The following is a 226,899-nucleotide window of genomic DNA, read 5'->3' as shown; positions in this document are numbered from 1 at the left end:
CCATGCCGAGTGGATTACCCTGCACGACAACCCGGCGTTCCAGGCATTCGTCGCTTTCCTGCAGGCCGAGCTGGACCGCGTCGGCCCGCAGGAGGCCGCATTGGCCAGTGACTTCTACCAGCGCACCGTGGCGCTGGAGCTGGCTTTCTTCGATGCAGTGTATCCGGAGGGCAAATGAGCATGGATATCTTCGAGCGCCTCAAGGCCGCCGCCACGCCACAATGGAACAGCTACGTAGACCATGACTTCGTACGTCAGATGGGCGAGGGTACGCTGAGTGAGGAAGCGTTCCGGACCTACCTTGTGCAGGATTACCTGTTCCTGATCCAGTTCGCCCGCGCCTGGGCGCTGGCCGCCTACAAAAGCCGCCGCCCGGCCGACATTCGCGCGGCGCAGGCCGGGCTGGCGGCGATCCTGGATGAAACCGAGCTGCACTTGCGGCTGTGCGCACGCTGGGGCTTGACCCAGGCAGACATCGAAGCCGCGCCAGAGCACCAGGCCACGGTGGCATACACCCGTTACGTGCTGGACTGCGGCGCTGCCGGCGACCTGCTGGAGCTGCATGTGGCACTGGCACCTTGCGTGATCGGCTATGCCGAAATCGGCCGGACCCTGGCCGAGCGCATTGGTGACTTGAGCAATCACCCCTACCGCGAGTGGATTGGCGAGTATGCCGGGGAGGGCTACCAAGGGGTGGCAGCGGCAGCGCGCAAGCACTTGGATGAACTGGCGGCGCGCAGCATGACCGAGCAGCGGTTCGCCGAACTGGCAGGGATTTTTGGCCAGGCATCGAGCCTGGAGGCTGATTTCTGGCAGATGGGGCTGGACGGAGCTGTGTAAACCGCCGTGGGCTGGGTGATTACTACCCAGCCTGAGCCCGCTTTGGTGCATGAACGCCTCAAAATAAGTCGTCCCGCACACTCCCTATCGTCAGATTGCGGCTTTAATGTGCACAGTGCATATGGATTTCTGGGCGACCAGCCCGATTTTTCCGGGTGGCGGCGCAGTAAAAAAGCGGCCCGCATATTGCTCTTTCAGCTCCCAACTACAAACCCGGAGCCCCCTTGCAATGAGCTCACCCAGCGAATTCCCCCTCAGCGAAGCCCCGCAGTCCGCCCGTAGGGGCCTGTTACCGATCGCGATGGTCTTGTTCAGCTTCACCTTCTTTACCGGCACGATGTTCGCCGGCGGCAAGCTGGGCATGGCATTCAGTTTTGTCGACATGCTGTGGGTGGCCACCCTCGGCAACAGCCTGCTTGCCTTGTATGCCGCAGTGCTGGCCTTCATCGCCTCGCGCAGCGGGCTGAACACCGTGCTGATGGGGCGCTTCTGTTTTGGTGAAGCGGGGAGCCGGCTCTCGGATTTTCTGCTGGGTTTTGCCGAACTGGGCTGGTATGCCTGGGGCACGGCCACGGTGGCCATCGTGCTGGTCAAGCTGCTGGGGCTGGCGGATGGCTTCGGCATGCCTTTGATGGTGCTGTTCGGGCTGGGTTTCAGCATTACGGCCATCATCGGTTTCAAGGGGCTGGATGTGTTGTCGCGGGTGTCGGTGCCATTGATGTTCGTGCTGCTGTTGGTGTCCATGTACATCGCCACCCGCGATGCCGGTGGCTTTGCCGGCCTGGCTGCCGTTGTACCGCATGAAACCATGACTTTTTCGGCGGCAGTCACCATGGTTTTCGGCACCTTCGCCAGTGGCGCCACCCAGGCCACCAACTGGACACGGCTGGCACGCAGTGGCCGGGTAGCGGTGACCGCCAGCGTGGTGGCATTCCTCCTTGGCAACGGCCTGATGGTGGTGGCCGGCGCGTGGTGCGCGATGGTTTACCAGCAGGCCGATATCGTCGACGTGATGATGCTGCAGGGGCTGTCGTTCGCGGCGGTGGTGATGCTGTGCCTGAACCTGTGGACCATTCAGGGTCCGACCATCTACAACGTGTCGGCCGCCGCCTGCCACTTGTTGCGCAGCGAGCGCCGGCGCACGGCAACGCTGGTGGCAGCCGGGGTTGGCATTGTACTGGCGATGGGTGGCATGTACGAAATGCTGATCCCGTTCCTGGTGCTGCTGGGGTCGATCATTCCGCCGGTGGGTGGGGTAATCATGGCTGACTTCTGGTATCGCCACCGCGGCAAATACCCGGCGCTGGGGGCGGCAAACCTGCCACGCTACAACCTCACCGGGCTGCTTGCCTATGCCGTGGGCGCTGTACTGGCCTATGCCTCACCGTGGGTCGCGCCGCTGGTGGGCATCGCCGCCTCGGCAGTGTGCTACATCGTCATTCTGGAGCTGGGCGCACGCCGCCGGGCGACGGGGCAGGCGGGTGTTGAGCCGTGAGCCTGGCGCTGGACGAGATCCTGCGTTTGCCCGGCCTGCACGAAATGAATGTGCGGGCCGGGGCGCGCAACCTGCAACGGCGGGTACGCTGGCCTTACGTGGCGGAAAACGAGGGTATCGCTGAATGGGTGATGGGCGGTGAGCTGGTATTCGTCACCGGCATCAACCACCCGCGCGGCGAAGCCAACCTGCTGAGCCTGGTGGAGGATGGCGACGCCGTGGGCATTGCCGGCATGGTGATTCTCACCGGCGGCAGTTTCATCCAGAGCATCCCGGCGTCCGTAATCGCGCGCGCCGAGCAACTGGGCTTACCACTGATCGAGCAACCCTACGCGCTGAAGATGGTGGTGGTCACCCACCTGATCGGCACTGCACTGGTGCAGATGAGCCAGGTGCGCCGCTCGCGCAACGACATCCTTGGCCAACTGCTCACGGGCGACTACCCGAGCCTGGCGATTGCCCGGCAGCGTGCAGCGCACCTGCAACTCGCCCTGGACAAGCCGCAGCGCCTGCTGGCATTGCGCCTGACAGGCGTGGACGGCTTGTTCGAGCGCCACGGGCTCGCACACGGCGAGCGTACCTGGCAAGCCACCCGGCAGGCCCTGGAAGACCAGCTGGAAGCCTGGTGCCGCCAGCGGCCTGACAGTGTGACGGCGCAGCTGCCGGGCGACCTGTTCGTGGTGCTGCTGGCCGATACGCACGACTTACCCGAGACGTTGGGTGCACTGTACCGGCAGTTGCAAGCCGCGACAGGTGAACTGGGCCTTTACATGGGCCTGTCGAGCCTCGCTGACGATTGCGCGCACTACCGCCAGGCCCTCAACGAGGCACGCCAGGCGCTGGATGTGGCGCAGCATCTGCGCCCGGCCAACGGCTACTGCAACTTCAGCGAGCTTGGCGTGCTGCGCCTGTTGCAAGGTATTGTCGACCGCTCGCTGGTTGACGATTTCGTCAGCCGCACCCTCGGCCCGCTGATCGCCCCCGGGCGCAAACATGCCCATGCTTTGGTGCATACCCTCGACGCCTTGCTCATGGAAAATGGCAACGGGCTCAAGGCCGCACAGCGTCTGGGGCTGCACCGCAACACGATCAATCAGCGCATCCAGCGCATCGAACAACTGAGCGGGCAGTCGCTGGACGACCCGCTTTTTCGCATGAATGCTTCGGTCGCCATGCTGGTATGGCGCATGAGCGAAGCCCACGGCAAGGAGTAACAGCATGAACATCATCAACGCACGCCTGCGCGGCAAGCCTGGCCTGTTCCGCGTCGAACTGAACGGCGAGCGCATTGCCGCCATCGTGCCCCAGCCCGACGTCGTGACGCCCGCTACGGTCAATGATCTGGACGCCGGGCAAAACCTGGTGGTCGCGCCTTTTGTCGAGCCGCACATTCATCTTGATGCCACGCTGACCGCGGGCGAGCCGAAGTGGAACATGAGCGGCACGTTGTTCGAAGGCATTGAGCGCTGGTCCGAGCGCAAGGAAATCACCACCCACGACGACATCAAGACCCGTGCGAAAAAAACCATCGGCATGCTGGTGGACCACGGTATCCAGCATGTGCGCACCCACGTCGATGTGACCGACCCGAAACTCACTGCGCTCAAGGCCATGGTCGAGGTGCGTGACGAAGTGCGTGAGCTGATCGACCTGCAGATTGTCGCCTTCCCGCAGGAGGGTATCGAGTCGTACGCCAACGGCCGGGCGCTGATGACTGAAGCCGTGGCAATTGGCGCCGACGTCGTCGGCGGCATTCCGCATTTCGAAAATACCCGCGACCAGGGTGTATCGTCGGTGAAGTTCCTGATGGACCTGGCCGAGCGTACCGGCTGCCTGGTGGACGTGCACTGCGACGAGACCGACGACCCGCAATCGCGCTTCCTCGAAGTGTTGGCCGAAGAAGCGCGGGTACGCGGCATGGGGGCCCGGGTCACGGCCAGCCACACCGTGGCCATGGGCTCGTATGACAATGCGTATTGCTACAAGCTGTTCCGCCTGCTCAAGCTGTCGGGCATCAACTTTGTGTCGTGCCCGACCGAGAGCATTCACCTGCAAGGGCGCTTTGACAACTACCCGAAACGTCGTGGCGTTACCCGCGTCGCCGAGATCGACCGCGCCGGCATGAACGTGTGCTTCGGCCAGGACTCCATCGTCGACCCGTGGTACCCGCTGGGCAATGGCAACATCCTGCACATTCTCGAAGCCGGCCTGCACATCTGTCACATGCTTGGCTATGAAGACCTGCAGCGCTGCCTGGACCTGATTACCGACAACGGCGCCCGCACCCTGAACCTGGGCGAGCGCTATGGCATCGAGGTGGGTCGGCCGGCGAACCTGTTGCTGCTGTCGGCGCCGGATGATTACGAGATGGTGCGCAGCCAGGGGCACGCGTTGGTATCGGTACGCAATGGCAAGGTGCTGATGCAGCGCACGCCAGCGCAGGTGCAACGTTTGCGCTGACGCTGTCGATGCCTCAGGTGCACAGGGCTTCCAAGGCGTAGCTTGCAACTTGTGCATCCTGCATTGCCACACCGGTCAGGTCCGCCAAGGTAATCTGGCTGTCGTGCTCACGCCCCTTGGCACGGCCAGCCAGCAGCGTACCCAGCTCGATCAGCTGGTTAGCGTCGATCTGGCCACTGCCGAGGGCATGGGCCACTTCGCCGTACTGGCTGCACTGGGCGATGGAGTCGACAATGATACGGTCTGCCCTGGCCACCAGTGCCGGGTCCAGTTCCTGCTTGCCGGGCGCATCAGCACCGACGGCGGTGATATGCGTACCCGGCTGGACCCACGCGCTGTGTAGCAGCGCCTGGCGGGAAGGCGTGGTGCAGACGATCAGGTTTGCAGCGCCCGCAACCTCGGCAGCATCCTGCGTGCTGTGCACTCCGAAGCCCAGTTCGCGGGCAAATGCGGTATAGGCCGCGAGCCCGCTTTCCTGCCGGCCCCAGACAATCACCTGACGACAATCGGTCACCGCGCGAAGCTGCTCAAGCTGCATCTGCGCCTGCATGCCGGTGCCGAGGATGCCAATGGCCTTGACCTTGGTCGGCGCCAGCAGCCGGGCGGCGATCCGCCCGGCCAGGGCGGTGCGCATGGCAGTCAGCCAGCCATGGTCCTGCAGCAATGCCAGCGGCTGACCCGTGTGTGCAGACAGCACAAGCATCAGGCCGTCATTGCTCGGCAGGCCCTTGGGCGGGTTGTCGTAAAAGCCTGTCGAAAGCTTGACGGTGAAGGTCGGGCTGCCTTCGATGTAGGCCGACTTCACGCAACAGTCACCGTTCGCGCCCTTGAAAGCGAAGCCCTGCACGGGCGGCACCTGCACCTTGCCTTCGGAGTAGGCGATAAAGCCTTCCTCCAGCTGGCTTACCGCCAGCTCTGGGTTGAAGCGGGCGATGATCTGCGCCTTGCTGAAGACCTTCATTGAACGGCCTCGAGGAACTTTTCCAGCAGGATGTTACGGCCACACAGGATCACCGCGACACGCTTGCCCTGATAGCGCTCGGCGAGCTTTTGCATGCCGGCGACCGCAACGGCTGCAGCGCCTTCGATGATCCAGCGCTCACTGCTGGCGATCTCGCGCATGGCGCAGCGAATTTCGTCCTCGCTGACCAGCACGGTATCGGTGAGCAGCGCCTGGCAAAGTGGGAAGGTGATCGAGCCTGGCTCGACGCCGCCAGCCGTGCCATCGGACAGCGTTGCGCAGGCATCCACTTCGATGATTTCACCGGCCTTGAGTGATTGCTGCAGTGTTGGGTCATTCGCCGGCCAGCAGCCGATGATCTCAGTGCCCGGCTTGAGTACGCGCAGGGCGGCGCCGATGCCGGAAATCATCCCGCCACCGCCCACGGCAACGAACACCGCGTCCAGGTCTGGCGCCTGCTCAAACAACTCCATGCCTATGGTGCCCTGGCCGGCAATGACTTGCAGGTCGTTGTAGGGGGACACGAAGGGTACGCCGTGGGCCTCGGCTTGCCTGGCTGCTTCCAGCTCTGCACTCAGCGGGTCGGTAGGCAGGCAGACCACTTCGGCGCCCAGCGCGCGCATTGCCTCTATTTTGTATGCCGATGCGCCCGTGGTGGTGTAGACCTTCACTGGCACGCCAGCCATCTTGCCGGCCAAGGCCAGTGCCTGCCCATGGTTGCCGGAAGAGGCGGCTATCACCCCCTGCTTGCGCACCTCGGCCGGCAGCAGGCGCACCTTGTTGCTGGCACCGCGAAACTTGAATGAACCGGTGTGCTGCAGGTGTTCGCATTTGAGCAGCACTTCACAGCCGGTCAGTGCCGACAGATGGGCGCTGCGCGTCAGCGGCGTGATGCTGACGGCGGGGCGCAGCGCGCCGTGGGCTTCCCTTATGGAAGTGTACAGTGCATCGAGGTATCGGGCATCGACAACGGTCGGTGAAACAGTAGCGACTGGCATGCTGCGCTCCTTGTGGAATATTTATCCACAGTAGAATGTCAATCTACTCAAGGCAAGTGGGCGAGGACAATCGCTGGCAACACTCTGACAGGCTGCCAGTTCGGCCAAGCGGCGGGCAGTTAGCCCTTGAGCTCTTTCAGGTACTTGTAAACGGTGGCTCGACCCATGCTCAGAACGTTCGCGACATAGTCAGCACCACTTCGCCCTTCGAACGCGCCTTCAGCGTACAGTGCCTGCACGAGGCTGCGTTTATCCTTCATCTGTAAGGTCTGCAGCGACAAGCTGCGCTCTTGCAGCCAGGCATGCAGGAAGGTGTTGATACGTTCCTGCCAGTCATTGCGGAACAGCGAGTCAGGTTGCGGTACCAGCCGGCTCATCTGGAAGAACGCATCGAGCGCCACGCGGGCTTGCTCCAGTACCGACACGTTCAGATTGATGCACATCAGGTGCTCGGGTTCGCCCTGCGAGTTGCGCAGTACGGTACTGATGGAGCGGATCTTCTGGCCGTTCCAGTTGAGCTTCTCGTAAGGGCCCAGGTTGGTACCGCCAAGCACATCGTCCAGTTCGTGATCGATCGCCGAATCATCGCCCAGCTTGCGCCGGGAAAAGTTGTTGGCGATGTGCACGACCGTCTGGCTGTGCAGTTCATGGACGATGACTTCAGCGTGCGGATACAGCAGCATGGCGATGCTGTCGGCGATTGCCTTGTAGTTTTCCAGGGTCATTTTCTGTCGGTGATCGGTGCTGGACTTCCATGGTGGCGGCAAAGCGTTACCGACACAAGGTGGCGAGCCTGCAGCTTCCGTTGCCGGTCACCACTTCAGCAATGCCGGTTTCGGTGGCTGCATCGACGGAATCATCGGAGTGTGGGTATGGCGCTGATTTCAACCATTGATGAGTTGTAGCACTTTAGCGGGCTCGAGTATCGGCAGCGGCAAAACGACAGATGCCCAGTAATAATAATGATCGTCCTCAATGTCTCTCGCCAGCCAGACGGTAAAAGGGCTAGGTTGGTCAGCGGCAGGGGTGAAAACGCCACTTTTATCGATATTACCATTCCCTGTGATTCTGACCCATTGGGTATTTTCCGCACTGACTTCAATCGGTTCATCGCATTCGAAACTTGAGTAGAACAGGGTGAGTTTGACTTTTCCTGAAGAAAGGGATGCTTTAAAAAAGTGGGTCTCCCCGAACAAGGGTGTCAAGAACGTCGACGTCGCGTATTGACTGCCAACTTGCGCCTTGATTACATCGGCGACCAATGGGTATTCAGGCACGGTCGCGGACAACGCTGCGGGGACATTGGTTTTGTTGGTTACCTCAAGTATGACGGCAGGGTCAAGAGGGGCGGGCGGGTAGTAAAACCAGCTTCCGCTCTCTTGCTTCAACTCACCCAGTGCCTCGCCGACAAATGTGAATTGGCTATTGGGGGTTGCAGGCTCCAACGTGAGCGCCTGCTTTTCAGCACCCGCATACACTTCCTTCAGTAGTGGGTAGATTGACGCAGGCACTGCAGGTTCAGAGGCGCTATCTGTAGCCTCGAACGCGCTATTCAGCGCGAATTCGGCAGAATAAGCACCGCTCGCTGGATAGTAGGCGCCATTCATGAAATCTATCATTTCCTTCGGCGCGAACAATGACACAGCTGTGTCCCTGTCTCGGGGTGGGTGACCCTGCTTCAGCTCGGGGAAGGCGGTGTCCTGATAGATAATCCCAAACCCCACAGGTCCGGTTAGTCGTTCGCCGTTAACGCTCAAGGTGTCCGGGCTTGAGGGCGTCGAGGGCGCTGGAACCTGGAACAGCATGAGGGGGTCGCCGTCTGTGAACTGGCCGATGGTATCACCCAATAGTATCCCGGTGGGTGGCACGGCAGAGGGTAGTTTAATACCGCGCTCTTGTATGAGGTCGTCCACCATTTCTTTAGGGTAACCACTGCCGTTATGGTGAATTGTAGCCCCAGCGGGCAGCCTAAGCGTAAGGCTTCCTTCATTGTCGATTGTATACTTGAGTGGCGCTGACAAGGTCATCATCACGACAACGTCGGCGTCAGAATACCAAGCCTGATTGATTTCATAAATGCGCTGGGTGATGGTGCCTGAGCGTATTCTTGTGCGAAACCCCATGTACCTCAAGACGCGCTGAACGACCAGTAACAGGTCTTCGCCGAAGCGCATGAAGGCGGTGCCTAGATCGAGCGCTCCAAACTTGTAAATGCCGAAGCCGGCCTCCTCGTCATAGATGATTTTTTCGCTGAGGGTGTTGCGTTTGCGTGACGCATGGCGGTCCCAGTACTCGTTTAAATCTGGCTTGGACAATACCGTCATGATCGAGGGTTGACTCAAGTCCTTGGGGGGCATCGCGATTCACCACTGTTGTGTACTTGTAGCCGATTAACTCCCGAAAGTGGATTGCAGTAAACTGTTAGAAATGACAGTTGACCTGGGGGCATATTTGCGACCAAGGCACCAGGCGCGCACATGCAAAAAAGTGATTATGAGGCGGTAGGAATTATTTGCAGGTGCCATGCGTTATCTCCATAATTGGCATGTCATTACGTGGTACATAACATAGTACGAATTTTTAGGAGCACGCATGGCCCGGGGCGGTATCAACAAGGTGGTAGTGCAGCAAGCGCGTCAGGCGCTGATTGCCCGGGGCGAGAACCCCAGCATTGATGCCATACGTATCGAGCTGGGCAATACCGGTTCCAAGACCACGATTCACCGCTACCTGAAGGAACTGAACGGCCAGCAGCCGATGGCTTCCGAAGGGGGCGCCGCGCTCAGCGATGTGCTTAGTCGGCTGGTCGGGCAGTTGGCAACCCAGCTGCAGGACGAGGCCGATCTGAAGATCGAACAGGCCGAGAGCACCTTCACGCAACAGCGCGAGACGCTTGAGGCGCAGCTGGAAATCGCCCAGCAGGCACTGGCTGCAGCGCACCAGCAACACAAGATCGATGCAGCAGCATTGGCTGCAGAGACAGAAAAACTGTTGTCCACCCAGAGCACGCTGCAAGCCGAACAGCTGCGCAGTGCCAGCCTCAACCAGTCACTGGGTGAGTTGCAGGTGCGCCTGGCTGACAAGGACGAGCAGGTCAAATCGTTGGAAGACAAGCACCGCCATGCCCGCGACGCCCTGGAGCACTACCGCAATGCCAGCCGTGAACAGCGTGAGCAGGAACAGCGCCGCCACGAAGCGCAGTTGCAGCAGATGCAGGTGGAATTACGCCAGTTGCAGCAGGGCATGATCATCAAGCAGGACGAACTTACCCGCTTGCACCGTGACAATGAGCGGTTGCTGGGAGAGCATCGTCAGGCGGCCAGTGAATGCCGGGCGCAGGATGAGTTGCTGGAACAGCGCGATGCGCAGATCCAGGGCCTGCGCACGATCCTGGCCCAGGCACAAGGCGCCAGCGAAGAGATGCGCCGCCAGTTGGATGTGCAAGCCCAGAGTCTGGAAGCCAGACGGGACGTGTGCGCCGAGCAGGTGCGGCAGTTGCAGTGGCTCGAGGAACAGTTGAAGGCACGCGACGAGGCGTTGGCGCAGTGTCGGGCGCAATTGGGCTCGGTTGCAGATTAATCAAACTTTTCCTGGCGGGTGGTTTCTTCCTTAGACACTCACCGGAGACAACGCCATGCCTGGATCTCAACCACCACGTAAAGAGGGGCCTCACTCGACCGAGCAGGCCGATAAAAAGACAGACCTTGGTTTCGACCCCGACTCCCCGGATGTCGAAGACCCTCAAGTCGACCCGCAGGGCCCGGCCAAGCCGCCTAGAGACATTGAGAAAAAGCAGTGAACCACGGCCTTGATGACTGGCCTCATCGCCGGCAAGCCATGCGCTATCCCTCGGGGCGGGCTTGCTGGCGACAAGACCAGACCAGGTAAGTGTCAGCCCTCGGCGCGCCTGGCGGCCTCTACGCCTGCCGCCGACAGCTTGATCGGGTAGTGCACGCTGATCTGATGATCACTGCTTACCGCCACGCTACCGTCGTGAATCAGACCGGCTTCCTGCAGCGTCTTGAGCATGCCGGCCACCGCCTTTTCGCCGCGGTAGTTGTCCAGCACTTCCTTACCCAGCCCTTCGGGGTGGGCATGCAGCAGGCGGGTAAGTACTTCGGTCTTCAATGCATCGTTACTCATGAGGGGCCTCACTTGCCGTGCTTGGACTGAAGAGCCTTGGCCTGCTCCAGGTGCTGTTCGAGTTTGGGCAGCGTTTCGCTGGCAAAGGCTTTCAGCTCGGCCTTGTCGGACGAAGCAGCCTCCTTCTTGAACAGTTCCACCGCTTTTTCGTGAGCGTCGACCTGATTGTTGAGGTACGCCTTGTCGAAGGATTCATCGCGCCATTCCAGGATCATTTTCTTGACCTTGTCGGTCATTGCGGCCTCATCCGGCACGGAAATGTCCAGTTTGACGGCTATGTCGCTGAGTTTCTGGTTGGCCTGGGTGTGGTCGGTGACCATTTGCCGGGCGAATGTCTTGATCTCGGCGTTCTGGCTTTTCTCCTGAGCCAGCTTGCCAGTCACCACTTCGGCAATACCGGCCTCGGTGGCCGCTTCGACGAAATCATCGGAAGTCGCCGCCATTGCGTGTACCGATGCCAGGCCCAGCACCATGGAGAAACCAACGCGTCTGATGAAGAGACTATTCATGCTTCACTCCTTAAACCGTGGCGCGACCTCAGTGTCGCGTACGGTTGAGGGTGAAGGCGTGGCAAAGGTTTAATCTTTTTCGCTGCCGGTTTAGACCGCGCGACACTGAACTATAGGGTGAGAGGCGGCGAAACGCGCAGACGCATTGCACAACGCCCACTGTGACCGTGAGCATGCTCGCTCGCGAGGATGCTCTGGAGTCGTTCGCAAAGCCGGCTTTCCTGAAGCATCTCAAACCCGAAACGTGCATAGAACGGCGCATTCCAAGGCACATCCACAAAGGTGGTCAGTGTCAGCTCACGTACACCGGCGCAGCGCCCTGCATCGACCACTTGCTGCAGCAACTGGCGCCCGACACCTTGCCCTTGGGCCTCCTGGCGCACCGATATTTCATGAAGGTGCAATGCATGATCCGCCAGCCGGGCGCATGCAAAACCCACAATGCACCCAGCCCCGTCCTGCGCCACCCAACTACCACCTGCCTCGACGAAAGCCCTGTGCGCCGAACAGTCCATGACTTCGCCTTGCGCCAGCCAGGCCAGTGCCGGCCAACTGACAAATGCCTGGGCTGCCGAGCGCTCGACGTCCGGCAGCCACTCTATGTCCTGTTCAAGGGTAGGGCGGATAAGCATGAATCACTCCTGTCGTTCTAATCCGTCGCCAGCACCTGCGGCTTTAATTGCCAGCGCACCGAGCTTACACCTTTCTCCAGGCTGACCCTGCTGACCAGGCGCTCCAGTTGCGCCGGCGCCTGCGCGGTGCCCAACAGCTCCGCGCGCACTTCCAGGCGCGCAGGGTTGTCCAGGTCCTGGCTCTGCAACGACTGCAGGCGCAGTTGTGGGTCGCCCAGGCTATGCAACATCAGGCTACGCACCTGGATCTCATCCTCGCCGCGACAGACGATACGGACTTCGAAATGCTGTTCCACCTCGTTGGCCGGCACCACATCCTGACGGTCGAGGCGCTGGGCGATATCACGCAACAAGATGTTGGCGCAGAGCACCACCAGGCTGCCCAGTGCCGCCTCCATCATCAGCCCGAGGCTGCACAGCACGCCGACCGCAGCCGTGCACCACAAGGTGGCCGCGGTGTTCAGGCCACGTACATTGAAGCCATCGCGCATGATGACACCACCGCCGAGAAAGCCGATGCCCGACACCACATAGGCTGCGACGCGCGACGCATCGGCAGGCGCCATGCCTGGCACCGCCTGGGTCATCAATACGAACAGGCAGGCACCGGTACTGACCAGCGCATTGGTGCGCAGGCCGGTCAGGCGCTGGCGCAATTGCCGCTCGGCACCGATCAGCGCCCCCAGCACCAAGGCAATGCTGACGCGCAGCAGAAATACTTTCCAATCCATAGCAAACCTCTTCCGCAGGCATACGCCCGCATGAACGCCATCAGTTGGCGCGGTTGAAAAACCAGAAATTGCGCAGGACCACGAGGAGGGAAGGAGAAGCGGGGTTACAGGAAACCACCGTCTTGCCGGAGCGGCCAGACAGTGCAGAACACTGCCGGGCTAGCGCGCCACGCGGGCCTGTCGCAAGCGACTGGGGCTACTGTCCAAGGCAGGTCTCCTGTTGAGGAAGGCAAAATTGCGTCGCGGACCATACGCCGCGTGGCAGAGCAGGTCAAGGGCAAAAACATGACAATGGCTTCATGCGGGAACGGCCTGCAGCCGGTCACGCCCACATGGAAAAAAACCTGGGCAGCCGGTAACCTTGCGCCTCCCTTTGCCATCACCCGGACCGTTCCATGCTGTTCAATCTCGCCGTATTGTTCGGCACCCTGGTGGCCATGGAGGGCGTTGGTACGCTAGCTCACAAGTACATCATGCATGGCTGGGGCTGGTGGCTGCACCGCTCGCACCATGAGCCACACCTGGGCATGCTCGAAACCAACGACCTGTACCTGGTGGCCCTGGGGCTGATCGCCACGGCGCTGGTGGCACTGGGTAAAAGTGGGTATGCGCCTTTGCAGTGGGTGGGCGGTGGTGTGGCAGGCTATGGGGCGCTGTATGTGCTGGCCCACGACGGCTTCTTTCACCGGCATTGGCCGCGTAAGCCGCGGCCGGTCAATCGCTACCTGAAACGCTTGCACCGTGCGCACCGCTTGCATCATGCGGTGAAGGGGCGCACGGGGGGTGTGTCGTTCGGTTTTTTCTATGCGCCGCCGCTGAAGGTGTTGAAGCAGCAACTGCGCAGCAGGCGCAGCCAATCGTGACGCATCCCTGACAGGCCCGGCACCTCCGGGCATTGAGTGACGTCAGTTCACTGGTTCACCCTTGGGGTCTGCCGCCACATGCCCGCGGCTCACCCACCAGCCAAAACCGGCCGCGGTAAAGAACATGATCAAGCTGTACAACGCAGCCGGCACCGCCATGGTCGCGTTGTTCAGCAGCGAAGGGCTCAACGCCAGGGCAATCGCCAAGGTCCCGTTATGGATGCCAATCTCCATACCAATGGCAATCGCCTGACGCTTGGGAATGTTCAACAGCCGCGGCACCCAATAGCCCACCGTCAGGCTCAGCAGGTTGAACAGCAGCGCCGCCAGGCCCACCACCGGTGCGTACTCGACCACCGTCTGCCAGTCCTTGGCCAGTGCCAGGACGATGGTGAAGGCCAGGAACAGCGCAGCCACCAGCTTCATCGGCTTTTCCATGCGCGCAGCGAACGCCGGGGCAAAATGGCGAATCAGCATGCCCAGCGCCACCGGCAGCAAGACGATGGCGAACACCTGCATGACCTTGGCGAACTGCAGTGGAATAGCCTGGTCCGAGGCCATGAACCAACTCAGCGACAGGTTCACCAGCAACGGCATGGTCAGGATCGCGATCAGTGAGTTGACCGCCGTCAGGGTGATGTTCAACGCCACGTCACCGTGGGCCAGATGGCTGAACAGGTTGGCCGTGGTACCGCCCGGCGAAGCAGCCAGCAGCATCAACCCCACTGCCAGGGCAGATTCCAGGCCAAAGCCGTTGGCGATCAGGAAGCACACCAGCGGCAACAGCAGGATCTGGCACACCAGGCCCACCACCACGGGCTTTGGGTACTTCACTACACGAGCGAAGTCAGCCAGGGTCAGTGACAAACCAAGGCCAAGCATGATGATGCCCAAGGCTAGCGGGAGAAACGCAGTAAGCAGGGGCGAGGCGGTCATGAGTGGACTCTCGGGCGAAGGATCTGCAGCAGTGTAGGTCACCCTTGATTGATAGCTAATTGCAAAGGGCCAGCTCTTGGTAACCGTTTGTTACCAAGCACAGCTGCTGCCGAGGCTGCATGCCGCATTGCAGCAGGCATGCAGGCGAAGTAGCATTCCGCTTTTACCCTAGGATTAGCCTGATATGCCGTTCCAGCAAGGTCTGCTTGCCACCCCGGTGCCGGCCCACGCCCGTCACCTGTTCTTCACCCTGCAGTCGCCCGAGGCGTTGCCTGCCGCGCTGGATGCCTTGCTGCCGCAGGTCGATGGCGAACAACTGTTGCTCGGCATAGGCGCCCCCTTGGTCAAGGCTCTGGGCCGTGAAGTACCAGGCCTGCGCGCTTTCCCGCTGCTGGATGCCGCAGTGGAGAACCCCAGCACCCAACACGCCCTGTGGCTGTGGCTGCGTGGCGACGAACGTGGCGACCTGCTGCTGCGCGCCCAGGCCCTGGAGCAGGCGCTGGCACCCGCCCTGCAGTTGGCCGACAGCGTTGATGGCTTCCTGCACCGCGGTGGCCATGACCTTACCGGTTACGAAGACGGCACCGAAAACCCGGTGGACGAAGATGCCGTACAGGCGGCCATTGCCGCCGATGGTTCCAGCTTTGCCGCGTTCCAGCTGTGGAAGCACGACCTGGAATACTTCAAGTCGCTGCCCCAGGCTGACCAGGACAATATCATCGGCCGCCGCCTGAGCGACAACGAAGAGCTCGACGATGCCCCCGAGTCCGCGCACGTCAAGCGCACTGCCCAGGAAAGCTTTGAACCCGAAGCGTTCATGGTCCGTCGCTCGGTAGCCTGGGCCGACCAGCGCGGCGCCGGCCTGGCCTTCGTCGCCTTGGGCAAGAGTTTCGATGCATTCGAAGTGCAATTGCGGCGCATGAGTGGCCTGGAAGACGGCATCATCGACGGATTGTACCGCTTTAGCCGCCCGCTGACGGGTGGCTACTACTGGTGCCCGCCGATGGGCGAGACGGGGGTTGATCTGGGCCCATTGCTGCATGCCTGATCATTAAACATCCAGATACAGAAACACCCGCAGGCGAGTGACAGAGCGGCTAGCCTTGAAAGTTTCCGGTTCGTGACGGGAGATTTTCCGTGTACGCACGTCGTGATGTCCTACGCGCAGGTGCAGCTTTGGGGTTGCTGGCTGCCGCCAGCCGTTGGCTGCACGCTGCGGTGCCAGCGGGTTTGCTGGCCCGTAAAGTACCGTCCACCGGCGAAGCGTTGCCGGTGATCGGTGCCGGTACTTCCGGCAGTTTCGAGGTAGAAAGCGGCTCCCCCCAATATCTTCAGCTCAAAACCGTGCTGAAGGCGTTCTTCGAAGGCGGCGGCCGGGTGATCGACACCTCGCCCAACTACGGGGGGGCCGACAGCATTCTCGGCCAGTTGCTGGAAGAGGGCGGCTGGCACCGCCAGTGCTTCATTGCCACCAAGATCGCCGCCAATAGCCGGGCTGAAGCCCAGGCGCAGTGGGTCGGCAGCCTCAAGAGCCTGCGTACCGACAAGGTGGACTTGCTGCAGATTCACAACCTGCGTGACTGGCAGACCCAGCTGCCTTATGCCCGCGAGCTGAAGCAGCAGGGCGGGACACGTTATGTCGGCATCACCCATTACCTGAACAGCGGCCACGATGACGTCGCCCGTATCGTGCGCAGCGAGCCGCTTGACTTCATCCAGATCAACTACGCGGTCAACGCCCCCGCCGCCGCCCGTGAACTGCTGCCACTGTGTCAGGACAAGGGTGTTGCGGTACTGATCAACCGGGCCTTCGACGATGGCCGACTATTCGCCCGGGTCAAGGGCCAGGCCTTGCCGGGCTGGGCTGCCGAAGCAGGCATAGGCAGCTGGGCACAGCTATTTCTCAAGTTCGCCATCAGCCACCCGGCAGTGACCACGGTCATACCTGCTACCAGTCGGCCTGATCGCCAGCTCGATCAGCTCAAGGCGGGGCATGGGCCAATGCTCACCCAGGCGCAGCAACAGGCGCTGATCAAGCAGTTTGCCTGACACCATGCAAGCCTGGCGGCGCCTGGACCAAGCGCTGAACATCCAGCCTGGGGAGGGGCCGGCGGTAGTCGCCGGTTTGCTTGTGTTCTACCTGCTGTTCACCGGTTACTTCATGCTGCGCCCGGTCCGCGAAACCATGGGCGTTGCCGGTGGCGTGGAAAACCTGCAGTGGTTGTTCACCGGCACCTTCATTGCCACGTTGGCGTGCCTGCCGCTGTTTGGCTGGCTGGCCTCCAAGGTGCAGCGCAGGCATATCCTGCCTTGGACCTATGGTTTTTTCGTCAGCAACCTGTTGCTGTTCGCGGCACTGTTGGCCGGTAACCCTGACGATCTCTGGACCGCCCGGGCTTTCTACATCTGGCTGTCGGTGTTCAATTTGCTGACGATCTCGCTGGCCTGGAGCGTGCTCGCCGATCTGTTTTCCACCGCCCAAGGCAAGCGGCTGTTCGGCCTGCTGGCAGCCGGGGCCAGCCTGGGCGGGCTCAGTGGTCCCATGCTTGGCACCTTGCTGGTGGCGCCGCTCGGCCATGCCGGGTTGCTGGTGCTGGCGGCGCTATTGCTGCTGGGCAGTGTCGGCGCGACACTGTTTCTGCAACGTTGGCGAGCACGCCAGCCCGTGCCGATGCAAACCCGGCACCAGGACTCTCGGCCGCTGGGCGGCAACCCGTTTACCGGCGCCACCGCCGTCCTGCGCTCGCCCTATCTGCTAGGCATCGCTTTGTTCGTGGTGTTGCTGGCCAGCGTCAGCACATTCTTGTACTTCGAGCAGGCGCGTATTGTCAGCGAAACCTTCACTGACCGCACCCGGCAGACACAGGTGTTCGGCCTGATCGACACAGTTGTGCAGGCCCTGGCCATCCTTACCCAGGTCTTTGTTACCGGGCGCCTGGCCCGTCGGCTGGGGGTCGGTGTGTTGCTGGTTGCAGTGCCGCTGGTGATGGCTGCCGGTTTCTTGTGGCTGGCACTGGCCCCGGTTTTCGCCCTGTTCGTGGTGGTAATGGTGGTGCGTCGGGCGGGTGAATACGCATTGGTACGGCCGGGGCGGGAGATGCTGTTCACCGTGCTGCCCGCCGAGGACAAGTACAAAGCCAAGAACTTCATCGACACGGTGGTCTACCGTGGCGGCGATGCCCTGAGCGGCTGGGTCAAGCGTGCGCTGGACGTGTTGGGCGAGCACCCGCAATTGGCGATGCTGATCGGTGCGCTGCTTGCCGTGGGCTGGGCCGCGACAGGTGGCTGGCTGGGTCGCCGCCAGGCGCGCATGGATAGCCCGCCGCACCACTGACACGCGCGCCAAATATGGCAATGTCGCTTATTTAATGCCACCGGTCCGAACCTCTCGTAATAAAGCGAATCTGCCGATATCGCCGAACTCCGAATCTGTGTACGGCAGCTTGCCGTGCATTCCGAAGTCATATGAGGTTTGAACACCATGGCCACTAAAGACAACAGCCGCACCGGCAATCAGCAAGGGAGCCAAGGCGGCAACAAGAACCCGGGCAATTTCGCCAATGACCGTGAAAAAGCTTCCGAAGCCGGTCGCAAGGGCGGCCAGTCCTCGGGCGGCAACATGCCCCACGACCGCGAGTCGGGGCACAAGGGCGGCCGTTCGTAACTGTGTTTGTAACTGACCGAGGCGCAGTGCCGGGGCGACCTGGCACTGCAATCATCGAAGGGGGTACCCATGCGACTGACTCCACTGATCATCCTGATGGGCTCGCTGAGCTTGGTCGGCGGCTGTTTCGACCGCGACAATGACCACCCCGGCAAAGATTCCGACCCCAGCAAACCTTCGCTGCAGATGCAGCAACCTGATTCCAAGCCTGCACCGCAGCCTGCGCCCGACCCCGAGCCGATGCCGGGCCAAAAGCCGAGCCAATAAGTAGACAAGGAGCACGGCATGACGGTGATGAACCGCAACACCGCAGGCGCTGCGCAAGTGGCCATCGAATCGACCAGCCTGCGACAACGCTACCAAGCAATGCTCGCAGGCCAGGATGCTGGCAGCGCCTCATGGCTGGAGGAGCAACTGGCGGGTGCAGCGAGCATGCCGGACGACTTGCCCGACACACCGTCCGAGTTGCCGGCCTGGAGCAGGATGCACACTGCCAAGGTTGCCAAGGCCTACACCCATTACCGGGCACAACGCCGTCAAGGCATGCCACGGCGCTACTTTTCCAACCGCGCCCACGCATTGTGGTTCCTGCAACAGGTTGCGCCGACCAAGGCCGTGGACGGCGCCTGGCTGCAGGGCACCCTGTATCACTGGCGCGATCCACGTTATCACGGGCTGATTCGCACCTATCTGGAAGAGCTCGGCAACGGTGATCCACGCTGCAACCATGTGCTGATCTATCAGCGCCTGCTTGGTCGCCTGGGTTGCGTAGAGGCCATGCCCCTGGATGACACACGTTATCTGCAAGGGGTCCTGCAACTTGCCTTGGGGCGGCACTGCGACACTTACCTGCCAGAGTTGGTTGGCTACAACCTCGGTTATGAGCAGCCACCGCTGCATTTGCTGATCACTACGTACGAACTGGCCGAACTGGGCATCGACGCGCAGTATTTTCAGCTGCATGTGACCATCGACAATGCCGCCAGCGGCCACGCCCGCCTGGCAATTCAGGCGCTGAACCAGCTAAGCCCCGCGCATGATACGCAGGCGTTCTACGCCAGGGCGCGCATAGGCTACCGCCTGAATGACCGGGGTATCGCCACGCCAGACCTCATCCGCCAGTTCGACCTGCAAGGCGAATTGTTTGCAGCCCTTGAGCGCAAGCGGGTCTATGGCCAGTTGATGCATGCCGACCATTGCCGCCTGCAGCAGCGCACGATCAATCAATGGCTGGCCGAACCCGGCGCCATGCCCGCATTCGTTGCCGCATTGCAGGCTCAGGGTTGGATCCGCAGAGGGCAGCCGCCAGTAAACAGTCGCTGGTGGACGCTGATCGACGGGCCGACCGCGGCGATGTTCGGGGTGTTCAACGCCTATGAAAAACAGCTATGGCATGACTGGATCGCCGACGATTGGCAGCCGTCCATCCGCCGCGTGTCCCCTGGCAGTTGGGGGCTGCCCGAGGTGCCTGAAGATATACCCAAGGACGCTTTGAATGTGCCCCCCAAGGCCTTGATCCAGAGGATGGCCGGCAACCACCACGCCACGCCGGACGGCTTGTGTGCCACGCGCGCCTACATGCGCGTAACCGGGCTGCGCCAGGAGGAACCACGTTGATGATGCTCGCTCACAGGCAAATCGAGGCAGACCAGGCGTTGCTACAACTGGGACAGCGCCTGCGCGCCGATGGATACCGCTTTACCTGCGTGACACCCGCCACTCACGCGCGCGTCAATGCCCGCGAGGGCTGCGTGCAGGCCAGCACCCTGCGCGATATATTCGGCTGGAGCCGACCTTTCGAGCCAGGTTTGCTGTCGGCAGATCAGTTACTGTTGCTCGAACGTGCGCAGGCGTTGGTTGCACAGGGTGAACGGCTGATCAGCACGGTACGCTGGTCCAGCCTGGATGAATTACTGTTGCTGCATTCGGCGTATCCAACCGACGCCAGCGATGCCGTGTTCTTCGGCCCGGACAGTTACCGCTTTGCCCAGGTCATTCGCGATCACCTCCAGCACTGCACCGAGCGGGTCGAGCATGCAGTGGATATCGGTTGTGGTAGCGGGGTGGGCGCCTTGCTGATTGCCCGCGCCGCCCAGCACGCGCGGGTCAGCGCCGTTGACATCAACCCTCTGGCGCTGCGCTATACGGCAATCAATGCAGCCTTGGCGGGTGTGAGTAACCTTTCGGTCGAGCCCAGCGACTTGCTGGACGGTATCAGCGGTACGTTCGACCTGATCGTTGCCAACCCGCCCTACATGCTTGACCCCAACGCCCGCATCTACCGTCACGGTGGCGGCGCGCTAGGCGTCGACCTGTCACTGCGTATCGTGGAGCAGGCTCGCGAACGGCTGAGCCGCCACGGTACATTGCTGCTGTACACCGGCGTGGCCATTGTCGAAGGCCGCGACGCCCTGCTCGAAGCCATCCGCCTGCGCCTGGCCGGTCCGGACTGGGCTTGGGTGTATCGGGAAATCGACCCCGACGTATTTGGCGAGCAACTGGCTGAGCCAGGCTACGAACAGGTCGAGCGCATCGCCGCCGTGGCGCTCACCGTTACCCGCAGCCGCTGAGGCAGCATGATACGGCCCTGCACGTGCTGCGTCATGGTACCCATGCCGCTCTGCCTGGCACAGGCCAGGGCAGACGGGCTTGGCAAAGGGCAGGCGTTAAGCGCCGTGGTGGCTGCCGGGACTTGCATTTAGCCCGGGTTGACCGACAATGGCCGCGCCCTTTGCAGCCACTCGGAAACACCTGCTCCATGATGCTGATCAAGCGATTCCCCGACATTTCCCTGGATGACACGCTGTTCGTCTTTGCCCTCGAGGCCGAGGCTGGCGATGTCTTTACCGAGGTGAACACCGTGTTCACCGGCATTGGCAAGGTCAATGCCGCTATCGCCCTGACCAAGGCGATTGCAACGCGCAGGCCCAGACTTATCGTCAACCTGGGCTCGGCTGGCAGCCAGCGTCATGGCAAGGGCGAAGTCGTGTGCTGTAACCGCTTCGTACAACGCGACATGGATGTGACCGCGCTGGGCTTTGCCCGCTATGAAACGCCCTTGTCCGATACCCCGGTGGTACTCGAGCACGGGGCGATAATTCCCGGCCTGGCGGTGGAAACCTGTGGAAGCGGTGACAGCTTCGAAATCAACCATGGCGACGCGCCTTACGACGTGGTCGACATGGAAGCCTACGTGCTGGCATTGATCGCGCGTGACGAAGGTATTCCGTTCGTGTGCCTGAAATACATTTCCGATGATGCGGGCAGCGAAGCCGCGGGGGATTGGGCGGTACAGGTGCACCTGGCGGCCGAAGCGTTCAAGCGGGTGCTGTTCAGCCAGGCGTAACGGTTGCCGCAGGGCAGGGCAGCTAAACCTTTGTCGCCGGGCGCAGTCACTTCTGGTATCAGCAGGCAACCCTGGGAGCACCCTCATGGCTCGGGCAATCTGGAAAGGCGCCATCAGTTTTGGCCTTGTGCACATCCCCGTGGCACTCAATACCGCCGTGCGCACCGAGCGTGTGGATTTCGACTGGCTGGACAAGCGCAGCATGGAGCCGGTCGGCTACAAGCGGGTGAACAAGGTGACCGGCAAGGAAATCGACAAGGACAATATCGTCAAGGGCGTAGAGTTCGAGAAGGGCCGCTACGTGGTGATCAGTGAGGAGGAGATCCGTAAGGCCCGGCCCGAAGCGACCCAGACCATCGATATCTTTTCCTTTGTAGAAGCGGGCGACATTCCGCTGCAGCATTTCGATACGCCGTACTACCTGACACCGGACCGCCGTGGCGGCAAGGTGTATGCCTTGCTGCGCGAGACGCTGGAAAAGACCGGCAAGGTGGCCCTGGCCACCGTGGTATTGCATACCCGGCAGCACCTGGCGCTGCTGCGGCCCCTGGACGATGCGCTGGTGATGATCACCTTGCGCTGGCCTGAGGAGGTGCGAGGGCTGGAAACGCTGGAGCTGGACTCCAGCGTCACCGACAGTAAGGTGGAGAAGCGCGAGCTGGAGATGGCCAAGCGCCTGGTAGAGGACATGAGCGGGCCCTGGAAGCCTGAGGATTATCATGACGCCTTCCGCCAGACGATCATGGACCTGGTGGAAGAGAAAGCCAGCAAGGGCAAGATCGAGGCGGTGGAGAAGGGCGACGCAGGTGGGGCCGAGAAAGGTGCGGACATCCTCGACCTTACCGAACTGCTCAAGCGCAGCCTGGGTGGCAAGAAACCGGTGAAAAAAGCGCGCAAAGCTTCATGAACACTGCCGAAATCCCAGTGATTTCAGGACTGCGCCTGTAACCCGGCTAAATAATCCCCAAACCCCTCGCGGGCGCGGCTATCGCGCCGGCTGCTGGTGGCCACACTATGCCTGGCGGTCCAGACGATCTGGGCACCGCTGGCCTGCAGGTCGCTGACCAGTTGCACATCTTCATGCGCCGCCAGGGGCTGGAAGCCACCTACACGCTCATAAGCATCGGTACATACCCCCAGATTCGCGCCGTGCACATGCCGATGCCCTTCACACGCCTGGTAGCGGCTCTGGTACAGCTTGCGCAGCGCGGCGGTCTGCCAGGGTTGCCAGTAATCGACATGCACGGTGCCGCAAACCACCTCGGCGCTACAGGCCAGCTGCGACAGCAGCCAGTGCGCAGGGACTTGGCTGTCCGCATCGGTGCACGCCAGCCACGTGGCGCCACGCTCGACCATGTGCGCCGCCCCAACACGACGTGCCATGCCGACATTACCGGCATCCACCTCCAGCGTGTGTACGCCGAAACGCCGCGCCACGGCGGCGCTGCCGTCGCTGCAGCGGTCCAGCACCACCAGCACTTCCACGCGCAGTCCCGCTTGCTGCATCTGCCGGGCAGCCACCAGCACCGCCCGCAGGCATCGCCCAAGGCGGCGGGCTTCGTTATGCGCAGGGATGACAACGGCGATCATGGGCACGTCTCATCGAGATCGACAACGCTTGGCTGGCATGACCAGCACTCCAGCAAAAAGTCCGCCTCCTCATGCCGGAACTGCTGATGCAACGGCAAATGCCGGGTCAACATACGGTGCACCTCGCGACCATCCTGCGGGCAACCCGCGATAGGGTGCTTCCAGTGGCAGGCCAGTAGCGTGCCGTCGTAGCCAAGGCTGGCCACCGACTGTTCGATCACCTGCAGCCAGTCGGTGGGATCAAGGTAATAGCCGACCTCGCTGAGCACGATCAGGTCAAAGCGGCCGCCCGGCCAGTCCCCTGGTAGCCGGGCCCGCTCGACCGTAGCATTGTGCAGGTGCGCCAGGCGTTCCCGGGCCAGGCCTACGGCCGTCGGGTCCAGGTCCTGGCATAGCAGGTCAGCGCAGCGCTCGGCCAGCAGCGCACTGAGCTCGCCATTCGCGCAGGCTGGCTCGAACACACGCTGATAGCACTGCCGTGGCAAGCTGGCCATCACCAGCTCGCGTTTGCGCTTCTCATACCAGCGGGTGCGAAAGGCCCAAGGATCTTCATTGGTGGCGTATAGCTCGGCAAAATACTGAGGATCGAGGCTCATGACAGCTCCATTCAAAGGAACACCAGTTCGAAAGGTTGCAGAAGGCAATCCAACAGGTGCGGCGGTAGCACCGGCGGCTGCTCGCCGTCCGGCTGCAGCTGGCTGACGTGAGCGGCCAAGGCTTTGCGCTTGCGTGCCAAATGGCTTTCATCGAGCTGCAGACGGTGCGCACGGGGCCATGGCAGGCGCGGGTCGTCAGGCTCAGCCCAGTGCCAGGCCCAGACCGGTACCTCAGCCAATTGCACCCCACGGGCTGCAGCCGCCTGCGCAGCGGCGCGGCCTACGGCCTCGTGATCGCAATGGCCGTCACTGCGCCAGGTGGCCATCAGCAGATCATTGGGGCGAAGTAACTGCGTGAGGTGACTGGCCAGAAACGCTTCTTCGCGCGGCAACTGGCCGTCCTTCAGATGGAGCCTGCGCCAGTCCAGGCGCTCAAGGTCAAGGTCGAGCTGTTGCAGGGCCTGTCGGCTTTCCTGAGGGCGTTGGCGGCGCAAGCGATGCTCGGTCCAATGGCTGGAGCCGGGGTGGCTGCCTTCGCCGTCGGTGGCGGAGATCAGCACCAGCTCATCCTCGCGCCCTTTGAAGCCTGCCAGCAGGCCGCCGGCCATGAGAATTTCGTCATCCGGATGCGGCGCAATCAATACCAGCCGGCGCCCCGGCGGGCACAGTTGGCGTGCGTCGAGCCAGGTTGCACGCGCCAGGTGCGCGCTATGCTGCCAGGCTGTCCAGGGCGTGCCACCGGCGGACTGGATCAGGTTCTGGTTCATAGCTGCCATACCCCCGCTGGCAAGTGGACCAACTGCTGGCCCAGCATCGCCAGATCGCGCTCGGCATGGCTCTGGCGAAGGAACACCGGCAGGTCGGCGCTCAGCCGGGCAAAATGACTGCTGCGACAGAACGGCGTGGCCCCCAAGGCACGACCGACGTGGCTGATAACCTGCTCTACGGCCTGTTCTACCTGGGCGCGGGTGCGGCGAACTTCGAAACTGGCATCCACGCCGGGCTGTTGATCGATCCAGGCAGCACATTCACGCAGTGATGCACGGGCGCCATGCAACGCAGCGTCCACAGCCCCCAGATGCGCATCGGCATGCGGGTCTGGGCGGGGTTTGCGGCAATGCTCACGCAGGTAATCCGCCAGCGCCTCGGCCGCGCCGTACCAGCAAGCGGCGATACCCGCACCGCCTTGCCAGAAACCAGGACGCGAGAGGTATTGGCCTGGCGTGCCAATGAGCGTGCCTGGAGTATCGTTGAAAGCCACCTCGACACTGGCGGTGGTGGCCATGCCAACGGCCTGCCAGTGTTCGATGTTCAGCCCCTGGCTTGGCTGTGACAGCTCGATTGCCACCAATTGCGGCTGCTCGGCCTCATCCCAGGCGGTAATCAGCGCGCGATCGATCTGCAAGGCACCTGAACACCAGGCTTTGGTGCCGTTCAGGCGCACCTGGTCGCCTTCACGCGCAGTGATGTGGACCCGTGCATCGGGCGGCTCTGCCGCCCACACGCCCCAAATGCCGTCGTTGGCGTGGTGCGCTGCGCCACATTCCGCCAGGATCGCCAAGGCATCGGTATGGCCCTCATAGAGCTTGGCCAGCGCCAGGTCGCAACCGGCCACCCGTGCCAAGGTCTGCCAGCGACGCAAGGTGTTGCCTTGCCCCGGCAGCGGCAGCAGGTCGAGGTGATCAGCTTGCAGCGCCTGGATCAGTTGCGGCAATTGGGTATCCAGATTGAGCGGTAACTGGCGTTCGCCAAAGGTGCGTAGAAGGCGGTCAAGGGTGGTCAGGTTGAAGTCCTGAACGATGCTCATGGTCGGGCCTCCCGGGTCGTGTCCAATCGCTTGGGCGTCATCATTCGAGCCCTAGCTGCTTGCGCATGCGCGCGGTGATCGACTGGCGTACCTTGCCCATGTCGGCCCAAGGGTCGTCGACCTCCGCCAGGCGCGCGCGCAGGTTGTTGATGTTCCATTGGTTGGCGGCTTTGATGTGCGCCAGCTCATCACGCCAGATAGGCACCGATACAGGCAGCCCCTCACGGGCACGCAGTGAGTAGGCGCACGCCGTGGTGGCGCCCTTGCCATTGCGCAGGTAGTCGATGAAGATGCGTCCCACGCGATTTTTCGGCCCCGACACCGCGCTCAGGCGCTCCGGAAACAGCTTGGCCAGGTAACCGACGATGGCGTGGCTGAAGTCTTTGACCTCGTCCCAGCCGGCTCGCCGGGTCAAGGGGACAACGACGTGAATACCCTTGCCACCACTGGTTTTCAGGAACACCTTCAGGCCCAGTTCGTCTAGCAGGGTGAGGGTCAGTTGGGTCGCCTCCACCATCGCCTTCCAGGGCAGCGCGGGGTCAGGGTCCAGATCGAGCACGAAACGGTCCGGTTTGTCGAAATTCTTGTCCGTGGCGTTCCAGGTGTGCAGTTCCAGCATGTTCATCTGCACCGCGCCCAGCAGCGTGTCCGGGCGATTGATGACCATCGCCGCCTGGCCTGCCTCGTCCTTTTCGTAGCTGAGTACGTTGGGTATATGCAGCTGGCCCGCGTTTTTCTGGAAGAACAGCTCTCCGCCCAAGCCGTCCGGGGCGCGCACCAATGCCACCGGGCGGTGCTTGAGCTGGGGCAGGATCCACTGGCTGATGCCGGCGTAATACTCGGCAACCTCGCGCTTGGTCGCCCCAGTTGAAGGATCGATGACCCGGTCGGGGTGGGTCAGCCGCAGTTCACCCAAGTTTTCAGGCGCCTTGGCCTGCTTGTTGCGGTTGGATACAGTCTTGGCGGGCATGGCGCGCTCCAGGTCAATGGCGGTTGCTGCCTTGTCATCGCGCAGGCCGTGGAATACCGAATGGCGCACGATGCCGTCACGGGTCATTTGGGCATAGGCAACTTCGGCCAACAGCTGCGGCCGCAGCCAGTGCACACCACGCGCCTGGGCACCGGCGGGCGGCGAGGGCAGGGCTGGCTTGGCGATTTCCAGGGGCTTGAGCCGCGCGTGGATGCTGGCCAGTGTCGTGGAATTGAAGCCGGTGCCTACCTTCCCGGCATAGCGCAGCTCGCCACTGTCATTGTCGTGCAGGGCCAGCAGCAGGGCCCCAAAGCCGCTCCGGCTGCCTTTGGGGTCGGTGTAACCGACGATCACGAATTCCTGGCGTTGCTTGCACTTGAGCTTGATCCAGTCCGGGCTGCGGCGGCCGCTGTAAACACTGTCAGCACGCTTGCCGATCAGGCCTTCCAGCTTCAGCCGGCAGGCACTTTCGAGCAGTGACTCGACAGGTTCGTCGAAGTCGGCGGAATACTTGATGACGTCGGAATGGTTGTGCTCAAGCAGTTGGCGCAATGTATCGCGGCGATTTTGTAGCGTTAGCTGCCGCAGGTCCTGACCGCCCAGAAATGGCAGGTCGAACAGGTAATAGGTGATGTGTTCGTCGTGCTCGGTATCGAAGGCGTTCTGCAACGCCTGGAAGTCAGCCATGCCATTCTCATCAGCCACCACCATTTCACCGTCGAGCCAGGCCGAGTCGATACCGAGCGCGCGCAGGGCGGCAACCTGCCGGGGCATCTTGCTGCTCCAGTCATGGCCGTTGCGGGTGAACAGGCGGATGTCCTGGCCCTTGATGCGGGCCAGGATACGGTAGCCATCGAACTTGACTTCGTAGCGCCAGTCGCCGCTGGGTGGAGAATCCACTAGCGTGGCCAGCTGCGGCTGCAACTGCGCTGGCAACGGTGCAGTCTGAGCTTTGCCGGGGCGTTTACGACTACTGCGCGGTGTAGCGGCTTTTTTTGCAGCGGGTTTGCGTGGCACCAGCGTGCGCTCGCTGAGCACGCTGTCGGGCAGGGCCTCGACAATGCTGTACTCCGCTTCGCTGCGCGCCTGGGCATCGTGTGACTTGACCAGCATCCATTGCTCTTTCTTGCCGGCCAACTGGGTGCGGAATAGGTTCCACACGCCGCCAAGCTTCTCACCTTGCAGGCGGAAACGCAGCTTGCCTTTGGCGTAGGCTTCATGCGCATCGCCTTCAGGCTCCCAAATGCCACGGTCCCAGACGATCACATCGCCTGCACCATAGTGGCCTTCAGGGATATGCCCCTCGAAATCGGCGTAGTCCAACGGGTGGTCCTCCACATGCACTGCAAGGCGACGCACCTTGGGGTCCAGCGATGGGCCTTTGGGGATCGCCCAGCTTTTCAAGGTGCCATCGAGTTCCAGGCGGAAGTCGTAGTGCAAGTGGCTGGCGTCGTGTTTCTGGATGCAGAACTGCAGCGCATGAGCCCGCTTGCCCCGGATGCGTTTGCCGCTGGGCTCGGGTGTGGCGTTGAAGTTGCGCTTGCGCGTGTATTCCTGCAGGGGCTTGGCCATGGCGGGCTCCGGGCAGATCACAGTCTCTAAGGTGGGAGGCGTCGGCCGAGGCGGTAGTTCAAAAAACTCTGAATCTTCCGTGAGCTGGCGCAGTCGACCGAATGAAGCCAACTGATGGAGAACGCACATGGCCCGACCCGATGAACCTAAGCCGTACACACCCACCGAAATCGATGACACCGAAGACCGCATGGGCAGCGTGCATGAGCTGGATTTCGATGAACGCCTGGATGAGCGTGAAGGGCGTGTGGGCGACGAACGACCGGCCGCCGAAGTCGCCCGTGAGTTTCCCCCCCGACGCGTGGCGCAGAGTGGCATGACCGGCGGCGAGGCGCTGAGTGACAGCCTGCATGAGGACAATGTCACCTACGACGATTTGAGCCCGGACACGCTGCTGGACGAAACCGGTGCCCGCGATCCCCACGAGCCGGGCGGCAGAGGCGGCCCGACAGACCAACGCCTGCGGCAGGTGGATGCCGATGAGATTGGTGGCGGCATTGGCCTGGACGAGGCCGAACTGGCCCGATCCGCGCCGCTGGATGGGGTGCCCTGGACCGATGATGTGATTGACGACGAGGAGAGCAAGCCATGAACGATCAACGCTGCGCGTGCACGCACTGTTCCTGCACGGTGGATGCCAATGCCTTGGAGCGCGACGGCAAGGCATATTGCTGCGAGGCCTGCGCCACCGGCCACCGCAATGGTGAGCCATGCCGGATGCAGGACTGCCATTGTGGTGACAAGCCGGGCGAGAGCGCGGTGGACAATGCGCTGGATGAAACCTTCCCGGCGAGTGATCCGATCTCGCCCTGAAGCCGATAGGCGGACTGCCCTTCCAGGCGATCGCCCATCAGGGGACAAGGTGCTCTGGCACCGGCTTTGCCGGTGCCACGCAACGCGTCACATTTGCCCCAGGGCACATCAGGTCTGAGAGGTCTGAGCAGGCTTGTCGCGCCGGCGCATGGCCTTGGCGCGCTTTTCCAGGATCAGGTAGGTCACCACCGCCAACAGCAGCGGAATCAGGTAGTACAGCGTGCGGTAGCCGAGCAGGGCAGCCACCAGCGTGCCTTGGGCCATCTGCCCGTGCAGCAAGGCCAGAAACACCGCTTCCAGCACACCCAGCCCCGCCGGAATATGCGCCACCACGCCAGCGACGCAGCTGATCAGCAATATGCCCAGAATCGACGGGTAGAACGCTTCGCCCGGCAGCAACCAGAAGATCAGCAGCGCCATCAGTGCCCAGTTGCTGGCACCCAACGCCACCTGGCACAGCGCCAGTCGCAGCGAGGGCAGCGTCACTTCGTGATCGCGCCAGCTCCAGGTGCGCTTCTTGGCAACACCACAGGCCAGCAGGTAGCCGCCCGCAATTGCCAGCAACAGCAGCCCGATCAGGCGCAGGCCTGTAGTGCCTACCGCCCAGTTGCCGGGCATCTCGACCAGGCCCAGGGCAAATACGGTGCCGGCCAGCAGCATATAGCCCATCCAGTTGGTCAACAGCCCCAAGGTGAGGATTCGCGTAATGGTCGCGGTATCCAGGCCCAGTCGGCCATAGAGCCGGTAGCGCAAGGCGACCCCGCCTACCCAGGTTGTGAAGTTGAGGTTGAAGGCATAGCACACGAACGCGACTGGCAATACCTGTCGGGCAGGTAGTGTATGGCCGGTGTAAGCCCGGGCCAGCAGGTCGTAACTGGCGAACGCGAGATAGCTGCACAACGCGATCGCCAAGCCGATGGCCAGGGTGCCAGGTTTGTAGGCCAGCAAAGACTGGCGTACTTCATTCCAGTCCAGATTACGCGCCAGCAGGTACAACAGCACAGGGATCAGGATCAGGAACGCAAGCGTAAACAAGCGTTTGCCCCAGGTTTGCCAGCTTTTGCGCGCCATCAGGAGTTGCCCTCGTGCAGTTTGCCCTGGGGTTCGACCTCCGGCTGCACCGAGCGCAAACGCTGCCGGTGCGCAGGGAACCAGCCCGCAATGCGCGGGAAGTGGCGGATCACGTGGAAGCACGCGAAGATCAACGGTGCCCGCCACCAGTAGCCGCGAATCATGCGCTCCAAGGTGACCGGTTTGCATTGCTCGCTGGCCAGAGCCTGCAAATGCTGGTGCAGTTGCTGGTTGAAGGCCCGATCACGAATGAACAGGTTGGCCTCCAGGTTGAACGACAGGCTCAGAGGATCGAGGTTGCTGGAGCCAACGGTGACCCATTGGTCGTCCACCAGTGCCACCTTGCCGTGCAACGGCCGCTGGCAGTACTCATGAATCATCACGCCGTCGCGCAGCAGGTAGTTGTACAGCAGGCGCGACAATGCCCGTACCCAGCGCATGTCAGGCTGGCCCTGCAAGATCAAGTGAACCTCCACGCCACGCCGGGCCGCGTTACGCAACTCACGCATCAACCGATAGCCTGGAAAGAAGTACGCATTGGCGACCACGATGCGTTGCCTGGCCTTGCGAAAAGCCTGAAGGTAGTGCGCTTCTATATCGTTACTGCGCATCCCGTTGTCGCGCTCGATCAGCACAGCGTCGCTACCCCCGGCAGGCTCGGTAACCGGGCGTACAGCACTGGGGGGCTGCAGCACGGGGGACATCAGGCGCTTGCTGGAGGCATGTACCTGCGCGACCACCGGGCCGGTGACCTCCACGGCATAGTCCTGCTTGGCCATGGCACCAAAGTCGCCCAAATGGTCGGCGCTGTAGTTGATACCGCCGATGAAGGCCCGCTCACCATCGACCACCACGATCTTGCGGTGCAAACGGCGGAACAGGTTGGTGCGCATGCCCAATAACCGGGGTTGTGGATCGAACGCGTGAAAGCTTACGCCCGCGTCGGTCATCGCTGAAATGAAGGCCGCCGGCAGGTCGGCTGTGCCGTAACCGTCCGCGGCCACTTCCACGCGCACCCCGCGTCGGGCAGCGTCGATCAACACCTGCTGCAATTGCTGACCCACCTTGTCGTCGAAGATGATGAAGGTTTCCAGCAGTATTTCTTCCCGCGCCTTGGCCATGGCCTCGAATACGCGGGGGTAGTACTGTTCGCCGTTGATGAGCAACTGCACGCTGTTGCCTTCTACCCAAGGTCGGTTCACAAGTTGATCTCCGCAGCCAGTGGTACGTGGTCGGACAGATGCGACCACGGGTATTTGGACAGCACCTGAGCAGCGCCCGGTATGGCGTTACGCACGTAGATGCGGTCCAGGCGCAACAACGGCAGGCGCGCCGGGAAACTGCGCGCCGGGGTGCCGAAGGCCTCTGTCAGGTGTTCGCTCAGCACCGCGTCCGCCTTCAGCCGCCAGTCGTTGAAATCGCCGGCGATGATGACCGGTGCTTTGGGCGGCAGGCTGGCCAGCAGGTCCAGCATCAGCTTTACCTGGCTCTGCCGGTGGGCCTCCCGCAGGCCCAGGTGTACGCATACCGCATGCACCTCGTCATGGCCCGGCACCTCCAGCTGGCAATGCAGCAGGCCACGCTGTTCATTGCCCTGCACCGAGACATCCAGGTTGTCGAAGCGGCTGATGGGGAATTTTGACAGCAGCGCGTTGCCGTGATCGCCATGGGGATACACGGCATTGCGGCCATAGGCGAACTGCGGCCACATGCTGTCGGCCAGAAACTCGTATTGCGGCGTTTCTGGCCAGGCAGGGTGGCGCAGGGCATGCTGCTTATGACTGCCGTGCACCTCTTGCAAAAACACCAGGTCGGCGCCGGTGGCCCTTACGGCCTCGCGCAACTCGGGCAAGATGAAGCGCCGGTTGAAGAAGGTGAACCCTTTGTGCACGTTCAGCGTCAACACATTGAGCCGGCGTACAGCGGTTACCTTGTCGATGATGCAGCGTGGGGTGGGCAGGGGCTTGTTCACAAGGCCACCTCCGGCACCATGCCAGGCTCGGTCATCAGCTCATGATCCAACGACAGCTTTTGCAGCAAGCGCCTGGCGTCGTATGGCGCGTGAGCCTTCTGGTCGTTGTCGAAGTAGCAGTATACATCCCGTGCCGCACGCCGAGGCGGCGGCCCCGGCACGACCAGGTGGGCATCGTCCGCCTGGGTACCTTCGCTCCATTGCTGGATACGCTGCTTCCAGCGCCGCAGCGCGCGTGCGGTATATCCGCTGCTGTACAACTCCACATCCCCGTGCAGGCGGATGTAGACGAAGTCGGCGGTCAAATCTTCGACACAGGGCCACTTGCCGGCGCTGTCGGCAACTACCAGTGCCATGCGATGCTTGCGTAACAGCTTGATAAAGGCTTCGCAGAGAAAACTCTCGTGGCGGATTTCCACGGCGTGACGCAAGCGTGCATTGCCCTTGATGGCAAGGCTGCCATTGCCCTTGAGGCGTTCGGCGCAGCCTTGGGCGCGTTCACGGGCCGCTTTGCGGGTGTGAGGCAGCAGCTCGAAAAACCGGGCAAAACGGTCTTCATCGAACTTCATGCTGGGAGGGAACTGCCACAGGAATGGCCCGAGCTTTTCGCCCAACAGCAGCGGCCCGGAGGCAAAAAAGTTGGCTACTGGCTCTTCGATGTCCTTCAGCCGCCGCACATGGGTGATATAGCGCGGCCCCTTGACCGCGAACACGAAGCCGTCCGGTGTTTGTTCACGCCAGCCCAGATAGCGCTCGGGCGTTTGCAGGCTGTAGAACGAGCCATTGATCTCGATGCTGTTCACCGCCCGTGAAGCGAATGCCAGTTCATCGTCCTGCTTCAGGCCTTTGGGGTAGAAATCCTTGCGCCAGGGGCCATAGCGCCACCCGGAGATACCGATGCGAATATCGCTCACGCTGCCGTCCTCACTGCCGGTTCCTTGTTCGGTCGCTCTGAAAGTGCGACCGGCAAGGGCCGGCAAGGGTTCACAACGCTTGACCAACGGAACTGCTGACGCCGAGTTGAACTTTGCGGCAACTGGCGTCTCCACCGCATACCCGCTTCATGGCAGGGTGCCAGGACCAAGTTCGACCGTTTCGCCTTCTGGCAAATGGCCGGGCAGGGTGACGATGTGCAGAAGAACAAGCAATGACCTGCCACCCCTGGAGGCAAGCATGGCCAGACATATCATCCACTTCACCGGACCGATCAATTCGTCCACCTGCGGCAACCTGATCAATACCTGCTCGCGAGCATTGCAACAGGGTGCCGAAACACTGCAACTGAACATCGCCACGATGGGCGGCGAGTGCAGCTATGGGTTTACCCTGTACAACTTTCTGCGGGCGTTACCCGTGGAGGTGCATACCCACAACCTGGGCACGGTGGAATCCATGGGCAATATCCTCTTCCTGGCCGGAGAGCGACGCACGGCTTGCAGTTTCAGCAAGTTTCTTTTCCACCCGTTTCATTGGACCTTGCATGGCTCGGTAGACCATTCGCGGATGTCCGAGTATGCAATGAGCCTGGATTACGACTTGCGTCTGTATGCGCAGATCGTGGCCGAGCGTACAAAAGGCGCGACCGAGGTACTGGATGTAACGCGGTATCTAATGGCCTATCCACGGATACTGGGGCCGCAGGAGGCGCTGGAAGCCGGGATGATCCATACAATCGATGAAATGCCGATCGAGACGGATGCAACTCAATGGAGTGTGCACGCTTAGTTTAACGAACTGACGCCGCAGTGCCCGGGTCACAAGCCAGCAAGGAGCGGATCAGGGACTTGATCTCGCCCTTTACCGTAGCCACCTGGTCCAAGTGAGCAAAGCGGCAATCGGAAATTTCATGCCGGGCCTTGGGTTGCGGTGCGTCAGCAAATTCCGCTGCGAACACGTAATGCATCCGCTCTGGCGTTTCGTGGCGCATCAGCAAAATCAGCGACTCAGCCTGCAGGCCGGTCTCTTCCAGCAACTCCCGCTCAGCGGCCTGCATTGGCGTCTCGCCGGCCTCGATCTTGCCGCCTGGAAGGGTCCAGGGCGCGTTGGGCTTTCTCACCCACAACCATTTATGGCGCTGCTTGCCATGTCGGCAAATGATGGTGGCGCGATGCTTGACTGGCTTCATTCCGGCTCCTGGGCAATTCCTTTATTGCATGAAGTTTCGGCCCTGGCTGGCAATAAACGTTGCGTTGAAGCTGACGAACGGTCACCTCCGTGACGCAAACATCTTGCCTGCGTGTTTTTCGTGCCATCGGTCAGCTGACTGCAAAGGCAATGAGCGCAACGAGGAGCTGGACTCTCGGAACCTAGGCAGGGCACACGTTCGGCCACTGGTACCAAAGGTTCGACAAAATTTTGAATCTTCTGGTCACGGCCCGATCAATCAGAATGTCATCCATGGAGAAGAGGAGGCCCCCTGCGATGCCTAGCCCACAGCTGTACATAATTGATTACAAACTGCATGGCCAGCCGCGCAGTTTCATTATTCGCCTGGAACGCCTGGATAATGCCGAGGCCTGGCATTGGGCAAGTTGTGATGCGGGCATCGGCATCATTCCCAAGTTCGGTCGCGAGAAGATCAGGAAAGTCAGTCGGCCGATGGCCGAGCGTTATGGCGTTACCGCCGTGAGTTGGCGGATTTCGGGGAGCAAGCCCAACCAGTCGGTGGGTGGTCCGGCGGCGGTGGTTTAATACCTCGCCTGCACTTGGAACAGGAAACTGCAGGAGCGGACGTGCCCGCTCCTGCAGGATACGATGATGCTCATGTTGTCATGCGCCGGACTCAGGGTCGCTGGCTGGGACGCCAGGGCGGTTTTCATCGTCATCCGTCACATTGGGGTCGGCATCAGGATCGTCTGCCCGATCGTTGCGTCTATCAGGCTCCAGCTCCGGCCAATCATCTTCAACATTGCCGCCGCCCATTCGCAGTAGGAAATCCATTGTGCAGTCCTCGTTCATGATCCTCATGAATTGTGATCGACAGGTGCACGCCAGAGATCCACTGGGCAATGGCAGTCGCTGACCAACGGTTTCAGTTGCCTGAGTACTTCACTACAACCACGTACGCGCACTTCCCAAGTGCCTTGGGCAGCTACTGGCCTCTTCGCGGGTGAACCCGCTCCTAAGAGGGCGCTGTGCAGTACCGGGCAAAGGCGGCTTGCCCGGGAAGAGGCCGGTAGCTTCAACCCATCATTCTGGCTTTTTCAGCACCAAGGTCAGGATGTCATAGCTGGCCACCAGTTCACCCAGCTGATTGGTTACCTCCACATCCCATGCCACCACCCCCTGCGGCTGCCCCAGCGGGCTGGCCTTGCCCTGGTCGATCTTGCGCTTGCAGGTCAGGCGCGCCTGGATGGTATCGCCAATGCCCACCGGGTTGATGAAGCGCAGGGTGTCCAGCCCATAGTTGGCCAATACCGGTCCGGCGCCGGGCGACACGAACAGCCCGGCCGCTGCCGACAGTACGAAGTAACCATGGGCAATGCGTTTACCGAACTGCGAGGCCTTGGCGGCGATTTCGTCGAAGTGCATGTAGAAATGGTCGCCTGACAGGCAGCCGAAATTGACCAGGTCAGCTTCTGTCACGGTGCGGCGATGGGTGAGCAGCGACTCGCCGACACGCAGCTGCTCGAAGTAGCGACGGAACGGGTGCACTTCGGTTTCGATCACTTCGCCGCCGCGCACGTACTCGCCGGTGACCGCCGTGAGCATGCTCGGCGAGCCTTGTACTGCGGCGCGCTGCAGGTAGTGCTTGACCGCACGCAGGCCACCCAGCTCTTCACCACCACCGGCGCGGCCCGGGCCACCGTGCTTGAGCTGCGGCAGCGGCGAGCCGTGACCGGTGGACTCCTTGGCGGCCTGGCTATCGAGCACCAGCAGACGGCCATGCCAGGCAGCAGCCACCGGGATAGCCTTGGCGGCCACGCTGCGGTCGGCGGTAACCAGGGTCGCCACCAGGCTGCCTTTGCCACGGGCAGCCAGTGCCAAGGCTTCGTCGAGGTCGTCATAGGCCATCAGCGTACTGACCGGGCCGAACGCTTCGATGTCGTGGGCGCCGCCCTCGGCATGTGGGTCACGGGCCTGCAACAAGGTCGGGGCAAAGAACGCGCCTTCAGCCACGCCTTCACCACGTGGGGCAAAGCCATCGCTGGCGCCAAACAGTTGATCACAACTCTGCAGCAGGCTGCGCACCCGCTCGCCAACGTCGCGCTGCTGGTCATGTGAGGCCAGGGCCCCCATGCGCACGCCTTCCAGCGACGGGTCGCCAACCACGACCTTGCTCAGGCGCTCGCGCAGGCGGGTGGCAACGGCATCCAGGTGCCTGGCCGGAACGATCGCGCGGCGGATGGCGGTGCATTTCTGCCCGGCTTTAGTGGTCATTTCACGCACCACTTCCTTGATGTACAGGTCGAACTCTTCGCTGTCCGGTGTCACGTCCGGGCCGAGGATGGCGCAGTTGAGCGAGTCGGCCTCGGCAGTGAACGGCACCGAGTTGCGAATCAGGTTGGGCGTCACGCGCAATTTGGCAGCGGTATCGGCAGAACCGGTGAAGGTCACCACGTCCTGGCCTTGCAGGCGATCAAGCAGATCGCCGGTGCTGCCTATCACAAGCTGCAGGCTGCCTTCGGGCAGCAGGCCGGAGGCATTCATCAGGCGCACCACGGCCTCGGTCAAATAGCTGGTCGAGGTCGCCGGCTTGACGATGCAGGGCATACCGGCGAGAAACGTCGGGGCAAACTTTTCCAGCATGCCCCAGATGGGGAAATTGAACGCGTTGATGTGCACCGCAACGCCTGCCCGTGGCACCAGGATGTGACTACCGGCGAAATGGCCTTGTTTGCCCAACGGTATGGCAGGCCCCTCGTGCACCAGGTTACCCGAAGGCAGCTCGCGACTGCCGATGCCGGCATAGGAGAACAGCGTGGCGTTGCCGCCTTCGATGTCGATCCAACTGTCGGCCCGGGTGGCGCCGCTGTGGTGCGACAGGGCGTAGAGCTGCTCCTTGTGCTCGGCCAGGTACAGGGCCAGGGCTTTGAGGCGTTGGGCACGTTGTTGGAAATCCATGCCCATCAGCGAGGCAAGACCGCGTGCACGCGCGTAGTCCACGGCTTCGGCGAAGTCAGGGCGCTCTTCATGGCTGTAGGCCAACACGTGGCCGTCGAGGGCGCTACGCAGGGCCTGGGCGCCGTGCTGGCCGAGCCAACGGCCGGCGATGAAACTTTGCAGAGTAGGGGCGGCAGACATGCTGTTCTCCATGCTGTTCAAAATGTGAGGGGCGCTGTTACCACAGCGCCAGGGTGTAGCCGATGATCAGGCGGTTTTCGTCCACGGCGTTGGTCAGGCCGTTGCCGGAGCGGAAGGTGACATTGCGCCAGCGCAGGCTGACGTCCTTGAGCGGACCGCTCTGAATGACATAAGCGATGTCGGTATCGCGCTCGCGCTCGCGGCCATTGGTCACGGTGGCAGTTTCGGCGTGGCGACCGTCGGTGTAGCGGGTCATGAAACTCAGGCCGGGGAGGCCCATGGCTACGAAGTCGTAGTCGTAGCGCACCTGCCAAGAGTCCAGCCCGGCCCGGGTGAAGGTGTTGTAGGTGACCAGGTTGACGGTGAACGGGTCGCCGCCGTTGACGAACGGGAAGGCGCTGTCACCGGACATCTGCTGCCAGGTGGCGGTGAACTTGTGCGCCCGCACGCCCAGGGTGAACATGGCGTTGAAGTTACGGTTGTCGATATTGCCGGCACGCTCGGCACCGTCGTTGCGGCTGTCGAAGTAGCGCAGGTCACTGCGCAGGCTCACACCTTCTGCCAGTGGGCGGGTATCGATCAGCCCGACAAACTGCTGACGGTAGATGTCCTGAAGCTTGGCGTAGTAATAGCTGACCGTGGTTTGCGGGGTGATGGCGTAGCTGCCACCACCAAAGTCCAGGTGGTCACTGCTGGCTGCGCCATAGCCGATATCATCGCGACCAGAGGAATCGCGCAGATTGGCCTTGGTCAGGCGTCCGGCATTGAAGGTGAGGCCATCAAGGTCCTGACTGGTGAGCAGCCCCCCCTGGAAGGTGGACGCCAGCAGGCGGGTGTCGTTGTACACCACCACCGGCAGGATCGGCTGCAAGGTGCCCAGGCGCAAGGTGCTCTTGGACACACGAACCTTGCCGGTCAGGCCCAGCTCACTGTAGTCGTCGACCGGTTCGTGGCTGTTCGGGCCAAACGGCAGCAGGCCGGTGTTACGACGGTCGCGGCTTGAGTCGAGCTTGATGCCCAACTGGCCCAAGGCGTCCACGCCAAGGCCGACCGGGCCCTCAGTGAAGCCCGACTCCAGCTTGGCGGTAAAGCCCTGGCCCCATTCCTCGGCCTTGGCCTGCGGTGCGTTGCTTTGGCGGAAGTCGCGGTTCAAGTAGTGGTTGCGCAGCTCCAGGCGAGCATGGCTGTCGCCGATGAAGTCGGCCAGCGCGGGCATGGGCAGGGCGAGGGTGGCCAGCCAGGCGGCTGACAGGAAGTGTGTGCGGTTCATTGTTGTTGTTTTACCCGACATGTCTGTTCGTCCTTGAAGTCAGTGTTTGCTGGCGCCAGCTGCGCCGATACCGGTCATGGAGCGGATGAACTGGCCCAGGTAGCGACCACGCTCTTCAACGGCACGTTCGGAGCTGTCGGTAACCGAGAATACCCAGGCACTGAGGAAAGCCAGGCTCATGGAGAACAGCGCCGGGTTGCTGTAGGGGAACAGCGCCGTTTCGTTGTGCAGCACGTTGACCCACACCGCCGGGCCCAGCACCACCAACAGCACCGCCGAGACCAGCCCGGCCATGCTGCCGCACACCGCGCCGCGAGTGGTCAGGCCTTTCCAGAACATCGAAAGGAGCAGCACCGGGAAGTTGACCGAAGCGGCCACCGCCAGTACCAGGCCGGAGAGGAAGGCAATGTTCTGCGACTCGAACATCAGGCCCAGGATCACTGCCAGCAGGCCGATGACCAGTGTGGCAATGCGCGACACGCGCATTTCCTCTTGCTCGGTAGCCTTGCCTTTGCGCATCACGCAGGCATACAGGTCGTGGGACACTGCCGAAGCCCCGGACAGCGCCAGGCCGGCGACCACCGCCAGAATGGTGGCGAAGGCCACGGCAGAGATGAAGCCGAGGAACAGGTTGCCACCCACGGCCTGGGCCAGGTGCACGGCGACCATGTTGCCGCCGCCGATGATTGCGCCGGTGGCGTCGCGGTAGGACGGCTCGGTGCCGACCATGACGATGGCGCCAAAGCCGACAACGATCAGCAGCAGGTAGAAGTAACCAATGAAACCGGTGGCGTAGAACACGCTCTTGCGTGCTTCCTTGGCATCACTGACAGTGAAGAAGCGCATCAGGATATGCGGCAGGCCAGCGGTACCGAACATCATGCCCAGCCCCAGTGAAATAGCGTCCACCGGGTTGGACAACAAGCCGCCTGGGGCCATGATCGCCTGGCCCTTGGCATGCACGGCCACGGCGCTGGCAAACATGGCCTCGGTGCTGAAGCCGAAGTGCTTGAGCACCATGAAAGCCATGAAACTGGTACCCGACAGCAGCAATACCGCCTTGATGATCTGCACCCAGGTGGTGGCGAGCATGCCACCGAAGGTGACATAGGCAACCATCAGCACGCCAACCAGCATCACGGCGTACAGGTAGCTGATGCCGAACAGCAACTCGATCAGCTTGCCGGCACCGACCATTTGCGCCACCAGGTACATCAGCGCCACAACCAGAGTGCCGAAAGCCGAGGTCAAGCGCACCGGGGTTTGCGCCAGCCGGTAGCTGACCACGTCGGCGAACGTGTACTTGCCCAGGTTGCGCAGGCGCTCGGCAATCAGGAACAGGATGATCGGCCAGCCTGCCAGGACACCGAGGGCATACAACAGGCCGTCGTAGCCGTTCATGAACATCATCGCGGAAATGCCCAGGAACGAAGCGGCACTGATCATGTCCCCAGCGATCGCCAGGCCGTTCTGCATGCCGGTCAGGCCGCCGCCGGCGGTGTAGAAGTCGCTGGCCGAGCGGGTACGCAGGGCAGCCCAGCGGGTGACCAGCAGGGTGAAGCAGACAAACACCATGAACATCGAAATGGCTGTCCAATTCATTGTGCGCACTCCTGCTTGACCTTGTCGTTGAGCGGGTCGAGCACGTTGTTGGCGCGGTGCACGTAGATGCCGGTCAGGGCAAAGGACAGCAGCACCATCAGCACGCCCACCAGCATGCCGACCGTGGTCACGCCGCCGCTGAGGGACTGGCCGAGGGTGCTGGGCGAGAACGCGACCAGCAGGACGAAGCCGTAGTAGACCACCAGCATGGCCAGGGTCAGGCTGCCGTTCAGGCGGCGTTTGCGTCGTACCAGGTGCTGGAAATCGGGGTGGTTGGCGATGCTTTCTATGCGTTCGGGTGTCATGGCAAGCGATCTCTTGGTTTTGTAATTGTTTTGTTGAGGTCACGCGGGGTATTGCGTTGTTGCTAAGGCCCTCTTCGCAGGTAGGATGCTGCCCCAAGGCCTTGCGCAGGCCTTGCAGGGGCGGGTTTACCCGCGAAGCAGTCGATTCGGTCTACAACTGGTCGAAGTCAAGCACCACCTTGTCGCTCACCGGGTAGGTCTGGCACGACAGCACATACCCGGCCGCCACTTCGTAATCTTCGAGGGCATGGTTGCTGTCCATCTCCACTTCGCCCTCGATCACCCGGCACTTGCAGGTGGAGCACACACCGGCCTTGCACGAGTACGGCAGCTCGGCGCCAATGGCGTTGCCGGCGTCCAGCACGTTCTGTGTGTTGCGCGGCAGGTCGAAGCTCAGTGCCCGGCCATCGCTGATCACGGTGATATGGCTAAGCGCCGAATCCGCCTGGCGTGCCGCCTCACGGGCTTCGCGGCGGGCCTCGCTGCCGGCGGCGGCGAACAGCTCGAAATGGATGCGTTCCTTGGCCATGCCGTTGGCCTGCAGGCTGTCACGCACGGTCTCGGTCATCGCCTGCGGGCCGCAGATGAATGCTGCGTCCAGGCCGGCAACGTCCAGCCAGCGCGAAAACAGCTGGCCGCATTTGTCGGCGTCGATGCGGCCGTTGTACAGGTCGACGTCCTGCTGTTCGCGGCTGAACACGAAAATCAGGTTCAAGCGGTCGAGGTAACGGTTCTTCAGGTCTTCGAGCTTGTCGCGGAACAGCGCACCCGAACTGGATCGGTTGCCGTACAGCAGGGTGAAACGGCTGCGCGGCTCGCTGGCCAGCGTGGTGGCGATGATCGACAGTATCGGGGTGATGCCGCTGCCGGCAGCCACCCCCAGATAATTGCCCTGGCGAGCCGGGTCCAGAGGCACGAAGAAGCTACCCGATGGCGGCATCACTTCCAGCTGCTGGCCGGCCTTGAGCACTTCATTGGCAAACGCCGAGAAGCGCCCGCCCGGCACGCGCTTGACGGCCACGCGCAGCTCGCCGTCCTGCACGGCGCTGCAGATGGAGTAGGAACGGCGGACTTCTTCGTTGTCCAGCTGGGTACGCATGACCAGGTACTGGCCCTGAGTGAAGCGGAACTGGTCCTGCAGGTGCTCGGGCACATCGAAGGCAATCGATACCGCATCACGGGTCTCATTGCGCACTTGCTTGATGGTCAGGCTGTGAAACTGGCTCATGGTGGTCTCCACGGCTCAAATGCATTTGAAATAGTCGAATGGCTCCAGGCACTCGCGGCAGCGGTACAGCGCCTTGCAGGCCGTGGAGCCGAACTGGCTGAGCAATTCGGTATGGGCGCTGCCGCATTGCGGGCAGCACACCTGGGGCGCTTCGCCGAGCAGGCTGCGCTTGCTGGCGCTGCCTTGCGGCGGCGCAATGCCATAAGCGCGCAGGCGCTCGCGGCCCAGTTCGGTGATCCAGTCAGTGCTCCAGGCCGGGGTCAGCCGGCGCTCCAGGTCCGGCGCGGTGAAACCGGCCTGCTCCAGCGCCTGGCGGATATCCCCTTCGATGACTTCGGTGGCCGGGCAGCCAGAGTAGGTAGGGGTAACCACCAAGTGCAGGTGGCCAGCGCGCCAATCGACATCGCGCACGATCCCCAGGTCGACCACGCTGACCACCGGCACTTCAGGGTCCATGACCTGGCCCAGTACCGCCCAGGCCCGGGTCAGGTCGTCACCTTGCTGTGCCCGCGCGCCGCGGTCACCGGCAATCAGTTCACCAGGTTGCATCGGGGTAGGCCCTTGGCAGGAACTGCATTTCGGCCAGCAGCAGGCCCAGATGCTCGGTGTGCAGGCCTTTGCGGCCATCCAGGTAGAAGTGGCTGGCGGCCTTGGGCAGCGGCAGTTCGACCGAAGCAAAGGTCTCCGTGACCTGCTTCAGCCAGGTGGCGCCGACGGTCGCTGGGTCGGCGGCGATACCGCATTCCGCCAGACGGACTTCGTTGTCGCTGCCAGCAGCGAGTTCGACGGTGAAGCGCCACAGTGCCGGGATAGCGGCGAGCATGCGCTGGCGGCTGACATCGGTACCACCGCCCAGCCGTTGTACCCACTCGCTGGACCGGCGCAGGTGGTAGGTGACTTCCTTCAGGGCCTTGGCGGCAATCCCCGCGATTCGCGCGTCGCTGGACTCGACCAACCCCTGCAGCACGGCGAAGTGCCACGCGTCGTAGAGGAACTGCTTGCTCATGGTCACGGCGAAATCACCGTTGGGTTGCTCGACCAGCAGCAGGTTGCGGTAGGCGCGCTCGTCACGGCGGAACGCCAGGGCATCGGCATCCCGGCCATCGTCGAGCAGCTCGGCGGCATACTCCAGCCAGTTGCGGGCCTGGCCGACCAGATCGAGGCCGACGTTCATCAGGGCCAGCTCTTCCTCGATGGCCGGGGCGCGGCCACACCACTCACAGAGGCGCTGGCCCTGGACCAGGGCGCTGTCGCCGAGCAACAGCAGATAGGGGATTAGGGCTTCTTTATGCATGTCCCACCTCACATGTGTCCGACTTCGTCGGGCAGTTCGTAGAAGCTGGCATGGCGATAGACCTTGTCGTCCGAGGGGGCGAACAGCGGGTCTTTCTCGTCGGGGGAGGAGGCGGTGATCAGCGCCGAAGGCACCACCCACAGGCTCACACCTTCGCTACGGCGGGTGTAGAGCTCGCGGGCGTTCTCGATGGCCATGGCGGCATCGGCGGCGTGCACGCTGCCGACATGTTTGTGGTTAAGGCCGTGCTTGCTGCGCACGAACACTTCGTAGAGGGTCCAGACAGACATTTTCGATCTCCGCATCAATCGCCGCTCAGGCGGCGTTCTTGTTCTGTTGCTTGCGCGCATAGGCCACGGCGGCCTCGCGTACCCAGGCGCCATCCTCGATGGCCTTGCGCCGGGTGGCGACACGTTCCAGGTTGCACGGGCCATTGCCCTTGATCACTTCGTAGAACTCGTCCCACTGGATTTCACCGAAGTCGTAGTGGCCGCGCTCGGCGTTCCACTTCAGCTCAGGGTCAGGCGCAGTGCAGCCAAGCAGTTCCAGCTGCGGCACGGTCTGGTCGATGAAGCGCTGGCGCAGTTCGTCGTTGGTCTGGCGTTTGATCTTCCAGGCCATCGACTGGGCGCTGTTGGGCGAGTGTTCATCGCTAGGGCCGAACATCATCAGTGCCGGCCACCACAGGCGGTTGATGGCGTCCTGAACCATGTCGCGCTGGGTTTGGGTGCCCTGGCGCATCATGGTCAGGAGCATTTCGTAGCCCTGGCGCTGGTGGAAGCTCTCTTCCTTGCAGATACGGATCATCGCGCGGGAGTAGGGGCCGTAAGAGGTGCGCTGCAGTACCACCTGGTTGACGATGGCGGCGCCATCCACCAGCCAGCCCACAGCGCCCATGTCGGCCCAGCTGAGGGTGGGGTAGTTGAAGATGCTCGAGTACTTGGCCTTGCCGCTGTGCAGTTTGGCGATTTCTTCGTCGCGGTCAGCCCCCAGGGTTTCCATGGCGCTGTACAGGTACAGGCCATGGCCGGCTTCATCCTGGATCTTGGCCATCAGCTGCAGTTTGCGCTTGAGGCTGGGGGCACGGGTGACCCAGTTGCCTTCGGGCAGCATGCCGACGATTTCAGAGTGGGCGTGCTGGGAGATCTGCCGGATGAGGGTCTGGCGGTAGGCCTCGGGCATCCAGTTCTTGGCTTCGATCTTGATTTCGGCGTCGATCTTTTCCTGGAAGTTGCGTTCCTCGGGGGACATTTCTTCCAGCGTCTTGACGCGCTTGACTCCGGTTTCCACTAGCTGTGCGTACATGTGCTGCGACTCCTGCTAAGGCATGAGTCATTTGTAAGCGATACAAAACATAACGTCAAACACATTTATGTGTATCAAGTAAGATTTATGTATCACATTGACAGCCAAGAGGGCTGTCGGGCAGCAGCGTGTGCCCAGCAGAACGCAGGCAAAAAAAAGGCCCCGGACAATGCCGGGGCCGAAATGGCAGCCGAATGGGTCAGCTGGCCAACCGTCTGTCGAACACGTGGCACGCCTTGCCCTCGGAGCGCTTGAGCGTGCCGCAGGGCTGCAGATGAACCTGGGTGCTGATGCCAATGTAAGTCTTGATCTGTTTGCTCAGCTCGCCGATCACCAGCTTGCGCTGGCCCTCATCAAGGTGCTGGCACTCGCCACGCAATTCCACATGCACCTCGACGCTATCCAGGTTGCCGTTGCGATACAGATGAATCTCATAAAGCTCAGATAGCTGTTTTATTTTTAGGACCTGTTCCTCGATCTGGGTCGGAAACACGTTGACCCCGCGAATGATCAGCATGTCGTCACTGCGGCCGGTGATCTTGCCGATCCGCCGCATCGGCCGAGCGGTGCCGGGCAGCAGCCGGGTGAGGTCGCGGGTGCGGTAGCGCACCATCGGCAATGCCTCTTTGCTCAGCGAGGTGAATACCAGCTCGCCCAGTTGGCCATCCGGCAGCACTTCACCGGTAGCAGGGTCGATGATCTCGGGATAGAAGTGGTCTTCCCAGATGGTCGGGCCGTCCTTGGTCTCGATGCACTCCATTGCCACCCCGGGCCCCATGATTTCCGAAAGGCCATAGATATCGAGGGCATCGATACCCAGGCGCTGCTCGATCGAGCGGCGCAGTTCATCAGTCCAGGGCTCAGCACCGAAAATCCCCAGCCGCAGCTTGAGGTGGTGTGGGTCGATGCCCTGGCGCTCGATTTCATCAGCCAGGTTGAGCATGTAGGACGGGGTGACCATGATGATGTCGGGCTGGAAGTCGCGAATCAGCTGCACCTGCTTTTCGGTCTGGCCACCGGACATGGGGATCACGGTGCAACCCAGGCGCTCGGCGCCGTAGTGCGCGCCGAGCCCGCCAGTGAACAGCCCGTAGCCGTAGGACACATGCACCTTGTCGCCTTTGCGCCCGCCGGCCGCACGAATGGAACGGGCAACCACATTGGCCCAGGTGTCGATATCGTTCTGGGTGTAGCCGACCACCGTCGGCTTGCCGGTGGTGCCGCTGGAGGCATGCAGGCGTACCACCTCTTCCTGGGGCACGGCAAACATGCCGTAGGGGTAGTTGTCGCGCAGGTCGTTCTTGCCGGTGAAGGGGAACTTCGCCAGGTCTTCCAGGCACTTGAGGTCATCGGGGTGGGCGCCATACTCGGCAAAGCGCTGGCGGTACAGCGGCACATTGTCGTAGGCGTGCTTCAGGCTCCAGCGCAGGCGCTCCAGCTGGTGTTGGCGCAGGGCATCGACGCTGGCGGTTTCCATCGGGTCCAGCAGGGCACGATCGGCATCATGGTACATGTTCATGGCTTCACTCGAATTGTTCTTGTACGCCGCGCGCCAGCGGTTGCAGGCCACGCGGTGAGTGTCATGGAGGCAGCATATACGGCTGCGTTCAGTTCGGTAACAAGCGCAGGGCCTGAACCGCTCAGAGGCGCTCGATGATCATGGCGATGCCTTGGCCTACGCCAATGCACATGGTGCACAGGGCGTAGCGGCCGGCCGTTTCTTCAAGCTCGTGCAAGGCAGTGGTCACCAACCGGGCACCGCTCATGCCCAGTGGATGGCCCAGGGCAATGGCGCCGCCGTTGCGGTTGACTCGCGGGTCGTCGTCGGCCAGGCCCAGCTCGCGCAACACGGCCAGCCCTTGGGCGGCAAAGGCCTCATTGAGTTCGATGACATCCATGTCAGCCAGTGTCAGGCCGGTGAGTGCCAGCACCTTGCGGGTCGCAGGCACCGGACCGATGCCCATCAGCCTGGGCTCGACCCCGGCCACCGCCATGCCGACGATGCGCCCGCGCGCTTTCAAGCCATGGCGGCGGGCTGCGGCGCTGCTGGCCAGCAGCAGGGCGCAAGCGCCGTCATTCACGCCGGAGGCATTACCAGCCGTTACACTGCCGCCTTCACGAAACGGCGTGCCGAGCCGAGCCAACTGCTCCAGCGTGGTGTCGCCGCGTGGGTGCTCGTCATGCTCGACCACTTTGGCCGGGCCTTTGCGTTGCGGGATTTCGACCGGCACGATTTCCTGTGCCAGGCGGCCGCGGGCCTGAGCGGCTGCAGCCTTGTGCTGGCTGCGCAGGGCAAACGCATCCTGGTCGGCGCGCGAGATGCCGAACTGTTCGGCCACGTTTTCGGCGGTTTCCGGCATCGAATCGATGCCGTAGGCGGCCTTCATCAGCGGGTTGACGAAACGCCAGCCTATCGTGGTGTCGAACAGCTCGGCCGCACGGCCGAATGCCTGTTCCGACTTACCCATCACAAACGGTGCACGCGACATGGATTCCACGCCACCGGCCAGCATAAGCCCCGCTTCACCACAGCGCAGGGCGCGCGCCGCATTGCCGATGGCATCCAGGCCGGAACCGCACAGGCGGTTGATCGTGGTCCCTGGTACTTCGAGTGGTAGCCCGGCCAGCAGGCTCGCCATGTGAGCCACGTTGCGGTTGTCTTCGCCGGCCTGGTTGGCACAGCCGAAGATGACGTCATCAATGGCTTTCCAGTCCAGTTCGGGGTGGCGCTGGATCAAGGCTTTGAGCGGGATGGCCGCCAGGTCGTCGGCGCGCACGCTGCTCAGGGCCCCGGCATAGCGGCCAATGGGGGTGCGCACGGCGTCGATGATCAAGGCATCGGCGTGGGTCGGTTCATTCATCTTGCGTCTCCTGCGCCAGCACGGTGCCGCGCACTTTGTAGGATTTGCCATGGAACATCGCCACCAGCTCACCGCGCTGGTTGTCGATGCGCACGTCGTACAGGCCGGTGCGGCCTTTGCGGCTGACTTCGCTGGCGTGGGCGGTGAGCACGTCATCGCGCAGCGCCGGGGCCAGGTAGTCGATGCTGCACCCCAGCGCCACCGTGGCCTGGTCGTAGCTGTTACAGGCGAAGGCAAACGCCGAATCAGCCAAAGCGAACAGGAAACCGCCATGGCAGGTGCCATGGCCCTGGATCATGTCGGCACGCACCGGCATGCGCAGGCTGGCCCGGCCTGGGCCGGCATCCAGCAGGCTGATGCCCAGGCCCTGAGTGGCCGGGTCGCGGGCGTACATGGCGTCGGCACAGGCTTGTGCCAGTTGCACTTCAGTCATGAAGGGTGCCTCCTTTGGCTTCGCAGCGACGTAACAGCAGGGAAGGGCGATAGCGGCTTTCACCGTAGCTGCGCTGCAGGTTGTCGAGCACGCGCAGGGTATGGGCAATACCGATGTTCGCCGCCCACGCCAGCGGGCCGCAGGGGTAATTGACGCCGGCGCGCATGGCCAGGTCGATGTCGGCGGCGCTGCCGACGCCCTGAAGCACCGCATCGGCGGCCTCGTTGGCAAGCATTGCCACGGTACGCAGGACCACTAGGCCGGGCAGGTCGGCGATGCCGGTCACTTTCAGGCCGGCGCGCTGCAACAGGGCTACGGCCTGGTCACGGGCGCTGTCAGTGGTATCGGCGGACCAGCTGATGGCAAGGCGGGTGGCGCTGCTGTAGTCCAGCGCCAGGTCGAGCAGCACAAGGTTGCGCAGGCCGTCTTCGCGGGCGCGCTGGCTGGCCAGACGGCCATCGGACAGGGCCAGGGTGGCATCGCCCACCTGAATCAAGCCACTACCGGCGCGTTGGGTCACGGCAATGCCGCTTTGGCGCAGGCGCTCGACCAGCGGCTGCATCACCCCCAGGTTGCCCTCGACAACGCAGGCCTCTGCGCAGGCGGAGCTGTGCAGTTCGGCCGGCTGCGGAGGCTCGACGCCTTCGGCATAGCGGTAAAAGCCTTGGCCGGTCTTGCGCCCCAGGCGACCGGCGTCCACCAGTTCCTTCTGCACCAGCGAAGGCTGGAAGCGGAAATCGCCATAGAAAGCATCGAATACGGAACAGGTGACCGCGTAATTGACGTCATGGCCAATCAGGTCGGTCAGCTCGAACGCCCCCATGCGAAAGCCGCCAGCGTCACGCATCAGCGCATCCAGGCTGGCGCAATCGGCGGCACCTTCCTGCATCAGGCGCAGGCTTTCGGCATAGAACGGCCGCGCTACACGGTTGACGATGAAACCCGGTGTAGAGCGTGCATGTACCGGCTGCTTGCCCCAGGCCTGGGCAGTGGCGTAGATGCATGCGGCCACTGCCGGGTCGGTTGCCAGGCCCGACACCACCTCGACAAGCGCCATCAGCGGTGCCGGGTTGAAGAAGTGCATACCGACCACGTGCTGCGGGCGTTCAAGGCCAGCGGCGAGGCTGGTGATGGACAGTGACGAAGTGTTGCTGGCAAGGATACAGTCGGCTGCGCACAGGGTTTCGAGCTGGTTGAACAACGCCTGCTTCACCTGCAGGTTTTCGACGATGGCTTCAATCACCAGGCCGGCATCTGCCAAGGATTCGAGTGTATCGACCGGGCACAGGCGGGCATTGATCGTTTCGCGTTCAGCGGCCAGTAACTTTCCTTTGTCCACCAGCCGGGCCAGTTGCCGATCGATACCCGTCACCGCCTGGGCGGCAGCACCCGGGCGGTTATCGTAGAGCTTGACGGGGTGACCGGCCTGGGCCGCGACCTGGGCGATACCGGCGCCCATGGCGCCGGCACCAATCACCGCCACCTGCACATTGCTTGCGAGTGCGCCCATGTTCAGCGCCCCTTGAAGGCTGGCGTGCGTTTGTTCATGAAGGCGCTTACGCCTTCGCGGTAGTCCTCGCTGCGCCCGGCCAGGCGCTGCAGGTCGCGCTCCAGCTCCAGCTGCGCCTCAAAACCGTTGTCGAAACTGGCATTGAGGCTGCGCTTGATCAGTGCCAGGCCGTAGGTGGGTTGGGCGGCGAGGTGGCGGGCGAGGGTGAGGGCTTCATCACGCAGCGCGGCATCATCTACCACGCGGTAGATCAGCCCCCATTGCTCGGCCTGTTCGGCGCCAAGGCGCTCGCCCAGCATGGCCAGCGCCTTGGCCCGGGCCATGCCGACCAAGCGCGGCAGCAGCCAGGTACCGCCGGAATCCGGCACCAGGCCAATCTTGCAGAAGGCCTGGATGAAACTGGCCGAGCGGGCGGCCAGCACCAGGTCGCAGGCCAACGGAATGTTGGCGCCGGCACCGGCCGCCACGCCGTTGACTGCGCAGATCACCGGCAAAGGCAGATCGCGCAGGGTGCGCACCAGCGGGTTGTAGAACTTGTCGATCGATTGGCCCAGGTCTGGCATTTCGGCGCCTGGGGCAACGTTGCGGTCGGACAGGTCCTGGCCGGCACAGAAACCGCGGCCTTCAGCCGTCAGCAGCAGTACCCGCGCTTCACTGCTCTGGCGCACTTGCCTGAGCGCTTCGCGCACCTCCAGGTGCATGGCCGTATTGAAGCTGTTCAGCTGCTCGGGGCGGTTCAATGAAAGGAAGGCAACGCCGTCCTCGATGGAAAACAGGATGTGCTGGAAAGTCATGACAGACTCGCTCCGTCAGTCGAGAGAATGATGATCAGCGCCCCTGGAAACGGGCCTGGCGCTTTTCCTGGAAGGCGCGGATGCCTTCATCGCGGTCGGCGGTGCCAGCCAGCAGGGTGAAAGCATGGCGCTCGAAGCGCAGGCCGCTGGCCAGGTCGGTATCACCGGCCTTCAGTAACGCCTCCTTGGCCAGGCGAACGGCCAGCGGCGCTTTGGCGGCGATGCTGCGGGCAACCTGCATGGCGCGTTCTACGGTGAGTTCGGGCTGGGTGATTTCGCTGACTAGGCCGGCCTGTTGGGCACGGTGGGCAGTGATGGCTTCCCCCGTCAGTACCATTTGCATGGCCAATGGCTTACCGACGGCACGCATCAAGCGCTGGGTGCCGCCAGCACCAGGGATGATGCCAAGGTTGATTTCCGGCTGGCCGAAACGGGCGTCGGTACTGGCGATGACGATGTCGGCGCACATTGCCAGTTCGCAGCCGCCACCCAGGGCATAGCCGTTGACTGCGGCAATCAGCGGTTTGGCGAATGCGGCGATGCTTTGCCAATGCGCTACGCGCGGGTCATTGAGGATGCCGACCAGGTCGCGATCAGCCATCTCGCGGATGTCGGCGCCTGCGGCGAATGCCTTGGCACTGCCCGTAATCACTACAGCTCGGACAGGCTCGTCGTCCCCGGCAGCCTGCAGCGCAGCAGCCAGTTCTGCCAGTAGCTCGGTGCACAGGGCATTCAAGGCCTCGGGCCGTTGCAGGGTAATGAGCTGAACGCCGTGTTCGGGCGCCTGCACATCGATATATCGCGGCATCTCGGGTTCCTCTGGCTGCACGCACGGCACATCGCGGGGCCGGCATTTCTTGGAATTGTTTGCAGGGGCGTAATGCGGGATCACGACCAGGTGAGGTCAGTATATGCCCCATGTGATACAGCTATGCAAGCCTAAATGCTATTTTACGTATCTCTTTTTCGTTTTCCTGTGATCACGACTCCAGTGCAGTAGTTGCAGAAGAATCGTTTAATCTAGGCGTTTTTGAGTATTTACAGAGGGTTTCTGCCTTACAGTATTGACTCGGCACAAGTGATACACGATTGACGACCAACTAGGTTCTGATACAAGATCGACTGACATTTCAAATCATTTCAAGAGTGTTGCCATGCCTTGCTATCGACTGGACGGCCTGACGCCTGTGGTTCACCCGACAGCCTACGTGCACCCCAGCGCAGTCCTGATCGGCGACGTCATCGTCGGCCCCCGCTGCTACATTGGCCCGCTGGCATCGCTCAGGGGCGATTTCGGCCGCATCGTGCTGGAGGAGGGCGCCAACTTGCAGGACACCTGCGTGATGCATGGTTTCCCGGGGGGCGACACCGTAGTGGAACGTAATGGGCATGTCGGCCATGGCGCCGTGCTGCACGGCTGTCGCGTGGGCGAAGATTCATTGATCGGCATGAACGCCGTGGTGATGGACGGCGCCCATGTAGCACCACGCAGCATCGTCGCGGCCACCGCCTTCGTCAAAGCTGGCTTCGAATGTGCGGCGCAGAGCCTGGTGATGGGGTCGCCAGCCCAGGTCAAACGCCCGCTGACCGATCAGGAACTGGCCTGGAAACAGCGCGGGACGGCGGAGTACCAGCACCTGGCGCAGCGCTGCATGAACAGCATGGTCGAATGTCCGCCGCTGACCGAGGCAGAGCCGGGACGCCCGCGCATGGAAGACACCGGGGTCAGGCCCAAGGGCCAGGCGAGCGCATGAGCCTGGCAGCGACACGCAATGGCCAGGCGGCCCACCGCACAGGTATAGTCGGTGCTTTATCCGCGCACAGTTCGCCCATGAGCAATCTCGCCCCACTGAACCACTTGATCACCCGCTTTCAGGAGCAGACGCCAATCCGCGCCAGCTCCCTGATCATCACGTTGTACGGCGATGCCATCGAGCCGCACGGCGGTACAGTCTGGCTCGGTAGCCTGATCAACCTGCTGGAACCGATAGGCATCAATGAACGGCTGATACGCACGTCGATCTTTCGCCTTACCAAAGAAGGTTGGCTCACTTCAGAAAAGGTGGGGCGGCGCAGTTATTACAGCCTGACAGGCACTGGCCGTCGGCGCTTCGAAAAAGCCTTCAAGCGCGTCTATAGCCCGAGCCAGCCAGCCTGGGACGGGGCCTGGACGCTGGTGTTGCTGTCGCAACTCGAGGCGGGTAAACGCAAGGCCGTGCGTGAAGAGCTGGAGTGGCAGGGCTTTGGTGTCATGGCGCCGAACCTGCTAGGTTGCCCGCGGGCAGACCGTGCCGACCTGGTGGCCACGCTGCGTGACCTTGAGGCCGGCGACGACAGCATCGTCTTCGAAACCCACACCCAGGAGGTACTCGCGTCCAAGGCCATGCGCGCCCAGGTGCGGGAAAGCTGGCGTATCGACGAACTGGGGCAGCAATACAGCGAGTTTATCCAGCTGTTCAGGCCACTGTGGCAAGGTTTGAAAGAGCAGCCGTTGCTTGATGCTCAAGATTGCTTCCTGGCGCGTACGCTGCTGATTCACGAATACCGCCGCCTGCTGCTGCGCGACCCGCAACTACCCGACGAGCTACTGCCAGGGGACTGGGAGGGAAGGGCAGCGCGACAGTTGTGCCGTAACCTCTACCGACTGGTGTTTGCCAAGGCCGAAGAATGGTTGAATGCAGCGCTGGAGACGGCAGACGGTCCATTGCCGGATGTGAGCGAGAGTTTCTACAAGCGTTTTGGCGGTTTGGCCTGAGGGGAGTGCTTGCGTGACAGCGCCGTGGCCAACATCTACGGCGTCGAACCGGGTGCCTTCAGGGGCCCTTGACCTCACATTCACCGCCGCCTTGTTCCAGTGCCATGAGTGCAGGCATATCGAGAATTTCCACCAACCTGCCATGCAGGTCGACGAGACCCAGCGCCCGCAGGTGCGCGATGGATCGGCACACGGTTTCCAGGCGTAATCCCAGGTACGAAGCCATGTCTTCTCGGGACATCCGCAACATGAAGCCATGGGCAGAATAACCGCGGCTGACGAAGCGCCTGGAGAGCCCCACCAGAAAGCTGGCCAGCCGCTGTTCTGCTGTGAGGTTGCACAGCATCAGTACACGCCCGTGCTCACGCACGATCTCCCGGCTCATCAAGCGATTGAGGCTTTGCTGCAGGACCGGAAAGTCACGCGCCAGGGTTTGCAAGCGGCGATAGGGGACTGGGCAGACTTCGCTGTCTTCCAGGGCAATGGCGTCGCAGACATGGTGCTCTGTGGCAATGGCATCGAGGCCGAGTACATCGCCCGGCATCCAGAAGTTGATCACCACGCCTTGCCCCTCAGCGGTGTTCAGGCTGGTCTTGAAACTGCCGCAGCGTACGGCATAGAGCATGGTCAGCGGATCGTTGGCGTTGAATAGCGCGGCGCCCTTGCGAATGCGTATGCGTGGGCCTATCAACGCGTCCAGACAGCTGTTGTCGTGAACCGGCAGGCCGGTGGGGAGGCACAGGCCGCTGACCCGGCAATCCATGCAGTGGGTCGCCAGCGGTTTCAGGTGAATAGGGTTTGCCTTGCACGATTCGTTGGACGAGTCGAGTAGTACGACCTTCAGCTGGCCAGGCATCTTCAGGCCTCCTTTGCACTTCGGAGGCCGCTTTGGGCCCCCGCGCCATTAAGCGCACCGTGCCCGGCGGCATCCCCGGTATGGGGCGACCAATCGGCCAGCATGTCACGCGAGTGGGGGGCATTGAGGCGGATTGTAAGTCGCTCGACAAACCGCTCGGCTTCGGCAGCCGTACTGAAACTCACCCGCCAGTGATCCATGCGCACCCAACAGCGTCCCTGCTCAGTGTTCTTCTCGACGTAAATGTTCATCAGGGCCTCCAAAGCATGTATCGATAGACAATGCAGAATGAAGGCGTCCCTGCCGGCAGCGGAGGTGAAGCTCAGGGCGTTATCGCCATGGCACGCCTGCGGCGCCTGAAGTTGTTGTTGATCTGGGTACAGGGTGCGCCAGCGAAGGGTCGAGACATTGATCTGCGTCAGGTTCTTGCGCCATGGGCAATGCCGTTTGTCAGAAGGCGCTCCAGTTGATAAACATCAAATTCGCAAGACCTGCGTGGCAGATGCTTGAGCTACATATCGCAACCTCAGAGGTGTGCCATGGAAACTCCGCAAAGACTGCTGCTGATTGCCTCCCCCCTGATGCGCCGAACCCCGGTCTATGACAGGGCTGCCGCGCTGGCCAAGGCCAAGGGGATGGCGCTGCACATTGTCGCTTTCGACTACGTGGAAGGGCTTGCAACGGCGGGCCTGGTGAATGACCAGGCGCTGGCAGTCATGCGCGAGGGGTATGTGCAGCAGCACCGCGAGTGGCTGGAAACCCAGGCGACATCGATGCGCCGCAGCGGTGTCATCGTCACAACCGAGGTGGTGTGGGTGCAGCACCCCTTGAACGAGATCCTGGTGCACTTGCGTGAGCAGCCGTTCGCCATGCTGATCAAGGCGTTCGAGCATGAGCCCTGGTGGATGCGCGCAATGTTCACCTCGCTGGATATCCAGTTGCTGCGTGAAACGCGAACCCCCTTGCACTTGGTACACAAGGCCAGCCACGCGTTGCCACGAAGGATTCTTGCGGCGGTGGACCTGTCCAGGCCTGAGGATCAGTTCGAAGGTTTCAACGACCAGATCATCAGCGAAGCGTTGAAACTGACATTGCAGTGCAATGCCCAGATCGAGCTGCTGTATGCCTACGACTTGGGTTCCATGTACCTGGACGCAGGCGGCAGCCGGGAACATTCGTTTCTGTTCGATTCGAACCACGCCCAGACCTTGCATGACGCTCAGAGTGCTGCCTTCCAGGAGCTTGCCGAACGCAACGGGATCGCCGCCGAGCACCGCCATATGCGCATAGGCGACCCGGCAAAGGCCCTGGCGATCTTCATGGATAACAATGATATCGACGTGCTGGTCATGGGCAGTTATCACCACCATGGCATCGGCTGGTTCATCGGCAGTACTGCCGAGCGGGTTTTGCATCGGTTGTCCAGCAGTGTGCTGGTGATTTCTCCGGAGCGCTCCAAAGGCTGAAGCACAAGGCCCGCAAGGGCCTAATGCCAGTCAGTTAAGGTTTCATCCTCATTAACTGGGGCCGCTTTGCGGCCCTTCGCGGGCAAGCCCGCTCCCACAGGTACAGCGCAAGCTTGAGATTTTGCGCAATCCTGTGGGAGCGGGCTTGCCCGCGAAGGGCTGCAAAGCAGCCCCATTTGGCTTAACTGACCGGCATTACGCAAGGGCCTTGTTTTTTCATGGCCGCAGGTCAAGTTCGTGCAGGATCTCGCTCACATCCCCGCCAGGGTATCTTGAAGTGAAGCCCAGAGCCTTGACCAGCCGGTGCATGGCATAGTTGCTGGCCAGATCCCTGGAGACCATGCACTGAAAGCCATTTCGTCGTGCGGCTTCAATCAGGTGTTGCATCAGGCGCTTGCCCAACCCCTTGCGCTGCCAGTCTTCGCTGACCGCTACTGCACATTCGCACCGCTGACTGCCAGGTATGCCTGCATAGCGGCTGACGCCGATTTGTTGCAATTGACCGTCTACATGAACCAAGGCGACATAGGCCATGCGCTGGTGATAGTCCACGGGCATGTCTTGCGTGTCCAAGCTAGGCAAGCCGCCGCTGAGCCCGGCAATGAAACGAAAACGCCGTGATTCATAAGCGATGGTGCTCAGAAAACGCTTGTCCCGTTCGCGGTCTTCTTCGCGCAGTGGGCGGATCAGCACCGCCGAACCGTCCTCGAGGTTTTCGACCCAGTGTTCGCAGGTCTGTGGCTGTGCTGTTTGCTGCCCGTTCATGACGCCTCCCGTTGCTTGATCAGTACCTGGTGCAGCCGTTTTAACGTGGCGGGCCGTTTCGGTTCTGACAATCATCAAGTTCAGCCTGGGTAGCGGTTTTCTGATCTGCATCAAGCAACATCGACCCTGCGCGCGGAACATCGTCAGCATCACATCCACTGACGCAAGCGCGGAGGTTCACCATGGGGCAATATCGACAATTGCTGGTGCTGCTGACCGAGGTAGATCCGCATTCCGCCGCTTTGCGCAGAGCCCTTGCCTTGGCGCATGTCAGCGGCGCCAGCGTGCATGTACTGGGTTTGTTCGAGCCGAGCGATCAGCACCTTCTGCGCGAAGAGCGGCTGAATGAGGCCGATATCAAGCGCCAGTACGAACACTATCGCGTTCAGTTGACGGGATTGGTCGAGCGGCATCGCGGCAGCGGTATAACGCTGACGGTCGACAGCCTGAATGCGGAGGATATCCGCAGCCAGGCGATCGATTACATCAGTGAACTGCAGCCCGATATGGTCATCAAGGACAGCGAGGCCGCATCGGCCCTGGCGCGCGTGTTCGGCACCCCACTGGATTGTGCGCTGATGCGAGGTTTCAAAGGCGTCAGCCATTTCGTGCCGGCGGGGGCCATCTCATTGCCGCGGCGTGTCCTGGTCGCAGTGGATACGGCGTTCAGCGAGACGCCTGCTGTGCAGGCGTGCTTCAACCGTGGACTGATTCGTGCTGCCCAGGCGTTGGCCTTGCAGTGTGACGCGCACCTGCATCTGCTATCGGCCTACAACCTGGCAGGGGTATTCGCCTCGGACATGAATGTCACCCAGGCGTGGATCGACGAGATGCGTGAGGCACTGCAGGAGCCTTTCGAGGCGCTGGCCGATGCCGAAGGCGTCGCGCCGGACCGCCGACATTTCATGGAAGGAGGCCCGGTACAGGTGATCCGTGAACAGGTCGCGGCCTTGGACATCGACGCGGTGGTGATGGGCGTGGTGCAGCCCAAAGGCCTGGACAAACTGTTGGGAGACACCACCGAGCGTATCGTCAGCCGCCCACCGTGCAGCGTGCTCGCCGTTCATCCCCAAATAGCCGAAAGTTGGGAGCCTTGGCCATGCAACTGACTTTTCTTGGCGGTACCGGCACCGTTACCGGCAGCAAATTCCTGTTGACCCGTGACAGCACGCGGATATTGGTCGACTGCGGACTCTTCCAGGGGTTCAAGCAACTGCGCCTGCGCAACTGGCAGCCACTGCCCCCGGCGTTGCGGGCACTCGATGCCGTGGTACTGACCCACGCCCACCTTGACCACAGTGGTTATCTGCCGGTGCTGGTTCGGGAAGGCTACCGCGGGCCGATCTACGCCACGCCGGCGACTTGCGCCCTGGCGGAAATCCTCTTGCTCGACAGTGCGCGGCTGCAGGAGGAGCAGGCCGACCATGCCAATCGCCACGGTTACTCCAAGCATGCACCGGCGCAACCGCTCTATACAGAGCAGGATGCCAAAAGGGTCCTGGCATTGTTTCACCCCGTAGAGTTGCATCAGGTGACCATGATCGCCGAGGGCATGGAGTTGCTGTTGCGTACCGCCGGGCATATTCTGGGGGCGGCCACGGTCCAGATCAGCGCCGAGGGGCAGACCGTGCTGTTTTCGGGTGATCTCGGGCGCCCTCAGGATCCGATCATGCGTGCGCCTGAGCTGGTCAGGACGGCCGACGTGCTGTTGATCGAATCTACCTATGGGGATCGCCAGCATCCCGCCGAATCGACCGAGCAGTATTTGGCCAAGATCATCAACGAAACGCTCCTGCGCCACGGCATTACCCTCGTGCCGTCATTCGCCGTCGGCCGTGCCCAACTGCTCATGTACTACCTGTACACGCTCAAGCGCGACCGGCTGATCCCTGATATCCCGGTCTACCTGAACAGCCCGATGGCCACCGACGCCACCGTCTTGTACCAGCAGTACCGCAGTGAACACCGGCTGACCGCAGCCGAGTGCGCCGCCATGTGCATAGGCACGCACATCATCCGGACGGTCGATGAGTCCAGGCACCTGGACCAACTGCGCGAGCCCGCAGTGATCATCGCCGCCAGTGGTATGGCGACCGGCGGACGGGTGCTTCACCACCTCAAGGCGCTGGCCCCCAACCCACGCAACAGCATTCTGTTCTCGGGCTTTCAAGCCGGGGGTACGCGGGGAGCCGATATTGTAGCGGGTGCCCACAGTGTGCGGTTGCACGGCGAGGATGTGCCCATCCGTGCACAGGTGCATGCGATGGAGAATCTTTCTGCGCACGCCGATGCCGACGAAATCATGGAATGGTTGCGCGGGTTCACCCGGCCGCCCCGTCAGACCTATGTCATTCATGGCGAGCCACACGCTGCCGATACCTTGCGGCGGCGCATCAGCCTCGAACTCGGCTGGCAGGTGTGCGTGCCTGAGTATCAGGAAACGGTTGCCATCGACCCAGTGCGCTAGGGGCTGCTTTCAACGCAGCATCAACGAGTTTCAAGGCTTCTCATACAGAGCCTGGGTCGGCGCGGGAGGTATTCATGAACACACAAGCAAGGGCAAAACTCAGAGCCTGGATGCATCGTCCAAAGGGCAGCCTGGGTTGGATCGTGGCGATTCTGGTCTTGCTACTCGCCGCATCGGCCTACCACGGGCTGAGCCCGACCTGGCGCCTGCCCATGCACGATCCGGCCGTGATACTGGCCTTGCTGGCCCTGAGTGTGGCGCTAGGCTGGGCGGTGCAGCGAGGCGTGAAGCGCACTGTCGGCAGGGCCATTTTCAACGGCCAGGAGACAGGCTGGCAGGCCAGGCTGGCGTTCCTTCGCTCGGTGGCCCGGGAGTCGAACATCCTGCTGGTGGTGCTGTTGTGCCTGGGGCTGCTGGGCACAGGCGCCTTGTGGTTGGCAGGACGCTCAGTGACGCAGATCGTGGCGAACTGCGAGGCCAACCTGCAGGCTCAAGTGGACGTACCCGAATATGAAAAACTCTCCACACTTGTCGGCAAACCGGTGTGCACGTGTCTGGCACAGACCTTCATGAAGCGCAACGGGGTGCTACGCATGGCTTTGTTCGAAACGCCCATGCAGGAGGTGAGCGGCTTGAAGGTACTCACACCCGATGATGAGCAGCGCTGCCTCAAACAGTTCGACCTGTTGCCCGAGGAGCCTCAGGCAACCATGCCTTGAATCAGATGCTGGCCGCCGCGTCAGGACAAGTCATGCCGCGGCGGCTTTGGTTCAGCTCAGTACAAGCCGGTGGATTACCTGGCTCGGATCATCAGGGTCGGTGGTCGTGGTAAATCCTGCTGCCTTGGCCATGTCACGCATTGCCTGATTGGCGGCGGAATCGATCGAATACATCTGCCGAAATCCTTTTGCCCGTGCATGATCAGTCAGGTGCTTGAGCAGCAAGCGGCCGAGGCCATGGTGTTGCCAGCTGTCGAGGACCGTGACCGCACATTCGCATTCATCCTTGGCGTCACAGGCAGCGTAACGGGAAATGCCCACTTCTTGCAGTTCGCCGTCGACATGCGCGAGGGCGACGAAGGCCGCTTGTCGGTCCTGATCGACCGCCATCAACTGGTCGAGCATGGCTTCACCGGGCTCCTTGATCTGGCACAGGAAGCGAAAGTGCCGTGATTCAGGTGACAACCGTTCGATGAAGGCTCTTTCGCGCTGCCTGTCCTTGGCTTGCAACGGCCTGATCAGTACATGGGTACCATTGTCCAAAGCATCGATCCAATGCTCGCCGGCGGGCACCGGAAATGAGGTGGGGGCAGGTTGAGGGGAGGGGTTGACTGGAGCCATGGCGGTATCCTCACACGTCTGGAATGAACAGTGGAGATACAGTTTCGTTGCGTGGCCTTGCACCGACTTGATAGTTGTCAATTGCTCGGCTGACAACTGGATTTTGCTGTCAATTTGAGGGAAGAGCGGATGTTACCGGTTCGCACAGCCCAATTGGCCGATGGTAAACAGGCAGCCGGCTTGTGGTCACCGCCGCACCCGGTACTCCATTATTTGGCTTTCCAGTACTTCTGCATTTCCAGGAAGAGGAACGAAGCGGTCCAGGTGATCAACACCAGGCCGGTCAATGCCTGCAGGCCAGTAAGGTACTTGAGGTGCCCGCTCGGGGTGATGTCGCCGAAACCAATGGTGGTATAGGTGGTGAAGGAAAAGTACACGCAGTCCAGGAAACTCCCGTCGAAGTTGCCGCTGAGCGTGCCCCAGCCGTCGGCATGGGCCATCAGGTAATACACCAGGGCAAAGCACCAGACCTCAAGCGCATGGGCCAGTAGTGCGCCGAACACGCCCGCTACGATGCGAAACCGGCTCCAGAGTTTGAGCCGTGGTAGCCAGTCATTCAGGCGCAGCAGGCATTCGTAGTGAATGATCACCACCAGGATCACGACCAGCATGTTGATCAGCGTGACAGTGAGCATCGCAGGTACTCCTGCCCTGATTGGCGGTTCATTTCAAGTTGTCGACCAACGCATGGATGGTAGCTCATTGGCCTGCCGCAGCAACGGCAGGAACTCAGCACACGATTGACAAATGTCAGGCTGCTGCAGGCGGCGTTACCGATACTCAGGGTGACTTGGCACGCACGAGGGTATGGACATGCAACGCTATCTGCTTTTGGGGTTGACGAGCCTGTTACTGGCGACGGGGTCAGGCTGCAGCCCTTGGCACACCGAGGAATACGATGCGCGCCTGGCGTCAGCAGAGGACAATGCTGCCACTGCGCGGTTGCGTGCCGATCAGGTGTGCTACCGCATCGATCTGGTAGAGCAGACTGCCAACGAGGCACTGCGCAGGGCGACCCTGGCTCAGGACCAGGTTCAACAACTGCTGCAGCAGTCCAGACGCAAGTAGCCGCCATGGCACAGCGTTGGTTGAACTCCAGCCTGTTGTTGGTGTGTGTGCTGGCTTTGCTGACTGGCGGCTTGGCCTACCTGGCGCAACAGCCCGCTTGGGCGGCGCTGGCCTGGGCGACTGGCGGCGCCTTCATGGCACTGGTACTGGTGGTGGAAATGGCCAGACGCCTGGCCAGGGGGGAGGCGGGCATTGATCTGATAGCCCTGCTGTCGATAGGCGCAGCCTTGATCCTCGAGCAGATGCTGGTCGCCGCGCTGGTTGCGTTCATGCTGGCCACCGGCCGTGCGTTGGAAGCCTTCAGCTTGCGCCACGCCGAGCGCGAATTGCGCGCGCTGATCCAGCGTGCGCCCCAGCGTGCCTGGGTCCAGGAACACGATGGGCTGCGCGAGGTTGCGGTGGATCAGGTTCAGCCTGGGCAGACCCTGCTGGTGCGTCTGGGGGACATCGTGCCGGTCGACGGGCAGTTGAAAAGTGACCAGGCCATCCTGGACGAGGCCGCGCTGACCGGCGAATCGTTACCTGTAACGCGCCATGCTGGCGAACACGTAGCCAGCGGGGTGTGCAACGCCGGCGCGCCGATTTGGCTGCTGGCCACGCACACGGCGGCACAAAGCACTTATGCGGGCATCGTGCGCCTGGCCGAGGCGGCACGCCAGTCACGGGCACCTTTCGTGCGCCTGGCCGACCGCTACGCGCTGGCGCTCATTCCGCTGACGATGCTGGTCGCTGCGCTCGCCTGGTGGATCAGCGGCGACATCCAGCGGGTACTGGCCGTTCTGGTTGTCGCCACGCCATGCCCGCTGATTCTGGCGGTGCCGATTGCCATCTTGTCGGGTATCTCGCGTGCGGCACGGCGGAACATTCTGGTGCGCGATGGTGCAGTGCTGGAAGCGCTCGCCGGGGTTCGCCAGGTGTTTCTCGACAAGACCGGCACCCTGACCAGTGGCCATGCCCGACTGCAATCGATCGAGGTCAAGGGGGAGGGGGTACCGCTGCAGATTCTGCAGCGGGCCGCATCGTTGGCCCAGGCATCCACCCATCCAATTTCACAGGCCATCGTTGAGGCTGCCCGTTCGCGAGGCTTGCCACTATCAACGCCGGAAAACGTCCAGGAAAGCCCGGGCCAGGGGCTTGCCGGGCGAGTTCAGGGCAAAGCCGTGCGCGTGGGCGCGCTGGCTTATGTACAGGATGGCAAGGACGAGGAGGCGTGGGCACGGACACGCTTGCAACAATTGGACTATCTGGCCAGCAGCGGTAGTTTCGTGGCGGTGGACGGTGAATTGAAAGCGCTGTTGCGGCTGGCCGATGATGTGCGCCAGGAAACGCCTCAGACCCTGCGTCGGCTCCGTGCGCGTGGCATCGAGAAGATCGTGATGCTTACGGGCGATCGCCCACAAACGGCCGAAATGATCGCGCTGACGGCAGGCATCGACGAGCTGCATTCAGGCCTCTCGCCTGGGGACAAGATCCGGCTGGTGCAGCAGGGCTGCCGCGAAGGTCAGACCTTGATGGTTGGTGATGGCATCAATGATGCGCCTGCGCTGGCTGCTGCCGATGTCGGGGTTGCCATGGGTGCTGCCGGCGTCACCGCCTCGGCGCAGGCAGCCGGCGTAGTCTTGCTGGTTGACCGCCTGGACCGTTTGATCGAGGCGCTGGACATCGCCCGGCATGCGGTGCACATCGCCCGTCAGGGCGTATGGGTGGGCATGACCCTGTCGTTGCTGGCCATGCTGGCCGCTGCTGCAGGTTACTTGCCAGCGGTGATGGGAGCGCTACTGCAGGAAGGCATCGACTTGCTGGTCATCGTCAATGCGTTACGCGCCCTTGGCCCTTTGGCCGGGGACGGGCGAAACGGGCTTGGGGTAGCGAACCTGGAGCGCATGAGCGACGAACATCGGCAACTGCAGGGGCTTCTGACCGAACTGAGCCAGATGGCCGGGGATTTTTCCAGTCGACCCACCGTGCAGGCCCGGACCGACCTGAATCACCTCGTCGCCGCCCTGCATGAGCTACTGGAGCGTCACGAGCGGGATGATGAACAACGCTTGTATCCATTGTTGAGCCGCTACATGGCTGGTGATGACCCCCTTTCGGCAATGAGCCACTGCCACCGCGAAATTTTCCGTCAGATCCAGTTGCTGTCACGCATGAGCAAAGATTTTGTCCAGGCAGCGGCCAGCCCGAGCGCTGACGATATCCAGCACCAGCTCATCCGTCTGGACACACTTGCGCAATTGCACTTCGACCAGGAAGAAGCGTTGTATCGCTATCTGGACAAGCGCTGAATCAGTGCCTGTCGAAACAGCCCGGCGCGCTTGACGCCGCCCATGGCAATAGAGCAACGCTCAGCACTACCAGGTGCGAGGTGGCGTCTGGGAGCCTTGATATTTATCAAAAACGAACCTGCACCTGCTTCGATAATGACAATCGCATGCAACCCAACAGCCGCGCCGGGGAGGTGTCCCATGAAGCCGTATCGCCGGATTCTGCTAATCATGACCGAGGCCCGTGCCAATGCCGCGCTGCCCCGGGCCATGGCATTGTCTGCGGCGTCGGGGGCGAGCTTGCAAGTACTGGGTATCCACGAATCGGGTGAACTGCGCCTGCGTCATGAATTGCAGGAGGACTCGCTACCTTCGGTCTCATTCGTGCACTTCAGCACCGAACTCAAAGCGCTGCTGGATGAGCATCAATTCGTTGGGGCTCGGCCAGGTTTCGAGGCCGTAGAAACCTCCAATCCGCGCGATGAACTGCCAGCCTGCATTGCCCGCTACGCACCTGATCTGGTGATCAAGGACTGCCCGGGCCATTCCCTGCTCGACCAGATAGCCCGGACCTCGCTAGACCAAGTGTTGCTGCATGGAAGTGAGACGCCGTTGCTGTTCGTACCGGCGGATGCCCCAGCCATCCCCCAGAACATTCTGGTCGCAGTGGATGTCGCCAACCCGTCGCCACACAACGACGCCCTCAACCATGCCTTGGTCGCGGCAGGTCAGCAACTGGCGACTCAATGCAAGGGCCAGTTGCACTTGCTCTCGGCTTACGACCTGCCCATCGCCATGTTGGCCAACCCTGACCTTGCCGGCCCCTGGGCGAACCAGTTACGCGAGTCACTGCAGTTGCCTTTCGATGCGTTGGCCGATGCACATGGCGTTGCCCATACGCAACGGCATTTCAGCGAAGGCGCGCCCCTGCGCGTGATCAAGTCCTACATCGCCACGCTGAAGATCGATGTGGTGGTGGTCGGCGTTGTGCAGGCCAGGCGTTGGGCCAAGGTGATCGGCGATACCACCGAGCGGCTTGTAAGCCATGCACCGTGCAGTATCGGGGTTATGCCGAGATAAGGCAAAAATTAGGACATTCGTTCTGTAAATATATGATTTAAAAGGTTATTCGAGAGGCCGTGGCTTGCTGGTCATCCACCGTCTGGCTAGCCGTCTATGCTGATGCTTTTGCCTCGCTTGGGGGATGTGTTCAATGGCATCGGTGGAAAGAACAGCCTACCCTATCTTGCCCAGTCAGCTACCGGCCAAGGAGCTTCATCGAAGCTATTCCCTGTCTGATTCAGAGATCGAATGGGTCAACAACACCGCTAAGAGTCCAGCGCTCTCGATTGGGCTGGCAATCCAGTTAAAGGTGTTTCAGCAGCTGCACTATTTCGTTCCGTTCGAGGAGCTTCCTCAGGAACTCATCAGTCATGTCCGGCAATGCCTCCGCTACGGCGCACGAATAGCTCCACGCTATAGCAATCCCCGCACCCTTTACCGGCACCAAGCAGCGGTACGGCAGTACCTGCAGGTTACCCCCTTCTACAGCAGCGACGGGCTAGCGGTCACTGAGCAGATCGCACGTGACTGCGCTGTAGTTCTTGAGCAGCGAGTCGATCTCATCAATGCCATGCTTGATGAGCTGATTCAGCGTGGCTATGAGCTTCCGGCTTATTCGACGCTCAACAACCTCGCAGAAACCGCCTTGGCGAGTGCCCAGGAAGTTACCTTCAACCTAGTCGTGACTCGAGCGCCAATCGAGGTGATCTACAAGCTGAAGGAGCTGCTCGACACCGACTTCGGCCGGCGCCAGAGCGATTTCAATGCGCTGAAACAGGCACCCAAGAAGCCATCTCGCAAGCACCTGGAGGTGCTGATCGACCACTTGGCCTGGCTAGAGAGCTTCGGGGACCTGGAGGCCATCTTTGAGGGGATCGTCGATGCCAAGATTCGCCACTTTGCTGCCCAAGCCGCGGCGGCGGACGTCTCCGAGCTGAAGGACTGCTCGCTGCCGAAGCGCCACACGCTGATGCTGGCCTTGATATATCGAATGCGTGTGCGAACTCGGGACCACCTGGCCGAGATGTTCATCCGGCGGATTTCGACGATCCATAAACGCGCCAAGGAGGAGCTGGAACAAATCCAGGCGCGACAACGCCAGAAGCTGGAGCAGTTGGCGGCGACCCTGGACGGCGTGGTGCAGATTCTGGTTCAAGAACCGGATGACCAGGAAGCTGGCAGCCTGATTCGGGAATACCTCTCCCCTGATGGCAATCTGGATCGGTTGCGTGAGACTTGCGCCGAAGTCCAAGCTACCGGCGGTAATAACTACCTGCCGTTGATCTGGAAGCACTTCAGGTCCCATCGCTCGCTGTTGTTCCGTCTCAGTCACCTTCTCCAACTGGAGCCCACGACTCAGGATCGGTCGCTGACTCAGGCACTTCAACTGATCCAGGACAGCGAGAATCTACACCGCGAATGGATCGACGAGCACGTCGATTTGTCGTTTGCGTCGGAGCGCTGGGTCAAGGTCGTTCGTCGCCCTTCGAGTGAGGGGCCACCGACCAACCGGCGCTATCTGGAAGTTTGCGTTTTCTCCTACCTGGCCAGCGAGCTGCGATCCGGCGACATGTGCGTACAAGGGTCGGTATCCTTCGCCGACTATCGCAAGCAGTTGCTACCCTGGGAGGAATGTCTCCAGCGACTACCGGCCTACTGCGAAAAGATGGGGCTGCCTGGCACAGCGAAGGAGTTTGTTGCCTCTCTCAAGACCCAGTTGGAGGAAACCGCGCAACAACTGGACGAGAAATTCCCATCATGCCGAGGGGACGTATCGATTAACGAAGCTGGAGAACCGGTGTTGCGCCGAGTAGCGGCGCGGGACATCCCCCCTTCGGCCATCTCGCTGCAGACGGCGCTTATGCAGCGCATGCCGGCCAGGCATGTGCTCGATATCATGGCTAACATCGAGCATTGGATTCAGTTCACGCGGCATTTCGGGCCCATGTCCGGTAACGAGCCGAAGCTCAAAGAGCCTGCCGAGCGCTACCTGATGACGATCTTCGCCATGGGCTGCAACCTAGGCCCTAGCCAGGCTGCACGGCATCTGACCGGTAATGTCACGCCACACATGCTGTCCTATACGAATCGCCGTCACCTCTCGCTGGAAAAACTGGACAAGGCTAACCGCGAGTTGGTGGAACTCTACCTTCAACTTGATCTGCCCAAGCTCTGGGGCGATGGCAAGGCGGTGGCTGCGGACGGCACGCAGTTCGACTTCTATGATGACAACCTGCTGGCCGGCTACCACTTTCGCTACCGCAAAATGGGAGCCGTGGCCTATCGGCACGTGGCCAACAACTACATCGCCGTGTTCCAGCACTTCATCCCGCCGGGCATCTGGGAGGCGATCTACGTGATCGAGGGGCTGCTCAAGGCTGATCTCAGCGTCGAGGCTGACACGGTGTACTCCGATACCCAAGGGCAGTCGGCCACGGTGTTTGCCTTCACCCATCTGTTGGGCATCAATCTGATGCCACGTATTCGCAACTGGCGCGACCTGGTGATGTGCCGGCCGGATCGCGGTGCTTCGTACAAGCATATCAACCGCCTGTTCACCGACACTGCCGACTGGAACTTGATCGAAACCCACTGGCAGGATCTGATGCAGGTCGCATTGTCGATCCAGGCCGGCAAGATTTCCTCGCCCATGCTGCTGCGCAAACTCGGCTCCTACAGCCGGCGCAACAAGCTCTACCATGCGGCTCAGGCACTGGGCAGCGTGATCCGTACGATCTTCTTGCTCAACTGGATCGGCAGTCGCGAGTTGCGCCAGGAGGTCACCGCGAACACCAACAAGATCGAGTCCTACAACGGTTTCTCCAAGTGGTTATCTTTCGGCGGCGATGTGATTGCTGAAAACGATCCGGACGAGCAGCAGAAACGGCTGCGCTACAACGACATGGTGGCCTCGTCGGTGATCCTGCAGAACACTGTGGACATGATGCGCATCCTGCATAAACTGGCCCGCGAGGGCTGGCAGTTCACCGATGAGGACGTGTCGTTCCTCAGCCCCTACCTGACCAGCAACGTCAAGCGCTTCGGTGAGTTCAACCTCAAGCTCAATAGGCCACCGGAGCCCTGGATCAAGGACTCGGTATTCCAACAGGCCGCCGGCTCGCTTCGAGCCAACACGGCCAGCAAGACCGGTGCCTAGGAGGCAACATGATCGAGATCCCTCCCGCGACTTTTCGAGTCACACCCTACGGAGAAGTGGATGGTGTAGCACTGGACAAGCTGCGAGCCAGCTTCGACACCTCCCAGCTTCTGCGACTGGTTGACCAATTCGATGCCTGTCTGGCTGAGTTAGGTGGAGTTGTGGCTGTCCGAGATGAGCTGCTGAAGCTTCATGCGATGGCCCTAACCCTTGTAGAGGGTGTGCCACTGACAGTACCTACTGAGAATGCCTGCATCTGGACGGAGGCTGAGTCGCTGCAACAGAATCTCGAGACCCTCGCTGGGTGGGTGCGCTCTGCTCAAGCTGGAATAATCCCCTTGGTCAATCTAGCGCCCGACCACGAACAGTAAGCACTTGGGAGAGTGCCTATATTGTAAATGCGCAGGCTTGAGGAAAGACCATCTCTTGCCGGATTAAATCTTCGACAGCGGCAATCCAATACTTATCGAGCGACCAGCCGAAGAACTTGACCTGTCTCACCCGAGCGTCAGGGGCCAGCACCAGATGGCGAGTGGCCTTGGCCAGCGTTACGATCAACAGTAAGCTCCAAAAGGGTTCCCGCAGGACGCCAGCCACTACTGTGAGTGGATCACCAATAATATGTACCCAGCTGATCAGCAGCGACCAGCGCCCGAAGCGGTGATAAGCCTGCTGGGTCTTTTCCAGTTTTTCTTCGCTGACGGGAAACCAGCGTTTGTGTCGGTAGTGTTCGATAAAACGGCCCAACAGCCAGTTCAGTGCTTAGCCCAGTACATTGCCCGTGGTCGCCACGGCCAGCCGTGTCCAGGCGGCATAGGGGTCGGTCAGCAGCAAGCCGACCAGCACCGCTTCCGGCTGCATGGGCAGCAGCGTGGCGGCACCGAAGGCGGCGAGGAACAGGCCGAAATAGCCGGATAACTCGCACATCAGGCTAGGCGTTCAGGCCGATCCAGCCATGGACACCCACGTAAATCCCCACACCGATGATCAATAGGCTGGACAGGTACGGAGCGCGACGCGCCACAGCACCAAGCCAGGGCCAGCGATTGGACGCCTGGCGTGCTCCGATAGCGGCGGCAGCACCAACGGTAACCAGGGTGATGGCCAGGCCAATGCTGAAGCACAACACCAGCACGGCTCCCAGCGCGACTTCCTTCACTTGTAGGCAGAGCAGCAGCACGGTGATCGCTGCCGGGCAAGGAATCAGCCCGCCCGTCAAACCGAACAGGATGATCTGGCCCGTGGTGACGTTGCGATTGCTAAAGCGCTTGCGGATATCGTTGGCATGCGCCCGCTCATGGGCATCCTGGTAGCCCTCCAACGACAGCTCCAGGCCCTCCAGTTCTGCATGATCATGGCCATGACCGTGGCCGTGCTCGTGGAACTCCAGATCATAGTCGTGAGAATGACCGGCATGGCCGAGGCTCAGGCGCGCTGTGAATTCGTGGGGTTCGGGAATCTCGTCCACTGACTCCAGGTAGTCACCTCGGTCGACGAAGCGAAACTGCTGGGCCAGGCCATCGGGGCGGGTCGTCAGCAGGCTCATTTCAGCTGCCGACCAGGCATGGCCAGTCAAGATATTCAGTCGCCAGCGCGGAGGGACGCCCTCTTCGAAGATCGACAGTTCGATGCGCCCATGCCCGGTGTCGATGCGCTGCATTTCATCGTGGTGGTGATAGTCATGCTGAAGATCATCGCCTTCCTCGAAGCGCCACATCTGCTCGCCACGCCAGGTGCGCCAAAGCATCCACAGGGCGATGGTGATAATTATGGCGGCGGACGCAAGCTGGAAATACGGCTCGGTGGTTTCGGCATTCAGGTTCTGCCCCAGGTACATGCCGGCCATGGCCACCAGCCAAACCACTGCGGTGTGGGAAAGCGTTGAGGCCAGTCCCAGCAGAACAGCCTGCTTCACCGTGCCGCGAATGGCCACGATAAACGCCGCCATCATGGTTTTCGAATGCCCTGGCTCTAGGCCATGCAAGGCTCCCAGCAGGATGGCACTGGGGAAGTACAACCAGGCCTGCGAGGCTCCCTGTTGCAGCAGTTCAGCGAAGCTCGACATGGGAAAAGGCCTAGAGGTACTTAGTGATTTGCTTGAAGTCTTCGAGCGATGCGCGTTCACCTGTCGCGAGTGCTTCGACGGTGTGTTCCAGGCAGTGATCGATATGGTCTTGGATAAGCACACGCTTGGCCTGGCAGACGGCTTTTTCCACGGCATGCAGTTGCTGAGCGATGTCGACGCAGGCCCGGCTGTCTTCGATCATGCTGACGATGCTGCGCAGGTGGCCCTCCGCACGCTTCAACCTTTTGATGATATCGCTATGACTTTGGTGCTGATGGCCGTGTTCGTGATCGCTCATGCCTTGAGTCTCATGCATCGATGAATTACGCTCGCATCCTATCCCCCTGGGGGGGATATGGTCAAACCAACTACCCCTTCAGAACAACCATCCGCTTAGGCATCAAAAGAAACACGACATGCTCAGCAACCCCATCAGCACTAAGGTGATTTTTGCCCTTGCTCTGGCCATCTTGATAGCCTGGGCCGGGCACACCTCTGCGCTCTTTATGGGTTCGAGTCAGCCAGTCGGGAGTGGCAACAATGGCGCACATTCGCATACCCATGGTGACGAGGCGCTCGCCTGTGCTGCATACGGGGATCACTGCCACTCACCGCTGACCGCCGACCATGTGCATGAAACACCGCACCTGACCACGCTGCTCAGCATCAGCACGCTGCCTGAACGTACGCAGCCGATACCCGCCCCTCGTTACTCCATTCCTCCAAGCCCGATCTTCCTGATTGAACGGCCACCGCGCGCCACATTCGTGCTCTGACATAGGCTGCTGTGCGGCCCAAGACCCCTTTAACTCAGGACTCAACCATGGATTCGTTATCCATGAGCGCAATGGGCGCATTTGTCGTGCGTCCGAATCGCTCGTTATTACTGCTGCTGTTGTTTATGGGCACCTCGAATAACGCGAGGTTTTCAGTGAATCCGACCGCCAAATGATGGCCATGATCGAATTCGGTTCGATTTCTGCGGCGAATCACCGCTTTCTGGGCGGTGTCGCCCCGTTTTTCTTCCGAATCGCCCTCTGCAGCGGCGATTCGGCCCACTCCGGGCGTCAGAAGGCCTTGATTCCCGCCTTCTGGAAGTACACCAGCCGCTTCAAGTTGTAGCAGGCCGCCATCATCGTCATCGCAAAGTTCGCGCGCCCCTGTCCGATGGTACGGATCAACTTGCCGCCCATCTGCTCGATGCTCGCGAACACGTGCTCCACTCGGGCACGCGTCTTGGCGATGCGGTGGTTGCGCCGTTGCTGACACTCGGAAAGGGGCTTGTTGCGGTACCCCTTCCTCTGGATCTGATTACGATAGCCGTGATCCTTGAGCCAGCCCTCCCGGTCTGCGCTGGTGTGGCCTCGGTCCGCATAGACATCGCGGCTCGTGTTGCTCCGGTCGATGAGCGCATCGAAGTGCTTGCTGTCATGGACGCTGGCCGTATCAGTCTCGAATTTGCGGATGATCTTGTACTTCTTGTCCACGTTGACCGAGAGCTTGTAGCCGAAGTGGTTCTTGCCGTGCTTCTGCGTCCAGGTGGCATCCGTATCCTTCTGGCGCCGTTTGGCTGGCTTCCAGTTAGCCGGCATCGCGCCTTCCCTGACCAGCTTGTTCTCCTCACGGCTGTTACGTTGCTTGGGAGCAGGCACCAGCGTGGCATCGACGATTTGGCCGCCGCGGGCGATGAATCCGTGCCGGAGCAGTTGGGCCGTGACACCGTCGAACAGGACCTTCGCGCCGGCGTCGCCGATGCGGTTCTCGAACGTCCACACGGTCGTTCGATCCGGAATATTGACCGCGCTGGCCAACCCGCAGAATCGCTTGTAGCTCATCCGGTCAAGCAACTGGTACTCCATCTGTTCATCCGACAGGTTGTACAGCCGCTTGAGCACCAGAATCCGCACCATCGTCTCCGTCGGATACGGCGGGCGACCGCCTTGAGGGCTGACAGGGCGCGGCGCTACCCGATCGACTTCCGCCGCAAGTGCCGCGAAATCGATGTACGACTCGATCTGGGCCAGCGGATCTCCAAGCGTGTCGATCTTCTTCCGATGATGTTCGTCAGCGAACAGGTCCGTCTTGATGGCAGTGCGCTTCTTCATGGCTGGTGTCAGAGAACGAAATCAGGACAACGCAATTTTACCAATCGCAGGGGGCCGAGGTTTTTCGAGGTGCCCTTTATCCACCAGGCCTATCAGCAAGCGCTGAACGACCCTGCTGGAGTGTTGCAGCCATGAGCAACATGCCACAGAGCGACGAATTGGATGCCCTCTCGTTGAAAGGCCGCAGTGGCTTTACCCGCATTATTTATGCCACTAGATACTCGCTGGCAGGCTTGCGGGCAGCGTTTCAAGGCGAAGCCGCTTTCAGGCAGCTGCTGTTATTAAATGCAGTGCTTCTGCCGCTGGCTTGTCTGGTGGATGCAACGCCCAGTGAGCGCGTGTTACTGATACTCGTGCCGATGCTGGCGTTGATAGTGGAGCTACTCAACTCAGCCATAGAGAGCACTGTTGACCGTATTTCCCTGAGCATCCACCCACTGTCTAAACAAGCCAAGGATATGGGAAGTGCGGCGCAACTCATTGCACTGATACTGATTGCCCTTACTTGGGGTTTGATCCTGTTATAGCTCCCCATTCTTAAATTATAAAAGGCTACCCATTATGCCTCCCCGCATACCAGCGTCCGCTGATGCCTCCAATGCGAAAGAAAAACTTGGCCTTAGCGAACACCTGGCCTCCCTTTTTGGCAGTGCAGCGCTGTTAGTAGCTTTGCTGACCCTGTTACGCGTGGCCCTATTACTTTTCAACCGAGAGCTGATTGGAGCTACCGCGTGGACCAGCCTGGCAGAAGCGTTTTTTAATGGCCTGCGTTTCGACTTGCGCTTAGTGGTCTATATCTGCGCACCACTGACCCTGGCATTGGCATATCGCCCGGCAATGGTCTGCCGGACATGGCAACGCATTTGGCTGGGGACTTGCGCAGCGGTAGCTATCCTGCTCGGCATGATTGAACTGAACTTCTATCGAGAGTTTCATCAGCGTCTCAACGCATTGGTCTTTCAATATTTGCAAGAAGACCCGGCAACTGTGCTGAGCATGCTCTGGTATGGCTTTCCAGTGCTGCGCCTACTGGGTGCCTGGCTGGCGTTGAGCGCTCTCTTTTTCGTACTGCTGGGTTGGCTGGATATACGCACTCGTGGCAAGGGCCGCTCAACCGTCGAGTCGCGCCGAACAATGAATAAGCTCGGTCATGGTATGGCGCTGCTGCTTTGTCTGGCTATATCGGTCGTTGTGGCGCGAGGTACTTTGCGGCAAGGGCCGCCACTACGCTGGGGGGATGCATTTACCACAGACTCAATGTTTGCCAACCACCTAGGCCTCAATGGCACCTTGAGCCTTTATGCCGCGGCCAAGAACCACTACTCAGGTGATCGCGCCGACAAGGTTTGGAAGAGCCGCATGCCCGCAGATCAAGCGACGACCCTGACACGCGATCTCTTATTCACCGAACACGACCGCCTAGCAGACCAGAACACAGCAGCGATCCGCCGCGATTTCCAGCCCCCACAAGACAGGCGCCTGCCGATCCGCAATGTCGTAGTGATTCTGATGGAGAGTTTTGCTGGGCACTTTGTTGGCGCGCTCGGCAGCGAAGCTGGCATCACACCGAACTTCGACCGACTGGCTCAGGAGGGTGTGCTGTTTCGCCGCTTCTTCGCTAATGGCACCCATACCCATCAAGGCATGTTTGCCAGCATGGCCTGTTTCCCAAATTTACCCGGTTTCGAGTACTTGATGCAGACTCCGGAAGGAGGCCACCAATTCTCCGGTCTGGCTCAGTTGCTTAGCACTCGCGACTTCGACGATCTGTATGTCTACAACGGCGATTTTGCCTGGGATAACCAACGTGGCTTTTTCAGCAACCAGGGCATGACACGGTTTATCGGTCGTAATGACTTTGTTGACCCCGTGGTATCTGACCCGACATGGGGAGTGGCTGACCAGGATATGTTTGATCGCGCTGCAGAAGAACTGTTCAAGCAAGACCCGAAGAAACCCTTCTATGCACTCCTGCAAACGCTTTCAAACCATACGCCTTACGCGCTGCCAGGTGTGTTGCCTGTTGAGCCCGTGACAGGGCAAGGTTCGCTTGATCAGCACCTGACAGCTATGCGTTATTCTGACTGGGCTCTGGGACGATTTTTTGAAAAGGCTCGTAAAGCGCCTTATTTCAAAGACACCCTATTCGTGGTCGTGGGTGACCATGGCTTTGGTGCTCAAGAGCAGTTAACCGAGATGGATCTGTACCGGTAATCCCCCCTGAAATCAGCCCTCGTCAGAAGTAGAATTTTCTCCTAATCGGATCAAGGAAATTTTGCGTGAAGACATCGCGTTTTTCGGACAGCCAGATCATCGCCATCCTCAAGCAGGCTGAAGCCGGCAGCCCAGTTCCGGCGCTGTGCCGCGAGCATGGCATCAGTTCGGCGACCTTCTACAAGTGGCGTGCCAAGTTCGGCGGCATGGATGCATCATTGATGACCAGGCTGCGTGAACTGGAAGAGGAGAACCGTCGGCTCAAGAAGATGTACGCCGAGGAGCGCCTCAAGGCCGAGATCATCCAGGAGGCCATGGCAAAAAAGTGGTAAAGCCATCTCAGCGGCGCGAGATGGCGCAGCAGGCGGTTCGTTCAGGCAAAGCCAGTATCAAATTAGCGTGCCTGTCGTTTGGTATCAGCACGACTGAACCGCCCCGGGTTTCGCGGAGGCTCCACCCTTTGAGAGAATGGAGCCCATATGAGCAAGCACACCAAATTTTCCCCTGAAGTCCGTGACCGGGCCATCCGTATGGTTTATGAGGTCCGGGAGTCCCGCACATCGCAGTGGGCCGCCATTGAGGCCGTGGCCAGCAAGATCGGCTGCACCGCCCAGACGTTGAGCAGTTGGATTCGGAAGGCGGCTGCGCCTGCGGCCCCCTCCGCCTCGGGCACTGATGCCCGCGTCAAGGAACTGGAGCGCGAGGTTCGTGAGCTCAAGCGAGCCAACGAAATCCTCAAGGTCGCCAGCGCTTTTTCCGCCCAGGCGGAGCTCGACCGCCGTTTGAAGTGATCTGGCAGCTGATCGACAAGCACCGGCAAAGCTTTGGAGTCGAGCCACTGTGCCGCGTGTTGCAAGTGTCTCCATCGGCTTACCGGCGCCATGCTGCACGGCTACGTGACCGCTCACGACGCTCCGCCCGAGCGATCCGTGACGAGGAACTTGCTGTACAAATTCACCGTGTCTGGCAGGAAAACTACGAGGTCTACGGGGCTAGGAAAGTCTGGCGGCAGATGCATCGCGAACACCAGGTGGTTGCGCGCTGCACAGTGGAACGGTTGATGCGTGAAATGGGGCTCTGCGGCGTAACGCGGGGCAAAACGGTGAAAACCACACAACCCGATCCTGACAATGCCAATCCCAGGGATCTGGTAAAGCGCCAGTTCACGGCCGAACGTCCCAATCAGCTCTGGGTCGCCGATTTCACATTCGTTTCAACCTGGCAGGGATTTGCTTATGTGGCGTTCATCGTCGATGTCTACTCACGGTTTATCGTAGGCTGGCGTGTCAGCCGACACATGCGCACAGAGTTTGTTCTGGATGCTCTGGAACAGGCGCTTCACACTCGTCGGCCTGAGCCCCACCGGCTGGTTCATCACAGCGATAGGGGCTCGCAATATCTGTCGATTCGCTACAGCGAGCGGCTGGGCGAAGCTGGCATCGAACCCTCGGTTGGCAATACCGGTGACAGCTACGACAACGCACTGGCAGAGACCATCAACGGCCTCTACAAGACCGAACTGATCCATAAGCGAGGGCCGTGGAAAAGCGTAGACAGTCTGGAGTGGGAAACGCTGAAGTGGGTGACCTGGTTCAACCATCAGCGCCTGCTGGAGCCAATTGGAAATAGGCCACCGGCCGAGTTTGAGGCACTATATGAACAGAGTCAGGCAACCATATCGGTTGCTGCCTGACTCAAACAAAACAGCCTCCGCGAAACCCGGGGCGGTTCAATTAGACGGATAGCTGCTAGCGCACTGGTCCTGATAATTTTTGCACTGTGTAATACCGCAGGTGCGAATCCATCCAGGGTATTTGGCTGGATTGAGGAGGGGCTGCTGCTTCCTGAAAAAGTCTCGGTGAAAATCAAGCTGGATACCGGCGCACTGACATCGTCTATGGATGCCAAAGATTTGGAGCGTTTCGAAAGGAATGGCGAGAAATGGGTGCGTTTCAAAGTTGAAGTGAAAGACAGTGACACAGGCAGAGCAGCCAGCATCCCTTTCGAGCGAAGGGTCGAGCGTAACGTCAAAGTCCGTGGTGCTGGCGGCGCTGAGCACCGCCCCGTGGTAGTGATGAAGATGTGCATTGGCAACCAGCTTTTACAACGAACAATTCTCCCTGAAGAACCGGGAAAAAATGCTCCATCCGGTTTTGATCGGCCGTCGAGCACTGGAGCACCTAGGAGCGGTGGATGTATCACGCACCTTCACTCAGGAGCCCAAGTGCGAGAAAGCCGACCCGGCGCAGAGCGGGTATAGAGTTTCCAGGCTCCGATCAACAGAGCCAGCCAGAGCAAGATGACCACCAGCGCAGCGCCCCGGCTCACTGGGCGGTGTTGCTGTGTGCTTTCCCATTCAAGGGCCTGCTGGCGGCATTCGTCCAGTACGTGATCGGGCATCAGCTTGATTACTAGCCAGATGGCCAAAGGTAGCAAGATCACATCGTCCAGGTAGCCAAGGACCGGAATGAAGTCTGGAATCAGATCGATTGGGCTTAGGGCATAAGCGATTACGATCATCGCTATAACCTTCGGCAACCATGGCGTTTGCGGATGCCGGCAACTAAACCACAGCATCATAACTTGCTGTTTCAGGGCCTTGGCCCAGCCGCGAACTCGTTGCAATACGTTACTCACTTTCTAGAATCCGTAGCCAACCAGCGCCAATAGCTTGCGGTGGCCGAGTTTGTCGGCGACGTAGCCGGAGGCCATCTTGGTGTAGCTGGCCAATGCATCAGCAATATCTTCGATGGTGCCAAGTGCCGCCGCCGGAATGCCCAGTTGTGGGATAAAAATAAAGATTCATCCTAATAACCTCACGTAACGCCCATTTTACGAGGGGCAATGATTAGCAAAGGTGCTTAAAGTTTCATCCTAAGAAATGGCATACAGCCAAAAGGGGTGTAAACCGTGAAAATAAAGTTTCATCCTGATCTTGCATGCATTACGAAGTACCGCCGGCCTCAGTTGATGCCTGATCGGTGGATATCCTCCATGGAGATCTCCTTGGCGACCCCGGAGATGTCGACCATGAGGACAATCATGCAGAACAAAGGAGGAGCAACGCATAGGTACTGGGCAAGCTCGATTGACCTCTGCCTTGTGAATGTCCGTTCAAGTCCCAGGGCTGAGTTACGTCGTAGCGCCGACCTTCGGTGTGTCCCACCACGCGGGCCAACGCGGTTTCAGTGCCGGAACGCATGTCCAAGGGCTCGGTGGCGAGCCAGATGCTATCGACGCGAGTCGCTGAGCGACCCTACGTGTTGGCGCTGATGGAAAATTGACCCACCCTGCCGATTGAAATTTGACCCAGGGCGGATTGCTGATTTTGTTACCAGCAACTGTGGATAAGTCTACCAGCGCAGCTGCTGTTGCCCCCACTCCTTCGCTAGCCCAGTTCAGTTGTTTAAGACCTGCCACACGCAGCCATGTAGCAGGCCGTCGTCGCCATGAAATCAGAACGGCTCATCGTCCTCCGGTTCTTGGCCGCCCTTACGCTTTCGCTCCCGTGATTTGATCTTGGCCTGGGCCGCCAAGCTACTGTGTTGCAGGCGATAGGACTCGTTACCGGTTTCGACGATGTGGCAGTGGTGGGTCAGCCGATCCAGCAGGGCGGTGGTCATCTTGGCGTCGCCGAACACGCTCGACCATTCGGCGAAGCTCAGGTTGGTGGTGATCACCACGCTGGTGTGTTCGTACAGCTTGGACAGCAGGTGAAACAGCAACGCACCGCCAGCCTGGCTGAACGGCAGATAACCCAGTTCGTCGAGGATGACCAGATCCATGCGCAGCAGTGCCTGGGCGATCCGCCCGGCTTTGCCGTCGTGTTTTTCGCGCTCCAGCAGATTGACCAGATCGACCGTGGAGTAGAAGCGCACGCGCTTACCGTGCCGGGTGATGCCGGACACGGCCAGCGCGGTGGCTAGGTGGGTTTTACCGGTGCCTGGCCCACCGATCAGCACCACGTTCTGCGCGGTGTCGGTAAAGGCCAGGCTGGCCAGCTCGCTGATCAGGCGTGCGTCGGCGCTAGAGGCGTTGAAATCGAAGCTGGCCAGATCGCGGTGCATCGGCAGCTTGGCCATGTTCATCTGGTGGCTCACCGAGCGCATGGCGCGATCTGTGTGCTCTTGTTCCAGCAGGTGTTCGAGCAGCCACTTGGACGAGGCTGTGTTCGACTCACCCTGTGCAGTTAACTCCGCCCAGGCCGTGGCCATGCCGTGCAGGCGCAGCTCCTTGAGTTCCGCCATCAAATCACGCATGACCGACCTCCTCGGCCTGGCCACGCAGGCGGTCGTAGCGCGCCGTGTTAGCGACGGGGGCTTCCTTGAGCGACAAGTGGGTTTCGACGCTGGGTGGTGGTTCGGATGCTGTCAGCCGTGCCACGACATTGAGGATGTGTTCGGCGCTCAGGCTGCCGCTCTCCAGTACCAGCTCAACGGCTACCAGCACGGCATCGAGTCCGGCGACCGGTACGGCAGCCAGGACTTGCGCCATGATCCGGTCACCGCCGGCATGACGCCCCAGACCGTGCTTAAGCTGACGCAGCGGCGCTGGCAGATCAGTAAAGGGCGCTCCGTTGCGCAGCGCGCCGGGCTTGCGCTCAATCAGCGGGATGTAGTGCTGCCAGTCGTAGCTGACCTGTTCGCGATCCAGCAAGCGCGCATGGCTGGCAATCAGCGCATCATCGGCCACCACCTCGATGCGGGTCGGATACAAACGGCTGCTGACCCACTTACCCGCGTACTCACACGGCACCGAGTAACGGTTGCGCCCGACGCTGACCAGGCAGGTGCTGGAGACCCGCGCAGGCCGCTCGACGTAACCGTCGAAGGCCGCGGGCATAGGCATCAGTTCGGCGCGCTCCAACTCCAGTACCTCGGCCACACTGAGCCCGCTGTATTGAGGGTGCGTCAGCTCGTTCCAAAGCGCGCGGCAGCGCTGGCCCAGCCAGGCATTGAGTTCCTCGAAGGAGTGAAACTGGCAGTCCTGGGCGTCTAGCCAGATACGCCTGCGGCTGTCTTGCACGTTCTTTTCAACGATGCCCTTTTCCCAACCAGCGGCGACGTTGCAGAAGTCCGGATCGAACAGGTAATGCGCGCACATCACCGCAAAGCGCGCATTCACCGCCCGGCCTTTGCCCTTATTGACCTTGTCGACGGCGGTCTTCATGTTGTCGTAGATGCCCCGGCGCGGCACGCCGCCCAAGGAGCCGAACGAGCGTGTATGGGCGTCAAATAACATCTCATGGCCCTGGCTCGGATACGCCACAAGCCAGAACGCACGGCTGGCACACAGCTTCAGATGTGCCACCTGCATACGCCGGTAAATGCCGCCGACCAGCAAGCCTTCCTCGCTCCAGTCAAACTGAAACGCCTCGCCAAGAGCAAAGGTCAGCGGCACAAAGGCCTGCGACGCCTTGCCCTGTCCCCCTCGCCAGGCACGGATAAACGCGGTGAGCTGGCTGTAGCCACCGTCATAACCTTCGGCTTTGATTTGCGCCAACAGCGCCTTGGCACTGCGCCGCTGTTGCTTGGGCCGCAGCGAATCGGCTTTTAGCGCCTGCTCCAGCGTGGCGTGAAAAGGGCTGAGTTTGTTGAAGATCGCGCGGCGTTGGTAGACCGGCGGCTTGGCCTCAGGTGCTCTGACCCACTTGCGAATCGTGTTGCGCGCCAACCCGGTGCACTTGGCTATCTCATGCAGCGACAGCTTGTCGCGGAAATACATCCGGCGAATTTTGCCCATCATTTCCATACTGATCACCCTGTGTTCTCCTGCTCAAAAATTGAGCAGAAGCAGTTGAACACCTGGGTCAGTTTTCAGTCGGCAGAACAGCCTCTACTGGGTCAGTTTTCGGTCAGCGGCAACAGGCCAGTTCAAGATCGGATAGAAGATGGTGTAAACGCCGGGTCTTGCTGCCAGGCAGGCGGTGGGAGCGCCCCAGCGAGGACACGTCCCTAGTGTAGATGAACGGCTTGTAGTCTGATCCCTGGCCTTGGCCACGCCCGTCCTTGAGCCTTCTATCGATCTGGGCCTGGGTCAGCCCCTTGAATGTTCCAGACATGAGAAAGCCTGCACCCCCTGTGTCGATGACCTCAACATAGCAGATACAGGCTCAGGATGAAACTTTATTTGCAAGGATGATGCTTTATTAAAACGGATGAAACTTTATTTGCATCCCACACCAGTACAGCGATGAAGCTGGGCAAGATCACTGTGGTAGTTTCATAGCAGAAATCACCAAGGGTGCTGGTTAGCCCCGCACCAACGACCGTGCGGTTCATCCAACCATTTGTCTGAGATGGTTCTGCCTGGCCGACGCCCCTGTAGGCAGCGTGAATCGGGCGCTCAGCAAGGGATTTTATAATCGCTCTATAATTAAACTATAAAGATCTATAAAGCTCATTCTAGAGCGGCTCAACTGCCTGTATGTGTTGAGAGAGCCCGATTACACTTCATGTTGCGCCATCGTCCCTGGGGTGTGCCGATATTAATGAGAAGCTGAAAGTTGACCCAAAGGGCCAGCATGAAGCTCAAGGACAGGTTTAGCTGCAAGGCCGCCAAAGGATATGGCGGGGTCGATGTAGCGCATGGCAGACTTGATGTCTTTCCAGCCTACATAGGTCATCAAGGCCTTGAGATCCCAGCCATTTGCCGTGGCCCAAGAGGCGAAGCCACGGCGCAGCGAATGGCTGGTGTACAGCTCGGCCGATATACCGGCGCGCTGTAGGATCTGGCGCAACAAGCTGATCAGGCTGCCGGGATGCAAGGCCTCGTCGCTCAGGTGCCCCCAGCGATCCAGGCGACAGAACACTGCACCACGGGCAATGCCGGCGGCACTGATCCAGTCGAGATAAGCCTGCACCGGGCAGAGGCACTTCAAGGCTGGTACGTAATGAGTCGTGCCGAGGTTGTCCCTGTCACCCTTACTTTGTGGCAGGAACAGGCTCATGCCCGCACCGGCTTCGGCCTGGATATGTTCGACCTGCAGCCGACAGAGTTCGTCACTACGAAAACCCCGCCAGAAGCCGATCAGCAGCAACGCCGCATCGCGCCGGCTGCGAAGCAGGCTTGCCAAATTGCCGGACTGCTGAGCCTGTTCGGCTTCCCGACTCAGCCATTGAATTGCTTGCTCCAAGTGCTGCAACTGCAACGGCGCAGCCTGCTTCGTTTGCGCCGGATGCAATGTGCGGATGCCTTTGAGCACCTGACGCACTGTGGGTGTCTTGGTCGGATCAGGAAAACCTTGGGTGATATGCCATTGAGCCAGGGCGGCCAGGCGCTGTTTGAGCGTGCTGAGGCTCAGCGTGTCGGCGTATTCCACCAGGTAGCGCACGATGTTGTCGCTGGTGGCGGGCAGGAAGCCGCCCCACGTCACTTCGAAGTGCTCGATGGCCGATTGGTAGCTGCGGCGGGTGTTTTCCCGCGTACCAGCTTGTAGATAGCGCCCGACGTCTTTCATCGCCCGAGGTTGCCCTTTGTGTACTGGAAAACGGCTGCCAAACGACCGTTTTTGCCTTTCGTATTGAATAACACTCCATTATTTTATCTGATTTATTTGCTTTTAACTGGCTTTACATCAATCAAATTTAGTATGTAAATACATACTATGTAATCTACTACGAAATCGTAGGAGCAGACCATGGCCCGCGGCGGCATCAACAAGGCACTGGTTCAGAAGGCGCGACAGGCGATCCTGGCGCGGGGCGAGAACCCAAGCATCGACGCGGTACGGGTCGAACTTGGCAATACCGGCTCGAAAACCACCATTCACCGCTACCTGAAAGAACTCGAAGACGCCGAGCGCGGCCGAAATACCGCCGCGATACCGCTCAGCGAACAGTTGGCCAACCTGGTCGGCCAACTGGCAGATCAGCTAGAGGAGGATGCGCAGGCCACCGTGGCCCAGGAGCGCGAACAACTACAACGCGAACGGCTCGATTACCAGAACCAAGCTCGGCTGGCCGAAAGCCGAATCCAGCAGTTGGAAAGTCAGAGCAGCGGGCTCACGGAACAGCTTCAGGCTGTTCAGCAAGCGCTACAGCAGGAACAGCAGCAACGCCAACAGACCGAGGTTGAGAATGCCCGCTTGGCGCAGGCTAACGGCGATCAGGAGGTGCGCCTGCAGGATCGCGACAGCCAAATTCGCTCGCTGGAGGAAAAGCATCAACATGCCCGTGATGCTTTGGAGCACTATCGTCAGGCCAGCAAGGAGCAGCGCGAGCAGGAACAGCGTCGACACGAGTCGCAGGTGCAACAACTGCAACTGGAACTGCGGCAACTGCAGCAGACCTTGATAATCAAGCAGGACGAACTGACGCAGCTGAACCGCGACAATGCACGCTTGCTCACCGAGGCGCGGCAGTTACAAAAAGAGCAACATGCGCAGCAACAGCTACTGGCGCAGAAAAATCAGGCCATGGAGGCCTTGCAGAGCGTACTGGCCGGTTCCGAACGCTCGAATGAAGCCCTTGAACAGCGTTGTCGCACGCTGCAGGAGGAGGTGTCCCGGCTGGGCGAAGCCTCCGCGACTCTGGCGCAACAAGCGCAGGGCCTGCAGGAGCGCTTGGTCGAAGCCAATACACAGTTGAAGCTACTCAGGGCACCACTTGCGAACAGCGATGGCGCACCGAGCACATGAACCGGCACACATGAGTCCATGTGCTGAGTGGAGGTGAAGATGACACTAATTGAGACTGCCAATGAGGGGGCCGCGGAACCTGTCCGTTTGACTACACCGCTAGGCCAGGCCATTGGTAATCTGTTCGCCCGGGCCTTGCCGCTACTGGATGGCAACCCTCCAGGCTCGCTCAAGGTCTTCGTCTTCGGCGGCTGCGCGGTGCACCTGCTCACCCATGCGCGTGGTAGTGCGGACATCGATGCGGAGATCGAGGCGGCCCGCGTGCTGCGTAAGGACGAGATCATGGCCGTCTACACACCGCCAGAGGGTTATGAGGACAGCGACGGCCGCGACTTGCAGGTTTACCTGGATCAGAACTACACCAATGCCCTCGGGCCACTGCACGAGGACTACCGCGAGCGCGCCATCCCCATGGAGGGTTTCGAGGGTGAGCAGCCGCTGCACATCTTCGTTGCCGCCGGCGTGGATCTAGCAATATCCAAACTCGGCCGCTTTACGGAAAACGATCAATCTGATATCGAACAGCTCATCGAGTGCGGCCGTGTCGATGTCGGCCAGTTTGTTACACTGGCAACAGAGGCAATCGATTATGCCGTGGGCAACCGAAGTGCAATGCAAGGCTGCCTAAAATTGGTCACAGCGAAGTACCTGGAGGATAGGCGAGATGCCACGCCTGGATCGTAAACAAAGCTTTGGCGCGCTCCTGGAGACTGTCACCCAGCAGCGCCTTAGCCAAGTTGCGTCCGATGCTCTTGTGGAGCTCGCCAAGCAGTTGTGGTACGAAGAGCGCGACCTCGTGCCGGTCCTGCAGCGTGAAGTGGCGGGCAAGCTGCGCAAGCCTGAACAGAAGCTGCGAGCCCTCTATCTGGTCGACCTGCTGCGTCGCTTTCCCTGTGTATCAACGGAAAAAGCCGCGCGCCTAAAAGGCTTTGTCAGCAGTTGGTCGAACCTGAAACCGGCTGAACGCTCGCCGCGGGCGACCCAGTTGGTCTCTCGCTACAAGCTCGACAAGCTGGCCTATGAGTGGGGGCTGGAGGAAGACGTCAGCAAGCAGATGCAGGATGTTCTGGCTTTCCAAACTCGCCATTACGCTGCCTCTCAGGGCGTGAAGACGGGCTATTCAGAGACAGCGCCCGTCGGTTAGCAGCAGGGCACGGCAAAATGGACTCGGAATGACCAACTCAACAAATGACGACCGACGATTCGCTGATCTAACGCGCGAGGCATTAGCTGACGTGAGCGCGGGTTTGGTGATTGATCACGAATTGGTCGAGATTTGGGCCCAGAGCCTTGATACCGATACCTCAGTGTCTTTACCTACTCCAGATCGGCCTACTTAATTCGCACCAGGCTGAACTCATCCTCATTTTTGCCTTATCTAGGCTTGCCCTGTGCGCGTGGAGCAACCGCATAAATATTTAAATAAGATAGAAACGAAGTGAGTGAATATTCATCTTATCTCGGCATGCCCCCTATACCTGTACGAGGCCGCTCTTCGTTTGTTCAGTGTCAGAATCGTTGCTAGGTTTCTGACATATTTCAATAAAATTAGCCATGACCATGAAATCCCTTCCCGAGACCATCGTCGAACACTGCAGGCTTCTCCCTGAAGGAGGCATTCTTGCACCAAACGAATTCCTTCATTTGGCTAGCCGCGCAGCGGTGGACCAAGCATTCTCTCGATTAGCCAAAGGAGGGGAGTTGATGCGAATCTCACGTGGCCTCTATGTGGCGCCGGTCACTGGGCGCTTCGGCAAACGTGCGCCGGCGACGGAGAAGGTCATTAGTGCGATAGCTTCGAAAAGCCATCAGGTAATCGCTTTAAGCGGTGCCCGCGCAGCGAACCTTCTAGGGCTAACGCAATAGGTGTCGATTAGGGAAGTATTTGTTACCGGCGGACGGCCGAGAACCCTGCAGTTAGGCAAGGCTCAGGTAATAATCGAGCATGCGCCGCAGTGGCAAATCGCTCTCGGAGCGACCATTGCTGGCGACGCTGTACGTGCGCTTGCCTGGCTGGGGAAACCTCACGCCCAAGAGGCAGTCGCCAAGCTGCGCACGTGCCTGTCGAGTAACGATTGGCAGATTTTGATATCGCATAGATCAAACCTTCCTCAATGGATGGCTGAAGCGATTGGGCGCGAAGCAGTCTTTGCTGAGCAGGGCTTCTAATCTACTCGTTTAAATACAATAGCTTAGAGAACGAATGTCCTAATTTTTGCCTTATCTCGGCATGACCCCGTATCCTGACGATCAAGCCTGCGCCGGTCAGCTGACTTCATTGTCTCGCTTCTATCGTTTCCGCAGCAGGCTTGAACGCGGGCACCGCGTGCAGGGAAGTGTCATGAGGTCGTTCTCTAGCGTTAAGATGGAATCTGTTTTTGTCTCTAATTCGACAATGGAGCGCTGAGATGTTTGTTGATATGGCTGCCTTCACGCCGTGGTCGGCATTGGCAGGCGGGGCACTGATCGGTTTGGCCGCTGGGCTGTTCGCCGTTGCGAACGGGCGCATCGCGGGCATCAGCGGTTTGCTCGGTTCTCTCCTGCAAAGTGGCGGGGAAGGGCGGGGTGAAAAAGTGTGCTTCTTGTTGGGCCTCATTGCAGCGCCACTTTTATGGCAACTGTTCTCGGCAATGCCTCCGGCTCACTTCAGTATGGCGCCTTGGCTGCTTATAGTCGCGGGAGTTCTGGTAGGTCTCGGTACTCGCTATGGCGGTGGCTGCACCAGTGGCCATGGCGTTTGTGGCCTGTCACGCCTGTCGCCCCGTTCGGCAGTGGCGACTCTGTGCTTCATGGCCGCCGGCTTTGCCACGGTCTTTGTGGTCAGGCATCTTTTTTCAGGAGCGTGAAATGAAGCGGATCAGTGGCTTCATTGCAGGGTTGCTATTCGGCATGGGAATACTGCTATCCGGCATGGCAAACCCCGCCAAGGTGTTAGGTTTTCTCGACATTGCCGGGCAGTGGGACCCGTCGCTTGCACTGGTCATGGTGGGTGCGATAGGTGCCGCACTGTTGCCTATGACTTGGGCGCGGCGTCACACCACTGCTGTGCTGGGAGGTAAGATACAGCTGCCTGCCAGGCGTGACATCGACCGTCGACTTGTCGGCGGGAGCCTCGTCTTTGGCATAGGCTGGGGGCTTACCGGCGTTTGTCCGGGGCCAGCGCTGGTGTTGCTCGCCGGGGGGTACTGGCAAGCCTGGCTGTTCGTGATCGCGATGCTCGTCGGTATGGGGTTGTTCAATGTTGCGGAAAACTTTCGCAGTCGTCAGGGCAGGGTTTGACGATACACAAATTAGTCTTGATCGAACTCATTACCAGGCACTTACTGAGTGCAACTCTACTAAATGAATATTTAGTAGAGTTATTTCTTAAATTCATATTATAAGGGCAGGGTACCAGAGCTTATCCCGCTATGCTATGCGGCCGTTGGCTGTTGCTACCAGCCACAGCTCCAAGCGAAGGTCCACTTAAGACGCCATATGAAGGATGACGTCCCACTGCCCAATACTTGGGTTATAGAGGAAGCCCAGACATTTCTGCAGGCAGCTCAAGTGCTTGAGGTGAGAGCGAAAAGTTCCCCAGATAGAACGCGTTACTGGCCAGCTGTGAGGAATTCGGCGCTCGCTTGAGAGCTGTTTCTCAAGTCGCTTCTGGTTAAGGCTGACCCGCGTTCCCCAGATCTGAATATGATCCTGATGGGCACCTGCGACTGCGCCTGAAGCCACGTGGTAATGGACACTGCTTGTCTGATCTGTAAAACGCAATTCCTAGCGACCTAGCCAGCCAGTTTCGTGCGATTCACAGAGCCTGGCACCAGGCTTTGAGTTGGACAAATGAATAAGTACTGCGTCGAATCTGTTCTCTGGCACGCGGTATCCGTACGAAGCCGATTCAGTTCTAGGCGTAGACTTGGACGTGTTGAACCTCGCGTCGCAACTTGAGGTACTGGGTCAAATGACGCAACGTTGGCCGAAAAGCCAACGGCGACCGTAATTTCGGTGCCCGCGAAAATCGTAGTGCGATCTGGGCTCTGAAGTTTCACCGTGGATTTTTTCACCGTGAAAAACCACCGGCAGAGCTGTCTGCAGCGACTTACTTCGGAGCTGATGCGTGTTGCTGGTAGCAACACCTGAAGCCGGCTGAACTGGTCATTTTTTCGCGTCTGCGAAATTCGCACTGCGAACTGGCTTCCAATCTGGCCAACCCACGGCCCGGTAACTCCATACGCAGGTGCTCATAATGCATATTATGTTAAATAGTATGCCATGTCATAATTACTCACGTGTGTTGTCTGTCTCCACTAACCTACGCAGCTGCTTCCACAAACCCGCGAACCCTTTAAAAATCAGCACCCTCACAATCTCTCGCTCATTCATTCTGTCACCCGTCGTTTAACGCCCCCCCGACCAACCGCTACGAACTTCTTACTTAGTTGATGTCCATGTCGCTTCCTAGTGCAAGGCAGTCTTCCGCTGCCAGTAAAATCAAAAAAACAAACACTCTGCCTAGGCAGGTCTATCGGTCAGGCGGGCTTGCGCGGCGCACGCTTTTTACTCGGCACCGTGCGGGCGGTGCCGAGTTGCTGAGCCAGCGCGTCTGCTCGGGCCGTAGCCGCTGCTGACTGTTCCCGAGAGCTGAGTAAATCCTGCTGAGCCAGTTGCAACTGCTGTTGCAAAGCCTCGATGCGTTGAGTCAAGTCGTCCACTACATGTTGCCGCTGTTCCTGCTCACTCTGCAGGGCTTTAATTTGCGCTTGCGCCATGGCCCGCTGTTCGCGCGTTTCGGTCAGCTCAATCTGACCGGCCAGCAGGGTTTGCTGAAGGCCGTGCTGGCGCTGATTGAGGTCCTTGAGTTGGCCCGCGACCACCTTGTACTCCTCGCGCACCCGATCGATCTCGCGATAGGCTCGGTCCTCCACATCGCGGGTGTACCGCTGCTGCTCTATCCGCGCTTGCTCGGCCTGCTCCCGACTGTTGTGCAACTGCTGCCGGACCTCGACCAGATGCGCGTGGGATTCGTCACGCTGCGCCTGCAACTCGTCGCGTTGGGCGCGCAGATCGTCGATTTGCGCCTGGCGCTGAACCAGCAACTGCTCCAGATCGGCTAGACGGGTTTCCACGCGTTGCCGTGTGGTGACTGCCTCAGCGGTCTGCTGCTGTGCCTGGACTACCTCCAGACGGGCGCGGGCTTCCAGCGCTCCCAGTGCTTCGCGCTCCTCGGCCAGCACCTGCCGCTGGGTATCAAGAGCCTGCTCGGCGACACTTTGCGCCATCAGCGTGGCCTGCTGCCAGATGGCCACGAAGGCTTGCGCCACTTCCGCCGGCAAGCCGGGCAGGCGGGTTTCGCCGCGCAGGCGCCCGGCAAGCTGTTCCCACCACTGATCGAGCAAAGCACCGACCCGCGCCGGGCTGCCGCGCCCTAACTCCAGGCGTACCCGCTCCACCGTAGGCCGCTCTCCACGGGCAAGGACTGCGTCTGCCGCGGCAAAAACATCGTTTTCTGGTACGCCTACTGCCATGCCCTACTCTCCGCCCATTTAGGTCTGATAATTAAATCTTATCCGACCTAAATGGCCAGAAAATGAAATTATAATACGTTAAACGTATTAAATATTACAGTTTTAAGCATTTGCATGTGATAGCCTCACTGGTGCTGGTTTTATCGGCGAATAACCCGCCGTCCGGCCGCCGAGACGTTGGTCGCCACAGATTTTGCGTCGAATACACAAGCCGTCACCATGCGCGAAGGCAAGGTGCAGCCACTGCCATAGCGCCCCCACCAGTAGCCCCGCGACCATGAGTAACCCCGGGGCCGTACTGAAACGCACCGGAGGCACCGCCGAGACCGCTCGCCACAACAGTGGCGCCGCAATAATGCCCAGCAAGAGGAACAGCGTCTCTCCTCGCCCTTCTCCCGTGCGTTGCAACAGCGAGCCGAGCAGACCGCTGATACCGGCAATGCGCCCGTTCGCCACCACGTACAGTCGGGCGACTAGGCCGATCAGTGCGCCGAATTAATCTTAACGCTGTGTTTTACGTTCGATCGCCTGTCACACCCTCATTCCCGAACGCGGCGTCCCATCCTCCGCGCCCCCGGCAATGCACTTAAGCCGTGCAATACCACGCTGAGCAGGACGCACGCGATAGTGCTCGCGATGATCGTGCCACCCTCTTGCAACGGCGCATCCAGTATCAATATCGTGAACACGATGGACGCGAGGCCACGGGGGCCGAACCAGCCGATGAACAAGCGGCTCTCGGCGCTGAGTGTGCTCCCCGCCAGGCTGAGCCAAACAGGTAGCATCCGCACCAGCGACAGGCTCGAAAGTGCGTAGAACCAGACCGAGGGTGCCACTATCTGCGAAGCTTTGGGCGCCACGTAGGCTCCGAACACCACCCAGGTCAGCAGCGACAGCGCCTCACCGCTCGACTCGCCGGTGACGAGCAACGGCTGCGTTTCCCGGTTGAACAGGTAACCTGTCAGCAGCCCTGCGCAGAAGGCGGCGATAAAGCCGCTCCCCCCCAGTGCCTGGGCGCAGGCGAAGCTCAGCAATGCCAGCGCGGGCATTACCAATTGCTGCCAGGCCTCGATCTGCAGGCAATGGCGTTGTGACAGACGTAACAATCCGCCCACCAACAGCGCAAGCGCCGCCCCTGAGAGAACACCGATTCCCAGTTCTTCCAGGAAGAAATAGCCCGCCAAGGCAAAAGGCATCGTCGAGTGGGTCTCCATCAACAATGTCAACAGCAGGAGCAGTACCGGCACGCAAATGCCGTCGTTCAAGCCGCTTTCGACATTCAGGCTCTCGCGTACATTGGCCGGCACCTCGGGGTTGCTCACGACTGCCTTGCCAAGGGCGGCATCGGTCGGGGCCAGGATCGTCGCCAACAACGCCATCTCCAGCCTGGGCATCTGTGGGAACATCAGCCAGGCGGCAAGCCAGCCCGCAATCAATGTCAACGGCAGGCCTAGTGTCAGCAGGCGCAAGGGCAGGCTACGGGATTGCCGCAATTGGGCCAGATCGGCCTTGGCGGCATCATTGAACAGGACGATTGAAAGGGTAAGCTCGGCCAGAAAGCGAAGATCGTTGCGGTCCAGCGAAAGGTTCAACAATCCAAGCCCGGAGGGACCTGTTACCAGGCCCGCCAGCAGAAACAACAGCGGCCCGTTGATAGGTTTGGATTCAAGCGCGCCGGCCAGGCTGGCGTACAGCACCAGCAAGGCGGCCAGAACAGCCAGGTTCTGATACATGGCCACGCCTCGGGATGAAAAGCGTATATACGAACGCTATCACTGCGCGCGCAACGCGACGATCTGAAAGGCGGCAGAAGTTATCCTAGGTCAACAATGCAGGTAATAAAGATCTCACGTGCCGGCAACGGCCATGGCCTGCCTGCGTCTGAGGTGCTGCGCCATTACCGCCCTACCCGATCAAGGACAAGCGCTACGCGGATGACCTCAGCCTCCTGCATGCCCATACTCAACCCACCGAGAACCCTGAATCCGGTTCGTCGGGCACCTCCCGGCGCGGCTGTTGGTTGCCGTACGATTGGCATTATCGTAGCCGTTGCCGGTTCGTTCTTGATAAAAATCAAGGCCCCCAGGCGCCATCGCGGCACCCTACGCGTAAGCCGTCATTGCGACGGCCATCGCTGCGGAGGCCATCATGAACGCTTTGACGCGACTGCTACTCATCTGCCATCCGGACCTGCACCCCTCACCAGCCCTGGCGCGCGCGCAGGCGTTGGCCAAGGCCACAGGGGCCACCTTGCACCTGGTGGTGCTGAGCCAACTACCGTCACGCCTGACCACCCTTGACCAGGTACTGCGCAGCAGCGCCCGCAAACAAGACGCCGAGCATCGCAAGGCATGGCTGAATGAACAGGCACAGGCGCTTGGCAAGCAGGGCATTACCGCCTATGCCGAAACGCTGGATGACGATGATCCACTCAAGGACCTGATCCGCCTGGCGCAGTTACATCGCGTGGAAATGCTGATCAAGGACATCCGCCACGAAACTGTCGTCAGCCGTGCCCTTCTCACGCCGCTGGACTGGCAGTTGCTGCGCCGTTGCCCGATACCGTTACACTTGGTAGCTCAGGCTGAAGCGGCACTGCCTGCGCGGGTGCTGGCGGCCGTGGACCTCGTCGAGCACGACGCTGCGGTGCACAAATGCAACGACCATGTCCTGCAAGCTGCACAGGTGCTGGCGCAACGCTGCAAGGCACAACTGCATGTGCTCCAGGCCTATGAACCGAGCCCTAGCTTCATGGCCTACGCCGCCGCACCAGTGGCATGGACCGATGAGGTGATCGAAGAAGTGACAGGTAGAGCACGGGAACGCCTGACCCGCTTCGCGGACAACTACGGCATCAAGCCGGACCATTTGCACCTGATACGCGGGGCTGCCCGGAGTGTCATCAGCGAATACGCCAACCAGCATGGCTTCGATGTGGTTGTCATGGGCACCCTTTACCATGAAGGCTTGGCCAAGGTCATCGGCAGTACCACCGAGCAGACCTTGTACAAGGTGCAGTCGAGCATCCTGGCAATCCACGGCTGATTGGCCGCCGGTTTGCAATGCTCCGTGCCTTGCAAACCGGCGGCCCGTCTCAATCGCGATGCCAATCGACGCTCAGGTAGCGTTCACTGTCGCTGTAGCGATAGCTGCAGACGCCGTCATAAGCGGCTTCCAGTTCATGTCCAATGCGGTTGGCCAGGTGCGTGCCCGTGGTGGTCGCCAACAGTTCGTCGTCCTTGCAGTCGATGGCGATCAGCCGCTCGAGCACGTGGGTCTGGCGCTCTTGCTGTTCGGCATGCTGCATGAGCTGGCGAATCTCCTGCTCATGGGTCGTGACGAAACGGCCCGACACGCGCACCTGGCCCGCCGCGGCATGGTCCTCAATACGTCGACAGGCGGGGCATACAGTTGACTCCAGTGGCCCGAGGCCGTTTGCTCCGTGCGGGTGCCATTCACCCTCGTGATAGACCGCGCCACATTGCGGGCAAAGCGCGCTGCCGCCCGGGCGAAGGGGTATGGCGTAGGGGTCGAAGGGACGGGTTTTGAACAATTTGTCCTTGTGGCTTTTCTGATACTTGTCCATTGGCGTGCTCGCTATAAGGATTGTGAAAATCGCAGCCCTTGGCATGCGCTGACCTGCACAGTGTCCGTCCATGGGCCAAGCTGCACTTGATAATCGTCAAACCCAGCGCTGCCACGCCGCTTGTGCCATCTGCTGTTCTTCTGTGGCGCTCTCAAGGACGCCGGCGCCAGTCAGGTGACAGCGGTGACGCCCTATCTGTGCTATGAGCGCAAGGACCGCAAGGTGGAATTTCAGGACTCGACCATTACACGCCACGTGGCTCGCCTGATGGAAAGCTGCGGCATCGACCGGGTGGCGCCGGACATGGGCGGCATCAAGCGTGCCGAACAGTTTCGCCAGGCACTGGCCCAGCTGCTCGCGCGCCCGGTTGCCATGGCCATGGTGGAAAAGCACCGGCAACACACGCAGCTCAGCGGGGAGTGCCTGGTGGGTAATGTGGCTGGCAGCACGGTCGTGCTGTTTGACGACATCATCAGTACCGGCCAGACACTGTTGCGGGCCGCACAAGCCTGCCATGGCGCTGGCGCATCCCGCATTCTGGCTGCCGCCGCCCACGGTCTGTTCACCACTGCAGGAGCGCTGTTCGAAAGCGGGATGTTCGAACGCATCCTGGTCGCCGACAGCATCACGCCCTTTCGCCTGCCCGCCGCTTGCCGGGCTCAGCTGGACATCTTCGACACCAGCGCCCTGGTTGCTCAACGCCTTATGCCGTGACGTGGTCAGCCGTACAGCCCTACACCACCAGGATATTGCAAGGCACCTGGTACAACACATGCTCGGTGGTGCTGCCGAACAGACGGTCCAGCCCCCGTGCGATGGGCCGCCCCATGACCAGCACGTCTACCGGCTGTGATTCGACGTATTCGCTGAGCACCGCGACCGGACGGCCCAGCACGAAGTGGCGGCGTTCCGATGGCGCTCCGAAGCGATCGGCCAGTTTTTTGAAATCATCCTCCAACGCTTGGCGCAAAGGCCCGGCAATGTCCCCGATGGCCCAGGCGGCATACCCCATATCGCCCATATAGGCCATCGACAGATCGCAGGCGTGCAGGAGGTCCAGTTGCGCCCCGGTCTGCAAGGCCAATGCACTGGCCTGCTGGACGATACTGTCATTTCGGGCCTGCCCCTCATCCGAGGTATCAGCCACATCCACCGCCGCCACGACCTGGCGTGGCAACGCCGGCAGGCTGGCACCGAGCAAGTAGACCGGGACCGGACAGTGGCGCAACAGCTGCCAGTCAAGCGGGGTGAAGAAGGCGCGCTTGAGCGCAGGCTCATGCTCGACCTGCTTGAGCAGCAGGTTCGGTTGCATCTCCAGCACGTGCTGCAGAATGTCATCCTGCAGGTCGTTGCTCCAGGCCACCTCGGCCGTCACCTGCACGCCAGAGGCACGCAGCACGTTTGCCTGGGCTTCCAACTGTTCCTGCTGAGCCTGCCGGTAAGCCTCCCGCTCCGTTTGATGCTTACCGGACTCCAGCAACCAGAGTTTGTCCAATGATTCGAGCAAGGCGACGATGTGCAGGCTGGCCGATGCAGACCTTGCCAGTGCAACGGCCTGCTCCAGGGCGACCGCCTGGTGCAGCATTGGGCGCATGATCAGCAACAGGCGTTGATAGTGACTCATGATTGCCTCCAACGGTGGGTCGGCCTGATCACTCAGGCATTGGGGGTTGCATCAGGGGTGCGGTCTTTTCCGGGATATCGGTTATGGTGGCTTCGGTCAGCAGCAAAATGCTGGCGACCGAGACCGCATTTTCAAGTGCCAGGCGCACGAAGGGCGCCCGTGACTGGCGTGCCGCCTCGGCCAAGCTCACGATGCCGGCATAAGTGCTTTGTGCCGCAGTCTGCGTGGCCACCAGCACCATCGGCGCGCCAGCGTTGCACACCCCGCTGGCCACCGGCTCGCCGCAATGGCGCGTGACGGGTAACGACTCCCCGGTCAGTGCCGCCTCGTCCAGGGTGGCCTGGGGACTCTGCAGGCGTACCGGCACGGTCTGACCTGGCCTGACCTGATCCACCGCTACCTCGTGCAGCCCGTCTTGTTCCTGCACCCACGCACGTTGCGGCGCTCGGTCGATCAGCGCGCGCAGTTCGCGCTCGGCATGCCGCACGCTGAACGCTTCGAGGGCTCGTCCGGTGGCCAGCATCAGCGCGACCACCGCAGCCAATTGCTGCATCTCGTCCTGAGCCTGGGTTGCCCGTCGTAGCGCCTCGTTGGCGGTCTGCTCGACCAGGTCGATGCGGTAACACACTTGATCGGCGCGCAACCTTGCAGTGGCGGCATTGTTCTCCGCCGATTCCAGGCGCGCATCGTACTCCTCAGCGCGCCACGCCGTGCAGCCGGACGCGGTAATCAGCAGCAGGCTTGCCCACCCGCAAAGCACATAACGTCGCATTTCCATACCCTAGTGCATGCCCAAGACACGCTGAGTATCGATTGCGGCGTGCGCCGCAGCCTGACATTTGTCAACCGCAAGCGGCCTGTTCACCGGGTTTGGCCTTTATCAATCGCGCTGTGGGGTACACGTGTAGAAACAAGGACTCAGGGCACTTCAGCCCCTCCCCTGCCCGCTACCGGAGCCGATCATGAACGACCTTGACTTGCGAGACCTTGTGCTCGAAGAGCTGGAGTTCAAACCCGATATCACGCTGCCAGCATCGGTGTGACGGTGTAGTCACCCTCTCCGGGCACGTCAACAGCTACGCCCAGAAAGTCAGTGCCGAGCGCACGGTCAAGGCCATGAAAGGCGTGCGCGGCCTGGCCGAGGGAATAGAGGTACGCCTGAACAAACTCGAAAAGTGGTCGAGCGTGCGGCCTGGTCGGTGCCGGGCGTCAGCAAGGTCGAAGATTATCTGTTGATCGCCTAGCGCCGCCGCGCCAAGGGGCGATGGCCATGAACAAGGATCAGCCCTGGAAGCTCTACTTACTGGCAGTCGGCCTGGCGGTGCTCGCAGCCGTGCAGTTCGGCCTGTTCAGCCAGCCGGCCGTGCACGCCATCCTTTACAGCCAGTTCCTGCAGTTGCTCGATCAGCAGAAAGTCAGCGACCGGCCCGACCGCAAGGGCCGCCTGGCGATCCTGAAAGTCCACCTGCACAAGATCATCTACAAGAATGACCTGGACTGCGTGTATTTCTCCTTCACCACCTATACCACAATAGGCTTCGGCGACATCGCCCCCACCGGCCATCTCAAGTACCTGACCGGCCTGCAGGCCTTGACGGGCCTGGTACTGATCACCTGGACCGCGTCCTTCCTGTTCCTGGAAATGCAGAAGTACTGGAAGGCCAAGTAGCGCTTGGTCAGGCACCTAGGGGGGAAGTCCATCGCCATTGCGCAACTTCAGGCATGTCTTCGCCATGTTCGATGAGGTAGAGCTTGTGCTTCTCCATCGTTGCCCAATAGCGGGCTCGGGCCTGCTCGAGCTGAGGCTGCAAGCGTGGCACGCGCTCGAACACATCGAGCAGCAACTGGTAGCGGTCCAGGTTGTTGATGACTGCCATGTCGAACGGCGTGGTGGTTGCGCCCTCTTCGCGAAAGCCCCGCACATGAAACCGTTGCGGATTGGCGCGCTTGTAAATCAGGCGATGGATCAACGCCGGGTAGCCGTGGAAGGCGAAGATGACCGGTCGATCTTCGGTGAACAGCCCATTGAAGTCGCTGTCGGACAGCCCATGAGGGTGCTGTTGTGACAGTTGCAGCGCCATGAGGTCAACGACATTCACCACCCTCACGCGCACATCAGGAGCCTGCTCCTGCAGCAGTGTAACTGCCGCCAGCACCTCCAGGGTCGGCACATCGCCCGCGCAGGCAAGCACCACGTCGGGCATCTCGTCATCGTGGGAGGCCCAGCCCCAGCGTCCGATACCTGATTGGCAATGCACGGCGGCCGCTTCGCTATCGAGCCATTGCCACTCCATCTGCTTGCCGGCGACGATCACATTGATGTACCCACGGCTGCGCAGGCAATGCTCAGCCACCGACAGCAGGCAGTTGGCGTCAGGTGGCAGATAGATCCGCGCCAGATTGGCCTTCTTGTTTGCCAGCAGATCGAGCAGACCCGGGTCCTGGTGCGAGAAACCATTATGGTCCTGCCGCCAGACATGCGAAGTCAGGAGGATATTCAATGATGCGATCGGCTTGCGCCACGGCACCTCGGCAGCTGTCTTGAGCCATTTGGCATGTTGGTTGATCATCGAATCGACAATATGGATGAAGGCTTCGTAGCAGGAAAACAGGCCATGGCGACCCGTCAGCAGATACCCCTCCAGCCAGCCCTCGCAGATATGCTCACTGAGGATCTCCATGACTCGCCCTTGTGCCGAAAGGTGTCCATCATCGCTGGCGTGAGCCTCCAGCCACACCTTGTCGGTAACCTCGAACACTGCATCCAGCCGGTTGGACGCCGTTTCGTCAGGGCCGAACAGGCGAAAATTCTGCGACGCAAGGCTGTTCTTCATCACATCGCGCACATACCCGCCCAGCACTCTGGTCGACTCGGCCCGCACCTGACCCGGGCCCGGCATCGGCACGCAGTAATCGGCGTAGTGCGGCAAGTCCAGTGCCCGCAACAATAGGCCGCCGTTGGCATGCGGGTTTGCGCTCATGCGCCGCCGGCCAGTCGGGGTCAGTGCGGCCAGCTCAGGCAGCAACGCGCCCTGTGCGTCAAAAAGCTCATGGGGACGGTAACTTTCCAGCCATTGTTGCAGCTGCAGCAGGTGCGGCGGTTTGCCAAGGTCCGACAACGGCAACTGATGGGACCGCCAGGTGCCCTCTACGCGTTGCCCATCCACGTACCTGGGCCCCGTCCACCCTTTTGGGGTACGAAGAATCAGCACCGGCCACAATGGCCTGTCGATCACCTGCGGGTCTTCGGCATGCCGCGCGAGGCGCTGGATCTGGCTGATCTTCTCGTAGATGACTTCCAGCGTCCTGGCCAACGCACGATGGACGTCCATCGGCTCGTCACCCTCGACAAAATAGGGATCATAACCATAGCCATACATGAGGCTGGTCAGTTCCTCCTCGCTGATCATCGACAGCACGCTGGGGTTGGCGATCTTGTAGCCGTTCAGATGCAGGATGGGCAGCACTGCGCCATCGCGGGCGGGGTTGAGGAACTTGTTGCAATGCCAGCTGGCAGCCAGTGGCCCGGTTTCGGCCTCACCATCACCAATGACGCACGCCACGATCAGATGCGGATTGTCCAGGGCGGCACCATAGGCATGGGCCAGCGAATAGCCCAGTTCGCCCCCTTCGTGAATGGAGCCAGGCACATGGGGGCCGACATGGCTGCCTATGCCATAGGGCCAGGAAAACTGCCGAAAGAGCCGGGCCATTCCAAGGGCGTTGCGCCCAACCGATGGGTTGAGCTCGGTGTATGTACCGTCCAGGTACGCCTGAGCGACCAGAGCAGGGCCGCCGTGGCCAGGGCCCGTGACGAACAGCACATCGAGGCTGTACTGGCGAATCAACCGGTTCAGATGGGTATAGATGAGGTTGAGCCCCGGCGAAGTCCCCCAGTGGCCCAGCAGCCGAGGTTTGACATCGGCCAAGGTCAACGGCCTGGTCAGCAAGGCATTGTCCTGCAGATAGATCTGGCCAACGGTGAGGTAGTTTGCCGCCCGCCAATAGGCGTCCAGGCTTTCGAGTTCTTCAGTACCCGGGACATCACTCATGCCAGCCTCCTTTCGTCATCGCGCACGCGGGCGCTCAAAGGTCTTCGCCGCGAAGATCTTCCTCCCGCCGGCTCTGTTGACGGATCAGCAGTGACAGTTCGTGCAGGTGGTCCGACAGCAGGCCCACCAGATCGTCCGCCGTGGCAATGCCGGCCAGCAGACCGAAATCATCGACTACCGGAATACGTCGGATATTGGCGCGCCGCATGTTGAGGATGACATCGAACAGGTCCTCGTTCTGGTTCGCGGTGATCAGAGGCCGGGGCAGTACATCGACCGCCTGCAGGTCCTCCTGATCCGGTGGGTTGCGCGCAATGATCCGCAACGCCAGGTCGCGATCGGTGATCAGGCCGATGGGCCGACAACGCTCGCCGTCGACATGTTCGGCCAGCACAAGATCGCCGACATGGTACTGATTCATCATGCGCGCCGCGGCATAGATGGAGATACCGGGTGGTGCGGTGACCACGTCCCGGTTGCAGTATTTGCCAATGGACATCATGTTCTACCTCCACAGGCGGAGCCTCCTTGCTCCTCGATGCAGTGAGGGTGGGTGATCATTTACCGCTCTTGATCGGAATCACCTTTTCCGGATGGATGGCTTCGGCACGCTTGGGCAGGTGCACCAGCAGCACGCCCTTGTTGAACTGGGCGTCGATTTTCTCGGCGTCGACCCCACGGGGCAGCTGGAAAACCCGTTCGAAGCTGCCGTAATGGCGCTCGGACAGGTGATATTCCTTGCGTTTTTCGTCCACTTCCTCCTTTTTCTCGCCGCGGATCAACAGGTTGCCATTGACGAGCTTGATCTCGATATCCTTGGCATCCACGCCAGGCAACTCGGCGCTGATGCGGTACTCCTCGGCCAGCTCGCTGATGTCCATGGCCGGCATGCCGTGGGTGAACAGGTCACGCCGCCAGAACGGTTCGACATCGAACGGTGTGTGGCTGAACGGCATGCGCGTCGGCCGCCATCCAAAATCCTCGAACAGGCTGTCGATCTGACGGCGCAATTGCTGGAAGGGCCGCCACAGCTCTGAAGGTTCTACGCTGGGCGGCGAACCTTCGGTTGGCTGGCTGGCGACGGGGGTAACAGGCACTTTCTTGGCAACGTCTGACATGGAGTTCTCCTCGAATGGGTGAATGAGTATTGCCTCCCAGGGAGACGCCTCGATCATGCGCCGTGGGGCAGCACCCCATTTGATCTTTATCAACAAGGTGAAGTCCCTGCCGCCCGCTGGTTTGATCCTGGTCAAAGTGCCGGATTGGCGACGGCCTAGGCTGATTACAGCAAGCCATCATTACCGTGCGAGGCAGTCATGGACCGGGAGGGTGCCAGCGTCCGCGTGCTCCAGACATTGCCCGGCCTGGGTATCCAGCAATTCGTGCGCCTGGCCCTTTGCAGCCAGCCATGCAGCGAGGCAATGGCTGGCCAGTACTGCGTGCTCAGCGGTCGAACCGAGTGCTGGCCATGCAGTTACGTGACCCTACCTGGCGTGGCCGGGCAATTTATCGTCAGCACTCAGAGTGCGCAGCCCTTGGGACGGGCGGGGGAACTGTTCGACTATTCCGGGCCGCTTGGCAGCGCTTGGCCGTTGCCCCTGCAAAGTACAAGGTTGCTGGCCATCAGTCGCGCCGACGGCCTGCTGTCCTTACTGGGGGCGCTGGATGAGATTCGCTGTTGGCTGCCCTGGATACAATTGCAGCTGTCACATGACGGCATTGCGGCTGAACTGCTGCCAGACGATTGTCGAACCTGGCTGTCGGCTCTGTCGTTACTGCCGCGTGACAGCAGCAGTGGCTGGTGGCAAACCAGGCGCTTGCTGATCACCTTTCACCCGGACACGGTGTACTGTTGCGCACCGCCACAAGTGGCGCGCCAGGTAGCCCAGCTGTGCTGGCAAACAGGCGTAGCACCGCAGCGTATCTGGATACGCACGGATCATGTGCCACGCCCGATCTGGGTGGGGCACTCCGCCGAGAACTGGCCTGTGCAACGCTATGACCGGGTGCTTGCCGCGCTCAAGTGGGCTCCTCCAGATGGGTCAGGTTGACCAGGCCTTGCATGTCGATGAGCCTGACCTCACGCCCGGCGCACAGCACGAGACCTGCATGGACGAAACGGCTGAACAGGCGGCTGACCGTTTCCAGCGTAAGGTCCAGGTAGTTGGCGATATCACCACGGGACATGGGCAGGTTGAACACACCCGCCCGCAACCCCCGCGCCTGGTAACGCGCCGACATGCCCAGCAGGAAGATCGCCAGCCGCTGCTCGGCACGCCCATGGCAGCAGCGCAGGTGCTCGTCCTTGCCCTGGATCCCTAGGCTGAGCATGTGCAGCAACTGATAACGCAACCCCGGAATCTGGCCGGACAGGTCCACCAACTGATCCAGCCTGATGGAGCAGACCAGCGAGAGTTCCAGGACAACGGCAAAGCTTCGGTAATGACTGGCACCAATAGCGTCCAGCCCGAGCATTTCACCCGGCAGGAGGAAGCCGGTCACCCGCTCGGTGCCCTCGGCATCGAGCAGAAAACTCTTGATCGCCCCAGAGCGCAAGGCAAACACGTGCTCCATGGGTTCATTGGCCTTGAACAGGTACTCACCCCGCTTCAATGGCCGGTTACGGCGGACAATCCGCTCCAGTTTGTCCACTTCGTCGGCGCTGAGGCTGGCGGGCAGGCATAGCCGGCTCAACGAGCACGCAAGGCACTTCACATGGGGCCTTGCCCCCATTTCTGCAGAGCCTGACATGACGATGCCTCCGCTTTTTTTGCAGGCGGGCATCTATTCAAGTTAGCGGTCCCACAAAATGTTAGCGGTCTGTCCGACCAAGGGTTGGATGCCACCCAAGGTGACTTGATGAAGATCAAACCGCGCCTTGCGTGCGCCTGCATGCTCAAGCGTCGAACGCTTCGCAGAAGTCCGACTGTATGCCAGGCGCTCTCAGCCAAAAGGTGAAGATCATGGAAATCAGTAGCTTGCTTGTCCTTGCAGCCGACGAAGATCGATACGATCCAGCTATCGAACAGGCGATCGAGCTGGCGACGGCTGTCGGCGCCTTGGTGACCCTCGCCATCCACATAGCACCTGCTACCGAGGCCAGACATCTTGATACCCTGGGCAGACAGAAAGGCCTGGCGAAGGTCTTCCTCGACAGCGGCATCCACCTGGAGCCGGAGGTCATGCGAATCAAACCCACGGCGAAAGCACTGGTCAAACTGGCCAGGGCATGCGCCGCCGACCTGATAATTCTGCAGGCTCAAGCCGACGGGCGTGTCAGTTTCGGCCTCGAACTCATGCGGCTTGCGCCCTGCCCCGTGTTGTTCGCACGGGAACGTTCAGAGCCAGGTCAAGCCAAGCTGTTTGTAGCGGCGCCGGCCAGCTGCGAAGACCTGGACGACGGGGACGCGAATGCCGCAGTCGTCGAGGCCGCGAGGCTCATAACCCATGCGCGCAAGGCGAAGATGCATCTCTTCTGCGTTTATGACCAGGCCGCCCTCCTGCGTCACAGCGAGCACTACAGCCTAGCGGAAATCCCCTCGTATGAATCCGTCGCAAGCGCATTCAAACGCTTCGTCGCGCAACTGGGCATCCCTAACGCCCATCACCAGTTGATCGTCGGATCATGCGCGCACACCCTCTGCGCATACGCCAATCGCTGCGGCTACGACACCGTAGTGATCACCAGCCCTCACCGCGCCTGGCAGTTCGCGACCCTGGAATACCTGCTAAGCAGCCTGAAATGCAACTTGCTCGTGGTACCCGTAAAGCCACGCCAGCAGGAGTTGGCTATCCCTGAATCGGGGGAGCTTTATCTATCGGTTTGACAGCTCATGAGTGACGCATTTGACAACTGTCAAGTCGGCGCAGGGCCCACTGTCGACACTGAACTTCCTTGTTCATTCGACATAGAGGACATTGCCATGGCGCCCGCCGAAACTTCCCGTGTGCACACAACGCCTTCGTTCCCCAAACCTTCGGGTGAATACTGGATCGAAGCCCTTGAAAACGGCGTTCACGTGTTGATCAGGCCCTTGCAAGCCCAGGACCGAGCACGCGCCTTCATCGAACGGCTGTCGCCCGAATCGGGGTTCACCACCGTCGCTGACCCGGATGATGCTAGCCAGGTCATCCACCGGCTCTCCCTGATCTGAACCCTGGGCCGTCGCACCCTGACGGGTCAATGCGCGGCGGCCCGATTATGGGAGGCTCCCCATGAACGGCCCTTCGAAGAAATTGATGGAAAGACTCTACGGCAAGCAGTATCAGGTCGACACTGCCGATATTGCCCCGGTGCTTCATCAGTACGCCGAACCTTTGCCGAACCTCGATACGCCGGCATTCGCAGCGCTGTTCGATTGCTACGCTGACGCGCGCGTCATCCTGCTGGGCGAGGCAAGCCACGGCAGCAGCGAATTCTATCGCGCCCGAGCGGCGATCACCCGGCGCCTGATCGAACAGCATGGCTTCAACATCGTCGCCGTCGAGGCCGACTGGCCGGATGCCGGGCATGTCGATCAGTACGTCCGAGGCTTGGCGCACTCGGCGTGGAAGCGCCATATTTTCAGCCGTTTTCCAACCTGGATGTGGCGCAATAGCGAAGTCAAAGCCTTCGCCCAATGGCTGCACGGGCACAACCGACTGCTGCCCACCGACCACCGCGTGGAATTCCGCGGCCTGGATGTCTACAGCCTGCGCAATTCCATCCATGAAGTCCTGGTGTATCTGGACCGGGTCGATCCGCATCTGGCCCATGAATCCCGTCGCCGCTACGGTTGCCTGACACCTTGGCAGGACGACCCCGCGCTGTACGGGCACTTTGTCGAGCACGGTGGCGTCATGCCATGCGAGCAACCGGTGATCCAGCAACTGAATGCCATGCTCGCCGAGCAATTGTCAGGGCTTGTCCGCAATGACGAAGCTTTTTTCAACGCAACGCAGAATGCCCGTGTAATCATCGCCGCAGAGCAGTACTACCGCGCCATTTACCGAGGTTCGACGGCGTCCTGGAACCTGCGCGACCGGCACATGTTCGATACCTTGCGCGCGCTGCTGGAACACCGTGGCCCCCACGCCAAGGCGGTGGTCTGGGCTCACAACTCCCATATCGGCAATGCCGCAGCCACAGAAATGGGCTGGAAAGGCCAGTTCAACATCGGCCAGCTTTGCCGCAGCGCTTTCGGGCACGACGCGGTGTTGATCGGCATGGCCACCGACCGCGGCCAGGTGGCTGCCGCCGATGACTGGGACGGCGACATGCAGATCAAGGAAATCCGTCCTTCGCGCAGCGACAGCTGGGAGCACCAGTTCCGCCTCGCAGGCGTGCCAGCCTGCCTGAGCGACTGGCGCGACCCACAGCGCAAGGCGTTGCGCCATGTGTTGTCCACGGCGCTACTCGAACGCGCCATCGGCGTCATCTATCGCCCCGAGAGCGAACGGCTGAGCCACTACTTTGAGGCGGTGCTGGCCGAGCAGTTCGATGCGCTGCTCTGGTTCGAACAGACCCAGCCAGTGACTGCCCTGCCCTTGCCGAAACAACAGCATCTTGAGCCAGAGGACGAAACCTATCCATTTGGTGTATGAGCCTCGGCGAAGCCCCATCAGACGGATATGTGCTGCAGGTACTTCACGAACCAGTCACCGGCGAGCGCCGCGGCCTTCGCCAAGGTGCCAGGCTCTTCGAAAAGATGCGTAGCGCCTGGCACCACTTCAAGATGCCGCTCACAGCTCAGCAAGCGGTCCACCTGACGATTGAGCTCAAGGACCAGGACGTCGCAGCTACCTACGATGTGCAAGGTTGGCGCTTGTACACGGTCCAGCATCGGCCCAGCCAGGTCTGTTCTGCCGCCTCTGCTCACCACCGCCGCCACGCGCTCGGGGCGCTGCGCAGCCGCCCACAGGGCCGCAGCGGCCCCCGTGCTTGCACCGAACAAGCCAATGCGCAACGTGCCCAGCTGCGGATCGCTTGCAACCCAATCGATGACATCGATCAAGCGCTTGGCCAGCAAGGCAATGTCAAAGCGCAATTCTCCGGTCTCGTTATCGAGTCGTTGCTCAGCCTCGGTCAGCAGGTCGAAGATTATTGATCCCAGGCCACGTGCCGCGAGAGCGTCTGCTACGTATTGATTACGGGCGCTCAGGCGCCCGCTGCCGCTGCCATGGGCAAAGATGACCAAGGCGCAGGCGTTGGCCGGCTCACGCACGTCCGCGATGAGTTCGACGCCTGCCAGCTTCACCGTCTGTGTGCGAACTTCAACCCTGTGCTCAGTCATGGGGCGCACTCCGGTAAAGCGCTTGCTGATCGGCTTGCCCCATGAGCGTCATCACTTCCTCGTCTGATGTCTGCGGGAAATCCTGATACCAATAGCCAACCGAAACCATCCGCTCAGGCACCAGCGGGCACACCAGCTCATCCACTTCACCGTACAGCGCTTCGAGCGTTTCTGGCGGTGCGACCGGGACGGCGACGACGATCCGCGCCGGTGACTGGGCTCGCGCAGCCTGGATAGCCGCCCTCATCGTGGCGCCAGTCGCCAGGCCATCATCGATGAGAATCACCACCTGGTCCTTGAGCTGCAGGGCTGGCCGCCCTCTCCGGTAGGCCCGTTGGCGCCGCGCCAGCTCCTCGGTTTCCCTGGCAACCACGGCGTCGAACAACGCCGGTTCTACCGGGTAGGCCCGCAGCATGTCGTCATTGAGGACCGTAACGCCGCCGCTGGCTATCGCACCCATGGCGAACTCGGGGTGAAACGGCATGCCGAGCTTGCGCACCACCAGCAGGTCCAGGCGCACATTGAGGGCAGTCGCGACTTCGTAGGCCACTGGAACGCCACCACGCGGCAGTGCGAGCACGATCACGTCGGGCCTGCCGGCGTAGCGGGTCAGTGGCTCGACCAGGCGTCGTCCACCCTGGGTACGGTCGGCAAACAAGGTTGGCAAGGCAAGATCATGGGACATGAATACCTCCCGCGCCGTAATGGGCGCCTGTCATTGCAGAGTCCGATGGGGGCCATTGATCGCTTCAAGGCGTGACTGCACGCCCCTCCTCGGGCAACAGGTCGAACTGCGCGAGGCAATGCTGCTCATCAGCGGGCGTGAGCGCCTTCAGACCGCTCACTTCCTGGGTGGCGTAGATCGGCCCGCTGTAGCCCTCTTGCGCCAGCACCGGAAGATAACCGCTATGGATCTCAGCGCCTTAGCGACAAAGCCCTGACGGGCCTTGTACGGTTACCCCTGTGAATGCTCGGGCGAGATCACCAGCACACTGCTGGACAACCGGTGCATGACACGCTCGGCAGTGCTGCCAATGAACCAGCCGATACCATGGTGGTGATAACTGCCCATCACCAGCACGTCGATGTCATGGCTGTCCATGAACAATCCCAGGACCTTGGCTGGGTCGCCCATGTGCATGTGGCGATGCTCGCTGGCGATGCCATTGCGCTCGGCCAGTGCCTGGAAGGCCTCACTCTGGGCTTCGTGAAGTGTCTGGGCGAGGTTGGAGTCGAGTAAGAACGAATGCTCACGACTACTGCTGGCGTCCAGGTACATCGACCCCAGGTCGTAGACGTAGAGCAAGTCGATCTGGGCATTGCACTGCAAGGCCAGTTTCAGCGCCTCGCTGATGATCTGGTCATTGAAGCCTTCATACTGGTCTTCGGGCCTGGACAGGTCGACGGCCGCCAGTATCCTGCGCGGCAAGGCGTGGCTGGCTTTGTGTACCAGGTGCAACGGTATGCGCGTATCCCGCAACAGCTGGATATCCAGCGACGTGAACATGGCGCGCATCCACCAGGGCTCGTGCTCGAACTCCTTGATCAACATGGCAAACGGTTGCTCGCGCAAATGCACCAGGATCTCGTTCAGCGGATGCAGCACCCAGACCACTTCGGTGGTGACCGTGATGCCAGTGCGCCGCATCGGTAGCGCCTGGCTTTCCAGCCACTCGCGGTGCTGGCGCACATAACCATCGCGCATCACCGCCAGGGCCTGGTCATTGACCAGGCCCGCCGTGGCCAGCCCCTCGACATAGTCGAAAGCGACGATGTGCAACGCCATGCCCTTGGCTTTGGCCAATGCTGCAGCGCGATCATAGACCGGGGTTCGGCGCATCAGGGGCGACGCGATCAACAAGAGTCGTTGCGGGTTGGCCATGGCACACCTCTGTAGTTGGGAAGCGTGCCCCGATCATCTGCCACCGCCCTGCGCGCGACTTGATGTTTGTCAACTCACGCACCGTGCAGACGACCGGTAATTCGGACCGTGCGGAAAATTGACGCCGATCAAGGATCCATGGCGAATCTGACGCACCTAGATCAAGAACAATCACGCAGTGCCTCGGGAGACATGCCATGGCGCTCATGAAAGCGGCTGTTATCGTTGAGAATAACCGTATCGTGCTGGAGGACAAGCCTATCCCCGATATCGGTCCGCTAGATGCGCTGGTGCGCATCACCACCACGATCTGCGGCACCGGTTCGTGATACTCAGTGCTATGTGGTTAGGATTGCTCGCATAAGCTGTGCAGGATGGCCAAGGCTTCTAGTGGTAGATTTAAAGCTGGCAATGGAATTGATAACTGCCCTTTACGATCATGGATGTGGTCATTCCGAAATCTTCGTTATATTAGGTCTGATAAACCACAGGTTATCCGAAACTATTGCAGCGTTGAGCGAGATGAAATTGACAGAGCCGGTACAAATGCCCTCCTCCCAGCCGTTGGTGCTGGCGGAGCTAGCCGACAGCACCCGCGCCGCGGCCGAGGCATTCATCGCGGCAGGCACCGCAGCCAATACCGTGCGCAGCTACCAGAGCGCCCTCACCTACTGGTCTGCGTGGCTGCGATTGCGTTATTGCCGCTCGCTCGGCGACGGCGCGTTGCCTCCCGTGGTCGCCGTGCAATTCATCGTCGATCACTTGGCCAGGCCCGATACTGCTGGTAACTGGACACACCTGCTGCCGCCGGCAGTCGATGCCGCGCTGGTTGCAGCCAAGGTCAAGGGCAGGCCGGGGCCACTGTCGTTCAGCACAGTTAGCCATCGCTTGGCAGTTTTGGCGAAATGGCATCGCGTGCGAAGCTGGGATAACCCAAGTGAGGCTCCTGCGGTGAAGACTCTGCTTCGCGAGGCACGCAAGGCCCAGGCGCGCCAAGGCGTATCCGTGCGGAAGAAAACCGCAGTGGTGTTGGAGCCGCTGCAGGCGATGCTCGCCACCTGCACTGACGGCGTGCGTGGCGTGCGCGATCGCGCCCTGCTGTTGCTGGCCTGGAGCGGCGGTGGCCGGCGCCGCTCGGAAATCGTGGGTTTGCAGATCGAAGACCTGCGCCGTCTGGACGCCGACACCTGGCTATATGCACTTGGGGCAACCAAAACCGACAGTAGTGGCGTGCGTCGGGAAAAACCGCTGCAGGGGCCAGCGGCACAAGCACTTAACGCCTGGCTCGCTGTAGCACCGGCCAGCAACGGCCCCCTGTTTCGCCGTTTGTACAAAGGGGGGCGGGTCGCGACTGTTGGCCTGTCCGGCGACCAGATCGCGCGCATTGTCAAGCGTCGCGCGGCACTGGCAGGCCTCGACGGTGACTGGGCGGCGCACAGCCTCCGCTCGGGCTTCGTCACCGAAGCCGGACGCCAGGGTGTGCCTCTGGGCGAGGTAATGGCGATGACCGAGCACCGCAGTGTCAGCACGGTGATGGGCTACTTTCAGGCCGGTTCGCTGCTGGGCAGTCGTGTCAGCCAGTTATTGACCACTTCTTCACCGGAAAAAGACAACCCTGACGAGGCAGAGGACGGCTAACCCTTGCTTCTGAACACACCCTTGCCGTCATATTGTCGCTCTTCACTACTAAACAGAGATGCTCTATGCAAATAGCGTTCGGTATCACGGTCATGCTGGTCTTGGCCGTCGTTTTTTCTGCTCGGCCTAGCCGAAGCTAACCACATGCTGGTCTTCGGCTTGCTCCTCGCAGTCTTTTCCGCGCTGGTCATCATCGCCTTGGCCGCCACGGCAAAAATTCAGGCCATGCGGGCGACTTTTGTGCCAACGCCAGCGATCGCTGAGAACAAGTCATCCACCTTCACCAAAATCACCCCCTGCAGCACTATGCAACCCCCGAGCATCGAGAACTACCGCGTTTCAGCGAGCCTCCCTGAAAACCCACATGCGCCTGTGCTTCGACAACATTCGCTACCACGAGGAAATTACCCTGCCCGCGCGCTGGCAGGTCAGGCCGGAGCCATCATCATCGCTGCTCTGCTGACAACGATCTGCGCCGATCGCCCATTTGACTCCAGCTTGCAGCCGGGCAGTAGGCAACGCCTTGCGCAGCAGTGCACAGACTTGCGCTTCCAGATATTCGGCACGAGTCCGAGCCATTTTCATTTTTACCGTCGGAGCGAGATCATCCAACAGTGCACGCATGCCCCCGTGAATGTGGCTAAGTACCAGATGCGGTATGGGCAGCAAGTACTCGTTCCCGGTATTGATGCACGGTGCCGACCAGATCGGGTTGCCCATAAAAAAGTGCGGGATGGCGTCGGCACTTAAGCTTTCAGGCATAAGTGACAGCTGGTCCAATACCCGCAGCACCATGTCCTTATCACGCCCTGAAACCAGCTCGATACGCTCTGGATCAGCCACCAACAGCCGGACCAGTTGCCGATTAGCGTGAGACCACAAAGCCGTGGCCACTTGTTCGCGACTGACAGAGTCTGGTAAATGCTGCAAAAATTCCTCTGGATCGCCCTCCGCAAAATCGTCCTCGCGATAAAATGCATGCACCATATCGTTCACGGTTTCGCAACGGAATACAGCGAAAAGCCGCTGCAAACGTGCAGAGCTGCGCTGCTCGACATCTACCAGTGCGGCTTTCGCAATGTCGATCACTCGGCAGCAATCTGCTTCTCCAGAGCTGTAATGGCCGCTTTGATCACCAGAGCACTGGAACTGCTTCGCTCAATCGCGATAGAAAGAGCTCCTTGGGATTCCGCAAGCTCTTGGATGTTCTTGGAAATGCTGAAGTCCAGGCGGTTGGCTATCGCGTCATAGCGGAATTCTTCGCTACCCGCCAGTGAGCCGGTATCGCGGCTACGTAACTGGCCGTTAGCTTCGGACTCATACATGATCTCACCTCGCAGCTTGTCGAGCGTGCGCACCAACTCACCGGCCGGGTCGTACTGATGGCGACGATGGATCGGGTTGACTGCTACCAGATACCGGCGCTCGTCGTAGCAGTAGAATCAGCCCAGTTTAAAATAAAATTCAATGAACCTATTAAAGTTACTCCACTGCGGGCGAAGTCGCCCCGCTTTGAAAGCTTCCAATCTCTCACCAAGGGAAATCTCAAGCACCTCTCCAGTCCTGGAATTATAGTAATATCCACTTTCACCCTCAAAGCTATCCAAGGGTATGTAATCAAGACTCAGACCTAGAGTGTCATGGGTGCGTTTCAGCGCAAGATCAAACTTGGTATTTTTAGAAAACCAACCAAGCTGATAGAGTTCATGCCCTCCCGAGGAAAATGTGGGGCCATCTTCAGCATGCAAGTAAAACTCAGCACAGTCCGATCCTATATCAATTCCTAATTTAACTAGTTCAGCCTCATAATCTGCGCTAGCATCATCATACCACCAGCCTTTTTGGCGGCAAAAATTTTTAACTTTATCCGATAGCATTTTTAAATCAGCCACAAGTTAATTTACTTGAACGAATATTTTTCCACCTGCGCTCTCGACATCCAATAACTTTCTCTGTCGCCATTAAAACACGCTCACAGTGCGCGTTTCCACTAAGCCCCGCTCTCGAAAAAGTCAACCACTTACCCATGGTCAACAGCCCTTCCGCCTTCGTTCGCCTTCCCAAATTTCCGTGCGGTCACCTCACGATGCATTTTGCAATGGTCGAGTCAGTTTCCGTCAACGGACGGGTAGATAGCAGAAATATTTCGTTGGTTGGCGCGTATTTTTGGCGACATCCGAACTAATCTGCAAGCTTGCTGTTGTATCACTTGGCTTTTATCAAGCCCACCTCAAGGGGCCCGGGTAGGCTCCCGGACACCGTTATCCAATAAGGAAAAACACCATGAAGCGCCCCGCTCCATCAAGAGTCCGTCTGTATGACGAACACGATCTGGACAGTGTGCTGCGCTCGATGGCCCGGCAGGCCATGGCTTGCCTGCCTACGTCTGAAGTGGCGCTGGTAGGCATTCAGCGGCGTGGTGAGCCGCTGGCGCAGCGCCTGCAACTGCACCTGCAAGCACTGACCGGCGCTGCGCCATTGCCGCTCTACCCGATCAAGGTCAAGCGCTATGCGGACGACCTGAGCCTCCTGCATGCCCATACTCAACTCACCGAGAGCCCTGAACTCGCCAAGCTCGACCTTGCCGAAACCACCTTGCTGGTGGTCGATGACGTGCTCTACGAAGGGCACTCTCTGCTGCGCACCTGCGCCTACCTCGCCGAACTGGGTGCGCGCCACCTCATCAGCGCTGTGCTCGTCGACCGCCACGTCTGCCGCCAACCGGTGCATGCCGATATCGTCGGCATTCATTTGCAGGTCGCGGCGCAAGATATCGTCGAATGTCATGTGCCTCCCTACGAAGGCCAATTCTGCGTGGAGGTGGTGCGCCATGGCCGAACAGGCGATACCGCGTGATTCAACTGCCAGGTAAAGACCTGATCGTCAGGATGCTGCACGGTGTATGGCTGACAAGCCGCTGTGAGGATCGCAGCCTTTGGCATGCGCTGACCTGCACAGTGTCTGCCCATGGCCCACGCTGTACTTGATAATCGTCAAACCCAGCGGTGCCAAGCCGCTTAAGTTGCCGGTAACCACCCAGGGAGCATCGCCCATGAACACCACAGCACCGTTGATGTTTGCATTGCAAGGCAGCGAGGGCTATGGCGATGCCGTTGCCCGACGCCTGGGCCTCTCCCTGTCGGCACATGTAGAGCGAGACTATGAGGACGGCGAGCACAAGTGCTGGCCCCAGGATGCGGTCGAGGGGCGAAACACCGTCGTGTTCCACTCGCTTTATGGCGATATGCACCACAGCGCCCACGACAAACTGTGCCGGCTGCTGTTCTTCTGTGGCGCGCTCAAGGACGCCGGCGCCAGCCAGGTGACAGCGGTGACGCCCTATCTGTGCTATGGGCGCAAGGACCGCAAGGTGGAATTTCAGGATTCGACCATTACCCGCCACGTGGCTCGCCTGATGGAAAGCTGTGGCATCGACCGGGTGGTGGCGCTGGATGTGCATAATCCCAGCGCGTTCGACAACGCCTACCGGATACCAGCCTGGAACCTGGACTGCGCGCAGCTGTTTGCCCAGCGCCTGGCGCCGCTGCTTGTTGCGCAGGGCATCACGGTGGTGTCGCCGGACATGGGCGGCATCAAGCGCGCCGAACAGTTTCGCCAGGCACTGGCCCAGATACTGGCGCGCCCGGTCGCCATGGCCATGGTAGAAAAGCACCGGCAACACACGCAGCTCAGCGGTGAGTGTCTGGTGGGTAAGGTGGCGGGCAGCACGGTCGTGCTGTTCGACGACATGATCAGCACCGGCCAGACACTGCTGCGTGCCGCTCAAGCCTGCCATCGAGCCGGCGCTTCACGCATTCTGGCTGCCGCCACCCACGGACTGTTCACCAGTGCAGGGACGCTGTTCGAAAGCGGGATGTTCGAACGCATCCTGGTCGCCGACAGCATCATGCCCTTCCGCCTGCCCGCCCCTTGCCAGGCCCGGCTGGACATCGTCGACACCAGCGCACTGGTTGCTGAGCGCCTCCTGCTGTCGAGATCAAACGGGACTGCCAAGGGCGCCCAACCTGCAGCGTTTACGTAGTCAAGCATTGAACATTAGCCCCCTATTCGGCCACGCGTTGCACGTTGCCGGACCAAGGTTCAAAACATTGAACGCGGCAAGGAGTTTGCGATGGCTGATTCAAGCAAAAAAATGAGCCTGGTCGGGCTCACGACGCTGGTGACAGTCAACATGATGGGTTCGGGGATCATCATGTTGCCTACCAACATGGCTCAACTAGGCGCCGTCTCGCTGTTGTCGTGGCTTTTCACGGCGATCGGCTCGATGGCCATCGCTTATTGTTTTGCCCAGTGCGGCGTCTTCTGCTCACGCTCCGGCGGGTTGTCAGCCTACACAGAAGAAGCTCACGCGAAGTCAGGTTTTTTCCTCTGCTCGTACCTGTACTTCCTGTCTCTGGCCATCGCCAACGTAGCCGTGGCCATTTCTGCGGTGGGCTACATGACCGCCTTCTTGCCCTGGCTGGGTAGTGGTGCCATCCCGTTGTGCATAGGGACCGTCGGGCTAATCTGGCTGACCACCGTCGCCAACTTCGGCGGCCCCGGCATCACCGGCAAGATCGGTGCTTTCACGGTCTGGGGCGTGATCATTCCGGTAGCGGGCCTTTGCATCATCGGCTGGTTCTGGTTCAAGCCCGATGTACTGGTCGCCGCCTGGAACCCTAACGATCTGCCGATTTCCGAGTCCATCGCCAAAGCCATTCCTCTGACCCTGTGGGCGTTCCTGGGCATGGAGTCGGCGGCCCAAGCCACCGATGCCGTGGAAAACCCCAAACGCAACGTGCCACTGGCCTGCCTGTTCGGCACCTTGGGAGCTGCCGGTGTCTATATACTGTCGACCACCGTGATCCAGGGCATCATTCCCAATGCCGATCTGGCCAAGTCCACCGCGCCCTTCGCGCTGGTCTACGCCACGATGTTCAATCCATTGGTAGGCCATATCGTCATGGCCCTGGCGGTCATGGCGTGTGTCGGCTCGCTGCTGGGGTGGCAATTTACGTTGGCACAAACTGCCAAGATGACCGCCGACCAGAACCTGTTCCTCAAGTTCTTCAGCAAGGTCAACGCCATGAACGCCCCTGTCGTCGGCATGATCGTCTGTGGCCTGCTGCAAACCTTGATGGCCCTGTCAACCATTTCACCGGATGCTGCCGCCCAGTTCAGCAAGCTGGTCAACCTGGCGGCGGTGACTAACCTCATCCCATATTTAACCGCGCTGACCGGTCTGCTGGTCATCATGTACAAGGCCGGTGTCTCAACGACGATCTACGCGCGCAACCTGGTGGTGCTGCTGGTTGCGGTGACGTACTCCTTGTATGCCCTGTATGCCTGCGGCAAGGAGGCGGTGATGGGCGGCACCTTGGTGCTGGCCTTCGGCTACCTGCTCTATGGTTTCCTCGCGAAGCGTTTCACCGACACGCTGCCAGCCGAACAGGCCGGGGCCGGCAATCCTTAGGCGCGGCAGCCAGGACTGCACAGACATCTGCATACGGGGAAACCTGACATGAACGTACCATTTATCAAAACCACCCGTTTTTTGCTCGCTCTGGCTTTTTTGACGCTGCCTCTGATGGCCAGTGCCTCCACACTTGACCGCGTGCGCAGCAGCCACAGCTTCACCTTGGGCTACGTGCCAGACCTTGCGCCCTTCAGCACACAGGAAGGCGACAAAGCCAGCGGCTATGCCATCGAGCAGTGCCTTAAAGTTGCAGACAAGCTCAAGCGCGAGCTTGGCCTGCCGGACCTGCAAGTGCGCTACCAGCCGGTTACGGTTTACGAGCTGGTCAGTGCGGTCAGCCAGGGGAAAGTCGATATTCTCTGCACGCCGACTCCGCCCACTCTGGAACGGCGCAAGACGATCAGTTACGCCATACCGATCTACACCGCCGGTCTCTCTGTCGTGGTACGTAAGGATGCCCCCGAATCGCTGCTCAATGTACTCAATGGCAAAGTCGCCAATAGCGGACCGACCTGGCGAGCAAGCATCAACAACGGTCTGGCCAACCACACATACGCCACCATTGAGGGCGGTGTAACCGAAGACTGGATTCGCGAAAGGATGCGCCTGCTTGGTGTAATCGCTTCACTGGTTACCGTGGCCAACAACGATGAGGGCATCAAGCTGGTCGCCGACGGCAAGGCGGACGCATTCTTTGCCGAACGCATGTTGCTGAAAAACGATATAGCCAAGGAAGGGGCTCCCAAAAACCTGATGCTCCTGGACCGTATATTCGAGTACTCGCCGGTGGCGATGATGGTGGCGCGCAATGACGACGACTTCCGCTTGCTGGTCGATACGGCCCTGAGCGAAGCCTATCGCTCGGGCTCCATTGAAAAGGACTACGACAAATACTTGGGAGGGACCAACGATATCGTGAAGAAATTTTTCAGGGTGTATGCGTTGCCCGAGTGACATCAATCGCTACAGGCCGTCAGCGGGCAGCCTTCTAACCTTGGCCACAAGCACATACGAGAAACGCCATTTCCTGAGCGTGGCGAGTGTCTGGTAAACCAGGGTCGGCGTGGTGAGGCGACGTTTCTTATCGGTCTTGCCAGCGGTGATGATCAACTCGGCAAGACTCGCTAAAACGTCAGCACGACCTTCTCGGACGAGTACGCATAGCGTTCGTGGTGGTACGAGCCGGCCTGGATACCATGCTTGCGGAGCTTGTCCCTGCTCTACCGTTCAGCGGCCTTAATTATTCAATGAGCGTTAGCGGACGCTCGGGTTTTCCAAAGCGAAAGCAACACGCCGCCAATCAGAAGGCCGATTGTTACGCTCAACGATATTTCGGCTGGCACTTTACCCACCACGTCATGAAGGAAAATTTTCGAGCCTATAAAGACAAGCACCAGAGCCAGCGCATATTTAAGGTAAATAAAGCGACTGATCATGGCAGCCAATGCAAAATAGAGCGCTCGCAAGCCGAGAATGGCAAAAATATTCGACGTATAAACGATGAACGGATCCTGTGTGATAGCAAAAATCGCAGGTACGCTGTCAACAGCAAATACCAAATCTGCACACTCAATCAAAATAAGTGCAAGGAAGAGCGGTGTCACCCATAGCATTCTTTTTCCTGACGCGTCAGGCAAGCGAACCAAAAAACGTTGACCGTGCAATTCCTTGGTGATGCGCAGGTGTCTACGTAGGTATTTGACGAAACGGTTGTTTTCCAGGTCAGGCGCATGATCGACGCGAGCGAAGAGCATCTTTACCCCGGTGAACACCAGGAAGGCGCCGAAGCAGTAAAGTATCCAACTGAACTGGGCGATGAGCGCAGCCCCAAGGCCGATCATGATAGCTCTCAAGACGATGACCCCCATGATCCCCCAAAACAATACTCGGTGCTGGAACTCCCGAGGAATGGCCAGGAAACTGAATATCAGGGCAATAACGAAAACGTTATCCATTGACAGGGATTTTTCAATCAAGAAACCCGTCACATAGTCCATGCTGGCATCGCTGCCTTTCTGGAAGTACACCCAGACCGCGAACAAAAGGCCCATACTGATGTAGCCCGCAGACAGCAACAAGCTCTCTTTAACTCCAATCTCCCGATTCCCGCGATGGAGCACACCTAAGTCAAGCGCCAACAGTGTTAGCACAACAGCGAAAAAGGAAAGCCAAAGCCAGAGGTCAGTACCAAGAACGTCTTGATAGAGATACGCACTAAGGGCAGACATGAGCCCCTCCTGTATAGTCGTAGTTGAACAACTATGACTCCGACATGGCGGTATAACCGTCAGAGGGGCCCGGCGTCACGAATAAAGAATTTATCGAGCGCGAGTAGGCTGCAAGTAGAAAACATTTACAAATCGTGTCCATGACAAGCCAAAAGGCTTGCAGTGAAAAACTAACTTCGAACACCTGATTGCACCAGCCTCATGGGTGCCCCGCACGTTATCAACGCCTTCATTGGAGCAAAGCGTCGCTCGCTCGCGTCGACCTGATGCAGCGCCTTCCGTCGCTCAGAAGGCACCCTCACACGCGCGGCAGGCCGAACAAAAGGGTAAACACTATAAAAAGGAGTTTCGCCATGACACCGGCAAAACCTTATACGTTACTGCTCACGCTGTGCCTGGGCTGCGCTTCACCACTTGCTTTGGCCGCCACAGACCTGAACCATCAGCACGCCCCAGGCATGCAATCGAACGACAATGGACAAATGCACGACCAAAGCGGTGCGACTGGCTCGGGAACGCCAGGCGATGGCATGGGTACGGGTGATGGCGGTACTGACGACAATGGTACGGACAATACCGGCGGTGACGGTACCGACAGCGGCTCGGGAACCGGCAGCAATGGCTCTGGTGATAGCGGCGCAAATGCGGGTAGTGGTAGCAATGGCTCAGCCGGAGGTGGATCAGGCGCAGGTTCCGGCAGTTAGCTGAAAGGGCCGATGGCAACGGATCACTTATCCATCGCCCGGTTCGTCGGTTCTACCCGGGTTCAAACCGTTCATGCAACCCACGCAGGAGTAAATACCATGCCACGCGGGGACAAAGACTAGTACACGGACGCGCAGAAACGCAAGGCCGAGCACAAACAAACAATCCGGTGGCGGTGAGAAGCACGGAGGCTCGGGAAGCAGGACATCGTCGCGGGCGAAGAAGACCGCACGCTCGGATTCGGCCAAACGCGCCGCTGAATCTCGCCAGGGGCATTCGCGGATGTCGCACGCGTCGCTGGAATCGCAAAGCAAGGAAAGCCTTATGAAAGAGGCACGCAGCAAAGACATCAAGGGGCGCTCGACCATGACCAAGGCCCAGTTGATTGACGCCCTGCAAAAACACGGGTGACGGCCAGATGTGATCGGCAACTTGGCAAGCGGGCTGAACGTTTAGTCAACCGGCCCGGTCGCACAACAGAGACGCAGCCGACTGCGCAAACCCTGACCGTGAGGACCTTCCATGAGCGCGATCTCTCCCAATGGGGTTGAAGAACACCCCATCTGCCTGACCCTGAATGGTCAGCGCCGAACATTGCAGGTGAATCCCTGGACCACCCTCCTCGACCTTTTGCGTGAGCAGTTGGACCTGGTTGGCACCAAGAAGGGTTGCGACCATGGCCAGTGCGGGGCCTGCACGGTGCTGCGCGATGGCAAGCGCGTCAATGCCTGCCTGACCTTGGCCATCATGTGCAATGGGGCCGAATTGGTGACCATCGAAGGGCTGGCCGTCGGCGACGTTCTGCACCCAATGCAGCGCGCATTCATCACCCACGATGCCTTCCAGTGCGGCTACTGCACCCCGGGGCAGATCTGCTCCGCAGTCGGGCTTGCCCGTGAAGGGCGTGCCGACACCCGCGAGGCCATTCGCGAACAGATGAGTGGCAACCTTTGCAGGTGTGGTGCATACGGCAACATCGTCGCTGCGGTAGAAGAAGCCCTACCGTTGATGACGGACCTGGCCCAGCCTCAACGAGGGCCGAATCCATGACGCCTTTCAGCTACCACAAGCCCGCATCCATCAGCGAAGCCGTGAGCCTGGCAGGCGCCAGCTCGCACTTCATTGCCGGCGGCACCAACCTCGTCGACCTGATGAAAGAAAACGTGGTTCGCCCCAAGCGCCTGATCGACATTTCCGGCCTTGGGCTGAACGGCATCCACCTCACGTTGAACGGTGGCTTGTTGATCGGCGCATTGGTGAGCAATGCCGACCTGGCCTGGCATCCAATGATCGAGCAGCACTATCCATTGCTGTCAGACGCCATCCTGGCTGGGGCATCACCGCAGCTGAGGAACATGGCCAGCACCGGTGGCAACTTGCTGCAACGTACCCGGTGTTACTACTTCTACGACACCGGCACCCCCTGCAACAAACGTGAGCCCGGCAGCGGATGCCCGGCGCGTACAGGCTCGAACCGTATCCACGCGATTCTCGGCGCCAGTGATGCCTGTGTCGCGACCCATCCCTCGGATATGTGTGTGGCATTGGCAGCGCTCGAAGCCGTGGTGCATGTGCAGGGGCCGCGCGGAGAGCGCCAAATACCTTTTGCGGCGTTCCATCGTCTCCCCGAGGACACCCCGGAGCGAGACAATCAGCTGGCAGTCGATGAACTGGTGGTCGCCATCGAGCTGCCACCCCCGGAGTTCGAAAACCATTACCGTTATCTGAAAATACGCGACCGCGCCTCCTACGCGTTCGCGCTGGTGTCGGTCGCTGCAGCCTTGAAATTCGATGGTGAGGTGATCCAGCAAGCTCGCCTGGCGCTGGGCGGCGTTGCCCACAAGCCGTGGCGAGACCCGGTTGTGGAGCGCATGCTGGCCGGCCAAGCGCCTAGCGAAGCACTGTTCACCCGCGCCGCGCAAACGTTGCTGCAAGACGCAAAACCCCTGAGCCACAACGGGTTCAAGGTCACGCTGGCCCAACGTGCGATTGTGCGGGCACTGAATGACGCGGCCTACGGCGCCGCTTGCTGGAGGGCACGACCATGATCAACTCCACACCAGTAGTTGGCACGCCCCTGGACCGCGTGGACGGCATGGCGAAGGTCACCGGGCAGGCGCGCTACGCGGGCGAATACCCCGAGACAGGCCTGCTCCATGGCAGCGTCGTGTCCAGTACCATCGCCCGCGGTCGGGTACTCAACATCGACAGTGCGCAGGCAATGCGCGTGCCGGGGGTGATCGCCGTGCTCGACCATGCACATCGTCCGCATATTTCCAGTTATGACGACAACTACAGCGACGCCGACTCCGCGAAGGGGGCGCCGTTTAGGCCCTTGTTCAATGAACGAGTCCTCTACAATGGGCAACCGCTGGCGCTGGTGGTTGCCCAAACCCTCGAACTGGCCCGGTATGCGGGTTCGCTGATCAGGATCGAGTATGCCGAGGAGGCCCACCAGACCGACCTGGGCGCATGCCAACAGTCGCATGCAGCACTCACCGAGACACCGGCGCCGCGTGGTGACTTTGCCGCTCAGTTTGCCGGGGCCCCGGTGCAGGTGGATGCCACCTACCTGACAGCCAACGAGTACCACAACCCGATGGAGCCCCATGCGTCAACCGTACTCTACAAAGGCGACGGCACGCTGGAAATCCACGACAAGACCCAAGGCACACAAAACTGCCAGGACTACCTGCACAAGGTGTTTGGCCTGCCCAAGGCAAACATCCGCGTGCGCGCGGCATTCGTCGGCGGTGCCTTCGGCTCGGGCTTGCGTCCGCAGTACCAGTTGCCGCTGGCAGTGATGGCGGCGTTGCACCTGCAGCGTTCGGTGCGCGTCACGCTGACTCGCCAGCAGATGTTCACCTTTGGCTACCGGCCCCGCACCGAGCAGCGCCTGCGCCTGGGTGCTGACGCAAACGGGCAGTTGCTGGCGATCGCCCACGATGCGCTTGGCCAGACCTCCCGCTTCGAGGACTTCACCGAGCACGTGGTGGAATGGAGTGGCATGCTCTACCAGTGCGACAACGTTGCCCTCAGCTATCGCCTGGCCTCGCTCGATGTGTACACCCCGTTGGACATGCGAGCGCCTGGCGCCGCGTCGGGGATGATTGCCCTGGAATGCGCCATGGATGAGCTTGCCTGTGCAGCGCAGATTGACCCGCTCGAGCTGCGCCGGCGCAATTTTGCCGCCAGCAATGCCAACGAGGGCAAGCCCTACTCCAGCAAGGAACTGCTGGCGTGCTACCGGCAAGGTGCCGAACGTTTTGGCTGGCAAAACCGTAATCCGCAACCGCGCAGCATGCGCCATGGCAACCAGCTGGTCGGTTGGGGGATGGCCGGCGGCGTCTGGGAAGCCATGCAGATGAAAGCCAGCGCCAAAGCGCGCTTCGATGCCAAAGGCCACCTCACCGTCTGCAGTGCCACCACCGATATCGGGACCGGCACTTATACCGTCATGACGCAGATCGCAGCCGACGCGGCTGGCGCCAGGGTGCAGGATGTCACCTTCGTGCTGGGTGACTCTTCACTGCCCACCGCACCCCTTCAGGGAGGATCGTTCACGGTGTCGTCGGTCGGCTCGGCCGTCCGCCAGGCCTGCCATATACTGCGCACCAAAGTGCTGGAACATGCGCGCAAGATGTACCCCCAAGTGGCCAGCACGGCCCGGGAGCAGATCGTGTTCGCCGATGGCTACCTGCACGCAGGCAGCCATCGCCTGGCCTTGGCGGACATCATCGCCAGCGCCCCCGAAGGTGAGTTCGAAGTGCAAGTCGACGCGGAGCCCGGCGCCAGGCGTGAACCGTTCTCCACCGCCACGCATTCGGCGGTGTTCGTGGAAGTCCACGTCGACGAGGACCTTGGCACGATCAAGGTAGTACGGGTGGTCAGCGCCGTGGCGGCGGGACGGGTAGTCAACCCGAAAACCGCGCGCAGCCAGATCTTGGGAGGCGTTGTGTGGGGCATGGGTATGGCCCTGCACGAAGCCGCGCTCACCGACCATCGGTTGGGTCGCATCGTCAACCACAACCTGGCGGAGTACCACATCCCGGTCAACGCAGACTGCGGGGATATCGAAGTCATCTTCGTTGAAGAGCACGACGACATCATCAATGAACTGGGATCCAAGGGCGTAGGTGAAATCGGCGTCGTCGGGGTGGCAGCCGCGGTAGCCAACGCGGTCTACCATGCCACGGGCAAGCGTGTGAGAGAGTTTCCGATCACGCTCGACAAGGTGCTGTGACTGGGCGAGGGGGCAAGCCCCCATCCCCATTCGAGCCGTCGAGATAACGATGGGAACTGAAGCACCAATCGCAACGCCTGCCCGAGCGTTCTGGAGCGAGTTGTCACTGCAGCGTTCCGGCCTGCACGTTGCTGGCCCCGTGCGGGTGAGGAAATCCTCCACCATCACTACCATTAAGGAGGGTGACCACCCTCCTCCCAATGCGCGATAGGTAGTTACTGCAGCACGGGCCGCCTCTGTTTGCGCGACCGCTCGTGAATCTGAAGCCCAACGCGCTTCAGGTCAGCGTCGATCTTATCCAATAGTTTTTTCTCCCGCGCCAGCAGCCTCAAGCGAAGCGGCTTCCCGCCTCTGCCTGCTCAAGAGTCAGGACGTGATTTGCAACCTGCCCTTATTGTTATGTTATAACTCAGCCAGTAATCTGAAACTGATTCATACCCCTTGCTGCCACGTGCAAGGCTCCCACCACTGGATATAAATGATGAGCTCAGCACTACCCGACGTTTCCGTCACCGACCTGGCCCCCAGCCTCAGCCCGCTGCAATGGGTCGGCATGCAGGGTATCGACCTGCCGGTAAGGATCCAGGAAGCGACCTACCAGCGTGAACTGCACGCCCGGGCGGATGTTCAGGTCGACCTGCCGGCACCGCACGTCAAAGGCATTCACATGTCCAGGCTGTATCGCCTGCTGGACGCATGGGGGCAGGCTGCGGCGGTGTCGCCGGCAAGCCTCTTTGCGCTGTTGCAGGAGATGATCGACAGCCATCAGGATTGCGAAAGCCGCAATGCCAGGTTGCGCCTGGATTTCGACTTGCTGGTTCGCCGCCCTGCACTGGTGACCGAGGGTCTCTCTGGATGGAAGTCGTACCCGGTTCACGTGCTCGCGACGAAGGTCGGCGGGGCGCTGAACCTGAATATTGAGGTCAGGATCGGCTACTCCTCGACCTGCCCATGCTCGGCCGCTCTCTCCCGGCAGTTGATTGAAGACAGCTTCCTGCGAACCTTCAAGGACCAGCCACTGCTTGAAGCCGGCGCCGTCGCGCAGTGGCTGCGCAGCAACGCGTCGCTGGCGACGCCTCACAGCCAACGTAGCGAAGCTCGGGTGCGCGTCGCGGTGCCTGCCGATGCTCCGGATCTCGGGTTGCTGGCCTTGATCGACCAAGTCGAAGGCGCTTTGCGCACGCCGGTTCAGACCGCCGTGAAACGGGCTGACGAACAGGCTTTCGCAGCGCTCAACGGGCAGAACCTGATGTTCGTCGAGGACGCTGCGCGGCGCATACAGGTATGCCTTAGCGCTTATCGCGACACCCAGGTGCACGTCCGCCACCTGGAAAGCCTGCATCCGCACGACGCCTCGGCCTGGTCTACTCCGCAGGCCCCTGGCTAAGCCGGTTTGTCGACGGTTTCGACGAAAGCGCTCGCAGCAATCGTCGTTGCCTGCGAACGCTCCTCGGCAGCTACCATCGGGGCAGCAGGCATCCGGTATTGGTTCTCCCACTTCGCCACAACCAGAGGCGCCAGTGCGTTGCCCAAGACATTCAGCGCCGTGATCGGCATGTCCATCAAGCGATAGACTCCGGCGATGAACGCAATACCTTCCACAGGCAGACCGGCACTGGTCAGCGTAGCGGTCAAGATCACGAACATGGCCCCCGGAACGCCGGCTGCGCCCTTGGAGGTCAGCACCATGATGATGATCAGCATCGCCTGGTCAGCCAGGCTCAGGGGAATTTCATAGAGCTGCGCGATGAACAGCGTGCCGATGCCCACGAAAAGCGATGCGCCATCCAGATTGAAGGAATAACCCGTAGGGATAACCAACGTAGCAATCGAACGCGGCGCACCGTAGGCCTCGACCTTTTCAATCAACTGGGGCATGACAGTCGCCGAGGCGGCAGTACTGAACGCCAGGATCAACTCATCCTTGATCGCCTTGATCAGGTCGAAGATGTTGATCCCTGCAACCTTCGCGATGCCGCCCAGCACGACCACGCCGAACAGAATGACCGCGATGTAGGTGACGGCAATCAGTTTTGCCAGAGGCAGCAATGCGGAAAGCCCGAAGTTGGCGACCGTCACGCCGATCAGGCCAAAAATCCCGATGGGTGAGTAATGCATCACGATATGCGTCACTTTGAACATCGTCGCGGAAATGGCATTGACTACCGCGATCAGCGGCATTTTCTTCTCTTTGTCCAGAGCACTTAGCCCAAAGCCGAACATGACCGAGAAGAACAGGACAGGCAGCAGCTTTCCTTGCGCCATTGCACCGACGATATTGTCCGGGATGATATTGAGGATGACTTGACCAAACCCTGTGCTCTCCGAGGCAGAGGGAAGCGAGAGCGTTTGGGTGTTTGCAAGGGTGGTCAAGTTGGCACCTACGCCCGGCTGCGCAAGATTGCCAACCAGCAGGCCACAAACAATTGCGATGCTGGTCACGACGAAGAAGTAGAACAGGGCTTTCACCCCTACCCGCCCTATCGCCTTGTTATCACCATTGCCTGCGATCGCGCCGACCATGCACGCGAACACGAGGGGTACGACAATCATCTTCATCATTTTGATGAAAATATCGCCGACGGGTTGCAAAAGGTTGCTGGTTATCCAAGCTTTGTACTCGGGAAAGAAATTGAGAAGTGCCCCCACTACAACCCCGAGCACAAGACCTGCAATAATTCTAGTCACTAGACTAGTCTTCGCCATACGTCCTCCAGTTATTATAATTTGGACTGTACATTGGCCGGCAAAAATGCCAAACACATCGTTGGAACCTGTTATTTTTATTGAGTGGCCACTTACCGATACACGCCTCTTACTTCATGCAGACAAAGCGGGGGAGCGTCCCGGACGTTTTTGCCAATCAGGTGGCAAAAACACCTTCAAAGTCCTTGAACCCTTTGATCTCGATCGGGTTGCCACTGGGGTCCAGGAAAAACATCGTTCGCTGCTCCCCAGGTTGGCCAGGGAATCGTACAACCGGCGGTATGTCGAACTGCACACCATGAAACGCCAGGCGGTCTGCCATCGCGAACCAGTCATCCAGATGCAGCACCAAGCCGATATGCGGCATCAGCACTTCATGATCGCCGACTTTGCCGGTACGGGTAGTGGGAAAAGGCACACCTTTGTGAAGCGAAATCTGGTGACCGAAGAAATCGTAATCCACATAAGTTTCACTCGCACGGCCTTCTTTGCAGCCGAGAATGTTACCGTAGAAGTTACGCGATGCTTCGAGATCTGTAACATGGTATGAAACATGAAATAACGATTTCATAACTGCCCTCTTTGGTTTCTGATAGAACTTTTGGGGAGGTTAGCGTAGCCTCGCGCAAGTGCTAAAGCGCATTTTTCCATCTCTCAGCGAAAGGAAATGTTTTGGACACTCGATTTCTCGAAAGCCTGATTGCGGTAATAGAAACTGGCTCGATTGCCGCAGCTGCTCGACGGGAAAACCTGACAGCACCTGCAGTCAGCCAACGTATACAAGCACTCGAGAAGTCACTGGCGTGCGAACTCCTGATCCGAAGCGCACACGCTGTCGAACCGACCGAGAAATGCCTGTCGTTGCTGCCGAAGATTCGAGATCTAATCCAGGGGGCAGCAGAGCTAAAGGAAGATCTGGACACCAGCAGCCTGTCCGGGTATCTCAAGATTGGCGCGATTTCCACCGCGTTAACAGGCATATTGCCGGAGGCCATGAACCAGCTATCAACCATTGCTCCGCAATTGAGGCTACGCATCACCCCGGGGGACTCGCGCAGTCTTTACGAACACGTGGCTTCCGGAGAGCTTGATGCGGGAATCATGGTATGTCCGCCCTTCACCGTCCCCAAAACCTTGCGTATGCAGGTGCTTCGAGAAGAACCCCTGATGCTTTTGACCAAAGACCCCATTGACAAAAGCGACGTCCGCTCGACGATTCTTGGGCGAAACCTGATTCGATATGACTCAAATGCCTGGGGTGGGCAGATTGCACAGCAATACCTGAATGACAATGACCTGCAGCCCGATGTGCTGTGTAATCTGGATGCGCTAGATGCAATCCACATCATGGTCGCAAAAGGCATGGGGGCTTCTGTTGTCCCGTACTGGGCGGGATTGAAGACTGACGACGTGCATGCAACACCCGTGTCGGAGGCTGACAGCTACATGCGCCAGGTCGTCCTGCTTTACAAGTCCACCCCCAGAAGGCCTAAAGCTGTGGAGGTTTTGAAGGAACAGCTTATGAATAACTGCAACTTCCCCTAAGGGCCTACACTCTCGGCAAAAAGGAGGACTTCATGATAGCTCGCTGGCGTTGGTTGGCTACGAGAATTGCCAAGCGTCTCTGGTTCAGGGCAACGCTTTTCTCCCTGCTGGGGGTGGTTACGGCGTTGGTGGCCGTGGTGCTCAAGGATGCGGTCCCCGTCACCTTGCCTGCCCGTATCGGTGCAGATGCGGTTGACAAGATATTGGGTATCATCGCCTCGAGCATGCTGGCCGTCACAACGTTTTCGCTGAGTACAATGGTCTCGGCCTACAGTGCCGCCAGCAGTGGTGTAACGCCGCGCGCCACTTCGTTGGTCATGGAGGACGCCACGACCCAGAACGCTCTGGCGACCTTCATCGGGTCCTTTCTCTTCAGCCTCGTCGGTATCATTGCACTGAGCACCGGAGCCTACGGTACACAAGGTCGTGTAGTGCTTTTCACCGTGACGATTGCGGTTGTGGTCCTGATCATTTACACCTTGCTGCGCTGGATTGATCACCTCTCCAAACTAGGGCGCGTGGGCGAGACGATCGACCGTGTCGAAAAAGCTGTGATCAAAGCCATCGAGCAGCGTGTTGAACACCCCTATCTGGGCGGTGCAGCCTACCCGCCTGACCTCAAGCTTGCTGGGGCAGCCCATGAAGTGAAAAGCGGCCAGACAGGCTATGTACAGCACATCGATGTCCTTACGCTAAACAGGATTGCGACGGACACCAAGATTCGAATTTATCTCGAAGTCCTGCCTGGCACCTTTGTCCATGAGGGTATGGTGGTTGCGCGGGCCTTGGCCGTGAACGGTGAGCCGCTCAATGACAATGGCGCGCTGGACATCGATATTTTCGCTGCCTTGAGCATCGGCCTCAGGAGAACGTTCGAGCATGACCCGCGCTTCGGGCTTTCGGTGTTGTCCGAGATTGCCTCGCGAGCGCTGTCCCCTGCGGTAAATGATCCCGGTACAGCCATCGACATCATTGGGCGCGGCATTCGGTGCTTGACGTGTTGGGGGAAACTGCATCCCGTGGCGCAGAGTACGGATAACGAATGCGCGCAGGTCTATGTGCGTGCACTGGTGGCGGATGACCTGTTTGACGATTTCTTTGCACCGATCAGCCGGGACGGCGCAGCTTTGCACGAGGTCAATCTGCGCTTGATCAAAGCCCTTGTCAGCCTGGCGCACATCAACCCCCATGCATTTCGGCCCGCCTGCAGCCGGCATGCCGCGCGATTGCTTGCACACGCGGGCAGTGGGCTTGTGCTTCAACAGGACAAGGACGAACTCCGCGCGCTTGCTGCCGAACTCATAGGTGTCCACTAAGTCTCGTGCGCCTGTACCCGATTGAATATTCGCGCTTGAAAAGTCCCCCTGTTCAGATACCTCAGAAGATGTAGAATCCGTCGCCAACTCCAAACCTGATCATTCCGTTGTCACGCCGAGTCCCGTCATGAAGCTGGCCCACCACACACGATCACAGGTCGCCTGGGTGCTGTATTTCAGCATCCTGTTCGGCTCGTTGTTGTGCGCCATGGGCCATGGGCAAATGGCCGGGTTGCGCCTGGCTGGCATGGATGATGCTGCTTGGTGCACGGCTGACAGCAGCGGCATGTACCAAGGTGAGCAAGACTTAAGCGATTCGGCCCTGCCTGCCGGCGGTGACTGCGTGATCGCCAGCCTGTTCAGCGCCACGCTGCTGGCCGTATTTTTTGGCCTGCTGACCTTGCTCGCCGGCGAGCCGGGCAGCCCCTTACCCAACCAACCTCCACCACGCCTGCCCAAGCAGCGTTGGCCACTGGTCAACCCCCGCGCCTCTCCTGCTTCGCTTCTCGCGTTCTGACATCGCCACGTCCCCGTGCCGCCTGATCGGCAGCGGACGTGTGCTCACCGATTTCAGCCAGGAAGCCTTGCATGTTCCGCATGACCACTTTGGCGCTGCTCGTTGGCAGCGCAACCTGTGCCTGGGCGCAGGATGACACCCTGACCCTGCCGGCCAGCAATGTCACGGCCACAGCCAATCAACCCACGGAGGCAACCCGCCTTGACCTTGATCGCCCCATCGAAAGCGGCTCGCGGCTGAACCTCAGCGCCAGGGAGAACCCCGCTTCCGTCAGCGTTGCCGACCGCAAGACCATGGAGCGCATTGGCGCACGTAACTTCCAGGACGCCGCCAATGCACTGCCCGGGGTTAACGCCTCGGCTCCGCCCGGCTGGGGGGGGTATGTGTCGTACCGAGGGTTCAACGGTGCCCAGATCAGCCAGTTGTTCAATGGCATCAATTTGCAGTATGGCGGCGCGGCGCGCCCGGTGGGCGCCTGGATCTACGACCGCGTCGAATTGCTCGGCGGGCCATCCTCATTCCTCAACGGCAGCGGCGCTGTCGGTGGCAGCCTCAATTTCATCACCCGGCTGGCAAGCCGTGACGAAGACACCTTCGAAGGGCGCGTCAGTTATGCACGCTACGACACCATGGAAACGTCGGTCGCCTTCAACAAGGCGCTGAACACGGGCGACGGCCCGCGCCACTATGCGCGCCTCGACTACAGCCGCACCAGCACCAACGGCTATATCGATCGGCAGGAGAATGGGGCCGGCAATCTGGCTTTCTCGCTGCTTAGCGACATCAACGATCAGCTCTCGCACACGCTGGCCATCGAATACCTGGAAGAGCAAGAGGACAGCCCCTACTGGGGTACACCGGTATTGCAGCCACTGGTCGGTACCTTGCACATCGACAAGCACAACCGTTTCAACAACTACAACGTCGAAGACGGTCGCTACGAGCAGCGCACCCGGTGGCTGCGCTCGATCACCGACTATCGCTTCGATGACAACACCCAACTGCGTAACACCTTCTACCACTACAACGGCCAGCGCGATTACCGCAATCTTGAGGTGTATCGCTACACCGCCGACAACAGCGCCATCGCTCGCTCGGGCGGCTATCGCCAGCGGCACGACCAGGAGGTCAACGGCGACAAGCTCGAACTGACCCATCAGGGCCAGTTGTTCGGCCTTGCCAGCGACTGGGCGTTCGGCATGGACTACAACACCAACCAGCAAACCAACTACCCGCTGTCCAAGGGGGCGTTCGACACGGTTGACCCGAACGGCTTCGAACCCGGGCACTTCCTCGATATCCCCGGTATGGACGCGCCCATGACCAAGGGCAGAACCACCACCACCGACACCACCTCGGCCTTCGTCGAGAACCGTACCCGCCTGACCGATCAGCTGTCATTGATCACCGCACTGCGCTACGACCATATCGACTTCGACGTGGTCGACCATGTGGCGCGAACCAGGCTCGACCGACGCTGGGACGCCATCACCGGTCGCCTGGGCCTGGTCTATGACCTGACCTCCAACGTCAGCCTGTACACCCAATACAGCACCTCGGCCGAACCACCAGGCGGTACCCTGACCAGCGCCTCGATCAGCCAGGTCGGCGACTTCGACCTGAGCACCGGCCGTCAGGTCGAGGTAGGCAGCAAGTTGGACTTCCTCGATGGGCGCGGCTCGGCCACGGCAGCGGCGTATCGCATCGTGCGCAAGGATATCTCCGTGCCCTCCTCGACCGTGCCCAACACCACCGAGCAAGCGGGCCAGCAGACCTCCACCGGCATCGAGCTGGCAGCCTCGTTCAAGGTCACGCCCAAGCTGCTGGCGGCAGGCAACTTCAGTTGGGTAAATGCCGAGTACGATGAATTCAACGAGACCATCGGCGGCGTGGTGTACTCGCGCAAGGGCAAGAACCCGGTCAACATCCCCGAGCGCGTGGCCAACCTCTGGTTGACCTACGACCTGGCGCCTGGCTGGCAGGTCGGGGCCGATGCCCGCTATGTCTCATCGGTGTACGCCAACACCGCCAACACCGCATGGGTACCGTCCTACACCGTCTACGGGCTGTCCATGACCCACGACCTGGACAAGCACGTGCAAGTCAGCGCGCGGCTGCGCAACCTCACCGACGAGGTGTATGCCCGCTTCATCCATCAGACCAACACCCAGTACTACCTGGGTGAGCCGCGCAGCCTGGAAGTCGCTGTGCTGTGGCGCTACTGATGACACCGACCGGGCGCCTTTCGTGTTTGGCTGCGGCCTAAGCGATTGTCGCTGTTCTCTGAAAAACAAAAGCCGGGACGGTAATACGCCCCGGCTTTTGTTTGGCCCGATGAGAACCCTGCCAAGAGTAAAAGACCGGAAGGGATAACCACTCTCTTGGACGCTGCATTCCAACAAAAAACCTGAGCCGAACGTTCATGATGGCCGCCTGCATGCGCAGTCGTTGAGCCCTCAGCGTGGTACGCCCGCGACAAAATGGCGCACCACGGAACTTGTACAGCCGGCAACGGATGCGGCTTAATGCGCGCCATATTCGTTCGGGTGACTCATGCTTTCACGTGCTCGCGCACATCTTTGTCTGTTCGCCTGCTTCGCCCTGCTGTTCAACCTGCTGGCGATGCCGCTCGATCGTGCCTTGCAATCACCTCGCCTCGACAGCCAGTCGTTGATTCTCGGCAGTTTCTGCAGCATTCACGGTGCCCAGAGCCTGCCCAAGTCAGTGTTGACCCAGCTCAAGGCAGACCTGTCGCAACTCGACCATTCCCCTGAACCCAAGCACCAGAGTGGTGACTGCTGTTGTGGCCATGCCGGCCATGCCTTGGCAGGCGGTGATTACTACCGCCATCTGTTCCCCCGCTACTGGCCGGCCGACCTTCTACTGGGAGACCGTCATGCCTTGCCGCTGCCACGAGAACAGTGGCCTCGGCTGAACCCCCGCGCCTCACCCCTGGCCTGAACCGTCGCTGCTGTCTTGTGGTCATGGCGTGCGCTGCACGACGCCTGACCTTGCCCGACCGTTTTTGCCAGGAAACCACACATGCCTGCGTTCCGTTGTACCGCATGCGCCGTACTGCCCGTGCTCGCCTTGTTCGGCCTCAACCCGCTGTCACTTGCCATCGCTGAAACACTGCCTGCCGAAAACTCGGTACTCACCCTCGGCGCGGTCAATGTGACCGGCACCAATAGCGGCCCCTTGGCGACGACCAGCGTGCTCAGTTCGGTGGATATTCTGGGCGGTGACATCCTCGAGGAGATGCCGGTTGCCTACAGCTGGGAGCTGTTCCGCCGGGCACCGGGGGTGATGCTCACCGAGTTCAACCAAGGCACCACCTCCGGCAAGCTTTCGTTCCGCGGCTTCAATGGCGAAGGCGAGGTCAACGCCGTGAAACTGTTGATCGATGGTATTCCCAGCAATACCAATGACGGCAACATGCCCTTCATCGACTCGGTGTTCCCCATGGACATCGACAGCATCGAAGTGGTGCGCGGCACCAGCGACCCGCGCTATGGCCTGAACAACATCGCCGGTAACGTCAACATCAACACCCGCACCGGCGGCAACTACAACAAGGCGCGCCTGCGCTACGGCAGCTTCAACACCCGCGAGGTGCAACTGGCCAAGGGCATCGAGACCAGCAACTGGACGCAGAACTACTTCTTCGCCCGCCAGCAGGTCGACGGCTACCGCGACCATGCCGACACCGAACGCTACAGTTTCGGCGGCAAGTGGTTCTATACCCCTGACGATGGCAGCTACCGCCTTGGCCTGATCGCCCGCCACTACGAGTCCGAAGCCCAGGAGGCCGGCTACCTGACCGAGGATGACGCCCGCCATCATCCGCGCATGAGCAATGACTACAACGCCACGGACAAAGGCACGCGGCGAATGAACCAGGTCAGCGTGCACTTCGACACCGACCTGGCCGAAACGCTGTCCTGGTCAGCCAAGACCTACCTCAACACCTATGACGACCGTCGCTGGACGCAGTACTGGCGCACCAGTTCACAGCAGGAGCGCGATACCTACGAGGACCAGTACGGTGCCATCACCTCGCTGACCTGGCGGCCACAGGTGGACTGGCTGCACGCCTTTGCGCTGGAAGGTGGCAGCGATGTGCAGAAGCAACAGAACCGCAGCGAACGCTACCGCACCGTGGAGCGTGTACGCCAGGCGCAGACACGCGACCAGGACTTCGACTTCAACACGGTCGGTGCCTATGTGCAGGCGGAGATCGAGCCGTTCGAGTCGCTGAAGATCGTGCCGGCCTACCGGGTGGACAAAATCAGTGGTGACTTCACCAACAAGATGACCGGGCAGGACTCCGACATCAACGACTACGGGCTGATCAAGCAGCCCAAGCTCAGCATTGTCTATTCGCCGTGGAAGTTCGCCAGCGTTTACGCCAACTGGGGCCGCACCTTCCAGGTCGGGACGGGCGCCGCAGCCTACAAGGTGCCGCCGCGCAACGAGGACCTGGACCCTTCTATCAACGAAGGCTGGGAAACTGGCATCAAGTTCACCCCGGCCAGCTGGGTCGATGGCCGCGTGGCCTATTGGCGTCAGGACGCCTCTGGCGAAGTGAGCCGTCGCCTGAACGACCCCAGCGGCGAGTCGGACAACGTCGGCGAAACACGCCGCTGGGGCTACGACCTGCAGGTCAACCTGCACCCGGACGAACGCACCGAGGTGTGGATGTCCTACTCCTGGCAGTACTCCAAGATCCTTGAGCCCAGCAGCGCGTTACCAGGCAGCAAGGGCCAGGAAATCGATCACGTGCCACACCATCTGTGGAACACCGGCATCAGCTACCAGGCCACCCCTGCCCTGCAATTGACGGCCTGGATCAATGGCCAGACCAACTACTACCTGGAACGCGAGAATACCCAGGGCCGGTATGGCGGTTACGTGCTCACGAATCTTGGCGCGACCTACAAGGTCAACGAAACGATGAGTGTCGACCTGCAATTTAAGAACCTCACCAACCGCTACTACGAGTACGTGTGGTACGACCCGGATGGTGCGGATGCCTCCCTCCACTCCCCGGGTGACGGTCGTGCACTGTATGCCGGCGTGACGTTCGATTTTTGAAAGCCTGCACGTTGGTCGGCGCCAGTGGTTCGGGCAACGCCCTAAGCTGCCTTGGCTTGCTCGACCACTTGTTGGCCGTCGCGATCGATTGGCTTTCGAATTGCCGGAAAACAGGCTATGTTCGTGATACGGAACTTGCGAGGGAAACCTGGCCTTCGGCCAAGGAAGGGATCCGCGCAACGACATGAAATGCGGAAAACGTCGCAGGTGCCGTAGCCGTGGTGATAGCCAGTTCTGCACTGCCACTACCTACCGCAACGCTTTCTGAATCCAGCAATCAAACATGGCGAAGGGCATCACATGTGAACGCCAGGAGGCTTTTCCAGGGCGCCGTCAAAGTACCGGTATCCGCTACCGGTCACGAGTGGCGTCACCAGCCATGACAAACCTTGATCCCCGCGATGAAATAGCGCGCTCCGTACGGACGGATCGGCTCGAACAGCTGTTCGTCCAGTCGGCGCCTGCGGTGCTTGGCAGCTTCCTGGCCGCCATAATGCTGTGCTGGTTGGGCTGGGAGCGTTTCGACCAGCAAAGGGTCATCGTCTGGATGACGTTATTGGGCCTGTCGACCGGCGTGCGTGCCGCCATGTTCTTGGCCTATCTGCGAGCACCGGCCAACCTGCGTACGGCCGAACGCTGGGAGTGGCGTTACTGGGTCACGCTGATGCTTTCGGCGGCTATCTGGGGTTGGGGCGCATTTGCCGTAATGCCCGCCGACGACGCGCTGGGGCAGACGCTGATCATGCTGTTTGCCGTCGGGATGTCTGTCAGCGCGGTGTCGTGCTACTCCTCTTACCGCAACATGACCCTGGTGTCGATGGGCCTGGTCTTGCTGCCTTCTACGGGCTGGCTACTGCTGCAACCTTCCACGCTGCAACAAGGGATAGCCTTGGCGGTATTGGTATTCGCCTGGTTCGTGGTCAGCGCGACGCAAAGCCTGTCCTCTGCATTGACGACGGCCTGGCGCCTGAAACACGAAATGCAACGCGCGCATCGGCTGGCCATGGTGGCCTCGTGCACGGACGAACTGACTGGCCTGAACAACCGACGTGCTTTTTTCGACAACGCGTCGACGCAACACGCCCGGTGCAAGGACGCAGGTGCATTCATGGCCGTGTTGATGCTGGACGTCGACCATTTCAAACAGATCAACGACACGTTCGGGCATGCCGCAGGCGACCAGGTGCTGCAGCGCATCGGTGCAGTGATCAGTGCCAGCCTGCGTGACAACGACATTGCCGGCAGGCTGGGCGGCGAGGAGTTCGCCATCCTGCTGCCCAATACACCGTTAGCCACGGCCATCGAGGTTGCCGAGCGCCTGCGGGCCCTGATAGCCAAACTGCGTGTAAATGAGCAACACCCGGTCACCGCAAGCATAGGTTTAGCGTTCGCGAAGGCCCCTGCCACTGAGCTCAGCGCCTTGCTCAGCAGCGCAGACAGCGCCATGTACCTTTCCAAGGTATCGGGCCGTAACCGGGTCACGGTCGCCGAACCGGAGCAGGAAGCATTGCGCAAGCAGCACTAGCCTATCCAGGGAGTTGCTATGCAGGGTCCTGGGCCGCAGTCTCACCCGGCGCTGGGCGCAGCGTGCGCACGGCATCGTCGAACAGGTGCAGGTTGGCATGGGCCTGCAGCCGTTGCGGCAAGCGTGCGTTGGCAATCGAACCCCGCAAGTCGTGCCAATGCTGAACAAACTGTTGCGGTTATTGAAAAAATGTACCGAGACTGACTCCGCCTGCCCCGCGCGGTGAAATCCGATCGACCTGTAGCGCCTCTTTGACGTCCCAAGAAAGCACCTTGGCAAATCAACCCAGAGGCGAGGTACTCATGAACGACCGCATCATCGCGTTTTTCAGCGACACCACCGTATTTGGCATCTCCATTCTCAATCTGCTGGTGGCGCTGACAGTCGCCATCGTGACCTTCATGGTCGCCCGTGCCGCAATCAGTTTCCTGATACGCCGGATACGGCGGTGGTCCGAACACGAAGGCCCATTGAGCCAGGTAATGGCCAAGGTGCTTTCCGGCACCAGCAACTTTCTGTTGTTGCTGGCCTCATTGCTGGTGGGATTGAGCATGCTCGACCTGCCCGAGCGCTGGCTGAGCAGGGTCAGCAGCCTGTGGTTCGTGGTCGCGGCCCTGCAGATTGGCCTGTGGGCCAACCGCGCCATCGGCCTGGGCCTGAGCCGCTACTTCGCCCGCCACCGTACCGACGGCCTGAACCAGGGCAGCGCGCTGGCTACCCTTTCGGCCTGGGGCGCGCGGGTACTGCTGTGGTCTGTGGTGGTGCTGGCGATGCTGTCGAACCTGGGGGTGAACATCACCGCCTTCGTCGCCAGCCTTGGCGTGGGCGGCATCGCGGTGGCGCTGGCTGTGCAGAATATCCTCGGCGACCTGTTCGCTTCGTTGTCGATCGCCGTGGACAAGCCGTTCGAGATCGGTGACTTCATCGTCATTGGGCCCCTGGCGGGCACCGTTGAGCACGTCGGCCTCAAAACCACACGCATCCGCAGCCTTGGTGGCGAACAGATCGTCATGGCCAACGCCAGCATGATCAGCAGCACGATCCAGAATTACAAGCGCTTGCAAGAGCGTCGCATCGTGTTCGAGTTCGGGCTTTCCTACGACACGCCAACCGAGGCTGTGAAGAAAGCGCCAGGCATCGTAGAAGACGCCATCAAGGCCCAGGAGCAGGCGCGTTTCGATCGCGCTCACCTGCGCGGCTTCGGCAAAGAGGCGCTGGAGTTCGAGTGTGTCTACATCGTCCAGGACCCAGGCTACAACCTGTACATGGACATTCAGCAGGCGATCAACTTCAGGCTGCTGGAGCGGTTTTCGAAAATCGGCGCAAGGTTCGCCGTACCGGTGCGAGCGATCAAGGTCACGGCATTGCCAGAAGCATCCGGCCTGCATGGCCAGGCTCGCGAAGGCCTGGGCATCAGAGGGGCTTGAATCTGGCAAACTTGCCCAGAGCGCCAGACAGGCGCGACGCAGGGCGTGCTCATGGACACGCCCTGCTCGCCCTGAAACGCTATTTCAGCGCCGCGATGAAGCTGTCTTTCAGCACCTCGAGAAGAAAGTCCGCATTGGCCCGGCTGAAAATCATCGAGGGCCGCATTTTCAGCACGTTGTCATGCGGGCCTTCGGTGCCGATCAACACGCCACGCTCCCGGGCGCCATCCGCCACTTTTCTGGCCAGGGCCGTGGCTGTCGCCTTCGACTGGCGGTCGGTAACCAGCACGACGCCGAGAAACAGGCCCAACCCGCGCACATCACCAATCACCTCGAACTGCTGCTGAAGCGTGCGCAAACCATCGAGCAGGTAATGGCCGACATTCAAGGCGTTTTCTTTCAACTGGTCGCGCTCGATTGCATCCAGCACCGCCAGGCCTACCGCACATGACACTGGGTTACCGGCGAAGGTGTTGAAATACTCCATGCCGTTGTTGAAAGCATCGGCAACCTCGCGCGTGGTCACTACCGCCGACATCGGGTGGCCGTTACCAATGGGTTTGCCCATGCTGACGGCATCCGGGACCACGCCCTGGGTCTCGAATGCCCACCAGTGGCTGCCGACCCGGCCAAACCCGACCTGAACCTCATCGGCCAGGCACAGCCCACCTTCGGCTCGCACCATGGCGTACACCTCCTTGAGGTAGTGTTCGGGCAAAAACACCTGCCCCGCCACGCTCGGGATCGACTCGGCAATGAAAAAACCGGGGCGCTTGCCTGCCTTGCGCATGGCATCCAGCTGCTCTGCCACCGACTCGGCAAAGCGCTTGCCGTGCGCTTCCACGGGCCAGTGCTCGGGGGCGTAGTAGCTGTCCGGGACTACGGCCTCGTAAACATGCGCCGCCCTGCCCTTACCCGCCTTGCGCTTGTACTTGTAAGGGCTCAGATCAATCAGTTCCTGCGTGGTGCCGTGGTAGGCCCAGTCCAGCACGATCGCCTGATCACTGCCTGTGTAATTGCGCGCCATACGCAGCATCAGGCTGTTGGCCTCACTCCCCGAGCAGCCAAAGGACGCTACGCAAAGGCCCTTTGGCAAAGTGCCGGTCAGGCGTTCGGCGTATTCGACGATATTGTCGTGCAGGTAGCGGGTATTGGTGTTGAGCAGCGCAGCCTGGCGGGTCAGGGCCTCGACCACGTCGGGATGACTATGGCCCAGGTGGCAGACGTTGTTGAAGCAGTCCAGGTAGGCCCGCCCGAAGTTGTCGATCAGCCATACGCCATCCCCGCGCACGAACTTGATCGGATCGGTGTACGAAATGGACAGGTTAGGGAGCAGCAGTTCCTTGCGCCTGGTAATGATCTGGGCCTTGGTCATCCCCTGCTGGCTGTAGGTCTCTGGCGGGATACCGGCCAGGGCCGAAGCATCGGGGAACAGGTCGGCCCACGCGTCGCGGTACGCTGGCTCACCCACGCCAATGACCTCGTGCGCGCTCAGCCGGGTATCAGTGACCACCTGCAGATGCAGGTGGGGAATCCAGCCGCCGTTCTCGTGATCGCTGCCCATGTAGCCGACCAGGTCGCCAGCTTCAAGCTTGTCACCGGCCTTCAAACGGCTGAGCGCCTCGTGGGCCATGTGCCCCCACAGCGTCAAAAATGGCGGGCAACCGGGTGGGGTATGCTCGAGCATCACCAGGCCGCCATAACCCAGCGGGCCTGGCTCGACCTCGACGCTTCTGACGGTGCCGGCGATCGGTGCGTACAACGGGGTACCCGCTGGCATCACCAGGTCTACCCCGATATGCAGGGTACGGTGCTGCCCCTTGATGAAGCGAGACTCGAAGGCGCTGTCGGTATAGATGGCACGTATCTCGCCCCATGGTCCGATGGCCAGCGCCACCTTGTGCGCGGCAGAGAATTCATTCCACCACCGCGTCGCATCTGCCGGGCGCTGCTGGGCCGAGGCGATGGTCATCTCATGGCTGGCATCGCCAAACGGCGCGATCACCTTGTCGAGAATGGCCGCTGACGGGCGCACCAGGTCGGCAAACGACTTGTGGTTGTCGGCAATCCAGCGGCGGACCTCCCCCGCACCTTCGATGGCATCGAAACCACAGGCCTTGCGCAGAATGCCGGTGGCCAACCGTGGGTTCATCGAATCAAGCTGCTCCAGCAGGCGCCAGGCAGGCGCTTCACTGATCGCCAGGTAAGGGTTGTCGTCGGTCTGGTCCTGCCGGGAAGCGGAGAACGTGACGCTGATGACCAAGCGCATGGCTATCAGGTTGAACAACACATCAAGCTCTTGCGCTTGCAACGGGTACTTCTCATGGAAGCCGGCCACCAGCGCAGCCGCAGCGCCGATCGGGTCGTCCATGTCGAGAATGGCGTAGGCGCTGGCGATCGCTACCTCGGCAATCAGAACGGTGTGCACGGCATCGCCAAAATCGATGAAGCCAGTCACGTTACCGGCCGTTTCGGCATCGACCAGGATGTTCCAGTCGTTGGCGTCGTTGTGGATCACCTGGGCCCGAAGGGACGCCAGCTTCGGCTGTACAGCCTGTTCGAACCGGGCGATGAAGCGCTCGGCAATGGCCCGGCGATCAGGGTCCTTGATGCAGTGCAGCCGCGAGCGGGAACGCGCAGCGTGGCGTAAGTCCCAGTCCAGGTCGCGGACTGCGCCCGGGTGCATGAAGCCTTGCAGGGCACGGTCAAGTTCACCGAGTGCCTGGCCGAAGTTTCTCATCAGCGCCATGGAACGACTGGCCTTGGCAAGTGGCGTGCCGGCCAGCCAGCTGACCAGGCGCACGGCGTGCTTTTCACCGGTGCTGCTGGCCACAGACGGCAGGTAGTCGCCAGTCACGCTGGCCCGCAGGTGCGGCACGCCCAAATGCGCGCCATGCACGGCCAAGTGATCGAGTAGCGCGGTTTGAAACTCGCTTTCTACCCTGGGCTCGCTGGCATTGACGATTTTCAGTATCCAGCCTGCATCTACGCCCGTATCCAGCCGGTAATTGCGATCACGTTCCCCATCCAAGGGCGTTGCAGTGCCGGTGACATTGAAGAAATCTTTTGCAAGGCCCTCTGCATCGCTTGCCGAAAACCGAGGTGCCGGGTGGGAAAGGTCTGTCATATCATCAGGTTCCGAGCGCGCGAATTGTTTTTGCAATAGCTTGTCATGCACAGCCGAAACGGACACCCTGCATACGGTCGGGCGCAACAGGCATAATGCCGGTTCCGACCGGCATAATGACGGCAAGTTTATCAAGGGGGTGGAATGCGTGATCTGGACGCTAAAGATCGTGAGATTCTTGAGGTACTGTCAAAGGACGCGCGCATTGCGCTCAAGGCACTAGCCGGCCGCATAGGCCTTTCCAGAAGCGCCACCACCGAGCGGGTAGCCAACCTTGAACGCAGCGGAATCATTCGCGGTTATCGCGCTGACATCGGCGAAATAGACGCCAACGTCATACGCGCCATCTTGCTGGTGACGTTGCAGCGCACGCCTGCCATGGGGCTGCTCGACCAGTTGGCAACGGACGCGCGCGTGCGACGGGTTTCATCGGTGAGCGGTCAGCTTGACCTGGTGGTTGAAGTGGAGACCCGGACGATCGACGACCTCAACCAGGTACGCGACAACGTGGCACGTCACGAATCGGTGGATGACATCACCACGTCGGTAGTCCTGCGCCGTGACATCGACCGGCAGGGCGCCTGATACCTGCAAAGGCAGTATTCACCCCTGCCTCAGAGGTGTCGAAGCACGCCCTGAATCTCGCGAACGACCTGCCGCGTTGCCTCGTCGACAGTCCCTTCATTGCGGCACAGCACCCAGCCTTGCTCTGTAACTGCACGCTCGAACGCCTCGGTACAGGCAACCTGTTCATCCAGGTTATGGATCACCGTACTGCCCAGCCCACGTGTGCGCGCCGCGGCCCTTGCCCATGAGGTTTCAGGCGTTGTGACCACACCGACATGCAGATCGGGTACTTGCACGTTCCGTTCGAGGTTCAGGCGCAGGATCTTGTCAAACGGCACAGTGCGGCGAAACGCAGCGTCAGAGGGGTACCAGCGATCAATCAGGATGATGCTGTCAGCGGGCTGCCTGGGCAGTACATGCCGGGAAATCCAGGCGCGGCTTTCAGCGAAGCGCTCGCAAACCTTGAACTCAAGGTCCTGGCAAGGGCTTCTGGAAAGCTGGTTGACCAAGGCCATGGTCTCGCCCCGGTGAGGGTCATTCTTTCTTTCGCAGAGGCGGATCACCTTGTTCCCCTCCAGCCGCAAGGCTTGAGTGACGGCCTCCAGCAGCGTGGTCTTGCCGGTACCCTTGGGCCCATCGATGGAAATAAACAGTGGGCGGTTCATCTTGCAATACCAGTTGGCTCAAGCGCGGGATGAGACCATTGATCGCAGCTTGCCTTCAAGCGATTCTCGACAAGAGCACATCTGTACTCCAAAGCTGACTCACCAGCAGCAGCGCACTGCCCTGGACTGGAGCGGCCCGCCATCCCCAAGGCGTGCAATGCCTGCTAGGCTGACGCACGATGGCGGACCTGCTGCCCGCCTCCCCTTACCCACAGGCACGGGCCAATGACCTACAACCCCCAAGTTAACCTGACCAACTGCGACCGGGAGCCCATCCAGATTCCCGGGAGCATCCAGCCCCATGGCTGCCTGCTGGCCTGTGATGCCTCAGCGACCGTGGTGCTGCGCCATTCGGTCAACGCCCCACAAGTGCTGGGTGTATCAAACGATATCAATGGTCAGAAACTGCACGCGGTGCTGGGCGACGAGGTCGCGCATACGCTTCGCAATGCACTAGCCCGTACCCGGGACGCCTCGCGGCCCGCGCTCAGTTTCGGCGTGACGCTGCCCAACGGCGAGGCCGTCGACATCGCCGCCCACTTGTACAAAGGCACGGCAATCCTCGAATTCGAGCCCGCTGGCGCGAGCATCGCCGAACCGATCGAGCTGGCGCGCACGCTGATTGCCCAACTACGCGAAATCGACCAGACCAGCAAGCTGTTCCGCGATGCCGCCCGTTTTGTCAGGGCGGTGCTCGGTTACGACCGGGTAATGATCTACCAGCTGGGAGCAGACGGCGCCGGCAAGGTGGTTGCCGAGGCCAAGCGTGGCGACCTCGAAAGCTTCATGGGCCAGTACTTCCCGGCCTCCGATATCCCCCAGCAAGCCCGCGCGCTCTACCTGCGCAACCCGATCCGGGTAATCTCCGACGCCCAGTTCAAAACGGTCGCCATCAACCCGGTGCTCGACCCCTCGGGCGAACCGCTCGACCTGTCCTACGCGCACCTGCGCAGTGTCTCGCCGATCCATTGCGAATACCTGTGCAACATGGGCGTGGGCGCCTCGATGTCGATTTCGGTCATCGTCAACGGCGAGCTGTGGGGAATGATTGCCTGCCATCACTACGCACCGCGCACGCTGGCCATGGGGCAACGTGTGGCCGCCGAAATGTTCGGTGAGTTCTTCTCCCTGCATATCGAGACCCTGCGTAGCCGGCAAAAACTCGAAGCCGCCGTGCGCATCCACAAAGCGCTGGACAGCATGCTGTGCGACGCCAACCAGGCTGCGGACATCGATGGGTTCTTCCATGCACGCCTGCCCCGGTTGATGTCGCTGATTCCCTGCGACGGCATCGGCATGTCACTGCTGGGCCGCTGGTCGTCCGCAGGGCTGGCGCCGCCCCAAACGGCCGTGCCTGATCTGCTGCGCCTGGCAGACATGGTCAGCGAAGGCCGAATCTGGGCGTCCAATCGCCTGTCGACAGTGATCCCGTCGGCACAGGCGTATTTTAATGATGTGTCGGGTGTGCTGATCATCCCGATGTCGCAACACCCAAGGGATTACTTGATCTTCTTCCGCAAGGAGGTGGTCGAGACACTCGACTGGGCCGGGGACCCGAACAAAACCTATGACAGCGGCGCGTTGGGCGATCGCCTGACGCCACGCAAAAGCTTCGCCATCTGGAAAGAAACCGTTCACCAGCAGTCGCTACCCTGGACCGAGCAGGACCGCCAGTTTGGCGATGCCATCCGTACAGCTATCGTCGAAGTGGTGCTGCACAACAGCGAGCTGCTCGCCAGTGAACGCGCCAAGGCTGAAGTGCGCCAGCGCATGCTCAACGAAGAGCTCAACCACAGGGTCAAGAACATCCTGTCGCTGATTGGTGCGCTGGTTGCCCATCCGACCCCGGAGAGCCAGACCCTGCAGGACTATGTGGCAACGCTGAAAGGGCGTATCCAGGCATTGTCGTTGGCCCACGACCAGGTGGTGCGTGGTGACGGTGGCGGGCGCCTGACGAATCTGCTGGAGGCCGAGCTTTCGCCCTATCGCACGGCTGCCAGCGTGATCGAATTGCAGGGCCCGAACGTCATCCTCGATGCGCGCGCGTACTCGGTCATGGCGCTGGTGCTGCACGAACTGGCCACCAACGCGGCCAAGTATGGTGCGCTATCGCGGGCCGGCGGCAAGCTTTCAGTGAGCTGGGCAATCGACGCCACCCACGCCTGTGCCATCAATTGGCGGGAAAGTGGTGGGCCAACGGTACGCCCGCCGAGCCGCAGCGGCTTCGGCACGGTGCTGATCGACCGCAGCATCCCGTTCGACCTGGGTGGCACCAGCACGGTGGAATATCACCCCGAAGGCCTGCAAGGCTTTTTCAGAATCCCGGCCAAGCACCTTTCCGTAGCCGAAGCGGCAGAAACCGCTCTCCCGGCCACGCCTCTGGCCCATGCAAACGGTGCCTTTTCAGCGTGCTCTGGCTTGCGTGTGCTGATACTCGAGGATCAACTGGTGATTGCAGTAGGCCTGGAGCAAATCCTCAATGATGCGCAAATCAAGGACGTGATCACCGCCAGTTCCGAGGACCAAGCCATGCAACTGCTTGGCAGCCACAAACCGGACGCGGCAATACTGGATGTCAACCTGGGCACCGGAACCTCCATTTCCGTAGCGGATGAACTGGTTCGCCGGCAGGTTCCGTTCCTCTTTGCCACCGGCTATGGCGAAGGCATCAGCATTCCCGAGCATTTGCAGCATGTGCCCGTCGCGCGCAAGCCCTACGACGCCAATGCCATTCTGGCCAGCCTGCAAGGCCTGCTTGATCTGCGGTGAGTGGGATACAGAGGCAGCCTTGTGCCATGAAAAAGCCCGTAAAGCCGACATATCACTGTCAGCTATACGGGCCTCTTCGCAGCACAATGCCGCCCCTGAAAAAGGACGGCGCCGACCTGTCAGGGCTTACACCGCCAGGGCGCGCTCACGCAGCTCGCTGTTGAGGATGCGGTCGTTCTCGCTGTAATCGACCGGGCAGTCGATCACGTGCACGCCCGGGGTCTTGATGCAGTGCTCCAGCAGCGGCAGCAGGCCTTCGGCACTTTCCACGCGGTGGCCGTTGGCGCCGTAGGCTTCGGCATACTTGACGAAGTCCGGGTTGCCGTAGTCCAGGCCGAAATCGGTGAAGCCCATGTTGGCTTGCTTCCAGCGGATCATGCCGTAGCCGTCGTCACGCAGGATCACCACGGTGATGTGCATGCCCAGACGTACTGCAGTTTCCAGTTCCTGGCTGTTCATCATGAAGCCGCCGTCGCCGCACACCGAGATTACCGGGCGGTCCGGGTGCACCAGGTGCGCAGCCATTGCCGATGGCAGACCGGCGCCCATGGTCGCCAGGGCGTTGTCCAGCAGCACGGTGTTCGGCTTGTGCGCCTTGTAGTTGCGGGCGAACCAGATCTTGTAGATGCCGTTGTCCAGGGCGACGATGCCTTCGGATGGCAATACACGACGGATGTCAGCAACCATGCGCTGTGGGTAGACCGGGAAGCGGTCGTCGTCGGCGCCTTCGGCGATCTGTGCTTCGTTGGCTTCACGGATGGCCATCAGGCGGGTGAAGTCCCAGTGCGAAGTGTCATTCAGCGCTTCGCTGATCTGCCACACGGCATTGGCGATGTCGCCGATCACTTCCACCTGCGGGAAGTACACGGCATCGACTTCGGCAGAGCGGAAGCTGATGTGGATGACTTCGGTGCCGCCACGGACCATGAAGAACGGCGGCTTTTCGATCACGTCGTGGCCGATGTTGATGATCAGGTCAGCCGCTTCGATGGCGCGGTGAACGAAGTCACCGGACGACAGGGCAGCGTTACCCAAGAAGCGCGGGTGGCGCTCGTCGACCACACCTTTACCCATTTGGGTAGTGATGAACGGGATGCCAGTCTTGTCGATCAGTTGCTTGAGGACCTTGGCGGTCATCTTGCGGTTGGCGCCGGCACCGATCACCAGGATCGGGTTACGCGCGTTCTGCAGTTTTTCTACAGCGGCTTCGATGGCCACGTGCTCGGCCAGCGGGCGGCGGTGCAGGCTGCGCGGGATCGGCAGCGCGTCGGTCTGCTCGGCGGCGATGTCTTCCGGCAGCTCCAGGTGCACTGCGCCCGGCTTTTCTTCTTCGGCCAGGCGGAAGGCTTCGCGCATGCGGGCGGGGATGTTGTCGGCCGAGGCGAACTGGTGGGTGTACTTGGTGATGGGGTCCATCATGCCGCACACGTCAATGATCTGGAAGCGACCCTGCTTGGACTTCTTGATCGGCTTCTGCCCGGTGATCATCATCATCGGCATGCCGCCCAGGTAGGCGTAGGCGCTGGCGGTCACGAGGTTGGTGGCACCAGGGCCGAGGGTCGACAGGCTGACGCCGGTCTTGCCAGTCAAGCGACCGTAGGTGGCAGCCATGAAACCTGCAGACTGCTCGTGACGGGTCAGTACCAGCTTGATCTTCGACTTGCGCAGGGATTCGAGCAGGTCGAGGTTTTCCTCACCGGGGATGCCGAATACATACTCGACACCTTCATTTTCCAGGCATTGCACAACGACATCGGCGGCCTTGGCCATTTGGGGTACTACCTCAAAATCTTTGTGGGATTGCAGATTTATTAAACTGCGTGACTGAGATGTTGCAGGATGTCTCAGTGGCGCGCATCGTAGGCCCTCTGGTTAATAATAATAAATATATTGTTATGATGCTTAGCATCACAGTTCGTTATAAATGCATCTCGCATGAAAGGTAGCACCCCTCAATGAACCTCAAGGCATTGCGCTGCTGTGTCGAAATCGTCCGCCAAGGCAGCTTCACCAAGGCCGCGCAGCACCTGCACATCGCCCAGCCAGCGCTGAGCATGGCCGTTACCCGGCTGGAAGAAGAACTGGGGGTAACCCTGTTCAACCGCACCACGCGCAAAGTGATTCTCACGGCCGAGGGCGAGCAGTTCTTGCCGCGCATTGCCTCCGCCCTGCGCGAAATGGACATTGCCCGACAAGAACTGCGCGACATGGCCGACCTCAAGCGTGGTGAAGTACGCCTGGGTATTCCGCCGATGTTCGGCCTGCACTACGTCCCCGGGTTGATGAACGCCTTCCGCCAGCTGTACCCGGGCATTGCGATGACCGTGTTCGAAGGCAGTGCCGAGGACATTGGCCACCGCCTGGAGCAACGGGAAATCGACCTGGCGCTGCTGGAGTCCCGGCGTGTGCCGCCCGACAAGGAGTCGATCCTGCTGGGCAGCGACGAGATGCTGGCGTGCATGCACCCTGATCACCCCTATGCCGGCAAAGCCTTCCTCACCGCCGAAGACCTGCGCAATACCGACATGGTGGTGTTTGATCGCACCTTCGTTCAACGCCATCTTCTGGATGCGTTCTTCGCCGAACATGGCATCACTTATCAGGTGGCGCTACAGAGCAACTTCGTCTCGCTGGTGGTGCAGGCCGCGCTGGACAACATGGGGGTGGCGACCCTGCTGCGCTCGGTGCAGCAACGCACGCCAGGCATCGTCGGCGTGCCGTTCCGGCCAGCACAGCAGATGAGTTTCCGCTTGTGCTGGCGCTCGGGGGAATACCTGTCGCTGGCCAGCAAGCGGTTCATCGACTTTGCTGCACAGACGCATTACCTGGAACGCTAAGGGCCTGTCAGGGGCAGCGTCCTCGACGTTGCTGCCATCGATTGACTATCATCCCGCCTTGAACGTTTCAGCATGTTTCAATAGGGATACAGATGTCAGTCCAGGAACGCCCCCCGCTACCCAGTAAAAGCACCGTCGCCAAGATGGAAGCCGCCATGGCACTGGGCAGCTTTGCCATCGGCACCGGCGAATTCGCCATCATGGGCTTGATGCCCGACATTGCCAGCAATTTGCAGTTGAGCGAGCCGCAGGTGGGCCATGCCATCAGCGCCTATGCGCTGGGGGTGATGGTTGGCGCCCCGACGCTGGCCATTCTCGGTGCCAAACTGCTGCGCAAGCACATGCTGCTGCTGTTGATGCTGCTGTATGCCGTGGGCAACCTGGCCACTGCCTTTGCCCCCGCGTTCGGTGGCCTGGTCGCATTCCGCTTCATCAGCGGCCTGCCCCACGGCGCCTACTTCGGCATTGCCGCAGTGGTGGCCTCAAGCATGGTCGCCAAGGATCAGCGCGCGGGGGCCGTTGCCCGGGTGATGATGGGACTGACCTTGGCCATGTTGCTCGGCAACCCGGTTGCCACCTTCCTGGGCCAGTACTTCGGCTGGCGTTCGGCATTCGTGCTAGTCGGCGCGATCGCCCTGTGCACCATCGCCCTGGTCTGGCGTTTCGTGCCCCAGCGCCACGACGAAACTCGCAGCGACCCGCGCAAGGAGCTACAGGCCTTTGCCCTCCCACAGGTATGGATGGCGCTGGCCATCGCTTCGATCGGTTTTGCCGGCATGTTCTGCGTGTTCAGCTACCTGGCACCGACCATGCTGCAAGTGACCCAGGTGTCGCCACAGTGGATTCCGTTCGGGCTGGCGGCGTTCGGCGTGGGCGGCATCGTTGGCAACATCGCAGGCGGCAAGCTGTTCGACCGCCTGCAGTTCCGCGCTGTGGGGCTGGTACTGATGTGGTCGATTGCCGTATTGCTGTTCTTTACCTTCGCCGCCCAGGCGCTGTGGAGCCTGCTGCTGGGCATCGGCCTGGTGGGCACCATGATCGCCCTGGCGGCACCGCTACAAATTCGCCTCATGGACATTGCCCATGAAGCGCCAAGCCTGGCAGCGGCGTCGAACCATGCGGCGTTCAACCTGGCCAATGCCCTGGGGCCATGGCTGGGAGGCATGGCGATTACTGCTGGTACGGGCTGGACCAGCACCGGGTACATCGGCGCCGCGACTGCGCTGGCTGGCCTGGGCATCTACCTGGTGGCGCGGCGGATGAAAGGCGGGCATTGAAGCCGGCCTGGTCATAAAGGGTTACCCTACCCCGTTATGCACCCGCCACTGCCGAGTCATTCATGTTCGATTGGGAAGACCTGCGCCATTTCTCCGCCTTCAGCTCGGCCGGCTCGCTGTCGGCCGCCGCCAAGACCCTGGGTGTCGACCACGCCACCGTGGCCCGGCGCATCGCCTCGCTCGAAGCTTCGCTCAAGCTCAAGCTGGTCGACCGACGTCCCCGCGCCTATGCCCTCACCCACGAAGGCCAACGTGTTGCAGAACTCGCCGAGCAGATGGCCATGTCCTCTTTTGCCCTGGAACATTTCGCCAGCGCCGGCCAACAGACAGTGGAAGGCGAAGTGGTGCTCTCGGCACCACCGGCGCTGCTGGGCAGCATCGTCGCCCGGCGCCTGGGCGAGCTGTACCAGCGCTACCCACAGCTGCGCCTGAAGCTGGTGGGCAGCAAATCCAAGGCATCCTTGGTCCGCCGCGAAGCTGACATCAGCATCGCCCTGGCCAGGCCGACAGAGCCAACTCTGGTGGTCAGCCTGCTGGGGCACCTGGATTACCGGCTGTATGCCTCGCCCGGTTACCTGGCCAGCGCAACGGTCAGGCGCTACATCGGCTACGACGAGTCTCAGGCCCGCTCCCCACAACAGCAATGGCTCAACCTCCAGGCCGGCCAGCAGCCGTTCGCATTGCACAGCAATGACCTGCGCATCCAGGCCCAAGCCTGTGCCGGCGGCATCGGCATTGCCTGCCTGCCCGCGTTCATGGCACAGGAACACGGCCTGAAGGAAGCAGGCACCGCCGAACAGACCATGAGCATCGAAATCTGGCTGGCAGTGCATGAAGATGTGCGCGCCACACCACGGATCAAGGCGGTTACCGACTTCCTTCAGCAGCAGGTGCGGCCGATGCTACGCTTGTGAATTCTTGCAGATGGCGCCTGCATCAATACGGAATTTTCGCCCAAGCCTGCCAGCGTTAGGCTAACTCCATCACTCACGCCCTTGAAGGAGACGACGATGCAGTACGTAAAGCTGGGTAGCACCGGGCTGGACATTTCAAGGCTGTGCCTGGGCTGCATGACCTTCGGTGAACCCGACGCCGGCACTCACCCCTGGACCTTGGGCGAAGACGCCAGCCGGCCAATCATTCGCCACGCCGTCGAGCAAGGCATCAACTTCTTCGACACTGCCAACAGCTATTCCGCCGGCACTTCGGAAATCATCCTCGGCAAACTCCTGAAGGAGTTTACCCGCCGCGAAGAAACCGTGATCGCCACCAAGGTGTTCTTCCCTGCCAACATGTGGGAAGGCGCCAGCCGGCCCAATGAGCAAGGCTTGTCACGCAAGGCGATCATGGCCAACATCGACGCCAGCCTCAGCCGCCTGGGCACAGACTACGTCGACCTCTACCAGATCCACCGCTGGGACTACCACACCCCCATCGAGGAAACCATGGAAGCCCTGCATGATGTGGTCAAGGCCGGCAAGGCGCGCTACATCGGCGCATCGTCGATGTATGCCTGGCAGTTCGCCAAGGCGCAACAGGTAGCCGCCAGCCACGGCTGGAGCCGCTTTGTGTCGATGCAGAACTACCTCAACCTTATCTACCGCGAAGAAGAGCGAGAGATGATTCCGCTGTGCCTGGATCAAGGCGTCGGCCTGATGCCTTGGAGCCCCATGGCGCGCGGCCGCCTGACCCGGCCGCATGGGCAGCAGACCGAGCGCACGCGCACCGACGTGTCCGGGCAGTCGTTCTATGAAAAGACCGAGGTGGAGGACGGCCGGGTAATCGATGTGGTCGAGCAGATCGCCAGCGAACGGGGTGTGCCGATGGCCCAGGTTGCGCTGGCCTGGGTACTGGGTAAGGCCGGCGTTAGTGCCCCTATCGTCGGCGCCTCGAAGCCCGCCCACCTGGACGATGCCCTGGGCGCACTGTCACTGCAGCTGAGCGAGGACGAGGTGGCGCGCTTGCAGGCCCCTTACGTTCCCCACGCGGTCACCGGCTTCAAATAGCGCGGGCTTGCGGCAGTTGGTATGGGTCCGCGAGCTGGTCAGCCTCGCGGAAACCATTACAATGCGCGGCCCAACCTGAAATATGTTTTCCCCATGAAATCACTGCTTTACGCCATAACCTTATTATTTTTCTTTACCCTCCCCGCCTTGGCCAACCCGCCGGCCACCTTCACCGAAGCCAAAGTGGTGGCCAAGCAGAAGGTCTACCTGGACCAGGCCAGCAGTGCCCTCGGCGACCTGTACTGCGGGTGCAAATGGACCTGGGTGGGCAAGTCTGGCGGGCGCATCGATGCCGCCTCGTGTGGTTACCAGACGCGCAAGCAGCAGAACCGTGCAGAACGCACCGAGTGGGAACACATCGTGCCCGCCCACACCTTCGGCAACCAGCGCCAGTGCTGGAAGAACGGCGGCCGTGAGCACTGCGTGGACAACGACCCGGTGTTCCGCGCCATGGAGGCCGACCTGTTCAACCTTTACCCGGCCGTGGGTGAGGTCAACGGTGACCGCAGCAACTTCAACTACGGCATGGTCACTGGCAATGCCGGCGAATACGGCCAATGCACCACCAAGGTCGATTTCGTCCAGCGCACCGCTGAACCGCGTGACGAAGTCAAAGGCCTGGTGGCCCGCACCACCTTCTACATGTTCGACCGCTACAAGCTGAGCATGTCGCGCCAACAGCAACAGTTGCTGATGGCCTGGGACAAGCAACACCCGGTGTCGGCCTGGGAGAAAGAACGCGACCGGCGCATTGCCGCGATCATGGGCCATGCCAACCCGTTCGTAAGCGGCGAACGCAAGTGGACTGCCGGCTACAAGCCGGTTGGCAGCGGCGTGGTAGAGGCGGTGCCGGTAAACGCGGCCAAGCCAGAGGCCAAACCAAGCCTGGCCAGCGCCGGTTCGGTCGGCGCCGTGCTTGGCAACCGCAACAGCCACGTCTATCACCTGTCAGTCGGCTGCCCAGGCTACAACCAGGTTGCAGCGAAGAACCAGGTTTCCTTCGCTAACGAAGGTGAAGCGCAGGCAGCAGGCTATCGCAAGGCAGGTAACTGCCGCTGATCATTTCAAAGGCTGCGCGGCCCCCGTGGCAGGGGCGCGCGTCAGCCGTTGACCAGGTTTGCCGGCCGCTCACCGGCCAGCGCGCTGAGCAGGTTATCCACCGCGCAACGCGCCATGGCCTGGCGGGTTTCCTCGGTCGCCGAGCCGATATGCGGGGTCGCTACCACGTTATCGAGCTGCAACAGCGGCGAGTCGGCCGGCAGCGGCTCGTGCACGAACACGTCCAGCCCCGCACCGCGGATGCGCCTGGCCCGCAGCGCTTCGATCAGCGCCTGCTCATCCACCACACGCCCGCGTGAGATGTTCACCAGGATTGCCTCAGGCTTCATCAACGCAAGTTCCCGTGCGCCTATCAGGCCTTCGGTGCTGGCGCTCAACGGCACTGTCAGGCAAACGAAGTCTGCCTGCTGCAACAGCTCATCCAGGCTGCACTGGCATGCGGCATAGCGTGCTTCCAGCTCGGGCTTGGCACGCTGGCTGTGATACAGCACGCGCATGCCAAAACCAGCGGCCGCGCGCCGGGCCAGGGCCTCGCCAATGCGGCCCATGCCGACGATGCCTAGCGTCTTGCCGTGCACATCACTGCCAAAATGCGCCGGCCCCAGGTTGGCCTGCCAGCGGCCGTCACGCACCCAGTTCGCCAGCTCCACCACCCGCCTGGCGGTAGCCAGGATCAAGGCAAAGCCTGTGTCGGCGGTGGTTTCAGTCAACACGTCGGGCGTGTTGGTGAGCATCACACCACGCCTGCTGAGTTCAGCAATGTCGTAGTTGTCCACGCCTACCGAAACGCTCGACACCACTTCCAGTTGCGGGGCAAGGTCGAGCAGGCTGGCATCCAGGCGCAGGCTAGCCCCCAGCAACCCGTGCGCCCCCGGCAACGCATCACGCAGGCGGGCCAGGCCATCGGGCCGGGAGGTATCCACCCAGGTCACCTCGACGCGATCTTGCAGGCGTGCCATCAAGTCGTCAGACAGGCGTTTATACAGGACGATTCGCTTCTTCATTGCAGGTTTCCTAATGGTTCATGGCCAGACGCGAGTTATCGCGCTTTGCCCGGCCTGACGTCTGGGAGGTATTGAGCGCAGCGGTTAGCGCCACTGCAGTCAGTAGCGCACCGCACATGAACAGATAAGAGGCACCGGGCCCGCCCGTAGCACCGTTGAGGTAGCCGACCAGCCACGAACCGCCGAACGAGCCCAGCGCACCCATGCTGTTGATCAGCGCCATGGCGCCGCCTGCGACGTTGGCCGGCAGGATCTCGGGCACGATCGCGAAGAACGGGCCATAGGGTGCGTACATGCAGGCGCCGGCGACCACCAGCAACGCATACGACAGCCAGAAATGCTCGCTGCCCAAGGCGTAAGAGCCATAGAACGCAACGGCGGCAATCAGCAGCGGCGGCCAGACGAAGCGCTTGCGCTTTTGCAGGCGGTCCGACGCCCAGGACACGCCCACCATCGCCAGCACCGCCGCCAGGTAGGGCACCGAGGCCAGCCAGCCGGCCTGCACGATATCGACGTTCGCCGCCTGCTTGAGAATCGATGGCAGCCACAGCACGAAGCCATACACGCCGATGCTCCAGCAGAAGTACTGCAGCGCCAGGATGATCACCTGCGGCGAGCGGAACGCTTCGCGGTAGTTCTTCACAGGCTTGATACCCTGCTGCTCGGCAGCCAGCGCCTGCGCCAGGGCGGCCTTCTCCTGCTCGCTCAGCCACTTCACCTGGGCCGGGCGGTCATCCACCAGGCGCCACCAGAAGAACGCCCAGATCACAGCGGGCAGGCCTTCGATGATGAACATCCAGCGCCAGTCGTAATGCTTGATCAGGTAACCCGACACCACCGACATCCACAGAATGGTCACCGGGTTGCCCAGCATCAGGAAGGTATTGGCGCGCGAGCGCTCGGCACGGGTGAACCAATGGCACAGGTACACCAGCATGGCCGGCATCACCGCAGCCTCCACCACCCCGAGCAGGAAGCGGATACCGATCAGCATGTAGACGTTGCTGACCATGCCCGTGAGTGTGGCAAGGCCGCCCCACAGGATCAGGCAGACGAAGATCAGCTTTCTGACGCTGCGCTTCTCGGCGTAGATGGCGCCAGGCACCTGGAAGAAGAAGTAACCGAGAAAGAACAGCGCCCCCAACAGCGATGACATCACCGGGGTGATGTGCAGGTCTTCAGCCATGCCGGAGGCGGCGGCGAAGCCATAATTGGCGCGGTCCAGGTACGCCAGGCTGTAGGTAACGAACACAATCGGGATGATGTACCACCAGCGGCGAGGTGCCAGGCTTTGGCTTTGCATGGTTTGTTTCTCCTGAGCTTGTTGTTTTTGTTGCAACAGGTGATTCGGGGTCGACTCATGCGCTTCTGCGCAGGTCATAGGCCTCCAGTTCATGACGCAGCGGCAGCCCTTCCATGTCACCTCGTGACTGCACGGCACGGCTGCCGCACCAGTTGCCGCGCGCTACCGCCTCGGCTACCGGACGGCCCTCCAGTAGCGCGCTGAGCACACCGACGGCAAACGCATCACCTGCACCGACGGTGTCCACCACGCGGCTGACTGGCACCGGGGCTACCTGCCCTTCGCCCTTGGCGCTGCGGAAGTAGGCGCCCGCGTCGCCCAGCTTGATCACCACCAGTTCCACCCCTTGGTCCAGGTAGAACGCGGCGATATCGGCCGGGGTGTGCTGACCGGTCAGCAACCGCCCCTCCTCCAGCCCCGGTAAAACCCAGTCGGCCTTCGCCGCCAAGGCATTGATTTCACGCACCATGCTGCTTTGATCGGGCCACAGCGAGGGACGCAGGTTGGGATCGAACGATATGCTCCGCCCGGCTGCGCGCATCCCGTCCAGCAGCGCGTGAGACAGCGCCCGACAGCTGTCCGACAACGCCAGCGGAATACCGGTAGCGTGTACGTGGCGAGCCTGCAGCCAAACGGGGCTCAACATCGCAGGAGACAGCCTGCTGGCCGCCGAACCTCGGCGAAAGTACTCCACTGCCGGGTCGCTGCCATCATCGCTGCGGGCCTTGAGCTGAAAACCCGTCGGGTAGTTGGCATCCACCTCAACGCCGGCACAGTCCAGGCCTTCGCCGCGCAAGCTCTCGAGCACGAAACGGCCCAGCGAATCGTCACCAACCCGGCTCAGCCAGCGTACCTTGAGACCCAGCCGCGCCAGGCCGATCGCCACGTTGCTGTCGGCGCCGGCGATGCGTTTGCCGAACTGCCCGACACCGGCCAGGTCACCGGCTTGCTCGGCAACGAACATGGCCATGGTCTCGCCGAAACACAGCACGTCATGTTCATGCATGGTCCAACTCCTGCACCGCGCCCAGTGCAGAAAGGTGACGCACCTGGGCCCGGGTCAGCGCCAGCAGGTCTTCGCCCACCAGGGGGTACTCGACGGCGCGCACCACGCCCGGCGCAAACTCGGCCATCAGCGCTGCCCACTCCTGCAGGTCCGCCGCTTGCGGCGGTATGGCAACCAGACGGCCATCGGCCCGACGCTGCACAGCCTTGCAATGCACATAGCGCACCCAACGGCCTAGCTGCCTTGCAGCTTGCCGCGCAGGCTCACCCTGCCACTGCCAGTTACCGATATCGAACGTCATGCCCAGGCGCAGCCCAAGCGGGTCGACGCGCTGGAAGAACTGCAGCATCGGTTCGAGCCTGCCACCTTGTGCGGTCTGATCGTTTTCCACGAGCAACAGAGGCCCCTGCGCAGGCAGCAGCGACGCCAGGGCCATCACATCGCAGTGCTCATCGAAGTGCCCCAGGGAAACCTTCAGCGCCACCGCGCCAAGCGCCCGGGCAATTTCCAGCTTCTGCACCAGTAGCGAGTCGGGCACGCCTTGCGCGGTCCACAGTTCAAGGGGGGTGGAGTACAGGCATTCCAGGCGCAGCGCGGCAATGACCCTACCCAGCGCAGCGGCGTCCGGTGCACTGGCGAACAATTCTTCGCGCAGTTCGACGCGGCTGACGCCAGCGGCGGCCAGCAGGTCCAGAAACTGCTCCTGGCCACGTTGGCGCACAAAGTCGGCGCCGTAGCTGGAGAGACTGATGGAAACGGGGTTCGCGTGCATTGTTTTTGTCCTTATGAAACCGGTTTCATTTTTTAATCAACAGCAGCAGGCGCAAACCTGCTGTTTCTTACTGGGGTTGGGTTGAACCGCGGATGATCAGGTTGGCCTTGAAGTCGATACGCCGTGCTGCGCCGCTGTCGCCGCGCAGGCGACCGAGCAGGCTTTCGAATGCCGCCACACCGATGCGCTCGGTGGGCTGGGCCAGTGCGGTGATGCCTTTGCCGACCAAGGGGTACCAGTCGAGGTCGTCGAGGGCAATCAGCCCGACATCGGCAACCAGGTTGCGCCCGGCCTCGAGCAGGGCCCGGGTCACCGCCAAGGTGGCAACGCCGTTGAAGGTGAAGATGGCTTGCGGACCATGGCCATTGTGGGCAAGAAACGAAGCCAATTGGCCCTGCAGCCCTGCGCTGATTTCAAGTACCTGCTGACGCATGCCTGGCCGGCGGCTGATCGACGCGCCGAACGCCTGCACCCGCTCCAGGCGTGAACTGGTGCCATCGAGGGGTTCGCTGACCGCCAGGATGTCGCGATAGCCCTGGGTTTGCAGGTGGTCAAGAGCCTGCTCGACTGCGTCGGCATTGTCCAGGCCGACAAGGTCCACATTCAGCTCGGGCAATTGGCGGTCGACCAGCACCATGGGGATGTCACGCCGCAGGTTGAGCAGTTCGCCGGGGTGGTGACCGAGCGTGTTCACGATCAACCCTTCGACGTTGTAGCTCTGCAGGGCCACCAGGTGGTGACGCTCCTGCTCGTCGTCGCGGTTGGTGTTGCACACCACCAGGCTGTAACCATGCTGACGGCAGGCGGTTTCCACGCCGTGCATCACGGCCACTGAATAGGGGTTGAGAATATCGGCCACCAGCATGCCGATCAGTCGCGTCTGGCCGCGCTTGAGGCCGCGAGCCATCTGGTTGGGGCGATAACCGAGGCGTTCGATGACCTCTTCCAGCCGCTTGGCCGTGGCTTCGGCCAGCAATTGGCGGTCGCCACCGATGTAACGGGAGACGGTGGCTTTGGAAACGCCAGCAACACGCGCCACTTCGCTGATGGTGACCCGTTCGCGGGTATGGGCAGGCGCGTCGGTCATGGGTTTTCCTTATGATTGTTTTAATAGTGATGAAACCGGTTTCAATACAGCAAAAATGCACGGGTTCGTCAACATGCCGTTGGTCGGGCACGAAGACCGTAAATGTTAAATCGCATTAATAATATTGCATACCTCATTGATTGTTATAGATTAATATCTGTGGAACAGGGCTTACCCTGGAATCTGATTACGTTAGGGGATAGCACGGGCCTCGCCCGTGTTCGCGGTTAAAACCGCTCCTACGGGCGAGGGCGCAGAAAAACACGTCAGCGAAGCGACTTCACGTCACCGGCCGTGACGGCGCTGCCTTGGTTACCCCAACTGCTGCGAATGAAATTCACCACCTCGGCAACCTCCTGGTCGCTCAGGCGCCAGCCGAAAGCCGGCATGGTGAAGTTCGACGGCGCAGTGTGCGTTGCCGGTACCGTGCCACCGGCAAGCACCACATGGATCAGCGACGTGGCATCCGTAGTCTGCACCACCGGGTTGCCGGCCAAGGCCGGGAACACGCGGGTGTAGCCCTGCCCGTCGGTGCGGTGGCAGGCCGCGCAGTTGTCGATGTACACCGCCGCCCCAGGCTTGCTGTCGTCACCCTTCCATAACGCATCGGCTATCTGCTTGTCGTACACATGCGGCTGGTCGTCCGGATTGCTCGGCGGCAGGGTTTTCAGATAGCGGGCGATAGCGGTCAAGTCGGCATCACTCATGTGCTGCATGCTGTGCTCGACCACATCGCTCATGCCGCCGAACACGGCGCTGCGATCACTGCGCCCAGTCTTGAGAAACTGCACCAACTGCGCTTCGCTCCAGCTGCCCAGGCCGTCTTTGTGATCGCCACGCAGGTTCTTGGCAACCCAGCCTTCCAGCGGCGCGCTGCCGGCCAGAAACTGCTCGCCATCGGCCGCGCTCAGGGCCTTTTCCTGCATGGTCAGTGCCCGCGGCGTATGACAAGCGCCACAATGCCCAAGGCCCTCGACCAGGTACGCCCCGCGGTTCACCACAGGGTCGGCTGTAGCTAATGCCTGCCAGGGCTTGGCCTCTGGGGCGAACAGGCCGCGCCAGATTGCCAGCGGCCAGCGCATGCTCAGCGGCCAGGGAATGTCAGAGGCCTTGTTCGCCTGCTCGACTGGGTCCACGCCCTTCATGAAATAGGCGTACAGCGCCTGCATGTCCTGCTCGCTGACCCGCGCATACGACGGGTATGGCATGGCCGGATAGAGCGTACTGCCGTCCTTGGCGATACCCCTGCGCACGGCCTGGTCGAAGTCTTCGAAGCTGTACTGGCCGATGCCACTGGCCGCCGGGGTGATGTTGGTGGAGTACACCGTGCCAATCGGCGTTTCCATCGGCAACCCGCCGGCAAAGGGCTTGCCGCCTTTGGCGGTATGGCAGGCCACGCAGTCACCGGCGCGGGCCAGGTACTCGCCCAGGCGCACCTGCGCATCGTCATTCGCTGCGGCCTGCAAAGCCGCGCCGGCACCCAGCACCAGAGTTGCGATCAACAGTGTCTTCATGCTCATCGCTCCTCAAGCCTGGACCAACGGACCGGGGTTTTTCAGATACTGCTCACGGATGGCACGGGCCGACCAGTAGGTGAGCGCGGCCACCAGCCCGGTCGGGTTGTAACCCAGCCCCTGCGGGAACGCCGAAGCCCCCGGAACGAACACGTTGTGTACGTCCCAGCTTTGCAGGTAGCGATTCAGTGCACTGGTTTTGGGGTCGGTGCCCATGATTGCCCCGCCGTTCAGGTGGGTGGTCTGGTAACTGGTGGTGTTGAAGTGGTCCTTGACCTGCTTGCCCAGCACGGCAATGGCCTTGGGGTTCATCGCTTGGGCGATCTTGCTCAGCTTGTCGACCATGAACTGGTTCATCTTGATGTCGTTTTCCTGCCAGTCGAACGTCATGCGCAGCAGCGGCTGGCCGTAGGCATCGCGGTAGGTGGGGTCCAGGTCCAGGTAATTGCCACGGTAGGACTGGTGTGCGCCGTGGGCATCCATCGACACCTGGTGGGTGTAGTAGTCGGCCGTGGCCTTCTTCCAGGCACTGCCCCAGGCCGGCGTGCCCGGCGGGTTGGAGGTGCCGGCAATCGGCCGGCTGCCGGCCTGGTTCACCCACATTGGCGAACCGCCGACGAAGCCGTGCGGGCCATGGTCGAAGTTGTCGGCGTTGAAATCGTCGATGGCAATGCCATTGCCACCCGCGCCGATGAAGTTGTTGGTGTAGGTGTCCTTGTCGAAGAACGCCTTTACCGTACCCATGTTCTGATAGGCGAAGTTACGCCCGACCACACCTTCGTTCTTCACCGGGTCGTAAGGCTTGCCAATGCCGGAAAGCAGCATCAGACGCACGTTGTTGAACTGGAAAGCCGCCAGAATCACCAGCTCTGCCGGTTGCTCCACCTCGCGCCCCTGGGCATCGATGTAGGTCACGCCGGTAGCCTTGCGCTTGCGGTCGTCCAGGTTCACCCGCAGCACATGGGCATTGGGCCGCAACTCGAAGTTGGGCACCTGGCGCAGCGCCGGCAGGATGTTCACGTTGGGCGAGGCCTTGGAGTACATGTAGCACACGTAACCGCTGCAGAAACCGCAGAAGTTGCACGGCCCCATCTGCGCCCCGTAGGGGTTGGTGTATGGCCCGGAGGTGTTGGCCGACGGCAGGTTGTAGGGTTTGTAGCCCAGGCTGGTGGCAGCCTTTTCGAACAGCCTTGCCGATACAACGTTCTTCTGCGCGGGCAGCGGGAACGGGTTGGAGCGGTCCGGCGCATAGGGGTTGCCGCCCTTCCCTTCACCGACCACCTGGCCTCTGACGGTCCAGGCCTGGCCTGAAGTGCCAAAGACCTTTTCGGCAAAGTCAAAATAGGGCTCCAGTTCTTCATAACTGACGCCGAAGTCCTGAATGGTCATGCCTTCGGGAATGAACGTGCGCCCGTAGCGCTCTTCATAGTGGCTGCGCAGGCGCAACTCGACGGGGTCGACCCGGAAGTGCACACCCGACCAGTGCAGGCCCGCGCCCCCCACGCCCTTGCCCGGCAGGAATGCGCCCAGCTGGCGATTGGGCAATGCCACATCATTCACGCTATGGCGGACAGTGACGGTTTCTTTCGACACATCGACGAACAGCTTCTTGCGCACGCTGTAGGTCAGCTCATCGATCACCTGCGGGTAGCTGCCTTCGGGGTAGGTATCCTGCATTGGCCCCCGCTCCAGGGCTACCACGTGCAGCCCGGCCTCGGTCAGCTCTTTGGCCATGATCGCACCGGCCCAGCCGAAGCCGACGATCACCGCATCCACTTTGTTCAACACAGTCGCCATGCCTCAGGCCCTCTCACCACGAATCGATACAGCCGGGAACGGGTAAGGCTCGTTGCGCTCGACCCAGTCCATGAAGTCGGCGCGGGCGCCGGGGAAGCCGATCTGGGTCCAGCCGACCATGCCTTTATTGCCGCCATGAATCGGGTCGCAGAAGAACCCTTCGCGCGTGTTTTGCACCAGCAGGCTGAAGAACACCTTGGCCGGAACGGGTTCGAAAACCACCTCTCCTGCCTCCAACGTACTGAGAATGCGGTCCTGGGTAGCGCTATCTTGCGCAGCAAAAACCTGTCCGCCATTGGCTTTGCACCAGCCGTCCACGGCAGCGATGCCCAGGCGGTAGATTTGTTGCGGGCTGAGCTGCAACTGGTAGCCCAGCTCGGGCGGGGCGTCGGCGTTGAACGGCCCTTGCATGTACCACTGTGCGCCCGTCGCGTAGGGGGTGTTCATTTGCCTGTCGATAAATTCGGCGGCGCCCGCTTCGAGTGCCCCTGGGCCAAGCTCATCGGCCGGGATGATGCGGGAAACGGCAGCTTGTAGAAAAGCCCATTCTTCGGCGCTGAAGAATGTCGGTTGATAATTGCCCGCAGGCGGCGTAGCCGGCACTTTCGGTTGCTGATGCGGTTGCGGGGCCGCAAGCAGTTGGCTGGCGCCCACGCCAAGCCCTGTACTGGCCACTGTAACGACAGGGATCAGAGTCAAGGTCTTGCGCAGAAAATCCCTGCGCGGGTTGTCTGGGGCATGCTCAGGCATTGCGAATCCTCATCGGCTTTGGGGTGGCCTTGATAAGCGCCATCTGATTTTCAATAAAGAGTTGATCTTGATAGGCCATCAAGAAGACAGCCGAATAATCTAGCGCGTTCAGAAATGTTTTGAAACCGGTTTCATTCTTACCCTCTCACCCGGTTTGACCTCCACCGCACACCCATCAGCGAAAGGCTTTTTTCACACCCGCCTCACCCTCTGCCGACATTCCACTGCCTACAGTGCCGACGCTCTCGCATGGAGCAAACTGACTGGAGTGGCAAACATGCTGCACGACCTGATCGACGACTCCCCCGCTTCACGGCTTGGGCCGATACACCGATGGCCTTGGGGAGCAGCGCAATGGGTGGTGTTGTGCCTGCTGCTCTTGCTCGGCGTAGCGGCAGCCTGGGCCCAGCAGCGCGCGGCCACCCCCAACCTGGGCAATCCGCATCACCTGCAGCACAGTGGGCTGTATACCGATTGGGCAAAAGGCTCGGTGATTGTCGTACTGCGCCATGCCGAACGCTGCGACCGCTCCAGTGATGCGTGCCTGAACGACCCCAGCGGGATCACCGTCGCGGGCAGGCAGGCGGCCACCGATGTAGGCCTCGGGTTGCAACACCTTGGCTTGGGCGAAGCTGATGTCTGGACCAGCCCAGAGGTGCGAACCCGGCAGACCGCACAAGCCATGTTCGGTAAAACCATCGCCACACGAGACTGGCTTAATCAATGTGACAGCCACTTTGCCGAAAAGGCCTTTGCCCTCAAGCGAAGTGGCCACAACCTCGTGCTGGTCAGCCACAGCGGCTGCATGGATCAACTGGAGCAGGCGCTCAAAGCGCCTTCTAGCGCAACATCGAACAGCTATGCCAGCGCCCTGTTCATCACGCGTGGCAACGATGGCAAGACGAAGGTGCTGGGCCAAATGGCGGCCAGTGAATGGCACACACTCATTGATGCCAAGGAACTCTGAACATGCCCTCCCGCGCCACCTTCTACCGCAACAACCTGCTGCTGCCACTATTGCTGGCCGCCATTGTGTTCATGGCCTTCGACCTCACAGACTTAGATCGCTGGATCAGCAGCCTGCTGCTTGACCCGGCCACTGGCCAGTTCCCGCTGCTGCACAACCCGTTATTCGAGAAAGTCACCCACAAATGGCCACGCATCCTGCCGGACTGGACAGGTGAACTGGCCGTCATAGGCAGCTTGCTCTCGTTCATCTGGCCGCGCCTGGCTAGCCACCCACAACTGGGCCTTGCCCGGGTACTGGAAAAGGTCCGTATTGCACCGGTGCTACGCTTTACCACCCAATATCGGCGCGACCTGTTGTTCGTGGTGGTAGCGTTCGCACTGAGCACCACCGTGATTCACTACCTGAAAAGCCATACCAGCGTGTATTGCCCTGTGGAAACCACGCTGTATGGCGGTTCGCAAGCCCGGGTCGAATGGTTCGAAAACTTCTCTTTATGGAGCAAGCCCGGCGATGGCCGTTGCTGGCCGGGTGGCCATGCGTCCAGCGGGTTTACGCTGTTGGCGCTGTATTTCGTGGCCCTGCGCCACCGGTGGGCGCATGCTCGCAAGTTGCTGGTTGCCATCCTGCTGATCGGATTCGTGTATGGCACTACCCGAGTATTACAGGGCTGGCACTATATGTCTCATACGTTCTGGGCCGGAATCTTTGTCTGGCTTACAACTTGGGCAACTGCATTGCTCTTCTATGGACGCATCGCGCTGCAGGCGGCTGAACATAGCCCAGTCCTATCTGATGCTGCGCCGCAGCACTTGAAGACGTGTTCAGAACAGTCATGAGAAAAATCAGCCCTATATAAAACATCATTCATTTCTTGACAGAAATAATTAGACAACAACTTCCAAAGAAACTTCCTACAATGCTTTAGGAATTTTCAATCTCCCACAAAAATTGATTCCTAGTTACTCTTCAGGCTTTCGCAACTGCTAATGCCCGACCGCATGGACGCGGGGGCCATCGCGAGTGTTTGAGCTGCCAAGAGACGAGGTTCAAGGATGCCCAAAGAGTCCGACCGCACTGGCAAACCAGTGCCCACCCCCCAAAAGCCAATCCTGCTCGAAGACATAAACGAAACCCCACCGCCTCCTGACGGCGCGGGTCCTGAATACGCAACCGATCTACCCGGCTACCCGGCCGATCCAGACTTTCAGCTACGCGGCGGCTACGACAACCTCATGCTCGACGCGGCAAGCCAGCTGTTCGGCCTGGTCATTCGCCTGCGCACGCTGGATGACCTGCCCAACATCCAGTTCGTGCACAAGACCGTGCAAACGCAGATCGGTACTATCCGCGAGGAAATGCGACAGCACGGCTATTGCGCGGTCCATCAGGAAGTCTATTCCTACGCCTTGTGCCTGCACCTGGACGAGGCCGTGATGACCCGCCCCTGGGGCCAGAACTCATGCTGGAGCCACGAACCGCTGCTGAGCATCTTCCACGACGAAACCCAGGGCGGCGAAAAGATCTTCGTGCTGCTCGAGCGCATCATGCAATCGCCAAAGGAATTCCAGGATGTGCTGGAGTTCCTGTACTTCTGCTTTTGCCTGGGCCTGCAAGGCAAATACGCCCTTGACCCCAAGGGCGATGAAATCCTCAGCGCGCTGATCAGCCGGATGCACAAGGTCATTCGCCAACTGCGTGGCCCCACGCCGGATACAGTGAGCGACCCCTATAGCAACGTCGTCCATTGCCCCCACCGTATGCGCCGCTGGCAGTGGCCCTGGTGGACCCCACTGGTCATCTCGGTCATCGCCATGGTCTGCGCCTACAGCTACTACAGCTACCGCCTCGACCTGCTAACCGCCGAAGTCGTCGAATCGCTCAACGCCATTCTGCAGCAGTAACGGGGGACGCCACATGCCCAGCCAATCCGATTTGCGCTTCACTTTCCAGCCGCTGGTTGGCCGAAGCGAGTTTGAGGTGGTGTCCTTCGAACTGGACGAAGCCATCAGCTCACCGTTCCGGCTGCAGCTGGAGCTGATCAGCTTCGAAGACGATGTCGACTTCGGCCAGCTCCTCGACAAACCGGTGCTGTTCACCCTCTGGCAGGATGAGCGCCCGTTGCGCTACGTGCACGGCCTGGTCAGCACCTTCAGCCAGGGAGAAACAGGCTTCCATCGCACCCGTTACCGGGCACTGGTCGAGCCCGTGCTGGCCCGCGCCGGGCTGCGCTCGAACTGGCGCATCTTCCAGCAGAAAACCGTGCCGCAGATTCTCGAGATCATGCTCAAGCGCCAGGGCGTGAATGCCTACGAGCTCAAGTGTCTCGACCCGCATCAGGTGCGCGAATTTTGCGTGCAGGCCGGTGAAACAGACCTCGACTTCATGGCCCGCCTGGCCGCCGAGGAAGGCATTGTCTACCGCTTCGAACACACGCCGAAACAGCACTTGCTAATCATCACTGACCGGCTGCTGGCGCTGGGCCGGATCAGCCGGGGGGCCATCAAGACCGATGATGAGGATGAAGGGTTTCACAATGACGACGTGGGCCCCGATCAGGTGCTGTACCGATCCGTTGGAGGCGGCGATCAGGCCAGGCCTTGCCTGCGGCGCTTGCGTTACAGCGAACAGGTTCGAACAGCGCGGCAGGTGCAACGGGACTACACCTTCACTCATCCGCAATACCGTCAGGAACACCAAGCGTACGACAATAGCAACACCCATCAATCGCTGAACTATGAGCGCTTCGACTACCCCGGCCGATACAAGCGTGATGCGGTCGGGGTTCCGTTCACTGCCACCCGCCTCACAGCCCTGCGCCATGATGCACGCATTGCCGAAGTGGAAGGCGACGATGTGCGCCTGCAACCGGGGCTGAGCTTCACCCTCATCGAGCACCCGCGTGAAGACCTCAACGTGCACTGGCGCACGGTCAGCGTGCATCACGAAGGCACCCAGTTCACCAGCCTGCAGGAAGAGGCCGCCGGCTCGCAGCAAGGCACCCGTTACAAACAGGAAGCATTGCTGGTTCCCGGCAGGACCGAATGGCGCCCGGCACCCCTGCCCAAGCCACGCATCGACGGCCCGCACATGGCGACGGTGGTCGGGCCCAAGGGCGAGGAAATCTATTGCGACCGATGGGGCCGTGTGAAAGTGAGCTTTCCTTGGGACCGGGAAAGCGAAAACAACGAATTCAGCTCCTGCTGGGTGCGCGTGTCGCAAGGTTGGGCGGGAGGCAGTTGGGGTTCGATGGCCATCCCACGCATCGGCCAGGATGTGATCATCCAGTACGTCAACGCCGACCCGGACCAGCCGATGATCACCGGGCGCACCTATTGCGGTAACCAGTTGCCGCCCTATGACCTGCCCGAGCACAAGACGCGCATGACCATCAAGAGCCAGACCCATAAAGGCGAAGGCTTCAACGAGCTGCGCTTCGAGGATGAACTGGATCGGCAGGAGGTGTTCATTCATGCCGAGCGGGACCAGAACAACATCGTCAAGCACGACGAAACCACACGCGTGGGTAACGATCGTACCGAACGCGTCGAACGAGACGAGACGATTTCGATCGGTCAGGACCGTCGCGAAGACATTGCCCGTGACGAGTCTGTTGGCATCGGCCAGAACCGGGTACACGAAATCGGCAACGACGACAGCCTGAGCATCGGCCGCAACCACAGGATCACCACAGGCAAGGACCGAATCGAACAGGTAGGGAACCACAGGCAGGACATCACCAAGGCAAACCACACGGTAGAAATCGGCGGCCACCGCGAACAGGTGGTTGCCGGTCACAGCACGTTGCAAACGGGCGAAGCCATCCGGCACACCACCAAGGTTTATGACATCCAGGTCAGCGAAAGCCTGACGATCCGCAGCCCCGCGGGGCTTCTGAGGGTCGACGGCGCCGGTATCACGCTGGACGGCCTGGCGCTGGCCTTCAAAGGGCCTGTCAGCCAGCAGGCTACGGGTAGCAATCGCGTCACTTCAACGTCTGGCGTACCAGCGCCGGGCGAGCCCATTTGCCTCAGCTGCCTGCTCAAAGCGATCGCCGACGGCCACACCATCATTCGCATGGAAGGAGCAAGCTGATGCCCAGCCCATTTGTCAGAGCAATGGTCGATGTGCTGCGGGCATCCGATCACTATCGCCTCAGCGCCATCGTGGAAATGGCCAACTTGACACCCGAGGTGCAGGAACAACTGACCGGGCACTACACGGGCCGCTGCTGGCCACTGCTGCAGCAAGCCCAGTTCAGCAACCTGCGGACAGCAGGCCCTTGGTTGTTCGGTTCGCGCCTCGGTTCCGATGTCTCGGCCCAGTACGACTTCCAATGGCAACTTGAACAAGGTGCTGCTGGCGCCGTGTGCGGCTGGATAGTCAGCGCGCTTCCCGCTGCCCGGCTCGCCGGACACTTGAGCCACGCCAACATCGTCACGGGCACGGACGGCCACTCGTACCTGTTGCGCTTCCACACCGCCGCGGCTCTGCTAGTGCTGGATAGGCACCGTGAGCTGCCTGGGGTAAGCGAATGGTTGGCCCCCATCCATCACTGGTGGGCACCCGTGGCACACCCGAGCAAGCGGTTGTGGATGCAGATATCCGGGGGTGATCAGCCTCACTCAATGCACTGTCCGCCAATCACGTTGAACGAAGCGTGTTGGGCCGAACTGGCGGGTGACCCGCTGAGCTATCAACTTGCCGAGTTGCTCAAGAACGAGCAGTCCTGCCCGACCTTGCACGCTGCCTGCCACGGCACACGGGTTGGGTTGATTCAGCACTATCTGGATCAGGCGCGCGCGCAAGGCCTGGGACGTGAAGAAGACCTTATCAGCTATGTGCTGATGCTGGCTCGCGGTGGCGAACAGCTCAGTAGCTCACCAGCCTGGCAGGAGGCGATTGCCGCCACGCGCGAGCAGCAGACATCCCTGATGGACAACGTGCAGCGCTGCCTGCGCACCAAGGACTGAGGCACAACACAACCATGGACTCACTCAACGAAACCCTCGAACTGTGTAGGCGCATCACCTCCGGCTACCGCCCGGCCCTGCGCAACAGCCCCGTCGCCGACTGCACCCGCCGCTTCGAACTGCTGCCCCTGCGCTACGCCGCCGTCGGCGGCAACCCGGCACAACGTGCCCGCCTACCCAAATTGCCGGGCTATCTCAGCCCGTTCCATGAGGTCGGCGAGCTGACCCATTCCAGCTACGCCATCCGCCCTTTGCGCGAGGGCTTTCTCTACCTGCTGATCAAGCGCCATAGCGCGCCGGCCTACGAATGGCACAGCCAATACCGCGTGGCGCCCAATGGTTCGCTGCTGTACATCAGCAGCGACGCCCCCTGGGAGACTGCCCCCAGCGCCGGCAATCTGGATGAGATCATTCGCGGTTTCGGCTGGACCATCACCCTCTACGACCTGGATGACATCCAGGAGCTGCGCCCGTTGTTCAGCCCTTCCCCGCTGACCCCGCGCATGCTCGACAACTACCTCCTGCTCGACGAGGAATACCGCAGCAGCCTGCCCTCGATCGATATCGCCCGCTTCATCCAGCCTTCCGACGCCCCGCCACAGCCCCACGTCCTCAAGCATGACCAACTGAACTGGGTAGCCGACTTCAAGGCCCAGGACGATGCAGACCTGCAGGCACTGCTGGACCTGCAGCCGTTCAACAACGACCAGATCGTCTCGCCGCACGCATCACGCCAAGCGCTGGCACCGCTGGTGAACCACAGCAAACCCCGTGGCGCCGCCATCGTCATCGAAGACGCCATCGGGATCACCCAGGAGCTCAACGCCTGGCGCAACGCCGCTGTCGAGGATGTGAAGACCCAGTGGCTGGAGCGCACCGTGGAACCCGGGGTCGACAACGAACGCAAGCTGCTGGTCGCGCAGTCGTTCCTGGAAATCGAAAAACTCTACCCGCAGATGGTGGCCGAGCAGATCGTCAAGCGCGAAGTCATGGCCGAAAAAGTCCGCAACCAGCCCCACCTGCATCCCGAGATCTACTTGTTCTCCGAACGGGCCAGGCAACAGGCCGATGCCCATGATGAACGCATGAAGCCCCACTTGGCGCAGTTCGAGCGCGAGGTCCGCAGCAAAGTCCAGGCCCGTCAGGATGCCGGCGAGTTCCGCAAGCGGTTCGACCAGAAATACGGCCACCTGGTCGACCGCCAGGCCATGCACGATCAGCTCGACGGTTTCGAGCAGGCCATGCAACACGCCCAGCAAGCCGCCGAAGACCGCGCCAAGGACCATGCCCGCTGGGTGGTCAGCGAACGCTTGTTGCAGGCACTGGACCGCTACGACAACGCCGACCTCATCAACGGCCTGGCCTTTGCCGAACAGACCGGCCAGTGCGTGATCGGCATGGAGTTGAGTGAAGGGGGTACGAAGGTGCTGGACCACTGGTGGCGCAGCGACGTGGCAGGCCGGGGCAACCTGGCAATACGCGGCATCACCTACAATCAGGAGGACCTGCGGGAAGAACTGGCGGCGCTGCTGGAAGCCGCCAAGGCCGAACCGTCGTCAGCGTCATCCTTCGCCCTGCCGGAAGCGCTTGCCAGGCAAGCCCATGCCGCTGCCAATGCCTTTGGGCGCATCAACACCCTGTACGAACAGATGCAGGCACAGAGCAGCACGGCCAGCATCGGCCTGTATGCCTGGTACGTCGCGCTGGGGCGGCAAGTGCTGCGCACCGCGACACCCAACAGCATGGACCGCGCACTGCACCAGGGTTTGCGGCTGACCTTGTTCGCTTCTGTGCATGAAACGGCTGTCGATATTCGCCTGAGTGAAGCTGCACGTAGCGGGCAGCCCTTCAACCCACAACGCAGCGCAGGCCAGGTATCAAGGTACCTCGACCAGGCCTGGGCTGAAGGGTTGATGCAGGCCCGTAACAGTGACTTCTACAAAGTGCGTGTTTCCGGGCTGGTGTGCCTGCTGGAGGGGATGCTGATGGCCTTCAAAGCGCGCGAACTGCCTGACAGTGATGCGCGGGTGAAGACCGAACTCCTGGCGGCCGCGATGACTACCGCTGCGGCGGGCTTCGAAGTTGGAGCCAGTTATGTGGATCAGGTGGTCGCGCGGTACGGCGCGAACAGTGTGACCGGACGAGGAGCAGCGGCCGCTTTAGGCCGCTTGAAAATTTGGGGCGCCAGTTTAGCTGGGACAGGTGGTTTCATACTGGCATGGTGGGATTTTATGGATGGCGTGCAAAATTACTCTCAAGATAGCGCACTGACAAAGTCTCGTTTATTGAGCGGCGCATATTTCACCCGCGCAATGGCGACGTCAGCCTTGTCTTTAGCCGAGTTAGGTACTGCCATCGCAATAGCCCGCCCGCTTTTCGAGCATTTGGCACAAAACGGTAGACACCGACTTTTAAGGGCGCTAAGTCAGTCACTGAGCGTGCTCTCCAGTACATTAGGTACAGCAACTGCTCGCCTTATGTTAGCACGACTGGTCCTCGGCGCTTTCTGGCTAGGACTAGCACTAACGGTAACCATTATTATTTTCGAAGATGATGCCTTGGAGAAATGGTGCAAACGTAGCACTTATCGCATTGACAAAAAATCAAGCACATTCACCGAAGAAGAAGAACTGGCAAATCTCCACTCGGCCTTCAGTGAGGTGCTATAAATGTATCTAATAGAATGGGGGTTTTGGAAACTATCGACTCAAGAAAATGCGAATACCAAGCCAGCGGACAAGCCGACAGCTGATGATTTATATGAAAGCGAACTAAACGAGGATATCCACTTCAACTCAGTCAGCAGCACCCCACGCACACGCGGCCCCATATTCACCTTCAATGATACCTATATGGAAATGAGGTGCGGCGGCTCGGAAGAAAGGCGTGGAATTATTACATTAATGACCTTGGGCGGCTTGGGCCCGATGACTTATGCATGGCTATATATAACGCTTGGCTCAGTTTACAGCACTCTTACTCAGCCTGAATTTCTTTCCCCCACCTCGATCCTGTTTAGCATATACATGCTATCCATCGGTGGCATGACCTACTATTTATATGCAAAATATGGATTTCAGTTGACAAGACTGGAAATACTAACCAGTCGCCACCTACTTGTCCGCTTCAACCGGAACACCCAGCAAGTTCATCTGCATAGACCGCACTATTGCGGTGGAATCGTCACCTTCCCTTGGAAAACAACCGGGAGCACTGGCTTATATCCAGAAGATGACTCACTCAGCATGGGCATGCGACTAGGCCTGGTCTGGCACCCCAGCCGCACCGGCCTGCCTCACATGGAGATGGCCCTGCTGGGCAAACAAGGCCAAGGCGGCAGCGAACTGCGTGATGAGTGGGAATTCATCCGCCGTTACATGGAAGAAGGCCCACACGCCGTCCCTCGCCCCCGCCTGAGCACCCAGCTACCCTCACCCATCCAGGCATTCAGCGCCCAGTTCGAAGGCCTTGGGCGTTTCTTCCGCAAAAGCAGCTGGCTGTTCAAAATTGCGCTGCTGTTTGTCTGGCCCGCCTTCGTCATCATCGGCACCGGCCACTGGCTCAGCCTGCTGCTGTGCTGGCGACCGCGCTGGCCGAAGGTCATCCGCGAGGCCGGCCTGCCCGGCAAGCCAGTCCCACCCGTGACAACCCTGAGCGACTACCCACCCGCAATCCAGGCACGCCTGCTCGCCAACGCCGACCGCTGGCAGCTCAAGCCCGGCAAGCGGCCGGAGAAAAAGTCACGCAAACCACAAGGCTCCAGATCGCAAGAATAACCGGCCGCGCCTACTGCCTGATCCTGACTGCATTCAGAACTCGGCTCTGCATCGAAAACCGGGTTGAAATTACCGGCCCCCAATCCCCAACCTTGGGGGAACGCTGCCCACCGCCAGCGGCTTGCAAAATCCCCCGCGGATAGGCTCGCCCCCTTGCCCCCCAAGGCCTGCAGCGCAACTTTCAGATATTGGCACAGCTCTTGCCGATCTCCTCCCAGACGCCCCAAGTCCATGGGCCCGTTTGCAGGAGGAATTGACTCATGCACCGACCGATACCCCACCCGCTGGCAGTGGCGATTTTCGCCGGCATGCTCCAGCTCCCGGCGCAGGCCGCCTTGAACGCTGTCGACCCAGGCGCTTACGTTCCTGCCAACGGTGGCTTCCCCGCCTGGTACCAGGACAGCCACGGTCGTACCCTCGACCTGTGCCTGACCAAGGCGGTCAGCTCCCGGGTCGCCGGCGCGCCCGGCGCACCTTCATACATGTGCACGCTGCTGCCCACGCCTGGTGTGTTCGACGATACCCAACCCATCGTCTTCCCCACCAACTTCCCTGACGAAGCGTTCTGGTTCACTGCCGACGCTGCAATCGTCGACGCCGCCCGTGGCATCGACCTCAGCTACGGCACCGCGATCGAAGCGGCATTCGCCGCCGAGGAGCCTGTCGAGGGTGACCAGGTCAGCTTCGCGCGGGTCCGTATCCGGGTCGACGTACCCACCGCGGGCACCTACGTGGTCACCCACCCCTACGGGGTTGAAGTGTTCGATGTACCCGCTGCAGGACGCCGTGCGATCAACATGACCCGCGACATCGGCATCGCCGGCGCAGGCGACTTCACCGGCGCACTCAAGGGCGATGTCGGGCCGTTCCTGCGCAGTGTCAACGGCCCCTACACCGAAGGCAACGAGCGCTTCATCGGCGACCCGAACCTGGAAGAGCAGGTCACCGGCAGCCCATTCAACACCAACTACGTACGCATCGAAGGCCCTGGTGGCATCGACCTGCGCACCGAGCTGTTCGCTGTCTCCGGCAAGCTTTCCGAAGTGGCCCTGCCAACCCCGCTGATGCCACAACGCAGCACTTACTCACGCCATACCGAGAACGGCGACCTGATCGCCCAGCAAGACATCTTCGTAATGGCCCCGCCACCTCCGGCAACTGTCACCCTGACCAGTCAAACACCCAACCTGAACCTTACCGAAGCCGATGGCACTGGCGCCTGGTACGGCCAGTCAGCCCTCAACCCGGCGGCCGGAACCATCGTCACACTGTCCGCTGACAACAGCGTGGCCGTCCCAACCAGCAGCCTGGCCACTACTGACCTGCCACTGACCGACCTGGTCACCATCACGCAGGCCCAGTACCGCTTGTCCACTGGCGAGCTGACCCTGGTGGCCAGCACCAGTGACGAAACCACACCTCCAGTACTTACCGCACATACCGGCAACGGCACGTTGATCGGCAACCTGGGCGGTACCGGCGCCGTGAAGACGTTGAGCATGACCCTCTCGCCCATTCCGCCAGCCAAGGTGCAGGTCACCAGCGCCAACGGTGGTAGCGACACCGAAGACGTGGTGCTGGTGCCATGAACAGACAAAGGCTCAGCCTTCAAGGAGGCAGCATGAACACTTGGTCGCGCCGTGCGCTGTTGGCCGCCGGTTTCTCTCTTACCGTTACCAGCGCCGCATTCGCCGCGCTGTCTGATGTCGACCCGGGGCCCTACACCTTCGCCACAGGTGGCTATCCGATGTGGTACAAGGACAGCCTCGACCAATCCCTGGAGCTGTGCCAGTCACGTGCCACCAGCACCCGTGCGCCAGGCGCGCCAGGGGCGCCGGCCTACATGTGCACCTTGTTGCCCGAGCCCGGTGTCTATGACGATGCCCTGCCGCTGGTATTTCCAGATAACTGGCCACCGGAGATGTTCTGGTTCCTGGCCGAAACCTCGATACCACAAGCAGGTAACAGCGGTTATGAGCTGGAGGTCTACGTTGCCGGTATTGAGGCAGCCTTCGCTGCTGAAAACCCGGTAGACGGTGATCAGCAGAGTTTCGCGCGCATCCGTATCCGCGCTTCGGTCCCACGCACCGGCACCTACACCATCACGCACCCTTACGGGGTGGAGACGGTCAACGTCACCACGGCAGGACGTCGCGCGATCAACATCACGCGGGACATAGGCATTGGCGCTCCGGGCAACTTCCAGGGGGCGCTGGAGGGTGCGATCGGCCCTTGGCTGAAGGGGGTTGGCGGGCCGTATACAGAGGTCAACCCTGACACTGGTACCACCGAAACCTACATCGGCGACCCCAATATCACCGAAGCGGTAACCGGTAGCCCCTTCAATACCAACTTCGTGCGCATCGAAGGGCCCGCTGGCACCATTCAGACCAACACGTTCACAGTGTCTGGCAAGGTGCTGGACCAGCGGGCACAAACCCCGGTCACCCTGGAGCGCGCCACGTACTCGCGCAACGGCAGCGGCACCCGCGTGGAAGTGTTCGCCAAGGCCCCGAATGAGGCCAGCCTGTGTATGCGCAATGGCCTGGCACTGATCGGCACGCCGCCTTCGCCTTGTCAGTTCACCCTGACTTCGGACAACAACGGTTTGTTCTTCAGCCAGCAGTTCAACCAGTCGGCGCCGCCAGAGGTGGTGGTTGTCACCGCCAGCAACGCAGTCGGCGGCACCCAGCCGACTGCGCTCTCGAGCAAGCTGAGCGACGTGGTCAAAGTCAGCACCGCACGCTATGACTGGGCCAACAAACGCCTGTTGATCGAGGCCAGCTCCAGCGACGAAGTAGCGGTCCCCGACCTGCTCGCCCAAGGCTACGGCCGCATGTCGAAATCGGGCACGCTGCAAAGCATCACGGTCAACGACCTGGCGCAACCGCCCGCCACCGTTACGGTCAAGTCTGCCCGCGGCGGTAGTGATGTGGAGCCGGTGATCGTGGTTGGCAACGCCCCGGTCGAGGCCGCCAACCAGCCACCGCTGGCCCAGGCCGACATCGGCAACACCAGTGTCGGTGTACCGATCACACTCAACCTGCTGCTGAACGACAGCGACCCGGATGGCGACGTGCCGCTGACCATCAGCGACCTGACCCAACCCGGGACCGGCCTTGGCGGCGTCGTGATGAACGGCACCACCTCGGTGACCTACACGCCGCCGAGCGGGGCCACACAACCGCTGGTAGCCACCTTCAGCTACCGGGCGATGGATGCCAAGGGCCTGAAGTCGGAACCGGCCACCGTCACCATCAACGTAGCGCCTAACCAGGCACCGACTGCCAACCCGGAGACCGTCGCCACCCTGGGCGTGCCATTGACCATCAACGTGCTGGCCAACGACACCGATCCAGAAGGCAACGTGCCGCTGAGCGTGACCAACATCACCCAGCCGGCCGCCGGCCGCGGCACGGTCAGCACCGACGGCACGACCGTAACCTATACCCCACCGGCCACTGTAACCACAGCCTTCACCACCACCTTCACCTACCAGGCACGTGACTCGCTGGGGGGGCTGTCCACCCCAGGTACGGTCACCGTCAACGTGTCGCCTCGGCCTGCCGCTGAAACCTTCGCCGTCACGACAGCCACAGTCACGGCGCGCTCCAACAACCGTTACAACTGGGACATCAGTGGCACCTCCTCGGTGACTACCGGCAATACCGTGACCGTGCAGGTAACCACTACTACCGGTGTCCAGACCTTGGGTACGGCCACGGTAGCGCTGACCGGCCGCTGGCGCCTGGTGGTCAGCAATAGCACCACGATCATCCCGACTGCGGCACCGACGGCGACGATCACCACCAGCCAAGGCACCACACGCACCGTCAACGTAATCGTGCAGTAAAAGCCGGAGGCTTCGATGAAACGGCTGTACTCCCTGTTGCTCTGCCTGGCCCTGGTGGGCCAGGCCTGCTGGGCAGAGGACCTGATGGACAATGCCGACCTCGCACCCGGCAACGACCTCGGTGAACCAGTGATCATCCGCCTGCTGCCGGCCGGTGCCGGCCAGGCTGCGGTGATCGAGCAACAAGGGTCAGGCAACCGCGCCGCCCTCGACCAGAACGGTCAGGCCCTGCTGGGCCGTATCGTCCAGTCTGGCGGTGCCCAGGAAGCGTACATCTTGCAGGAAGGCAGTGACCTGATGGCCATCATCAGCCAACAGGGAAATGGCAACAGCGCGTCGATTCGCCAGAGCGGCAGCAGCAACAGCGCCGCCATCGAGCAGATCGGCAACGACAACAGCGCCAGCATCGTGCAGTCCGGCTCGGGGCTCAACAGCTCCGTGACCCAGGCTGGCAATGGCCAGCATGTTCAGATCACCCAATACCGATAGACCTGGAGGCACCACATGTACAAGCTCGCTCCGTTAAGTGCCGCTATCGTCCTGGCCCTCGCAGGTCAGGCCATGGCTGCTGACAGCACCTCGTCCCAGACCCAGGACGGCAAGGAAAACATCGCCGAAGTCTCTCAGAGCCAGGCATCCTTCGCCTCCGCCACCCAGACCCAGACTGGCAAGGGCCACAATCACCTCGCCGTGCAGGCCGAAAGCACCAGCGATATTCAACAGAGCGCCACCGGCCAGTACAACGCCGGCTACGCTGAGCAACTGTTCGAGAACGGCAGCCAGATCACCCAGCAGGCCGCAGGCAGCTACAACGATGCCTTCGCCAGCCAGTCGATAGGGTTGAACAACGAGTCGCTGCAAACCCAGCAAGGCGTCGGCAATAGATCCACCGTGTGGCAGGACAGCCAGGAAGGCAGCAAAGCCACCAGCTGGCAATCCGGCCAGCGCAATGAGGCGTTCATCGAGCAGACCTTCGGTGGCAGCAACAATCGCAGCACCGTCAACCAGACTGGCCATGACAACTTCGCCACCACCGAGCACCTGAACCATGTCGGTGGCGATATCCAGATCTACCAGGATGGCCACGACAACTGGGCCTATGGCGACCAGCGTGAAGGCACCGGTGGCACCATTGCCATTGGACAGTACGGAGGCGGCAACTCGGTGGAAGTGTGGCAGGACACTCAGGTGGGTAGCCAGGCCTCCGTGGTCCAGACCGGCCAGCTGAACGAAGGCTATATCGACCAGAGCTTCGGCGTCAGCAACAAGGTCAGCCTGTCGCAGCAAGGCAACGCCAACGCCAGTTGGTCGGACCAGTTCGAGACCAACAATTCAAACACCACCATCACCCAGACCGGCAACAACAACCTGCATTTCACCTATCAGAATGGTGAAAACCTCAACCTCACCATCAACACCCAAGGCAATGGCAACAGCATCACCGCCAGTAACTGGAAAGGCGCCAAGATGGGTGGCCAGTTCGGTACCAACCAGAACGCCACCATCAACCAGACCGGCAATGGCAACGGCGTCAATCTGACCCAGAAGGGCGCTGACCAGCTGGCCACGCTGACTCAGACGGGTAAAGGCAACCAGATGTCGACCAAGCAGGATGACGTCAGCAACGAGCTGTACTTCGAACAGAACGGCACTGACAACATTCTGATCGCCGACCAGCGTGGTACCGACAACTATGCCTACGGCAGCAGCCAGGGCACCGGCAATACCATCACCCTCGACCAGTCCGGCTATAGCAACCAGAGCTACACCAACCAACTTTACGGAAGCGGCAACGAAGCCACCATCAAACAGACTGACAACATCAACGTCGCCTACGTGACCCAGGGAGGCCAAGGCAACATGGCGTTCGTCGACCAGAGCGGTGTCGCCCAATCCGCCACCATCACCCAGCTGGGCAACGCGAACCTGGCCACTGTGACCCAGCAGTAAACCGCTCCCCCTTGAACCGCGGTGCTCCTCTCCCTGGTGCCGCGGTTCCTTTTTCTGTTGTCCCGCCCTCTGCAATGTTTCGATCCGGTCAGCATGTGCAAGCCCTTGGGTTGTATCTGTCGAGGTACAATGGCAAACCGATCGAAGATGTGCAGCCGCATGATCCAGTCCGACCTCGACCTGTTCGGCCCCCAGCCGCAACCCCTGGCCAGCCATACCGTGCTGCTGCCTGGCTTTGCCCTGGCCGAAACCGAGGCGCTGCTCGATGCCCTGCGTCCGGTGTTGCGTGCCGCGCCGTTCCGGCACATGTACACCCCAGGAGGCCTGCGCATGGCAGTAGGGCTGACCAACTGCGGTACGTTGGGTTGGGTGAGTGATCAACACGGCTACCGATACAGCCCCAACGACCCACTCAGTGGCCAGCCCTGGCCCGCCCTGCCCCCGGTTCTGCTCGCGTTGGCCTCCCGCGCGGCAGCCATGGCCGGGTTTGACGGTTTCGTGCCGGATGCCTGCCTGGTCAACCATTACCTGCCAGGCACACGCCTGAGCCTGCACCAGGACCGCGACGAGCAGGATTTCGGCCAGCCGATCGTGTCGGTGTCGCTGGGTTTGCCAGCCGTGTTCCTGTTTGGCGGCCTGCAGCGTGCCGACAAGGCTCAGCGCATTGCACTGAGCCACGGCGATGTGCTGGTCTGGGGCGGCGAAGACCGCTTGCGCTTCCACGGCGTGCTACCGATCAAGCCCGGTGTCCATCCGCGCCTGGGTGAACGGCGGATCAACCTGACCTTGCGCAAGGCGGGTGCCTGAACAGGGTCAGTCCTCTGCCGCCCAGCGCAAAACAAGATAAACCCACATGAAACACATTGAACATCTTGGCCAGGCAAGCTTCGAATGATAAGCCGCCTACTTTTGTCTGGAGCCTGCCATGCCATACCTGCCTGGTTCTTCGAGCCGTTGCACCGGAGCCATGTACCGATGAAGATGCCTGGCCGCGCCCCCAATGCCTCGCTGCAGCTCGATTACGTACGCGACACCCTGTTCGGCCCCGTGGCGCAAAGTGTGGAATGCCAATGCCAGCTGGCCACCCTCAACCTGCAAGGCCTCCCAGGGCTGCGCTTGCACATTTGCCCCCCATTGCCCGACAAGATCGACCGCGCTCACAGTGTGGCCTTCGTCTGGGATGGACGGAGTTAGCATGGCGTGGTCCGTGACAAGGGTAAGTGCGGAGACGGTGGCCTGAACCTGCTGCTGGAACTGCAATAAGCCGAACAGCGGCAGCCGGTGCGGCGCTGATGGCTGCCAGGGCTGATACCTGCGCGCTCTATTCAGCAGCCAGAATGCAAGTGCCCGGGCCAGCCTGAGCTGACCCGGGCACGACAGGTGCGCTCAGGCAATGGCCTTGAGTGACGCCGGGTGGCTGTCACGCAGCGCATGCAGCTGCTCCACCAGGTTGACCAGATCACGGCAACTGTTGAGATCTTGCAGGGCGACCCCACTGAGGGTCACGCCTTGATCGAGATCCTGGCCCTGGCCCAGGCGGATGGTCAGGTTGGCGCCGTCCGGGCAGCTGACTTCACAGCGATCTGGCAAGCAGGCCTGCTCGATCATTTGCCGCATTTCTAGTATCGAAACGCCTATCAACGACATGGTACGACCCTCTCTGCGGGATGGCCTGTTGTTTGGGAGTACGCCTTTGTCGGGCGGGGCGCCAATTGATATTGCACATGCTCGGCCAGCTTTCCATGCGCCCGGGCAATGAGCTTGCGAGGAATCCTTTAGCACCTTAGTGGAAGATTCTCCGCGTGCGCCGTATGTTCGAATGCAATAGCAGACTTGACGACGAGTGGTCTCGGACGACAACGCATTGGCCAGGATCCAGCCGGGTCGCTGGGGAGATTGCCTGCCAGCGAAAGGCCCGGGGCAGGCCACCCAATCAACAGGATCAGTGCGCGGCACCTCCCCTCTCATCCTGCATCTGCCCAAACCGCCCGGCATGGAAATCATCGAACGACTCGGCAATCTCCGCCTGACTGTTCATCACGAACGGGCCGTAGCCGACAATCGGCTCATCGATTGGCTCACCGCTGAGCAGCAGCACACTGGCGCCGTCCAGCGCCTCGACGGCTACGTCTACACCCTCCCGGTCGAGCAGCACCAGGCTGGACGGGCCTGCTTCGCGCTCGCTATTGATTCGAACGTTACCACGCAACACCACCAGCGCCGCATTGCGACCGGCAGCAACCGGCAACTGCAGGGTCGCGCCGGCGTTGAGCCGCAAATCCCACACATCCATCGCCGTGAAGGTCCGCGCCGGCCCCTGGTGCCCATGGTAGTCACCAGCAATCACCCGCAAGCTCCCGGCATCACCGTCCATCGCTACCACCGGAATTTCGCCGGCCAGCAGCGTCTGGTAGCCGGCCGCTGCGCGCTTGTCCCGCGCCGGCAGGTTCACCCATAACTGAACCATTTCCAATGTGCCACCACTGCGGGCAAAGCCAGGAGAATGAAACTCTTCATGGATGATGCCGTTGGCAGCCGTCATCCACTGCACGTCACCAGGGCCGATCAAGCCGCCAGCACCGGTAGAGTCACGGTGCTCCAGTTCACCCTGGTAGACGATGGTCACCGTCTCGAAGCCGCGATGCGGATGCTGGCCTACACCGCGTCGGGCCTGGGTCGGGGCGAAATCATGCGGACCGGCGTAGTCCAGCAGCAGGAACGGGCTTATCCGGCTGGCCAGGTTGTCGTAGGTGAACAGGCTGCGCACCGGAAAACCATCACCCACCCAATGGGCGTGAGGGCTGCGGTGAATACCCAGAATCTTTTTCATGAGAAGGCTCCTCTCTTGGTTGAGATAACCTTATCAATGATGCCAATCAAGCGGTAGCTGACTAAAATGGCATGCTTCGTCCCACCTGCAGAACAGTCAAACCTGCAAGAAACCGAGCACCTGCTCGGCCGCCATGGCCGGGTCTTCCTGCATGAAACAGTGCCCACCGGGAACTTGCCGTGCGGTCACATTGCGGTTTAGCAGCGCCAGGCGATTCACCGAATGTGGCACAAAGGGATAGGTGTCTTCGCCATACAACACCCGTGTCGGCGTCCTGATTGCAGCCAGACTGGCCCACAAGCGTTTAGGGAACGAGCTGAAGATTTCCACTTCACGGCTGGGCCGGCACTTGAGCACCACAGCCTCGCCACAATCCCCGATGGCATGCTCGACATAGGCCTGCAGTGCCGCATGTGTCCAGCCTTTGAAGATGCCGCGCCCTTCCAGCGAAGCCAACGCCGACTCGCGATCGGGCCAGTGGCTGCGGCGGCTGGCAGCCTTGCGGGCCAGGCCGTGGCGCTGATGCAGGCCGACCAGGGCTGCCGCCCCCATCACGCCGATCATGCGTCGGCTGAACAGTACCGGGTCGAGCAGCACGGCACGTGCGAACAGTTGCGGCTCACTGCCCAGGATCAGCCCTGTGAGCACGCCACCGAAGCTGTGACCTACGGCAAACCGCTGTACGTCGCCATATTCGCCACGCCCGCCCTGAAAGGCCTCCACCGCCAAGGCAGCGGAGCGGTTCCAGCCGCGAAACACCCCGCCATGGTCACTGTCGCCATGGCCTTGAACGTCGCAAAGCCACAGGTCGAAATGCTCGCCCAGGCGCATCAGCAGCGGTTGATAGGTCAGGCAACAGAAGCCGTTGCCATGCAGGAAATGCAGCAGCGGTTTGCCACTGGCCGGGGTTCGCCAGCCACGCAGGGTGAAACCTTCGGCGCATTCGTGGGACCAGGGAATCAACTGCATGGGCTTACTGTACTCTCGGGGTCAGGAAAACGCTGATTCTACAAACAGCAGCGGGTACAGTGAAATCACCAGCAACAGGGCCATCACGACATTGAACAGCATCAGCCAGCGCGAATGCTGCAACAGGTTGCGCAGGGCGCTGCCGAACATCACCCATACCCCCACGCTCGGCAGGTTGACCAAAGCGAACAAGGCCGCAATGACGATCACGTTGGTTACATAGCCTTGCGCGGGTGTGTAGGTGGTAATCGCCCCCACCGCCATCACCCAGGCCTTCGGGTTGACCCACTGGAACGCCGCTGCTCCCCAGAAGCCCAGCGGTTTGCGGGCACTGGACGAGGCCGTGCCGACCGGCCCGGAAGTGGCGATCTTCCAGGCCAGGTACAGCAGATAGGCGGCGCCAGTGTAGCGCAGCACTGTGTACAGTGGCGGCCAGGCCTTGAACACCTCGCCCAGCCCCAGGCCGACGGCCAGTACCATCACCATGAAACCAAAGCTGATACCCAAGGCGTGAGGGACCGAGCGGCGCACGCCGAAGTTTACCCCCGAGGCCAGCAACATGGTGTTGTTGGGGCCTGGCGTGATGGAAGACACGAAGGCAAACAGCACGAAGGCGGTCAGCAGGTCGGCAGAGGCAAGCATGGCGGGCATTCCACTTTCTTTATAGGTGCTGTCACACTACCGGAGTCGCCTTTCCCAGCGACTGGTACAGTTTGATTAAATTACGTAGATACACATCACTGTATCGCCAATCCGGACCAAGGAAGCCGTCACCATGAGCCTCACCATTCGCCCTGCCGTGCATACCGATGCCGAGCAGATCCTCACCTTCATCACCGAACTGGCCGAATACGAACGCGCTCGCCACGAGGTAGTCGCCACCCTTGCCGACATCGAGCACAGCCTGTTCGACGAAGGCAGCACTGTGCACGCCCTGATGTGCGAGCGTGATGGCCGTGCAATCGGCTTTGCCGTGTACTTCTACAGCTACTCGACCTGGCTCGGGCGCAATGGCATCTATCTGGAAGACCTGTACGTAACCCCCGAACAACGCGGCGATGGCGCTGGCCGGCAGTTGTTGCAGCACATTGCCCGCGAAGCGGTGGCGAACAACTGCGGGCGCCTGGAATGGAGCGTGCTGGACTGGAACGAGCCAGCGATCGGCTTCTACCAGAAACTGGGGGCCGAGGCGCAGGATGAGTGGGTGCGTTACCGGCTGGATGGCGACAAGCTGGCGGCATTCGCCCGCGGGTGAACGCCCGGTTCCTGCACTTCTGCCTGCGGGCCTGAGCCTGTAGTACCTGCTGTTCGACAGCCTCGCGCTGTGTATGACATTGACGCCAAGCCCGCCCCATGCTCTCCTTATGCCTCGCGTTCAGGTGCCCCTCACGGGGTGAAACGGGAAACCGGTGCGTCCCAGGCCCTTCTGCAGGGCCGGACAATGCCGGTGCTGCCCCCGCAACGGTAAGCGAGTGAAGCGTCTGTACCACTGTGCCTTGTAGTACGGCATGGGAAGGTGACGCGTTCCAGGAGCCCAGCTCTTCCTCGCAAGCCCGGAGACCGGCCTGACGTTCATGAACACCCCGCGGTGGGCGGGCGCTGTTGCATTCCCTTGGGCGACCACGTCCGGGGCTGCCGCGCTCGCCCGTTGCCCACAAAAAAGCAGAGGATCGCGTCATGCCCGTCACCAGCGCCAAACAACACAGCCTTGCTACCCCCGTTACCCTCAGCCGGCGTGTAACCATCGCCGTCGGTGCCAGCTTGCTGGGTCTGTGCCTGGTCTACTTTGCCGGGTTCTCGCACATCGAGGCCGTGCACAACGCCGCCCACGACACCCGCCACAGCGCCGCCTTCCCCTGCCACTGAGTACGCCTGATGATCACGCGCATTGCCCGTACTGCGGGCTTCAGCGGGCTCCTTGCAGCCCTGTTGCTGACCTTGCTGCAAAGCTTCTGGGTTGCTCCGCTGATTCTGGAGGCGGAAACCTACGAGTCCTCGGCCCCGGCCGCACACCACGAACACGGTAGCGAAGTGGCCGCTCATGAACACAGCGCCGAAGCCTGGTCGCCGGAAGACGGCTGGCAGCGCGTGCTGTCCACCACAGGCGGCAACCTGGTGGTCGCGGTCGGCTTCGCCCTGATCCTCGCCGCCCTGTACAGCCTTCGCGAGCCCAAACGCGCCGCCACTGGCGCATTGTGGGGGTTGGCTGGCTTCGCCGTGTTCTGCCTGGCCCCAACCCTGGGCTTGCCACCAGAACTGCCAGGTACTGCGGCCGCCGACCTGGGGCAACGCCAGACCTGGTGGGTCGGTACAGCCAGTGCCACAGCCCTGGGCCTGGCCTTGCTGGTGTTTGCCCGCCACTGGCTGCTGAAGGCGCTGGGCGCCGTGCTGCTGGTCATGCCTCATGTCATCGGTGCGCCGCAACCGGAGGTGCACGAAAGCCTGGCCCCCGAAGCATTGGAAACCCAGTTCAAAGTCGCCTCCTGGCTGACCAACGCCGCCTTCTGGCTGGCCTTGGGCCTGCTCAGCGCCTGGCTGTTCCGCCGTTCCAGCCAGGCTTGATGCCTGCCTTCTACGCCGGTTTTGGCTGCCGCCAGGGTTGCCCGGCGGACACCTTGCATCGCTTGCTGCACCAGGCTCTGGACGACCAGGGCCTGGCGTTGGCTGACCTGCGCGGCATCGCAAGCATCAGCCTGAAGGCCGACGAGCCCGGGTTGTTGCAACTGGCAGAGCACCTAGGTTTGCCTTTGGTGCTGTACCATGTCGCGCAACTGCAACCCTATGAACCACTGCTCAGCCACCGGTCCGCCGCTGCCTACCGGCACAGCGGCTGCTGGGGCGTAGCCGAGAGCGCGGCACTGGCCCTGGCCAGCCAGCGGCAGGGTACAGCCAGCCTGCTACTGACGCGCCAGGTACTGGGCCCGGCGACGCTCGCCCTGGCCTGCTGAACGTTTCGTACCCTCTTTCTTGCCAGGACTTAGCATGACCATCTACTTTATCGGTGCCGGCCCCGGCGACCCGGAGCTGATCACGGTCAAGGGCCAACGGCTGATTCGTCAGTGCCCAGTGATCATTTATGCCGGTTCACTGGTGCCCGCCGCCGTGCTCGAAGGCCACCAGGCCGAAACCGTGATCAACAGCGCCGAACTGCATCTGGAACAGATCATCGCTGCCATGCGCAGCGCGCACGAACAAGGTCAGGATGTGGCCCGGGTGCATAGCGGCGACCCCAGCCTGTACGGCGCCATCGGTGAGCAGATCCGCCACCTGCAGGCGCTAGGCATCGATTACCAGGTCATCCCCGGCGTTACCGCCACGGCAGCGAGCGCCGCCCTGCTCGGCTGCGAGCTGACCTTGCCTGAAGTGGCGCAGACGGTGATCCTTACCCGTTATGGCGACAGTTCGCCCATGCCACCTGGTGAGCAATTGGGCGACCTGGCGCGCCATGGCAGCACCCTGGCAATTCATCTGGGGGTCAAGCACCTGTCGCGCATTGTCGATGAGTTGGTGCCGCACTATGGCGCGCACTGCCCGGTTGCGGTGGTGCATCGGGCCACCTGGCCAGACCAGGATTGGGTGCGCGGCAACCTCGGTGACATTGTCGAACGCGTAGCGGCCAAGGATTTCCGGCGCACGGCGCTGATCCTGGTAGGTCATGTACTGGGGGATACGCCGTTCGCCGAATCGACCTTGTACCGTGCCGGGCATGCCCACCTGTACCGCCCTGGCGACTGAACATTGCCAGCCTTGCCTCGGGCGTAGCAGACTCCGGGTTTACGCCTGCGAACAGGAGTCATGCCCATGCTGGAGTTACGCCCCAACTGCGAGTGTTGTGATGCCGACCTGCCGGGTGACAGCCCCGACGCTCTGATCTGCTCCTTCGAATGCACGTTCTGCCGTGCCTGTGCCGAAACCCGCTTCCAAGGCCGCTGCCCGAATTGTACCGGGCAGTTGGTAGCCCGCCCGACGCGGGTCGGGCAGGCATTGGCCAACAACCCTGCCTCCACACTGCGTATACACAAACCGCACGCAGCCTGCGCCTGAGCAACTGCAAAGAATCGGCATCACCGCTGTTTCAGGGTGATGTCTTTCCTGTTTCTTGTAGGATTTTTCAACAATAAGCACTGAGGATTTCAACACTTCTATACTCGGCATTACCAAACTTCGGGAATGGTCGTATCGTGCAGCGCTTCCGATAACCCCACTTGCAGACGTATTCCTGAGTGTTCCAGGAAGCGGACCACATCCCTACAGGAGTTTTCCTCATGACAACCGTGCTGATCGTCGACGACCACCCTATTGTCCGGCTGTCCTTGCGCCTACTGCTCGAGCGCGAGCGCTTCCATGTCGTCGGCGAGGTCGGCAATGGCAGTGAAGTGGCTCAGGTAGCCCGCGAACTGCGCCCGGACGTGGTCATCCTCGACATCGGCCTGCCTGGCCTGGACGGTATGGAAGTCATCAAGCGATTGCAGAGCCTGGAGCCGGTACCGAAGATCATGGTGCTGACCGGCCAGGCCACTGACCTGTATGTACGCCGCTGCCTGGATGCCGGGATAGGCGCCTTCGTCACCAAGGAAGAGGACCACGAGGCTCTGCTGTTCGCCCTCAAGGCCCTGACCAAGGGTTATTCGACCTTTCCGCAGATGTCGGTCAACAGCAACTCGCTGGAGAGCGAGCCAGTGCGCCTGGCCAGTCTCTCCAACCGGGAAATGGAAGTGCTGCGGCGCCTCGCGCGCGGCGAGAACAACAAGAACATCGGCACTTGCATGAACCTCAGCGCGAAGACAATCAGCACCTATCGGGGCCGTATCATGGAAAAGCTCAAGACCGAGTCGCTGGTGGAAATGGTCGACCTGGCCAAGCGCAACAACGTCTATTGAGCGCTCGGCTGCCATGAAACAGCTGCTGGCGAGCGTCCTTCTGGCTCTAGGTCTGGCCAACTCCATGGTGCTGCAGGCCAGCAGCGAACCACGCCATCTGCTGGCACGCTCAATCAGTGCCGCTGCCCCGCTGGCGTTATCCGGCGAGGACCGCAACTGGCTGAAACAACACCAACGCCTGGTACTGGGCAGTGCGCGCCCCGACTACCCCCCGTTCGAAATCAACGTGAGTCAGCATGACTATGAGGGGTTGAGTGCAGACTACGCCGGCATCATCGGCGAACAGCTTGACATACCCATTGAAGTACGCCGTTTTGACAGCCGTCACGAGGCCATCACTGCCCTGCGTGATGGCCGTATCGACTTGCTGGGTAGCTCCAACGCTTTCGAAGCGGCGGACGCCCAACTTAGCCTGAGCACCCCCTATGCCGACGACCTGCCAGTGATCGTCACCCTCGAGGGGCGCAGCTTGAAAAGCACGCCCAACCTTGCCGGCCTGCGCCTGGCGATGGTCGATCATTACCTGCCGGCCGCCAGCGTTCGCGCCCAGTACCCCAAGGCGCAACTGAGCCTGTACCGCTCGACCCTGGCCGGGCTCGCTGCCGTCGTGCTGGGCGAGGCAGACGCCTATCTGGGCGATGCCATCAGCACCGACTACATGATCGGCAAAAGTTTTCAGGGCACGTTGAAAATCGACCATTTCTCCCAACTGGCCCCAGAAGCTTTTGCCTTCGCCATCGCCAGCGACAACCCGCGCTTGCATCGGCTGGTGGACAAGGCGCTGTCACGTATAAGCGAAAGTGAACGTTTGAACATTCTGCGCCGTTGGAGCAGTGGTAACACCAGCCTGCTGCTGCAGCGCCACCTCACTGCCTTGAGCGAAGAAGAAGAATCCTGGATCACCGCCCACCCCACGATCAGCGTACTGGTCAATACCTCGCTGGCACCTTTGACGTTCAATGATGCTCAGCACCGCCCTAGCGGTATCACCCTGGACCTGCTCAAGCAGATCTCATTGCGCACGGGGCTGCAGTTCAAACCGGTCGAGAGTGCTTCATCGCAGGTCATGATCGACCGCCTGGTCCACGGCGAGGCACAGATGATCGGCGCGCTGGGCTATGGCGCCGACCGCTTGAAGCAACTGCGCTACACCCGCCCCTACCTGGTCAGCCCGCGCGTGCTCGTCACCCGTGACGACGGCGAATCATCTGCACAGGCCAAGAACCTGGATGGCAAGCGCATCGCCTTGGTGCGCGGTTCCCCCCAGGAGGCCGTTTTGCAACAGCGATACCCACAGGCCGAGCTGGTCGAAGTTGACAACCCCCTCGCCCAGATGGAGGCCGTGGCCAACGGTGTTGCCGACGTGGCCCTGAGCAGCCATATCAATGCTACCTATTACATCAGCCATGTGTTCAAGGAACGTTTGCGCATCGCCGGCGTGCTCGACGATGCCCCGGCCATTGCCGCTTTTGCCGTAGCCGCCGACCAGCCCCAGTTGCAGGCCATTCTCGACAAGGCGCTGCTAAGCATTCCGCCTGAAGAACTCGACCAACTGATCAACCGCTGGCGTACCAGCACACTGGTGAGCGACAGCCCATGGCGCGACTACCGCACCCTGGCCTTGCAGGTGCTCGTACTGTCGGCCCTGCTGCTGGCCGGGGTGGTGTTCTGGAACAGCTACCTGCGCAAGCTGATCAACCAGCGAACCGAGGCACAGCACGCGCTGCAGGCACAGCTTGCGCTGAGCCGCGGGCTGCTGGAGCAGTTACGCCAGGCCAAGGACGACGCTGAACAGGCCAGCCAGACCAAAAGCACCTTCCTGGCCACCATGAGCCATGAAATCCGTACCCCGATGAATGCCGTGATCGGTCTGCTGGAACTGGCCCTGGAAGATAGCCGCAGCGGCCGCAGCGACTCCCAGACCTTGCAGACCGCCCATGATTCGGCCATTGGCCTGCTTGAGCTGATTGGCGATATTCTCGATATTTCTCGCATCGAATCCGGGCACATCAGCCTGCAGCCGGTGCCTACCAATCTGGTCGAGCTGGTGCGCGCCACGCTGCGGGTGTTCGAAGGCAATGCCCGGGCCAAAGGGTTGCATCTGCAGGGCGAGCTGCCGGCAGAACCGGTATGGGTGCTGGCTGACCCACTGCGACTCAAACAAATTCTGTCCAACCTGATCAGCAACGCCATCAAGTTCACCGACCGTGGTGAAGTCCAGGCATGTCTGCTGCTACCCAAAGTTGCCGGCCACGGCAATCTGGCAATCGAGCTGAATGTGCGCGACACCGGCATCGGCATCCGTCCCGCCGACCAGGCCAGGCTGTTCAATGCCTTCGTTCAGGTCGATGGGCCCAGGGCACGTCAAGGGGCTGGCTTGGGGTTGGTCATCAGCCGTACCCTGGCCGAACTGATGGGCGGCTCCTTGAGCCTTCAGAGCGTCGAGGGCGTTGGCACCCGGGTGCAAGTCAACCTGCAGTTGCCCGTCTGCGCAGCACCGGCACAAGCGCAAGAGCAACTCACGGCGCCTGAAAGCAGCAGCGGCCCGCTCAATATCCTGGTGGTCGACGACTACCCGGCCAACCTGCTATTGCTGGAACGGCAACTGCAAACCCTGGGGCACCACGTGACACTGGCGGAAAATGGCGAAATCGCCCTCGCACGCTGGCAGGACGCGAGTTTCGACCTGGTGATTACCGATTGCAGCATGCCGGTCATGGACGGGCATGAACTCACCCGGCGCATTCGCAGCCTGGAGGTCGAGCGCGGCCTGCCGGCAGGCCGTATTCTTGGGGTAACCGCCAACGCCCAGGCCGAGGAGCGTACTCGCTGCCTGGCCAGCGGCATGGACGAATGCCTGTTCAAGCCGATTGGCTTGCGCACACTCAAGACCCATCTGCCCCTGGTGCACCCTCAGCAGCCGTCGCCGGCCCCCTGCCATAGTGGGTTCGACCTGGCCGAATTGCGCCACCTGACCCAGGACGACGAACAGTTGACGCGGCATTTGCTGGAGCAATTGTCGATCAGTGTCGGTGAAGACCTGGCCGCCCTGCGCGCCTTGGCAACAGACGCCCCTGATGACGCAGTGCGTGCCTTGGCCCACCGCATCAAGGGTGGCGCCAAAATGATCAGGGTGCGCACCGTGGTCAAAGACTGTGAAGCTATCGAACACGCACACGCACTAGGGCTGCCGACCGCCGAACAACGCGCGCAACTGCAAGTCAGCCTGCAGGCACTGCTTGACGAGATGCGCGAGGCGCTCAGTGCAATTGCAGCGTCGAGCTGATCTGGCTGATGGCATCCACGACGTGCCGTGAGCCTTGCTGGATTTCCATGATCACCGTGCCCGCCTCATTGGCCAACGCCACGCCGTGACCGGTGCGGTTGAGGCTCGATTGCATGCTGGCCACTGCCAATAGCGACAGGTCGTGGTTCTGCCGCACCACATCGACAATTTCCAGGGTGGCCTTGCTGGTTCGCGCGGCCAGGTTGCGCACCTCATCGGCCACCACGGCAAAGCCGCGCCCGTGCTCGCCGGCACGTGCAGCCTCGATGGCTGCGTTAAGGGCCAACAGGTTGGTCTGGTCGGCAATGCCACGGATGGTCAGCACAATCTGCCCGATCACATCCGACTGCTTGTTCACCGCATCGATGCTGCGCGCTGCGTCGTTAAGCTCCTGGGAAATCTGCTCGATTACCTGCACCGCCTGTTGCACCACCTCGGTACCTTTGCGCGCGCAGGCATCGGTCTGCACCGAACTGGCATGAGCGGCATGGGCGGCGCTTTGCTGGGTGCAGACCTGCTGGGTGATGTCGCTGGCAAACTTGACCACTTTGCACAGGCGGCCCTTGCTGTCGAAGATCGGGTTGTAGGAGGCCTCCAGGAAGACGGTCTGGCCTTGCTTGTTGACGCGTTCGAAGCGATGTGAATGGTACTCGCCACGGTTCAGAGAAGCCCAGAACTCGCGGTACTGGGCCGATTCGCGTTCATGCGCCAGGCAGAACAGCCCGTGGTGGCGGCCAACCACATCATCGAGGCGGTAGCCCATGGTGTCGAGAAAATTCTGGTTGGCCTTGATCACCCGGCCTTGTGGGGTGAACTCGATCACCGCCATGGAGCGGCTGATGGCCTTTAGCAGGCTTTCGCTCTCGTGCTCCAGCACCACCCGCTGGGTGATGTCAGATGCCACCTTGATTACGCTGGTGACTTGCCGTTGCTCGTCCAGCACTGGCATGTAGCTGGCTTCCAGCCAGACTTCGCGCCCCGCCTTGTCGATGCGCTCGAACGTACCGCTGATTGCCTTGCCCTGCCCCAACTCGCGCCACAGTTGCTGGTATTCGGCGCTTTTTGCATAGTCCGGCTCACAGAACAGCCGGTGGTGCTTACCTCGCAGCTCCTCGGCGCTGTAGCCCATGGCCTGGCAGAAGCGCTCGTTAGCGTCGAGAATAGTACCGTCAGGGGCGAACTCGATCATCGCCATGGAACGGCTGATAGCAGCCAGTTTGGCTTGCGCATCGGCCAGCGCCTGGCGGCTGCGCTGGATTTCTGCCAAATCAGACTTGCGATGGAAATCGAACATGACGCGGGGCTCCCTATGCGCGGTTTCTTGAGCATAGAACGCCGTTGGCAAGTCGTGGCATTTGTGGCATTTGTGGCGCCTCAGAGAGCCAGCGCCGCCCGCGCGGCGCATCGCGAGCAAGCTCGCTCCTACATTTGTTTCGGGCCAGTATCGCCTGTGCCTGCGCGCGCGACCGCCCTGTTTGTCCCCACGATATCGAGGTGAGCGCCAAGGGGACGTGCGCGTCTGCCCCAGGAATAATTGGCCCGAAACAAATGTAGGAGCGAGCTTGCTCGCGATGCGCCGCGCGGGCGGCGCTGGATCTACGCATCACCGTAAAAACCAAGGCAGGCACCTTGCCGCCCTGACACAAACTGTGCCTGCGCACGCGACCGCCCTGTTTGTTCCCCGCGATATCGAGGTGAGCGCCAAGGGGACGTGCGCGTCTGCCCCAGGAATAACTGGCCCGAAACAAATGTAGGAGCGAGCTTGCTCGCGATGCGCCGCGCGGGCGGCGCTGGATCTACGCATCACCGTAAAAACCAAGGCAGGCACCTTGCCGCCCTGACACAAACTGTGCCTGCGCGCGCGACCGCCCTGGTGTCCCCACGATATCGAGGTGAGCGCCAAGGGGACGTGCGCGTCTGCCCCAGGAATAATTGGCCCGAAACAAATGTAGGAGCGAGCTTGCTCGCGATGCGCCGCGCGGGCGGCGCTGGATCTACGCATCACCGTAAAAACCAAGGCAGGCACCTTGCCGCCCTGACACAAACTGTGCCTGCGCGCGCGACCGCCCTGGTGTCCCCACGATATCGAGGTGAGCGCCAAGGGGATGTGCGCGTCTGCCCCAGGAATAATTGGCCCGAAACAAATGTAGGAGCGAGCTTGCTCGCGATGCGCCGCGCGGGCGGCGCTGGATCTACGCATCACCGTAAAAACCAAGGCAGGCACCTTGCCGCCCTGACACAAACGGGTATGGAACACCTCAGAAAAGCTTGACCGCCAACAGAGAATCTAAATCTACAGCGCCTGTCTTGAGGACGCGCCGACGCCTTGACGGTCGCTCTCAGGAGCTCTCGCGCACCATCAGCTCAAAGCCCAGATCCTGCTGCGCGTTCGTCACCCGCTTGCCATCCAGCAACGCCAGCAGCGCTTGCGCTGCGCCCCGCCCCACCGCAGCCCGTGGTGTGCGAATCGAGGTCAGCCGCGGCACCATATGCGCCGATGCCGGCAAATCGTTGAAACCGACCATCGCCACCTGACGTGGCACCTCCACCCCTTGACGCAAGGCCTGCAGCACCGCGCCTTGGGCCAGGTCGTCGTTACAGAAGAAAATGCCGTCGACATCCGGCGCCTGCTGCATCAGCTGGCTGAACAGCGCGCTGCCCAGGGCAATCGACGATGGCTCCGGGGCCAACACCTCCAGCTCGGCGGCCTGCAAACCGGCCTCTGCCAATGCCTGACGGAATCCCTCGGCACGCTGCATCACCCTCGGGTCCAGCTGCGCGGCAATGAATGCAAGGCGCTTGCGCCCGCGTTCGATCAGGTGCCGTGCAGCAGCACGTCCGGCCTGATGCTGCGAGAAACCGACCGACAAAGCCCCTGGCTCGCCATTGAGCTCCATCATGTGCACACACGGCACGCCGCTGGCAGCCAGCATCTGCCGCGCAGCATCGCTACGCTCGAAACCGGTCAACAAAATGCCGCAGGGCTGATAGGCCAGATAATTGCGGATCAAGTTCTCTTCTTCGGCAAGGTCGTAGTGATAGTTGCCGATCAGCACCTCGAGCCCGCGCGGGCGCATGACCTCGTGAATGGCCTCCAGGGTGTCGATGAACAGTTGGTTGGACAACGACGGGATCAACACCACCACCGACTGGCTGCGCGCCGAGGCCAGCGCCCGGGCCGCCGGGTTGGCCACATAGCCGAGGCTAGCCGCCGCCGCGATGACCTTTTCCACCAGGTCAGGCGCAACCGTGCTGACCCCACGCAAGGCGCGCGAAGCGGTAATCGGGGAAACCCCGGAAAGCCTGGCAACTTCAGCCAGGGTGGGACGACCTGTAGTACGGGAGCCGGTGCGGGACATGAATGTTGTAATTTTACTACTTGCAAGGATAGGGAACGGCCACTAAGGTAGCGCTGTCTCAGGATGCAGGCAATGTAATCTTTGGTAGCAGCCACCACGCGCTTGCCACCAGGCGTCCATACTGCGTAAGGACAAGACCAATAACACCGGGGAGGTGTCTGTTCGTCAATGGCGAGACAGCGCTATCTCACCCGCAGGAGGTACTGATGAATTCTCCCCTGTCCGCCATTGTGGTGATGGGCGTGGCCGGTTGCGGCAAAAGCTGCATCGGCGCCGCCATCGCTGCCAAAAGCGGCGGCCGCCTGATCGAAGGCGACGCTTTCCACCCTGCCGAAAACATCCGCAAGATGAGTGCTGGCATCCCGCTGGATGACAGTGACCGTGCCGGCTGGCTGGTCCGCCTTGGTGAAGAGTTGCAAACCACCACCCAAGCCGGGGAACGCCCGATCCTGACCTGCTCGGCACTCAAGCGCCGCTACCGCGATACCCTGCGCGATGCCATGCCCGGGCTGGTGTTCGTGTTCCTCGAACTGTCGCCTGCCGAGGCTGAAAAACGCGTGCTGGCTCGCCCAGGACACTTCATGCCGGCCAGCCTCATCGACAGCCAGTTCGCTGCCCTGGAATCGCCACGTGGCGAGCCCCTGACACTTGCTCTGGACGCCACCCAACCGATCGAAGCACTGGCCGAAGCGGTGGACCGCTGGCTAAAGCGCTGCGGTGAGCCGGGCCTGGCGCAAACCGCCTGACCTCGGTGGTTTTTCCGTCTCACCCAAGACAGCGCTACCCCGACCCGTAAAGCGGGCAAAGACTCCAAAAAGCTACGCCCAAAACAACGATAAGACCGAGGCCTTCAAACCATGTTCGGACTGGCTACTGATACTTTCCTGCTGCTCGACGCGATGGTTACCATCGTCGGACTGATCCTGCTGATCACCCACTTCAAGGTTCACCCCTTCGTCGCCCTCACCCTCGCGGCCGGCTTCCTGGGCCTGACCTCCGGCATGCCGGTGGCCAAGGTCATGAAATCGTTCCAGGACGGTTTTGGCGGCGTACTCGGCTTCGTCGGTATCGTGCTCGCCCTGGGCACCATGCTCGGCAAGCTGATGGCCGACTCCGGGGGGGCCGACCAGATCGCGCAAACCCTCATCCGCGCCTTCGGCAAGAAGAACGTGCATTGGGCGATGATGTTCGCCGCCTTCCTGGTGGGCATCCCGCTGTTCTTCGAAATCGGCTTTGTGCTGCTGATTCCACTGGTATTCATCGTCGCCCGGCGCTCCGGCGTATCGCTGGTGAAGATCGGCATTCCGCTGCTGGCCGGCCTGTCGGTGGTGCACGGTCTGGTGCCACCACACCCGGGCCCCTTGCTGGCAATCGGCATTTTCCATGCTGACATTGGCAAGACCATCTTCTATGGTCTGCTCGTCGCACTACCCACCGCGATCATTGCCGGCCCTCTGTTCGGTAACTTCATCTCCCGCTACATCCCGGGCAACCCGTCCCAGGAACTGATGGACCAGATCGCCAAGGAGTCCGACCAGGGCAACCTGCCAAGCTTCAGCATCACCCTGATCACCGTGCTGCTACCAGTCGCGTTGATGCTGCTGAAAACGTTCGCCGACGTGGTGCTGCCTGCCGAGCACATCGTGCGCCAGTGGATGGACCTGATCGGCCACCCGATCACCGCCCTGCTCGCCGCCCTGCTGCTGGCCTTCTACACTTTCGGCTCGGCTCGCGGCTTCAATCGCCAGCAGATCATGAAGATGCTCGACCAGAGCCTGGCACCGACTGCCGCCATCGTGCTGATCGTCGGCGCTGGCGGTGGCTTCAAGCAAATGCTGGTGGACACCGGCGTAGGCAACGTGATCGGGCAGATGGCTGTGCAGGCAGAAATTTCGCCGATCATGCTGGCATGGCTGGTGGCGGCGGTGATTCGCATCGCGACCGGCTCCGCCACGGTCGCCACCATCACCGGCGCGGGTATCGTGGCGCCGGTGATCGACCTGGTGCCGGGGGTGAACCGTGAGCTGTTGGTACTGGCCACCGGTGCCGGCTCGCTGATCCTGTCCCATGTGAATGACGCCGGCTTCTGGCTGGTGAAACAGTACTTCAACATGACCGTGGCAGAAACCTTCAAGACCTGGAGCATGATGGAGACGATCCTGTCCATCGTCGGCATCATTTTCATCATGTTGCTGTCGCTGGTGGTGTGACCGTTGATCGGGGTAATGGCACCTTCACGTTTCGGGTAAGGCCAAAGGGAAGTATGAGCCCTACCCGTATAGCAAAGGAGCCTGCCATGCCCCGCTCAATCATCCTGTCGATTGCCCTGCTCGCCTCGCCGCTGGCTTTTGCTGTCGGCACAGGCCCGACCTACCCCGACGATCCGCACAATACAGCGCCACAGCCAGGCGTGGACAGCACCCTCAACCCGATCGAGAAGCCCTTGCCGCGGGATACCGACCCGCGCATACAGGGCAACGAACCACAAAGCCCGCCAGCCATGCAGAATGACAACCGCAATCTGCCGGGGATGGATGGCAGTGGGTCGGAAGGTACCGGCCGGCAAGGAGAAGGCAGCTCGGGCACAGGTAACCGTTGACGACCCTGCCTGTACTACCACTGACGCTTGTCGGGCCGGGTCAGACCCAGTTTTTCGATCCGGTAACGCAGCATATCCCGCGACAACCCCAGCATCCGCGCTGACTTGGTCACGTTCCAGTCGGTGCGGTCCAAGGTCTTGCAGACAAGGTCACGCTCCATGTCAGGCAGGCTTGTACCCGGTTCTGGTTCGTGCCGCGGCATTTCGAACATGGCCGCCATCGGCTGCTGCGCCAACGGCTCGTCAACCAAGGTCATGCACAGGTTCAACTGATGCGCCTGCACGACTTCGTTCGGCGCCAGCAACACGGTCTGCTCCAGCATGTTGCGCAATTCGCGCACATTGCCAGGCCAGCTATAACCGAGCATCAGGTTCTCAGCCTCGGCAGAAAAGCGCAGGTTTGGCTTGCCATAACGGCGGCTATGGTGGGCAAGGAAATGCCGCGCCAGTAGCAGTATGTCCTGGCCACGCGAATACAGGCGCGGCACCTTCAAGGCGATAATGCGAAGGCGGAAGAACAGGTCACGGCGGAACTTGCCCTGCTGCACCATTTGTTCCAGGTTACAGTTGGTGGCGCTGATCACCCGCAGATCGACCTTGCGCTCCTTCACAGCACCAATCCGGCGGATGCTGCGGTCTTCCAGCAACTTGAGCAGCTTGGCCTGCAGCACCAAGTCCATTTCGCCGATCTCGTCAAGGAACAAGGTGCCGCCATCGGCAGCCTCCACCAGTCCCACCCGGCGCTCCTTGGCATCGGTGAACGCGCCCTTCTCGTGGCCAAACAGTTCGGCCTCAAGCAGGTTGGCAGGGATCGAAGCGCAATTGAACTCGATGAACGGCCCTTTACTGCGCGAACCATCAAAATGCAGGGCGCGGGCCACCAGCTCCTTGCCGGTACCGGTCTCGCCTTCGATCAGCACCGGTGGCAGGTCGTCACTGGCCATGCGCCGCTCGGCATCGAGCACCTGGCGCAGGGTGTGCTTGAGGGTGAGCATCACCGGCGAGTCGCCGATCAATGCCTGCAACCCGGACTTCTGCGCCTCGCGCTCCTGGTAGAACGACAGCGTGCGTTCCATACGCTCGGTAGCCAGGGCCTTGTCCAGGGTCAGTTTGAGCTCGGCCAAAACCACCGGCTTGGTCAGGTAATGAAAGGCGCCCTCCTTCATCGCCTGCACGGCATCTTCTACATTGCCGTAGCCGGTCATCATGATCACTTTCAGGCCTGGCGCCTGGGCCACCAGGGTACGCAACAGGTCGTGCCCGCTCATGCCTGGCAACGAGTTGTCGGTCAGCACCGCGTCAGGCTGCGCCCGCTTGATCTGCTCCAGCGCCAGCTCTGCGCTGTGGCACACGATGACTTCGTAGCCCTTGAGGCTGAGGTAAGTGCGAATGTTGTCGGCAAGGATTTCATCATCCTCGACGACCAGGATGCTGTGCTCCATGTTCCCCTCCCGCTGCAATATTGAATGTAAGGCTGACGCGGGTTCCTTCCTCTTCGCGGCTGCTCAGGCTGACCGAGCCGCCAAAACGTTCCATGATGCGCTTGACCAGAGCCAGGCCTACGCCGAGGCCACCCTGTTTGGTCGTGAAGAACGGTTTGAACACCATCCGCTCCTGCTGTTGGCTCATGCCTTTGCCGGTGTCGGTCAGCACGAACTCGGCACGCAGGCCTTCTTGCACATTGACCTGGGCATTGAGCATCCCGCCAGCGGGCATGGCCTCCAGGGCGTTGGAGAACAGGCTGTTGAGAATCTGCGTGAGCTGCAGCGGCTGGCTGACCACCCACTGCACGTCAGGCCCTTCGAAATGGAAGCGCACGCCATTGCGTTCGATCTGCTGAGCGAAGGCCAGGTGGGTGTCCTCGATGGCCGCCACCAGGTCCACGGCCTCGGGTTCATCACTGGCCGGGCGCAACGACACCAGCAAGTCGCGCACCCAGCGCGACATGCGGTCGACCTGGCTGATGATGTCAGTGATGTTCTTCTGCGCAGCAGGGTTGGCGGTCTCCTGGGCAAGTTCGGCGCTGGAGAGGATATTGGCCAGCGGATTGCGCATGCTGTGAGCCACTGCCGACGACATTTCACCCAGCGCCACATAGGTTTCGCTCGCCACCAGCCGCTCTTGCTGCAGGCGCAGCATGTGCGCCGCCCGGCGCACGATCCAGAACAGCCCGAAGTAGATCAACGCCCCGCCCACCAAGGTAGAGGCCCAGATCAGCAAATAGCCGCGCTGGATGCGCCGGATCAGATCCTGCGGCTCCTTGTAGATTTCCACCATGGCCAGTACCTGCTCGCCCTGGCTGTCGAACAGCGGGATGTAATTCTCGATGAACAGGTAACGCGGTGCGCGCTGGAACTTCTGCTCTTCGCGATCCTCGGCGGCCTTGTGATAACTGGCCGACACCGCCTTGCGCGAGTGAAAAGCGCGCTCAAGATCACCATCATCTCCTATTCGCTTGCCGATCAGCTCGACGTTGGTGGACCAGACAATGGTGCGGTCGCGGGCGTAGACATTGGCCAGCAAGGTATCCGGCAGGTGTTTGACATGATCGAGGAACTCGACCCGGGTCGCTTCGGCCAACGCCGGGGTGAACTGCAGGTGCTGCAGATCCAACTGCGGGTCCAGCAACTCGCCCATAGTGGTGCCCGGCGGCAATTGCGAATGGCGCACTTCGGCCTGGGCCATTGCCTGAATGAACTGCGCGGTGAGCATGGCATCGCGCTGCACGCTGTCGCGCACCACGAAGCGCGTCGAGACGTAACCCAGCCCACCGGCCACCGTGGTGATGATTAACAGGCTGATCACCGAAAACCAGCGCAGCAGGTTGAATTCACGCAAGGGTACGGCCAGCCCGCTGGCGGTCGCATTGGCCTTTTCGGGCGCTTCGTTTTCCAGCATCTGCATCGCGTAGTTCCCGCGCAGGGCGTACGTTCAGAACTGCATCAAGGCCAATGGCAGTAGCCAATGGTTAGCAATCCACCCGGCAGTCGCAGCTGCCCTTTGTCGTGTGTCGCGCTTCACAAATTACGCTGCAAAAACTCAGCCAGCAGGACTATTACCTATTAAAACTGTTATTTATCAGTAAGTTGAAAGAACTTTCTAGATTAATTTTGAGGAGTCTTCCCCACATTTGGGTGATTTTGACCCAAAACGCTATTAGCTTTTATATCAAAATCTTACATCCCTTTATTAATGTGTCTTGGTGCTTTCAGGTCAGTCGGAAACTTAACGAAACCCTCGTGCCATGGCCCTCGCTGCTGCTGAGCCGAACCGTACCGCCGAAGCGTTCCATGATGCGCTTCACCAGCACCAGCCCCACCCCCAGCCCACCTGGTTTGGTCGTGAAGAATGGTCGGAAGGCCATTCGCTGCTGCTCGTCGTTCATGCCATTGCCATTGTCGGACAAGCGCAAGGTCAGGCTGCGCCGGTTGTGACGTACCACTTCGATACGCAACCGCCCGCCCTGCTCCATCGCTTCCAAGGCATTGGCGATCAGGCTACTGAATACCTGGCGCAGTAATACCGGGTGCCCCAACACCTGCACGGCCGGTAAGGGTTGCAGGTCCAGGCTTACTCCGCTGCGCGCCAGCGGCACAGCGTAGGTCTGCAGGGCCTCCTCCAGCGCCTGCGGCAAGTCCACCGCCAACGCCTCGTCGTTCAGCGGGCGCAGTGACTGCAGCATCTGGCGGATCCACTGCGACATGCGATCGACCTGGCTGATGATGTCGTTGACCTGGCTCTGCGCCGGGCCTTCGTCGAACGCCTGGGCCAGTTCGGCACTTGAGCGGATGCTGGCCAGCGGGTTGCGCAGGCTATGGGCCACTGCCGACGACACCTCACCCAGTGCCACGTAGGTTTCGCTGCTGATCAGCCGCTTTTGCTGCACCGCCAGCAGCCGCGCGGCGCGGTGCATGATGCCGTACAGGCCGACATAGACCAGAGCAGCGCCGACGGTGATGGCCAACCAGATCAGGATCAGGCCACGCTCGATGCGTACGATCAGGTCATGGGGTTCCTTGTAAATCTCGACCATCGCTGTGACCTGATCGCCATCGGCATCGAACAGCGGAATGTAGTTCTCGATGAATAGCTGCTTGGGCGGGGTGATGAACTTCTGCTCGGTGCGGGCCTGTTCGAAATTGTGGTAGCTGGCCGAAACCCGCATCTTGTACTCGAAAGCCCGATTCAAGTCTTCGTCGCCTTCAATCAGCTTGCCGATCAGTGCCGGGTTGGTGGACCAGATCACTGTATGGTCCAAAGCATAAATATTGGCCAGCAGAATATCGGGCAGGTGAGCGATATGGTCAAGGAACTCGCCACGGGCCATGCGCCGGGCTTCCGGGTCGACCTCGGGCAAGTTGTTGCGGTCGGTGCGCGGATCGAGCAGTTCGCCCATGGTCCGCACATTGGGGATCGACACATGGCGCACTTCGGCATCGGCGATGGAGGTGATGAACTGTGCGGTGAGTAGCGCATCACGCTCGACACTCTCGTCGATGATGAAGCGGCTGGAAATCAGCCCCAGCCCGGCCGCCACCGAGAGAATGATGGCTAGACTGACCCAGGCATACCAGCGCAGCAGGTTGAACGGCTTGCGCGGGACGGCCAACTCGCTACCGGCAGGCACGTCAATAGTGTCGGAACGAGGGGCGACGTCCATAACGGACACCTCAGTTGGGCACCTTTAGAAGGTTATAGCCCAGACTTGGGGAATCCATGGTATTAAATTGATGGCATCCGCCGAAGGGTATTGATCCCCTCCTCACTTCACCCTACCCGTTACAGCCGAAGGTGGCGCTGCCCCTGTGGAATACGGGAGCTGCAAGCCAGGTGTTACAAGGGCGAATCATCAGTCAACCCTTGCAACTTGCGATATTCGCGCAGCACCGTGGGCACATAGCGCCGGGTCTCGGCAAACGGCGGCACGGCACCGCGCCGCAATACAGCATCCGGGCCGGCGTTGTAGGCCGCCACAGCCAAGGTGATGTCATTGTCGAACAGGGTAAGCATTTGCTTGAGGTAGCGTGCCCCGCCTTGCACATTGTCTTCAGGGTCCAGCCGGTCTTGCACCCCCATCTCGCGGGCGGTATCCGGCATCAGTTGCATCAACCCAACTGCCCCCGCCCGCGAACGGGCTTTGGGGTTGTAGCCGGACTCGGCCTTGATCACCGCGTGCAGCAGCGCCGGCGGCACGTTGTGGATGCGCGCAGCCGTGGCGACGACCTCGGCGTAAGGGCGGCCAGTGATCATCTGCGCCTTGACCGGCCCACCCTGGGACAGCGGCTCGTTGATCACCTTCTCATAGTGGCGCCCTGGTCGATGGACATTGGTCAGCACGTAGCCACCCTTGGCATCGATTGAGATGTACACATCGGCCTGGGCAGCACCTGCCGCCAGCCAGATCAAACCGAGGATGAGTCCACGCATGCCGGTCGCCTCTTCGTCGTGGCCCCGATGTGGGGGAAATGCCCCGGAAAACCCGAGGACAGTCACCACGACGCAAGCACTGTGCCGCTTCCTGTGCCCCATGGCGCAAGGCCCCGGGGCAGACGTGCACGGCTGTTGCATGGTGCATGTCAACGCTTGTCCCCATAGCAGTGGAGGGCTTCACCATGCAGCGCAGAACCAACCCGCAACGTGGCTTCACTCTGCTTGAACTCCTGGTGGTACTGGTGGTACTCGGCCTGCTGGCCGGCATCGTCGCGCCCAAGTACTTCAGTCAGCTAGGCCGCTCCGAGGCCAAGGTTGCGCGGGCGCAGATTGAGGGGCTGAGCAAGGCCCTGGACCTGTACCGCCTGGAGGTCGGCCACTACCCCAACAGCGAACAAGGCTTGCAGGCACTGGTGGTCGCCCCCAGTGGCGAGGCTCGCTGGACCGGCCCGTACCTGCAGAAGGCCGTGCCGCAAGACCCGTGGGGCCGCCCGTATATCTACCGGCAACCCGGCGAGAACGGCGGTGAGTACGACCTGCTGTCGATGGGCAAGGACGGCCAGCCGGGTGGCGATGGGGAAAACGCCGAAATTACCAGCTGGCAGTAAGGAGAGCGGCCATGCGCTACAGCCTCAAGGCCCTGGGTAGGCAGGGCGTGGTGCAGTTGCAGATCGATGCCGAGGACGCGGACCAGGCCCGCCGCCAGGCCGAAGACCAAGGCCTGCGTGTGCTCAGCCTGCGCAGCAGCGGCGGCGCCTTGCGCGGCATGGCCTGGCGCCGTGAAGCGGCGTTCGACCTGGTGCTGTTCAGCCAGGAACTGTCAACCTTGCTCAATGCCGGCCTGCCGCTGATCGACGCACTGGAAAGCCTGGCGGAGAAGAGCCCGGCAGCGACAGCGCGCAAGGTGCTCGCCGAGCTGGTACGCCAGTTGTACGAGGGCCGCTCGCTGTCCCAGGCACTGGGCCAGCAACCGCGTGTATTCCCGCCGTTGTATGTGGCGCTGGTGCAGTCCAGTGAACGCACCGGCGCCCTGGGCGATGCCCTCACCCGCTATATCAGCTATCGCCAGCGCCTGGACCTGGTCCGACAGAAGCTGGTGGGTGCCTCGGTCTACCCGTTGCTGCTGTTGCTGGTGGGGGGTGGGGTGGTGCTGTTCCTGCTCGGCTATGTGGTGCCGCGTTTCAGCCAAGTGTTCGAGGGCATGGGCACCGAACTACCCTGGTTGTCACGGGTACTGATGCAGGTCGGCCTGTTTCTGCATGCCCAGCAAGCGCCCCTGGCGCTGGGCAGCGTCGGTGGGGTCGCGGCGCTTTGGCTGCTGCGTAGGCACCCGCGTGTACGGTACTGGGCCTCCTGCCAACTGCGGCGCCTGCCAGCACTGCACCAGCGCCTGATGATGTACGAGCTGGCGCGCTTCTATCGCTCGCTGGGCATCCTGCTGCAAGGCGGCATTCCCATCCTCACCGCCATGGGCATGGCCCGCGGCCTGCTCGGCAACGCAGCAGCGCAGGGCCTGGAGCAGGCCTGCCAGCGGGTGGGCGAAGGGCTGCCGCTCTCCGATGCACTGGCGGCCGGGCACCTGGTGACGCCGGTTTCACTGCGCCTGCTGAGGGCTGGCGAGCAGTCCGGCAACCTGGGCGAGATGCTGGAGCGCTGCGCCGATTTCCATGACCAGGAAATCGGCCGCTGGGTGGAATGGTTCGTCAAACTGTTCGAGCCGTTGCTGATGACCTTCATCGGCCTGCTGATCGGCCTGATCGTGATCCTCATGTACATGCCGATTTTCGAGCTGGCCTCAAGCATTCACTGAATGGCCAGGCCCAGGTTTTCGCGTAAAGGGATGCCTGCACAGGCAGTGCGCTTCGCCCAACCATGGCCGTCATCGATAATTGATCCCCACCTATCATTCAGCGTGATATTAACCTTCGCCCCGTTCGATTCGTACCTCACGCGCAACACACTCACACTCCGCCCACTACTAATACATTGGCGGAGTTCTCCATGGAACAATCACTCAAACCCTTGCGCTTCCCCCTCGCTGCCCTGGCAGTGGTGGTGATCAGCGCTTGCGGTCGAACCCCCGACGCCGTGCAGGCGCCCGCCGCGCCGAAGGTAAGCGTGGCCAAGGTGATCGAGCAACCGATCACCGAATGGGACGAGTTCACCGGCCGCCTCGAAGCCCCGGAAACCGTCGAAGTGCGCCCGCGGGTCTCCGGCCAGATCGACCGGGTGGCCTTCACTGAAGGCGCCCAGGTCAAAAAAGGCGACCTGCTGTTCCAGATCGACCCGCGCCCGTTCCAGGCAGAAGTACGCCGCCTCGAAGCCCAGTTGCAACAGGCCAAGGCCACCGCCATCCGCAGCGCCAATGAAGCCCGCCGCGGCGAGCGCCTGCGTGACAGTAACGCCATTTCCGCCGAACTGGCCGAATCGCGCAGCAGTGCTGCCGCCGAAGCCCGTGCCGGCGTCGATGCGATCCAGGCCCAGCTCGACCTGGCGCGCCTGAACCTCAGCTTTACCCGCGTCACTGCGCCCATCAGTGGCCGTGTCAGCCGCGCCGAGTTCACCGCCGGCAACATCGTCACCGCCGATGTCACCCCGCTGACCAGCGTGGTATCCACCGACAAAGTCTACGCCTACTTCGACGCCGACGAGCGCGTGTACCTCAAGTACACCCAGCTGGCCCGCGAAGGCCAGCGTGGCCAGAGCACCCCGGTATACCTGGGGCTGACCAACGAAAGCGGCAACCCGCACCTGGGCCACATGAACTTCGTCGACAATCAGGTCAATCCGCGCACTGGCACCATCCGGGGTCGCGCGGTATTCGACAACAGCGACGGCGAGTTCACACCAGGCTTGTATGCGCGTCTGAAACTGGTCGGCAGCGCCCAGTACGACGCCATGCTGATCAACGACGAAGCCGTGGGTACCGACCTTGGCAAGAAGTTCGTGCTGGTGATGGGCAAGGACAACAAAGCCACCTACCGCACCGTGGAACTGGGGCCGAAACTTGAAGGCTTGCGCATCGTCCGCAGCGGCCTGGACAAGGGCGAACGCATCGTGGTGAAGGGCCTGCAGCGCGTGCGCCCTGGTTCGCCGGTAACCCCGGAGGAAACACCGATGGCCAGCGAGCAAACCCTCGCCGCTCTTGCACGGCAGCGTCAGGCCCTGGAGGCCAGCAACCCGGCGCCGAAAATGGCGGGCAATAACGTGAAAGTCGCCGGCGCCCAGGCGCCACGCGGTTAAGGGACCCTACCGATGAACTTCTCGAAATTCTTCATTACCCGGCCGATCTTCGCCGCGGTGCTGTCGCTGGTGCTGCTGATTGCGGGTTCTATCTCGCTGTTCCAGCTGCCGATCAGCGAATACCCCGAAGTGGTTCCGCCCACCGTGGTGGTGCGCGCCAACTTCCCAGGCGCCAACCCCAAGGTCATCGGCGAAACCGTTGCCGCGCCGCTGGAGCAGGCCATTACCGGAGTGGAGAACATGCTGTACATGTCCTCCCAGTCCACTGCCGATGGCAAGCTGACGCTGACCATCACCTTCGCCCTGGGTACCGACCTGGACAACGCCCAGGTGCAGGTGCAGAACCGCGTCACCCGTACCCAGCCAAAGCTGCCCGAGGAAGTGACCCGTATCGGTATCACCGTCGACAAGGCCTCGCCTGACCTGACCATGGTCGTGCACCTGACCTCGCCGGACAACCGCTACGACATGCTCTATCTGTCCAACTACGCCATCCTCAACATCAAGGACGAGCTGGCGCGCCTGGGCGGCGTAGGTGACGTGCAGCTGTTCGGCATGGGCGACTACTCGCTGCGCGTATGGCTGGACCCGAACAAGACCGCTTCGCGCAACCTGACAGCCAGTGATGTGGTAGCCGCCATCCGCGAGCAGAACCGCCAGGTGGCCGCCGGCCAGCTGGGCGCACCGCCTGCCCCAGGCTCGACCAGCTTCCAGCTGTCGATCAATACCCAGGGCCGCCTGGTCAACGAGGAAGAGTTCGAAAACATCATCATCCGCGCCGGTGCCGATGGAGAAATCACCCGCCTGAAGGACATCGCCCGGGTCGAACTCGGCTCCAGCCAGTACGCCCTGCGCTCGCTGCTGAACAACCAGCCGGCGGTGGCCATCCCGATCTTCCAGCGCCCAGGCTCCAATGCCATCGAGATCTCCGACGAAGTGCGGGCGAAAATGGCCGAGCTGAAAAAGGACTTCCCGGAAGGGATGGACTACAGCATCGTCTATGACCCGACCATCTTCGTGCGCGGCTCCATCGAAGCGGTGGTGCACACCCTGTTCGAAGCCCTGGTGCTGGTGGTGCTGGTGGTGATCCTGTTCCTGCAGACCTGGCGCGCCTCGATCATCCCGCTGCTGGCTGTGCCGGTCTCGCTGATCGGTACCTTCGCGGTCATGCACCTGTTCGGCTTTTCACTCAACGCGCTGTCGTTGTTCGGGCTGGTGCTCGCCATCGGTATCGTGGTGGACGATGCCATCGTCGTGGTGGAGAACGTCGAACGTAACATCGGGCTGGGCCTGAAGCCGCTGGAAGCCACGCAGAAAGCCATGAGCGAAGTGACCGGGCCGATCATCGCCACCGCCCTGGTACTGTGCGCTGTGTTCGTACCTGCTGCGTTCATTTCCGGCCTGACCGGGCAGTTCTACAAGCAGTTTGCCCTGACCATCGCCATTTCGACCGTCATTTCGGCGTTCAACTCGCTGACCCTGTCGCCAGCCTTGGCTGCGGTGCTGCTCAAGGAGCACCACGCACCCAAGGACCGCTTCTCGCGGTTCCTCGACAAACTGCTGGGCAGCTGGCTGTTCTCCCCGTTCAACCGTTTCTTCGACCGTGCGTCCAACCGCTACGTCGGTGGCGTGCGCCGGGTCATCCGCTCCAGTGGCATCGCCCTGTTCGTGTATGCCGGCCTGATGGGCCTGACCTACCTGGGCTTCTCGTCCACCCCGACCGGTTTCGTGCCGGCCCAGGACAAGCAGTACCTGGTGGCCTTCGCCCAACTGCCGGACGCGGCCAGCCTCGACCGTACCGAAGCGGTGATCAAGCGCATGAGCGAAATCGCCCTCAAGCAGCCTGGCGTGGCCGACTCGGTGGCCTTCCCGGGCCTGTCTATCAATGGTTTCACCAACAGCCCGAACAGCGGCATCGTGTTCACCCCGCTCAAGCCATTCGATGAGCGCAAGGACCCGAGCCAGTCAGCGGCAGCCATCGCAGCCGCACTGAATGCCCAGTTCGCCGACATCCAGGACGCCTACATCGCGATCTTCCCGCCACCGCCGGTACAAGGCCTGGGCACGATTGGCGGCTTCCGTCTGCAAATCGAAGACCGTGGCAACCTGGGTTACGAGGCGCTGTATAAAGAAACCCAGAACATCATCGCCAAGAGCCACAACGTCCCAGAGCTGGCCGGCCTGTTCACCAGCTACCAGGTCAACGTGCCACAAGTCGATGCCGCCATCGACCGGGAAAAGGCCAAGACCCACGGGGTGGCGATCACCGACATCTTCGACACCCTGCAGGTCTACCTGGGCTCGTTGTACACCAACGACTTCAACCGCTTCGGCCGTACCTATCAGGTCAACGTCCAGGCGGAGCAGCAGTTCCGCCTTGATGCCGAGCAGATCGGCCAACTGAAGGTGCGCAACAACCTTGGCGAGATGATCCCGTTGGCGACCTTCCTCAAGGTCAGCGATACCTCGGGGCCGGACCGGGTCATGCACTACAACGGCTTCATCACTGCCGAGATCAACGGTGCCGCCGCACCGGGCTACAGCTCTGGTCAGGCGGAAGCTGCAATCGAGAAGCTGCTGAAAGAGGAATTGCCCAACGGCATGACCTTCGAGTGGACCGACCTGACCTACCAGCAGATCCTCTCGGGCAATACCGCGCTGCTGGTGTTCCCGCTGTGCGTGCTACTGGCGTTCCTGGTGCTGGCCGCCCAGTACGAAAGCTGGAGCCTGCCGCTGGCGGTGATCCTGATCGTGCCAATGACCCTGCTGTCGGCCATCACCGGTGTGATCGTATCGGGTGGCGACAACAACATCTTCACCCAGATCGGCCTGATCGTACTGGTGGGCCTGGCGTGCAAGAACGCGATCCTGATCGTCGAATTCGCCAAGGATGAACAGGCCAAGGGCCTCGACCCGCTGGCTGCGGTGCTGGAAGCCTGCCGCCTGCGTCTGCGGCCGATCCTGATGACCTCGATCGCCTTCATCATGGGCGTGGTGCCCCTGGTGTTCAGCTCCGGTGCAGGTTCGGAAATGCGCCATGCCATGGGTGTGGCGGTGTTCTCGGGGATGATCGGCGTCACCGTGTTCGGCCTGTTCCTGACCCCGGTGTTCTTCTTCCTGATCCGCCGTTTCGTCGAGCGTCGCCAGGCCCGCAAGGCTGAACACGCTCAAGTGCTGGAGAACCACGCATGAACCTGCTCAAACCCCTGACCCCAAGCCTGCTGGCACTGGCCCTGGCGGCCTGTGCGGTAGGCCCGGACTACCAGGCGCCAGCTACCGAACCTGCACAACTGGGCAGCGATGTGCAGGCCAAGGCCTACGACCGAAGCCGCTTCGAGAGCCTGTGGTGGAAGCAGTTCGACGACCCGGTGCTGAACCAGCTGGTGCAGGCTTCGCTGGACGGCAACCGTGACTTGCGCGTTGCCTTCGCCCGCCTGAAATCGGCCCGCTCGATCCGCGAAGACGCCGAGAACGACCCGTTCCCGGTGATCACCAGCCGTGCCAGCAGCGATCTCGGCAAGGGCCAGATCCCCGGCCAGACCACGCAGCGGGTGAACAGTGAGCGCTACGACCTGGGCCTGGACATGGCCTGGGAACTTGACCTGTTCGGCCGCATCCAGCGCCAGATCGAAGCCAGCGAAGCCCAGGAAGCGGCGGCCGCCGCCGACCTGCAACAGCTGCAGGTCAGCCTGATCGCCGAACTGGTCGATGCCTACGGGCAACTGCGCGGTGCCCAGTTGCGCGAAAAGATTGCCCTGGCCAACCTGAAGACCCAGCAGGAATCACGCACCATTACCGAAACCCTGCGCGATGCCGGCGTGGGCAATGACCTCGACGTGGTGCGTGCCGATGCGCGCCTGGCCGGGGTCGAAGCCACCGTACCGCAACTGCAAGCCGAACAGGCTCGGGCTCGGCACCGCATCGCCACCCTGCTCGGCCAGCGCCCTGACGCGCTCAGCGTAGACCTGTCGCCCAAGGCACTGCCGGCCATCGCCAAGGCGTTGCCGGTGGGTGACCCGGGTGAGTTGCTGCGCCGTCGCCCGGACATCCGCAGCGCTGAACGCCAACTGGCGGCCGCCACCGCCAACGTTGGCGTGGCCACCGCCGACCTGTTCCCCCGTGTCAGCCTCAGTGGCTTCCTCGGCTTTACCGCCGCCCGCGGCTCGCAGATCGGCTCTTCGGCGGCCAACGCCTGGGCGCTGGGCCCGAGCATTACCTGGGCAGCCTTCGACCTGGGCAGCGTGCGGGCCCGCCTGCGCGGCGCCAAGGCCGATGCCGAAGGGGCACTGGCCAACTACGAACAGCTGGTGCTGCTGGCCTTGGAGGAGTCGGCCAATGCCTTCAGCGATTACGACAAGACCCAGCAGCGTCTGCTGTCGCTGATGCGCCAGAGCGATGCCAGCCGCAAGGCAGCAGAACTGGCCTCGATTCGATATCGCGAGGGCACCGTGGACTACCTGGTACTGCTTGATGCCGAGCGCGAGCGGCTAAGTGCTGAAGATGCGCAAGCCCAGGGTGAAGTCGAGCTGTACCGCGGCATCGTCTCGATCTACAAGGCCCTGGGCGGCGGCTGGCAACCAGAGACGGTGGCCAGCGCACACTGACACACCCCGTTTCAACGGCTCCTTTGGTTGGCTCCTCCCCCAACCGCTTGCCCCGCAGGCCATGGTCTGCGGGGCTTTTTTACGTTTGCCATTTATTTACAACAATACACAATGCATGGAATGCCAGCGCAGGCTTGGCTCATGGCAAGCGCCTTGGCCGGCTCGGTTGCATTTACCCCCCGGCTGGCCCAAGCTCAGCCCTTCCCGCCGCCACGGATCGTCCGATGCCCAGACGCAACCGCTACCTGATCGCCCTGCTGTTGTTGGTTCTGGTATCGGCCCTGTTCGGCTACCTGTGGCGCGACGCCCCGCCAACCCCGCCGAACTTGCCAGCACACAGCTACGCCAAGGCGCTACGCCTGGCCCACGACGGCCAGCCCGGTGCCGCACGGGTGCTGTACCAGCAATTGCAGCGTAACGACCTGCCTGCCATCCGCCGGGCGGCGCTCTACGCCGAATTGCCCAACTACCCCTCGCCACAGGCATTGAAACTGGCCAGACAGGACCTGGAACAGGCCGACCCGTTGGTGCGCCGAGCGGCCATTGCCAGTATCCGCCGCCTGTTACCGCCCGCACAGCGCAGCCTGGTACTCGGCCCGCTGCTGGACGACGGTGAGCAAAGCGTGCGCTTTGCCGCCGTGGATGCCCTGCTGGGCCTCGATCCCGACGCCATCGGCCTCTATTTCGGTCCGCTGCAATCAGCGCTGGAACAATACCAACAGGCCCTGGAGCAACAACCCGAAGATGCCGACGCCCAGGTGCACCTGGCGCGCCTTTACCTGCACGAAAACGACTACACGCACGCCGCGGCGGCCCTGCACCGTGCGCTCGCGGTCGCCCCCGGCAACCTTGAAGCCTTGGCGACTCAGGTACGTCTGCTCGAGCGCCAGGGCCATCACGATGCCTCCCGCCAGGTCCTGGGCAAAGCCCTTGCGCTGAGCCCCGACTCGGCCTTTCTGCAGTATGAGCTAGGGCTTTGGCTCAATCGTCACGAACAGCGTGAGTATGCCTTGCTGGCGTTGTCCCGCGCCGTGGAACTGGACCCGGACAACGCCGACTACCGCTACACACTGGCGGTCACCCTGCATCAGCTGGACCAGCTCGACGCCGCCCAGAAGCAACTGGAAACCATACTCAATCGCCAGCCAGCCAATCGCCGGGCACGGGTGCTGCTGATCCAGTACTGGAAAGAGTCCGGCCAACTGCAGAACGTGCAAGTATCGCTAGCCGAGCTGGAGCGCCAAAACCCGGACGACCCTGCACTGCAACAAGGCCTGTAGGCAGAACCTGGATTCAGTTGAACCCTGAGGTTGTAGCAAGGTCCAGTGGGTATCAGGCCACCCTAAAGGAGAGTCGTTTTGGCCAGTTCGTTGGCGCTGGATGAACGTGCCTTGATCCTCGCACCGCCAGAACTGGCGGCGGACACCTCGCGTCTGCTGACTTCTGCGGGCATCAACAGCCTCTGCGCGGTCGACCTGGCCAACCTGCAGGCGCGTCTGGCCGAAGGCGCAGGCTTGGCGATCATTGCCGAGCAGGTGTTCAACCAAGGCCCAAGCGCCTTGCTACAGGCATTCATCGACCAGCAACCGAGCTGGTCGGATTTGCCCATTGTGCTGGTGACCCAGGGTGCCTGGTCGGCAGCTGGCGTGAGTCATCATCCGGTGGGCAATCTTCTATGGCTGGTCGCGCCTTTCGAGAATGCCCAATTGTTGCACATGACCCGGTCCGCGCTACGCAACCGCCGGCGACAGTACGTCACCCGTGACCAGCTCTATGGCATGCAGCAGCGCCTGGACAGCCGGCCTTCAACGCCGGAAAAAGAGCAGGACCGCAGTGAATTCGCCCGCTGCCAGGCACGCAAGATGGAGGCCATCGGCCAACTGGCCGGCGGCGTCGCCCATGACTTCAACAACCTGCTCACCAGCATCAGCGGCAGTTTCGAACTTGTGCAGCGGCGACTGCGCCAAGGCCGCAGCGACGGCCTGGATGGCGTTCTGTGCATGGGCCGCGAGGCCGTTTCGCGCGCTGCCCGCCTGACCCACCGCCTGCTTGCCTTCTCTTCCCGCCAATCGCTGCACAGCCAACGTATAGACCTGCCTACCTTGCTCGATGTAAAGCGCCTGAAGGCTTGCCTGAGCCCGGCAATAACCCTGCAAGTGCACGCGGCCAAAAACCTGTGGCCCGTGGAGGCGGATGACCAGCAGTTGCAAGAAGCCCTCGACAACCTGCTGCTCAATGCCAGCGAGGCCATGCCCAACGGTGGCCCGCTACGCATCGAGGCAAGCAATCATCGCATCTCCACCGAGCAGTTCGGTGACGGCGCTTTGCGCACCGGCGACTATGTGCGCCTGCGAATCATCGACAGCGGCCAAGGCATGGCGCAAAGCACGCTGGAGCACGCCTTCGAGCCGTTCTTCAGCACCAAGGCGACCGGCCAGGGCATTGGCCTGGGGTTGTCGATGGTGTACGGCTTCACCAAGCAGTCCCACGGGCATATCACCCTCAGCAGCGAGATTGGCCAAGGATCCCAGGTGGAGCTGTATTTGCCACGCCATGTCGACCAGGCCCTGCCCTCCAGCGAGCCTGTGCCCCCCAGGCAAGACGGCTGCAGCCGACACGTGCTGATTGTCGAGGACGATCCCCATGTGCGCCAGTTGCTCTGCCAGGCGTTGCGCGAAAACGGCTTCCCCTGCCAAAGCGCAGCCGACGCCAACGAGGGCCTGAAGGTGCTGCGCTCGGCACAACCGGTGGATTTGCTGGTCACTGATGTGGGTTTGCCCGGCATGAACGGCCGGCAACTGGCAGAAATTGCCCGCAGCCTGCGCCCACAATTACCGGTGCTGTTCATCACCGGCTACGCGGAAACAGCCATGGCCCGTGAAGGCTTCCTGGGCGCGGGCATGCACCTGATCTGCAAGCCGTTCGAGTTGCAGCAGTTGCAGGCTCAAGTGACACAGATTCTAGGCAAACCTTGAAACGCTTTACGCGTCAAGCATGCGTAGCGCCTCATCGGCAAGGTGCGCCAGCGAAAACGGCTTGTTCAATAATGCCGTGCCAGGCTGATCGAGCAATTGCGCTTCGATAGACTGGTCCGCATAACCGGTGATAAACAGAATTCTCTGTTGTGCAAGCTGCATGCGCATGGCCTTGGCCACTTGCCGGCCACTGAAGCCACCTGGCAAACCGATATCGGTTATGACCAGATCGAAAGGGCCGCCATTGCGGAAGCGCTCCAGTGCGGTATTGGCATCGCCCACATCCGTGACGTCAAAACCACGCTCAGTCAGGTACTCGCGCATGACCGCGCGCAGATCAAATTCATCATCCACCAGCAGCAGGCGCTCGCCCCGTGCCATGCGCTGCGAAAAGGCTACTGGCAAAGGCTCATCGGGAACCGGCTCATGGCTCCTCGGGAAAAGCATGGAAACCTTGGTACCCTGTTCCGGCGTCGACTCGATCCAGGCATAGCCGCCTGACTGACGGACAAAGCCATACACCATCGACAGACCAAGCCCGGCCCCACGACCGAGCGGCTTGGTGGTGTAGAACGGTTCAAAAGCCCTGGCGATATCCACTGCTGACATGCCATGGCCATCGTCCTCGACATGCACGGCCACGTAGTCGCCTGGCGGCAAGCCACCTTCATCCGGAAAAAAGGCTGTCAGCCGTTCGTTGACGCTGCTGATGGTGACATTGCCCTGTTCCAGGCACGCTTCACGCGCATTGGCACATAAGTTGATCAAGGCATTCTCGAGTTGGCGCACATCCAGGCTCACAGCCCAAGGCGTAACATCCAGTTGCCAGTGCAAACGCATCTCTGCCCCCAAGGCTCGCAGCAACAGAGGTTCGCTCAGAGGTAATTGCCGATTGAAGTCCAGTGGCCGAGGGGCCAATGGCTGAGGACGGGAAAATGCGATCAACCGATGGGTCAGATCCATGGCCCGCTGCACCGCGTCGCGCGCAACGTCCACGTAGGCTCCAGCACGCTCCAGCCGCCCCTCCTGCAGGCGCCGTTGCAGCAGTTCGAGGCTGCCACCGATACCGGACAGCAAGTTGTTCATTTCATGGCCCATGCCACCTGCCAACTGGCCAACCACCTCCATGCGCTCGTTGTTGCGCATCAGCGCCTCTGCCTGGCGCGCCGCCTCTTCACGGTCTGCGGTGATGTCCCGGCCAACCGCAGTCAGCAGGCTGCCGTCAAACCGCGCGCTCCAGCGAAACCAGTGGTAGTGGCCATCGCGGTGTCGCAGGCGGATCTCCAACTGCTCCGCCTGTCTGCATTGCAGCAGCCCGGACATTGCCAATTGGACTTCGGCACGCTCTGTCGGGTGCACCAGTTCCATCACCAACATTTCCTGCACCTGCTCTTGTGTCCAGCCCAGAATGCGGTACCAGGCCGGGTTGGCGGCATGCAGTTTCAATTCAGGGGTGAGCATCATCATCGCTTCGCGCGACAGCAACCAGAACTGCTCTCGCTCGGCCACATGGCGCTCGACCTGGCGCTCAAAGTTCTGCACCTGATCACGCCAATGGCGGTGCGCCTCGACGCTGGCTGTGGTCTCGATCACCGTATGCAGAAACCCGGCCACGTTACCGAGTTCATCGTGCAGGGGTGCATAACCGAATGCACACCATAGCGGTTCGGTGCCCTCACTGCGGACGATGCGCAGGGGTGGGTCCTCGACAAAATTCGAGTGGCCTTCCAGTGCCTTGAACACCCAGGGCCCCACTGCTGGCCAGATATCATTCCACAGGGTATCGAACGCCATGCCCAGCGCATCCGGTAATGCCCGCAACGCCCGGTAGCCGTCGTTATGCACCACACACAGGTCTGGCCCCCAGACCACCGCACACGGGAAGGGCGACAAGTGCATCATGTCCACGGCAATGCGCAACGAGGCAGGCCAGCGCGACAATGGCCCAAGCGAGGTACGCCACCAGTCGAACTGGGCTATCCGCTCGCCCATCGGCTCGATCGATGGCAAAGCAGGCGAATGCAGGATGACCTGCGGTGCAGGCTCGCGTGGCGTACCGTTTGCGACCAATATCGTGACTCCAGCAATGCTCAGGGTTGACCACAGTGTCGCCAGGCCCAAGGCTCGCCCGTGGAATCTGTTCAAGTTAGCACAGCATATACTGCATGCCATGGCGTACTTGCAGGTGACAGCTATGCTATTTAGGTTTTCCCTCGGGCCAAGGAACACAGGCCCATTCAGGTTGCCGACGGGAGCAGGGTCATGAGCAAGAAAATTCTGGTGGTGTTGACCAATACAGCGAAGTATCCAACCCTCAAACGGGCGACCGGGTTGTGGCTGGGTGAAGCCGTTCACTTTGTCGAGAAAGTCGAAAAAGCCGGCTACACGGTCGATTATGTCAGCCCGCAGGGCGGCTACGTTCCCGTCGACCCGCACAGCCTACAGATGGCCCCTGACCTGGACTGGCAGTGGTACGACAACAAGCGCTTCATGACGCGCCTGGGCAGTACCCTGGCCCCAGGGCAGGTGAAGGCTGACGAATACAGCGTCATCTACTACACCGGTGGGCATGGGGTGATGTACGACTTCGCTGAAAACCAGCCGTTGCAGGAATTGGCACGTAAAATCTACGAAAAAGGTGGCATTGTCGCAGCAGTCTGTCACGGCGTTGTCGGCCTGCTGAACATCAAGCTGAGTAACAACTGCCTGCTCCTCAAAGACCGCAAGGTGACCGGCTTTTCCAACATAGAGGAAAAACTGGCCGAACTGGATGACAAAGTGCCGTTCCTGACGGAGACCGAACTTGGGGCTCGCGGCGGTGAGTACAGCAAACATGATGATCCGTGGAAGCCGTACGTGGTCGACGATGATCGGCTGATCACCGGGCAGAACCCCGCTTCCACTGCCTTGCTGGCCGAAGCAGTCCTTAAAAAGCTCAACGGCAGTTAGCTACATCAAAGCGCTCGATTTCCTACCGTTTCAACTGCAGCCGGACTACAGCAGCCCGGACAGCAAATACATAGGCTCAGGGCTCAACTGTTCACCACGAACAGTTTCAGAGCGGAGAACTATTAGCCTATGTCGAAAATCATGCACGCAGGGCGCAGCATGGTGGAGCTGCTGCTGCTCATTGCAGTAGCGCTGGTGCCTGTGGTTTCCGGTTTGCTGGTAATGGCTTTCCAGCTGGAAGCGAAACTTGCGGAAAACGCCAGCATTTCCGTTCAGGAGGCGGTTTTCAGCGTCGATAATGCACTGGACAGAATGCACGAGACAGCCCTACGCACCCTGCCCTTTGCAGGGGAATCTTGCGATAGCGTCAAAAGTGCCTTGCAGGACCAGGTTGCCATTCGCTCCATGGTCAGGTCATTGACCTTACTCAAAGACAATCAACCTTACTGCAGCACGGCTTCAGGTTCGCTGGAGCATTATTCATCGTTCGCGTTGTCCGGCCAGCGGGTCGCACTGTCCTACGGCCCTCCTGACACGCGCCAGAAGCTGCTGGTCGACTTTCATCAAAAAGGCAAGAACAATGGCGTGATCGTGACAGCCTATGCCATGCAGATTCGCAACGAACTGGATGGCTTTCAGGATGGGCTGACACTGCTGGTCGAGTTTGGCGACCGCTACATATGGAGCAATGGTGACAGCCGCAGCCTTGAACGCCCTTCACAGGCCGAGTTTTTTACCAGCGCAATGTCGGCCAGATATGGCTACACGGTCAAAGGTGGCTACCCGGAGGGCTTCACCGCTCAGGAAATCCGCCAGTCGGTGCTGCAGATCGCGCCCTCGCTGATGCTGGTGGGGATCGTGACCGGCTCGATCGTTTATCTGGCCCTGTTCAGGGCACGTGCAAACAGGCGGGGTACCGCCGCCGAACGAGCATGACGACGACGGTACTCCAAGGCGGTCAGTCTGTGCTCAGCACGCCACGGCGTACCTGGTCACGTTCGATGGATTCGAACAGCGCCTTGAAGTTGCCCTCACCAAAGCCATCGTCACCTTTGCGCTGGATGAACTCGAAAAAGACCGGGCCAAGCAGGGTTTCCGAGAAAATCTGCAGCAGCAGGCGCTTGTCTTCGGGTTGCGAGGCGCCATCGAGCAGGATGCCACGCGCTTGCAGCTGGTCGACCGGCTCACCATGGCCAGGCAAGCGCTCTTCGAGCATTTCGTAGTAGGTTTGCGGTGGCGGGGTCATGAAGCGCATGCCCAGCCCCTTCAGGGCATCCCAGGTCTTGAGCAGGTCATCGGTCAGGAAGGCCACGTGCTGAATACCTTCACCGTTGAACTGCATCAGGAACTCTTCGATCTGCCCCGCGCCCTTGGACGACTCTTCGTTGAGCGGGATGCGGATCATGCCATCAGGAGCAGTCATGGCCTTGGAAGTGAGGCCGGTGTATTCGCCCTTGATGTCGAAGTAGCGGATTTCACGGAAGTTGAACAGCTTCTCGTAGAACCCGGCCCAGTAGGCCATACGCCCGCGGTAAACATTATGGGTGAGGTGGTCGATGATTTTCAGGCCAGCCCCCACCGGGTTGCGATCCACGCCTTCGATAAAGTTGAAGTCGATATCGTAGATCGAGCTGCCTTCCTCGAAGCGGTCGATCAGGTAGAGCGGTGCCCCCCCGATACCCTTGATCGCCGGCAGGCGCAGTTCCATCGGGCCGGTTTCGATTTCTACCGGCTGGGCGCCCAGTTCCAGGGCGCGGGCATAAGCCTCATGGGCATTGCGCACGCGGAAGGCCATGCCACACACCGACGGGCCATGTTCAGCGGCGAAGTACGAGGCGATGCTTTTAGGTTCATTGTTCAGGATCAGGTTGATGTCACCCTGGCGATACAGGTGCACATCCTTGGAACGGTGGGTGGCCACTTTGGTGAAGCCCAGTATCTGGAATACAGGCTCAAGTACGCCCGGGGTCGGCGAAGCCAGTTCGATGAATTCGAAGCCCATCAGGCCCATTGGATTTTCGAAGATATCAGCCATGTTCATGTTCTCATCTGCAGCGAAAATTATTGATTGCGTGGGATGTGGAACAGGAACGGCGGTGAGCACGGAATGCCCCGCACACTACGGGCGAGGTAGTCACCTATGATCAGCTTGAACCCATGGTATGTCATATGGACCCATTCTCGGCGGGCTTGATCCTTCGGAAGTGAAGGACCTTATTGTTGTATTCGTAAATCGATTCTACATTGCGTAAAATGGTTTGTCGCGTTTTAGTTACTCGTACGCGCCGACAAACGGCTATCCTCTCGTTTTACTTCATGATAGTCAGGTCAGCATGCCCCTTACCGTCAAACGCCGCGCCGCCCTCAGCTGGCGCACGCTGTTGCCCTGGGTCGTCGGCGTGCTGCCGGTCATGTGCGGCCTGGCCGTGATGAACTGGCAGGTCGAGCGTGAAATGCAGGCCAGCAGCCAGGCCACCACCCGCCAGGCACTGGAGCACGTCGAACACATTCTCGACGACCTGTCCCGTGCCGCCAATTCGCTGCTTCCACTGACTGACAGCCCATGCGAGCAGGTCAAGCTTATGCTACGGGCCCAGGTTACCCGCAATGCCTTCGTGCGCTCGACCAACCTGTTCAGGCACAACAACCTTTATTGCACTTCGCTGTTCGGCGAGTTCGAAGAACCGGTCAATCCTGGCGATTACGTCGACGGCAAGTTATGGCTGATGGACGGCAACTCGGTTACGCCGGGCCACCCGCTGCTGGTCTACCGTGCCAGCGACGGCGACCACGGTGCAATCACCACGGTGGATGGCGACCACCTGCTGACTGCACTACGCCTGATCGGCCCCGATGAAGAACTGCAGATCCGCGTGGGCGACGCCTGGATGGGCAAGGACGGGGTGGTACACAAAGGCGTCTCCCCCGCAGCACCCAGTGCCAACGTGCTGATTGGCTCAACCCGCTACCCTTTCAGCGTGCAGGGCGGCTACGGTGCCGACAAGCAAGGCCAACTGTTACGCAGCCACTACCCTGGCCTGCTCAGTCTGCTGCTGGTGCTGGGTGCCCTGGCGGCGCTGGTATGCCGCTGGCAGATTCGCCGCGCCACCTCACCGCGTGCCGAACTGGAGCGTGCCCTGCAGGCCGATGAATTCCTGCCGTATTTTCAGCCGGTGGTGCGCAAGGGCGATTACCGCTGGGCTGGCGCGGAAGTGCTGATGCGCTGGCACCACCCGCGAGAGGGCCTGGTTCGCCCCGACCTGTTCATCCCCTATGCCGAACACAGCGGGCAGATTGTCGCCATGACCCGCGCGCTGCTGACACATACCGCGCAAAGCCTGGCGCCCTATGCCGGCCTGTTGGAAGACGGCTTCCATATTGGTGTCAACATCACCGCTGACCACTGCCGCGACCTCAGCCTGCTGGATGACTGCCGCACATTCCTGCAGCACTTTCCGCCCGGTCGGGTGGTGCTGACCCTGGAGCTGACAGAGCGCAAGCTGATCGAGCCCACGCCGGTCACCCTTGAACTGTTCGAAAAGCTGCATGCCATGGGCGTGATGATCGCCCTCGACGACTTCGGCACCGGCCAGTCGAGCCTCAACTACCTGCGGCAATTCAAGGTCGACTACCTGAAGATAGACCAGAGCTTTGTTGCCATGATCGGCGCCGATGCGCTGTCAGTACACATTCTCGAGACCATCATCGAGCTATCAGGAAAGCTGGACCTGGGTATCGTCGCCGAGGGTGTGGAAACCGCCATGCAGCGCGACTACCTGGCCGCGCACGGGGTGGACTTCCAGCAGGGTTACCTGTTCGCCAGGCCCATGCCGGCCGCCCAGTTCCTCGAAGCCCTGGCCACTCGCCCGGGCGCAACGCAGTTGCCGCAAGGCGCGCCCCCTGAGATCATGCGCGGCTGATCAACCCGCTCAATTCCCTTATTCGAGGCATTCGTGTCAAAAGGCATTGTTTCATCGGTCATGGCGTCCTGTTTGTTCGCTGTGATGTACTTCTATACCTCCCTGCTCAAGCCACTCGATGGCGAAGAAATCTTTGGCTGGCGTACCCTGCTGACACTGCCCTGCCTCACCTTGTTCATGCTTGTCTCGAAAGACTGGAAGCGGGTGGGCGAACTGATGGGGCGGGTGAAACGCACACCGGTGCTGTTGCTCGGCATGGTCGGCACGTCCTGGTTGATGGGGGTGCAGCTGTGGCTGTTTTTATGGGCGCCCCTGCATGGGCGCAGCCTGGAAGTGTCGATGGGTTACTTCCTGCTGCCACTGGCCATGGTCCTGACCGGGCGACTGGTATATGGCGAGCGCCTGTCACGCCTGCAGACGGTAGCCGTGGCCTGCGCCGCGCTGGGCGTGGGCCACGAGCTGTACCAAAATGGCAGTTTTGCCTGGGAAACCCTGCTGGTCACGATGGGCTACCCGATCTACTTCGTGCTGCGCCGACGCTGCCGCACCGACCATCTGGGTGGTCTGTGGTGCGACATGTGCCTGCTGCTGCCGTGGGCGCTGTACTTCGTGATCCAGAGCCCACTGTCCAGCGCGGATCTGCAAGCACACCCGGGGCTCTACGTGTTGATCCCGATCCTTGGCGCGATCAGCGCTTCGGCGCTGATCGCCTACGTGCTGGCCAGCCGCATGCTGCCATTCAGCCTGTTCGGCCTGCTCAGCTACGTCGAACCCGTGCTGCTGGTGGGCGTGGCGTTGCTGCTGGGCGAAACCATCGGCCCGGATCAGTGGCTGACCTACCTGCCAATCTGGGCCGCGGTACTGGTGCTGGTGCTTGAAGGCTTCAAGCACCTGCTACGTCAGCGTCGCCGTTCGGTGTAAGCCGAACCTGGCGCACTCGTCGCTCTTCAACCGCCTCTACGGTCAGCATCCAGCCATTCCAGGCCAGCCGGTCACCGACCATCGGTAGACGGTCGAGCAAGCTCATCACCAGGCCCGCAAGGGTCTGGTAATCCTCGGTAGCACGGGCACTGAAGCCAGTACGCGCCTGCACCTGGCTGAGGTTCAGCGCACCGCTGACCACAAAGCCTTCACCCTCCTGAACGATGCCCGGGCCTTCAACTTCGCTGGCATCCGGCAGCTCCCCGGCAATCGACTCAAGGATGTCGGTCATGGTCAACAGCCCGGTGAAGTCACCGAATTCGTTGACCACAAAGGCAATATGCGTCGACTGACCGCGCATTTGCTCCAAGGCATTGAGGATGCTGAAGCTCTCCAGCAGGTTCAACGGCGCCCGGGCCATGTTTTCCAGGTCGGGCTGGCTACCCGAAAGCAGCTCTTTGAGCAGTTCCTTCTTGTGCACAAAGCCCAAGGGCTCGTCCACACGGCCATCGCGGATCAGCGGCAGGCGCGAGTACGGCGAATTGGCCAGGGCCTGGGCAATGGCATCAGCCGGTTGCGCCAGGTCGATCACATCAACCTCGGCACGGGCAGTCATCACCGTACGAATCGGTCGCTCGGCCAGGTTCAGCACGCCGCTGATCATGACCCGCTCACGCCGGTCGAACAGCACCTGTTCCCCGCCGCCCTCGACCAGGTCGGCAATTTCCTCGCCTACCTCGTCAGCCTCGACCCGGCGGCCGCCCAGCAGGCGCAGCACGGCATGGGCAGTCCGTTCGCGCAACGGCCGATGCTGTTGCAAGCTGCGCTTGCGGCGGGCACGGGCCAGTTGGTTGAACATCTCGATCAGGATCGAGAAGCCGATGGCCGCGTACAAGTAGCCTTTCGGGATATGGAAACCCAGGCCTTCTGCGGTGAGGCTGAAACCGATCATCATCAGGAAGCCCAGGCACAGCATGATCACCGTGGGGTGGGCGTTGACGAAGCGGGTCAGCGGCTTGCTGGCAACGATCATGATACCGATCGAGAAGATCACCGCGATCATCATCACGGACAGCTCATCGACCATGCCCACCGCCGTGATCACGGCATCCAGCGAGAATACCGCGTCCAGTACCACGATCTGGGCAACGATCGGCCAGAATGCGGCATGGCGCAGTGTGCCACTTGCCTGGGTCACGTGACCTTCCAGGCGTTCATGCAGCTCCATGGTGGCCTTGAACAGCAGGAACACACCACCAAACAGCATGATCAGGTCACGGCCAGAGAAGCTCTTGCCGAACACTTCGAACAGCGGTGCGGTCAGGGTGACCATCCACGAAATGCTGGCCAACAGGCCCAGGCGCATGATGAGCGCCAGGCTCAGGCCAATGACCCGCGCGCGGTCGCGCTGGTGGGGCGGCAACTTGTCGGCGAGGATGGCGATGAACACCAGGTTGTCGATACCCAGCACCAGCTCGAGGACGATAAGCGTCAGCAGGCCTAGCCAGGCCGTGGGGTCGGCTAGCCATTCCATTAGCGGGTACTCACGAGGGAAACGTCACACGGACGGGGGAAGGATGGCCAGAAAAGCCGAAAACTGGGGGGCTCCGCGAAGGTGCTCATATAGACCTTGATAACAAATTGGGAGGACGATGCTACAAGCACAGCAGGTTTCTGTAGTAGCGCAAAACTATTACAAAACCTGTCCCCCTGCATCGCCATCAGCCCAGCAGGCGCGAGTTGTGCGCAGGTACTTTTGTTCAATACATCAGAACGCCAGCCACGCGAGGATAACGCCTCCCTAAACACCCGGATCTTCCTCATGAGCCTGTACTTGTCCATGGCCGCCTTCGCGCTTGCGGCTTCGATCTCCCCCGGCCCGGTCAACATCGTCGCACTTGGCAGTGGTGCCCGCCATGGCCTGCGCGCCAGCGTGGCACATGTAGCCGGCGCCACGCTGGGCTTCTGCCTGTTGCTGGTGCTGGTAGGGCTGGGCCTGCATCAACTGCTGTTGCGTTGGCCCCTGTTGGGCCTGATGTTGCACTGGGGCGGTGTGGCGTTTCTGCTGTACATGGCGTGGAAACTGGCCAGTGACGACGGCAACCTGAACAACGCACAGCCTACCCATGCCCCTTCAGCCTGGCACGGCGCAGCGATGCAGTGGCTTAACCCCAAAGCCTGGTTGGCAGCCGTTGCCGGGGTGGGAGCCTACACCGGCGGTGAACAGCACTTGCTGTGGCTGTTTACCTGGATCTACGGCCCAATCTGTTTCATCTCGGTGGCCTGCTGGGCCTGGGCCGGCAGCGTTATTCGCCAGTACCTGGACAACCCACGTCACCTGCGCATGCTCAATCGGAGCCTGGCCGTGTTACTGGTCGCCAGCGCGGTTTACCTGATCCTTTAAGGCTTGCCCGGCTCCTGCAGGAGCGCCCAGGCTAGCGACGGCGTTTCTGTAATGCCCCGGTGTCGCCGCCAGGTGCTGTTTGAATGCCCGCTGCAGGTGCGCCTGATCAGCAAACCCGGCGTCCTGCGCAACTTCAGCAATTGAGCGGCCCTGGCGCAACTGCGCCCGGGCCAGTTGCACGCGCTGGTCCAGCAGGTAGCCATGCGGCGTCAGGCCAAAGCGTTGGCGAAAGGCACGAATCAGGTAGGACCGAGACAGGCCACAAGCCCCGCAGATATCCTCGAGGCTGAGCGGGTCACTGCGATGGGCGCGTATGAACGCTGCCGCTGCATCCAGCCGTGGATTGCCCTCGCCACCCTCGCTGGCATTACCGCCAAGCATGCCCGGCAACTCGTGAAACAGGGCCGCCAGGCGGGCTTCGCGATCAGGCAGCCTGGCGTCGAACAGGTCGGCAAATGCCTGCAACAGCCGCCGATACAACACAGGCGAGCGACTCCAGGTCTGCGTGGGCAGGGTAAAACCCACTGCCTGCAACCAAGGCTGATCGACGAACAGCATCAGGTAAGACCAGGGTTCCCCGGCAATAGGGTTGCAGGTATGCACCACGCCTGGGTTCATCAACACCGTGGTACCCGCCCCAACCTCAATGCACTGGTCACTGTTGATGTAAGTGCTACGCCCCCCCGTGATGACACCGATGGAGAAGCTCTCGTGGGAGTGCGCGGCGTAGCACACCTTGCGCCCGTCCCCTACCCGTCGGGCTTCGACGAACGGCAAGGCAGGGTCGCGCCAAAACCGTGATACCTCGATCATCCTCTACTGCCCTGCCCGCCGCTGATCCATGCACGGATACTACACACTTATCGTGGGAACAGATCCAGCGTGCGCTCCACCTCGCCAATATCAATCCTGAAACCATCACCTTCCGGCAGGCCAACCACAAAGCCGAAATGCTGGTGATCACGATCCGTCAGGTACTTGTAGTAGCTGACGAAACGGTTCGGCGGCTGCAAAGTCAGCAGGCAGCCTCCAGCCTGCAGTACGTTCACGCCATGCACCAACTGGCTACCCTCCACCCCGATGACCACTTTAGCCCCGGCGCAAGCCGCGACAATACTCGGTACATCGGACTTCAGCGGGTTGACGATGCGAAAACCGCGGGTCGTGCGCAGGTGTTCGGCAAGCTCCAGCTCGTTGCGCAACAGGCGCAGGTCACCATCACCGCCCCGCAACAGGAAAACCCCCGGGTGCTGCGTGTACGACACATGCGACAGCAGTTTGTCACCCATGGCTCGGTAGCGAGCATGCCGGCTGCGGTTGTTGCTCTGGTCATCGAACAGCACCAGCTCGCGAAAGAACGCACTGCGCAGGCGCAAAGGTTTCATGTCCAGCCAGTCTTCATAGGCCGGTGCCTGGGTAAACAGCGGATACCTGGCAGAGGGGGCGGTGGTCACCGGGATGCCTTCGTTGCAGGCCAGCGCATAGGTCGGGCAATCTTCCATCAGCCAGGTGCCGAACCAGGCGTTACCGTTTTGTGTGCAATAGATCGCGGCGCGGTCGATTTCATTGTCGATGAGGATGGTCGGGAAGGTATTCGGCTTCTGTGACAGCCAATGGCTGGCCTTGCCCTTGTACAACGCCCCATCGACCAGCCACACATCCTTGATCAGGTAGCCGCGGGTTGGTCCTTGCAACGCATTGACGCCTCCCGCCATGGTCTGCGCCGGGTGCACGTAGGGGTAAAACCGCTTGCCTTCCCAGCCCGTCACCCGCTCCAGCTGGCCGGGCAGGAAAATGGCCGGCGGCGAAACCGTGGCTTCGCCCGGGGCGATGTCCCAGCTCTTGGTGGCGAGGTTCTTGATGTCGATCGCCGCTCTTCTGCCAAGTCGTTTGCGCAGCATGTAGCGGTAGGCGGCCAAGGTCCAGGTGTGTTGCCTGGCTGCGGGCGATGCACTGAACTGCGAGATGTCGCTTCCCATGAAGCGTCCTCCCCTGATGACGAAGTCTGGACCCCGGCGCCAGGCGCCAGATCAATGCATCCCTGGCTGTCACTCAATCACTCGTGACTCTTTCCATGGTGGGCGGTGATTGCAAGTTGGCGTAACGGCTGCGCAACGTTTCCACGAACGGTTCGCCAGCCCCGCTGCCTCCATAGAGATAAATCTTGTGCAGGCCACCAAACACCATTTCGTGATAGCGGCTGGCAACTTCCTCATCGCTTGGGCCATCCGGCAGCCCCAGATGCAACGTCAGCTTGTCGCCTTCGACCGCGAACATCGGCGTATCCCACAGGAACTTTGCCGTACCGGTCTTGGGCAGACGGACAAACAGGTACGCATGGTTACCCAGCGAGTCGATATCACCACCGCGGCGGCGCTTCCACTTCAGCAGGCCGTCGTCCGGGCGCGCCAGACACAGGCCGATATCGTAATAATCGAAGCCCTGCTCCAATGCCCATTCGAGCGCCATGAAGGTGGTGATCGAGTTCACCTCGCGCAATTTCTTCGCATCGGAAAACACCGCTTCACAATAACCAAAGCGCAACGTGCTCCAGTAACGCTTGCCGCCGCGCACCACTTCACACCCCAGGTGGCAGCCAATCACCTCATCGCCCAGCATGATCAAGTCAAGCCGGCCGACACTCTTGGCAATACGGAACACCTCTTCGGTAGGAAACTGCGCGGCATGAATGCCCTGCCGGGCCGAAGCATAAGGGCGCAGCAGATCCCGGTCGGCCATGGCGATTTCTTCGTCCGAAAGGGTTTGGCGCATGTGATAGAGCGGCCGGTTCTTGCGAATGCTGCGCCGCAGTTCGCTGTCGTAACGGGCAGTGATGTCTTCCAGCGAGCGCCCCAACGGCACCACGGCGCTCAGGTAATGCGGCACCGACAACGCCCCCGACGTGGGCATTTCGCTGATGACCACTACGTGGCTGGCAGCCGCCGTGGCATTTGCACCGTCTACGATCGATGCGCTGCCTTGGCCCTTGCCACCGATCAGCAGCTTGGCCATCTCCCGTTGCTGCTTGCGGCCGATGTAGAGGATTTCGTACGGGCTCTCCTGTTGCGGGCGAAACCTGGCAACTTCCCAACGCCAGAGACAGGCACGCGCCAACATTTCTCGCACTTTGCTGGACAGCAGCCTGATTTCGTAGCGCGTGGAGGGCGACAGGAGCTTGCGCGCCACAGTCGTCAAGGTCTTTTTCATTTCTTCTTCGACGTCCTTTTGAAGTGCACTATTGGCCAATCGGAACAAGAGAAAAAACCCGCAATAACACTTAACACTTTGATTTTTATTGTTTTACTTGAAACTTAATTATCACATTCAGTAACAATTTAAGATGCCTGCAAACGCTTTGGCAAGCGGCTTCTGGCTGACTTTAGATCAAGTTTCATGGCGTCAAATTCCCCGCATCAAACCGATGCTCAGCAGCACTTTTGCTATAACCGTGCCCATCAAGCGTCCGCCGCCCACTTTGCTATCAATGAATAACCTTTGGCGCCTTCTCTAGCATAAACGACCGTCAGGCCGCCGACTGCTTGCCGGTAGGCATGGGCGGCCATGTTGAGCCAGACTGGTGTTTTTCCGGCAGCCAGTGCATGCTCTGGCTGAAACGATTCAACTGACTTGAAAACCGCCCTTTGATGTGAGGTGCAGTACCCATGGACCGTTTGCTCGATTCACTCTTCCCCAGCGCCGAGAACATCCCGGAAACCTGGCGCCTGGGAGCCCCACTGGAACAACGCGACTACCTGGTCAACGGTGAACTCAGGCGCTGGGACGGCCCGTTGGCCACGGTGCGCAGCCCGGTGTGGATCAAACAAGGCAACGAAGAGCATCAGGTCATATTGGGCAGCGCCCCGCTGCTGGATGCCGATACCGCGTTGACCGCCCTCGATGCCGCCGTGCAGGCCTATGACAAAGGCCGTGGCGCCTGGCCGAACATGCGCGTGGCCGAACGTATCCAGCATGTCGAAACCTTCCTTGCACGCATGCGTGAACAGCGCCAGGCCGTGGTCAAGCTGCTGATGTGGGAGATCGGCAAGAACCTGAAGGATTCGGAGAAGGAATTCGACCGCACCTGCGACTACATCGTCGACACCATCAACGCCCTCAAGGACCTGGACCGACACTCCAGCCGCTTCGAACTGGAACAAGGCACCCTCGGCCAGATCCGTCGCGTCCCGCTGGGCGTGGCACTGTGCATGGGGCCCTACAACTACCCCCTGAACGAGACCTTTACCACACTGATCCCGGCGCTGATCATGGGCAACACTGTGGTGTTCAAGCCGGCCAAGTTTGGCGTACTGCTGATTCGCCCCTTGCTTGAAGCGTTCCGCGACAGCTTCCCGGCAGGCGTGATCAATGTCATCTATGGACGCGGCCGGGAAACGGTTAGCGCGCTGATGGCCAGCGGCAAGGTCGATGTATTCGCCTTCATCGGCACGCACAAGGCCGCCAGCGACCTTAAGAAACTGCACCCCCGCCCGCATCGCCTGCGCGCCGCACTGGGCCTGGACGCCAAGAACCCGGGCATCGTGCTGCCCCAAGTCGACCTCGACAACGCTGTCGAAGAGGCCGTCACCGGGGCGCTGTCGTTCAACGGCCAGCGCTGCACAGCGCTGAAGATACTGTTCGTGCACGAGGATGTGGTCGAGGCCTTCCTCGACAAGTTCCAGCGCAAACTGGCCGCGCTCAAGCCCGGCATGCCCTGGGAGCCTGGCGTGGCACTGACGCCGTTGCCCGAGCCCGGCAAGGTTGACTACCTCGATGGCCTGGTAGCCGATGCGGCGGCCAAGGGTGCACGCGTGCTCAACGAAAATGGCGGGCAAAGCCGTGGCTCATTCTTCTACCCGGCCTTGCTGTACCCGGTCAGCCGGGAAATGCGCGTGTACCACGAGGAGCAGTTCGGCCCGCTGGTACCGGTGGTGCCCTACCGCGACCTGCAGACGGTGATCGACTATGTGCTGGACTCCGATTACGGCCAGCAACTGAGCCTGTTCGGCAACGACCCGGCCACCATCGGCAGCCTCGTCGACATCTTCGCCAACCAGGTCGGGCGCATTAACATCAACGCTCAGTGCCAACGCGGGCCGGACACCTACCCGTTCAATGGCCGCAAGAACAGCGCCGAGGGCACGCTGTCCGTGCATGACGCTTTGCGTGTGTTCTCCATTCGGACGCTGGTCGCCACACGCTTCCAGGAGGCCAACAAAGCGCTGATCAGCGAGATCATTCGCAACCGCCAGTCGAGCTTCCTGACCACCGACTACATCTTCTGACCGCCGCGCTTATAGACAATCGATCTAGCGTCACTGTCGATTTTCCATCTGGGCGAACGACTCTAAGCAACAGGGCGCCCTTCGGCGCCCATTGCACAGGAGAGTCGAACATGGCAGTCAAACCCATCCCCGAAGGCCAGCGCAGCATCACGCCCTACCTGGCCATCAACGACGCCGCCAAGGCCATCGAATTCTACAAGCAAGCTTTTGGTGCGAAGGAAATGTTCCGCCTCGATGCCCCGGGCGGTCGCGTTGGCCATGCCGAACTGAGAATCGGCGATTCTTCGCTGATGCTGGGCGACCCCTGCGACATGGAAGGCGGGCTCACCGCCAGCCAGAAACTCAGCGGTGCGGGTGTAGGTCTGCACTTGTATGTTGAAGACTGCGACAAGGTCTACGCCCAAGCCTTGGCCGCCGGGGGCATCCAGTTACATCCCTTGACCGACCAGTTTTACGGTGACCGCAGTGGCACCCTGAAAGATCCGTTTGGCAACATCTGGTTCGTTTCCACCCACAAAGAGGACCTGACCCCCGATGAGATTCGCGCCCGTGCCGCGAAGATGTTCGGCGGTAGCCAAGCGGCGAGTTGAAAGCAACGCGACTTTGCTTGAAGCTTGGGGCTCGTAGCTTGGAGCTGCTTCATGCGAATCATCGACAAAACCGCCACCCAGGTACGCAGCCTGACCCCCGCTGAAGAGGAACTGCTGGTCGGCTTTGCCACCGGCAGCCTCGCCGGCCCGCGCCTGCTACAGGCCAACCAGCTACTGATGAAAGTGCGCAACGCCAACCAGTGGCTGGCTTGCGACTGCCGCAACGATGCCTTGCCGGTGCTCAACGTCACCCTCAACGGCAGCACCGGTACGCTCTTCCTCAAGAACAACCCAGGCACTGCCGAGCACGCGCCAGGCTGCCCGTTCACCAAGGACGAGCGGGAAGCCGCCGAACGCGAAAATGACCCTGTCCCACCCGCCGCCTGGCTGCCGCCCGACACACCCTTGCGCCTGATCAGCGACTTCCGTGCTGGCACGGCCGGTGCCGTCGGCGATGGCAACGACAAACGCGAACAGCAGCGCCTGTTGTCACTGCTGCTGACCTGGATCGAAACCAGCGGGCTCAACCTTTATGCCACCCACCTGAAAAAAGACCTGACCACACAGTTTGCCGAGTTGCGCAGCGTGGCCAGCCGCTATCCGCTGCTGGAGCGGGTGCCCGCCAGCAACTACCTGGAAACACGCCTGGACATGAAGCACATGATGATGCTCAAGTCCCGTCTGCGCGAAGCCTCTATGTTTGGCAACCATCGCCGCCACGGCCTGCTGCTGGACTGCGTCGACCAGATCAAAGGGCGCAAGCTGCTCAACAACCGCAGCGAGGAAGGCTTCGATTTCCAGGGGCATCACCTGTACTGGGGCGGAAGCCGCACCACCGGGCCGTTGCTGGCGCTGATGATCTACTCGCCGACCAGCGCCGGTAGCCATTTCTATGAGTTGATCCATGTGGCCAGTGTGCCCGTGCTGTCGCGCGCGCATCTGTTCCCGGTGTACCGCGATGAAGAGCGCGAACCGCTCAAGGCATTGGTGTCGCTGATCGACTGGATGGCCAGTAAAGGCGTGAAAGTGCAGATGCGTCGCCCCGTGATCGGTGGGCAGGTGATGGATGAGCTGGTGCTGACCTCGGACCAGGACCGGGTGTTGTCAGTGTCGCTGCTGGAACAACCCATCGGCCCTGAGCCGGATACCGAGAACTTCAAGCGCTACGCCGACTTCAAAAGCCTGGAAACGTTCCGCAAGTTCGTTGCCGGCTTTTTCATGCGCGAGCGTTGAAACCCGTTCGTTGGGCTCACGCAGCGATCAAAGGTGGCAAGCAAGCGGCTAGACACGCTTGCATTGCCCACACGTGTGCGTCATCCCAGGAACAGCCTGTACGCCGGGTTGTCAGTCTCGTCCCAATACTGATACCCCATCTCATCCAGCGTCAACGGCAAGCCCGCCAGCTCGTCCGCTGGCACTTCCAAAGCGGCGAACACCCGCGCCTGCGCCGCACCATGGTTGCGGTAATGGAACAGGCTGATGTTCCAGCGCTTGCCCAATCGCTCCAGAAACCCCAGCAACGCCCCTGGCCGTTCGGGGAACTCGAAGCGCATTACCCGCTCATCAGCCCCTGGCGCGGCATGCCCGCCCACGGTATGGCGTACGTGTAGCTTCGCCAGCTCGTTGTCGGTCAGGTCCAGCACGCTGTACCCCTGCTCCCGCAAGCTGGCCAGCAACTGCTCACGTGGGTCGTGCACCGGGTGGGTCTGCACGCCCACGAACAGGCGCGCCTCCTTGCCGGGGTAGAAGCGGTAGTTGAATTCGGTGATCTGCCGCTTGCCCAGTGCCTGGCAAAAGGCCCGGAAGCTGCCCGGCTGTTCCGGAATTGTCACGGCGATGATCGCCTCGCGCTGCTCACCCAGCTCGGCCCGCTCGGCCACATGGCGCAAGCGGTCGAAATTGACGTTGGCGCCAGAGTCGATGGCCACCAGGGTCTGCCCCTGCACACCCTCACGCGCCACGTACTTCTTGATACCTGCCACAGCCAAGGCCCCGGACGGCTCGGTGATCGAACGGGTGTCGTCGTAGATATCCTTGATCGCCGCGCACAGCTCGTCACTGCTCACTGTCACCACCTCGTCGACGAAGTGGCGACACAGCTCGAAGCAATGGGCACCGATTTGCGCCACCGCCACGCCATCGGCAAAGGTGCCGACCTGCGGCAGGATCACGCGTTCGCCGACGGCCATGGCAGCCTGCAGGCAGTTGGAATCCACCGGCTCGACGCCGATCACCTTCACTTCTGGACGCAGGTACTTCACATAGGCGGCGATACCGGCGATCAAGCCCCCACCGCCCACGGGCACGAAGATAGCGTCCAGCGCCCCCGGGCGCTGGCGGAGAATTTCCATGGCCACGGTACCCTGCCCGGCGATCACATCCGGGTCATCGAACGGTGGCACGAAGGTAGCGCCTTCGCTGTCGGCCAGCTTCAGTGCGTGGGCCAGCGCATGCGGGAAGCTCTCGCCATGCAGCACCACATGCCCACCGCGCGAACGCACGCCTTCCACTTTCAACGATGGCGTGGTGGTGGGCATGACGATGGTTGCCTTGATACCCAGATGCGATGCCGCCAAGGCCACGCCCTGGGCATGGTTGCCCGCCGAAGCGGTGATCACGCCGCGCTGACGCTGCACATCGGTCAGACGGGACAGGCGGGTATAGGCCCCCCGAATCTTGAACGAAAACGTAGGCTGCAGGTCTTCGCGCTTGAGCAACACCTGGTTGCCCAGGGTGGCAGACAAGGCCGGAGCCGCTTGCAGGGGCGTTTCGATGGCCAGATCGTACACCGGCGCGGCAAGAATGCGCCGCACCTGCTCCGACAGCAGTTGCTGAGGGGTGACGGTAGTACGAGGGACACTGAAGCTGGTCATCGATGACTCCTTGGCTATTTTCACGTTGCCCAGGAGTCAGAGAGAAGAAACCCGCCTCCAGGGCGGGTTCGGTGCACGTACGCGCTATCCCGCCAAGCTGATAATGGCGGTAATAATAATGGCGTTCACGTGCGGGAATGTATTCATGGTGCTGGAACTTAGCCTGCCTCGCGGCCGAAAGTCAACACTTGGCCTGCTGCGCCGAAAGCGGCACATCGAACACCTTGTCGAAGCCCCACTGGAAGACAAAGGCGTAAACGAAGAAGAACACGAACAGCGCCAGGTTGGTCAGCAGTGCCGCCCACAGGCTCACATCCAGCCAGTACGCCACCAGTGGCAGCAGAATCACCACCAGCCCACCCTCGAAGCCCAGCGCATGCAGCAGGCGCCGCAAGAAGGTGCGCTCACGCTTGTGCTGACGCGCTTCCCAACGTTCGAACACCCAGTTGTAGCCCATGTTCCAGCTCATCGCGATGCCCGACATCAGCACCGACAACACGGTCGACTGCGCCATGCCGGCCCCGAACGCCAGCTCCAGCGCGGGCGCCACGCAGGCGACGGCGATGGCCTCATAGAGAATGGCCTGGACGATCTTGCGGGCCTTGCCTTGCATGTTCAGCTCCCTGAATGAACGACCTGTAAAGCTACAAGATGTAGCTCGCAAGAAAAAGCCCGAAATTTGGACAATCCTATGTTCGGCTGCTTGTATCTATTCCGTACCTGACAGTGACATCTCCTGCAACTTCGTCGAAGGAACGAGCGAGGAAAAGACGATGGCCCACTCTGCCCTGTCGGTGGCTGACACATGAGCCTGGTATTTATCGATTTTCTCACTTACGTGCTGTTCGGCCTGAAGCTCCTGGCGATCACCCTCGCCTCGCTGATGTTTCTGCTGGGCCTGGACGACCTGTTCATTGATCTGTGCTATTGGGGGCGCAAGCTGATCCGGCGTTTTCGCATCTACGACAAGTTCGAAAAGGCCGATGAGAAGCGCTTGTACGAAGCCCCGGAAAAACCTTTGGCCATCATGGTCCCTGCCTGGAACGAAGTCGGCGTGGTCGGTGAAATGGCCCGCCTGGCCGCTTCGACCATCGACTACGAGAACTACCAGATCTTTGTTGGCACCTACCCCAACGACCCGCCAACCCAGGCCGACGTGGACGCGGTGTGCCTGCACTACCCCAACGTGCACAAAGTCGTCTGCGCCCGCCCCGGTCCCACCAGTAAGGCCGACTGCCTGAACAACATCATCGACGCGCTGCTGCGCTTCCAGCAGGACGCTGGCATTGAGTTCGCCGGCTTCATCCTGCATGACGCCGAAGACGTGATCTCGC

Annotated in this window: 204 protein-coding genes, 21 pseudogenes, 1 riboswitch and 1 other annotated feature (2 of these 227 cut by a window edge); of the genes and pseudogenes, 123 read left to right on the top strand and 102 right to left on the bottom strand. The window is 61.0% G+C overall.

Annotation, left to right across the window (positions count from 1 at the left end; all coding sequences use genetic code 11):
* The 5 genes from ACE4QZ_RS13640 to codA form a co-directional block, all read left to right on the top strand.
* A protein-coding gene (locus ACE4QZ_RS13640) for a TenA family protein (protein ID WP_021785115.1) crosses the window boundary here: on the top strand, nt 1-178 show its end. The gene continues 470 nt to the left of window position 1, outside the view; the window shows 178 of its 648 coding nt (coding positions 471-648); the start codon falls outside the window, past its left edge; it ends in the stop codon at nt 176-178.
* Nucleotides 175-840, top strand: a complete 666-nt coding sequence (gene tenA / locus ACE4QZ_RS13635) for a thiaminase II (RefSeq protein WP_021785116.1) — start codon at nt 175-177, stop codon at nt 838-840. The genes ACE4QZ_RS13640 and tenA overlap by 4 nt, the downstream gene beginning before the upstream one ends.
* A gap of 229 nt (nt 841-1,069) precedes the next feature.
* A complete protein-coding gene (codB, locus tag ACE4QZ_RS13630; protein WP_021785117.1) occupies nt 1,070-2,335 on the top strand; it encodes a cytosine permease in 1,266 nt (421 codons plus the stop codon).
* Nucleotides 2,332-3,549 carry a PucR family transcriptional regulator gene (locus ACE4QZ_RS13625; RefSeq protein ID WP_021785118.1) on the top strand — a complete coding sequence of 406 codons (1,218 nt, stop codon included), beginning with the start codon at nt 2,332-2,334 and terminating at the stop codon, nt 3,547-3,549. Before codB ends, ACE4QZ_RS13625 begins: the two co-directional genes overlap by 4 nt.
* A 4-nt stretch (nt 3,550-3,553) precedes the next feature.
* Nucleotides 3,554-4,795 carry a cytosine deaminase gene (codA, locus tag ACE4QZ_RS13620; RefSeq protein ID WP_410480453.1) on the top strand — a complete coding sequence of 414 codons (1,242 nt, stop codon included), beginning with the start codon at nt 3,554-3,556 and terminating at the stop codon, nt 4,793-4,795.
* A 13-nt stretch (nt 4,796-4,808) separates the two neighbouring features.
* On the opposite strand, the gene ACE4QZ_RS13615 is transcribed toward codA, so the two are convergent.
* The 4 genes from ACE4QZ_RS13615 to ACE4QZ_RS13600 form a co-directional block, all read right to left on the bottom strand.
* Nucleotides 4,809-5,756: an ornithine cyclodeaminase family protein gene (locus ACE4QZ_RS13615; RefSeq protein WP_021785120.1), complete on the bottom strand. Its 948-nt coding sequence runs from the start codon at nt 5,754-5,756 to the stop codon at nt 4,809-4,811.
* On the bottom strand, nt 5,753-6,754 hold the full coding sequence (locus ACE4QZ_RS13610) for a threonine/serine dehydratase (RefSeq protein ID WP_021785121.1): 1,002 nt from the start codon (nt 6,752-6,754) through the stop codon (nt 5,753-5,755). The genes ACE4QZ_RS13615 and ACE4QZ_RS13610 overlap by 4 nt, the downstream gene beginning before the upstream one ends.
* A gap of 119 nt (nt 6,755-6,873) precedes the next feature.
* Complete coding sequence (locus ACE4QZ_RS13605) at nt 6,874-7,479, bottom strand: transcriptional regulator (RefSeq protein WP_021785122.1); 606 nt, start codon at nt 7,477-7,479, stop codon at nt 6,874-6,876.
* A gap of 159 nt (nt 7,480-7,638) precedes the next feature.
* Entirely contained in the window at nt 7,639-9,111 is a 1,473-nt protein-coding gene (locus ACE4QZ_RS13600; RefSeq protein ID WP_021785123.1) for a hypothetical protein, read from the bottom strand.
* 235 nt (nt 9,112-9,346) lie between these two features.
* Between ACE4QZ_RS13600 and ACE4QZ_RS13595 the strand changes: the two genes are divergently transcribed.
* Both ACE4QZ_RS13595 and ACE4QZ_RS13590 read left to right on the top strand, forming a co-directional pair.
* A complete protein-coding gene (locus tag ACE4QZ_RS13595; RefSeq protein ID WP_021784738.1) occupies nt 9,347-10,333 on the top strand; it encodes a DNA-binding protein in 987 nt (328 codons plus the stop codon).
* Between the two features lie 55 nt (nt 10,334-10,388).
* Nucleotides 10,389-10,553 carry a DUF6021 family protein gene (locus ACE4QZ_RS13590; protein ID WP_172402784.1) on the top strand — a complete coding sequence of 55 codons (165 nt, stop codon included), beginning with the start codon at nt 10,389-10,391 and terminating at the stop codon, nt 10,551-10,553.
* A gap of 92 nt (nt 10,554-10,645) precedes the next feature.
* Here ACE4QZ_RS13590 and ACE4QZ_RS13585 read toward each other — a convergent pair whose 3' ends face one another.
* From ACE4QZ_RS13585 to ACE4QZ_RS13570, 4 genes are all read right to left on the bottom strand, one after another.
* Nucleotides 10,646-10,897: a hypothetical protein gene (locus tag ACE4QZ_RS13585; protein ID WP_004374436.1), complete on the bottom strand. Its 252-nt coding sequence runs from the start codon at nt 10,895-10,897 to the stop codon at nt 10,646-10,648.
* Between the two features lie 8 nt (nt 10,898-10,905).
* On the bottom strand, nt 10,906-11,406 hold the full coding sequence (locus ACE4QZ_RS13580) for a DUF4142 domain-containing protein (RefSeq protein ID WP_021784737.1): 501 nt from the start codon (nt 11,404-11,406) through the stop codon (nt 10,906-10,908).
* A gap of 110 nt (nt 11,407-11,516) precedes the next feature.
* Entirely contained in the window at nt 11,517-12,038 is a 522-nt protein-coding gene (locus tag ACE4QZ_RS13575; RefSeq protein WP_021784736.1) for a GNAT family N-acetyltransferase, read from the bottom strand.
* Between the two features lie 17 nt (nt 12,039-12,055).
* A complete protein-coding gene (locus tag ACE4QZ_RS13570) occupies nt 12,056-12,769 on the bottom strand; it encodes an MgtC/SapB family protein (protein ID WP_021784735.1) in 714 nt (237 codons plus the stop codon).
* Nucleotides 12,770-13,164: 395 nt separating this feature from the next.
* On the opposite strand from ACE4QZ_RS13570, the gene ACE4QZ_RS13565 reads away from it, so the two are divergent.
* Nucleotides 13,165-13,632, top strand: coding sequence for a sterol desaturase family protein (locus tag ACE4QZ_RS13565; protein WP_021784734.1), 468 nt, complete (start codon nt 13,165-13,167; stop codon nt 13,630-13,632).
* Nucleotides 13,633-13,674: 42 nt separating this feature from the next.
* Here the strand turns inward: ACE4QZ_RS13565 and ACE4QZ_RS13560 are convergent, their stop codons facing one another.
* On the bottom strand, nt 13,675-14,568 hold the full coding sequence (locus tag ACE4QZ_RS13560; RefSeq protein ID WP_021784733.1) for a bile acid:sodium symporter family protein: 894 nt from the start codon (nt 14,566-14,568) through the stop codon (nt 13,675-13,677).
* Nucleotides 14,569-14,752: 184 nt separating this feature from the next.
* On the opposite strand from ACE4QZ_RS13560, the gene ACE4QZ_RS13555 reads away from it, so the two are divergent.
* The 10 genes and pseudogenes from ACE4QZ_RS13555 (at nt 14,753) to ACE4QZ_RS13510 (ending at nt 22,485) form a co-directional block, all read left to right on the top strand.
* Nucleotides 14,753-15,616, top strand: coding sequence for a Dyp-type peroxidase (locus ACE4QZ_RS13555; protein ID WP_021784732.1), 864 nt, complete (start codon nt 14,753-14,755; stop codon nt 15,614-15,616).
* A gap of 89 nt (nt 15,617-15,705) precedes the next feature.
* Nucleotides 15,706-16,617 (top strand): aldo/keto reductase, encoded by a 912-nt coding sequence (locus tag ACE4QZ_RS13550; RefSeq protein ID WP_031322623.1) that lies wholly within the window; start codon nt 15,706-15,708, stop codon nt 16,615-16,617.
* Between the two features lie 4 nt (nt 16,618-16,621).
* The gene (locus ACE4QZ_RS13545) at nt 16,622-17,902 is read left to right on the top strand and encodes an NTP/NDP exchange transporter (RefSeq protein WP_021784730.1); all 1,281 of its coding nucleotides are present in this window, start codon (nt 16,622-16,624) and stop codon (nt 17,900-17,902) included.
* A gap of 204 nt (nt 17,903-18,106) precedes the next feature.
* Nucleotides 18,107-18,232: pseudogene (locus ACE4QZ_RS13540) on the top strand (general stress protein); the annotation flags it as partial.
* 69 nt (nt 18,233-18,301) lie between these two features.
* A complete protein-coding gene (locus ACE4QZ_RS13535; protein WP_021784729.1) occupies nt 18,302-18,499 on the top strand; it encodes a hypothetical protein in 198 nt (65 codons plus the stop codon).
* 18 nt (nt 18,500-18,517) lie between these two features.
* Nucleotides 18,518-19,849, top strand: coding sequence for an iron-containing redox enzyme family protein (locus ACE4QZ_RS13530; protein ID WP_021784728.1), 1,332 nt, complete (start codon nt 18,518-18,520; stop codon nt 19,847-19,849).
* Entirely contained in the window at nt 19,849-20,802 is a 954-nt protein-coding gene (locus ACE4QZ_RS13525; RefSeq protein ID WP_021784727.1) for a methyltransferase, read from the top strand. Before ACE4QZ_RS13530 ends, ACE4QZ_RS13525 begins: the two co-directional genes overlap by 1 nt.
* 14 nt (nt 20,803-20,816) lie before the next feature.
* A pseudogene (locus tag ACE4QZ_RS13520) lies at nt 20,817-20,934 on the top strand (carboxylate-amine ligase); the annotation flags it as partial.
* 56 nt (nt 20,935-20,990) lie between these two features.
* Nucleotides 20,991-21,578, top strand: a complete 588-nt coding sequence (locus ACE4QZ_RS13515; RefSeq protein WP_021784726.1) for a nucleosidase — start codon at nt 20,991-20,993, stop codon at nt 21,576-21,578.
* An 85-nt stretch (nt 21,579-21,663) separates the two neighbouring features.
* Nucleotides 21,664-22,485, top strand: coding sequence for a Ku protein (locus tag ACE4QZ_RS13510; RefSeq protein ID WP_021784725.1), 822 nt, complete (start codon nt 21,664-21,666; stop codon nt 22,483-22,485).
* A 23-nt stretch (nt 22,486-22,508) separates the two neighbouring features.
* Here the strand turns inward: ACE4QZ_RS13510 and ACE4QZ_RS13505 are convergent, their stop codons facing one another.
* Genes ACE4QZ_RS13505 through ligD form a run of 5 tightly spaced genes read right to left on the bottom strand, consistent with a single transcriptional unit; the run spans nt 22,509 to nt 28,113 of the window.
* Nucleotides 22,509-23,168 carry a glycosyltransferase gene (locus tag ACE4QZ_RS13505; RefSeq protein ID WP_021784724.1) on the bottom strand — a complete coding sequence of 220 codons (660 nt, stop codon included), beginning with the start codon at nt 23,166-23,168 and terminating at the stop codon, nt 22,509-22,511.
* Entirely contained in the window at nt 23,165-23,764 is a 600-nt protein-coding gene (locus tag ACE4QZ_RS13500) for a class I SAM-dependent methyltransferase (RefSeq protein WP_021784723.1), read from the bottom strand. Before ACE4QZ_RS13500 ends, ACE4QZ_RS13505 begins: the two co-directional genes overlap by 4 nt.
* An 11-nt stretch (nt 23,765-23,775) precedes the next feature.
* Complete coding sequence (locus tag ACE4QZ_RS13495; RefSeq protein ID WP_021784722.1) at nt 23,776-24,531, bottom strand: PIG-L deacetylase family protein; 756 nt, start codon at nt 24,529-24,531, stop codon at nt 23,776-23,778.
* Nucleotides 24,528-25,571, bottom strand: a complete 1,044-nt coding sequence (locus tag ACE4QZ_RS13490) for an acyl-CoA dehydrogenase family protein (RefSeq protein ID WP_021784721.1) — start codon at nt 25,569-25,571, stop codon at nt 24,528-24,530. Before ACE4QZ_RS13490 ends, ACE4QZ_RS13495 begins: the two co-directional genes overlap by 4 nt.
* 40 nt (nt 25,572-25,611) lie before the next feature.
* Nucleotides 25,612-28,113 (bottom strand): DNA ligase D, encoded by a 2,502-nt coding sequence (ligD, locus tag ACE4QZ_RS13485; RefSeq protein WP_021784720.1) that lies wholly within the window; start codon nt 28,111-28,113, stop codon nt 25,612-25,614.
* 127 nt (nt 28,114-28,240) lie between these two features.
* On the opposite strand from ligD, the gene ACE4QZ_RS13480 reads away from it, so the two are divergent.
* On the top strand, nt 28,241-28,705 hold the full coding sequence (locus ACE4QZ_RS13480; protein ID WP_021784719.1) for a hypothetical protein: 465 nt from the start codon (nt 28,241-28,243) through the stop codon (nt 28,703-28,705).
* Nucleotides 28,702-28,926 carry a metallothionein gene (locus ACE4QZ_RS13475; protein WP_021784718.1) on the top strand — a complete coding sequence of 75 codons (225 nt, stop codon included), beginning with the start codon at nt 28,702-28,704 and terminating at the stop codon, nt 28,924-28,926. Before ACE4QZ_RS13480 ends, ACE4QZ_RS13475 begins: the two co-directional genes overlap by 4 nt.
* Nucleotides 28,927-29,034: 108 nt before the next feature.
* Here the strand turns inward: ACE4QZ_RS13475 and ACE4QZ_RS13470 are convergent, their stop codons facing one another.
* Genes ACE4QZ_RS13470 through ACE4QZ_RS13455 form a run of 4 tightly spaced genes read right to left on the bottom strand, consistent with a single transcriptional unit; the run spans nt 29,035 to nt 33,018 of the window.
* Nucleotides 29,035-29,997 (bottom strand): lysylphosphatidylglycerol synthase domain-containing protein, encoded by a 963-nt coding sequence (locus ACE4QZ_RS13470; protein WP_021784717.1) that lies wholly within the window; start codon nt 29,995-29,997, stop codon nt 29,035-29,037.
* Nucleotides 29,997-31,199: a cardiolipin synthase ClsB gene (clsB, locus tag ACE4QZ_RS13465; RefSeq protein ID WP_021784716.1), complete on the bottom strand. Its 1,203-nt coding sequence runs from the start codon at nt 31,197-31,199 to the stop codon at nt 29,997-29,999. Before clsB ends, ACE4QZ_RS13470 begins: the two co-directional genes overlap by 1 nt.
* Complete coding sequence (locus tag ACE4QZ_RS13460; protein WP_021784715.1) at nt 31,196-31,969, bottom strand: endonuclease/exonuclease/phosphatase family protein; 774 nt, start codon at nt 31,967-31,969, stop codon at nt 31,196-31,198. Before ACE4QZ_RS13460 ends, clsB begins: the two co-directional genes overlap by 4 nt.
* Entirely contained in the window at nt 31,966-33,018 is a 1,053-nt protein-coding gene (locus ACE4QZ_RS13455; RefSeq protein ID WP_033730610.1) for a DUF72 domain-containing protein, read from the bottom strand. Before ACE4QZ_RS13455 ends, ACE4QZ_RS13460 begins: the two co-directional genes overlap by 4 nt.
* A 124-nt stretch (nt 33,019-33,142) precedes the next feature.
* Between ACE4QZ_RS13455 and ACE4QZ_RS13450 the strand changes: the two genes are divergently transcribed.
* A complete protein-coding gene (locus ACE4QZ_RS13450; protein WP_021784713.1) occupies nt 33,143-33,694 on the top strand; it encodes an ATP-dependent Clp protease proteolytic subunit in 552 nt (183 codons plus the stop codon).
* Between the two features lies 1 nt (nt 33,695).
* On the opposite strand, the gene ACE4QZ_RS13445 is transcribed toward ACE4QZ_RS13450, so the two are convergent.
* Nucleotides 33,696-34,094 carry an NUDIX hydrolase gene (locus ACE4QZ_RS13445; RefSeq protein ID WP_021784712.1) on the bottom strand — a complete coding sequence of 133 codons (399 nt, stop codon included), beginning with the start codon at nt 34,092-34,094 and terminating at the stop codon, nt 33,696-33,698.
* A 296-nt stretch (nt 34,095-34,390) separates the two neighbouring features.
* On the opposite strand from ACE4QZ_RS13445, the gene ACE4QZ_RS13440 reads away from it, so the two are divergent.
* Nucleotides 34,391-34,660, top strand: a complete 270-nt coding sequence (locus tag ACE4QZ_RS13440) for a DUF6555 family protein (RefSeq protein ID WP_021784711.1) — start codon at nt 34,391-34,393, stop codon at nt 34,658-34,660.
* Nucleotides 34,661-34,738: 78 nt separating this feature from the next.
* Here the strand turns inward: ACE4QZ_RS13440 and ACE4QZ_RS13435 are convergent, their stop codons facing one another.
* The 16 genes and pseudogenes from ACE4QZ_RS13435 to paaF form a co-directional block, all read right to left on the bottom strand.
* Nucleotides 34,739-34,909 carry a hypothetical protein gene (locus ACE4QZ_RS13435; protein ID WP_153811166.1) on the bottom strand — a complete coding sequence of 57 codons (171 nt, stop codon included), beginning with the start codon at nt 34,907-34,909 and terminating at the stop codon, nt 34,739-34,741.
* Between the two features lie 249 nt (nt 34,910-35,158).
* A complete protein-coding gene (paaZ, locus tag ACE4QZ_RS13430) occupies nt 35,159-37,213 on the bottom strand; it encodes a phenylacetic acid degradation bifunctional protein PaaZ (RefSeq protein WP_021784709.1) in 2,055 nt (684 codons plus the stop codon).
* A gap of 37 nt (nt 37,214-37,250) precedes the next feature.
* The gene (locus ACE4QZ_RS13425; RefSeq protein WP_021784708.1) at nt 37,251-38,483 is read right to left on the bottom strand and encodes an OprD family porin; all 1,233 of its coding nucleotides are present in this window, start codon (nt 38,481-38,483) and stop codon (nt 37,251-37,253) included.
* 39 nt (nt 38,484-38,522) lie between these two features.
* Nucleotides 38,523-40,091, bottom strand: a pseudogene (locus tag ACE4QZ_RS13420) (cation acetate symporter); the annotation flags it as partial.
* On the bottom strand, nt 40,082-40,390 hold the full coding sequence (locus tag ACE4QZ_RS13415) for a DUF485 domain-containing protein (protein WP_004374508.1): 309 nt from the start codon (nt 40,388-40,390) through the stop codon (nt 40,082-40,084). The pseudogene ACE4QZ_RS13420 and the gene ACE4QZ_RS13415, both read right to left, overlap by 10 nt.
* A 151-nt stretch (nt 40,391-40,541) precedes the next feature.
* Nucleotides 40,542-41,618, bottom strand: coding sequence for a 1,2-phenylacetyl-CoA epoxidase subunit PaaE (paaE, locus tag ACE4QZ_RS13410; protein WP_021784706.1), 1,077 nt, complete (start codon nt 41,616-41,618; stop codon nt 40,542-40,544).
* 15 nt (nt 41,619-41,633) lie between these two features.
* Entirely contained in the window at nt 41,634-42,167 is a 534-nt protein-coding gene (gene paaD, locus ACE4QZ_RS13405; protein WP_021784705.1) for a 1,2-phenylacetyl-CoA epoxidase subunit PaaD, read from the bottom strand.
* Nucleotides 42,154-42,912: a 1,2-phenylacetyl-CoA epoxidase subunit PaaC gene (gene paaC, locus ACE4QZ_RS13400; protein ID WP_021784704.1), complete on the bottom strand. Its 759-nt coding sequence runs from the start codon at nt 42,910-42,912 to the stop codon at nt 42,154-42,156. Before paaC ends, paaD begins: the two co-directional genes overlap by 14 nt.
* Before the next feature lie 8 nt (nt 42,913-42,920).
* Nucleotides 42,921-43,202 carry a 1,2-phenylacetyl-CoA epoxidase subunit PaaB gene (paaB, locus tag ACE4QZ_RS13395; RefSeq protein WP_004374528.1) on the bottom strand — a complete coding sequence of 94 codons (282 nt, stop codon included), beginning with the start codon at nt 43,200-43,202 and terminating at the stop codon, nt 42,921-42,923.
* 25 nt (nt 43,203-43,227) lie between these two features.
* Nucleotides 43,228-44,217 (bottom strand): 1,2-phenylacetyl-CoA epoxidase subunit PaaA, encoded by a 990-nt coding sequence (gene paaA / locus ACE4QZ_RS13390; protein WP_021784703.1) that lies wholly within the window; start codon nt 44,215-44,217, stop codon nt 43,228-43,230.
* A gap of 199 nt (nt 44,218-44,416) precedes the next feature.
* Nucleotides 44,417-45,736, bottom strand: coding sequence for a phenylacetate--CoA ligase PaaK (paaK, locus tag ACE4QZ_RS13385; RefSeq protein ID WP_028697434.1), 1,320 nt, complete (start codon nt 45,734-45,736; stop codon nt 44,417-44,419).
* Nucleotides 45,737-45,857: 121 nt separating this feature from the next.
* Entirely contained in the window at nt 45,858-47,078 is a 1,221-nt protein-coding gene (gene pcaF / locus ACE4QZ_RS13380) for a 3-oxoadipyl-CoA thiolase (RefSeq protein WP_021784701.1), read from the bottom strand.
* Nucleotides 47,071-47,511, bottom strand: coding sequence for a hydroxyphenylacetyl-CoA thioesterase PaaI (paaI, locus tag ACE4QZ_RS13375; RefSeq protein WP_021784700.1), 441 nt, complete (start codon nt 47,509-47,511; stop codon nt 47,071-47,073). Before paaI ends, pcaF begins: the two co-directional genes overlap by 8 nt.
* Complete coding sequence (gene paaH / locus ACE4QZ_RS13370) at nt 47,504-49,021, bottom strand: 3-hydroxyacyl-CoA dehydrogenase PaaH (RefSeq protein WP_021784699.1); 1,518 nt, start codon at nt 49,019-49,021, stop codon at nt 47,504-47,506. The genes paaI and paaH overlap by 8 nt, the downstream gene beginning before the upstream one ends.
* A gap of 2 nt (nt 49,022-49,023) precedes the next feature.
* On the bottom strand, nt 49,024-49,815 hold the full coding sequence (gene paaG / locus ACE4QZ_RS13365; RefSeq protein ID WP_021784698.1) for a 2-(1,2-epoxy-1,2-dihydrophenyl)acetyl-CoA isomerase PaaG: 792 nt from the start codon (nt 49,813-49,815) through the stop codon (nt 49,024-49,026).
* 34 nt (nt 49,816-49,849) lie between these two features.
* Entirely contained in the window at nt 49,850-50,623 is a 774-nt protein-coding gene (gene paaF / locus ACE4QZ_RS13360; protein ID WP_021784697.1) for a 2,3-dehydroadipyl-CoA hydratase PaaF, read from the bottom strand.
* Nucleotides 50,624-50,969: 346 nt separating this feature from the next.
* Between paaF and paaY the strand changes: the two genes are divergently transcribed.
* Together paaY and paaX are read left to right on the top strand one after the other, a co-directional pair.
* A complete protein-coding gene (paaY, locus tag ACE4QZ_RS13355) occupies nt 50,970-51,569 on the top strand; it encodes a phenylacetic acid degradation protein PaaY (protein ID WP_021784696.1) in 600 nt (199 codons plus the stop codon).
* Nucleotides 51,570-51,646: 77 nt separating this feature from the next.
* Nucleotides 51,647-52,570, top strand: a complete 924-nt coding sequence (gene paaX, locus ACE4QZ_RS13350; protein WP_181004846.1) for a phenylacetic acid degradation operon negative regulatory protein PaaX — start codon at nt 51,647-51,649, stop codon at nt 52,568-52,570.
* A gap of 58 nt (nt 52,571-52,628) precedes the next feature.
* Here paaX and ACE4QZ_RS13345 read toward each other — a convergent pair whose 3' ends face one another.
* Together ACE4QZ_RS13345 and ACE4QZ_RS13340 are read right to left on the bottom strand one after the other, a co-directional pair.
* Nucleotides 52,629-53,426, bottom strand: coding sequence for a helix-turn-helix domain-containing protein (locus tag ACE4QZ_RS13345; RefSeq protein ID WP_021784694.1), 798 nt, complete (start codon nt 53,424-53,426; stop codon nt 52,629-52,631).
* A gap of 2 nt (nt 53,427-53,428) precedes the next feature.
* Nucleotides 53,429-53,677 carry a hypothetical protein gene (locus ACE4QZ_RS13340; RefSeq protein ID WP_021784693.1) on the bottom strand — a complete coding sequence of 83 codons (249 nt, stop codon included), beginning with the start codon at nt 53,675-53,677 and terminating at the stop codon, nt 53,429-53,431.
* A 288-nt stretch (nt 53,678-53,965) separates the two neighbouring features.
* Between ACE4QZ_RS13340 and ACE4QZ_RS13335 the strand changes: the two genes are divergently transcribed.
* Nucleotides 53,966-54,892, top strand: a complete 927-nt coding sequence (locus ACE4QZ_RS13335; RefSeq protein WP_021784692.1) for a universal stress protein — start codon at nt 53,966-53,968, stop codon at nt 54,890-54,892.
* Between the two features lie 216 nt (nt 54,893-55,108).
* On the opposite strand, the gene ACE4QZ_RS13330 is transcribed toward ACE4QZ_RS13335, so the two are convergent.
* Complete coding sequence (locus tag ACE4QZ_RS13330) at nt 55,109-55,657, bottom strand: GNAT family N-acetyltransferase (RefSeq protein ID WP_004374560.1); 549 nt, start codon at nt 55,655-55,657, stop codon at nt 55,109-55,111.
* 182 nt (nt 55,658-55,839) lie between these two features.
* Here ACE4QZ_RS13330 and ACE4QZ_RS13325 point away from each other — a divergent pair, with 182 nt between their 5' ends.
* The 3 genes from ACE4QZ_RS13325 to ACE4QZ_RS13315 all read left to right on the top strand — a co-directional run bounded on the left by ACE4QZ_RS13325 (nt 55,840) and on the right by ACE4QZ_RS13315 (nt 58,843).
* Nucleotides 55,840-56,766: a universal stress protein gene (locus tag ACE4QZ_RS13325; protein ID WP_021784691.1), complete on the top strand. Its 927-nt coding sequence runs from the start codon at nt 55,840-55,842 to the stop codon at nt 56,764-56,766.
* Nucleotides 56,757-58,124, top strand: coding sequence for an MBL fold metallo-hydrolase RNA specificity domain-containing protein (locus tag ACE4QZ_RS13320; RefSeq protein ID WP_021784690.1), 1,368 nt, complete (start codon nt 56,757-56,759; stop codon nt 58,122-58,124). Before ACE4QZ_RS13325 ends, ACE4QZ_RS13320 begins: the two co-directional genes overlap by 10 nt.
* Before the next feature lie 74 nt (nt 58,125-58,198).
* Complete coding sequence (locus tag ACE4QZ_RS13315; protein WP_223271115.1) at nt 58,199-58,843, top strand: hypothetical protein; 645 nt, start codon at nt 58,199-58,201, stop codon at nt 58,841-58,843.
* 51 nt (nt 58,844-58,894) lie between these two features.
* Here ACE4QZ_RS13315 and ACE4QZ_RS13310 read toward each other — a convergent pair whose 3' ends face one another.
* Both ACE4QZ_RS13310 and ACE4QZ_RS13305 read right to left on the bottom strand, forming a co-directional pair.
* The gene (locus ACE4QZ_RS13310) at nt 58,895-59,464 is read right to left on the bottom strand and encodes a GNAT family N-acetyltransferase (RefSeq protein ID WP_021784688.1); all 570 of its coding nucleotides are present in this window, start codon (nt 59,462-59,464) and stop codon (nt 58,895-58,897) included.
* A gap of 209 nt (nt 59,465-59,673) precedes the next feature.
* Nucleotides 59,674-60,099 carry a potassium channel family protein gene (locus tag ACE4QZ_RS13305; RefSeq protein WP_021784687.1) on the bottom strand — a complete coding sequence of 142 codons (426 nt, stop codon included), beginning with the start codon at nt 60,097-60,099 and terminating at the stop codon, nt 59,674-59,676.
* Nucleotides 60,100-60,277: 178 nt separating this feature from the next.
* On the opposite strand from ACE4QZ_RS13305, the gene ACE4QZ_RS13300 reads away from it, so the two are divergent.
* The 5 genes from ACE4QZ_RS13300 (at nt 60,278) to tnpC (ending at nt 67,389) form a co-directional block, all read left to right on the top strand.
* Nucleotides 60,278-60,532: a hypothetical protein gene (locus tag ACE4QZ_RS13300; protein WP_028697431.1), complete on the top strand. Its 255-nt coding sequence runs from the start codon at nt 60,278-60,280 to the stop codon at nt 60,530-60,532.
* A gap of 5 nt (nt 60,533-60,537) precedes the next feature.
* The gene (locus ACE4QZ_RS13295; protein ID WP_021784685.1) at nt 60,538-62,820 is read left to right on the top strand and encodes a heavy metal translocating P-type ATPase; all 2,283 of its coding nucleotides are present in this window, start codon (nt 60,538-60,540) and stop codon (nt 62,818-62,820) included.
* A gap of 180 nt (nt 62,821-63,000) precedes the next feature.
* The gene (locus tag ACE4QZ_RS13290; RefSeq protein WP_410480452.1) at nt 63,001-63,879 is read left to right on the top strand and encodes a universal stress protein; all 879 of its coding nucleotides are present in this window, start codon (nt 63,001-63,003) and stop codon (nt 63,877-63,879) included.
* A 133-nt stretch (nt 63,880-64,012) separates the two neighbouring features.
* A complete protein-coding gene (locus ACE4QZ_RS13285; protein WP_023082813.1) occupies nt 64,013-67,018 on the top strand; it encodes a Tn3 family transposase in 3,006 nt (1,001 codons plus the stop codon).
* An 8-nt stretch (nt 67,019-67,026) separates the two neighbouring features.
* Nucleotides 67,027-67,389 (top strand): Tn3 family transposase post-transcriptional regulator TnpC, encoded by a 363-nt coding sequence (gene tnpC / locus ACE4QZ_RS13280; RefSeq protein ID WP_010953865.1) that lies wholly within the window; start codon nt 67,027-67,029, stop codon nt 67,387-67,389.
* Between the two features lie 145 nt (nt 67,390-67,534).
* Here tnpC and ACE4QZ_RS13275 read toward each other — a convergent pair.
* The 3 genes and pseudogenes from ACE4QZ_RS13275 to mreA form a co-directional block, all read right to left on the bottom strand.
* A pseudogene (locus tag ACE4QZ_RS13275) lies at nt 67,535-67,945 on the bottom strand (YqaA family protein); the annotation flags it as partial.
* A 4-nt stretch (nt 67,946-67,949) separates the two neighbouring features.
* Entirely contained in the window at nt 67,950-69,083 is a 1,134-nt protein-coding gene (mrdH, locus tag ACE4QZ_RS13270) for a Ni(II)/Co(II) efflux transporter permease subunit MrdH (RefSeq protein ID WP_010953868.1), read from the bottom strand.
* Between the two features lie 10 nt (nt 69,084-69,093).
* A complete protein-coding gene (gene mreA / locus ACE4QZ_RS13265; RefSeq protein ID WP_010953869.1) occupies nt 69,094-69,381 on the bottom strand; it encodes a metal-sensing transcriptional repressor MreA in 288 nt (95 codons plus the stop codon).
* 118 nt (nt 69,382-69,499) lie between these two features.
* Between mreA and ACE4QZ_RS13260 the strand changes: the two genes are divergently transcribed.
* Both ACE4QZ_RS13260 and ACE4QZ_RS13255 read left to right on the top strand, forming a co-directional pair.
* Nucleotides 69,500-69,859, top strand: a complete 360-nt coding sequence (locus ACE4QZ_RS13260; RefSeq protein WP_010953870.1) for a hypothetical protein — start codon at nt 69,500-69,502, stop codon at nt 69,857-69,859.
* A gap of 47 nt (nt 69,860-69,906) precedes the next feature.
* Nucleotides 69,907-70,035: a hypothetical protein gene (locus ACE4QZ_RS13255; RefSeq protein ID WP_023082812.1), complete on the top strand. Its 129-nt coding sequence runs from the start codon at nt 69,907-69,909 to the stop codon at nt 70,033-70,035.
* A gap of 115 nt (nt 70,036-70,150) precedes the next feature.
* On the opposite strand, the gene ACE4QZ_RS13250 is transcribed toward ACE4QZ_RS13255, so the two are convergent.
* Complete coding sequence (locus ACE4QZ_RS13250) at nt 70,151-71,188, bottom strand: IS5 family transposase (RefSeq protein WP_023082810.1); 1,038 nt, start codon at nt 71,186-71,188, stop codon at nt 70,151-70,153.
* Nucleotides 71,189-71,328: 140 nt separating this feature from the next.
* On the opposite strand from ACE4QZ_RS13250, the gene ACE4QZ_RS13245 reads away from it, so the two are divergent.
* The 5 genes and pseudogenes from ACE4QZ_RS13245 to ACE4QZ_RS13225 all read left to right on the top strand — a co-directional run bounded on the left by ACE4QZ_RS13245 (nt 71,329) and on the right by ACE4QZ_RS13225 (nt 75,705).
* Entirely contained in the window at nt 71,329-71,715 is a 387-nt protein-coding gene (locus tag ACE4QZ_RS13245) for a diacylglycerol kinase (RefSeq protein ID WP_031297681.1), read from the top strand.
* 34 nt (nt 71,716-71,749) lie between these two features.
* Nucleotides 71,750-73,399 (top strand): annotated as a pseudogene (locus ACE4QZ_RS13240) (LTA synthase family protein); the annotation flags it as partial.
* A gap of 68 nt (nt 73,400-73,467) precedes the next feature.
* Nucleotides 73,468-73,829, top strand: a pseudogene (locus tag ACE4QZ_RS13235) (transposase); the annotation flags it as partial.
* 52 nt (nt 73,830-73,881) lie between these two features.
* A protein-coding gene (locus tag ACE4QZ_RS13230) for an IS3 family transposase (protein ID WP_088171445.1) occupies nt 73,882-75,095 on the top strand; the annotation gives its coding sequence in 2 pieces (ribosomal slippage) (nt 73,882-74,152 and nt 74,152-75,095; 1,215 coding nt in all).
* Nucleotides 74,151-74,267 (top strand) — a sequence feature (AL1L pseudoknot). Its footprint overlaps the gene before it by 117 nt.
* A 39-nt stretch (nt 75,096-75,134) precedes the next feature.
* Nucleotides 75,135-75,705, top strand: a pseudogene (locus ACE4QZ_RS13225) (ATP-dependent zinc protease).
* Here ACE4QZ_RS13225 and ACE4QZ_RS13220 read toward each other — a convergent pair.
* The 5 genes and pseudogenes from ACE4QZ_RS13220 to ACE4QZ_RS13200 form a co-directional block, all read right to left on the bottom strand.
* Entirely contained in the window at nt 75,611-76,039 is a 429-nt protein-coding gene (locus tag ACE4QZ_RS13220; protein ID WP_010953879.1) for a YkvA family protein, read from the bottom strand. The pseudogene ACE4QZ_RS13225 and the gene ACE4QZ_RS13220 overlap by 95 nt on opposite strands.
* A gap of 818 nt (nt 76,040-76,857) precedes the next feature.
* Nucleotides 76,858-77,661 carry an IS21-like element ISPst3 family helper ATPase IstB gene (istB, locus tag ACE4QZ_RS13215; RefSeq protein WP_011911830.1) on the bottom strand — a complete coding sequence of 268 codons (804 nt, stop codon included), beginning with the start codon at nt 77,659-77,661 and terminating at the stop codon, nt 76,858-76,860.
* Nucleotides 77,654-79,153 (bottom strand): IS21 family transposase, encoded by a 1,500-nt coding sequence (istA, locus tag ACE4QZ_RS13210; protein WP_219412205.1) that lies wholly within the window; start codon nt 79,151-79,153, stop codon nt 77,654-77,656. The genes istB and istA overlap by 8 nt, the downstream gene beginning before the upstream one ends.
* 115 nt (nt 79,154-79,268) lie before the next feature.
* Nucleotides 79,269-79,463: pseudogene (locus ACE4QZ_RS13205) on the bottom strand (hypothetical protein); the annotation flags it as partial.
* Nucleotides 79,464-79,889: 426 nt separating this feature from the next.
* The gene (locus ACE4QZ_RS13200; protein ID WP_010953881.1) at nt 79,890-80,861 is read right to left on the bottom strand and encodes a site-specific integrase; all 972 of its coding nucleotides are present in this window, start codon (nt 80,859-80,861) and stop codon (nt 79,890-79,892) included.
* Nucleotides 80,862-81,041: 180 nt separating this feature from the next.
* Here ACE4QZ_RS13200 and ACE4QZ_RS13195 point away from each other — a divergent pair, with 180 nt between their 5' ends.
* The 5 genes and pseudogenes from ACE4QZ_RS13195 to ACE4QZ_RS13175 all read left to right on the top strand — a co-directional run bounded on the left by ACE4QZ_RS13195 (nt 81,042) and on the right by ACE4QZ_RS13175 (nt 83,906).
* Nucleotides 81,042-82,040 carry a DNA-binding protein gene (locus ACE4QZ_RS13195; protein ID WP_010953882.1) on the top strand — a complete coding sequence of 333 codons (999 nt, stop codon included), beginning with the start codon at nt 81,042-81,044 and terminating at the stop codon, nt 82,038-82,040.
* Nucleotides 82,041-82,079: 39 nt separating this feature from the next.
* Nucleotides 82,080-82,724 (top strand): DUF6036 family nucleotidyltransferase, encoded by a 645-nt coding sequence (locus ACE4QZ_RS13190; RefSeq protein WP_011005888.1) that lies wholly within the window; start codon nt 82,080-82,082, stop codon nt 82,722-82,724.
* Nucleotides 82,705-83,184 carry a hypothetical protein gene (locus ACE4QZ_RS13185; protein WP_010953884.1) on the top strand — a complete coding sequence of 160 codons (480 nt, stop codon included), beginning with the start codon at nt 82,705-82,707 and terminating at the stop codon, nt 83,182-83,184. Before ACE4QZ_RS13190 ends, ACE4QZ_RS13185 begins: the two co-directional genes overlap by 20 nt.
* 67 nt (nt 83,185-83,251) lie before the next feature.
* A pseudogene (locus tag ACE4QZ_RS13180) lies at nt 83,252-83,380 on the top strand (CopG family transcriptional regulator); the annotation flags it as partial.
* Between the two features lie 214 nt (nt 83,381-83,594).
* On the top strand, nt 83,595-83,906 hold the full coding sequence (locus ACE4QZ_RS13175; RefSeq protein ID WP_011005886.1) for a DUF6088 family protein: 312 nt from the start codon (nt 83,595-83,597) through the stop codon (nt 83,904-83,906).
* A gap of 51 nt (nt 83,907-83,957) precedes the next feature.
* On the opposite strand, the gene ACE4QZ_RS13170 is transcribed toward ACE4QZ_RS13175, so the two are convergent.
* The gene (locus tag ACE4QZ_RS13170) at nt 83,958-84,137 is read right to left on the bottom strand and encodes a hypothetical protein (protein WP_051122559.1); all 180 of its coding nucleotides are present in this window, start codon (nt 84,135-84,137) and stop codon (nt 83,958-83,960) included.
* 311 nt (nt 84,138-84,448) lie between these two features.
* Here ACE4QZ_RS13170 and ACE4QZ_RS13165 point away from each other — a divergent pair, with 311 nt between their 5' ends.
* A complete protein-coding gene (locus ACE4QZ_RS13165) occupies nt 84,449-84,886 on the top strand; it encodes a YeeE/YedE family protein (protein ID WP_021784683.1) in 438 nt (145 codons plus the stop codon).
* A 1-nt stretch (nt 84,887) separates the two neighbouring features.
* Nucleotides 84,888-85,319 carry a DUF6691 family protein gene (locus ACE4QZ_RS13160; RefSeq protein WP_021784682.1) on the top strand — a complete coding sequence of 144 codons (432 nt, stop codon included), beginning with the start codon at nt 84,888-84,890 and terminating at the stop codon, nt 85,317-85,319.
* 1,241 nt (nt 85,320-86,560) lie between these two features.
* On the opposite strand, the gene ACE4QZ_RS13155 is transcribed toward ACE4QZ_RS13160, so the two are convergent.
* The 3 genes from ACE4QZ_RS13155 to ACE4QZ_RS13145 all read right to left on the bottom strand — a co-directional run bounded on the left by ACE4QZ_RS13155 (nt 86,561) and on the right by ACE4QZ_RS13145 (nt 89,289).
* Complete coding sequence (locus ACE4QZ_RS13155; protein ID WP_028697429.1) at nt 86,561-87,556, bottom strand: DNA-binding protein; 996 nt, start codon at nt 87,554-87,556, stop codon at nt 86,561-86,563.
* 102 nt (nt 87,557-87,658) lie between these two features.
* Nucleotides 87,659-88,042 (bottom strand): YeeE/YedE family protein, encoded by a 384-nt coding sequence (locus tag ACE4QZ_RS13150; RefSeq protein ID WP_374755455.1) that lies wholly within the window; start codon nt 88,040-88,042, stop codon nt 87,659-87,661.
* Nucleotides 88,043-88,095: 53 nt separating this feature from the next.
* Nucleotides 88,096-89,289, bottom strand: a complete 1,194-nt coding sequence (locus ACE4QZ_RS13145; RefSeq protein ID WP_021784680.1) for a cation:proton antiporter — start codon at nt 89,287-89,289, stop codon at nt 88,096-88,098.
* A gap of 152 nt (nt 89,290-89,441) precedes the next feature.
* On the opposite strand from ACE4QZ_RS13145, the pseudogene ACE4QZ_RS13140 reads away from it, so the two are divergent.
* A pseudogene (locus ACE4QZ_RS13140) lies at nt 89,442-89,540 on the top strand (phosphoribosyltransferase); the annotation flags it as partial.
* A 164-nt stretch (nt 89,541-89,704) separates the two neighbouring features.
* Nucleotides 89,705-90,601: a universal stress protein gene (locus tag ACE4QZ_RS13135; protein ID WP_021784679.1), complete on the top strand. Its 897-nt coding sequence runs from the start codon at nt 89,705-89,707 to the stop codon at nt 90,599-90,601.
* A 49-nt stretch (nt 90,602-90,650) separates the two neighbouring features.
* Here ACE4QZ_RS13135 and ACE4QZ_RS13130 read toward each other — a convergent pair whose 3' ends face one another.
* Complete coding sequence (locus tag ACE4QZ_RS13130; protein WP_028697428.1) at nt 90,651-91,142, bottom strand: BCAM0308 family protein; 492 nt, start codon at nt 91,140-91,142, stop codon at nt 90,651-90,653.
* A gap of 117 nt (nt 91,143-91,259) precedes the next feature.
* Between ACE4QZ_RS13130 and ACE4QZ_RS13125 the strand changes: the two are divergent.
* Nucleotides 91,260-91,856, top strand: a pseudogene (locus ACE4QZ_RS13125) (ribose-phosphate pyrophosphokinase-like domain-containing protein); the annotation flags it as partial.
* Nucleotides 91,857-91,875: 19 nt separating this feature from the next.
* Here ACE4QZ_RS13125 and ACE4QZ_RS13120 read toward each other — a convergent pair.
* The 3 genes and pseudogenes from ACE4QZ_RS13120 to ACE4QZ_RS13110 form a co-directional block, all read right to left on the bottom strand.
* Nucleotides 91,876-92,766 carry a universal stress protein gene (locus tag ACE4QZ_RS13120; protein WP_021784676.1) on the bottom strand — a complete coding sequence of 297 codons (891 nt, stop codon included), beginning with the start codon at nt 92,764-92,766 and terminating at the stop codon, nt 91,876-91,878.
* 88 nt (nt 92,767-92,854) lie between these two features.
* Nucleotides 92,855-93,322 (bottom strand): annotated as a pseudogene (locus ACE4QZ_RS13115) (heavy metal translocating P-type ATPase); the annotation flags it as partial.
* Nucleotides 93,308-93,538, bottom strand: a pseudogene (locus ACE4QZ_RS13110) (outer membrane lipoprotein OprI); the annotation flags it as partial. The pseudogenes ACE4QZ_RS13110 and ACE4QZ_RS13115, both read right to left, overlap by 15 nt.
* Nucleotides 93,539-93,728: 190 nt before the next feature.
* On the opposite strand from ACE4QZ_RS13110, the pseudogene ACE4QZ_RS13105 reads away from it, so the two are divergent.
* Nucleotides 93,729-93,939, top strand: a pseudogene (locus tag ACE4QZ_RS13105) (BON domain-containing protein); the annotation flags it as partial.
* Between the two features lie 97 nt (nt 93,940-94,036).
* Nucleotides 94,037-94,435, top strand: a complete 399-nt coding sequence (locus ACE4QZ_RS13100) for an ion channel (protein ID WP_021784674.1) — start codon at nt 94,037-94,039, stop codon at nt 94,433-94,435.
* Between the two features lie 7 nt (nt 94,436-94,442).
* Here ACE4QZ_RS13100 and ACE4QZ_RS13095 read toward each other — a convergent pair whose 3' ends face one another.
* The 3 genes from ACE4QZ_RS13095 to ACE4QZ_RS13085 are packed head-to-tail and all read right to left on the bottom strand — an operon-like array spanning nt 94,443 to nt 97,936.
* Nucleotides 94,443-96,818 carry a phosphoketolase gene (locus tag ACE4QZ_RS13095; RefSeq protein ID WP_084850269.1) on the bottom strand — a complete coding sequence of 792 codons (2,376 nt, stop codon included), beginning with the start codon at nt 96,816-96,818 and terminating at the stop codon, nt 94,443-94,445.
* A 34-nt stretch (nt 96,819-96,852) separates the two neighbouring features.
* Complete coding sequence (locus tag ACE4QZ_RS13090) at nt 96,853-97,317, bottom strand: CBS domain-containing protein (protein WP_410480451.1); 465 nt, start codon at nt 97,315-97,317, stop codon at nt 96,853-96,855.
* A gap of 58 nt (nt 97,318-97,375) precedes the next feature.
* On the bottom strand, nt 97,376-97,936 hold the full coding sequence (locus tag ACE4QZ_RS13085; protein ID WP_021784672.1) for an Hsp20/alpha crystallin family protein: 561 nt from the start codon (nt 97,934-97,936) through the stop codon (nt 97,376-97,378).
* 198 nt (nt 97,937-98,134) lie between these two features.
* Between ACE4QZ_RS13085 and ACE4QZ_RS13080 the strand changes: the two genes are divergently transcribed.
* Nucleotides 98,135-98,869, top strand: coding sequence for a hypothetical protein (locus ACE4QZ_RS13080; protein WP_021784671.1), 735 nt, complete (start codon nt 98,135-98,137; stop codon nt 98,867-98,869).
* Here the strand turns inward: ACE4QZ_RS13080 and fnrB are convergent.
* Nucleotides 98,838-99,569, bottom strand: coding sequence for a Crp/Fnr family transcriptional regulator FnrB (gene fnrB, locus ACE4QZ_RS13075; protein WP_033730605.1), 732 nt, complete (start codon nt 99,567-99,569; stop codon nt 98,838-98,840). The two genes, ACE4QZ_RS13080 and fnrB, sit on opposite strands and share 32 nt — an antisense overlap.
* Before the next feature lie 212 nt (nt 99,570-99,781).
* On the opposite strand from fnrB, the gene ACE4QZ_RS13070 reads away from it, so the two are divergent.
* The 3 genes and pseudogenes from ACE4QZ_RS13070 (at nt 99,782) to ACE4QZ_RS13060 (ending at nt 102,401) form a co-directional block, all read left to right on the top strand.
* Complete coding sequence (locus ACE4QZ_RS13070) at nt 99,782-100,645, top strand: universal stress protein (protein ID WP_031322612.1); 864 nt, start codon at nt 99,782-99,784, stop codon at nt 100,643-100,645.
* A 6-nt stretch (nt 100,646-100,651) separates the two neighbouring features.
* A pseudogene (locus tag ACE4QZ_RS13065) lies at nt 100,652-100,906 on the top strand (GNAT family N-acetyltransferase); the annotation flags it as partial.
* A gap of 127 nt (nt 100,907-101,033) precedes the next feature.
* A complete protein-coding gene (locus ACE4QZ_RS13060) occupies nt 101,034-102,401 on the top strand; it encodes an erythromycin esterase family protein (protein ID WP_279935253.1) in 1,368 nt (455 codons plus the stop codon).
* 17 nt (nt 102,402-102,418) lie between these two features.
* On the opposite strand, the gene ACE4QZ_RS13055 is transcribed toward ACE4QZ_RS13060, so the two are convergent.
* The 4 genes from ACE4QZ_RS13055 to ACE4QZ_RS13040 all read right to left on the bottom strand — a co-directional run bounded on the left by ACE4QZ_RS13055 (nt 102,419) and on the right by ACE4QZ_RS13040 (nt 104,972).
* The gene (locus ACE4QZ_RS13055; RefSeq protein WP_021784666.1) at nt 102,419-103,090 is read right to left on the bottom strand and encodes a dienelactone hydrolase family protein; all 672 of its coding nucleotides are present in this window, start codon (nt 103,088-103,090) and stop codon (nt 102,419-102,421) included.
* Nucleotides 103,083-103,775: a phosphoribosyltransferase gene (locus ACE4QZ_RS13050; RefSeq protein WP_021784665.1), complete on the bottom strand. Its 693-nt coding sequence runs from the start codon at nt 103,773-103,775 to the stop codon at nt 103,083-103,085. The genes ACE4QZ_RS13055 and ACE4QZ_RS13050 overlap by 8 nt, the downstream gene beginning before the upstream one ends.
* Before the next feature lie 64 nt (nt 103,776-103,839).
* Nucleotides 103,840-103,983 carry a hypothetical protein gene (locus ACE4QZ_RS13045; RefSeq protein ID WP_153811165.1) on the bottom strand — a complete coding sequence of 48 codons (144 nt, stop codon included), beginning with the start codon at nt 103,981-103,983 and terminating at the stop codon, nt 103,840-103,842.
* Nucleotides 103,984-104,045: 62 nt separating this feature from the next.
* A complete protein-coding gene (locus tag ACE4QZ_RS13040; RefSeq protein ID WP_021784663.1) occupies nt 104,046-104,972 on the bottom strand; it encodes a universal stress protein in 927 nt (308 codons plus the stop codon).
* A 197-nt stretch (nt 104,973-105,169) separates the two neighbouring features.
* On the opposite strand from ACE4QZ_RS13040, the pseudogene ACE4QZ_RS13035 reads away from it, so the two are divergent.
* Nucleotides 105,170-105,292, top strand: a pseudogene (locus ACE4QZ_RS13035) (NAD(P)-dependent alcohol dehydrogenase); the annotation flags it as partial.
* Nucleotides 105,293-105,518: 226 nt separating this feature from the next.
* The gene (locus ACE4QZ_RS13030) at nt 105,519-106,610 is read left to right on the top strand and encodes a site-specific integrase (protein WP_021784661.1); all 1,092 of its coding nucleotides are present in this window, start codon (nt 105,519-105,521) and stop codon (nt 106,608-106,610) included.
* 390 nt (nt 106,611-107,000) lie between these two features.
* Here the strand turns inward: ACE4QZ_RS13030 and ACE4QZ_RS13025 are convergent, their stop codons facing one another.
* The 3 genes and pseudogenes from ACE4QZ_RS13025 to ACE4QZ_RS13015 all read right to left on the bottom strand — a co-directional run bounded on the left by ACE4QZ_RS13025 (nt 107,001) and on the right by ACE4QZ_RS13015 (nt 108,502).
* The gene (locus tag ACE4QZ_RS13025) at nt 107,001-107,699 is read right to left on the bottom strand and encodes a hypothetical protein (protein ID WP_021784659.1); all 699 of its coding nucleotides are present in this window, start codon (nt 107,697-107,699) and stop codon (nt 107,001-107,003) included.
* A gap of 128 nt (nt 107,700-107,827) precedes the next feature.
* Nucleotides 107,828-108,019, bottom strand: a pseudogene (locus tag ACE4QZ_RS13020) (RHS repeat protein); the annotation flags it as partial.
* A gap of 33 nt (nt 108,020-108,052) precedes the next feature.
* The gene (locus tag ACE4QZ_RS13015; RefSeq protein WP_230849505.1) at nt 108,053-108,502 is read right to left on the bottom strand and encodes a hypothetical protein; all 450 of its coding nucleotides are present in this window, start codon (nt 108,500-108,502) and stop codon (nt 108,053-108,055) included.
* A gap of 391 nt (nt 108,503-108,893) precedes the next feature.
* On the opposite strand from ACE4QZ_RS13015, the gene ACE4QZ_RS13010 reads away from it, so the two are divergent.
* From ACE4QZ_RS13010 to ACE4QZ_RS12995, 4 genes are all read left to right on the top strand, one after another.
* Nucleotides 108,894-109,466, top strand: coding sequence for a bifunctional pyr operon transcriptional regulator/uracil phosphoribosyltransferase (locus ACE4QZ_RS13010; protein WP_021784657.1), 573 nt, complete (start codon nt 108,894-108,896; stop codon nt 109,464-109,466).
* A 196-nt stretch (nt 109,467-109,662) separates the two neighbouring features.
* A complete protein-coding gene (locus ACE4QZ_RS13005; RefSeq protein ID WP_021784656.1) occupies nt 109,663-110,652 on the top strand; it encodes a ribose-phosphate diphosphokinase in 990 nt (329 codons plus the stop codon).
* Between the two features lie 90 nt (nt 110,653-110,742).
* Nucleotides 110,743-112,083 carry a putrescine-ornithine antiporter gene (gene potE, locus ACE4QZ_RS13000; protein ID WP_021784655.1) on the top strand — a complete coding sequence of 447 codons (1,341 nt, stop codon included), beginning with the start codon at nt 110,743-110,745 and terminating at the stop codon, nt 112,081-112,083.
* 48 nt (nt 112,084-112,131) lie between these two features.
* A complete protein-coding gene (locus ACE4QZ_RS12995) occupies nt 112,132-113,040 on the top strand; it encodes an amino acid ABC transporter substrate-binding protein (RefSeq protein WP_021784654.1) in 909 nt (302 codons plus the stop codon).
* 290 nt (nt 113,041-113,330) lie between these two features.
* Here ACE4QZ_RS12995 and ACE4QZ_RS12990 read toward each other — a convergent pair whose 3' ends face one another.
* Nucleotides 113,331-114,314: a TerC family protein gene (locus ACE4QZ_RS12990; protein WP_021784653.1), complete on the bottom strand. Its 984-nt coding sequence runs from the start codon at nt 114,312-114,314 to the stop codon at nt 113,331-113,333.
* 353 nt (nt 114,315-114,667) lie between these two features.
* On the opposite strand from ACE4QZ_RS12990, the gene ACE4QZ_RS12985 reads away from it, so the two are divergent.
* The 6 genes and pseudogenes from ACE4QZ_RS12985 to folE2 all read left to right on the top strand — a co-directional run bounded on the left by ACE4QZ_RS12985 (nt 114,668) and on the right by folE2 (nt 120,649).
* Complete coding sequence (locus tag ACE4QZ_RS12985) at nt 114,668-115,018, top strand: hypothetical protein (RefSeq protein ID WP_080671146.1); 351 nt, start codon at nt 114,668-114,670, stop codon at nt 115,016-115,018.
* Between the two features lie 99 nt (nt 115,019-115,117).
* Nucleotides 115,118-115,430 (top strand): annotated as a pseudogene (locus tag ACE4QZ_RS12980) (termination factor Rho).
* 111 nt (nt 115,431-115,541) lie between these two features.
* Nucleotides 115,542-116,069 (top strand): (2Fe-2S)-binding protein, encoded by a 528-nt coding sequence (locus tag ACE4QZ_RS12975; protein WP_021784651.1) that lies wholly within the window; start codon nt 115,542-115,544, stop codon nt 116,067-116,069.
* Entirely contained in the window at nt 116,066-117,067 is a 1,002-nt protein-coding gene (locus ACE4QZ_RS12970) for an FAD binding domain-containing protein (protein ID WP_021784650.1), read from the top strand. Before ACE4QZ_RS12975 ends, ACE4QZ_RS12970 begins: the two co-directional genes overlap by 4 nt.
* A complete protein-coding gene (locus ACE4QZ_RS12965; RefSeq protein ID WP_028697425.1) occupies nt 117,064-119,262 on the top strand; it encodes a xanthine dehydrogenase family protein molybdopterin-binding subunit in 2,199 nt (732 codons plus the stop codon). Before ACE4QZ_RS12970 ends, ACE4QZ_RS12965 begins: the two co-directional genes overlap by 4 nt.
* A gap of 481 nt (nt 119,263-119,743) precedes the next feature.
* Entirely contained in the window at nt 119,744-120,649 is a 906-nt protein-coding gene (gene folE2 / locus ACE4QZ_RS12960; RefSeq protein WP_021784647.1) for a GTP cyclohydrolase FolE2, read from the top strand.
* On the opposite strand, the gene ACE4QZ_RS12955 is transcribed toward folE2, so the two are convergent.
* Nucleotides 120,646-121,968: a cation:dicarboxylate symporter family transporter gene (locus ACE4QZ_RS12955; RefSeq protein ID WP_021784646.1), complete on the bottom strand. Its 1,323-nt coding sequence runs from the start codon at nt 121,966-121,968 to the stop codon at nt 120,646-120,648. The genes folE2 and ACE4QZ_RS12955 overlap by 4 nt on opposite strands.
* A gap of 157 nt (nt 121,969-122,125) precedes the next feature.
* Nucleotides 122,126-122,539, bottom strand: a complete 414-nt coding sequence (locus tag ACE4QZ_RS12950) for a VOC family protein (protein ID WP_021784645.1) — start codon at nt 122,537-122,539, stop codon at nt 122,126-122,128.
* Nucleotides 122,540-122,640: 101 nt separating this feature from the next.
* Between ACE4QZ_RS12950 and ACE4QZ_RS12945 the strand changes: the two genes are divergently transcribed.
* From ACE4QZ_RS12945 to ACE4QZ_RS12915, 7 genes are all read left to right on the top strand, one after another.
* Complete coding sequence (locus ACE4QZ_RS12945; protein WP_021784644.1) at nt 122,641-123,513, top strand: LysR family transcriptional regulator; 873 nt, start codon at nt 122,641-122,643, stop codon at nt 123,511-123,513.
* 32 nt (nt 123,514-123,545) lie between these two features.
* Nucleotides 123,546-124,829 carry a DUF2254 domain-containing protein gene (locus tag ACE4QZ_RS12940; RefSeq protein WP_021784643.1) on the top strand — a complete coding sequence of 428 codons (1,284 nt, stop codon included), beginning with the start codon at nt 123,546-123,548 and terminating at the stop codon, nt 124,827-124,829.
* Between the two features lie 127 nt (nt 124,830-124,956).
* Nucleotides 124,957-125,346, top strand: a complete 390-nt coding sequence (locus ACE4QZ_RS12935; protein WP_021784642.1) for a DUF2946 family protein — start codon at nt 124,957-124,959, stop codon at nt 125,344-125,346.
* Between the two features lie 71 nt (nt 125,347-125,417).
* Entirely contained in the window at nt 125,418-127,571 is a 2,154-nt protein-coding gene (locus ACE4QZ_RS12930; protein ID WP_021784641.1) for a TonB-dependent receptor, read from the top strand.
* Between the two features lie 328 nt (nt 127,572-127,899).
* Nucleotides 127,900-128,307, top strand: a complete 408-nt coding sequence (locus ACE4QZ_RS12925) for a DUF2946 family protein (protein WP_021784640.1) — start codon at nt 127,900-127,902, stop codon at nt 128,305-128,307.
* Nucleotides 128,308-128,388: 81 nt separating this feature from the next.
* Nucleotides 128,389-130,440 carry a TonB-dependent receptor gene (locus ACE4QZ_RS12920; protein WP_021784639.1) on the top strand — a complete coding sequence of 684 codons (2,052 nt, stop codon included), beginning with the start codon at nt 128,389-128,391 and terminating at the stop codon, nt 130,438-130,440.
* A 466-nt stretch (nt 130,441-130,906) separates the two neighbouring features.
* Entirely contained in the window at nt 130,907-131,965 is a 1,059-nt protein-coding gene (locus ACE4QZ_RS12915; RefSeq protein WP_028697422.1) for a sensor domain-containing diguanylate cyclase, read from the top strand.
* Nucleotides 131,966-131,981: 16 nt separating this feature from the next.
* Here the strand turns inward: ACE4QZ_RS12915 and ACE4QZ_RS12910 are convergent, their stop codons facing one another.
* A complete protein-coding gene (locus ACE4QZ_RS12910) occupies nt 131,982-132,113 on the bottom strand; it encodes a hypothetical protein (protein WP_021784637.1) in 132 nt (43 codons plus the stop codon).
* A gap of 154 nt (nt 132,114-132,267) precedes the next feature.
* On the opposite strand from ACE4QZ_RS12910, the gene ACE4QZ_RS12905 reads away from it, so the two are divergent.
* Nucleotides 132,268-133,392, top strand: coding sequence for a mechanosensitive ion channel family protein (locus ACE4QZ_RS12905; protein ID WP_021784636.1), 1,125 nt, complete (start codon nt 132,268-132,270; stop codon nt 133,390-133,392).
* Between the two features lie 79 nt (nt 133,393-133,471).
* Here the strand turns inward: ACE4QZ_RS12905 and ACE4QZ_RS12900 are convergent, their stop codons facing one another.
* On the bottom strand, nt 133,472-136,519 hold the full coding sequence (locus ACE4QZ_RS12900) for an aminotransferase class III-fold pyridoxal phosphate-dependent enzyme (protein WP_410480450.1): 3,048 nt from the start codon (nt 136,517-136,519) through the stop codon (nt 133,472-133,474).
* Between the two features lie 144 nt (nt 136,520-136,663).
* On the opposite strand from ACE4QZ_RS12900, the gene ACE4QZ_RS12895 reads away from it, so the two are divergent.
* Nucleotides 136,664-137,104, top strand: a complete 441-nt coding sequence (locus ACE4QZ_RS12895) for an Lrp/AsnC family transcriptional regulator (RefSeq protein WP_021784634.1) — start codon at nt 136,664-136,666, stop codon at nt 137,102-137,104.
* A gap of 29 nt (nt 137,105-137,133) precedes the next feature.
* Here the strand turns inward: ACE4QZ_RS12895 and ACE4QZ_RS12890 are convergent, their stop codons facing one another.
* Nucleotides 137,134-137,751 carry a dTMP kinase gene (locus tag ACE4QZ_RS12890; protein WP_021784633.1) on the bottom strand — a complete coding sequence of 206 codons (618 nt, stop codon included), beginning with the start codon at nt 137,749-137,751 and terminating at the stop codon, nt 137,134-137,136.
* A 225-nt stretch (nt 137,752-137,976) separates the two neighbouring features.
* On the opposite strand from ACE4QZ_RS12890, the gene ACE4QZ_RS12885 reads away from it, so the two are divergent.
* Nucleotides 137,977-140,520, top strand: coding sequence for an HWE histidine kinase domain-containing protein (locus ACE4QZ_RS12885; protein ID WP_021784632.1), 2,544 nt, complete (start codon nt 137,977-137,979; stop codon nt 140,518-140,520).
* A 126-nt stretch (nt 140,521-140,646) separates the two neighbouring features.
* Here ACE4QZ_RS12885 and ACE4QZ_RS12880 read toward each other — a convergent pair whose 3' ends face one another.
* Nucleotides 140,647-142,290 (bottom strand): acetolactate synthase large subunit, encoded by a 1,644-nt coding sequence (locus tag ACE4QZ_RS12880; RefSeq protein WP_084850271.1) that lies wholly within the window; start codon nt 142,288-142,290, stop codon nt 140,647-140,649.
* Nucleotides 142,291-142,475: 185 nt separating this feature from the next.
* On the opposite strand from ACE4QZ_RS12880, the gene ACE4QZ_RS12875 reads away from it, so the two are divergent.
* From ACE4QZ_RS12875 to ACE4QZ_RS12855, 5 genes are all read left to right on the top strand, one after another.
* The gene (locus ACE4QZ_RS12875; protein WP_021783794.1) at nt 142,476-143,357 is read left to right on the top strand and encodes a LysR family transcriptional regulator; all 882 of its coding nucleotides are present in this window, start codon (nt 142,476-142,478) and stop codon (nt 143,355-143,357) included.
* Nucleotides 143,358-143,449: 92 nt separating this feature from the next.
* Nucleotides 143,450-144,634, top strand: a complete 1,185-nt coding sequence (locus ACE4QZ_RS12870; protein ID WP_021783795.1) for an MFS transporter — start codon at nt 143,450-143,452, stop codon at nt 144,632-144,634.
* Nucleotides 144,635-144,696: 62 nt separating this feature from the next.
* Nucleotides 144,697-145,548 carry a LysR family transcriptional regulator gene (locus ACE4QZ_RS12865; RefSeq protein ID WP_021783796.1) on the top strand — a complete coding sequence of 284 codons (852 nt, stop codon included), beginning with the start codon at nt 144,697-144,699 and terminating at the stop codon, nt 145,546-145,548.
* A 96-nt stretch (nt 145,549-145,644) separates the two neighbouring features.
* Entirely contained in the window at nt 145,645-146,640 is a 996-nt protein-coding gene (locus ACE4QZ_RS12860; protein ID WP_021783797.1) for an aldo/keto reductase, read from the top strand.
* 93 nt (nt 146,641-146,733) lie between these two features.
* The gene (locus ACE4QZ_RS12855; RefSeq protein WP_021783798.1) at nt 146,734-147,699 is read left to right on the top strand and encodes an endonuclease; all 966 of its coding nucleotides are present in this window, start codon (nt 146,734-146,736) and stop codon (nt 147,697-147,699) included.
* Between the two features lie 41 nt (nt 147,700-147,740).
* Here the strand turns inward: ACE4QZ_RS12855 and ACE4QZ_RS12850 are convergent, their stop codons facing one another.
* From ACE4QZ_RS12850 to ACE4QZ_RS12815, 8 genes are all read right to left on the bottom strand, one after another.
* Nucleotides 147,741-148,703: a 2-hydroxyacid dehydrogenase gene (locus ACE4QZ_RS12850; protein WP_021783799.1), complete on the bottom strand. Its 963-nt coding sequence runs from the start codon at nt 148,701-148,703 to the stop codon at nt 147,741-147,743.
* A 10-nt stretch (nt 148,704-148,713) separates the two neighbouring features.
* On the bottom strand, nt 148,714-150,006 hold the full coding sequence (locus ACE4QZ_RS12845; RefSeq protein WP_021783800.1) for an MFS transporter: 1,293 nt from the start codon (nt 150,004-150,006) through the stop codon (nt 148,714-148,716).
* 55 nt (nt 150,007-150,061) lie between these two features.
* The gene (locus ACE4QZ_RS12840; protein WP_021783801.1) at nt 150,062-151,012 is read right to left on the bottom strand and encodes a sugar kinase; all 951 of its coding nucleotides are present in this window, start codon (nt 151,010-151,012) and stop codon (nt 150,062-150,064) included.
* Nucleotides 151,005-151,784 carry a sugar phosphate isomerase/epimerase family protein gene (locus ACE4QZ_RS12835; RefSeq protein ID WP_021783802.1) on the bottom strand — a complete coding sequence of 260 codons (780 nt, stop codon included), beginning with the start codon at nt 151,782-151,784 and terminating at the stop codon, nt 151,005-151,007. The genes ACE4QZ_RS12840 and ACE4QZ_RS12835 overlap by 8 nt, the downstream gene beginning before the upstream one ends.
* A 67-nt stretch (nt 151,785-151,851) precedes the next feature.
* Nucleotides 151,852-152,871, bottom strand: coding sequence for a transcriptional regulator PtxS (gene ptxS / locus ACE4QZ_RS12830; RefSeq protein WP_021783803.1), 1,020 nt, complete (start codon nt 152,869-152,871; stop codon nt 151,852-151,854).
* A gap of 266 nt (nt 152,872-153,137) precedes the next feature.
* Nucleotides 153,138-154,385 (bottom strand): cytochrome c, encoded by a 1,248-nt coding sequence (locus ACE4QZ_RS12825; protein WP_021783804.1) that lies wholly within the window; start codon nt 154,383-154,385, stop codon nt 153,138-153,140.
* A gap of 12 nt (nt 154,386-154,397) precedes the next feature.
* On the bottom strand, nt 154,398-156,182 hold the full coding sequence (locus ACE4QZ_RS12820; RefSeq protein ID WP_021783805.1) for a GMC family oxidoreductase: 1,785 nt from the start codon (nt 156,180-156,182) through the stop codon (nt 154,398-154,400).
* Nucleotides 156,183-156,185: 3 nt separating this feature from the next.
* Nucleotides 156,186-156,932: a gluconate 2-dehydrogenase subunit 3 family protein gene (locus ACE4QZ_RS12815; protein ID WP_021783806.1), complete on the bottom strand. Its 747-nt coding sequence runs from the start codon at nt 156,930-156,932 to the stop codon at nt 156,186-156,188.
* A gap of 277 nt (nt 156,933-157,209) precedes the next feature.
* Here ACE4QZ_RS12815 and ACE4QZ_RS12810 point away from each other — a divergent pair, with 277 nt between their 5' ends.
* The 13 genes and pseudogenes from ACE4QZ_RS12810 (at nt 157,210) to ACE4QZ_RS12750 (ending at nt 173,714) form a co-directional block, all read left to right on the top strand.
* A complete protein-coding gene (locus tag ACE4QZ_RS12810) occupies nt 157,210-157,899 on the top strand; it encodes a histidine phosphatase family protein (protein ID WP_021783807.1) in 690 nt (229 codons plus the stop codon).
* 2 nt (nt 157,900-157,901) lie between these two features.
* Nucleotides 157,902-158,738, top strand: a complete 837-nt coding sequence (locus ACE4QZ_RS12805; RefSeq protein ID WP_021783808.1) for a phosphatase PAP2 family protein — start codon at nt 157,902-157,904, stop codon at nt 158,736-158,738.
* Nucleotides 158,739-158,954: 216 nt separating this feature from the next.
* On the top strand, nt 158,955-159,803 hold the full coding sequence (icmH, locus tag ACE4QZ_RS12800; RefSeq protein WP_021783809.1) for a type IVB secretion system protein IcmH/DotU: 849 nt from the start codon (nt 158,955-158,957) through the stop codon (nt 159,801-159,803).
* 13 nt (nt 159,804-159,816) lie between these two features.
* Nucleotides 159,817-161,994, top strand: coding sequence for a type VI secretion system Vgr family protein (locus ACE4QZ_RS12795; protein WP_028698263.1), 2,178 nt, complete (start codon nt 159,817-159,819; stop codon nt 161,992-161,994).
* Entirely contained in the window at nt 161,994-162,872 is an 879-nt protein-coding gene (locus tag ACE4QZ_RS12790; protein ID WP_028698264.1) for a DUF4123 domain-containing protein, read from the top strand. The genes ACE4QZ_RS12795 and ACE4QZ_RS12790 overlap by 1 nt, the downstream gene beginning before the upstream one ends.
* Before the next feature lie 14 nt (nt 162,873-162,886).
* The gene (locus ACE4QZ_RS12785) at nt 162,887-165,541 is read left to right on the top strand and encodes a T6SS effector BTH_I2691 family protein (protein ID WP_028698265.1); all 2,655 of its coding nucleotides are present in this window, start codon (nt 162,887-162,889) and stop codon (nt 165,539-165,541) included.
* Nucleotides 165,542-166,648 carry a DUF6708 domain-containing protein gene (locus ACE4QZ_RS12780; protein ID WP_028698266.1) on the top strand — a complete coding sequence of 369 codons (1,107 nt, stop codon included), beginning with the start codon at nt 165,542-165,544 and terminating at the stop codon, nt 166,646-166,648. It abuts the gene before it with no gap.
* A gap of 260 nt (nt 166,649-166,908) precedes the next feature.
* Entirely contained in the window at nt 166,909-168,237 is a 1,329-nt protein-coding gene (locus tag ACE4QZ_RS12775) for a hypothetical protein (protein ID WP_021783812.1), read from the top strand.
* Between the two features lie 32 nt (nt 168,238-168,269).
* Entirely contained in the window at nt 168,270-170,501 is a 2,232-nt protein-coding gene (locus ACE4QZ_RS12770) for an Ig-like domain-containing protein (RefSeq protein WP_021783813.1), read from the top strand.
* Between the two features lie 15 nt (nt 170,502-170,516).
* Nucleotides 170,517-170,990 carry a curlin gene (locus ACE4QZ_RS12765; RefSeq protein WP_021783814.1) on the top strand — a complete coding sequence of 158 codons (474 nt, stop codon included), beginning with the start codon at nt 170,517-170,519 and terminating at the stop codon, nt 170,988-170,990.
* A 15-nt stretch (nt 170,991-171,005) separates the two neighbouring features.
* Nucleotides 171,006-172,451: a curlin gene (locus ACE4QZ_RS12760; RefSeq protein WP_021783815.1), complete on the top strand. Its 1,446-nt coding sequence runs from the start codon at nt 171,006-171,008 to the stop codon at nt 172,449-172,451.
* Nucleotides 172,452-172,610: 159 nt separating this feature from the next.
* Nucleotides 172,611-173,258, top strand: a complete 648-nt coding sequence (gene alkB / locus ACE4QZ_RS12755) for a DNA oxidative demethylase AlkB (protein ID WP_028698267.1) — start codon at nt 172,611-172,613, stop codon at nt 173,256-173,258.
* Between the two features lie 168 nt (nt 173,259-173,426).
* Nucleotides 173,427-173,714 (top strand): annotated as a pseudogene (locus tag ACE4QZ_RS12750) (hypothetical protein).
* A 123-nt stretch (nt 173,715-173,837) separates the two neighbouring features.
* On the opposite strand, the gene ACE4QZ_RS12745 reads toward ACE4QZ_RS12750, so the two are convergent.
* The 4 genes from ACE4QZ_RS12745 to ACE4QZ_RS12730 all read right to left on the bottom strand — a co-directional run bounded on the left by ACE4QZ_RS12745 (nt 173,838) and on the right by ACE4QZ_RS12730 (nt 176,901).
* Complete coding sequence (locus tag ACE4QZ_RS12745; protein WP_021783818.1) at nt 173,838-174,098, bottom strand: DUF1652 domain-containing protein; 261 nt, start codon at nt 174,096-174,098, stop codon at nt 173,838-173,840.
* A 295-nt stretch (nt 174,099-174,393) separates the two neighbouring features.
* On the bottom strand, nt 174,394-175,281 hold the full coding sequence (locus ACE4QZ_RS12740; RefSeq protein WP_021783819.1) for a pirin family protein: 888 nt from the start codon (nt 175,279-175,281) through the stop codon (nt 174,394-174,396).
* Nucleotides 175,282-175,377: 96 nt separating this feature from the next.
* Nucleotides 175,378-176,250, bottom strand: coding sequence for an alpha/beta fold hydrolase (locus ACE4QZ_RS12735; RefSeq protein ID WP_021783820.1), 873 nt, complete (start codon nt 176,248-176,250; stop codon nt 175,378-175,380).
* 21 nt (nt 176,251-176,271) lie between these two features.
* The gene (locus ACE4QZ_RS12730) at nt 176,272-176,901 is read right to left on the bottom strand and encodes a LysE family translocator (RefSeq protein ID WP_021783821.1); all 630 of its coding nucleotides are present in this window, start codon (nt 176,899-176,901) and stop codon (nt 176,272-176,274) included.
* Nucleotides 176,902-177,025: 124 nt separating this feature from the next.
* Here ACE4QZ_RS12730 and ACE4QZ_RS12725 point away from each other — a divergent pair, with 124 nt between their 5' ends.
* The 8 genes from ACE4QZ_RS12725 to ACE4QZ_RS12690 all read left to right on the top strand — a co-directional run bounded on the left by ACE4QZ_RS12725 (nt 177,026) and on the right by ACE4QZ_RS12690 (nt 184,416).
* Entirely contained in the window at nt 177,026-177,505 is a 480-nt protein-coding gene (locus ACE4QZ_RS12725; protein ID WP_021783822.1) for a GNAT family N-acetyltransferase, read from the top strand.
* A gap of 105 nt (nt 177,506-177,610) precedes the next feature.
* A riboswitch (cobalamin riboswitch) is annotated at nt 177,611-177,834 on the top strand.
* A gap of 93 nt (nt 177,835-177,927) precedes the next feature.
* Nucleotides 177,928-178,116 (top strand): CbtB domain-containing protein, encoded by a 189-nt coding sequence (locus ACE4QZ_RS12720; protein WP_021783823.1) that lies wholly within the window; start codon nt 177,928-177,930, stop codon nt 178,114-178,116.
* Nucleotides 178,117-178,125: 9 nt separating this feature from the next.
* A complete protein-coding gene (locus ACE4QZ_RS12715; RefSeq protein WP_021783824.1) occupies nt 178,126-178,812 on the top strand; it encodes a CbtA family protein in 687 nt (228 codons plus the stop codon).
* Complete coding sequence (locus tag ACE4QZ_RS12710) at nt 178,812-179,198, top strand: cobalamin biosynthesis protein (RefSeq protein WP_021783825.1); 387 nt, start codon at nt 178,812-178,814, stop codon at nt 179,196-179,198. Before ACE4QZ_RS12715 ends, ACE4QZ_RS12710 begins: the two co-directional genes overlap by 1 nt.
* A 34-nt stretch (nt 179,199-179,232) precedes the next feature.
* Nucleotides 179,233-179,985, top strand: coding sequence for a precorrin-4 C(11)-methyltransferase (cobM, locus tag ACE4QZ_RS12705; protein WP_021783826.1), 753 nt, complete (start codon nt 179,233-179,235; stop codon nt 179,983-179,985).
* A gap of 66 nt (nt 179,986-180,051) precedes the next feature.
* A complete protein-coding gene (locus ACE4QZ_RS12700) occupies nt 180,052-180,294 on the top strand; it encodes a DUF1272 domain-containing protein (protein WP_021783827.1) in 243 nt (80 codons plus the stop codon).
* 221 nt (nt 180,295-180,515) lie between these two features.
* Nucleotides 180,516-181,130 carry a response regulator transcription factor gene (locus tag ACE4QZ_RS12695; protein ID WP_021783828.1) on the top strand — a complete coding sequence of 205 codons (615 nt, stop codon included), beginning with the start codon at nt 180,516-180,518 and terminating at the stop codon, nt 181,128-181,130.
* Nucleotides 181,131-181,143: 13 nt separating this feature from the next.
* Nucleotides 181,144-184,416 carry a transporter substrate-binding domain-containing protein gene (locus ACE4QZ_RS12690; protein WP_021783829.1) on the top strand — a complete coding sequence of 1,091 codons (3,273 nt, stop codon included), beginning with the start codon at nt 181,144-181,146 and terminating at the stop codon, nt 184,414-184,416.
* Here the strand turns inward: ACE4QZ_RS12690 and ACE4QZ_RS12685 are convergent.
* The 3 genes and pseudogenes from ACE4QZ_RS12685 to ACE4QZ_RS12675 form a co-directional block, all read right to left on the bottom strand.
* Nucleotides 184,391-184,810 (bottom strand): annotated as a pseudogene (locus ACE4QZ_RS12685) (methyl-accepting chemotaxis protein); the annotation flags it as partial. The gene ACE4QZ_RS12690 and the pseudogene ACE4QZ_RS12685 overlap by 26 nt on opposite strands.
* Before the next feature lie 165 nt (nt 184,811-184,975).
* A pseudogene (locus tag ACE4QZ_RS12680) lies at nt 184,976-185,605 on the bottom strand (PAS domain-containing protein); the annotation flags it as partial.
* Nucleotides 185,606-186,755: 1,150 nt separating this feature from the next.
* On the bottom strand, nt 186,756-187,775 hold the full coding sequence (locus ACE4QZ_RS12675) for a LacI family DNA-binding transcriptional regulator (protein ID WP_021782988.1): 1,020 nt from the start codon (nt 187,773-187,775) through the stop codon (nt 186,756-186,758).
* A 206-nt stretch (nt 187,776-187,981) separates the two neighbouring features.
* On the opposite strand from ACE4QZ_RS12675, the gene ACE4QZ_RS12670 reads away from it, so the two are divergent.
* From ACE4QZ_RS12670 to ACE4QZ_RS12660, 3 genes are all read left to right on the top strand, one after another.
* Nucleotides 187,982-188,521 (top strand): gluconokinase, encoded by a 540-nt coding sequence (locus ACE4QZ_RS12670; protein WP_021782987.1) that lies wholly within the window; start codon nt 187,982-187,984, stop codon nt 188,519-188,521.
* A 111-nt stretch (nt 188,522-188,632) separates the two neighbouring features.
* A complete protein-coding gene (locus ACE4QZ_RS12665) occupies nt 188,633-189,985 on the top strand; it encodes a GntP family permease (protein ID WP_021782986.1) in 1,353 nt (450 codons plus the stop codon).
* An 86-nt stretch (nt 189,986-190,071) separates the two neighbouring features.
* Nucleotides 190,072-190,374 (top strand): hypothetical protein, encoded by a 303-nt coding sequence (locus ACE4QZ_RS12660; protein WP_021782985.1) that lies wholly within the window; start codon nt 190,072-190,074, stop codon nt 190,372-190,374.
* Nucleotides 190,375-190,388: 14 nt separating this feature from the next.
* Here the strand turns inward: ACE4QZ_RS12660 and ACE4QZ_RS12655 are convergent, their stop codons facing one another.
* The 4 genes from ACE4QZ_RS12655 to ACE4QZ_RS12640 form a co-directional block, all read right to left on the bottom strand.
* A complete protein-coding gene (locus ACE4QZ_RS12655) occupies nt 190,389-191,816 on the bottom strand; it encodes a sigma-54-dependent transcriptional regulator (RefSeq protein WP_021782984.1) in 1,428 nt (475 codons plus the stop codon).
* On the bottom strand, nt 191,785-193,278 hold the full coding sequence (locus ACE4QZ_RS12650; RefSeq protein ID WP_021782983.1) for a sensor histidine kinase: 1,494 nt from the start codon (nt 193,276-193,278) through the stop codon (nt 191,785-191,787). Before ACE4QZ_RS12650 ends, ACE4QZ_RS12655 begins: the two co-directional genes overlap by 32 nt.
* 304 nt (nt 193,279-193,582) lie before the next feature.
* Nucleotides 193,583-195,034, bottom strand: a complete 1,452-nt coding sequence (locus tag ACE4QZ_RS12645) for a sensor histidine kinase (protein ID WP_021782982.1) — start codon at nt 195,032-195,034, stop codon at nt 193,583-193,585.
* A gap of 173 nt (nt 195,035-195,207) precedes the next feature.
* Nucleotides 195,208-195,801: a lytic transglycosylase domain-containing protein gene (locus ACE4QZ_RS12640; RefSeq protein WP_021782981.1), complete on the bottom strand. Its 594-nt coding sequence runs from the start codon at nt 195,799-195,801 to the stop codon at nt 195,208-195,210.
* Between the two features lie 185 nt (nt 195,802-195,986).
* Between ACE4QZ_RS12640 and gspG the strand changes: the two genes are divergently transcribed.
* The 7 genes from gspG (at nt 195,987) to ACE4QZ_RS12605 (ending at nt 206,626) form a co-directional block, all read left to right on the top strand.
* Nucleotides 195,987-196,412, top strand: a complete 426-nt coding sequence (gene gspG, locus ACE4QZ_RS12635; RefSeq protein ID WP_003253843.1) for a type II secretion system major pseudopilin GspG — start codon at nt 195,987-195,989, stop codon at nt 196,410-196,412.
* A gap of 11 nt (nt 196,413-196,423) precedes the next feature.
* Nucleotides 196,424-197,614 (top strand): type II secretion system F family protein, encoded by a 1,191-nt coding sequence (locus ACE4QZ_RS12630; protein WP_021782980.1) that lies wholly within the window; start codon nt 196,424-196,426, stop codon nt 197,612-197,614.
* A 191-nt stretch (nt 197,615-197,805) separates the two neighbouring features.
* A complete protein-coding gene (gene mexE, locus ACE4QZ_RS12625) occupies nt 197,806-199,047 on the top strand; it encodes a multidrug efflux RND transporter periplasmic adaptor subunit MexE (RefSeq protein WP_021782979.1) in 1,242 nt (413 codons plus the stop codon).
* A gap of 12 nt (nt 199,048-199,059) precedes the next feature.
* Complete coding sequence (locus tag ACE4QZ_RS12620) at nt 199,060-202,239, top strand: efflux RND transporter permease subunit (RefSeq protein ID WP_021782978.1); 3,180 nt, start codon at nt 199,060-199,062, stop codon at nt 202,237-202,239.
* The gene (locus tag ACE4QZ_RS12615; RefSeq protein ID WP_084851049.1) at nt 202,236-203,651 is read left to right on the top strand and encodes an efflux transporter outer membrane subunit; all 1,416 of its coding nucleotides are present in this window, start codon (nt 202,236-202,238) and stop codon (nt 203,649-203,651) included. Before ACE4QZ_RS12620 ends, ACE4QZ_RS12615 begins: the two co-directional genes overlap by 4 nt.
* Nucleotides 203,652-203,875: 224 nt before the next feature.
* Entirely contained in the window at nt 203,876-204,931 is a 1,056-nt protein-coding gene (locus tag ACE4QZ_RS12610; protein ID WP_021782976.1) for a HEAT repeat domain-containing protein, read from the top strand.
* Nucleotides 204,932-205,009: 78 nt separating this feature from the next.
* Nucleotides 205,010-206,626, top strand: coding sequence for a response regulator (locus ACE4QZ_RS12605; protein ID WP_021782975.1), 1,617 nt, complete (start codon nt 205,010-205,012; stop codon nt 206,624-206,626).
* A 6-nt stretch (nt 206,627-206,632) separates the two neighbouring features.
* Here the strand turns inward: ACE4QZ_RS12605 and ACE4QZ_RS12600 are convergent, their stop codons facing one another.
* Complete coding sequence (locus ACE4QZ_RS12600) at nt 206,633-208,696, bottom strand: PAS domain-containing sensor histidine kinase (protein ID WP_031322214.1); 2,064 nt, start codon at nt 208,694-208,696, stop codon at nt 206,633-206,635.
* A gap of 192 nt (nt 208,697-208,888) precedes the next feature.
* On the opposite strand from ACE4QZ_RS12600, the gene ACE4QZ_RS12595 reads away from it, so the two are divergent.
* Nucleotides 208,889-209,575 (top strand): type 1 glutamine amidotransferase domain-containing protein, encoded by a 687-nt coding sequence (locus ACE4QZ_RS12595; protein WP_021782973.1) that lies wholly within the window; start codon nt 208,889-208,891, stop codon nt 209,573-209,575.
* Nucleotides 209,576-209,704: 129 nt separating this feature from the next.
* Complete coding sequence (locus ACE4QZ_RS12590; protein ID WP_021782972.1) at nt 209,705-210,511, top strand: CSS-motif domain-containing protein; 807 nt, start codon at nt 209,705-209,707, stop codon at nt 210,509-210,511.
* 22 nt (nt 210,512-210,533) lie between these two features.
* Here the strand turns inward: ACE4QZ_RS12590 and hppD are convergent, their stop codons facing one another.
* Nucleotides 210,534-211,610: a 4-hydroxyphenylpyruvate dioxygenase gene (hppD, locus tag ACE4QZ_RS12585; protein ID WP_028697182.1), complete on the bottom strand. Its 1,077-nt coding sequence runs from the start codon at nt 211,608-211,610 to the stop codon at nt 210,534-210,536.
* A 298-nt stretch (nt 211,611-211,908) separates the two neighbouring features.
* Between hppD and ACE4QZ_RS12580 the strand changes: the two genes are divergently transcribed.
* Entirely contained in the window at nt 211,909-213,495 is a 1,587-nt protein-coding gene (locus ACE4QZ_RS12580; RefSeq protein ID WP_021782970.1) for an EAL domain-containing protein, read from the top strand.
* Between the two features lie 33 nt (nt 213,496-213,528).
* On the top strand, nt 213,529-214,416 hold the full coding sequence (gene rarD / locus ACE4QZ_RS12575; protein ID WP_028697183.1) for an EamA family transporter RarD: 888 nt from the start codon (nt 213,529-213,531) through the stop codon (nt 214,414-214,416).
* Here rarD and ACE4QZ_RS12570 read toward each other — a convergent pair.
* Entirely contained in the window at nt 214,379-215,950 is a 1,572-nt protein-coding gene (locus ACE4QZ_RS12570; RefSeq protein WP_021782968.1) for a TerC family protein, read from the bottom strand. The genes rarD and ACE4QZ_RS12570 overlap by 38 nt on opposite strands.
* Nucleotides 215,951-216,238: 288 nt before the next feature.
* Here ACE4QZ_RS12570 and ACE4QZ_RS12565 point away from each other — a divergent pair, with 288 nt between their 5' ends.
* Nucleotides 216,239-216,820: a LysE family translocator gene (locus tag ACE4QZ_RS12565; protein WP_021782967.1), complete on the top strand. Its 582-nt coding sequence runs from the start codon at nt 216,239-216,241 to the stop codon at nt 216,818-216,820.
* Here ACE4QZ_RS12565 and ACE4QZ_RS12560 read toward each other — a convergent pair.
* The 3 genes from ACE4QZ_RS12560 to ACE4QZ_RS12550 form a co-directional block, all read right to left on the bottom strand.
* Nucleotides 216,785-217,633 (bottom strand): helix-turn-helix transcriptional regulator, encoded by an 849-nt coding sequence (locus tag ACE4QZ_RS12560; RefSeq protein WP_021782966.1) that lies wholly within the window; start codon nt 217,631-217,633, stop codon nt 216,785-216,787. The genes ACE4QZ_RS12565 and ACE4QZ_RS12560 overlap by 36 nt on opposite strands.
* Before the next feature lie 47 nt (nt 217,634-217,680).
* On the bottom strand, nt 217,681-218,799 hold the full coding sequence (locus tag ACE4QZ_RS12555) for a glycosyltransferase 61 family protein (RefSeq protein WP_021782965.1): 1,119 nt from the start codon (nt 218,797-218,799) through the stop codon (nt 217,681-217,683).
* A gap of 73 nt (nt 218,800-218,872) precedes the next feature.
* On the bottom strand, nt 218,873-220,027 hold the full coding sequence (locus ACE4QZ_RS12550; RefSeq protein WP_021782964.1) for a hypothetical protein: 1,155 nt from the start codon (nt 220,025-220,027) through the stop codon (nt 218,873-218,875).
* A 455-nt stretch (nt 220,028-220,482) separates the two neighbouring features.
* Here ACE4QZ_RS12550 and ACE4QZ_RS12545 point away from each other — a divergent pair, with 455 nt between their 5' ends.
* From ACE4QZ_RS12545 to ACE4QZ_RS12535, 3 genes are all read left to right on the top strand, one after another.
* Nucleotides 220,483-222,102 (top strand): NADP-dependent glyceraldehyde-3-phosphate dehydrogenase, encoded by a 1,620-nt coding sequence (locus ACE4QZ_RS12545; protein ID WP_021782963.1) that lies wholly within the window; start codon nt 220,483-220,485, stop codon nt 222,100-222,102.
* Between the two features lie 110 nt (nt 222,103-222,212).
* Nucleotides 222,213-222,692: a VOC family protein gene (locus ACE4QZ_RS12540; RefSeq protein ID WP_021782962.1), complete on the top strand. Its 480-nt coding sequence runs from the start codon at nt 222,213-222,215 to the stop codon at nt 222,690-222,692.
* Between the two features lie 51 nt (nt 222,693-222,743).
* Nucleotides 222,744-223,925, top strand: a complete 1,182-nt coding sequence (locus ACE4QZ_RS12535; protein ID WP_053870401.1) for a hypothetical protein — start codon at nt 222,744-222,746, stop codon at nt 223,923-223,925.
* 80 nt (nt 223,926-224,005) lie between these two features.
* Here the strand turns inward: ACE4QZ_RS12535 and ilvA are convergent, their stop codons facing one another.
* Both ilvA and ACE4QZ_RS12525 read right to left on the bottom strand, forming a co-directional pair.
* Nucleotides 224,006-225,565 (bottom strand): threonine ammonia-lyase, biosynthetic, encoded by a 1,560-nt coding sequence (gene ilvA, locus ACE4QZ_RS12530; RefSeq protein WP_021782960.1) that lies wholly within the window; start codon nt 225,563-225,565, stop codon nt 224,006-224,008.
* Between the two features lie 181 nt (nt 225,566-225,746).
* Nucleotides 225,747-226,178 carry a PACE efflux transporter gene (locus ACE4QZ_RS12525; protein ID WP_003253887.1) on the bottom strand — a complete coding sequence of 144 codons (432 nt, stop codon included), beginning with the start codon at nt 226,176-226,178 and terminating at the stop codon, nt 225,747-225,749.
* 192 nt (nt 226,179-226,370) lie between these two features.
* Between ACE4QZ_RS12525 and nrfB the strand changes: the two genes are divergently transcribed.
* Nucleotides 226,371-226,899 carry the 5' end (the start) of a cyclic di-3',5'-guanylate-activated glycosyltransferase NrfB gene (nrfB, locus tag ACE4QZ_RS12520; RefSeq protein ID WP_103444481.1) on the top strand. 1,646 nt of this gene lie beyond the right edge of the window, so 529 of the gene's 2,175 nt are visible here — the first part of the coding sequence; it begins with the start codon at nt 226,371-226,373; the stop codon falls past the right edge of the window.

It is taken from the genome of Pseudomonas sp. DCA-1 (genome assembly GCF_046523955.1).
Taxonomy (GTDB): domain Bacteria; phylum Pseudomonadota; class Gammaproteobacteria; order Pseudomonadales; family Pseudomonadaceae; genus Aquipseudomonas; species Aquipseudomonas putida_Y.
Note: the sequence above shows the minus strand (reverse complement) of the source record. Positions and strands in the feature narration are given on the sequence as shown.

Coding starts and splice junctions, on each gene's coding strand:
- ACE4QZ_RS13315 (WP_223271115.1), top strand. CDS start 58,199: ATGAACACACAAGCAAGGGCAAAACTCAGAGCCTGGATGCATCGTCCA.
- ACE4QZ_RS12905 (WP_021784636.1), top strand. CDS start 132,268: ATGAACGACCGCATCATCGCGTTTTTCAGCGACACCACCGTATTTGGC.
- ACE4QZ_RS12700 (WP_021783827.1), top strand. CDS start 180,052: ATGCTGGAGTTACGCCCCAACTGCGAGTGTTGTGATGCCGACCTGCCG.
- ACE4QZ_RS12880 (WP_084850271.1), bottom strand. CDS start 142,290: ATGGCCAAGGCCGCCGATGTCGTTGTGCAATGCCTGGAAAATGAAGGT.
- ACE4QZ_RS12855 (WP_021783798.1), top strand. CDS start 146,734: ATGAAATCACTGCTTTACGCCATAACCTTATTATTTTTCTTTACCCTC.
- paaI (WP_021784700.1), bottom strand. CDS start 47,511: ATGACTGAAGTGCAACTGGCACAAGCCTGTGCCGACGCCATGTACGCC.
- ACE4QZ_RS13535 (WP_021784729.1), top strand. CDS start 18,302: ATGCGACTGACTCCACTGATCATCCTGATGGGCTCGCTGAGCTTGGTC.
- alkB (WP_028698267.1), top strand. CDS start 172,611: ATGATCCAGTCCGACCTCGACCTGTTCGGCCCCCAGCCGCAACCCCTG.
- ACE4QZ_RS12545 (WP_021782963.1), top strand. CDS start 220,483: ATGGACCGTTTGCTCGATTCACTCTTCCCCAGCGCCGAGAACATCCCG.
- ACE4QZ_RS13130 (WP_028697428.1), bottom strand. CDS start 91,142: ATGGACAAGTATCAGAAAAGCCACAAGGACAAATTGTTCAAAACCCGT.
- paaB (WP_004374528.1), bottom strand. CDS start 43,202: ATGTCTGTCTGGACCCTCTACGAAGTGTTCGTGCGCAGCAAGCACGGC.
- ACE4QZ_RS12660 (WP_021782985.1), top strand. CDS start 190,072: ATGCCCCGCTCAATCATCCTGTCGATTGCCCTGCTCGCCTCGCCGCTG.
- ACE4QZ_RS13095 (WP_084850269.1), bottom strand. CDS start 96,818: ATGAGTGATGTCCCGGGTACTGAAGAACTCGAAAGCCTGGACGCCTAT.
- ACE4QZ_RS13170 (WP_051122559.1), bottom strand. CDS start 84,137: ATGCGATATCAAAATCTGCCAATCGTTACTCGACAGGCACGTGCGCAG.
- ACE4QZ_RS13200 (WP_010953881.1), bottom strand. CDS start 80,861: ATGAAAGACGTCGGGCGCTATCTACAAGCTGGTACGCGGGAAAACACC.
- ACE4QZ_RS13310 (WP_021784688.1), bottom strand. CDS start 59,464: ATGGCTCCAGTCAACCCCTCCCCTCAACCTGCCCCCACCTCATTTCCG.
- codB (WP_021785117.1), top strand. CDS start 1,070: ATGAGCTCACCCAGCGAATTCCCCCTCAGCGAAGCCCCGCAGTCCGCC.
- ACE4QZ_RS13605 (WP_021785122.1), bottom strand. CDS start 7,479: ATGACCCTGGAAAACTACAAGGCAATCGCCGACAGCATCGCCATGCTG.
- ACE4QZ_RS12965 (WP_028697425.1), top strand. CDS start 117,064: ATGATCAACTCCACACCAGTAGTTGGCACGCCCCTGGACCGCGTGGAC.
- ACE4QZ_RS13160 (WP_021784682.1), top strand. CDS start 84,888: ATGAAGCGGATCAGTGGCTTCATTGCAGGGTTGCTATTCGGCATGGGA.
- ACE4QZ_RS13255 (WP_023082812.1), top strand. CDS start 69,907: ATGGATTCGTTATCCATGAGCGCAATGGGCGCATTTGTCGTGCGTCCG.
- ACE4QZ_RS13005 (WP_021784656.1), top strand. CDS start 109,663: ATGAACACCACAGCACCGTTGATGTTTGCATTGCAAGGCAGCGAGGGC.
- ACE4QZ_RS13610 (WP_021785121.1), bottom strand. CDS start 6,754: ATGCCAGTCGCTACTGTTTCACCGACCGTTGTCGATGCCCGATACCTC.
- ACE4QZ_RS13060 (WP_279935253.1), top strand. CDS start 101,034: ATGAACGGCCCTTCGAAGAAATTGATGGAAAGACTCTACGGCAAGCAG.
- ACE4QZ_RS12630 (WP_021782980.1), top strand. CDS start 196,424: ATGCGCTACAGCCTCAAGGCCCTGGGTAGGCAGGGCGTGGTGCAGTTG.
- ACE4QZ_RS13425 (WP_021784708.1), bottom strand. CDS start 38,483: ATGAACCGCACACACTTCCTGTCAGCCGCCTGGCTGGCCACCCTCGCC.
- ACE4QZ_RS12950 (WP_021784645.1), bottom strand. CDS start 122,539: ATGAAATCGTTATTTCATGTTTCATACCATGTTACAGATCTCGAAGCA.
- ACE4QZ_RS13480 (WP_021784719.1), top strand. CDS start 28,241: ATGGCCCGACCCGATGAACCTAAGCCGTACACACCCACCGAAATCGAT.
- ilvA (WP_021782960.1), bottom strand. CDS start 225,565: ATGACCAGCTTCAGTGTCCCTCGTACTACCGTCACCCCTCAGCAACTG.
- ACE4QZ_RS13080 (WP_021784671.1), top strand. CDS start 98,135: ATGGACCGGGAGGGTGCCAGCGTCCGCGTGCTCCAGACATTGCCCGGC.
- ACE4QZ_RS13070 (WP_031322612.1), top strand. CDS start 99,782: ATGGAAATCAGTAGCTTGCTTGTCCTTGCAGCCGACGAAGATCGATAC.
- ACE4QZ_RS12615 (WP_084851049.1), top strand. CDS start 202,236: ATGAACCTGCTCAAACCCCTGACCCCAAGCCTGCTGGCACTGGCCCTG.
- ACE4QZ_RS13555 (WP_021784732.1), top strand. CDS start 14,753: ATGCCGTTCCAGCAAGGTCTGCTTGCCACCCCGGTGCCGGCCCACGCC.
- ACE4QZ_RS12865 (WP_021783796.1), top strand. CDS start 144,697: ATGTTCGATTGGGAAGACCTGCGCCATTTCTCCGCCTTCAGCTCGGCC.
- ACE4QZ_RS12620 (WP_021782978.1), top strand. CDS start 199,060: ATGAACTTCTCGAAATTCTTCATTACCCGGCCGATCTTCGCCGCGGTG.
- ACE4QZ_RS13530 (WP_021784728.1), top strand. CDS start 18,518: ATGACGGTGATGAACCGCAACACCGCAGGCGCTGCGCAAGTGGCCATC.
- ACE4QZ_RS12610 (WP_021782976.1), top strand. CDS start 203,876: ATGCCCAGACGCAACCGCTACCTGATCGCCCTGCTGTTGTTGGTTCTG.
- folE2 (WP_021784647.1), top strand. CDS start 119,744: ATGAGCTCAGCACTACCCGACGTTTCCGTCACCGACCTGGCCCCCAGC.
- ACE4QZ_RS13475 (WP_021784718.1), top strand. CDS start 28,702: ATGAACGATCAACGCTGCGCGTGCACGCACTGTTCCTGCACGGTGGAT.
- ACE4QZ_RS13580 (WP_021784737.1), bottom strand. CDS start 11,406: ATGAATAGTCTCTTCATCAGACGCGTTGGTTTCTCCATGGTGCTGGGC.
- ACE4QZ_RS13515 (WP_021784726.1), top strand. CDS start 20,991: ATGATGCTGATCAAGCGATTCCCCGACATTTCCCTGGATGACACGCTG.
- ACE4QZ_RS12895 (WP_021784634.1), top strand. CDS start 136,664: ATGCGTGATCTGGACGCTAAAGATCGTGAGATTCTTGAGGTACTGTCA.
- ACE4QZ_RS13560 (WP_021784733.1), bottom strand. CDS start 14,568: ATGACCGCCTCGCCCCTGCTTACTGCGTTTCTCCCGCTAGCCTTGGGC.
- ACE4QZ_RS13165 (WP_021784683.1), top strand. CDS start 84,449: ATGTTTGTTGATATGGCTGCCTTCACGCCGTGGTCGGCATTGGCAGGC.
- ACE4QZ_RS13010 (WP_021784657.1), top strand. CDS start 108,894: ATGAAGCGCCCCGCTCCATCAAGAGTCCGTCTGTATGACGAACACGAT.
- ACE4QZ_RS13120 (WP_021784676.1), bottom strand. CDS start 92,766: ATGAGTCACTATCAACGCCTGTTGCTGATCATGCGCCCAATGCTGCAC.
- ACE4QZ_RS12890 (WP_021784633.1), bottom strand. CDS start 137,751: ATGAACCGCCCACTGTTTATTTCCATCGATGGGCCCAAGGGTACCGGC.
- ACE4QZ_RS13285 (WP_023082813.1), top strand. CDS start 64,013: ATGGCATCGGTGGAAAGAACAGCCTACCCTATCTTGCCCAGTCAGCTA.
- ACE4QZ_RS12775 (WP_021783812.1), top strand. CDS start 166,909: ATGCACCGACCGATACCCCACCCGCTGGCAGTGGCGATTTTCGCCGGC.
- ptxS (WP_021783803.1), bottom strand. CDS start 152,871: ATGACCGACGCGCCTGCCCATACCCGCGAACGGGTCACCATCAGCGAA.
- ACE4QZ_RS12990 (WP_021784653.1), bottom strand. CDS start 114,314: ATGTCTGCCCTTAGTGCGTATCTCTATCAAGACGTTCTTGGTACTGAC.
- ACE4QZ_RS12565 (WP_021782967.1), top strand. CDS start 216,239: ATGAGCCTGTACTTGTCCATGGCCGCCTTCGCGCTTGCGGCTTCGATC.
- ligD (WP_021784720.1), bottom strand. CDS start 28,113: ATGGCCAAGCCCCTGCAGGAATACACGCGCAAGCGCAACTTCAACGCC.
- ACE4QZ_RS12645 (WP_021782982.1), bottom strand. CDS start 195,034: ATGGACGTCGCCCCTCGTTCCGACACTATTGACGTGCCTGCCGGTAGC.
- ACE4QZ_RS12595 (WP_021782973.1), top strand. CDS start 208,889: ATGAGCAAGAAAATTCTGGTGGTGTTGACCAATACAGCGAAGTATCCA.
- ACE4QZ_RS12570 (WP_021782968.1), bottom strand. CDS start 215,950: ATGGAATGGCTAGCCGACCCCACGGCCTGGCTAGGCCTGCTGACGCTT.
- tenA (WP_021785116.1), top strand. CDS start 175: ATGAGCATGGATATCTTCGAGCGCCTCAAGGCCGCCGCCACGCCACAA.
- ACE4QZ_RS12710 (WP_021783825.1), top strand. CDS start 178,812: ATGCCTGCCTTCTACGCCGGTTTTGGCTGCCGCCAGGGTTGCCCGGCG.
- ACE4QZ_RS13330 (WP_004374560.1), bottom strand. CDS start 55,657: ATGAACGGGCAGCAAACAGCACAGCCACAGACCTGCGAACACTGGGTC.
- ACE4QZ_RS13445 (WP_021784712.1), bottom strand. CDS start 34,094: ATGAAGCCAGTCAAGCATCGCGCCACCATCATTTGCCGACATGGCAAG.
- ACE4QZ_RS12535 (WP_053870401.1), top strand. CDS start 222,744: ATGCGAATCATCGACAAAACCGCCACCCAGGTACGCAGCCTGACCCCC.
- ACE4QZ_RS13595 (WP_021784738.1), top strand. CDS start 9,347: ATGGCCCGGGGCGGTATCAACAAGGTGGTAGTGCAGCAAGCGCGTCAG.
- potE (WP_021784655.1), top strand. CDS start 110,743: ATGGCTGATTCAAGCAAAAAAATGAGCCTGGTCGGGCTCACGACGCTG.
- ACE4QZ_RS13300 (WP_028697431.1), top strand. CDS start 60,278: ATGCAACGCTATCTGCTTTTGGGGTTGACGAGCCTGTTACTGGCGACG.
- ACE4QZ_RS13575 (WP_021784736.1), bottom strand. CDS start 12,038: ATGCTTATCCGCCCTACCCTTGAACAGGACATAGAGTGGCTGCCGGAC.
- ACE4QZ_RS13155 (WP_028697429.1), bottom strand. CDS start 87,556: ATGGCAGTAGGCGTACCAGAAAACGATGTTTTTGCCGCGGCAGACGCA.
- ACE4QZ_RS12955 (WP_021784646.1), bottom strand. CDS start 121,968: ATGGCGAAGACTAGTCTAGTGACTAGAATTATTGCAGGTCTTGTGCTC.
- ACE4QZ_RS13345 (WP_021784694.1), bottom strand. CDS start 53,426: ATGCCTGGCCAGCTGAAGGTCGTACTACTCGACTCGTCCAACGAATCG.
- ACE4QZ_RS13545 (WP_021784730.1), top strand. CDS start 16,622: ATGCAAGCCTGGCGGCGCCTGGACCAAGCGCTGAACATCCAGCCTGGG.
- paaA (WP_021784703.1), bottom strand. CDS start 44,217: ATGTACGCACAGCTAGTGGAAACCGGAGTCAAGCGCGTCAAGACGCTG.
- ACE4QZ_RS12655 (WP_021782984.1), bottom strand. CDS start 191,816: ATGGAGCACAGCATCCTGGTCGTCGAGGATGATGAAATCCTTGCCGAC.
- ACE4QZ_RS12730 (WP_021783821.1), bottom strand. CDS start 176,901: ATGCCCGCCATGCTTGCCTCTGCCGACCTGCTGACCGCCTTCGTGCTG.
- mreA (WP_010953869.1), bottom strand. CDS start 69,381: ATGAGCGATCACGAACACGGCCATCAGCACCAAAGTCATAGCGATATC.
- ACE4QZ_RS13340 (WP_021784693.1), bottom strand. CDS start 53,677: ATGAACATTTACGTCGAGAAGAACACTGAGCAGGGACGCTGTTGGGTG.
- ACE4QZ_RS12875 (WP_021783794.1), top strand. CDS start 142,476: ATGAACCTCAAGGCATTGCGCTGCTGTGTCGAAATCGTCCGCCAAGGC.
- ACE4QZ_RS12790 (WP_028698264.1), top strand. CDS start 161,994: ATGCCCAGCCCATTTGTCAGAGCAATGGTCGATGTGCTGCGGGCATCC.
- ACE4QZ_RS12555 (WP_021782965.1), bottom strand. CDS start 218,799: ATGGGAAGCGACATCTCGCAGTTCAGTGCATCGCCCGCAGCCAGGCAA.
- cobM (WP_021783826.1), top strand. CDS start 179,233: ATGACCATCTACTTTATCGGTGCCGGCCCCGGCGACCCGGAGCTGATC.
- ACE4QZ_RS13260 (WP_010953870.1), top strand. CDS start 69,500: ATGCTCAGCAACCCCATCAGCACTAAGGTGATTTTTGCCCTTGCTCTG.
- ACE4QZ_RS12715 (WP_021783824.1), top strand. CDS start 178,126: ATGATCACGCGCATTGCCCGTACTGCGGGCTTCAGCGGGCTCCTTGCA.
- codA (WP_410480453.1), top strand. CDS start 3,554: ATGAACATCATCAACGCACGCCTGCGCGGCAAGCCTGGCCTGTTCCGC.
- ACE4QZ_RS13175 (WP_011005886.1), top strand. CDS start 83,595: ATGACCATGAAATCCCTTCCCGAGACCATCGTCGAACACTGCAGGCTT.
- ACE4QZ_RS12920 (WP_021784639.1), top strand. CDS start 128,389: ATGCCTGCGTTCCGTTGTACCGCATGCGCCGTACTGCCCGTGCTCGCC.
- ACE4QZ_RS13135 (WP_021784679.1), top strand. CDS start 89,705: ATGAACGCTTTGACGCGACTGCTACTCATCTGCCATCCGGACCTGCAC.
- ACE4QZ_RS12760 (WP_021783815.1), top strand. CDS start 171,006: ATGTACAAGCTCGCTCCGTTAAGTGCCGCTATCGTCCTGGCCCTCGCA.
- ACE4QZ_RS12900 (WP_410480450.1), bottom strand. CDS start 136,519: ATGACAGACCTTTCCCACCCGGCACCTCGGTTTTCGGCAAGCGATGCA.
- ACE4QZ_RS13305 (WP_021784687.1), bottom strand. CDS start 60,099: ATGCTCACTGTCACGCTGATCAACATGCTGGTCGTGATCCTGGTGGTG.
- paaK (WP_028697434.1), bottom strand. CDS start 45,736: ATGAACATGTACCATGATGCCGATCGTGCCCTGCTGGACCCGATGGAA.
- ACE4QZ_RS12925 (WP_021784640.1), top strand. CDS start 127,900: ATGCTTTCACGTGCTCGCGCACATCTTTGTCTGTTCGCCTGCTTCGCC.
- ACE4QZ_RS12930 (WP_021784641.1), top strand. CDS start 125,418: ATGTTCCGCATGACCACTTTGGCGCTGCTCGTTGGCAGCGCAACCTGT.
- ACE4QZ_RS12810 (WP_021783807.1), top strand. CDS start 157,210: ATGCTGCACGACCTGATCGACGACTCCCCCGCTTCACGGCTTGGGCCG.
- fnrB (WP_033730605.1), bottom strand. CDS start 99,569: ATGTCAGGCTCTGCAGAAATGGGGGCAAGGCCCCATGTGAAGTGCCTT.
- ACE4QZ_RS12795 (WP_028698263.1), top strand. CDS start 159,817: ATGCCCAGCCAATCCGATTTGCGCTTCACTTTCCAGCCGCTGGTTGGC.
- mrdH (WP_010953868.1), bottom strand. CDS start 69,083: ATGTCGAGCTTCGCTGAACTGCTGCAACAGGGAGCCTCGCAGGCCTGG.
- tnpC (WP_010953865.1), top strand. CDS start 67,027: ATGATCGAGATCCCTCCCGCGACTTTTCGAGTCACACCCTACGGAGAA.
- ACE4QZ_RS12735 (WP_021783820.1), bottom strand. CDS start 176,250: ATGCAGTTGATTCCCTGGTCCCACGAATGCGCCGAAGGTTTCACCCTG.
- ACE4QZ_RS12580 (WP_021782970.1), top strand. CDS start 211,909: ATGCCCCTTACCGTCAAACGCCGCGCCGCCCTCAGCTGGCGCACGCTG.
- ACE4QZ_RS12740 (WP_021783819.1), bottom strand. CDS start 175,281: ATGAAAAAGATTCTGGGTATTCACCGCAGCCCTCACGCCCATTGGGTG.
- paaX (WP_181004846.1), top strand. CDS start 51,647: ATGAGCAATCTCGCCCCACTGAACCACTTGATCACCCGCTTTCAGGAG.
- ACE4QZ_RS12850 (WP_021783799.1), bottom strand. CDS start 148,703: ATGAAGAAGCGAATCGTCCTGTATAAACGCCTGTCTGACGACTTGATG.
- ACE4QZ_RS12940 (WP_021784643.1), top strand. CDS start 123,546: ATGATAGCTCGCTGGCGTTGGTTGGCTACGAGAATTGCCAAGCGTCTC.
- ACE4QZ_RS13040 (WP_021784663.1), bottom strand. CDS start 104,972: ATGGCCAACCCGCAACGACTCTTGTTGATCGCGTCGCCCCTGATGCGC.
- ACE4QZ_RS12640 (WP_021782981.1), bottom strand. CDS start 195,801: ATGCGTGGACTCATCCTCGGTTTGATCTGGCTGGCGGCAGGTGCTGCC.
- ACE4QZ_RS13090 (WP_410480451.1), bottom strand. CDS start 97,317: ATGTCCATTGGCAAATACTGCAACCGGGACGTGGTCACCGCACCACCC.
- hppD (WP_028697182.1), bottom strand. CDS start 211,610: ATGGCTGATATCTTCGAAAATCCAATGGGCCTGATGGGCTTCGAATTC.
- ACE4QZ_RS13100 (WP_021784674.1), top strand. CDS start 94,037: ATGAACAAGGATCAGCCCTGGAAGCTCTACTTACTGGCAGTCGGCCTG.
- ACE4QZ_RS12805 (WP_021783808.1), top strand. CDS start 157,902: ATGCCCTCCCGCGCCACCTTCTACCGCAACAACCTGCTGCTGCCACTA.
- paaY (WP_021784696.1), top strand. CDS start 50,970: ATGCCTTGCTATCGACTGGACGGCCTGACGCCTGTGGTTCACCCGACA.
- ACE4QZ_RS12690 (WP_021783829.1), top strand. CDS start 181,144: ATGAAACAGCTGCTGGCGAGCGTCCTTCTGGCTCTAGGTCTGGCCAAC.
- ACE4QZ_RS12780 (WP_028698266.1), top strand. CDS start 165,542: ATGTATCTAATAGAATGGGGGTTTTGGAAACTATCGACTCAAGAAAAT.
- ACE4QZ_RS12785 (WP_028698265.1), top strand. CDS start 162,887: ATGGACTCACTCAACGAAACCCTCGAACTGTGTAGGCGCATCACCTCC.
- ACE4QZ_RS13495 (WP_021784722.1), bottom strand. CDS start 24,531: ATGAACCAGAACCTGATCCAGTCCGCCGGTGGCACGCCCTGGACAGCC.
- ACE4QZ_RS12985 (WP_080671146.1), top strand. CDS start 114,668: ATGACACCGGCAAAACCTTATACGTTACTGCTCACGCTGTGCCTGGGC.
- ACE4QZ_RS13470 (WP_021784717.1), bottom strand. CDS start 29,997: ATGGCGCGCAAAAGCTGGCAAACCTGGGGCAAACGCTTGTTTACGCTT.
- ACE4QZ_RS12995 (WP_021784654.1), top strand. CDS start 112,132: ATGAACGTACCATTTATCAAAACCACCCGTTTTTTGCTCGCTCTGGCT.
- ACE4QZ_RS12860 (WP_021783797.1), top strand. CDS start 145,645: ATGCAGTACGTAAAGCTGGGTAGCACCGGGCTGGACATTTCAAGGCTG.
- ACE4QZ_RS12650 (WP_021782983.1), bottom strand. CDS start 193,278: ATGCAGATGCTGGAAAACGAAGCGCCCGAAAAGGCCAATGCGACCGCC.
- ACE4QZ_RS13585 (WP_004374436.1), bottom strand. CDS start 10,897: ATGAGTAACGATGCATTGAAGACCGAAGTACTTACCCGCCTGCTGCAT.
- paaF (WP_021784697.1), bottom strand. CDS start 50,623: ATGCCGCGATATATCGATGTGCAGGCGCCCGAACACGGCGTTCAGCTC.
- ACE4QZ_RS13195 (WP_010953882.1), top strand. CDS start 81,042: ATGGCCCGCGGCGGCATCAACAAGGCACTGGTTCAGAAGGCGCGACAG.
- ACE4QZ_RS13295 (WP_021784685.1), top strand. CDS start 60,538: ATGGCACAGCGTTGGTTGAACTCCAGCCTGTTGTTGGTGTGTGTGCTG.
- ACE4QZ_RS13320 (WP_021784690.1), top strand. CDS start 56,757: ATGCAACTGACTTTTCTTGGCGGTACCGGCACCGTTACCGGCAGCAAA.
- ACE4QZ_RS13250 (WP_023082810.1), bottom strand. CDS start 71,188: ATGAAGAAGCGCACTGCCATCAAGACGGACCTGTTCGCTGACGAACAT.
- ACE4QZ_RS12670 (WP_021782987.1), top strand. CDS start 187,982: ATGAATTCTCCCCTGTCCGCCATTGTGGTGATGGGCGTGGCCGGTTGC.
- ACE4QZ_RS12840 (WP_021783801.1), bottom strand. CDS start 151,012: ATGCATGAACATGACGTGCTGTGTTTCGGCGAGACCATGGCCATGTTC.
- ACE4QZ_RS13290 (WP_410480452.1), top strand. CDS start 63,001: ATGAAGCCGTATCGCCGGATTCTGCTAATCATGACCGAGGCCCGTGCC.
- ACE4QZ_RS12725 (WP_021783822.1), top strand. CDS start 177,026: ATGAGCCTCACCATTCGCCCTGCCGTGCATACCGATGCCGAGCAGATC.
- ACE4QZ_RS12550 (WP_021782964.1), bottom strand. CDS start 220,027: ATGAAAAAGACCTTGACGACTGTGGCGCGCAAGCTCCTGTCGCCCTCC.
- ACE4QZ_RS12745 (WP_021783818.1), bottom strand. CDS start 174,098: ATGTCGTTGATAGGCGTTTCGATACTAGAAATGCGGCAAATGATCGAG.
- paaZ (WP_021784709.1), bottom strand. CDS start 37,213: ATGTCTGCCGCCCCTACTCTGCAAAGTTTCATCGCCGGCCGTTGGCTC.
- ACE4QZ_RS12820 (WP_021783805.1), bottom strand. CDS start 156,182: ATGGCGACTGTGTTGAACAAAGTGGATGCGGTGATCGTCGGCTTCGGC.
- ACE4QZ_RS12815 (WP_021783806.1), bottom strand. CDS start 156,932: ATGCCTGAGCATGCCCCAGACAACCCGCGCAGGGATTTTCTGCGCAAG.
- ACE4QZ_RS13145 (WP_021784680.1), bottom strand. CDS start 89,289: ATGTATCAGAACCTGGCTGTTCTGGCCGCCTTGCTGGTGCTGTACGCC.
- ACE4QZ_RS12845 (WP_021783800.1), bottom strand. CDS start 150,006: ATGCAAAGCCAAAGCCTGGCACCTCGCCGCTGGTGGTACATCATCCCG.
- ACE4QZ_RS13490 (WP_021784721.1), bottom strand. CDS start 25,571: ATGAGCATCGTTCAGGACTTCAACCTGACCACCCTTGACCGCCTTCTA.
- ACE4QZ_RS13570 (WP_021784735.1), bottom strand. CDS start 12,769: ATGGATTGGAAAGTATTTCTGCTGCGCGTCAGCATTGCCTTGGTGCTG.
- ACE4QZ_RS13055 (WP_021784666.1), bottom strand. CDS start 103,090: ATGACTGAGCACAGGGTTGAAGTTCGCACACAGACGGTGAAGCTGGCA.
- ACE4QZ_RS12885 (WP_021784632.1), top strand. CDS start 137,977: ATGACCTACAACCCCCAAGTTAACCTGACCAACTGCGACCGGGAGCCC.
- ACE4QZ_RS13085 (WP_021784672.1), bottom strand. CDS start 97,936: ATGTCAGACGTTGCCAAGAAAGTGCCTGTTACCCCCGTCGCCAGCCAG.
- ACE4QZ_RS13565 (WP_021784734.1), top strand. CDS start 13,165: ATGCTGTTCAATCTCGCCGTATTGTTCGGCACCCTGGTGGCCATGGAG.
- ACE4QZ_RS13435 (WP_153811166.1), bottom strand. CDS start 34,909: ATGGATTTCCTACTGCGAATGGGCGGCGGCAATGTTGAAGATGATTGG.
- mexE (WP_021782979.1), top strand. CDS start 197,806: ATGGAACAATCACTCAAACCCTTGCGCTTCCCCCTCGCTGCCCTGGCA.
- ACE4QZ_RS13615 (WP_021785120.1), bottom strand. CDS start 5,756: ATGAAGGTCTTCAGCAAGGCGCAGATCATCGCCCGCTTCAACCCAGAG.
- ACE4QZ_RS13245 (WP_031297681.1), top strand. CDS start 71,329: ATGCCACAGAGCGACGAATTGGATGCCCTCTCGTTGAAAGGCCGCAGT.
- ACE4QZ_RS12975 (WP_021784651.1), top strand. CDS start 115,542: ATGAGCGCGATCTCTCCCAATGGGGTTGAAGAACACCCCATCTGCCTG.
- ACE4QZ_RS13600 (WP_021785123.1), bottom strand. CDS start 9,111: ATGCCCCCCAAGGACTTGAGTCAACCCTCGATCATGACGGTATTGTCC.
- ACE4QZ_RS12720 (WP_021783823.1), top strand. CDS start 177,928: ATGCCCGTCACCAGCGCCAAACAACACAGCCTTGCTACCCCCGTTACC.
- ACE4QZ_RS13030 (WP_021784661.1), top strand. CDS start 105,519: ATGCCCTCCTCCCAGCCGTTGGTGCTGGCGGAGCTAGCCGACAGCACC.
- ACE4QZ_RS13505 (WP_021784724.1), bottom strand. CDS start 23,168: ATGATCGCCGTTGTCATCCCTGCGCATAACGAAGCCCGCCGCCTTGGG.
- ACE4QZ_RS13190 (WP_011005888.1), top strand. CDS start 82,080: ATGACACTAATTGAGACTGCCAATGAGGGGGCCGCGGAACCTGTCCGT.
- ACE4QZ_RS12695 (WP_021783828.1), top strand. CDS start 180,516: ATGACAACCGTGCTGATCGTCGACGACCACCCTATTGTCCGGCTGTCC.
- paaD (WP_021784705.1), bottom strand. CDS start 42,167: ATGCAACCTGGTGAACTGATTGCCGGTGACCGCGGCGCGCGGGCACAG.
- ACE4QZ_RS12765 (WP_021783814.1), top strand. CDS start 170,517: ATGAAACGGCTGTACTCCCTGTTGCTCTGCCTGGCCCTGGTGGGCCAG.
- ACE4QZ_RS13450 (WP_021784713.1), top strand. CDS start 33,143: ATGGCCAGACATATCATCCACTTCACCGGACCGATCAATTCGTCCACC.
- icmH (WP_021783809.1), top strand. CDS start 158,955: ATGCCCAAAGAGTCCGACCGCACTGGCAAACCAGTGCCCACCCCCCAA.
- ACE4QZ_RS12675 (WP_021782988.1), bottom strand. CDS start 187,775: ATGTCCCGCACCGGCTCCCGTACTACAGGTCGTCCCACCCTGGCTGAA.
- ACE4QZ_RS12665 (WP_021782986.1), top strand. CDS start 188,633: ATGTTCGGACTGGCTACTGATACTTTCCTGCTGCTCGACGCGATGGTT.
- paaC (WP_021784704.1), bottom strand. CDS start 42,912: ATGCATAAAGAAGCCCTAATCCCCTATCTGCTGTTGCTCGGCGACAGC.
- istB (WP_011911830.1), bottom strand. CDS start 77,661: ATGCGTGATTTGATGGCGGAACTCAAGGAGCTGCGCCTGCACGGCATG.
- ACE4QZ_RS12835 (WP_021783802.1), bottom strand. CDS start 151,784: ATGCACGCGAACCCCGTTTCCATCAGTCTCTCCAGCTACGGCGCCGAC.
- istA (WP_219412205.1), bottom strand. CDS start 79,153: ATGGAAATGATGGGCAAAATTCGCCGGATGTATTTCCGCGACAAGCTG.
- ACE4QZ_RS12770 (WP_021783813.1), top strand. CDS start 168,270: ATGAACACTTGGTCGCGCCGTGCGCTGTTGGCCGCCGGTTTCTCTCTT.
- gspG (WP_003253843.1), top strand. CDS start 195,987: ATGCAGCGCAGAACCAACCCGCAACGTGGCTTCACTCTGCTTGAACTC.
- ACE4QZ_RS13510 (WP_021784725.1), top strand. CDS start 21,664: ATGGCTCGGGCAATCTGGAAAGGCGCCATCAGTTTTGGCCTTGTGCAC.
- ACE4QZ_RS13415 (WP_004374508.1), bottom strand. CDS start 40,390: ATGACACCCGAACGCATAGAAAGCATCGCCAACCACCCCGATTTCCAG.
- ACE4QZ_RS12525 (WP_003253887.1), bottom strand. CDS start 226,178: ATGCAAGGCAAGGCCCGCAAGATCGTCCAGGCCATTCTCTATGAGGCC.
- ACE4QZ_RS13525 (WP_021784727.1), top strand. CDS start 19,849: ATGATGCTCGCTCACAGGCAAATCGAGGCAGACCAGGCGTTGCTACAA.
- ACE4QZ_RS12590 (WP_021782972.1), top strand. CDS start 209,705: ATGTCGAAAATCATGCACGCAGGGCGCAGCATGGTGGAGCTGCTGCTG.
- ACE4QZ_RS12560 (WP_021782966.1), bottom strand. CDS start 217,633: ATGATCGAGGTATCACGGTTTTGGCGCGACCCTGCCTTGCCGTTCGTC.
- ACE4QZ_RS13500 (WP_021784723.1), bottom strand. CDS start 23,764: ATGAGCCTCGATCCTCAGTATTTTGCCGAGCTATACGCCACCAATGAA.
- ACE4QZ_RS12935 (WP_021784642.1), top strand. CDS start 124,957: ATGAAGCTGGCCCACCACACACGATCACAGGTCGCCTGGGTGCTGTAT.
- ACE4QZ_RS13335 (WP_021784692.1), top strand. CDS start 53,966: ATGGAAACTCCGCAAAGACTGCTGCTGATTGCCTCCCCCCTGATGCGC.
- ACE4QZ_RS12970 (WP_021784650.1), top strand. CDS start 116,066: ATGACGCCTTTCAGCTACCACAAGCCCGCATCCATCAGCGAAGCCGTG.
- ACE4QZ_RS12540 (WP_021782962.1), top strand. CDS start 222,213: ATGGCAGTCAAACCCATCCCCGAAGGCCAGCGCAGCATCACGCCCTAC.
- ACE4QZ_RS13325 (WP_021784691.1), top strand. CDS start 55,840: ATGGGGCAATATCGACAATTGCTGGTGCTGCTGACCGAGGTAGATCCG.
- ACE4QZ_RS13590 (WP_172402784.1), top strand. CDS start 10,389: ATGCCTGGATCTCAACCACCACGTAAAGAGGGGCCTCACTCGACCGAG.
- ACE4QZ_RS13050 (WP_021784665.1), bottom strand. CDS start 103,775: ATGTCCCATGATCTTGCCTTGCCAACCTTGTTTGCCGACCGTACCCAG.
- paaE (WP_021784706.1), bottom strand. CDS start 41,618: ATGAGCCAGTTTCACAGCCTGACCATCAAGCAAGTGCGCAATGAGACC.
- ACE4QZ_RS12825 (WP_021783804.1), bottom strand. CDS start 154,385: ATGAAGACACTGTTGATCGCAACTCTGGTGCTGGGTGCCGGCGCGGCT.
- ACE4QZ_RS13185 (WP_010953884.1), top strand. CDS start 82,705: ATGCCACGCCTGGATCGTAAACAAAGCTTTGGCGCGCTCCTGGAGACT.
- paaG (WP_021784698.1), bottom strand. CDS start 49,815: ATGACTTTCCAGCACATCCTGTTTTCCATCGAGGACGGCGTTGCCTTC.
- ACE4QZ_RS12870 (WP_021783795.1), top strand. CDS start 143,450: ATGTCAGTCCAGGAACGCCCCCCGCTACCCAGTAAAAGCACCGTCGCC.
- paaH (WP_021784699.1), bottom strand. CDS start 49,021: ATGGGCGCACTCGCAAGCAATGTGCAGGTGGCGGTGATTGGTGCCGGC.
- pcaF (WP_021784701.1), bottom strand. CDS start 47,078: ATGAATGAACCGACCCACGCCGATGCCTTGATCATCGACGCCGTGCGC.
- ACE4QZ_RS13440 (WP_021784711.1), top strand. CDS start 34,391: ATGCCTAGCCCACAGCTGTACATAATTGATTACAAACTGCATGGCCAG.